This window comes from Streptomyces sp. NBC_00083 (assembly GCF_026343295.1).
Taxonomy (GTDB): domain Bacteria; phylum Actinomycetota; class Actinomycetes; order Streptomycetales; family Streptomycetaceae; genus Streptomyces.
This window is the reverse complement of the sequence record NZ_JAPELY010000003.1, coordinates 170,431-397,786: the sequence shown is the minus strand read 5'-3', so window position 1 is coordinate 397,786 and position 227,356 is coordinate 170,431. Positions and strand designations below refer to the sequence as shown.

The 227,356-nt window shown below is 72.2% G+C and carries 201 protein-coding genes, 1 tRNA gene and 4 pseudogenes (1 of these 206 cut by a window edge); 80 read left to right on the top strand and 126 right to left on the bottom strand.

The genetic code is table 11. The annotated features are described in order from the left end of the window. Positions 1-4 precede the first annotated feature (4 nt). Positions 5-676, bottom strand: coding sequence for a DUF6445 family protein (locus tag OOJ98_RS25675; protein WP_267057390.1), 672 nt, complete (start codon positions 674-676; stop codon positions 5-7). A gap of 840 nt (positions 677-1,516) precedes the next feature. Between OOJ98_RS25675 and OOJ98_RS25670 the strand changes: the two genes are divergently transcribed. From OOJ98_RS25670 to OOJ98_RS25660, 3 genes are all read left to right on the top strand, one after another. Continuing rightward, a complete protein-coding gene (locus OOJ98_RS25670; RefSeq protein WP_267057389.1) occupies positions 1,517-2,761 on the top strand; it encodes an ROK family transcriptional regulator in 1,245 nt (414 codons plus the stop codon). Positions 2,762-3,216: 455 nt separating this feature from the next. Next, the gene (locus OOJ98_RS25665) at positions 3,217-4,266 is read left to right on the top strand and encodes a polyprenyl synthetase family protein (protein ID WP_267057388.1); all 1,050 of its coding nucleotides are present in this window, start codon (positions 3,217-3,219) and stop codon (positions 4,264-4,266) included. Positions 4,267-4,635: 369 nt separating this feature from the next. Continuing rightward, positions 4,636-5,910, top strand: a complete 1,275-nt coding sequence (locus OOJ98_RS25660; protein WP_267057387.1) for a transposase — start codon at positions 4,636-4,638, stop codon at positions 5,908-5,910. A gap of 45 nt (positions 5,911-5,955) precedes the next feature. On the opposite strand, the gene OOJ98_RS25655 is transcribed toward OOJ98_RS25660, so the two are convergent. Then, positions 5,956-7,644 (bottom strand): ABC transporter family substrate-binding protein, encoded by a 1,689-nt coding sequence (locus tag OOJ98_RS25655; protein ID WP_267057386.1) that lies wholly within the window; start codon positions 7,642-7,644, stop codon positions 5,956-5,958. Between the two features lie 224 nt (positions 7,645-7,868). Between OOJ98_RS25655 and OOJ98_RS25650 the strand changes: the two genes are divergently transcribed. From OOJ98_RS25650 to OOJ98_RS25635, 4 genes are all read left to right on the top strand, one after another. After that, on the top strand, positions 7,869-8,834 hold the full coding sequence (locus OOJ98_RS25650) for an ABC transporter permease (protein ID WP_267058240.1): 966 nt from the start codon (positions 7,869-7,871) through the stop codon (positions 8,832-8,834). Between the two features lie 38 nt (positions 8,835-8,872). Next, complete coding sequence (locus tag OOJ98_RS25645) at positions 8,873-9,754, top strand: ABC transporter permease (protein ID WP_267057385.1); 882 nt, start codon at positions 8,873-8,875, stop codon at positions 9,752-9,754. Beyond that, positions 9,751-12,015 carry an ABC transporter ATP-binding protein gene (locus tag OOJ98_RS25640; protein WP_267057384.1) on the top strand — a complete coding sequence of 755 codons (2,265 nt, stop codon included), beginning with the start codon at positions 9,751-9,753 and terminating at the stop codon, positions 12,013-12,015. Before OOJ98_RS25645 ends, OOJ98_RS25640 begins: the two co-directional genes overlap by 4 nt. 228 nt (positions 12,016-12,243) lie before the next feature. After that, positions 12,244-13,650 carry a helix-turn-helix domain-containing protein gene (locus OOJ98_RS25635; RefSeq protein WP_267057383.1) on the top strand — a complete coding sequence of 469 codons (1,407 nt, stop codon included), beginning with the start codon at positions 12,244-12,246 and terminating at the stop codon, positions 13,648-13,650. Positions 13,651-13,793: 143 nt separating this feature from the next. On the opposite strand, the gene OOJ98_RS25630 is transcribed toward OOJ98_RS25635, so the two are convergent. Together OOJ98_RS25630 and OOJ98_RS25625 are read right to left on the bottom strand one after the other, a co-directional pair. Further along, positions 13,794-14,183, bottom strand: a complete 390-nt coding sequence (locus tag OOJ98_RS25630; protein WP_267057382.1) for a nuclear transport factor 2 family protein — start codon at positions 14,181-14,183, stop codon at positions 13,794-13,796. A 148-nt stretch (positions 14,184-14,331) separates the two neighbouring features. Further along, positions 14,332-15,516, bottom strand: coding sequence for an MFS transporter (locus OOJ98_RS25625; protein WP_267057381.1), 1,185 nt, complete (start codon positions 15,514-15,516; stop codon positions 14,332-14,334). Positions 15,517-15,722: 206 nt separating this feature from the next. Between OOJ98_RS25625 and argG the strand changes: the two genes are divergently transcribed. Continuing rightward, complete coding sequence (gene argG / locus OOJ98_RS25620; RefSeq protein WP_267057380.1) at positions 15,723-17,171, top strand: argininosuccinate synthase; 1,449 nt, start codon at positions 15,723-15,725, stop codon at positions 17,169-17,171. 293 nt (positions 17,172-17,464) lie between these two features. Here the strand turns inward: argG and OOJ98_RS25615 are convergent, their stop codons facing one another. After that, on the bottom strand, positions 17,465-18,760 hold the full coding sequence (locus tag OOJ98_RS25615) for a serine hydrolase (protein ID WP_267058239.1): 1,296 nt from the start codon (positions 18,758-18,760) through the stop codon (positions 17,465-17,467). A 318-nt stretch (positions 18,761-19,078) separates the two neighbouring features. On the opposite strand from OOJ98_RS25615, the gene OOJ98_RS25610 reads away from it, so the two are divergent. Further along, positions 19,079-20,248, top strand: coding sequence for a copper resistance D family protein (locus OOJ98_RS25610; RefSeq protein ID WP_267057379.1), 1,170 nt, complete (start codon positions 19,079-19,081; stop codon positions 20,246-20,248). Positions 20,249-20,276: 28 nt separating this feature from the next. Here the strand turns inward: OOJ98_RS25610 and OOJ98_RS25605 are convergent, their stop codons facing one another. After that, on the bottom strand, positions 20,277-21,014 hold the full coding sequence (locus tag OOJ98_RS25605; protein ID WP_267057378.1) for a rhomboid family intramembrane serine protease: 738 nt from the start codon (positions 21,012-21,014) through the stop codon (positions 20,277-20,279). A 62-nt stretch (positions 21,015-21,076) separates the two neighbouring features. Further along, a complete protein-coding gene (locus OOJ98_RS25600; RefSeq protein WP_267057377.1) occupies positions 21,077-21,481 on the bottom strand; it encodes a glyoxalase/bleomycin resistance/extradiol dioxygenase family protein in 405 nt (134 codons plus the stop codon). A gap of 181 nt (positions 21,482-21,662) precedes the next feature. Between OOJ98_RS25600 and OOJ98_RS25595 the strand changes: the two genes are divergently transcribed. The 3 genes from OOJ98_RS25595 to OOJ98_RS25585 all read left to right on the top strand — a co-directional run bounded on the left by OOJ98_RS25595 (position 21,663) and on the right by OOJ98_RS25585 (position 26,378). Then, positions 21,663-22,691 (top strand): YafY family protein, encoded by a 1,029-nt coding sequence (locus OOJ98_RS25595; RefSeq protein ID WP_267057376.1) that lies wholly within the window; start codon positions 21,663-21,665, stop codon positions 22,689-22,691. 21 nt (positions 22,692-22,712) lie between these two features. After that, complete coding sequence (locus tag OOJ98_RS25590; RefSeq protein WP_267057375.1) at positions 22,713-23,456, top strand: cyclopropane-fatty-acyl-phospholipid synthase family protein; 744 nt, start codon at positions 22,713-22,715, stop codon at positions 23,454-23,456. 372 nt (positions 23,457-23,828) lie between these two features. Continuing rightward, a complete protein-coding gene (locus OOJ98_RS25585; RefSeq protein ID WP_323177935.1) occupies positions 23,829-26,378 on the top strand; it encodes a collagenase in 2,550 nt (849 codons plus the stop codon). A gap of 53 nt (positions 26,379-26,431) precedes the next feature. Here the strand turns inward: OOJ98_RS25585 and OOJ98_RS25580 are convergent, their stop codons facing one another. From OOJ98_RS25580 to OOJ98_RS25565, 4 genes are all read right to left on the bottom strand, one after another. Then, positions 26,432-26,695, bottom strand: a complete 264-nt coding sequence (locus tag OOJ98_RS25580) for a DUF4235 domain-containing protein (RefSeq protein ID WP_267057374.1) — start codon at positions 26,693-26,695, stop codon at positions 26,432-26,434. A gap of 4 nt (positions 26,696-26,699) precedes the next feature. After that, a complete protein-coding gene (locus tag OOJ98_RS25575; protein ID WP_267057373.1) occupies positions 26,700-27,071 on the bottom strand; it encodes a DUF3618 domain-containing protein in 372 nt (123 codons plus the stop codon). Then, complete coding sequence (locus OOJ98_RS25570) at positions 27,068-27,439, bottom strand: phage holin family protein (RefSeq protein ID WP_267058237.1); 372 nt, start codon at positions 27,437-27,439, stop codon at positions 27,068-27,070. Before OOJ98_RS25570 ends, OOJ98_RS25575 begins: the two co-directional genes overlap by 4 nt. Positions 27,440-27,718: 279 nt before the next feature. Beyond that, positions 27,719-28,783, bottom strand: coding sequence for a YihY/virulence factor BrkB family protein (locus OOJ98_RS25565; RefSeq protein ID WP_267057372.1), 1,065 nt, complete (start codon positions 28,781-28,783; stop codon positions 27,719-27,721). A 317-nt stretch (positions 28,784-29,100) separates the two neighbouring features. Here OOJ98_RS25565 and OOJ98_RS25560 point away from each other — a divergent pair, with 317 nt between their 5' ends. Beyond that, positions 29,101-31,092, top strand: coding sequence for a helix-turn-helix domain-containing protein (locus OOJ98_RS25560; protein WP_267057371.1), 1,992 nt, complete (start codon positions 29,101-29,103; stop codon positions 31,090-31,092). A 200-nt stretch (positions 31,093-31,292) separates the two neighbouring features. Further along, the gene (locus tag OOJ98_RS25555) at positions 31,293-32,039 is read left to right on the top strand and encodes a hypothetical protein (protein ID WP_267057370.1); all 747 of its coding nucleotides are present in this window, start codon (positions 31,293-31,295) and stop codon (positions 32,037-32,039) included. Positions 32,040-32,194: 155 nt separating this feature from the next. Here the strand turns inward: OOJ98_RS25555 and OOJ98_RS25550 are convergent. Beyond that, positions 32,195-32,282, bottom strand: a tRNA-Leu gene (locus tag OOJ98_RS25550). 101 nt (positions 32,283-32,383) lie between these two features. Then, a complete protein-coding gene (locus OOJ98_RS25545) occupies positions 32,384-32,887 on the bottom strand; it encodes a hypothetical protein (RefSeq protein ID WP_267057369.1) in 504 nt (167 codons plus the stop codon). A 224-nt stretch (positions 32,888-33,111) separates the two neighbouring features. On the opposite strand from OOJ98_RS25545, the gene OOJ98_RS25540 reads away from it, so the two are divergent. After that, entirely contained in the window at positions 33,112-34,446 is a 1,335-nt protein-coding gene (locus OOJ98_RS25540) for a DUF2254 domain-containing protein (RefSeq protein WP_267057368.1), read from the top strand. A 39-nt stretch (positions 34,447-34,485) separates the two neighbouring features. Here OOJ98_RS25540 and OOJ98_RS25535 read toward each other — a convergent pair whose 3' ends face one another. The 3 genes from OOJ98_RS25535 to sucC form a co-directional block, all read right to left on the bottom strand. After that, a complete protein-coding gene (locus OOJ98_RS25535; protein WP_267057367.1) occupies positions 34,486-36,084 on the bottom strand; it encodes an aldehyde dehydrogenase family protein in 1,599 nt (532 codons plus the stop codon). Positions 36,085-36,357: 273 nt separating this feature from the next. Continuing rightward, positions 36,358-37,263 carry a succinate--CoA ligase subunit alpha gene (gene sucD, locus OOJ98_RS25530; RefSeq protein ID WP_267057366.1) on the bottom strand — a complete coding sequence of 302 codons (906 nt, stop codon included), beginning with the start codon at positions 37,261-37,263 and terminating at the stop codon, positions 36,358-36,360. Position 37,264: 1 nt separating this feature from the next. Next, positions 37,265-38,404: an ADP-forming succinate--CoA ligase subunit beta gene (sucC, locus tag OOJ98_RS25525; RefSeq protein WP_267057365.1), complete on the bottom strand. Its 1,140-nt coding sequence runs from the start codon at positions 38,402-38,404 to the stop codon at positions 37,265-37,267. Between the two features lie 186 nt (positions 38,405-38,590). Between sucC and OOJ98_RS25520 the strand changes: the two genes are divergently transcribed. The 4 genes from OOJ98_RS25520 (at position 38,591) to OOJ98_RS25505 (ending at position 45,174) form a co-directional block, all read left to right on the top strand. Continuing rightward, a complete protein-coding gene (locus tag OOJ98_RS25520; protein ID WP_267057364.1) occupies positions 38,591-40,282 on the top strand; it encodes a thiamine pyrophosphate-binding protein in 1,692 nt (563 codons plus the stop codon). A gap of 11 nt (positions 40,283-40,293) precedes the next feature. Further along, positions 40,294-41,550: a formyl-CoA transferase gene (gene frc / locus OOJ98_RS25515; protein ID WP_267057363.1), complete on the top strand. Its 1,257-nt coding sequence runs from the start codon at positions 40,294-40,296 to the stop codon at positions 41,548-41,550. Between the two features lie 3 nt (positions 41,551-41,553). Next, the gene (locus tag OOJ98_RS25510; protein WP_267057362.1) at positions 41,554-43,698 is read left to right on the top strand and encodes an acetate--CoA ligase family protein; all 2,145 of its coding nucleotides are present in this window, start codon (positions 41,554-41,556) and stop codon (positions 43,696-43,698) included. A gap of 69 nt (positions 43,699-43,767) precedes the next feature. After that, positions 43,768-45,174, top strand: a complete 1,407-nt coding sequence (locus OOJ98_RS25505) for an OFA family MFS transporter (RefSeq protein ID WP_267057361.1) — start codon at positions 43,768-43,770, stop codon at positions 45,172-45,174. 174 nt (positions 45,175-45,348) lie between these two features. On the opposite strand, the gene OOJ98_RS25500 is transcribed toward OOJ98_RS25505, so the two are convergent. The 4 genes from OOJ98_RS25500 to eno form a co-directional block, all read right to left on the bottom strand. After that, positions 45,349-46,029, bottom strand: coding sequence for a GntR family transcriptional regulator (locus tag OOJ98_RS25500; RefSeq protein ID WP_267057360.1), 681 nt, complete (start codon positions 46,027-46,029; stop codon positions 45,349-45,351). Positions 46,030-46,228: 199 nt separating this feature from the next. Then, positions 46,229-46,684 carry a hemerythrin domain-containing protein gene (locus tag OOJ98_RS25495; protein WP_267057359.1) on the bottom strand — a complete coding sequence of 152 codons (456 nt, stop codon included), beginning with the start codon at positions 46,682-46,684 and terminating at the stop codon, positions 46,229-46,231. Positions 46,685-46,820: 136 nt separating this feature from the next. Continuing rightward, complete coding sequence (locus tag OOJ98_RS25490) at positions 46,821-47,762, bottom strand: DUF4190 domain-containing protein (RefSeq protein WP_267057358.1); 942 nt, start codon at positions 47,760-47,762, stop codon at positions 46,821-46,823. 140 nt (positions 47,763-47,902) lie between these two features. Beyond that, the gene (gene eno / locus OOJ98_RS25485; RefSeq protein WP_267057357.1) at positions 47,903-49,264 is read right to left on the bottom strand and encodes a phosphopyruvate hydratase; all 1,362 of its coding nucleotides are present in this window, start codon (positions 49,262-49,264) and stop codon (positions 47,903-47,905) included. A 170-nt stretch (positions 49,265-49,434) separates the two neighbouring features. Here eno and OOJ98_RS25480 point away from each other — a divergent pair, with 170 nt between their 5' ends. The 3 genes from OOJ98_RS25480 to OOJ98_RS25470 all read left to right on the top strand — a co-directional run bounded on the left by OOJ98_RS25480 (position 49,435) and on the right by OOJ98_RS25470 (position 51,347). Then, positions 49,435-49,875 carry a MarR family winged helix-turn-helix transcriptional regulator gene (locus OOJ98_RS25480; protein ID WP_267057356.1) on the top strand — a complete coding sequence of 147 codons (441 nt, stop codon included), beginning with the start codon at positions 49,435-49,437 and terminating at the stop codon, positions 49,873-49,875. A gap of 85 nt (positions 49,876-49,960) precedes the next feature. Further along, on the top strand, positions 49,961-50,311 hold the full coding sequence (locus tag OOJ98_RS25475) for a hypothetical protein (protein WP_267057355.1): 351 nt from the start codon (positions 49,961-49,963) through the stop codon (positions 50,309-50,311). 109 nt (positions 50,312-50,420) lie between these two features. After that, entirely contained in the window at positions 50,421-51,347 is a 927-nt protein-coding gene (locus OOJ98_RS25470; RefSeq protein ID WP_267057354.1) for a hypothetical protein, read from the top strand. A 362-nt stretch (positions 51,348-51,709) separates the two neighbouring features. On the opposite strand, the gene OOJ98_RS25465 is transcribed toward OOJ98_RS25470, so the two are convergent. Next, a complete protein-coding gene (locus OOJ98_RS25465; RefSeq protein WP_267058236.1) occupies positions 51,710-52,648 on the bottom strand; it encodes a beta-ketoacyl-ACP synthase III in 939 nt (312 codons plus the stop codon). A 224-nt stretch (positions 52,649-52,872) separates the two neighbouring features. Here OOJ98_RS25465 and OOJ98_RS25460 point away from each other — a divergent pair, with 224 nt between their 5' ends. Genes OOJ98_RS25460 through fdhD form a run of 5 tightly spaced genes read left to right on the top strand, consistent with a single transcriptional unit; the run spans position 52,873 to position 59,583 of the window. Continuing rightward, complete coding sequence (locus OOJ98_RS25460) at positions 52,873-53,985, top strand: 2-dehydropantoate 2-reductase (RefSeq protein ID WP_323177934.1); 1,113 nt, start codon at positions 52,873-52,875, stop codon at positions 53,983-53,985. Then, a complete protein-coding gene (locus OOJ98_RS25455) occupies positions 53,982-55,916 on the top strand; it encodes a molybdopterin oxidoreductase family protein (RefSeq protein WP_267057353.1) in 1,935 nt (644 codons plus the stop codon). Before OOJ98_RS25460 ends, OOJ98_RS25455 begins: the two co-directional genes overlap by 4 nt. 7 nt (positions 55,917-55,923) lie before the next feature. After that, a complete protein-coding gene (locus OOJ98_RS25450) occupies positions 55,924-57,816 on the top strand; it encodes an NADH-ubiquinone oxidoreductase-F iron-sulfur binding region domain-containing protein (RefSeq protein WP_267057352.1) in 1,893 nt (630 codons plus the stop codon). A 33-nt stretch (positions 57,817-57,849) separates the two neighbouring features. Continuing rightward, complete coding sequence (locus OOJ98_RS25445) at positions 57,850-58,710, top strand: 2Fe-2S iron-sulfur cluster-binding protein (protein ID WP_267057350.1); 861 nt, start codon at positions 57,850-57,852, stop codon at positions 58,708-58,710. Positions 58,711-58,743: 33 nt separating this feature from the next. After that, positions 58,744-59,583, top strand: a complete 840-nt coding sequence (fdhD, locus tag OOJ98_RS25440) for a formate dehydrogenase accessory sulfurtransferase FdhD (protein WP_267057349.1) — start codon at positions 58,744-58,746, stop codon at positions 59,581-59,583. Between the two features lie 155 nt (positions 59,584-59,738). On the opposite strand, the gene OOJ98_RS25435 is transcribed toward fdhD, so the two are convergent. The 3 genes from OOJ98_RS25435 to OOJ98_RS25425 all read right to left on the bottom strand — a co-directional run bounded on the left by OOJ98_RS25435 (position 59,739) and on the right by OOJ98_RS25425 (position 61,978). Beyond that, complete coding sequence (locus OOJ98_RS25435) at positions 59,739-60,143, bottom strand: (2Fe-2S) ferredoxin domain-containing protein (RefSeq protein ID WP_267057348.1); 405 nt, start codon at positions 60,141-60,143, stop codon at positions 59,739-59,741. Between the two features lie 4 nt (positions 60,144-60,147). Beyond that, positions 60,148-60,681 carry an isochorismatase family protein gene (locus OOJ98_RS25430; RefSeq protein ID WP_267057347.1) on the bottom strand — a complete coding sequence of 178 codons (534 nt, stop codon included), beginning with the start codon at positions 60,679-60,681 and terminating at the stop codon, positions 60,148-60,150. Positions 60,682-60,922: 241 nt separating this feature from the next. After that, entirely contained in the window at positions 60,923-61,978 is a 1,056-nt protein-coding gene (locus OOJ98_RS25425; RefSeq protein ID WP_267057346.1) for a bile acid:sodium symporter family protein, read from the bottom strand. 177 nt (positions 61,979-62,155) lie between these two features. On the opposite strand from OOJ98_RS25425, the gene OOJ98_RS25420 reads away from it, so the two are divergent. Beyond that, complete coding sequence (locus OOJ98_RS25420) at positions 62,156-63,031, top strand: LysR family transcriptional regulator (protein WP_267057345.1); 876 nt, start codon at positions 62,156-62,158, stop codon at positions 63,029-63,031. Positions 63,032-63,437: 406 nt separating this feature from the next. Beyond that, positions 63,438-65,237: a long-chain fatty acid--CoA ligase gene (locus tag OOJ98_RS25415; RefSeq protein WP_267057344.1), complete on the top strand. Its 1,800-nt coding sequence runs from the start codon at positions 63,438-63,440 to the stop codon at positions 65,235-65,237. 42 nt (positions 65,238-65,279) lie between these two features. On the opposite strand, the gene OOJ98_RS25410 is transcribed toward OOJ98_RS25415, so the two are convergent. The 4 genes from OOJ98_RS25410 to OOJ98_RS25395 form a co-directional block, all read right to left on the bottom strand. Continuing rightward, positions 65,280-65,690 carry a RidA family protein gene (locus OOJ98_RS25410; protein ID WP_267057343.1) on the bottom strand — a complete coding sequence of 137 codons (411 nt, stop codon included), beginning with the start codon at positions 65,688-65,690 and terminating at the stop codon, positions 65,280-65,282. Positions 65,691-65,793: 103 nt separating this feature from the next. After that, positions 65,794-66,720 (bottom strand): helix-turn-helix transcriptional regulator, encoded by a 927-nt coding sequence (locus OOJ98_RS25405; protein ID WP_267057342.1) that lies wholly within the window; start codon positions 66,718-66,720, stop codon positions 65,794-65,796. Positions 66,721-66,813: 93 nt separating this feature from the next. Further along, positions 66,814-67,113 carry a hypothetical protein gene (locus OOJ98_RS25400; protein WP_267057341.1) on the bottom strand — a complete coding sequence of 100 codons (300 nt, stop codon included), beginning with the start codon at positions 67,111-67,113 and terminating at the stop codon, positions 66,814-66,816. Between the two features lie 865 nt (positions 67,114-67,978). Further along, a complete protein-coding gene (locus OOJ98_RS25395) occupies positions 67,979-69,031 on the bottom strand; it encodes a chitinase (RefSeq protein ID WP_267057340.1) in 1,053 nt (350 codons plus the stop codon). Positions 69,032-69,506: 475 nt separating this feature from the next. Between OOJ98_RS25395 and OOJ98_RS25390 the strand changes: the two genes are divergently transcribed. Beyond that, the gene (locus OOJ98_RS25390) at positions 69,507-70,343 is read left to right on the top strand and encodes an aldo/keto reductase (protein WP_267057339.1); all 837 of its coding nucleotides are present in this window, start codon (positions 69,507-69,509) and stop codon (positions 70,341-70,343) included. A 256-nt stretch (positions 70,344-70,599) separates the two neighbouring features. Beyond that, on the top strand, positions 70,600-71,982 hold the full coding sequence (locus tag OOJ98_RS25385; RefSeq protein ID WP_267057338.1) for a S8 family serine peptidase: 1,383 nt from the start codon (positions 70,600-70,602) through the stop codon (positions 71,980-71,982). A 95-nt stretch (positions 71,983-72,077) separates the two neighbouring features. On the opposite strand, the gene OOJ98_RS25380 is transcribed toward OOJ98_RS25385, so the two are convergent. Then, on the bottom strand, positions 72,078-72,389 hold the full coding sequence (locus OOJ98_RS25380; RefSeq protein ID WP_267057337.1) for a 4a-hydroxytetrahydrobiopterin dehydratase: 312 nt from the start codon (positions 72,387-72,389) through the stop codon (positions 72,078-72,080). A gap of 80 nt (positions 72,390-72,469) precedes the next feature. On the opposite strand from OOJ98_RS25380, the gene OOJ98_RS25375 reads away from it, so the two are divergent. Further along, on the top strand, positions 72,470-73,468 hold the full coding sequence (locus OOJ98_RS25375) for an NAD(P)-dependent oxidoreductase (protein ID WP_267057336.1): 999 nt from the start codon (positions 72,470-72,472) through the stop codon (positions 73,466-73,468). A 173-nt stretch (positions 73,469-73,641) separates the two neighbouring features. Here OOJ98_RS25375 and OOJ98_RS25370 read toward each other — a convergent pair whose 3' ends face one another. Both OOJ98_RS25370 and OOJ98_RS25365 read right to left on the bottom strand, forming a co-directional pair. Next, positions 73,642-74,760 carry a sensor histidine kinase KdpD gene (locus tag OOJ98_RS25370; protein WP_267057335.1) on the bottom strand — a complete coding sequence of 373 codons (1,119 nt, stop codon included), beginning with the start codon at positions 74,758-74,760 and terminating at the stop codon, positions 73,642-73,644. After that, positions 74,753-75,550 (bottom strand): response regulator transcription factor, encoded by a 798-nt coding sequence (locus OOJ98_RS25365; protein ID WP_267057334.1) that lies wholly within the window; start codon positions 75,548-75,550, stop codon positions 74,753-74,755. Before OOJ98_RS25365 ends, OOJ98_RS25370 begins: the two co-directional genes overlap by 8 nt. Before the next feature lie 124 nt (positions 75,551-75,674). Here OOJ98_RS25365 and OOJ98_RS25360 point away from each other — a divergent pair, with 124 nt between their 5' ends. Genes OOJ98_RS25360 through OOJ98_RS25350 form a run of 3 tightly spaced genes read left to right on the top strand, consistent with a single transcriptional unit; the run spans position 75,675 to position 77,853 of the window. Next, entirely contained in the window at positions 75,675-76,403 is a 729-nt protein-coding gene (locus OOJ98_RS25360; RefSeq protein WP_267057333.1) for a glycosyltransferase family 2 protein, read from the top strand. A 17-nt stretch (positions 76,404-76,420) separates the two neighbouring features. Then, positions 76,421-77,197: a DUF2064 domain-containing protein gene (locus OOJ98_RS25355; RefSeq protein WP_267057332.1), complete on the top strand. Its 777-nt coding sequence runs from the start codon at positions 76,421-76,423 to the stop codon at positions 77,195-77,197. Continuing rightward, a complete protein-coding gene (locus tag OOJ98_RS25350; RefSeq protein WP_267057331.1) occupies positions 77,191-77,853 on the top strand; it encodes a bifunctional 2-polyprenyl-6-hydroxyphenol methylase/3-demethylubiquinol 3-O-methyltransferase UbiG in 663 nt (220 codons plus the stop codon). The genes OOJ98_RS25355 and OOJ98_RS25350 overlap by 7 nt, the downstream gene beginning before the upstream one ends. Before the next feature lie 66 nt (positions 77,854-77,919). Here the strand turns inward: OOJ98_RS25350 and OOJ98_RS25345 are convergent, their stop codons facing one another. Then, on the bottom strand, positions 77,920-79,962 hold the full coding sequence (locus OOJ98_RS25345; protein ID WP_267057330.1) for a putative Ig domain-containing protein: 2,043 nt from the start codon (positions 79,960-79,962) through the stop codon (positions 77,920-77,922). A gap of 557 nt (positions 79,963-80,519) precedes the next feature. On the opposite strand from OOJ98_RS25345, the gene OOJ98_RS25340 reads away from it, so the two are divergent. Next, complete coding sequence (locus OOJ98_RS25340; protein WP_267057329.1) at positions 80,520-81,386, top strand: TrmB family transcriptional regulator; 867 nt, start codon at positions 80,520-80,522, stop codon at positions 81,384-81,386. Positions 81,387-81,410: 24 nt separating this feature from the next. On the opposite strand, the gene OOJ98_RS25335 is transcribed toward OOJ98_RS25340, so the two are convergent. Together OOJ98_RS25335 and OOJ98_RS25330 are read right to left on the bottom strand one after the other, a co-directional pair. Further along, on the bottom strand, positions 81,411-81,821 hold the full coding sequence (locus OOJ98_RS25335) for a hypothetical protein (RefSeq protein ID WP_267057328.1): 411 nt from the start codon (positions 81,819-81,821) through the stop codon (positions 81,411-81,413). Next, complete coding sequence (locus tag OOJ98_RS25330; RefSeq protein WP_267057327.1) at positions 81,821-82,963, bottom strand: molybdopterin-dependent oxidoreductase; 1,143 nt, start codon at positions 82,961-82,963, stop codon at positions 81,821-81,823. The genes OOJ98_RS25335 and OOJ98_RS25330 overlap by 1 nt, the downstream gene beginning before the upstream one ends. 260 nt (positions 82,964-83,223) lie before the next feature. On the opposite strand from OOJ98_RS25330, the gene OOJ98_RS25325 reads away from it, so the two are divergent. From OOJ98_RS25325 to OOJ98_RS25315, 3 genes are all read left to right on the top strand, one after another. Beyond that, positions 83,224-83,613: a VOC family protein gene (locus tag OOJ98_RS25325; RefSeq protein WP_267057326.1), complete on the top strand. Its 390-nt coding sequence runs from the start codon at positions 83,224-83,226 to the stop codon at positions 83,611-83,613. A gap of 110 nt (positions 83,614-83,723) precedes the next feature. After that, positions 83,724-85,145 carry a glycosyltransferase 87 family protein gene (locus tag OOJ98_RS25320; RefSeq protein ID WP_267057325.1) on the top strand — a complete coding sequence of 474 codons (1,422 nt, stop codon included), beginning with the start codon at positions 83,724-83,726 and terminating at the stop codon, positions 85,143-85,145. Between the two features lie 15 nt (positions 85,146-85,160). Further along, positions 85,161-85,970 carry a helix-turn-helix domain-containing protein gene (locus tag OOJ98_RS25315; RefSeq protein ID WP_267057324.1) on the top strand — a complete coding sequence of 270 codons (810 nt, stop codon included), beginning with the start codon at positions 85,161-85,163 and terminating at the stop codon, positions 85,968-85,970. On the opposite strand, the gene OOJ98_RS25310 is transcribed toward OOJ98_RS25315, so the two are convergent. Continuing rightward, positions 85,960-86,343, bottom strand: a complete 384-nt coding sequence (locus tag OOJ98_RS25310) for a nuclear transport factor 2 family protein (RefSeq protein ID WP_267058234.1) — start codon at positions 86,341-86,343, stop codon at positions 85,960-85,962. The two genes, OOJ98_RS25315 and OOJ98_RS25310, sit on opposite strands and share 11 nt — an antisense overlap. Before the next feature lie 267 nt (positions 86,344-86,610). On the opposite strand from OOJ98_RS25310, the gene OOJ98_RS25305 reads away from it, so the two are divergent. Then, positions 86,611-87,219 carry a histone deacetylase gene (locus tag OOJ98_RS25305; protein ID WP_267058233.1) on the top strand — a complete coding sequence of 203 codons (609 nt, stop codon included), beginning with the start codon at positions 86,611-86,613 and terminating at the stop codon, positions 87,217-87,219. Positions 87,220-87,612: 393 nt separating this feature from the next. Continuing rightward, complete coding sequence (locus tag OOJ98_RS25300) at positions 87,613-88,629, top strand: glycoside hydrolase family 6 protein (RefSeq protein WP_267057323.1); 1,017 nt, start codon at positions 87,613-87,615, stop codon at positions 88,627-88,629. Positions 88,630-89,101: 472 nt separating this feature from the next. On the opposite strand, the gene OOJ98_RS25295 is transcribed toward OOJ98_RS25300, so the two are convergent. From OOJ98_RS25295 to OOJ98_RS34850, 7 genes are all read right to left on the bottom strand, one after another. After that, positions 89,102-89,440 (bottom strand): hypothetical protein, encoded by a 339-nt coding sequence (locus OOJ98_RS25295; protein WP_267057322.1) that lies wholly within the window; start codon positions 89,438-89,440, stop codon positions 89,102-89,104. A 204-nt stretch (positions 89,441-89,644) separates the two neighbouring features. After that, on the bottom strand, positions 89,645-89,839 hold the full coding sequence (locus OOJ98_RS25290) for an antitoxin (protein WP_267057321.1): 195 nt from the start codon (positions 89,837-89,839) through the stop codon (positions 89,645-89,647). Between the two features lie 196 nt (positions 89,840-90,035). Then, on the bottom strand, positions 90,036-91,355 hold the full coding sequence (locus tag OOJ98_RS25285; protein ID WP_267057320.1) for a DUF2993 domain-containing protein: 1,320 nt from the start codon (positions 91,353-91,355) through the stop codon (positions 90,036-90,038). A gap of 138 nt (positions 91,356-91,493) precedes the next feature. Further along, a complete protein-coding gene (locus OOJ98_RS25280) occupies positions 91,494-92,840 on the bottom strand; it encodes an amino acid permease (protein WP_267057319.1) in 1,347 nt (448 codons plus the stop codon). Between the two features lie 69 nt (positions 92,841-92,909). Next, positions 92,910-95,102 (bottom strand): phage holin family protein, encoded by a 2,193-nt coding sequence (locus OOJ98_RS25275; RefSeq protein WP_267057318.1) that lies wholly within the window; start codon positions 95,100-95,102, stop codon positions 92,910-92,912. 106 nt (positions 95,103-95,208) lie between these two features. Then, positions 95,209-95,613, bottom strand: a complete 405-nt coding sequence (locus tag OOJ98_RS25270) for a hypothetical protein (protein WP_267057317.1) — start codon at positions 95,611-95,613, stop codon at positions 95,209-95,211. A 44-nt stretch (positions 95,614-95,657) separates the two neighbouring features. After that, on the bottom strand, positions 95,658-95,762 hold the full coding sequence (locus OOJ98_RS34850) for an NADH pyrophosphatase zinc ribbon domain-containing protein (RefSeq protein WP_323177933.1): 105 nt from the start codon (positions 95,760-95,762) through the stop codon (positions 95,658-95,660). A 119-nt stretch (positions 95,763-95,881) separates the two neighbouring features. On the opposite strand from OOJ98_RS34850, the gene OOJ98_RS25265 reads away from it, so the two are divergent. Further along, complete coding sequence (locus OOJ98_RS25265) at positions 95,882-96,652, top strand: MBL fold metallo-hydrolase (protein WP_267057316.1); 771 nt, start codon at positions 95,882-95,884, stop codon at positions 96,650-96,652. Continuing rightward, complete coding sequence (locus OOJ98_RS25260; RefSeq protein ID WP_267057315.1) at positions 96,649-97,296, top strand: DedA family protein; 648 nt, start codon at positions 96,649-96,651, stop codon at positions 97,294-97,296. Before OOJ98_RS25265 ends, OOJ98_RS25260 begins: the two co-directional genes overlap by 4 nt. 170 nt (positions 97,297-97,466) lie before the next feature. Here OOJ98_RS25260 and OOJ98_RS25255 read toward each other — a convergent pair whose 3' ends face one another. After that, positions 97,467-98,684 (bottom strand): aminotransferase class I/II-fold pyridoxal phosphate-dependent enzyme, encoded by a 1,218-nt coding sequence (locus tag OOJ98_RS25255; protein WP_267057314.1) that lies wholly within the window; start codon positions 98,682-98,684, stop codon positions 97,467-97,469. 311 nt (positions 98,685-98,995) lie between these two features. Then, complete coding sequence (locus OOJ98_RS25250; RefSeq protein WP_267058232.1) at positions 98,996-99,706, bottom strand: ANTAR domain-containing response regulator; 711 nt, start codon at positions 99,704-99,706, stop codon at positions 98,996-98,998. Between the two features lie 92 nt (positions 99,707-99,798). Here OOJ98_RS25250 and OOJ98_RS25245 point away from each other — a divergent pair, with 92 nt between their 5' ends. Next, complete coding sequence (locus OOJ98_RS25245; RefSeq protein ID WP_267057313.1) at positions 99,799-101,055, top strand: PAS domain-containing protein; 1,257 nt, start codon at positions 99,799-99,801, stop codon at positions 101,053-101,055. 112 nt (positions 101,056-101,167) lie between these two features. Here OOJ98_RS25245 and OOJ98_RS25240 read toward each other — a convergent pair. Further along, positions 101,168-101,956 (bottom strand): annotated as a pseudogene (locus tag OOJ98_RS25240) (SigB/SigF/SigG family RNA polymerase sigma factor); the annotation flags it as partial. A gap of 326 nt (positions 101,957-102,282) precedes the next feature. Between OOJ98_RS25240 and OOJ98_RS25235 the strand changes: the two are divergent. Next, positions 102,283-102,663: a CBS domain-containing protein gene (locus OOJ98_RS25235; protein WP_267057312.1), complete on the top strand. Its 381-nt coding sequence runs from the start codon at positions 102,283-102,285 to the stop codon at positions 102,661-102,663. Positions 102,664-102,764: 101 nt separating this feature from the next. Further along, positions 102,765-103,811 (top strand): annotated as a pseudogene (locus OOJ98_RS25230) (bifunctional phosphatase PAP2/diacylglycerol kinase family protein); the annotation flags it as partial. A gap of 174 nt (positions 103,812-103,985) precedes the next feature. Here OOJ98_RS25230 and OOJ98_RS25225 read toward each other — a convergent pair. The 9 genes from OOJ98_RS25225 to OOJ98_RS25185 form a co-directional block, all read right to left on the bottom strand. After that, positions 103,986-104,255, bottom strand: coding sequence for a gas vesicle protein K (locus OOJ98_RS25225; RefSeq protein WP_267058231.1), 270 nt, complete (start codon positions 104,253-104,255; stop codon positions 103,986-103,988). A gap of 182 nt (positions 104,256-104,437) precedes the next feature. Further along, the gene (locus OOJ98_RS25220; protein WP_267057311.1) at positions 104,438-104,647 is read right to left on the bottom strand and encodes a gas vesicle protein; all 210 of its coding nucleotides are present in this window, start codon (positions 104,645-104,647) and stop codon (positions 104,438-104,440) included. A 28-nt stretch (positions 104,648-104,675) separates the two neighbouring features. Then, positions 104,676-105,452 carry a GvpL/GvpF family gas vesicle protein gene (locus OOJ98_RS25215; protein WP_267057310.1) on the bottom strand — a complete coding sequence of 259 codons (777 nt, stop codon included), beginning with the start codon at positions 105,450-105,452 and terminating at the stop codon, positions 104,676-104,678. Beyond that, positions 105,445-105,810, bottom strand: coding sequence for a gas vesicle protein (locus OOJ98_RS25210; RefSeq protein ID WP_267057309.1), 366 nt, complete (start codon positions 105,808-105,810; stop codon positions 105,445-105,447). The genes OOJ98_RS25215 and OOJ98_RS25210 overlap by 8 nt, the downstream gene beginning before the upstream one ends. Beyond that, on the bottom strand, positions 105,810-106,064 hold the full coding sequence (locus tag OOJ98_RS25205) for a gas vesicle protein GvpG (RefSeq protein ID WP_267057308.1): 255 nt from the start codon (positions 106,062-106,064) through the stop codon (positions 105,810-105,812). The genes OOJ98_RS25210 and OOJ98_RS25205 overlap by 1 nt, the downstream gene beginning before the upstream one ends. A 6-nt stretch (positions 106,065-106,070) precedes the next feature. Then, positions 106,071-106,787 carry a GvpL/GvpF family gas vesicle protein gene (locus tag OOJ98_RS25200; protein WP_267057306.1) on the bottom strand — a complete coding sequence of 239 codons (717 nt, stop codon included), beginning with the start codon at positions 106,785-106,787 and terminating at the stop codon, positions 106,071-106,073. Beyond that, positions 106,784-107,209 (bottom strand): gas vesicle structural protein GvpA, encoded by a 426-nt coding sequence (locus OOJ98_RS25195; RefSeq protein ID WP_267057304.1) that lies wholly within the window; start codon positions 107,207-107,209, stop codon positions 106,784-106,786. The genes OOJ98_RS25200 and OOJ98_RS25195 overlap by 4 nt, the downstream gene beginning before the upstream one ends. A 150-nt stretch (positions 107,210-107,359) precedes the next feature. Next, on the bottom strand, positions 107,360-107,725 hold the full coding sequence (locus OOJ98_RS25190; RefSeq protein WP_267057303.1) for a gas vesicle protein: 366 nt from the start codon (positions 107,723-107,725) through the stop codon (positions 107,360-107,362). A 117-nt stretch (positions 107,726-107,842) separates the two neighbouring features. Further along, entirely contained in the window at positions 107,843-108,256 is a 414-nt protein-coding gene (locus OOJ98_RS25185) for a phage holin family protein (RefSeq protein ID WP_267057302.1), read from the bottom strand. 145 nt (positions 108,257-108,401) lie between these two features. Between OOJ98_RS25185 and OOJ98_RS25180 the strand changes: the two genes are divergently transcribed. After that, positions 108,402-109,235, top strand: coding sequence for a methyltransferase domain-containing protein (locus OOJ98_RS25180; protein WP_267057301.1), 834 nt, complete (start codon positions 108,402-108,404; stop codon positions 109,233-109,235). Here OOJ98_RS25180 and OOJ98_RS25175 read toward each other — a convergent pair. Genes OOJ98_RS25175 through OOJ98_RS25165 form a run of 3 tightly spaced genes read right to left on the bottom strand, consistent with a single transcriptional unit; the run spans position 109,198 to position 111,937 of the window. After that, positions 109,198-110,430, bottom strand: coding sequence for a HAMP domain-containing sensor histidine kinase (locus tag OOJ98_RS25175; protein ID WP_267057300.1), 1,233 nt, complete (start codon positions 110,428-110,430; stop codon positions 109,198-109,200). The genes OOJ98_RS25180 and OOJ98_RS25175 overlap by 38 nt on opposite strands. After that, positions 110,423-111,223: a response regulator transcription factor gene (locus OOJ98_RS25170; protein WP_267057299.1), complete on the bottom strand. Its 801-nt coding sequence runs from the start codon at positions 111,221-111,223 to the stop codon at positions 110,423-110,425. The genes OOJ98_RS25175 and OOJ98_RS25170 overlap by 8 nt, the downstream gene beginning before the upstream one ends. Before the next feature lie 57 nt (positions 111,224-111,280). Then, on the bottom strand, positions 111,281-111,937 hold the full coding sequence (locus OOJ98_RS25165; RefSeq protein WP_267058230.1) for a VanZ family protein: 657 nt from the start codon (positions 111,935-111,937) through the stop codon (positions 111,281-111,283). Positions 111,938-112,217: 280 nt separating this feature from the next. Between OOJ98_RS25165 and OOJ98_RS25160 the strand changes: the two genes are divergently transcribed. Then, the gene (locus OOJ98_RS25160) at positions 112,218-112,571 is read left to right on the top strand and encodes a VOC family protein (RefSeq protein ID WP_267057298.1); all 354 of its coding nucleotides are present in this window, start codon (positions 112,218-112,220) and stop codon (positions 112,569-112,571) included. Between the two features lie 50 nt (positions 112,572-112,621). Here the strand turns inward: OOJ98_RS25160 and OOJ98_RS25155 are convergent, their stop codons facing one another. Continuing rightward, positions 112,622-114,589, bottom strand: a complete 1,968-nt coding sequence (locus OOJ98_RS25155; RefSeq protein ID WP_267057297.1) for a DUF5107 domain-containing protein — start codon at positions 114,587-114,589, stop codon at positions 112,622-112,624. 289 nt (positions 114,590-114,878) lie between these two features. Here OOJ98_RS25155 and OOJ98_RS25150 point away from each other — a divergent pair, with 289 nt between their 5' ends. After that, on the top strand, positions 114,879-115,220 hold the full coding sequence (locus OOJ98_RS25150) for a DUF6204 family protein (RefSeq protein ID WP_267057296.1): 342 nt from the start codon (positions 114,879-114,881) through the stop codon (positions 115,218-115,220). Here the strand turns inward: OOJ98_RS25150 and OOJ98_RS25145 are convergent. From OOJ98_RS25145 to OOJ98_RS25135, 3 genes are read right to left on the bottom strand one after another with little or no spacing between them, the layout of a single operon-like run. Further along, positions 115,195-115,764, bottom strand: a complete 570-nt coding sequence (locus OOJ98_RS25145) for a GNAT family N-acetyltransferase (RefSeq protein ID WP_267057295.1) — start codon at positions 115,762-115,764, stop codon at positions 115,195-115,197. The genes OOJ98_RS25150 and OOJ98_RS25145 overlap by 26 nt on opposite strands. A gap of 41 nt (positions 115,765-115,805) precedes the next feature. After that, positions 115,806-116,135 carry a hypothetical protein gene (locus OOJ98_RS25140; RefSeq protein WP_267057294.1) on the bottom strand — a complete coding sequence of 110 codons (330 nt, stop codon included), beginning with the start codon at positions 116,133-116,135 and terminating at the stop codon, positions 115,806-115,808. Further along, positions 116,132-116,371, bottom strand: a complete 240-nt coding sequence (locus OOJ98_RS25135) for a LapA family protein (protein ID WP_267057293.1) — start codon at positions 116,369-116,371, stop codon at positions 116,132-116,134. The genes OOJ98_RS25140 and OOJ98_RS25135 overlap by 4 nt, the downstream gene beginning before the upstream one ends. A 240-nt stretch (positions 116,372-116,611) precedes the next feature. Between OOJ98_RS25135 and OOJ98_RS25130 the strand changes: the two genes are divergently transcribed. Beyond that, positions 116,612-117,343 (top strand): GntR family transcriptional regulator, encoded by a 732-nt coding sequence (locus OOJ98_RS25130; protein WP_267057292.1) that lies wholly within the window; start codon positions 116,612-116,614, stop codon positions 117,341-117,343. 91 nt (positions 117,344-117,434) lie between these two features. After that, positions 117,435-118,538: an adenosine deaminase gene (locus tag OOJ98_RS25125; protein ID WP_267057291.1), complete on the top strand. Its 1,104-nt coding sequence runs from the start codon at positions 117,435-117,437 to the stop codon at positions 118,536-118,538. Here OOJ98_RS25125 and OOJ98_RS25120 read toward each other — a convergent pair whose 3' ends face one another. The 5 genes from OOJ98_RS25120 to OOJ98_RS25100 form a co-directional block, all read right to left on the bottom strand. Beyond that, on the bottom strand, positions 118,539-120,323 hold the full coding sequence (locus tag OOJ98_RS25120) for a CocE/NonD family hydrolase (RefSeq protein WP_267057290.1): 1,785 nt from the start codon (positions 120,321-120,323) through the stop codon (positions 118,539-118,541). A 173-nt stretch (positions 120,324-120,496) separates the two neighbouring features. Continuing rightward, positions 120,497-121,432 (bottom strand): LD-carboxypeptidase, encoded by a 936-nt coding sequence (locus OOJ98_RS25115; protein WP_267057289.1) that lies wholly within the window; start codon positions 121,430-121,432, stop codon positions 120,497-120,499. Then, positions 121,429-123,408, bottom strand: a complete 1,980-nt coding sequence (locus tag OOJ98_RS25110) for a prolyl oligopeptidase family serine peptidase (protein ID WP_267057288.1) — start codon at positions 123,406-123,408, stop codon at positions 121,429-121,431. The genes OOJ98_RS25115 and OOJ98_RS25110 overlap by 4 nt, the downstream gene beginning before the upstream one ends. 14 nt (positions 123,409-123,422) lie before the next feature. Beyond that, positions 123,423-124,754 carry a M20/M25/M40 family metallo-hydrolase gene (locus OOJ98_RS25105; protein WP_267057287.1) on the bottom strand — a complete coding sequence of 444 codons (1,332 nt, stop codon included), beginning with the start codon at positions 124,752-124,754 and terminating at the stop codon, positions 123,423-123,425. Further along, positions 124,747-125,580, bottom strand: a complete 834-nt coding sequence (locus tag OOJ98_RS25100; RefSeq protein ID WP_267057286.1) for a M55 family metallopeptidase — start codon at positions 125,578-125,580, stop codon at positions 124,747-124,749. Before OOJ98_RS25100 ends, OOJ98_RS25105 begins: the two co-directional genes overlap by 8 nt. Before the next feature lie 230 nt (positions 125,581-125,810). Between OOJ98_RS25100 and OOJ98_RS25095 the strand changes: the two genes are divergently transcribed. After that, positions 125,811-126,419 carry a flavin reductase family protein gene (locus OOJ98_RS25095; protein ID WP_267057285.1) on the top strand — a complete coding sequence of 203 codons (609 nt, stop codon included), beginning with the start codon at positions 125,811-125,813 and terminating at the stop codon, positions 126,417-126,419. Positions 126,420-126,813: 394 nt separating this feature from the next. On the opposite strand, the gene OOJ98_RS25090 is transcribed toward OOJ98_RS25095, so the two are convergent. Next, complete coding sequence (locus OOJ98_RS25090) at positions 126,814-128,112, bottom strand: hypothetical protein (protein WP_267057284.1); 1,299 nt, start codon at positions 128,110-128,112, stop codon at positions 126,814-126,816. A gap of 206 nt (positions 128,113-128,318) precedes the next feature. Here OOJ98_RS25090 and OOJ98_RS25085 point away from each other — a divergent pair, with 206 nt between their 5' ends. The 3 genes from OOJ98_RS25085 (at position 128,319) to OOJ98_RS25075 (ending at position 130,576) form a co-directional block, all read left to right on the top strand. After that, positions 128,319-129,086, top strand: a complete 768-nt coding sequence (locus OOJ98_RS25085; RefSeq protein ID WP_267057283.1) for an alpha/beta hydrolase — start codon at positions 128,319-128,321, stop codon at positions 129,084-129,086. A gap of 159 nt (positions 129,087-129,245) precedes the next feature. Beyond that, positions 129,246-129,638, top strand: a complete 393-nt coding sequence (locus tag OOJ98_RS25080; RefSeq protein WP_267057282.1) for a hypothetical protein — start codon at positions 129,246-129,248, stop codon at positions 129,636-129,638. 194 nt (positions 129,639-129,832) lie between these two features. After that, positions 129,833-130,576 carry a VOC family protein gene (locus OOJ98_RS25075; protein ID WP_267058229.1) on the top strand — a complete coding sequence of 248 codons (744 nt, stop codon included), beginning with the start codon at positions 129,833-129,835 and terminating at the stop codon, positions 130,574-130,576. Between the two features lie 49 nt (positions 130,577-130,625). Here OOJ98_RS25075 and OOJ98_RS25070 read toward each other — a convergent pair whose 3' ends face one another. The 8 genes from OOJ98_RS25070 to OOJ98_RS25035 all read right to left on the bottom strand — a co-directional run bounded on the left by OOJ98_RS25070 (position 130,626) and on the right by OOJ98_RS25035 (position 140,003). Next, entirely contained in the window at positions 130,626-131,351 is a 726-nt protein-coding gene (locus OOJ98_RS25070) for a class I SAM-dependent methyltransferase (protein WP_267057281.1), read from the bottom strand. Between the two features lie 217 nt (positions 131,352-131,568). Continuing rightward, on the bottom strand, positions 131,569-134,019 hold the full coding sequence (locus tag OOJ98_RS25065) for a SpoIIE family protein phosphatase (protein ID WP_267057280.1): 2,451 nt from the start codon (positions 134,017-134,019) through the stop codon (positions 131,569-131,571). Between the two features lie 465 nt (positions 134,020-134,484). After that, positions 134,485-135,066: a hypothetical protein gene (locus OOJ98_RS25060; RefSeq protein WP_267057279.1), complete on the bottom strand. Its 582-nt coding sequence runs from the start codon at positions 135,064-135,066 to the stop codon at positions 134,485-134,487. Then, a complete protein-coding gene (locus OOJ98_RS25055; RefSeq protein WP_267057278.1) occupies positions 135,063-135,398 on the bottom strand; it encodes an Ada metal-binding domain-containing protein in 336 nt (111 codons plus the stop codon). Before OOJ98_RS25055 ends, OOJ98_RS25060 begins: the two co-directional genes overlap by 4 nt. Continuing rightward, complete coding sequence (locus OOJ98_RS25050) at positions 135,395-136,120, bottom strand: 2OG-Fe(II) oxygenase (RefSeq protein ID WP_267057277.1); 726 nt, start codon at positions 136,118-136,120, stop codon at positions 135,395-135,397. Before OOJ98_RS25050 ends, OOJ98_RS25055 begins: the two co-directional genes overlap by 4 nt. A 182-nt stretch (positions 136,121-136,302) precedes the next feature. Further along, positions 136,303-136,833, bottom strand: coding sequence for a methylated-DNA--[protein]-cysteine S-methyltransferase (locus tag OOJ98_RS25045; protein ID WP_267057276.1), 531 nt, complete (start codon positions 136,831-136,833; stop codon positions 136,303-136,305). Between the two features lie 120 nt (positions 136,834-136,953). After that, on the bottom strand, positions 136,954-139,371 hold the full coding sequence (locus tag OOJ98_RS25040) for an MFS transporter (protein ID WP_323177932.1): 2,418 nt from the start codon (positions 139,369-139,371) through the stop codon (positions 136,954-136,956). Positions 139,372-139,559: 188 nt separating this feature from the next. Continuing rightward, a complete protein-coding gene (locus OOJ98_RS25035; RefSeq protein WP_267057274.1) occupies positions 139,560-140,003 on the bottom strand; it encodes an SRPBCC family protein in 444 nt (147 codons plus the stop codon). Between the two features lie 163 nt (positions 140,004-140,166). Between OOJ98_RS25035 and OOJ98_RS25030 the strand changes: the two genes are divergently transcribed. Both OOJ98_RS25030 and OOJ98_RS25025 read left to right on the top strand, forming a co-directional pair. Beyond that, positions 140,167-141,204, top strand: coding sequence for an Rv2578c family radical SAM protein (locus OOJ98_RS25030; RefSeq protein ID WP_267057273.1), 1,038 nt, complete (start codon positions 140,167-140,169; stop codon positions 141,202-141,204). A 68-nt stretch (positions 141,205-141,272) separates the two neighbouring features. After that, entirely contained in the window at positions 141,273-141,686 is a 414-nt protein-coding gene (locus OOJ98_RS25025; protein ID WP_267057272.1) for a RidA family protein, read from the top strand. A gap of 129 nt (positions 141,687-141,815) precedes the next feature. Here the strand turns inward: OOJ98_RS25025 and OOJ98_RS25020 are convergent, their stop codons facing one another. Next, positions 141,816-142,400 (bottom strand): adenylosuccinate lyase, encoded by a 585-nt coding sequence (locus OOJ98_RS25020; RefSeq protein ID WP_267057271.1) that lies wholly within the window; start codon positions 142,398-142,400, stop codon positions 141,816-141,818. A 106-nt stretch (positions 142,401-142,506) separates the two neighbouring features. Here OOJ98_RS25020 and OOJ98_RS25015 point away from each other — a divergent pair, with 106 nt between their 5' ends. The 10 genes from OOJ98_RS25015 to pssA all read left to right on the top strand — a co-directional run bounded on the left by OOJ98_RS25015 (position 142,507) and on the right by pssA (position 157,080). After that, positions 142,507-145,773, top strand: coding sequence for a helix-turn-helix transcriptional regulator (locus tag OOJ98_RS25015; protein WP_267057270.1), 3,267 nt, complete (start codon positions 142,507-142,509; stop codon positions 145,771-145,773). Between the two features lie 393 nt (positions 145,774-146,166). Next, positions 146,167-147,948, top strand: coding sequence for a 3-hydroxyacyl-CoA dehydrogenase family protein (locus tag OOJ98_RS25010; protein ID WP_267057269.1), 1,782 nt, complete (start codon positions 146,167-146,169; stop codon positions 147,946-147,948). A 91-nt stretch (positions 147,949-148,039) separates the two neighbouring features. Continuing rightward, positions 148,040-148,843, top strand: coding sequence for a TetR family transcriptional regulator (locus OOJ98_RS25005; protein WP_267057268.1), 804 nt, complete (start codon positions 148,040-148,042; stop codon positions 148,841-148,843). Positions 148,844-149,287: 444 nt separating this feature from the next. Next, positions 149,288-150,625, top strand: coding sequence for a crotonyl-CoA carboxylase/reductase (gene ccrA / locus OOJ98_RS25000; RefSeq protein ID WP_267057267.1), 1,338 nt, complete (start codon positions 149,288-149,290; stop codon positions 150,623-150,625). A gap of 14 nt (positions 150,626-150,639) precedes the next feature. Further along, complete coding sequence (locus OOJ98_RS24995) at positions 150,640-152,667, top strand: protein meaA (protein WP_267057266.1); 2,028 nt, start codon at positions 150,640-150,642, stop codon at positions 152,665-152,667. Further along, the gene (locus OOJ98_RS24990; protein WP_267057265.1) at positions 152,664-153,638 is read left to right on the top strand and encodes a CoA ester lyase; all 975 of its coding nucleotides are present in this window, start codon (positions 152,664-152,666) and stop codon (positions 153,636-153,638) included. Before OOJ98_RS24995 ends, OOJ98_RS24990 begins: the two co-directional genes overlap by 4 nt. Positions 153,639-153,643: 5 nt before the next feature. Beyond that, positions 153,644-154,192: a MaoC family dehydratase gene (locus OOJ98_RS24985; protein ID WP_267058228.1), complete on the top strand. Its 549-nt coding sequence runs from the start codon at positions 153,644-153,646 to the stop codon at positions 154,190-154,192. A 2-nt stretch (positions 154,193-154,194) separates the two neighbouring features. Next, complete coding sequence (locus OOJ98_RS24980; RefSeq protein ID WP_267057264.1) at positions 154,195-155,409, top strand: acyl-CoA dehydrogenase family protein; 1,215 nt, start codon at positions 154,195-154,197, stop codon at positions 155,407-155,409. Positions 155,410-155,582: 173 nt separating this feature from the next. Further along, positions 155,583-156,239 (top strand): phosphatidylserine decarboxylase, encoded by a 657-nt coding sequence (locus OOJ98_RS24975; protein ID WP_267057263.1) that lies wholly within the window; start codon positions 155,583-155,585, stop codon positions 156,237-156,239. Next, positions 156,226-157,080, top strand: coding sequence for a CDP-diacylglycerol--serine O-phosphatidyltransferase (gene pssA / locus OOJ98_RS24970; protein WP_189389371.1), 855 nt, complete (start codon positions 156,226-156,228; stop codon positions 157,078-157,080). The genes OOJ98_RS24975 and pssA overlap by 14 nt, the downstream gene beginning before the upstream one ends. A gap of 616 nt (positions 157,081-157,696) precedes the next feature. Here the strand turns inward: pssA and OOJ98_RS24965 are convergent. Both OOJ98_RS24965 and OOJ98_RS24960 read right to left on the bottom strand, forming a co-directional pair. Then, entirely contained in the window at positions 157,697-159,217 is a 1,521-nt protein-coding gene (locus tag OOJ98_RS24965) for an MFS transporter (protein WP_267057262.1), read from the bottom strand. Between the two features lie 209 nt (positions 159,218-159,426). Beyond that, positions 159,427-160,581 (bottom strand): glycerate kinase, encoded by a 1,155-nt coding sequence (locus OOJ98_RS24960; RefSeq protein WP_267057261.1) that lies wholly within the window; start codon positions 160,579-160,581, stop codon positions 159,427-159,429. A gap of 142 nt (positions 160,582-160,723) precedes the next feature. Here OOJ98_RS24960 and OOJ98_RS24955 point away from each other — a divergent pair, with 142 nt between their 5' ends. Next, the gene (locus tag OOJ98_RS24955; RefSeq protein ID WP_267057260.1) at positions 160,724-162,427 is read left to right on the top strand and encodes a BCCT family transporter; all 1,704 of its coding nucleotides are present in this window, start codon (positions 160,724-160,726) and stop codon (positions 162,425-162,427) included. Between the two features lie 7 nt (positions 162,428-162,434). Here OOJ98_RS24955 and OOJ98_RS24950 read toward each other — a convergent pair whose 3' ends face one another. Beyond that, on the bottom strand, positions 162,435-164,462 hold the full coding sequence (locus OOJ98_RS24950) for a prolyl oligopeptidase family serine peptidase (protein WP_267057259.1): 2,028 nt from the start codon (positions 164,460-164,462) through the stop codon (positions 162,435-162,437). 196 nt (positions 164,463-164,658) lie between these two features. Here OOJ98_RS24950 and OOJ98_RS24945 point away from each other — a divergent pair, with 196 nt between their 5' ends. Both OOJ98_RS24945 and OOJ98_RS24940 read left to right on the top strand, forming a co-directional pair. Next, complete coding sequence (locus OOJ98_RS24945; protein WP_267057258.1) at positions 164,659-165,171, top strand: NUDIX hydrolase; 513 nt, start codon at positions 164,659-164,661, stop codon at positions 165,169-165,171. Between the two features lie 263 nt (positions 165,172-165,434). After that, positions 165,435-167,345, top strand: a complete 1,911-nt coding sequence (locus OOJ98_RS24940) for a serine/threonine-protein kinase (RefSeq protein WP_267057257.1) — start codon at positions 165,435-165,437, stop codon at positions 167,343-167,345. Between the two features lie 52 nt (positions 167,346-167,397). Here the strand turns inward: OOJ98_RS24940 and OOJ98_RS24935 are convergent, their stop codons facing one another. The 5 genes from OOJ98_RS24935 to OOJ98_RS24915 form a co-directional block, all read right to left on the bottom strand. After that, positions 167,398-167,895, bottom strand: coding sequence for a methylated-DNA--[protein]-cysteine S-methyltransferase (locus OOJ98_RS24935; protein WP_267057256.1), 498 nt, complete (start codon positions 167,893-167,895; stop codon positions 167,398-167,400). Between the two features lie 27 nt (positions 167,896-167,922). Continuing rightward, entirely contained in the window at positions 167,923-169,392 is a 1,470-nt protein-coding gene (locus OOJ98_RS24930) for a DNA-3-methyladenine glycosylase 2 family protein (RefSeq protein ID WP_267058227.1), read from the bottom strand. 326 nt (positions 169,393-169,718) lie between these two features. After that, positions 169,719-170,270 carry an O-acetyl-ADP-ribose deacetylase gene (locus OOJ98_RS24925; protein WP_267057255.1) on the bottom strand — a complete coding sequence of 184 codons (552 nt, stop codon included), beginning with the start codon at positions 170,268-170,270 and terminating at the stop codon, positions 169,719-169,721. Continuing rightward, positions 170,267-171,691, bottom strand: a complete 1,425-nt coding sequence (locus OOJ98_RS24920; protein WP_267057254.1) for an NAD(P)/FAD-dependent oxidoreductase — start codon at positions 171,689-171,691, stop codon at positions 170,267-170,269. Before OOJ98_RS24920 ends, OOJ98_RS24925 begins: the two co-directional genes overlap by 4 nt. A 144-nt stretch (positions 171,692-171,835) precedes the next feature. Then, a complete protein-coding gene (locus tag OOJ98_RS24915) occupies positions 171,836-172,672 on the bottom strand; it encodes an inositol monophosphatase family protein (RefSeq protein ID WP_267057253.1) in 837 nt (278 codons plus the stop codon). Between the two features lie 212 nt (positions 172,673-172,884). Here OOJ98_RS24915 and OOJ98_RS24910 point away from each other — a divergent pair, with 212 nt between their 5' ends. Both OOJ98_RS24910 and OOJ98_RS24905 read left to right on the top strand, forming a co-directional pair. Then, positions 172,885-173,940 (top strand): biotin/lipoate A/B protein ligase family protein, encoded by a 1,056-nt coding sequence (locus OOJ98_RS24910; protein WP_267057252.1) that lies wholly within the window; start codon positions 172,885-172,887, stop codon positions 173,938-173,940. Between the two features lie 29 nt (positions 173,941-173,969). Continuing rightward, positions 173,970-174,866, top strand: coding sequence for a hypothetical protein (locus OOJ98_RS24905; RefSeq protein ID WP_267057251.1), 897 nt, complete (start codon positions 173,970-173,972; stop codon positions 174,864-174,866). On the opposite strand, the gene OOJ98_RS24900 is transcribed toward OOJ98_RS24905, so the two are convergent. The 9 genes and pseudogenes from OOJ98_RS24900 to OOJ98_RS24860 all read right to left on the bottom strand — a co-directional run bounded on the left by OOJ98_RS24900 (position 174,830) and on the right by OOJ98_RS24860 (position 184,027). Beyond that, positions 174,830-176,383, bottom strand: coding sequence for an NCS1 family nucleobase:cation symporter-1 (locus OOJ98_RS24900; protein WP_267057250.1), 1,554 nt, complete (start codon positions 176,381-176,383; stop codon positions 174,830-174,832). The genes OOJ98_RS24905 and OOJ98_RS24900 overlap by 37 nt on opposite strands. Positions 176,384-176,455: 72 nt before the next feature. Further along, complete coding sequence (locus OOJ98_RS24895; RefSeq protein WP_267057249.1) at positions 176,456-177,454, bottom strand: TIGR03842 family LLM class F420-dependent oxidoreductase; 999 nt, start codon at positions 177,452-177,454, stop codon at positions 176,456-176,458. A 12-nt stretch (positions 177,455-177,466) separates the two neighbouring features. Further along, complete coding sequence (gene hydA, locus OOJ98_RS24890) at positions 177,467-178,870, bottom strand: dihydropyrimidinase (protein ID WP_267057248.1); 1,404 nt, start codon at positions 178,868-178,870, stop codon at positions 177,467-177,469. A gap of 77 nt (positions 178,871-178,947) precedes the next feature. Beyond that, entirely contained in the window at positions 178,948-180,231 is a 1,284-nt protein-coding gene (locus OOJ98_RS24885; protein WP_267057247.1) for an aspartate aminotransferase family protein, read from the bottom strand. Next, entirely contained in the window at positions 180,228-181,070 is an 843-nt protein-coding gene (locus tag OOJ98_RS24880; protein WP_267057246.1) for a nitrilase-related carbon-nitrogen hydrolase, read from the bottom strand. Before OOJ98_RS24880 ends, OOJ98_RS24885 begins: the two co-directional genes overlap by 4 nt. Positions 181,071-181,205: 135 nt before the next feature. Beyond that, positions 181,206-181,745, bottom strand: coding sequence for an HAD family phosphatase (locus OOJ98_RS24875; protein ID WP_267057245.1), 540 nt, complete (start codon positions 181,743-181,745; stop codon positions 181,206-181,208). A gap of 45 nt (positions 181,746-181,790) precedes the next feature. Continuing rightward, complete coding sequence (locus OOJ98_RS24870; protein WP_267057244.1) at positions 181,791-183,125, bottom strand: alginate lyase family protein; 1,335 nt, start codon at positions 183,123-183,125, stop codon at positions 181,791-181,793. Between the two features lie 129 nt (positions 183,126-183,254). Next, positions 183,255-183,752 (bottom strand): annotated as a pseudogene (locus OOJ98_RS24865) (NUDIX hydrolase); the annotation flags it as partial. A gap of 14 nt (positions 183,753-183,766) precedes the next feature. Beyond that, positions 183,767-184,027: a helix-turn-helix domain-containing protein gene (locus OOJ98_RS24860; RefSeq protein WP_267057243.1), complete on the bottom strand. Its 261-nt coding sequence runs from the start codon at positions 184,025-184,027 to the stop codon at positions 183,767-183,769. A gap of 138 nt (positions 184,028-184,165) precedes the next feature. On the opposite strand from OOJ98_RS24860, the gene map reads away from it, so the two are divergent. Then, positions 184,166-184,933 (top strand): type I methionyl aminopeptidase, encoded by a 768-nt coding sequence (gene map / locus OOJ98_RS24855; RefSeq protein ID WP_267057242.1) that lies wholly within the window; start codon positions 184,166-184,168, stop codon positions 184,931-184,933. 69 nt (positions 184,934-185,002) lie between these two features. On the opposite strand, the gene OOJ98_RS24850 is transcribed toward map, so the two are convergent. Continuing rightward, positions 185,003-185,737 carry a glycoside hydrolase family 75 protein gene (locus tag OOJ98_RS24850; RefSeq protein ID WP_267057241.1) on the bottom strand — a complete coding sequence of 245 codons (735 nt, stop codon included), beginning with the start codon at positions 185,735-185,737 and terminating at the stop codon, positions 185,003-185,005. A 156-nt stretch (positions 185,738-185,893) separates the two neighbouring features. After that, positions 185,894-187,711, bottom strand: coding sequence for a gamma-glutamyltransferase (gene ggt, locus OOJ98_RS24845; RefSeq protein ID WP_267057240.1), 1,818 nt, complete (start codon positions 187,709-187,711; stop codon positions 185,894-185,896). Positions 187,712-187,815: 104 nt separating this feature from the next. On the opposite strand from ggt, the gene OOJ98_RS24840 reads away from it, so the two are divergent. Further along, positions 187,816-188,559, top strand: coding sequence for a hypothetical protein (locus OOJ98_RS24840; RefSeq protein WP_267057239.1), 744 nt, complete (start codon positions 187,816-187,818; stop codon positions 188,557-188,559). Between the two features lie 7 nt (positions 188,560-188,566). On the opposite strand, the gene OOJ98_RS24835 is transcribed toward OOJ98_RS24840, so the two are convergent. From OOJ98_RS24835 to OOJ98_RS24800, 8 genes are all read right to left on the bottom strand, one after another. Further along, complete coding sequence (locus OOJ98_RS24835) at positions 188,567-189,832, bottom strand: cytochrome P450 (RefSeq protein WP_267057238.1); 1,266 nt, start codon at positions 189,830-189,832, stop codon at positions 188,567-188,569. Between the two features lie 99 nt (positions 189,833-189,931). Continuing rightward, a complete protein-coding gene (locus OOJ98_RS24830; protein WP_267057237.1) occupies positions 189,932-190,705 on the bottom strand; it encodes an alpha/beta fold hydrolase in 774 nt (257 codons plus the stop codon). Between the two features lie 114 nt (positions 190,706-190,819). Then, positions 190,820-191,422, bottom strand: coding sequence for a hypothetical protein (locus tag OOJ98_RS24825; RefSeq protein ID WP_267057236.1), 603 nt, complete (start codon positions 191,420-191,422; stop codon positions 190,820-190,822). A 93-nt stretch (positions 191,423-191,515) separates the two neighbouring features. Next, the gene (locus tag OOJ98_RS24820) at positions 191,516-192,010 is read right to left on the bottom strand and encodes a hypothetical protein (protein ID WP_267057235.1); all 495 of its coding nucleotides are present in this window, start codon (positions 192,008-192,010) and stop codon (positions 191,516-191,518) included. Then, entirely contained in the window at positions 192,007-193,476 is a 1,470-nt protein-coding gene (locus OOJ98_RS24815; protein ID WP_267057234.1) for a HAMP domain-containing sensor histidine kinase, read from the bottom strand. Before OOJ98_RS24815 ends, OOJ98_RS24820 begins: the two co-directional genes overlap by 4 nt. After that, positions 193,473-194,162, bottom strand: coding sequence for a response regulator transcription factor (locus tag OOJ98_RS24810; protein WP_267057233.1), 690 nt, complete (start codon positions 194,160-194,162; stop codon positions 193,473-193,475). Before OOJ98_RS24810 ends, OOJ98_RS24815 begins: the two co-directional genes overlap by 4 nt. Positions 194,163-194,196: 34 nt before the next feature. Further along, positions 194,197-195,921 (bottom strand): murein biosynthesis integral membrane protein MurJ, encoded by a 1,725-nt coding sequence (gene murJ, locus OOJ98_RS24805; protein ID WP_267057232.1) that lies wholly within the window; start codon positions 195,919-195,921, stop codon positions 194,197-194,199. Continuing rightward, positions 195,855-197,012: a peptidoglycan bridge formation glycyltransferase FemA/FemB family protein gene (locus OOJ98_RS24800; RefSeq protein WP_267057231.1), complete on the bottom strand. Its 1,158-nt coding sequence runs from the start codon at positions 197,010-197,012 to the stop codon at positions 195,855-195,857. Before OOJ98_RS24800 ends, murJ begins: the two co-directional genes overlap by 67 nt. 273 nt (positions 197,013-197,285) lie before the next feature. Here OOJ98_RS24800 and OOJ98_RS24795 point away from each other — a divergent pair, with 273 nt between their 5' ends. Beyond that, positions 197,286-198,455 carry an Ig-like domain-containing protein gene (locus tag OOJ98_RS24795; RefSeq protein ID WP_267058226.1) on the top strand — a complete coding sequence of 390 codons (1,170 nt, stop codon included), beginning with the start codon at positions 197,286-197,288 and terminating at the stop codon, positions 198,453-198,455. A 206-nt stretch (positions 198,456-198,661) separates the two neighbouring features. On the opposite strand, the gene OOJ98_RS24790 is transcribed toward OOJ98_RS24795, so the two are convergent. The 9 genes from OOJ98_RS24790 to OOJ98_RS24750 form a co-directional block, all read right to left on the bottom strand. Continuing rightward, positions 198,662-199,546: an amino acid ABC transporter permease gene (locus OOJ98_RS24790; RefSeq protein WP_267057230.1), complete on the bottom strand. Its 885-nt coding sequence runs from the start codon at positions 199,544-199,546 to the stop codon at positions 198,662-198,664. After that, complete coding sequence (locus tag OOJ98_RS24785) at positions 199,543-200,187, bottom strand: amino acid ABC transporter permease (RefSeq protein WP_267057229.1); 645 nt, start codon at positions 200,185-200,187, stop codon at positions 199,543-199,545. The genes OOJ98_RS24790 and OOJ98_RS24785 overlap by 4 nt, the downstream gene beginning before the upstream one ends. A 7-nt stretch (positions 200,188-200,194) precedes the next feature. Then, entirely contained in the window at positions 200,195-201,100 is a 906-nt protein-coding gene (locus OOJ98_RS24780) for a glutamate ABC transporter substrate-binding protein (RefSeq protein ID WP_267057228.1), read from the bottom strand. Positions 201,101-201,119: 19 nt separating this feature from the next. After that, positions 201,120-201,863, bottom strand: coding sequence for an amino acid ABC transporter ATP-binding protein (locus tag OOJ98_RS24775; RefSeq protein WP_267057227.1), 744 nt, complete (start codon positions 201,861-201,863; stop codon positions 201,120-201,122). 175 nt (positions 201,864-202,038) lie between these two features. Then, the gene (locus OOJ98_RS24770; protein WP_267057226.1) at positions 202,039-202,467 is read right to left on the bottom strand and encodes a DUF6278 family protein; all 429 of its coding nucleotides are present in this window, start codon (positions 202,465-202,467) and stop codon (positions 202,039-202,041) included. Between the two features lie 121 nt (positions 202,468-202,588). Then, complete coding sequence (locus tag OOJ98_RS24765; protein ID WP_267057225.1) at positions 202,589-203,368, bottom strand: exodeoxyribonuclease III; 780 nt, start codon at positions 203,366-203,368, stop codon at positions 202,589-202,591. 30 nt (positions 203,369-203,398) lie between these two features. Then, positions 203,399-204,037: an MBL fold metallo-hydrolase gene (locus OOJ98_RS24760; protein ID WP_267057223.1), complete on the bottom strand. Its 639-nt coding sequence runs from the start codon at positions 204,035-204,037 to the stop codon at positions 203,399-203,401. Between the two features lie 44 nt (positions 204,038-204,081). Further along, a complete protein-coding gene (locus OOJ98_RS24755; RefSeq protein WP_267057222.1) occupies positions 204,082-205,371 on the bottom strand; it encodes an alpha/beta fold hydrolase in 1,290 nt (429 codons plus the stop codon). 57 nt (positions 205,372-205,428) lie between these two features. After that, a complete protein-coding gene (locus OOJ98_RS24750; RefSeq protein WP_267057221.1) occupies positions 205,429-206,757 on the bottom strand; it encodes a DUF6777 domain-containing protein in 1,329 nt (442 codons plus the stop codon). A gap of 163 nt (positions 206,758-206,920) precedes the next feature. On the opposite strand from OOJ98_RS24750, the gene OOJ98_RS24745 reads away from it, so the two are divergent. Beyond that, positions 206,921-208,222 carry a streptophobe family protein gene (locus OOJ98_RS24745; protein ID WP_267057219.1) on the top strand — a complete coding sequence of 434 codons (1,302 nt, stop codon included), beginning with the start codon at positions 206,921-206,923 and terminating at the stop codon, positions 208,220-208,222. A gap of 118 nt (positions 208,223-208,340) precedes the next feature. Here OOJ98_RS24745 and OOJ98_RS24740 read toward each other — a convergent pair whose 3' ends face one another. The 9 genes from OOJ98_RS24740 to OOJ98_RS24700 all read right to left on the bottom strand — a co-directional run bounded on the left by OOJ98_RS24740 (position 208,341) and on the right by OOJ98_RS24700 (position 219,799). Beyond that, positions 208,341-209,357, bottom strand: coding sequence for a serine/threonine-protein kinase (locus tag OOJ98_RS24740; protein ID WP_267057218.1), 1,017 nt, complete (start codon positions 209,355-209,357; stop codon positions 208,341-208,343). Then, on the bottom strand, positions 209,357-210,145 hold the full coding sequence (locus OOJ98_RS24735; protein ID WP_267057217.1) for a hypothetical protein: 789 nt from the start codon (positions 210,143-210,145) through the stop codon (positions 209,357-209,359). Before OOJ98_RS24735 ends, OOJ98_RS24740 begins: the two co-directional genes overlap by 1 nt. Positions 210,146-210,156: 11 nt before the next feature. Continuing rightward, a complete protein-coding gene (locus OOJ98_RS24730) occupies positions 210,157-212,526 on the bottom strand; it encodes an FHA domain-containing protein (RefSeq protein ID WP_267057216.1) in 2,370 nt (789 codons plus the stop codon). Between the two features lie 107 nt (positions 212,527-212,633). After that, positions 212,634-213,308 carry a pyridoxamine 5'-phosphate oxidase family protein gene (locus tag OOJ98_RS24725; RefSeq protein WP_267057215.1) on the bottom strand — a complete coding sequence of 225 codons (675 nt, stop codon included), beginning with the start codon at positions 213,306-213,308 and terminating at the stop codon, positions 212,634-212,636. Then, positions 213,305-214,453, bottom strand: a complete 1,149-nt coding sequence (locus OOJ98_RS24720; protein ID WP_267057214.1) for a globin domain-containing protein — start codon at positions 214,451-214,453, stop codon at positions 213,305-213,307. The genes OOJ98_RS24725 and OOJ98_RS24720 overlap by 4 nt, the downstream gene beginning before the upstream one ends. A gap of 331 nt (positions 214,454-214,784) precedes the next feature. Continuing rightward, positions 214,785-214,976, bottom strand: coding sequence for a hypothetical protein (locus tag OOJ98_RS24715; protein ID WP_267057213.1), 192 nt, complete (start codon positions 214,974-214,976; stop codon positions 214,785-214,787). Positions 214,977-215,087: 111 nt separating this feature from the next. After that, positions 215,088-215,219 (bottom strand): hypothetical protein, encoded by a 132-nt coding sequence (locus OOJ98_RS24710; RefSeq protein WP_267057212.1) that lies wholly within the window; start codon positions 215,217-215,219, stop codon positions 215,088-215,090. A gap of 16 nt (positions 215,220-215,235) precedes the next feature. Then, positions 215,236-218,478 (bottom strand): RHS repeat-associated core domain-containing protein, encoded by a 3,243-nt coding sequence (locus tag OOJ98_RS24705; protein WP_267058225.1) that lies wholly within the window; start codon positions 218,476-218,478, stop codon positions 215,236-215,238. A 409-nt stretch (positions 218,479-218,887) separates the two neighbouring features. Then, positions 218,888-219,799, bottom strand: coding sequence for a YafY family protein (locus OOJ98_RS24700; protein WP_267057211.1), 912 nt, complete (start codon positions 219,797-219,799; stop codon positions 218,888-218,890). A 94-nt stretch (positions 219,800-219,893) separates the two neighbouring features. Between OOJ98_RS24700 and OOJ98_RS24695 the strand changes: the two genes are divergently transcribed. Together OOJ98_RS24695 and OOJ98_RS24690 are read left to right on the top strand one after the other, a co-directional pair. Next, entirely contained in the window at positions 219,894-220,988 is a 1,095-nt protein-coding gene (locus tag OOJ98_RS24695; protein WP_267057210.1) for a winged helix DNA-binding domain-containing protein, read from the top strand. 196 nt (positions 220,989-221,184) lie between these two features. Further along, a complete protein-coding gene (locus OOJ98_RS24690) occupies positions 221,185-223,146 on the top strand; it encodes an NAD-binding lipoprotein (RefSeq protein ID WP_267057209.1) in 1,962 nt (653 codons plus the stop codon). A gap of 1 nt (position 223,147) precedes the next feature. Here the strand turns inward: OOJ98_RS24690 and OOJ98_RS24685 are convergent, their stop codons facing one another. Together OOJ98_RS24685 and OOJ98_RS34905 are read right to left on the bottom strand one after the other, a co-directional pair. Further along, complete coding sequence (locus OOJ98_RS24685; RefSeq protein WP_267057208.1) at positions 223,148-223,360, bottom strand: hypothetical protein; 213 nt, start codon at positions 223,358-223,360, stop codon at positions 223,148-223,150. A gap of 58 nt (positions 223,361-223,418) precedes the next feature. After that, positions 223,419-223,559: pseudogene (locus tag OOJ98_RS34905) on the bottom strand (serine hydrolase); the annotation flags it as partial. Positions 223,560-223,698: 139 nt separating this feature from the next. Here OOJ98_RS34905 and OOJ98_RS24680 point away from each other — a divergent pair. Further along, the gene (locus OOJ98_RS24680) at positions 223,699-224,415 is read left to right on the top strand and encodes a restriction endonuclease (RefSeq protein ID WP_267057207.1); all 717 of its coding nucleotides are present in this window, start codon (positions 223,699-223,701) and stop codon (positions 224,413-224,415) included. A gap of 146 nt (positions 224,416-224,561) precedes the next feature. Continuing rightward, positions 224,562-225,266 carry a DUF2470 domain-containing protein gene (locus OOJ98_RS24675; RefSeq protein ID WP_267057206.1) on the top strand — a complete coding sequence of 235 codons (705 nt, stop codon included), beginning with the start codon at positions 224,562-224,564 and terminating at the stop codon, positions 225,264-225,266. 46 nt (positions 225,267-225,312) lie between these two features. On the opposite strand, the gene OOJ98_RS24670 is transcribed toward OOJ98_RS24675, so the two are convergent. The 3 genes from OOJ98_RS24670 to OOJ98_RS24660 all read right to left on the bottom strand — a co-directional run. Continuing rightward, positions 225,313-225,900 (bottom strand): hypothetical protein, encoded by a 588-nt coding sequence (locus tag OOJ98_RS24670; protein ID WP_267057205.1) that lies wholly within the window; start codon positions 225,898-225,900, stop codon positions 225,313-225,315. Continuing rightward, a complete protein-coding gene (locus OOJ98_RS24665; RefSeq protein ID WP_267057204.1) occupies positions 225,900-227,066 on the bottom strand; it encodes an ROK family glucokinase in 1,167 nt (388 codons plus the stop codon). Before OOJ98_RS24665 ends, OOJ98_RS24670 begins: the two co-directional genes overlap by 1 nt. Before the next feature lie 81 nt (positions 227,067-227,147). Further along, on the bottom strand, positions 227,148-227,356 hold the final stretch of the coding sequence (locus OOJ98_RS24660) for an ATP-binding cassette domain-containing protein (protein WP_267057203.1). 616 nt of this gene lie beyond the right edge of the window; the window shows 209 of its 825 coding nt (coding positions 617-825); its start codon lies beyond the right edge, outside the window; the stop codon is at positions 227,148-227,150.

The window sequence follows — 227,356 nt, the reverse complement described above, 5'->3', positions numbered from 1 at the left end:
TCGCCTAGGCCATCCAGAAGAAGACGGCGGTCATCCGCTTGTCCTCGATGGTGGTTCCGCAGTAGCCGGTCGCGCTGTGCATGGTGTTGGCGGTATAGAGCAGCAGCCGGTTGTAGCGGTGTGCGACACGCACATCCTCGGTGAAGGAATCCGGCGGCACGAAGCGCGTACCGAGCGCTTCGACGAGGTTGTTGTGGGGTGCGGTCACCATGTTGCCACCGAGCACTCCGCCGGGCAGGCTCTGCCGGAAGAAACTGGTGCCGCAGTCCTTGGGGGCCTGCGGGCCGAGGTAGAGCACCGCCGCGTAGCGGCACAGCGCCCGGGAATCGGTGTGCGGGCGCGGCTCGCTCTCGCCGGCGCCGACGACCTGGATGCAATTGTGATTGAGGGTCGCGCCGCCCGGCGCGGTGGCCTGCCACAGCTCCTTCGCCCCGGTGTTGGCCTTGACCAGGCGCTCGACGCGGGCCAGCTCGGCCGGCAGGAGACCGGGCATGGCCCGCAGGCCCGGCCATGACTCGGGCTTGTACGGATATCCCTCGACCCAGTCGCTCTTGGCCACGCACCGCGCCCTCACCTCGTCGATGTTGGGCAGCACATCGTCCAACACCCAGTAATCCCGGCCGAGTTTGGGCTTGCGATAAGGAAGGACCGGGAGCGCCGGACGAATGGGGGGCATGCGGCCGACCATACTGGCGAGTCACTTCTCGCTCGCCTCCGAACAGGTCAACCTTCTCCCAATAGCGTGGAATTGAGGGGCGGGCGCTTTGGGAGGGGGCTCGCAAATGTCCGGTGCGTGATCACGCGAAAAGAAAAGCAAGGGCAAGAAAGAGCCATGCTCCGGTAAGCGACGGCTCCGCATTTCACCAGGTCGCCCACGACGGGTGGAACGGTGAGGCAGGGGTCAGGCCGCGCGGGGGCGGGTTCGGCGGGGGCGGGTTCGGCGGGCGAGGCGGGGTCGGGTTTGGCGGGGCGATCCGGTCGGAGGGGCGGGGCGGGTCTGGCGGACGGGGCCGCCCGGTCGGCTCTGGTGGGCCGGTCCGGTCAGACGCGCGTCGTGGACCGTCGGCTGGCAGGGGCGGGCGAGCCGGGTGACGCGGGTCTGGCGGGCCGGGCCGGGCGAGCAGGCGGGACCGGGCGCGTGGGTGCGCTGCGCGCCGGGCCCGGCCTTGCGGGCGGGCGCCCCAGCGGTGCCGGCCCAGTCCGGCGGGCGAAGCCGGTCTCGTGGGTGCACTGCGCGCCGGGCCCGGCCAGGAGGGCGCGAGGTGCGGGCGGGCAGCGCGGCTGGGCAGGCGATGCCGCCCGCCACGCCTGCCCACCGCCCCTGCCCTACGCCCCCGCCCGCGGCGCGGCCCCCGCTTGGCCACTGCTCCCGCCCACAGCACCATGAGAGCGCTCTCACCCAGCCGACGGACGAGGGCCGGCACCGCTCCACCTCACCGCCCGCGCCGCGGAGAGCGCTCTCACCGACCCGCTCCGGGCCCTCGTACGCCCAGCTGGGATTAGGCTCGGAGGTGACATGGACGACCACGCGACCGCGCCCCGCCGAACCGCACCGCTCGCGCCCAAGGCGGACAAGGACACCGTGCGCCGGCACAACCTCAGCCTCGTGCTGCGCGCCGTGTACGACGAGAGCGCTCTCAGCCGGGCCGGCGCCGCCGCCCGTACCGGTCTGACCCGGGCCGCGGTGTCCTCGCTCGCCGATCAGCTGATCCGGGGCGGGTTCCTCACCGAGTCGGGCAAGTCGTTCAGCGGGCAGGCCGGACGGCCCGGCACCATGCTGACCCCGGCGCGCAGCGGTCCGGCGGGGGTCGGGGTCGAGATCAACGTCGACTACGTCGCGGTGTGCGTGATGGACCTCGCGGGCACCGATCGCGTGCGGCTCACCGAGTACCTCGACAACCGGAGCGAGCCGCCGACGGCCGTACTGGGCCGGGCGGCCCGGATCGCCGCGCGCGCCCTGGACTCGGCGGCCGAGCAGAGTCTGCATCCGGTAGGCGTGGAGCTGGCGCTGCCGGGCCTGGTCTCCGGGGGCGCCGTGCGACAGGCCCCCAATCTGGGCTGGAAGGCAGTCGACGCGGAGGACCTTTTCAGGGCGGCCCTGCGCGAGGTGCGGCCCAACTCCCGCGCCCCTGAAGTGACTTCCGACAACGAGGCCAACCTCGCGGCACTGGCCGAGCTGTGGTTCGGCCGCCCTGAGAGGCGTGTCGGCCACTTCCTCTATCTGAGCGGGGAGATCGGCGTGGGCGGGGCGGTCGTGGTCGGCGGCGAACTGCTGCGCGGCGCGCACGGTTTCGCCGGCGAGATCGGGCACACACCGGTGGACCCGGAGGGCCCCGAGTGCCGTTGCGGTTCGCGCGGCTGCCTCGAGCAGTACGCGGGCCAGCTGGCGCTGCTGCGGGCGGCGGGAATCGACGCGGACGCCGGTGCGGCAGGCGTCCTGGAGCTGGAACACCGGGCGCGGGCGGACGACGAGAGCGCTCTCGGCGCGCTCGCCGACGCCGGGCGCAGCCTGGGCATCGCCCTGTCCGGTGCGGTCAACCTCCTCGACCCGCAGGCGGTCGTCCTCGGCGGGATCTACCGCACGTTGCTGCCGTGGCTCGCGCCCGCTGTGGACGGCGAGCTGTCGCGTCGGGCCGTGTCCGGACTCTGGCCCCCGGAGAGCAGGCGCGTGCGCGCGTCGTCCCTGGCGGGGGACGCGGCCCGGGGAGCGGCTGCCCGCGTCGTACGCCGGATCGTCGCCGACCCGCTCGCCTACGAGTAGGTGCCGTCGGTGGCGTGCGTGGTCCCCGTGATCGGGTTCGCGGTGTCGCGTCGCCGCCGTAGCCATCACCGTCGTCTCGGGGCCGTGGCCGGCCGGGGCGTACCTCGCCTCCGACGGCCGGGCTCGCGGGCGGTCCGTGGGGGGGGCGAGACCGGTGGGTGACACTTCAGGCCCCGTACGGCCGGGCCGGGCCAACTGGGTGTGCACATGGTGGACGACCGGGATCGGACCGGCGTCCACGAGGGCCGGAGTGGTACCCGGCAGCAGCGGGAGACGGATCGCACCCGGCCCGGGGCCCATGGCGTGCGGCACGGCCCGCGTCCGGTGAGTCGGGCGCCGCGCGTAGTGATGTCGGTGGCCATTCCCGCCGATGTCGGCGGCGGTCGGGGAGAATGCCCTACGCATGCCGTACCGCGGTCTTGAGCGGCCGGCGCTTACAGACGGGACTCGGCAACATGACCGACATCGCAGCGTCTCGTACGGCACCGGAGGCGTTCGCGCCGGGTTTCAAGTCGGGTTTCAAGTCGGGTTTCGCGCTGCGCGACGCCGTGGTCAGGGAGCTCGAAGAACGCTGGCCCGCCGGCCGGGCCGGGCTCGACGAGGTGTGCCGCCACTCGCTGTTGCCGGTGGGCAAACTGCTCAGGCCCAGTCTGCTACTGGCGAGCACGCGAGCCGTCGGCGGCGATCCGCTGAGAGCGCTCCCAGCGGCGGTCGCCGCGGAGTTCGGGCACGTCGGCAGTCTGATCCACGACGACATCATCGACGAGGACACGGTGCGCCGGGGGCGTCCCGCCGCACACCACAGGTACGGGACCGGCGAGGCCATCGTCGCGGGCGACCTGCTCCTCTTCTCGCTCTTCGAGTCCCTCACCCACTGCCGCGACCTGGGCGTTCCCGCCGACCGTGTGGTGACGGCGGTCGGCGCGATCGCACGGGCCGGGATGGACCTGTGCCGGGGCCAGAGCCTGGAGGCGCGGCTCGCCGGACAGCGGGTGTTCGATGTGGACCCCTACCTGGAAATGGTCCGGCTCAAGACGGCGGCGCTGTTCCGTGCCGCGTGCGAGGTCGGCGGCATCCTGGGCGGGGGCGACCCGGCCGAGCTTGCCGCGTTGGTCGCGTACGCGAATCATCTCGGGGTCGCCTTCCAGGTGCACGACGATCTGCTGCCCTACACCAGCGACCCGGACTGCACGGGCAAGGCGCCGACGAGCGACATCCGGAACGGCCGGCCGGTGCTGCCGGTCGTCCTCGCCCACCGCGACGCCGACGCCCCCACCCGGCGCGCGATCGAGGACTGCCTGACGGAGCCGGAGGAGCCGGCCGGGGCACTGGCCGCGCTGACGGCGATCCTGCGGGCGTCGGGGGCGATCGAGGAGTCGTTCGCCCTGGCCGACCGACACGCCAAGGCCGCCGTCGACGCGCTGGAAGCGCTCTCACCCGGCGAAGGACGCGACCAGCTGGCCGACTTCGTGACGCGGGCACTCGCTGTCGCACCGACGCCGTGACACCGGGCACCGCCCTCACACCAGCGCCGTGACGCGGTCGCTCGCCCTCGCCCCGACTTACTGAACCAGCGGTCGGCCCGCGCCGCACGCACCTCGGCCTGCGCCGGCTCAACGCCTCCCCACACGCTCCCCACCCCTCCCCCCTCGCCTGCGACCCGCTTCCGCTCCCTCCCGCTCCCCGGCGACCCCCACGGCATCCTCAACCCGTCTGCTTTACAAGCTACTTGACTCAACTTGACTGGCCGTGTTGAATTTTGCCGAATCGCCGAGTCGACCGAGGGGGGAGACGGGGCGATGACCTGTCTCTTCCGCTGAGCCCCTGCCGGGGCTCCGGCGTCGACGATCGTTCAGGACACCTCCGGGGGCACCGTGTCGTCCATCCTTCAGCTCGCCGAAGAAGCCCGTGGGCGCCAAGCGCCGCTCGCAGCGGGCGACTTCGCCTCCTACTGCCAGGACCTGTTCGGCACGCTGACCCGCTCGGACCAGCGGCGCTGGGGCGAGGTGTATCTGCGCGGGCTTCTGGACGCGCCCGGCCGCAAGACACCGACGAGAATCTCCGAGCACGTCCTCGGCCGCCGGGCCGTACAGCAACTCCAGCAGTTCCTGCACCAGAGCCCGTGGGACTCGGCGCCGGTGCGCAGGCGGATCGCCGAGCGGACGAACGCGGTGTCCCCCACCGAGGCCTGGGCCGTCGACGAGGTCGTGTTCGCCAAGAACGGCGACCGGACCGTCGGCGTGGCACGCCAGTACGCCCCGTCCAGGCAGCGCACCGTCAACTGCCAGCTGTCGTACGCCATTTCGCTGGTCGGTACGGGCGGGGGCGTACCGGTGAACTGGCGGCTCCTCCTGCCGCAGCGCTGGGACCGGGACGACCTGCTGCGCAGACAGGCCCATGTTCCGGCGGGCGAGCGCTCCCGGCCGCGCTGGAGGTACGTCCTCGAGGCGCTGGACGAGATGGCCGAGGAGTGGCTTCTGGCACCACAACCGGTCCTCGCCGACTGGCGGTCGGAGAACGACGTGGAGTCACTGCTCAGAGGGCTCGAGGCCCGCGGCCACGGCTATGTGATCGAGGTGTCGCCGAGCACCGTGGTTACCCTTCCGCGGTCGCACGCGACGTCGCCCGCGGCTCGGGGGACGGCGGCCGAGTTCGCCGAGCACCTGGCTCGGCGCGGCGAACGCACCGCGGTCGCGTGGTACGACCGGACGGCGGACCGGATGCGACGCTCGCAGTTCCTGTCCGCGCCGGCCCTGCTGTACGCAGGCGGAGGCCGCCGTTCGGCACTGCGCCACCGCCCCTCCGGGCCCGCGTTTCCCCGGCCGGACTCGCCGGAAGAGCAGCCGCGGCAGGCGCCCCGGCCACGCCACCTGGTCACGGAGTGGCCGTACGGCCGTTCCACGCCGCGTGCCCACTGGCTGACCAACCTGCCGACCCGGCGCCTCGGTGAGACGATCGCCCTCGCGCAGTTACGCGGAGCGTCCGCGGAAGGACTGCACAGGCTTCGGACGGACTTCGGGCTCGGGGACTTCGAGGGCCGCTCGTTCCGCGGCTGGCACCATCACGTGACGCTCGCGTCGGCCGCGCTCGCCTTCGACACGCTCACCGCACGGACCGAGGAGGGGTGGCTCAGCGGTCGGCGACGGTGATGGCACCCCTGTCCTGATGCTCCATCAATTGCTGCAACGGCCGGGCTATTTCTCCCAGCCGACCGCCGCGAAGTCGATGTCGCCGAGGCCTGGTACGCCGAAGTTGGCGAGGCCCTTGCGGACCGCCATCATCTGAGGCCGCTGGTAGAGCTCGACGTCGTGGCCGAGTTTCCAGATCTCCGCATCGGCCTCGTTGTACAGCTGGGCGGCGCGCCCGCGATCAAGAGTCGCGGACGCCTCGCCGAGAAGACCGTCAAGGGTGGCGTCCGAGATCCGGCCGTAGTTGAGATAGCTCTGGGCGCCGTGGGGCAGCCGGTAGACGGCCTGCAGCTGGCTGGGATAGGCCATGTCGGTGAAGCGGAAGATCGCGAGGTCGAAGTTGCCCACGTCGAGGTATTTCGGGCTGTAGTCGGAGGCCGGGACCTTCTGTATCTCCACCCCGATGCCGACCTGGGCGAGCATCTGCTGGAGCAGTTGGGCCAGGTCGAGGCCGAGGCGGTTGGTGGACTCCGCGATCACGAACCGCAGCTTCAGGGGCCGTCCGGCCTTGACGCGCGGCTTGCCGGAACCCGCCGGCTTCCACCCGGCCCGGTCCAGGAGCCGCTCGGCCGCCTTAGGGTCGAAGATGCCCAACTCGCCCGAGTTGTCGGCGTATCCGGGCTGGTTGGTCATGAAGATGTGGTTGCCGAGCAGGGGTACGCCGATGGGCAGCCCCTCCGCCGCCACCTTCGCCAACGCCTCCCGGTCCACGGCGCGTTGGACCGCATGGCGTACGTCGACGTCCTGGAGCGGGCCGCCCGCGCCGTTGAGGCTGACGTGCACCTCGTCCCACGCGGAGCCGGTGCGGACGGTGCTGTCGTGGGCCGGCTTCAGCTGTTGGTACGCCTCGGCCGTGGCGGCGTTGACCGCGTCGAGCTCGCCGTTGAGGTAGGCCTGGAGGGCCGCGGCCGGCAGCAGCGTACGGAAGACGACCTTGTCGAGTCGGGCCCGAGTGCCCCACCAGGCGGGGTCGGGGACTGCGGTGACGGACTGGGTCGTCGGGTCCATCGAGGCGATCGTGAAGGGCCCGGCCGTGACCGGGATCCGGCCGAGCCAGGCGTTGTTGAACTGGTCGGGCGTACTGGTGGCGGATGCCGGGAAGAGCGGGTCGAACAGGCGTTGCCAGTCGGCGTAAGGAGAGCGGAAGACGACCTGGACCTCGCTCGCGTCGCGGCCCTGACGCACTTGGGATATCTGGTCGTAGCCGGAGGGATCGGCCACCAGGTACCGGTCGTCGCCCCGGCCGAGCGCCTGCCACTGCGCCTCGAAGTCGGCCACGCTCAGCGGCTTTCCGTCGGACCAGTGGGCCCGCGGGTTCAGGCGGTAGGTGACCGTCTGCGGGGAGGCCGTGGTGACGGAGGCGGACTGGAGGTAGGCGGGGTTGGGGTGCGGGACGCCCTTGGCATCGCGGTTGAACAGCTCCGGCTCGACGAGGCTGTCGATCTCGGAGGCCTCGCTCAGGGAGCCTGCGGCCTGGTTCACGTTGTACTGGGTGACCCACTGGGAGGTGGCGAGCGTCAGGGTGCCGCCCCGGCGCAGGGTGTCCGGGGACCGGCGGTCGATGTCCTCGGTGCCGTAGGAGGGGGCGGGCCGTGCGCGCGCCGAACCGTCGTGCCGTGCCGGCGAGGCCGTACACCCCGCGAGCAGGAGCGTCGCCGCCGCACCCAGAGCCGCCCACTTCCGCGTGCGACGCAATTGATCCACCCCGGCCCCCCGGCCCCGCGCCGACCCTCCGGAAGATCCCGGCGCCTTGCGCGATCCGGGTCGTCCCAACGGTCCTGGCGTTCTTGACGAAGCATCAATGATGCGAACTGATCTGCGATTTGCCGCTCGGACCTTAACATTTGACATGTCATGACGGGTGAACCGAGCGCGCCGTCAAGCCACTTGAGGAGAGACTCGTGATCCGCCGCCTGTTCATGCGCCTCGCGCACGGTGCGGTCCTACTGCTCTTCTCGGCCTTCCTGTCCTATCTCATCGCCTCCGCCGCGCTCAGCCCGCGCGCCTACTTCGAGGACCGCCAGCCGCGTCCGCCGGCCGCGGCGGTCGACCGGGAGCTCGCGCTGCTCGGCGCCGACGACCGGACCCCGGTCCTGGAGCGTTTCGGGCACTGGGCGGTACGGGCCGTCCATGGCGACCTGGGCCGCACCGTCGACGGAACATCGGTGAACGCCGAATTCGGCCGCAGGGCCGGGGTCTCCGCCCGGCTGCTGCTCGTCGGCACCGTGGCCGGCACCGGACTCGGTGTGCTCGCCGGCCTGTGGGCGGCGGTACGGAGGCACCGGCTGTCCGACCGGGCCCTGACCGTCCTGTCGTTCCTCGTCCTTTCGGTGCCGACGTTCGTGCTCGCGCTGCTCCTCAAGGAGAGCGCCCTCTGGTTCAACCAGAGTGCGGGGCACACGGTGATCCGCTACACGGGCGAACGGACACCGGGCCTCACCGGGTCGGCATGGACCCAACTCCGCGACCGTGCAACCCATATGGCGCTGCCCGCGGCCACGGTGGCGCTCGGCGCGATCGCCTCGTACAGCCGCTACCAACGCGCGGCGACCCTCGACGTCCTCGGCGCCGACCATCTGCGCACCGCGCAAGCCAAGGGGCTCACGCCCGGCCGGGCGCTGCTGCGGCACGGTGTTCGCACCTCGCTGATCCCGCTGACCACCTTCTTCTCGTTCGGCTTCCTGACGCTGTTCACGGGGGCCGTGTTCACCGAGGAGATCTTCGGCTGGCCCGGCATGGGCAGCTGGTTCATGGATTCGGCACAGAAGGGCGACATCAACTCGGTGGTCGCGGTCGACCTGTTCGCGGCGGTGACCGTGCTGCTCGCGGGCTTCGTCGCGGACGTCCTGCACGCGGCGCTCGACCCGCGGGTGCGCGAACCGTGAGGGGCCGGCCGTCGAAAGCGGCGAGGGGGCAGGCCGCGATGGACGGGCCGGCCACCCTGCTGCGCGGGCGCGGCGCCGTGACCGGCCTGGCGCTGCTGCGGTCGCCCCGGGCGTGGACCGGCAGTGCGCTGCTCGCGGGGCTCGTTCTGCTGGCGTACGCGGGTCCCTGCCTGACGCCCTGGAGCCACACCGACATCGACTACGCCGCATTGCGCGACGCCCCGAGCGCCCGGCACTGGATGGGCACGAGCCGCATCGGGCAGGACGTTTTCGCGCAGACGGTACGGGGGCTGCAGAAGTCGCTGCTCATCGGAGCGGTGGTGGCCCCGGCCGGCACGGCGCTCGGGGCGGTGTTCGGCACCTGCGCCGGATACTTCGGGGGCTGGGTGGACCGGGCACTGATGTTCGTGGTCGATCTGCTGCTCGTGGTCCCCGGCTTTCTGCTCCTCGTGCTGCTCGCACCCGAGCTGCGCCGGTTCGGCTGGCCGGCGCTCGCCCTTCTGCTGGCCGCGGTCGGCTGGATGATCACCGCGCGGGCGGTCCGCGTCATGACGCGCTCGCTGCGCGAACGCCCGTTCGTGGCCGCAGCCCGGCACATGGGGGTCGGACCGTTCCGGATCATCGCGCGGCACGTGCTGCCGCACCTCGCCTCGTTCCTCATCACCGACGCGACGGTCGCGGTAGCCGCGGCCGTGATCAGCGAGACGGGCCTGTCCTACTTCGGTTTCGGGGTGCAGCCGCCGGACGTGTCCCTGGGCACGCTCATCGCCGCGGGCAGCGACGTGGCGCTGACCTGCCCCTGGATGTTCTTCTTCCCCGCCGGTGCGCTGCTGCTCTTCGTCCTGGCGGTACACCTGGTCGGCGACGCTCTGCGGGACGTCCTGGACGTCGGCTCGGACCGGGGGGAGGGCGGGCGATGAGTGCCGCTCCTCCGGTGCTGGAGGTACGGGATCTGCGGGTGTCGTTCGCCGGTCGTGACCGTAAGCCGCTGCCCGTCGTGCGCGGGGTGGCGTTCACGCTGCGCCGTGGCGAAGTGCTGGGCCTGGTCGGCGAGTCCGGGGCCGGCAAGACGTCGACGGCCCTGGCGCTTCTCGGCCTGCTGCCGGCCGGGGCGCGGGCGAGCGGCTCGGTACGGCTGCTCGGCACCGAGCTCGTCGGTCTGCCCGTGCGCGAGCTGGCCAGGCTGCGTGGCCGGCGCATCGCGATGGTCTTCCAGGACCCGCTCGCCGCCTTCAACCCGGCCCAGCACATCGGCGACCAGATCGGTGAGGCGCTCCGGATTCACCAACGCCCCCGCCCCGCACGCCCCTTGGCACGCGCGCGCGCCGTTGAGCTGCTCGACGTCGTGGGCGTCCCCGATCCCGGGCGTGTCGCACGCTCGTATCCGCACGAACTCTCCGGCGGGCTGCGCCAACGCGCCATGATCGCGACAGCGATCGCCAACGATCCCGATGTGATCGTGGCGGACGAGCCGACCAGCGCACTGGATGCCACGATCCAGGCACAGGTGCTGGACGCCCTGGAGAGCGCGCGGCGGGCGACCGGCGCGGCGCTGCTGCTCGTCAGCCACGACCTCGGGGTGATCGCGAGGACGGCCGACCGGGTGGCCGTCATGTACGCGGGGCGCATCGTCGAAACGGGCCCCGTGGAAGCGCTGTTCTCGCACCCGCGCATGCCGTACACCCTGGGCCTGCTCGGCTCGGTCCCCCGCCTGGACGCCGCCGTCCCCCTCACCCCGATCCCCGGTGTCGCGGCCGGCCCGGACAGCACGGGCCCCGGGTGCGCCTTCGCCCCGCGCTGCCCCTTGGCCACGGATACCTGCCGGGAGGCCGAGCCGGAGCTTGCGGGGGCCGACGTCGGACCGGATCTGGCGGAGCCCGGCGCCGGGACCCAACTGCTCGCCCCAGAGGCGCACTTGGCTGCCTGCTTCCGGTCGGACGCTCTCGTGGGGCAGTACGCTTCCGCATTGTTTCCTGCCTCCGCCACGGCCGTCCCTCCGCGTCGCGCGTCGCCGACCGGAACCCCGGGCAGCACCGCGGACAGGACCACGGGCGCAGCTACGAACGGGGCTTCGCACGGGAGCTCGGACGGAGCGCCGCCGCTGCGTGTCACGGCGCTCGCCAAGTCACTTCCGGCACCCGGCCGGCCGGGTCTGTTCGGCCGCCGGGCGGCGGCGGGGCGCCGGGTCGTGCTCGACCGGGTGGACCTGGAGGTCGGCCGGGGGGAGACCGTGGCCCTGGTGGGCGAGTCGGGGTCGGGGAAGACCACCACCCTGATGGAGATCATCGCCCTCGCTGCCCCGGACTCCGGGTCCATCGAGGTCGCGGGGCTCGACACGGCCACGCTGAGCCGCGCCGACGTCCGCCGGCTGCGCGGCTCCGTACAGATCCTCGTGCAGGACCCGATGGCCGGCCTCGATCCCAGGATGCGGGTCGCCGACATCGTGGCCGAGCCGCTGCGCGCCCGGAGCGCGACCAAGGCGGACATCGCGGCGCGCGTGCCGGAGGTCCTGCGCCGGGTGGGGCTGGACGCCGCCGACGCGGAGCGCCGCCCGCACCACTTCTCCGGCGGCCAGCGCCAACGCATCGCCCTGGCACGGGCGTTGGTCGTCCGGCCCGATCTCCTGCTCCTCGACGAGCCGGTCTCGGCCCTCGACGTATCCGTGCAGGCCGGCATCCTCGATCTGCTGCGCGGGCTGCGGACCGGCCAGGGGCCCGCGTGCCTGTTCGTGACGCACGACCTGGCCGTGGTGCGTCAGATCGCCGACCGGGTCGTGGTGATGTACGCGGGCCGGACCGTGGAGAGCGGCCCCGTCGACGACGTCTTCACCGCCCCGCGCCACCCCTACACCCGGGCCCTCCTGTCCGCCGTACCGTTGCCCGACCCGGTGGCCGAGCGGGCCCGCATCCGGGTCCCCCCGGGCGCCGAACTCCCCGGCCGTACCGACCTGTTGACGGGGTGCCGCTTCCGCGGGCGCTGCACCGTGTACGCCGCCCTCGACGAGCGGCGGCGCGGGATGTGCGAGCACGAGACTCCGGCGCCGGTCCCCGCGGACCCGGCGGCGGGACACACCGCGTCCTGCCACGTCCCGTACGAGGCGAGGGGCGCCCGCGGTGCCGGAGTGGTCCCGGGCCCCGCCCCACTCCGCCGCGTTCCGGGAGAACTCCCGCCGGCGCGCTGAGCCTTCGTCAGCACACGGGACGCGGTCCGGCGCCGCCGTTCGATCGCGCGCCCCGCACGGGCCGGGCATCGCATGCGCCGGACCGAGCCACTCGCATCCGCCGGGCCTTGACTCCGCACGTCGACTCCCGGTCATCCGGCCAGTCGGACGGCGGCGAACCAGGCGCTTGCGGTGGGTGGTTCCGCTTGTCATGATCGGAGTCAAGGACCGTTGCTCGAAGGAGTCGCCGTGGATCACACAGAGCCCTCCTCCCCCGCCGCCCTGGGCCGACGCCTGCGGGAACTGCGGGTCCAGCGCGGCCTCAAGCAGCAGGACCTCGCGTCCGACGAGATTTCCACCAGCTACGTGTCACTGATCGAGGCGGGCAAGCGAGCACCTTCGGAGACGGTGCTCGCCACGCTGGCCCAGAAGCTGGGCTGCAGCGCCGCATATCTGCGGACGGGGCTCGACGAGCACGAGACGGAGGAGGCCGGCCTCAGGCTGGCCTTCGCCGAGATGGCCCTGCGCAACGGCGCGGACGGCGAGGCGCTGTGGACGTTCAGCGATCTGCTCACCGGGAAACTGCCGTTGGACGCCGCCATGAAACGCCGTGCCCGGGTGGGCCAGGCCTCCGCGCTGGAGAAGCTCGGCCGCCTGGAGGCCGCGATCCCACTCCTGGAGGACGTCTACGCCGACCGGGCGGTGGCGGCCGGGTCGGACGAGTGGTGCCGGACGGCCGTGGCCCTGATCCGGTGCTACCGGACCATGGGCGACATCACGATCGGCATCGAGATCGGCGAGCGGGCCATGAGCAAACTGGACTCGCTGGGACTCGATGTGACGGTCGATCACATTCAGCTCGGTTCGACGCTCATGGGCTGCTATCGCATGCGCGGGGACCGCACCCGGGCCCATCTCATGGCTCAGCGGCTCATCGCGGTCGCCGAGAAGCAGGGTGCGCGGGCGGCGCGGGGCGCGGTGTACTGGAACGCGGCCATGATCGCTTCGTCACGCGGGCAGCGGGCCGAGGCTCTGGCCCTCACCGAGCGGGCGCTGGCGATGATGGCCGAGGACGACAACGTGCGCCATGTCGCCACGCTCAAGATGAATTACGGGCTGTTGCTCCTGGAGGCGGAGGCCCCCCGACTCGACCGCGCCAAGGACCTTCTCCTGGACGCGCAGGAGTCCCTCGCCGCGGCCGGCACCGCCGATGAGATGGCCCGCTGCGAACTCTGCCTGGCGCAGGCCGACATCGCGCTCGGCGACTGGACACAGGCCGCAGCGCGGGCCGAGCGCGCTCTGGAGGTTCTCGGGAGCGAACCACGGGTCCTCACGGCCTGCGCCCGGACCATCCTCGCGAAGGTGCACTTCCTGCGCGAGGAGAGCGCTCTCGGCGAGCAGGTCCTCGAAGCGGCCGCCCACGAGCTGAGGCTCTTCGACCCCACCTACGAGGTCGCGGAGCACTGGCGTCTCATCGGCGACCTATGGCGGAACGAGGGTCACACCGAGCGCGCCCTCGTCGCCTATGACGCGGCCCTGTCGGCGAGCGGCCTCCAGCCGACACCCGCTCCGCGCACCGCCCCCGGCGAGCGGACACGCCGCCCGGCGGATGTCCCGGCACCGGCGACCGGCGAGAGCGCGCGACACCGCCGGTAGCCGGACCGGAGCGGGTCCGTTCGGGCGGGGAGCAGCCGCAGGCCCAACCGGTGGTCCACCGCGGATGCGCGCGGTGCCCCGCCCCCCGAATCCCGGGGCGGGGCACGGCTGTGCGTGTGCGATGCAGCGGCGTACGCCTGCGCTCAGTGGACCTCGTTGCCGCTGAGCGTGGTCTCCGGCACGTCCTCGCGGACGTCCCAGTGCTCCACGATGCGGCCGTCCTCGATGCGGAAGATGTCGACGACGACCACGCCGCGGTGGCCCGGCTCCGGCCGGAAGTGGGAGTGGGCGAAGACCAGGCCGCCCTCCCCCGCCGTCCGGCGGATCTCGAAGCGGGCTTCGGGCAGCTGCTCGCGGAAACCGTCGATGAAGTCGACGAGGGGCTTGCGGCCGTCGGGCAGGTTGGGGTTGTGCTGGATGAGGTGCTCGGCCAGGTACTCGTCGGCGCGGCCGGTCAGGCCCTCGTTCCAGATGTTCTCAATGTAGTCGCGGACGAGCTGGACGTCGCGCACGGACTCGGCGTGGTTGGACACGGTGACTCCCTGATGTGGTGATGACGTGACGGTGTGTGCGGGCGTGGGCGCGGGTCCGGCCGTGGCCGGCGGGACCAGTGCAGTCCCCCGCTGTGGCGCGGGGCCCACGGGGTGGCCGGCTAGGGCGCTGGGCCCACGAAGTGGCCCGCTAGGGCGCGGGGACCGGGATGGTGGGCTCGCCCACCGCGACTCTGCGCGCCGAAGAGGCGTGCGTGACGGCGGCGACGGCGAGGATGACGAGCGCGACGGCCGGGATGGGGCCCGCGCCCATACCGGGCAGCAGGGCGCTGCCGATGAAGCTGCCGAGGCTCATACCGAGGTAGAGGGCGGCGGCGTTCATCGCGAGGATCAGGCCGGGCTGCGCGGGCAGCAGCTCCACCAGGCGGGCCTGCTGGGGCGCCTGGTACATCTGGCTGAAGAACGCCCAGAGCGCGAAGAGCACCAGGCCCGGCCCGGAGTGCGGGGCGATCAGGAGGAGCAGGAATCCGGCGGCGAGGCCGGCGACCGCGATGGTGATGGTGCGCGGGCCGCCGAGCCTCTCGGCGATCCGGGGCGAAGCGGCGTTGCCGAGGACCCCGATGACGCCGAAGGCGAGCAGCGTGACCGAGATCAGCCCCGGCGAGGCACCGAAACGGTCCTTGAGATAGGCGCCCGCGATGCCGTACACGGTGAACTGGGCCGCCATGAACAGCAGCGTCGTCGACACGGTCGAGAGCGCGGCGGGGGTCCGCAGGGTGTCGCGGTAGGCCGCGACGGTGGGCGGCTCGCCGGAGGGGATCTCCGGCACGTACACCGCGACGAGCAGGCATCCGAGCGCCGAGAGCGCGGCGACGCCGAGCATCGCGGGGCGCCAGCCGAGGCTGCCGCCGAGGAACGAGGCGAGCGGCACCCCGAGGACCGCGGCCGCCGTCATTCCGGCGAAGACGGTCGCGAGGGCGCGCTGCCTGCGCTCGGGCGGGACGATCAGGGAGCCGGCCGCCGAGGCCCCGGGCCCGAAGACGGCCGCGCCCATCGCGCCGACGACCCGAGTCGCGGCGAGGAAGCCGTAGCTGGGGGCGACCGCGCCGAGCACCGCGCCCACGGTGAGCAGTCCTATCCCGAGGAGCAGGACCCTTCTGCGGTTCCAGCGGCGCAGCAGGATCGGGGCCGCCGGGGCGAACAGGGCGAACGTGAGCGCGAAGACCGTGACCAGAAAGCCCACGCGAGCCGGCGCCACCTGCAGATCGTCCCCGATGGGGCCATTGAGCCCGACCACCGCCAGTGAGATCGTCCCCAGACTGAAGTAGCCCAGCGACAACGCGAGCAGGGCCGGTGTCGAACTGCGGGACGGCATCACGCCACCTCCTTTCCATGCCGGAGAACTTGAGTACGTGGGAACGCTAGGCGCGCCCGGCCCGCGGTCTCGTGCCCGACGGCTGCCCTCGGAACACTTGGCGAGGTCCCCGGCCGTACTACGTCAACTAGCCGCGGCGACGACCTCGCTCAGCCGCAGCAACGACCTCGCTTGCATAAACATTCGGAATGATGAATACTCTTCCCATGTCCAAGGTTCTCACCTCCCTGCCCGCCGGCGAGCGCGTCGGCATCGCCTTCTCCGGCGGACTCGACACGTCCGTCGCGGTCGCGTGGATGCGCGACAAGGGCGCCGTCCCGTGCACCTACACCGCCGACATCGGCCAGTACGACGAGCCCGACATCGCGTCGGTGCCCGGCCGCGCCCAGGCCTACGGTGCCGAGATCGCGCGCCTGGTCGACTGCCGGGCGGCGCTGGTCGAGGAGGGCCTGGCCGCGCTCGCGTGCGGCGCGTTCCACATCCGCTCGGGCGGCCGTGCCTACTTCAACACCACCCCCCTGGGCCGTGCCGTCACCGGCACCCTCCTGGTGCGGGCGATGCTGGAGGACAACGTCCAGATCTGGGGCGACGGCTCGACCTTCAAGGGCAACGACATCGAGCGGTTCTACCGTTACGGTCTGCTCGCCAACCCGCACCTGCGGATCTACAAGCCCTGGCTCGACGCGGACTTCGTGACCGAGCTCGGCGGCCGCAAGGAAATGTCGGAGTGGCTGCTCGCCCACGACCTGCCCTACCGCGACAGCACGGAGAAGGCGTACTCCACCGACGCCAACATCTGGGGCGCCACCCACGAGGCCAAGACCCTCGAACACCTGGACACGGGTGTCGAGACCGTCGAGCCGATCATGGGCGTGCGCTTCTGGGACCCGTCCGTGGAGATCCCCACCGAGGACGTGACGATCGGGTTCGTCCAGGGCCGCCCGGTCACGATCAACGGCAAGGACTTCGCCTCACCGGTCGACCTCGTCATGGAGGCCAACGCGATCGGCGGCCGCCACGGCATGGGCATGTCCGACCAGATCGAGAACCGGATCATCGAGGCGAAGAGCCGCGGGATCTACGAGGCCCCCGGCATGGCGCTGCTGCACGCGGCGTACGAGCGGCTCGTCAACGCGATCCACAACGAGGACACCCTCGCCCAGTACTACAACGAGGGCCGGCGGCTCGGCCGGCTGATGTACGAGGGCCGCTGGCTCGACCCGCAGGCGCTGATGGTCCGCGAGTCGCTCCAGCGCTGGGTCGGCTCCGCCGTCACCGGCGAGGTGACGCTGCGGCTGCGGCGCGGCGAGGACTACTCGATCCTCAACACCACGGGCCCCGCGTTCAGTTACCACCCGGACAAGCTGTCGATGGAGCGCACCGAGGACTCCGCGTTCGGCCCGGTGGACCGGATCGGCCAGCTCACCATGCGCAACCTCGACATCGCCGACTCGCGTGCCCGGCTCGAGCAGTACGCGGGCCTCGGCATCGTCGGCACGGCGCACCCGGAGCTGATCGGCGCCGCCCAGGCCGCGGCGACCGGCCTCATCGGCGCGATGCCGGAGGGCGGCGCGGAGGTCATCGCCTCGCGCGGCGAGGTCTCGGCCGACGACGAGCTCCTGGACCGCGCGGCGATGGAGTCCGGCACCGACTAGGCGCACCGACTGGCGCACCGTCTAGGCGCACCGACTGGGCGCACCGACTGGGCAACGCCTGCTCAGCGATCGGGCACCGCTCGGTCGGCGGGCAGAACGCGACAGGGCCCGCCCCTTCAAGGGGCGGGCCTTTCGCCGTCTTCGCGTCACCGGATCATCGCGTCACCGGATGCTCGCGCCACTGGACACGGGAGGTTCGCATCGCCGGACGCTCGCGCTTCCCGGGCTCGCGCCCCCAGGTCCGCAGGGTGGTCCGTGCGCCCCTTAGCGCGCCAACGCGGGCATGCACAGCCCTACTTGGGCGATGCCGAGGCGGACGGGTGCGGCTCCTCCACCGGGAGGTTGTACACATGGTTCGGCGTCACGATCTTGGTGATCGCCTGGCCGAAGAGCGTGCTCGGCTCGCTCCCGTCGTGGGTGATGTCCGTGTTGAGCAGCACGACGAGCGTGGCCTTCGACTCGGGGAGGTACATCGTCAGGGACTCGTACCCGGGCAGTGAACCGTTGTGGCCGATCCACCCCTGCACGTTGAAGATGCCCATGCCGTATCCCGCGCCCGGGATCGTCGACGGCGGGGTTTCGAGGCGCTGCGCCTGCGTCTGCGGCGAGAGCAGGGTGCCGGTGGCCAGGGTGCGGGCCCAGCTCTTCAGGTCCCCGAGGTCGGAGATCATCGCGCCGGCCGCCCAGGCCCAGGTCGGGTTCCAGTTGGTGGTCACCGCGACCTTCCCGTTCAGGGTCTGGTTCGTGTAGCCCTGGGCGTGCGGGCTGGGGAACGCGGCGTCGGTCGCGAAGACGGTGTGGGTCAGGCCGGCCGGCTTCAGGACCTTCTGGTCGAGGTACTCGTGGAGCGGCATGCCGCTCGCCTTCTCGATCACCAGGCCGAGCAGGATGAGGTTGGTGTTGCAGTAGAAGAACTGCTTCCCCGGCTGGAACATCACCGGATGCTTGAAGGAGTAGTCAAGCAGCTGCTGCGGCGTGAACGGCTTCTCCGGATTGGAGAGCAGCGCGTTGACGAATCCCGGATCCTCCGAATAGTTGAACAACCCGCTGCGCATCTGGGCGAGTTGACGGAGCGTTATCTTGTCGCCGTTCGGCACGCCGGGAATGTACTTGCCGATCGGGTCGTCGAGGCCGAGCTTGCCCTGGTCGACCAGTTCGAGCATCGCGGTGACCGTGAAGGTCTTGGTCTCGCTGCCGATCCGCATGTACATGTTGGTCGCCATGGGGGCGCCGGTCGCCTTGTCGGAGACACCGAACGTGCGGACGTACTCGCCCTTGCCGGGGGCCGACAGGCTCACCATCACACCGGGGACGTTCGCCTCCCGCATGACCTGCTTGACGGCCGTGTCCAGACGCGCGGCGACGGCCGGGCTCAGCTGCGGGAAGGCGGAGTCGCTCGACGCGGAGGGCGAACTCGACGTGGAGGGGGAGCTGGACGAGGAGGGCGAACTCGACGCGAACGGTGAGCCGGACCCCGACGGGGTGCCCGACGCCGACGTGACGGGCGACGGCGCCGGGGGCGCGGTGGCGCCGTAGGCGCTGGTGGCCGCGATGGGTACGGCCAGGAGCGTGGCCGCCGCGGCCCCCACACACGCTCGGCGCCACTGGGTCTGTGAGTACCTCACGGGCAGGCCTCCTGCCGGACGAGGGCGCCCGGACTCGGGTTGGGGTCCGGGCGGGTGAACATCACTTCCTCCCCACGCTAGGCCCGTGTGTCCGCCCCCGCATGGCGGCGCCGGAGTTGCGCGGCGGGCACACCTGTGGCGTCCCCGCGGGGCCCGGCCCGGGTTCGTGCTCCGCCTGCGGCGCCGGCAATTGCGACGTCCCGCGACAGAGCCACGTCGTGCGTGTCCAGGTCGTGAACCGCACGGCCCGACCCCTGCAAACTTAGGTTAGCCTCACCTACCATGACGCTCGTAACCCTGGCCGCCTCGGCCGGCTACACCACGCCCCCGCTCTGGCGGATCCTCACCAAATCCGGCTATTTCATCGGTCTGTCCGGGGCCATCGGCGCCACCGTGACCTACGCGGCCGCCCTGCGTCCCGCACTGCGCACACCGGGACACGAGCGGGGCGCCGTCGACGTACTGCGTCGGCGTACGGCTCTGTATCTGGCCTGGGCCGGGGTCGTCCTGCTCGTGAGCGGTTACTTCCAGCTCGCCGGCCGGGTGGCCAGGGCCGGCAAGGGCATGCCCTTCGGTGACGCGCTCGCGCCGGGCGCCATCGGAGACTTCCTCGGCGCCCCGGCCGCCAAGGGTGCCTGGGTGGCGCAGGGAACGGTCTACGTGGCGCAGAACGCCCTCGTCGTCCTGGCGTCCGCCGCGCTCGTCGCGCTCTTCTTCCCGCGGGTTCGAAGACACCTCGACGCTCTCGCCCTCACCGCCCTGCCCCTCGCGCTCGCCGTGACGCTCGTCGGCGCGATACCGGCCACCGCCCCGAAGGACGCGAGCAAGAGCTTCGACCTCGTCTTCGACCAGGTCCACATCGTCAGCGGCACGGTATGGACCGGCGGCCTCGCCGCCCTCGCCGGGCTCGCCACCACCCGGGGCCGGCTCGGCGAGAGCGCGGGCGCGCTGTGGGCCGATGTGTGGCGGCGCTTCAGCCTCGTCGCGCTGGTGTGCGTCGGCGCCGTGCTCACCTCCGGCCTGTGGATGAGCTGGAAGCACGTCGGCGGCATCGATCAGCTGTGGACCACGCGTTACGGCTTCTTCCTGCTCGTCAAGATCCTGCTGGTGCTCTCCATGGTCGCCGCCGGCGGCGTCAACCAGTTCTGGCTGATGCCCCGCATCACCCGTGCCCGGCGTGCCGACGCGACAGCACCCCTGTTCCACCTGACGCTGCGTCACTTCCCCAAGGTCGTCCGGGCCGAGGTCGCCCTCGGCCTCGCCGTCCTCGCCGTGGTCCCCTTCCTCAGCGGCTCGGCCCGCTCCGAGGCGGGCAGCCCGCAGCCGGTGGCGAGCGGCAGCATCATCAGTGTGGGCGCCGCCCTGGTCCTGACCCTGGCCGCGTCGCTCTACATCACGGTGCGCACCTCGGACGCGCTCGCCCGCCGCGAGGAGTCGGTGGCGGCCGCCTAGGCGGCACGACGGCCGGGGCGGAGGCGGCTCAGAGCAGCCCGAGGTCCCGGAGCTCCTTGTGCAGGTCGGCGCGGCCCGGGTCGAGGGCGGGCACGGCGGGTGCCCCGCCCACGGCGGGCCCCGCGCCCGGGGTCTCGCCCGCGGCGGCCGGAGCGGGTCGGCTCCGGTCGCGCAGGAGGTACGCGCCGGCCATGCCGCCCACCAGTCCGCCGAGGTGCGCCAGCCAGCTCACGCCCGGGGTGCCGGGAACGGCGACGGTCACCAGGTAGGCGAAGGACGCGGCCATCACCAGGCCGATCAGCGTGTCGATCAGCCGCCGGTCGAAGAGGCCGCGCAGCACCACGTATCCGAAGTAGCCGAAGATCACGCCGCTGGCGCCCACACCGAGGGTGTGGGTGTCCTGGAAGACCCACACGGCGAGCCCGCTGGTCACCGCGACGAGGAGGGTGAGCCACAGGAAGCGGACCACGCCCCGGTACGCGGCGAGGAACCCGAAGACGAACAGCGGCCCCGAGTTGGCCTCGATGTGGTCCCAGCCGAAGTGCAGGAACGGTGCGACCAGGATGGCCGACAGCCGGCTCACGTCCTGCGGTATGAGACCGAACTCCGCGTCGAGCCGGTAGTCCCCCAGCCAGTTGACGACCTGCAGGGCCCAGACGACCGCCATGAACCCGAACATGACGAAGAGCGCCCTGCGCGCCTCGGCGATCATCTCCTCGGCCGTTCGCCGCCCCGCCCCGTCCCAGCCCTGCGTCGGCCCGCTCACCGTTGTGCCCCCGTCGTCCCTGACTGACATGTTCCGGGGTGCATCGTAGAGTCGGGCCCGCCTCAGCCGCCAAACCGCGCGAGGGCGTCCTCGGTCACCGGCGTGAAGAAGTTGACGAGGTGGCCGTCGGGGTCGCGCAGGAGCAGCGAGCGGTTGCCCCACGGCATGGTGGTGGGCGGCTGCACGAACTCCTCGACGAGGCCGGAGCCGGCCAGGTCGCGGTGGACGCCGTCCACGTCGTCGACGCGGAACTCCAGGATGACGCTCCGGTTGTCGGCGGGGCGCGCGGCGCCGGGCGCGAACATCGGGACCGTACGGGTGCTGCCGATGGCCAGGGTCGCCGAGGCGGTCCTGAGCTCGGCGAAGTCGTCGGTCGACCAGTTCGCCCGCACGCCGGCGGCGCGCTCGTAGAACGCGACGAGCCGGGCGATGTCGTCGGTGATGACGCGGATCGAGACGAAGTCCATGGGTTCTCTCCGAAGTGGGGGCCGTGCCGAAGTGGGGCCGCGGCGAAGTGGGGCCGCGGCGGACCGGGGGTGGAAGCAAGCGAGGGCGCGGTCGCCGCACGGGTGCGTTCCGCGCCTCTGACCACACGCTATGACCAATACCGGACAGAATCCGCCCGGTATCGGCGCCATACTTTCCGGCATGCCCCTTCCCACCGCCCGCGTGCTCGCCCTCCTCGAACTCCTTCAGTCCGGCGGCACCCGTACCGTGTCCGAACTCGCCGGACAGCTCGGCGTCGACGAGCGCACGGTGCGGCGCTATGTGCGGCACCTGCTCGAACTCGACGTGCCCGTCGAGTCGGTGCGCGGACGGTACGGCGGCTACCGGCTGGCCACGGGCTACCGGATGCCTCCCCTGATGCTGAGCGACGACGAGGCGCTCGCCGTGCTGCTCGGTCTGGTCGCGGGCCGCCGGGCCGGCCTGATGACGAGCACGGGCGTGGCGAGCGAGACGGCCGCGGCGAAGATCCGCCGCGTGCTGCCCGAGCGGCTCCGCCGACGCCTCGACGCCGTCCTCGACTCACTCGCGTTCACGGCGCCCGCCGCCGTGGGCGCGCCCGTTCCGCCCGCCGCTCCTCGCAGCAGCGTGCTGCTCCCCCTCGCCGACGCCGTACGCCACCACCGGCCGGTGCGCCTGCGGTACACGTCGGCCGACGGCCGCGCCAGCGAGCGCGTCCTGCATCCGTACGGGCTCGTCGCCCACGCCGGCCGGTGGTACGTCACCGGCGCCGACGCCGCGCTCGGCGAGGAGCGCATGTTCCGGCTCGACCGCGTCGCCGACGCCCGTACGCTGCCCGGCTCGTTCGTGCCGCCCGCCGGGATCGACGCCGCCGAGCGCGTCCTGACCGGGCTCGCCACGGCGCCGTACGCGCACGAGGTGAGCCTGCGCGTGCAGGGGACGGCCGAGCAGATCCGGGCCCGCCTGCCGGCCGGCCTGGCGCAGCTCACGGACATCGCCGGCGAGCGCCGCACGCACGGGGACGGTGACCAACCCCCGTGGTTCCGAGTCGAGTTGAGGGCCGAGCGCCTGGACTGGGTGCCCGCGGCGATCGCCTCCCTCGATCGGCCGTTCGTCATCGAGCGCCCGGCCGAACTCCGTACCCTCGTCGGCGAGTTCGCCGACCGGCTCGCCCGCTCGGCGCGCCCGCCCCACGACCAGGGCTCCGCATGACGTGTTTGCGACACTCGGGCGATGAACCGTGAACAGATCTCCCGCATCGCCCACGCGGATCACCCCATAGCGGCCCCCGTCGACGACGACGCGGTACGCCGGCTGCTGGAACGCGGCGTCCCGCACGACCGCGACGCGCGCGCCCTGGACCTCGGCTGCGGCGGCGGCGAGTGGCTGCTGCGCGCGCTGGCCGCCCACCCCCGCCTGCGGGCCGAGGGCGTGGACAACTCCGAGGCCGCCCTGGCACACGCCCGTACGCGGGCCCGTGCGTGCGGCGTCGACGACCGGCTCACCCTCCACCACGAGAACGCCGGGGACTTCACCGCCCCCTCCCCCTTCGACCTGGTGCTCAGCGTCGGGGCGAGCCATGCGCACGGCGGCCTGCTCCCCACCCTCGCGGCGGCCCGCGCCCATCTGGCGCCCGGCGGGCACGTGCTGGTCGGCGACGGCTTCTGGGAGCGCGAGCCCACCCCGGAAGCCGTCGAGATGCTGGGCGGGTTGAGCGATCTGCCGACCACCCTGGACGAGGTCGTGGCCGCCGGCTGGACACCGGTCCAGGGCCACATCAGCACGCGCGGGGAGCTCGACGCCTACGAGTGGTCCTGGACGGGGTCGCTCGCGGCCTGGGCCCTCGACCACCCGGCCGACCCGGACGGCGCGCAGGCCCTGGAGGCGGCCACCCTCCACCGCGCGCAATGGCTGCGCACCTACCGGGACTCGTTCGGCTTCGTGTGCCTGCTGCTGCGCCGCACAGCGGAGCGGTGACCGCCCGCGCCCGCGGGACCGAACCGTCGTAGGCGGAGCGCTTGGACCATGCGAGGGCGGGGCGGTCCAGGTCTCCGTCGACCTCGACGAGGTAATCCGCCTCCTGCCGGACGCGGCCGCGGGTGCCGAGCGCCGCCAACTCCCAGTCATTGCCTCCGGTTTACCCGCGCTCTCTTCCCAAGCCATGTGACATATGCAATTTTACAGTCGCGCAAGAGCACGCCGCATTCACGCCACTTGATCAGTTCGGCCCGTGGGTCACCGGGTCCGCTCCGTCACGCCCCGACACCCGGGGGCGGCGGCCGGCCCGAGCCCGCGGTACCCCCACCGCCGCGCCCCGGGCGCGGCCACCACACCGCTGGGAGGCGGCACGTGAACACCCGACCAGAAGGACTGAGACGAAGTCTCACCGGCTTTCTGATACTCGCCCTCGCCCTGTGCATGGGCATCGCCATGATGGCGCAGCCGAGCCGCGCGGCCGCCGCCGACGGCCCGTCGAAGGCCGCCGGGCCGTCCGGCGAGGCCGCCGCCGCACGCCGGGCCGCGGGCAAGTCCGCGCCCCCGATGCTGGGTTCGACCGCCGACGCGTCCGACCGTTCCGACGCCCGGCACTCCCCGATCGACGCGGCGCACCTGCCGCCGAAGCGGCCGCTGACCGCACCGGCGCCGCAGCGGGCGCGCGACAAGGCGGCGAAGGGCGCGGCCGCGTCCTGCACGCCGGGCGACTTCGGCGGCAGGACCGGCGCCGCGCTGGTCTCGTTCGTCCAGGCGTCGACGACGGACTGCGTCAACACGCTGTTCGCCCTGACCGGCACCGACGCGTACAACGCCTTCCGCGAGGCGCAGATGGTCACCGTCGCCAACGCCCTGACGAGCACGGCGCGGAGCTACCCCGGTGACAACTCCACCAACGTGTGGCAGCTCGTGCTGTTCCTGCGCGCCGGGTACTACGTGCAGTCCAACAACGCCGCCGCCGTCGGCCCCTACGGCGCGACCCTGGCGACCGCGAGCGAGGCCGCCCTCGACACCTTCACCGCGTCCCCGCACTTCATGGACGTCAGCGCCGCCAACGGCGACATCATGGGCGAGGTACTCGTCCTGACCGACAGCGCCAACGAGCAGGCCCGCTACCTGGCCACGTACAAGAAGGTGCTCAACGCCTACACCAGCTCCTGGGACGCGTACTGGAGCATGGACACCGCCGTCAACGACGTGTTCACCCCGCTCTTCCGCGGTCACTGGAACCCGGCGTACATCTCGGCGGTGACGGCCGACCCGAGCATCATCGACACGCTCAGTTCGTTCACCCTCAACCACCTCGCCAAGCTGAACGACTCGTGGTTCTACCTCGACGCCAACGCGGGCAGCGAGATGGCCCGCTTCCTCGACACCCCGGCCCTCCAGGCCAAGGTGCGGCCGCTGACGAAGGCCGTGCTCGGCGCTTCCGCCGTCACCGGCCCGACCGCCCCGCTGTGGGTCGCGGTGGGCGCGATGACGGACCAGTACGACAAGGCCCAGTGCTCGTACTACGGCACCTGTGACTTCATCGACCGGCTCACCGCCGCCGCGCTGCCGATCACGTACAACTGCGACGCCGACCACACCTTCCGCGCCCAGTCGCTGAGCGATGCCGCCCTCGCGGCGGCCTGCACCAGCGTCAAGGGCCAGGACGCCTACTTCCACAGCATCGTGAAGGACAGCGGTCCGGTCGCGAACGACCACAACACCAACATCCAGATCGTGACGTTCGCGAGCCCCAAGGACTACCAGACGTACTCCGGCTGGATCTTCGGCAACAGCACCGACAACGGCGGCGAGTACCTGGAGGGCGACCCCTCCGCCGCGGGCAACCAGGCCCGTTTCCTGTCCTATGTGAAGAGCGTGGGCGACGGTTTCCCCGGCGACATCTGGAACCTCAACCACGAGTACACGCACTACCTCGACGGCCGCTACGACATGGCCGGCGACTTCAACGCCGGACAGGACGTGCCGGACATCTGGTGGATCGAGGGCTTCGCGGAGTACGTCTCCTACAGCTACCGCAACCTGCCCGACACCGAGGCCATCGCCGACGCGGCCCAGCACACCTACGCGCTGAGCACCCTGTGGCAGAGCTCCTACGCCAACTCCGACCAGACCCGCACGTACCCGTGGGGCTACCTGGCCACCCGCTACATGGTCGAGAAGCACCCGGCGGACGTCCAGAACATGCTGGCCAAATTCCGCAGCGGTGACTACGCGGGGGCGTACGCCGTCTACAACACCGGCATCGGAACGCGGTACGACGCCGACTTCACCACCTGGCTCGACGCGTGTGCCGCCGGCGCCTGCGGCGGTACGAGCAGCGGCCCCAGCGCCGCCTTCGACGCGACCGTCTCCCAGCTCACGGTCGGCCTGACCGACACGTCGACGGACGCGGGCAGCACCATCACCCAGCGCGCCTGGAACTTCGGCGACGGCACCACCTCCACCGCCGCCAACCCGTCCAAGACGTACCGGGCCGCGGGCACCTACACGATCACCCTGACCGTCACCGACGCCAAGGGCCTGACCAGCACCACCAGCAAGTCGGTCACCGTCACCGGCGCCCTGCCGGCCTGCACCGACCCCGACGCCCGCGTCATGGGCCAGAACTGTTCGCGCGCCGGCCGCACGGCGCAGAAGGGCGGCCTGGACTACCTGTACCTCTACCTGCCCGCAGGAAAGGTCACCCTGAAGGTCACCACGACCGGAGGCACCGGCGACGCCGACCTCTACTACAACACCAGCACCTGGGCGACGAGCTCGGCCTACACCGCGCGCTCCACGAAGGCCGGGAACGCCGAGAGCATCACCGTCACCAACAACACCGCCGGCTACCGCTACATCAGCCTGTACGGGAAGACCGCGTTCAGCGGAGTGACGGTCACGACGGCCTACTGACAACGGACGGCACCGCACAGGACCCGCCTGTGCGGTGCCGCGCCGCTCCTCTGTCAGGCCGGCCAGGTGCCGGTCAGGCGCCGCGTCGCCGTGGCGCCCGCCCGGTCCACGGTGGCCTTGACCACGGCGTAGATGGCGCCCTGCAGCGTCGCGGCGAGCAGCACCTCGCTCCAGGTGCGGTCCTCGTCCGTCGCGTCGGGGGCGTCGTCGTGGCTGAGCCGCTTCCACGCCTGCTTGAACACCACGCCGGCGAGCATCCCGCCGGCGATTCCGAGGCCGAGGCCGAACGGCTTGTAGACGATCTTCGAAACCTTCACCGGCTCAACCCTTCCTGCGACGGTACGTCAGCCACACCACGACGGCCGCGCCGCCCGCCGCCAGAAGCAGCGTGCGGTTGTCGCGGAGGGCGCGCCCGGCGGGCTCGGGGACCGTGTCCTGCACCTTGTCCTGCACCTGGTGCGCGGCATCCTGTACCTGATGCGCGACGTCGGCGGTCCTGGCCTTCAGCTCGCCGGCCTTGGCCGCGGCGCGCTGCTGCACCTCGACGGCCTTGTCGCGGGCCCTGCCCTTGACGTCGGCCTTCGCCGCCAGCGCTTCGACCGTCCGTCCGAGGTCCTCGCGGGTCCGTTCGACCTGTTCGCGCAGTTCCTCGGAGCCGGGAGCGCTCCGGTCGTCCTGGGACGGGCTGGTCATCGGTGTGCACTCCCCTTGATCGCGGCCACGTCGGCCTTCACGTTCTCGATGGTCTGCTCGGGCGCGGGCGGGGCCGCCCGGCCGACCTCCTTCTTGCCGGTCAGAGCCATGACCGCGGCGATCGCGCCCAGGACGGCGGCCACGATCAGGGCGGCGGCCCACACGGGCAGCGGCACCGCGAGGCCCGCGATCGCCGCGGCCACCAGGGCCTGCAGCATGAGGAAGCCGAACAGTCCGGCGCCGCCGAACAGTCCGCCGCCGCGGCCGTACCGCTTGCCCTTCTCCTTCATCTCGGCCTGCGCCAGCGACAGTTCGCCGCGCACCAGCTCCGTCAGTTGCTGCGAGGCCCGCTGCACCAGTTCGCTCACCGGGGCCTCGCCCGGTCCATGGGCGCTCCGGCCGGGCCCGGCATCGTGCGGCTGCGCGCTCGACACGACGGCCACCTCCCGTCTTCGACGAATCGTCCGGCCGCCGGGCACCGCTGCCCGCGACCGCTTGCTGGGACCGCGAGTACCCAGGACCGCGCGATTCAGGGCGGAGCACCCCCGCCTGTCCCGCCCGGATCCCTCCGGCCCCTCCCGTCCGGGCCGATCCGGCCCGTCCCGCTTGGGCCTACCCGCGCCGGGCCCGCGCGGCAGCCGGGGAGGTCAGACCTCACCCAGACGGCGCCGCTCCTCGTCGTCCCAGGCCGTGGTGTCGCGCGGCTCGGTGTACGGCTCCTCGTCCGGCGGCATGCCGCCCGCGATCGCCCGCTGCCGTACGGCCTCGGCGTCGAACTCGAGGCCGAGCAGGATCGCCAGGTTGGTCAGCCACAGCCACATCAGGAAGATGATGACGCCGGCCATCGTGCCGTACGTCTTGTTGTACGAACCGAAGTTCGCGACGTAGAACGCCAGGCCGCCGGAGGCCAGCATCCAGATCACCAGGGCCACGAAACCACCCGGGGTGATCCACGTGAAGCCCTTCACCTTCGCGTTCGGGCTCGCCCAGTACAACAGCGCGAGCATGAGCACGACCAGCACCACCAGGACCGGCCACTTGGCTATCGACCACACCGTGAGCGCGGCGCTGCCCATCCCGAGCGCGGCCCCGGCCTGATGGGCGAGGCCGCCGCTGAAGACCACGATCAACGCGCTGACCAGGGCCAGGATCATGAGCACCACGGTCAGCCCGAGCCGCACCGGAAGGATCTTCCACAGGGGGCGGCCCTCGGGCATGTCGTAGACCGCGTTGGCCGCGCGCATGAACGCGGCCACATAACTGGACGCGGACCACACCGCGAGGAGCAGGCCGACGACCGCCACCACCGAGCCGACACCGGCGCTGTCCTGCAGCTGCTTCACCGCGTTGGTGATCACGTCGCGGGCCGGGCCGGGGGCCAGGCCCTGGAGGTTGCGCAGGAGCCGGTCGGTGGTGGACCGTCCGGTCATGCCGAGCAGCGACACGAGCACGAGGAGCGCCGGGAACAGCGACAGCACGCCGTAGTACGTGAGCGCGGCCGCCCGGTCGACGAGCTCGTCGTCCCTGAACTCCCGCACGCTGCCTTTGAGTACGGCACGCCACATGCCCTTGGACAGCTTCGTCGGGGCGTCCGGCGCCGCCCGCTCCACCTCGGGGGCCGGCCCGGCGCCGCGCGCCGCCTCGTTCGCGCCGCTGTCGCCGTCGCCGTGCGGCCGGCCGTCTTCTCGCCGGGGAGGATGCAAGTTCGCCATGCGCGGCGGGTACCCCGGGGACGGACACTTTCACCGAAAGCGCGGCGCGGAGCACAATGCCCCCTTGCTCCCTTTATTGGGGTTTTGTGAGAGCGGCGACTTCAAGCCATCGCACCCCATATTCCTGGCAGCTCGACATTTCCGTGTGCATGGTGGCCAGTGAATGTCGGAGACAGGCCCGGATGAACGGCCGTTACGAACGGCTTCCCGACGTTCTCACATGATGCACGGGGAACCGGATGAGGACCAGACGGGGAACCGCACGGGGAAGCGGCAAGGTCGCCCACGCCGGAAGGCGAACAGCGACGGGGGAAGAAATGTCAACATTGGGCTATCTGGAGCGACTTCCGGAACTCGCACTCGCATTCGCGGACGAAGCCAATCGCAGCGCGCACCACGACCGCGGTGTCGTCGGCGCGCAATTCGTCCCGCACCTGACCGCCGGTGCGGAGCTGGACGTCGCCGACTGCCTGGTCATCACCGAGGCGGCGACGCTGACCGCCCTCGCCCCGGCGGGCGTCGACCGGCTGCTCCGGTCCCTGGAGCGCCACGGAGCGGCGGGGCTCGCCCTGGCCCTGCGCGGAGACCCGGCGGGAGACGTGCCACCCGTCGTACGGCAGACGGCTCTGCGCCTGTCCATTCCGCTGATGACGACGCGGGCCCGCGCCGAGGTGTGGACGTGTGTCGACCGTGGCCTTTCCCGCACATGGCAGCGGCAGGCCACGCAGCACATGGAACGCATCGCGCAATACGTGGGGCATCTCCCGGACGGTTTCCACCGGCCGGACGCGCCCGAACACCTGGTGACCGGGCTGTCCAAGTCGCTTGCCGCGTATGTGCTGTTCGTCGATTCGACGGTCGGTGAAGTGCGCGCCGAGTATCCGCTCGACGCTCCCGACGTCCACCGATATACGGCGCATGACATCGTGCTGAGCAAGGAGACATCCCGGAGCCCTCAATTCCGTAATGCCCTGCACGTGGTGAAACTGACGGTGGGGCGGTCGGCCGACGCATTGTTTCTGGTCATGGTCTCGGCCACGCCTTTCGAAGGGGAGACGCTCGCACTCGCCGAGCACACCGCCAAGCTGCTCGTGCTGGCGCAGGACGTGGCACAGGTGCGGCGGCTCACCGACAGCGCGCGGGGTGTCCGGCTCGGCGTCTTCCAGATGCTGATAGGTGGTCAGATCGTGCTGGCGCAGCGGGCGATGGAGGGGCTCAGCCCGGGGCTGCTGCAGGTGGAGCACGTCCGCGTCTACGTGATCGCCACGCCCTCCCGGAGCCGGGACGAGCTGGTGGGTGCCCTGGAGCCGGTCACCGACGGAAGGGCACTACTGGTGCGCTGCCCGGCGCGCAACGACCACATCATCGCGGTGGAGCCCCTGCGCCGCACCGGGCACGCGGCCGGCGGCACCCCGCGAGCCGGCCGGCCGCACGCCCTGGTCGACGTCCTGACGGACGCCATCGCCGGCCGGCCGGGATGCGCCATCGGCGGCAGCCGCCCGTACGGGCTGGCCGACGTTGCGGATGCCTACAGCGAGGCGGCCAACGCGCTGGTGTCCGCGCACCACAACGCCGAGCGGGTCGGCATGTTCGACGGATCCTCCCAACTGGCACCGCTGCTGGGCGAGGCGGCCCACAGCTGGGCGGAACATGTGCTGGCCCCCGTGCTCGGCCTGCCCTATGTGGTCCGGGACGAACTGATCGGCACGATGCGGATCGCCCTCGACTTCCCGTACACGGAAACCGCCAGGATCCTCGGAGCACACCGCAACACCGTCGCGGCCCGCGCGGCGCGCGTCGCGGAGGTGCTGGGCGGCGAGGGCAGACCGCTCGACCTCAAGGACGTCCGCGTACGGACGGTCCTGCATCTCGCCCTGTCCCTGTTCAGGACGTGGAACCCGCGCGGCGGGGGCGTCCCCGACGAGCCCTCGCTCCCCTCGATCCTCCGGAGCGCGCCGGCCAGGACCTGGGCCGAGGACCTGCTGCACCCGCTGCGCGGCGCCGCACCGAGCCTGGCGCCCACGGTACGCACCTGGGTGCGGTGCAACCTGCACATCGACGACACCGCCGAGGCCGTCGGGGTCGGCGCGGCGACGGTACGCAAACGGCTCCGGCAGGCGGAGGCCCTCCTTCAGCGCGACCTCTCCACGGGCCTGGCCGGAGCCCACGCGCTGACCCTGGCCCTCGCCACGACGACGGGCGACCCCTCGCTGCCCACGCTGGGGCAGGACCGACTGTGCACGCGTGATCCCGCCGGACCGCAGGACTGTGCACCGGTGCCGTATGCGGGTGACGGGGACCCCGCATAGCGTGAGGAGCCATGGATTCCAAGGAGCCCCGGGGTCTCTGCAGCTCACGGGGTTCCCGGAGCCCCACGAGCCGCGGCGCCCCTGGCCGCCGCGGACATGACGGACGCACGGACGCACGGACGCACGGACGCACGGACGCACGGACGCACGGACAAACATGGAGGGACCCCGAGGGACCTCCCCGACCGACACCCTTGAGGATGGCTGTGCCCGCATTACCCGTAGTCGCTGTACTGGGATCCGCCCCGGTCGCCCACTTCGCCGCCCACGGACTGACCTCGGCGGGCCTCACGGCCCACACCTGGGCGCTGCCTGGGCGCTACTCGGCCCGGAAGGCGGCGGCCCTGGCCGATTCGGTGCCCGACTGGTCGGCCCAACTCGCCCCGTGCGACACGGTCCTGACCGCCTTCGACCACCCCGGCGTCCTCGAAGTGGTCATGCTGCAGCACCTGTTGCCCGCGCTGCGGCGCGGCGCCCTGTGGATCCAGATCGGCCCCGCCTCGGACACGGACGCCGACGTCCTCGGCGACCTCGCCCAGCGCATGGGCATGGCCTGCGCGCAGGCCCCCCTCCAGTGGTCGCCCGACGGCATAGCCGCCTACGGACACCTCCCGTCCCTCGCGCACACACCGTGGCAAGCGCGCCAGCCGGACGTGAACCTCGTCTACGGCGCGGCGATAGCCGGGATCGTCGGCAGCGGCTTCGGCGGAAAGTTCTCCGTGGTGGACCTCCCTCGCGAAACGTCCCGCGACTTCGCCCTGTGGGACGCGGAGTTGCGCGGCAACGTCACGTGGGCACGGGCCGACGAGGCGGCGGCGGAGCGACTCGCCGCCATGGAGGCGCGGACCCACTGCGAGGCCGTCATCGCCGCGCTCGTCCGACGCGGCCTGGTGCCCCCGCCACCCTCCCAGCAGGACGAACACCCGCAGGACGAACACCCCCACTGAGCCGGCGGGGTCCCACGGTGAGCAGGCCGTCCCGCAGACGGACCTCACGCACACAGCCGTGGGCCGTGCACTGGTCCGGGGTCGGCCCCGGGGCGCCCACCGGGGCCGACCGCGCCCAGAAACGAAGAAAACCCCAGATGAACTGGGGTTTTCGTTGGTGTCCGAGGGGGGACTTGAACCCCCACGCCCGATAAAGGGCACTAGCACCTCAAGCTAGCGCGTCTGCCATTCCGCCACCCGGACCAGGTGTTGTCGTTCGCGGCGTGTTCCCCGCGGCGACATAGAGAACTCTACCAGGGGTTTCAGGTGGTGTTCACCCGCATATTGCGTGGTCAGGCGAGCGGTCATCCCCTGTTGGCGGCGACCCAGTCCGCGTTCGCCTGCCAGGCGTACAGCGTGTGTCCGTCCATGTACGCGTAGTACAGGCCGCAGCGAACGGTGGGCCGCTGCCCGGCCTCCCGGGGGAACCACGAGGACCTGATGCCCGGGGCGTGCGGGGACGGGGAGGGTGTGGTGGACGCACATGTGGCGGGCGGGGACGCCGCGGGGAGGGTGGCCTTGAGGAGGCGGTCGCCGCCGGTGGTCCTCATCGCGTACTCGATGTGCTTGGCCTCGTCGGGCAGCCAGCGCGGCACCGAGGAGCGGTCGGCCTTCGCCTCCTTGCCGGAGGTGTAGGAGGCGGACTCGTCGTGGCGGTTCTTGTACCAGTCCGTCGCGGCCGGCACGGCCACGACCGCGGCGAAGCCGAGCGCGACCGCGATCGCGACGGCGGCGAGGACGAGCGTCCTGGGCCTCCTTCCGGCCCTGGTCGCTCCTTCGGTCCCGTTCGTGCTGCGGCTGGCCGGCATGGCTCTGGCTCCTAATGTCCGGTTATGGCTCCGGTGGATCACGGGGGCCGGGTCGCGTCGGCGGTCCCGTTCCGCCTGGCGTCGGGGCGTGACGTCCGGCCCCCTCCATTCTTCTGGCCCGGATGTCCGCACGCGTACGCCGTGAGGACCAATGTGTGTACGACTGTGGGACCACACGGTGGCGTGGCGTCCTCGGAGATGTGCCGCGGGCCTAGCCTCGCCGCGTGAGCAAGGGCAACGGCAAGGACAACGGCAAGGGATACCGGCGGCCGAGAGCGCTCTCGCCGCTGCGGGAGCATCTGCGCGACACCTTCTGGTTCGCACCGACCGCGGCCATGGTGCTGGTCTTCGTCCTGTGGGCCGCCGCGAGCGAGGCCGACGCGGCTCTCGTGCGGCTGCTCCAGGACCACCAGGCCTTCGGCGACATCGATGAACTGATCCGGATCGTGAACGACACCAAGGGCGTCATCACCACGGTCAGCTCGGCGATGATGACCTTCATCGGTGTCGTGTTCAGCATCTCGCTGGTGGCCGTGCAGATGGCGAGCGGCCACTTCACGCCCCGCGTGGTCCGGATCTTCGTGCGGTCCCGCATCACCAAGCTGACGTTCGCCGTCTTCCTCGCGACGTTCACCCTGACCCTGCTCGTGCTCACCTCGTTCGACAGCGAGGCGGACCCGCGGCTCGTGACGACCGTCCCGTTCGTCCAGAGCGTCCTGACGCTGATCATGGTCGCGCTGAGCCTCTTCCTCTTCATCGCGTACGTGAACTCCACGCTCCGGCTCATGCGGGTGGGCCACGTCATCGACCGGATCACCGGTGAGGCGCTGCGGGTCGTGGACAAGATGCCGCGCGGCGACCTCGCCGGGCACGCGCTCGGTCCGGAGATCGCGGGCGTCGCCCACCACGGGCGGGCCGGGGTGCTGCGGGACGTGCACATCGCGCGGCTCGTGCGGGCGGCCCGCCGCCAGGACGTGGTGCTGCGCGTGCTCCCCCGCATGGGCGACTTCGTGGTGCCCGGCACGCCGCTGCTCTCCGTGCACGGCCGCGACGGCACCGCGCCGCCGTCGTGGAACGCGCTGCGCTACACCGTGTCGGTGGGCGTGGAGCGTACGTTCCACCAGGATCTCGGGTTCGGCCTGCGGCAGCTCGCCGACATCGGGCTGAGAGCGCTCTCGGCCGCGGTCAACGACCCGACCACCGCCGTCCAGTGCCTCGACCGGATGATCCAGGTCCTCACGGCGCTGGCGAACCGCCCGCTCGGCGCGGTGGGGCATCCGGACGGCAAGGGCACGGTCCGGCTCGTGCAGGACGTGCCGGGCTGGGCGGACCTCGTCGACCTGGCCTTCGCCGAGATGCGGCTCTGCGCCGTGGGCAGCCCTCAGGTCACGCGGCGGATCATGGCGGGCCTCGACGACCTCCTGTGGCTCGTCCCTCCGGAGCGGCGCGGGCCGCTGCTGAGGCACCGCGGACTCCTCGTGCAGGCCGTGGTGCTCGCGGTGCCGGAGGCGGCCGAGCGCGCGTTCGCGCTGGAGCCGGACCGGCAGGGCATCGGATGACAGGGCCGTGCCGGTCCGGGGTCGTGGGGGCCGGGGCCTTCAGGGAATGAGCTGGTACGCGGGGAAGTTGCCCGGGGCCGGTTCGCCCGCCGGGCCCTCGGTCACCGCGCGCACCAGGAGTTCACCGCCGACGAACGACCCGTGCCAGGACGCGCCGAAGCCACCGAAGAGTTCCTCTCGGTCGCCTCGCGAACGGGCCTTTCCCCGGCCCACCTTGAACGCCCTGATCTGCGGCGCCAGTCGGTCGTACGTCGCGGGATCGTCGGTCGACAGGGTGGCGACCAGTGCCCCGTTGGAGGCGTTCATGGCGGCGAGCAGCTCCGCCTCCGTGTCGACCAGGACGATGGTGTCGACCGGGCCGAAGGGTTCCGCGTGGAAGAGCGGCGAGGACGGGGGCGGGTTGAGGAGGGTGACCGGCGGGAGGTAGGCGCTGGTGTCCTGGCCCGGCAGGAAACGGCCCTCGTCCAGGGTCGCGCGGTGCAGCGGGACGGCGCCCCGGTCGATGGCCCCGGCCACCTGGTCGGCGAGCTCCCTGGCCTTCGCGGCGTTGATGAGCGGCCCGAAGTCCAGTGCGGGCAGGGCGTCCTGGGGGTGTGCCACGGCCAGCGGGTGGCCGGTGCGTACCGTGCGCACGGCCGGCAGGTACGCGGCGAGGAACTGGTCGAACAAGGTGCGCTGGACGACGAACCTCGGGTAGGCGGTGCAGCGCTGCTTGCCGTAGTCGAAGAGCTTGGGGACGGCGGCCGAGAGCGCTTCCCAGTCGCTGAAGTCCCAGATCCCCCAGGTGTTGAGGCCCTCCTGTTCCAGGATGTGCCGCTTGCCGAGGTCGGCGACGGCCGTGGCGATGCGGGCGCCGGTGTCGCGTCCTCCGACGAAGGAGACACAGCCGATCTCCGGCGAGCGTACGAGCGCTTCGGACAGCTCGCCCCCGCTGCCGCTGACCAGGGTGATCGGGAGGCCCTCGCGCCGGGCGAGGGCGCCGGCCAGGGTGAGACAGGCGACGCCGCCGTCGGTCGGGGTCTTCGCGATCACGGCGTTGCCCGCGAGCGCCTGGACGAGTATGGCGTGCGCCAGGACCGACATCGGGTAGTTCCAGCTGGCGATGTTGGACACCGGGCCGGGGAGCGGGGTGCGGCCGTTCAGCATCGTGTCGATGGAGTCGACGTACCAGCGGACCCCGTCGATCGCGCGGTCCACGTCGGCCTGGGCGAGCCGCCAGGGTTTGCCGATCTCCCAGACCAGGAGGAGGGCGAGCAGGTCGCGGTGCTCGCTCAGTGCGTCGAGGGTGGCGCCGACGCGTGCCCTGCGCTCGGCCGACGGGACGTGGCGCCAGGCGCGGTGCTGGTCGAGGGAGGCGCGTACGGCCTGCTGTGCGGTGGGGCCGTCGAGGCGGGGCGGGCCCGCGATGGGGGCGCCGTCGACGGGTCCTGCGGCGGGGAGCACGCGTCCGTCGGCGTGCCACTCGCCGGCCCAGAGGTTCAGTACGCGCTCCTCCCTGAAGGCCTCCGGGGCGACGCCGAGGCAGCGCTCCCAGGCGTCGGCCCAGGCGGTGCCCGGCTTGAGGGCGAGGGGGGCGGGATCGGCGAGCGTGGGGACGGCGGGAGGGGTGCCGGGAGGGTTGTGCGGTGTGGGTGCCATGAGGGTCTCCGCTCTCGGTGCGTGGGCTGTCGGGGCGGGGGTTGGATGGCTCTTGTTACTGGACGGTAGTGAGGTGGGGCGGGGTTGGGTACGTACGCGGCGTGAAGTATGAGTCACATCACGTGATCGTGAGGGGGGACTCGGCGCGCGGCGGACTCGCCCCAACTGCCGCTCCCGGCCCGGCACTTCACCGTTCCGGCCCGGCACTTCGCCGTCCCGGCACGGCACGGCACCGCGCCGCCGGACAGCCGGGCCGGTCCACCTCAACCCCCGTCAGCCCCCGGCCGGTCCCTCGCGCCCGAGTGCCCGCAGCACCAGCGCCGCCGTCTCCGTGGGGGTGGAACCGACCGACACGCCCACCGCCTCCAGCGCCGCCTTCTTCGCGGCCGCCGTACCCGTGGAGCCGGAGACGATCGCTCCGGCGTGGCCCATCGTCCTGCCCTCGGGGGCGGTGAAGCCCGCGATGTAGGCGACCACCGGCTTGGTGACGTGGGAGGCGATGTACGCGGCCGCGCGCTCCTCCGCGTCGCCGCCTATCTCCCCTATCAGGACGACGAGTTCGGTGTCGGGGTCCGCCTCGAAGGCGGCGAGGCAGTCGATGTGGGTGGTGCCGACGACCGGGTCGCCGCCGATGCCGACCGCCGACGAGAAGCCGACGTCCCGCAGCTCGTACATCAACTGGTACGTCAGCGTGCCCGACTTGGAGACGAGACCAATGCGTCCCGGCTTCGGCGCGATGTCGGCGGGGATGATGCCCGCGTTGGACCGGCCGGGGCTGATGAGGCCGGGGCAGTTCGGGCCGATGACGCGGGTGAGGCCACCGCGTGCGCGGGCGCGGGCGTGGAAGGCGACCGCGTCGTGCACCGGGATGCCTTCGGTGATGACCACCGCCAGCGCGATGCCCGCGTCCACGGCCTCCTCGACGGCCGCCCGTGCGTGCGGGGGCGGCACGAAGACGACGGTCACGTCGGCGCCCGTCGCGGCCATCGCCTCGGCGACGGTCGCGAACACCGGAACCGCCCGCCCGTCGAAGTCGACGGCCCGGCCCGCCTTGCGCGGGTTGACGCCGCCCACGATGTCGGTACCGGCCGCGAGCATCCGCCGGGTGTGCTTCATGCCCTCGCCGCCGGTCATGCCCTGGACGAGGACCCTGCTCTCCTTGCCGAGGAAGATCGTCACGTCAGGCTCCCCGCTGGGCGAGATCGGCGGCGCGGCGGGCTGCGCCGTCCATGGTGGCGGCCTGTTCGACCAGGGGGTGGGCGCGGGCGGAGAGGACGGCCCGGCCCTGGGCCGCGTTGTTTCCGTCGAGGCGGACGACCAGGGGCCTGGTGAGGCGGACCGTGTCCAGGGCCTGGACGATGCCGTGCGCCACCGCGTCGCAGGCGGTGATCCCGCCGAAGACGTTCACGAACACGGATTTCACGGCCGGGTCGGAGAGGATGACCGTCAGTCCGTCCGCCATGACCTGGGCGGAGGCGCCTCCCCCGATGTCGAGGAAGTTGGCGGGCCGGGAGCCGCAGCCGGCGACCACGTCCAGGGTCGACATGACCAGGCCCGCGCCGTTGCCGATGACGCCGACCTCTCCGTCGAGTTTCACGTAGGTGAGCCCCTTGGCCGCCGCGACGGCCTCCAGCGCGTCCCCGTCGGTGCCGGCCTCCTCCGGTGCTGCCCAACGGGCGTGCCGGAAGCGGGCGTTGGCGTCGAGGGTGACCTTGCCGTCGAGCGCCAAGAGGCGGCCGTCGCGCGCGCGGACCAGGGGGTTGACCTCCACGAGCACCGCGTCCTCACGCACCAGCACCTGCCACAGCCGCATCAGCACCGAGGCCACCCCCGGCGGGAGTCCGGCCGCCGCCGCGATCTCGGCCGCCTTCGCCTCGTCCACGCCCCGCCCGGGGTCGACGGGGATCCGCGTGACGGCTTCCGGGCGCTCGGCCGCGACCTCCTCGATCTCCATGCCGCCCTCGGCGGACGCGATCGCGAGGAAGGTCCCGGCCGCGCGGTCCAGGACGTACGAGACGTAGAACTCCGCCTCGATGTCGACCGGTTGGGCCAGCATCACGGCGCGGACGGCATGCCCCTTGATGTCCGTGCCGAGCATCTGGCGGGCCGTCAGTTCCGCTGCGGCGGCGTTGGCTGCGAGTTTGACCCCGCCCGCTTTTCCCCTGCCCCCGGTCTTCACCTGCGCCTTGACGACGACCCGGCCGCCGAGCGCCTCCGCGGCCGCTCGGGCCTCGCGCGGGGACACGGCCACGGCCGCGTCGGGGACCTCCACCCCGTGGTCCTTGAACAGTTGCCTTGCCTCGTGCTCGTACAGATCCACTGTCGGCTCCTGACTGAGTGTGAAAGTGCCGTACGCCCCCTGGACACCGCGCCACCGCATGAGGGATAACAAGGTTCATACAGTATTCGTCGACTGTATGCAATCTACCGGAGGACGCCCCCTGCCCCTGCCGGGCAGCACCCCGGGGGCGCGCCCCGACTCCCCTACGAAGGGACGGACTTCGCCATGGCTCAAGGCTCCGACGACACCGGGCAGGACCTGATCTCGGGCGGACATCTCGTCGCCAAGGCGCTCAAGGCGGAGGGCGTCGATGTCATCTACACCCTCTGCGGCGGCCACATCATCGACATCTACGACGGCTGCGTGGACGAGGGGATCGAGGTCGTCGACGTCCGGCACGAGCAGGTCGCGGCCCACGCGGCCGACGGCTACGCCCGCATCACCGGCAAACCCGGGTGCGCCGTGGTCACCGCGGGGCCCGGCACCACCGACGCGGTCACCGGGGTGGCCAACGCGTTCCGCGCCGAGTCCCCCATGCTCCTGATAGGTGGTCAGGGCGCGCACAGCCAGCACAAGATGGGGTCGCTCCAGGACCTCCCCCACGTCGACATACTGACGCCGATCACCAAGTTCGCGGCGACAGTGCCGGACACCGCGCGCGCCGCCGACATGGTGTCGATGGCGTTCCGCGAGTGCTTCAGCGGCGCGCCGGGGCCGTCCTTCCTCGAGATCCCGCGCGATGTGCTCGACGCGAAGGTGCCGGTGGAGAAGGCGCGGATCCCGGCGGCCGGCCGCTACCGGGCCTCCACCCGCAGCCCCGGCGACCCGGAGGCGATCGAGAGGCTCGCCGATCTGCTGGCGCACGCCGAGAAACCGGCCGTCCTGCTGGGCAGCCAGGTGTGGACCAGCCGCGCCACCGACGACGCCGTCGAGTTCGTACGCGCCCTCGACGTGCCCGCCTACATGAACGGCGCCGGGCGCGGCACCCTGCCCCCCGGCGATCCGCACCACTTCCAGCTCTCGCGCCGGTACGCGTTCTCCAACGCCGACCTCATCGTCATCGTGGGCACCCCCTTCGACTTCCGCATGGGGTACGGAAAGCGGCTCTCGCCGAGTGCGACCGTCGTGCAGATCGACCTCGACTACCGCACCGTCGGCAAGAACCGGGACATCGACCTGGGGATCGTCGGCGACCCGGGGCTGATCCTGAAATCGGTCACCGAGGCCGCGTCCGGGCGGCTGGGCGGGGCCGTCAAGCGCAAGGCATGGCTGGACGAACTGCGCACCGCCGAGCGGACCGCGATCGAGAAGCGGCTGCCGCACCTGAAGTCGGACGCCTCGCCCATCCACCCCTACCGGCTCGTCAGCGAGATCAACGAGTTCCTCACCGAGGACTCCATCTACATCGGCGACGGCGGCGACATCGTCACCTTCTCCGGCCAGGTCGTCCAGCCGAAGTCGCCGGGCCACTGGATGGACCCGGGCCCCCTCGGCACGCTCGGCGTCGGCATCCCGTTCGTGCTCGCCGCCAAGCAGGCCCGGCCGGACAAGGAGGTGGTGGCGCTCTTCGGCGACGGAGCGTTCTCGCTCACCGGCTGGGACTTCGAGACCCTGGTCCGCTACGACCTGCCGTTCGTCGGGATCGTCGGCAACAACTCCTCGATGAACCAGATCCGTTACGGACAGGCGCAGAAGTACGGCCCGGCGCGGGAGCGGGTCGGCAACACCCTGGGCGATGTCCACTACGACAAGTTCGCCCAGCTCCTCGGCGGTTACGGCGAGGAGGTCCGCGACCCCGCCGGCATCGCGCCCGCGCTGCGCAGGGCCCGTGAGTCGGGCAAGCCCTCGCTGATCAACGTGTGGGTCGATCCGGACGCGTACGCCCCCGGAACCATGAACCAGACCATGTACAAGTAGAGGAGCCCCACATGACCAGGGAACCCGGGGCCGCCGGCTCCGTGAAAGCGCTCTCAGGCGTCCGCGTCCTCGACATGACCCATGTCCAGTCCGGGCCCTCCGCCACCCAGCTCCTCGGCTGGCTCGGCGCCGACGTCGTCAAGCTCGAAGCACCCACCGGCGACATCACCCGGGGGCAGCTGCGCGATCTGCCCGACGTCGACTCCCTCTACTTCACGATGCTCAACTGCAACAAGCGGAGCATCACCCTCAACGTCAAGACCGAACGCGGAAAGGAGATCCTCACCGAACTCATCCGGCGCTCCGATGTGATGGTCGAGAACTTCGGCCCCGGCGCGGTCGACCGGATGGGCTTCACCTGGGAGCGGATCCAGGAGATCAACCCCCGGATCGTGTACGCCTCCATCAAGGGGTTCGGCGAGGGCCCGTACACCAACTTCAAGGCGTACGAGGTCGTCGCGCAGGCCATGGGCGGGTCGATGGCCACCACCGGGTTCGAGGACGGACCGCCGCTCGCGACCGGAGCGCAGATCGGCGACTCGGGTACCGGTGTCCACGCGGTGGCCGGCATCCTGGCCGCGCTCTATCAGCGCGAGTCCACCGGGCGCGGCCAGCGCGTCCAGGTCGCCATGCAGCACGCGGTGCTCAATCTGTGCCGGGTCAAGCTGCGTGACCAACAGCGCCTCGCCCAGGGCCCGTTGGCGGAGTACCCGAACGAGGACTTCGGCGACGAGGTGCCCCGTTCCGGCAACGCCTCCGGCGGCGGCCAGCCCGGCTGGGCCGTGAAGTGCGCGCCGGGCGGGCCCAACGACTACGTGTACGTGATCGTGCAGCCCGTCGGCTGGAAGCCGGTGACCGAGCTCATCGGCCGCCCCGAACTCGCCACCGACCCCGAGTGGTCGACGCCCGCCGCACGGCTGCCCCGGCTCGGCAAGATGTTCCAGCTCATCGAGGAGTGGACGTCGACCCTCCCCAAGTGGGAGGTGCTCGAGCGGCTCAACGCGCACAACATCCCCTGCGGACCGATCCTCTCCACCAAGGAGATCATCGAGGACGCGTCCCTGGCCGCCAACGAGATGGTCGTCGAGGTCGAGCACCCCGAGCGCGGCCGGTTCACCACCGTCGGCTCCCCCCTCAAGCTCTCCGACTCCCCCGTCGACATGGTCACCTCGCCGCTGCTCGGCGAGCACAACGCGGAGGTCTATGTCGGTGAACTGGGCCTGGGTGACGAGGAATTGAGGCTGCTCAAGATGGACGGAGTGATCTGAGCGATGGTCAGTGTCGAGGCACAGGACCGCGAGGCGGTGCGGGCGCTGCTCGCGGCCGTCCGGGCGGAGGGGCGCGCCGCGCTCACCGCGCCCGAGAGCAAGACGATCGCCGACGCGTACGGGATCACGGTGCCCGGTGAGGCGCTGGCGCGGGACGTCGACGAGGCGGTCGCGCACGCGGCGCGGCTCGGCGGCAAGTCCGTACTCAAGATCGTCTCGCCGGACATCCTGCACAAGACCGACGCGGGCGGTGTGGTGGTGGGGGTGGAGGGCGCGGCCGAGGTGCGGGCCGCCTTCCACCGGATCGTCGAGAACGCCCGGAGCCATGCGCCCGGCGCCCGCATCGACGGCGTCCAGGTGCAGCAGCTCCTGCCGCCGGGACAGGAGGTGATCGTCGGGGCGGTCACCGATCCCACCTTCGGCAAGGTCGTGGCGTTCGGCCTCGGCGGCGTCCTGGTGGAGGTGCTCAAGGACATCACCTTCCGGCTGGCGCCGGTCACCGGCGACGAGGCGATGTCCATGCTGGACTCCATCAAGGCGGCGGAGGTGCTGCGCGGGGTGCGGGGCGCGCCGGCGGTGGACCGGTGGGCGCTCGCGGAGCAGATCCGCCGGGTCTCCCGCCTGGTCACGGACTTCCCGGAGATCGCGGAGGTCGACCTCAATCCGGTGATCGCCACGCCCGAGGGCGCGGTCGCCGCCGACATCCGCATCCTGCTCGGCACCGATGTGGTCAAGGAGCGCCGGAAGTACGGCCGCGAGGAGATCCTGCGCTCGATGCGGCGGCTGATGCAGCCGCGTTCCGTCGCGGTGATCGGCGCCTCCAACGAGCAGGGCAAGATAGGCAATTCGGTCATGCGCAACCTCATCGACGGGGGTTTCTCCGGGGAGATCCATCCGGTGAACCCGCGGGCCGATGACATTCGGGGCCGCAAGGCGTACAAGAGTGTCACGGACGTTCCCGGTGAGGTGGATGTGGCGGTCTTCGCGATTCCCGCCCGGTTCGTGGCGTCGGCGCTGGAGGAGGTGGGCCGCAAGGGCATTCCGAACGCGGTGCTCATCCCGTCCGGTTTCGCGGAGACCGGGGAGGTGGCCCTTCAGGACGAGATCGTGGCGATCGCCGAGCGCCACGGGGTGCGGCTCCTCGGGCCCAACATCTACGGTTACTACTCGACGTGGCACGATCTGTGTGCCACGTTCTGCACGCCGTACGACGTGAAGGGGCCGGTCGCCCTGACCAGCCAGTCCGGCGGTATCGGCATGGCGATCCTGGGCTTCGCGCGCTCCACCAGAACCGGTGTCTCGGCCATCGTGGGGCTCGGCAACAAGTCGGACCTCGACGAGGACGACCTGCTGACGTGGTTCGGCGAGGACCCCAACACCCAGTGCGTCGCCATGCACTTGGAGGACCTCAAGGACGGCCGCGCCTTCGTCGAGGCGGCGCGCGCGACCGTGCCGAAGAAGCCGATCGTGGTCCTCAAGGCCGGCCGGACCAGCGCCGGCGCGAAGGCGGCGGGCTCCCACACGGGGGCGCTGGCCGGCGACGACGCGGTGTACGACGACATCCTGCGCCAGGCGGGCGTGATCAGGGCGCCCGGCCTCAACGAGATGCTGGAGTACGCGCGGGCCCTGCCGGTGCTGCCGGCTCCGCGGGGCGACAACGTCGTCATCATCACGGGCGCGGGCGGATCCGGGGTGCTCCTGTCGGACGCGATCGTGGACAACGGGCTCCAACTGATGGAGATCCCGCCCGACTTGGACGCCGCGTTCAAGGCGTTCATCCCGCCGTTCGGGGCCGCGGGCAACCCGATCGACATCACGGGCGGCGAGCCGCCGGCCACGTACGAGGCGACGATCCGGCTCGGCATGGAGGACCCGCGCATCCACGCGCTCGTCCTCGGTTACTGGCACACCATCGTCACCCCGCCGATGGTCTTCGCCGAGCTGACGGCGCGGGTGGTCGAGGAGTTCCGGGCCCGCGGCATCGAGAAGCCGGTGGTGGCGTCGCTCGCCGGTGACACCGAGGTCGAGGACGCCTGCGCGTACCTCTTCGAGCGAGGCGTCGTCGCCTACCCCTATACCACCGAGAAACCGGTCGCGGTGCTCGGTGCGAAGTACCGCTGGGCACGGGCCGCGGGGCTGCTCACCTAGGCCTTCGCCGCAGCGGAGAGTTTGGACAGGGGGCGCTGGCCAGGTTCTTTCGACGCCAAGGGGACGACTATGAGCGAGAGTTCCATGTCCGGCGGACCACGGCACGCGGCGGGTGTCGCGTACCGTGAGGTCACGGACAGCAAGGGCCGCGTGTATCGGGTCGGCGAGAGCGACCGCGATCTGCTGGGCCACAACCGCACGTTGATGGTGTACCTGCCGTGGGTCGCGATGATGGCGATCAGCGTGTCCGAGTACGCCTACGGTTCCGCCGAGGACACCCTCTCCTCGGCCCACGGCTGGACGCAGAGCAACACCTTCTGGATCCTGAGCGTCTGGGTGTTCTTCCAGGCGGGCATCGCCTTCCCCGCGGGCTGGATGCGGGAGAAGGGCATCCTCACCGCGCGGCGTGCCATGTACATCGGCGCGGCGCTGTGCCTGGTCGGCTTCTTCGCACTGTCCCACCTGGACAACGTCTTCGCCGCGATCGTCGGCTTCGGCGTCGTGGGCGGTGTGGGCTCCGGACTGGTCTACGCGACCTGTATCAACATGGTCGGCAAATGGTTCCCGGAACGGCGCGGCGCCAAGACGGGCTTCGTCAACGGCGGCTTCGCCTACGGCTCGCTGCCCTTCATCTTCATCTTCAACTACGCCTTCGACACGGGCAATTACCACCAGGTCCTCGACCTCATCGGCGGCTATGTGCTGATCGTGGTGGCGGTCTGCGCCTGGTTCTTCAAGGACCCGCCGAAGAACTGGTGGCCCGCCGAGATCGACCCGCTCGACTTCTCCGGCAACGCCAAGAGCGCGGCGAGCCTCGCGAAGAACCCTCCGGCCGCCAGGCAGTACACCCCGAAGGAAGCCATCAGGACCGGCATGCTGCCGCTGATGTGGATCACCATCGTGATGACGGCGGGCGTCTCCATCTTCGGCATCTCCTTCCAGGTGGACTACGCGAAGGAAGTGGGCTTCGGCCCCCTGGTCGCCGCGTCCTCCATGGGGGTCATGGCGGTCATCAACGGCATCGGCCGGGCGGTGGTGGGCTGGCTGTCCGACCTGTGGGGCCGCAAACTGACCCTGGTGTTCGTCATCGTCGTCCTCGGGCTCGCACAGTTCGGCGTGATCTGGGCGGGCCATCTGCACAGCGAGTGGCTGTTCCTGTTCTTCGCCTTCCTCTCCGGCTTCGGCGGCGGCGCCTTCTACCCGATGTTCGCCGCCCTCACCCCGGACTACTTCGGCGAGAACTACAACGCCTCCAACTACGGCCTGGTCTACAGCGGCAAGCTGGTGAGCGGCCTGTTCGGCGGCGGGCTCGGCTCGATGGTGGTCGACGCGTGGGGGTACGACGGCGCCTACGGCCTGGCGGGCGGCATCTCGATGGTGGCCGGCTGCATAGCCCTCCTGCTGCACCAGCCCGGACGCACCCGGGTACGGGACATCGCGGCCAACCCCCAGCCCATCAGCCGGGAGGTGGTGTAGGCCCCCCTGGGTGCACGGCCGCCCCGGAGCCGAGACGGTCCGGGGCGGTTCCGCGCGTGTGCGCCCGCCCCGTGACGCACGGCGGGCGGCAGCCCGGCGGCGCCTGTCCGGCGGCGTCCGTCCGGTGGCGTCCGTCCGGCGGGCCGGGGCGCACCCGGCCCCCGGCACCTGGGGTCAGCCGCGCTCGGAACGCTCGTGGTACGTCGTGCGGGTGTGCTCGGTGTGGGCGCGCATGACCTCGGTGGCCCGCCGCTCGTCACGCGCGGAGATCGCGGCGATCAGATCCCGGTGCTCGATCCAGGACTGCCTGCCGCGTTGGCGCGCCACCGGCGTGTAGTACCAGCGCACCCGCCGGTCGACCTGCCCCGCCAGTTCGGCGAGCACCACGTTGCCGGCGAGCTCCATCACCTTGGCGTGGAACGCGGCGTTGGTCGCCACGGCGAGGTCCACGTCGTCGTCCGCGACGGCCTGCTCGCCCTCGGCGCACAGCTTCTCCAGGGCGGCGATCCCGGCCGAGCCGGAATTGGCGGCCGCGAGCCGCGCCGCTTCGGCTTCGAGGAGCGTACGCACCGAGAGCAGCTGGTCGGCCTCCTCCTCGGTGGGCTCGTGCACGAACGCGCCCTGCGCGGGGCGTAGGTCGACCCAGCCCTCGGTGTTGAGCCGCTGCAGCGCCTCGCGCACCGGCTGCCTGGACACTCCGAGGTGCCCGGCGAGTTCGCTCTCCACCAGATGCTGGCCCGGACGCAGCGCCCGCGTGGTGATCAGCTCAAGAAGCGCCTCGTACACGCGCTCACGCAAGGGCCCCGGGCGCTCCAGTTTGGGCACGGTCCCCTGCGGCAGTCCTGCGGACAACATCGCTTCCCCCTCCTACGCCACGCGTGCCTTGCCGCGTCATGGAGATTGGTTATCGTCTACAGTCTACCGAGCGCAATGCCCGGACGGCACCCGGTCCTGATTCGACCGCACGCGGCGGAGATGTGGCCGGTATGCACCCTGTCCGGCGTATCCGCCGCGTCCGCCCCGTCCGTCACGTACGCCGTGTCCGCCGGGTCGGTCACTGCTCCGGGTGCGCCTCTCGCCACGCGGCGAACGAACGGTCCCATTCGTCGCCCGACAGGGCCGTCAGGGAGGCCGGGAACAGGCCGTCCTCCTCGCGGCTGATGTGGTGGTGGAGCTCCGTGACCATCCGGTCGAACTCGGCGCGCCCCTCTGCCGCTTCCAGGTCGAGGGCGGGCAGCCGCGCGCTGTGGTCCCGGTGCTCCCCCACCAGGACGTCGATGTACTCCGCGTATTCGGGGTCCTCGCGCATCACGGCGAACAGCCCGTTCTCCTCGCCGCGCCAGTGGGAGTCCAACTCCCGCGCCATGAAGGCCACGAGCTCCCTCGCCCGTTCGGTGCGGCCCTCGGCGAGCGCCCGCTGCGCGTCACCGGCCGCATCGGTCACGCGCTCGTGCTCGGCGATGAATTCCTTGATGAGGGGGATGTCGCGGCACCCGCAGTAGTGGCACATGGAGCCATTTGTACGGGCTTGTGTGGCCGGCACACACGGAGGCACCACCCATGAACCGGACCTTTCCATGGGCCCCGGGGCCATCCCCGCAGCGGAGGCCCCGGGGCGCCGGGGCCACCCGGCCAACCCTCGCGACCTACCCGACCGGTCCGCTCCATTCGGCATGGTCGTGGAGGAGTCCGGGGTGCACCTCCACCTGGAGCTTGGAGGCGGCGTCGGGAGAGACCGGGTAGGAGTACTGGGCGGTGGCCCGTTCACCCGGAGCCAGGGTCCCGCGGAACGGCTTGTAGCCGGCCTTGCTGTAGAAGAGCATGTTGACCTCGTTGCCGGCTGCGTCCTTCACGTGGGGCTGGGCGAAGTCGAGGTTGAGCGAGTCGTTGGAGTCGTTGACGATCGTGAGATCGAGGTGGAACGTCCGGTCACCCTTGTGCAGCCCCGGGGGAACGTACGACCCGGTGAGGGAGAATTCGCTGGGCTTTGCGACGGTGACGGTGACTCCGTCCACGTACTCGTGGCTCTCCCCGAACTGCACCGCCGCGGGGTCGAGCAGCTCCGTGCCGAGCGGCTCCTCGTCCAGCGGCGGCTCCGGGTCGTCGGGGAGCTGGGTGATCGACGACGAGTCGGAGTCGGTGCCGTCGACCCTGTCCACGGCCGAGCGGATCATGACGCCGGTGATGAGCAGGCCCACGACGGCGAGCAGGATCGACGCACCGCCCAGGATGGTCCCGCCGAGCGCCGAACTCTTGTTGGTGGCAAGCCCCTTGCGGACGTTGCCCAGGCCCACCAGGCCGAAGACGACGGCGAGGACGCCGAGGATCCAGGCGATCCAGAACAGGAACGGCAGGAAGGCGACGAAGCTCCCGATCGCCCCGAGGACCATGGCCGTCGTGCCGAGGCCGTTACGGGGCAGCGGCTGCGCCGGCGTCCACGGCGCAGCCGTTCCCCCGTGCTCCGCGTGGGGCGGCTCCGGGTATCCGGCCGGAGGGCCCCACTGCGGCTGGGGTCCCGACTGCGATGGGGGTCCCGGCTGCGGCTGCGGCTCCGGCTGCGGCTCGGGGGAATCAACGGGCGCTGTCATGCGTAGTCCTTCTGCGGTGCGATAGGCGCACCACATTAACAGCGACCTTTACCTTGCCTTTACTGAGGGCGCACTCGTCACCCACACCCCGGCACCGCACCAACCCCCGCACCCCGCACGCCCCGTGCCGCCCCTCCCTGTCACCCCACGGGCACGGCGGTCCCGAGGGAGCCCGCGGACGCTGCGGACCCGGGGGACCCGGCGGACCCGGCGGACACGCCACCGCATCCATAGACCGCCGCGTCCCCCAACTCCTCCTCGATCCTGATGAGTTGGTTGTACTTGGCCGTGCGGTCCGACCTGGACAGGGACCCGGTCTTGATCTGCCCGCACCCCGTGGCGACGGCCAGGTCCGCGATGGTCGTGTCCTCCGTCTCGCCGGACCGGTGGGAGATGACCGCCGCCCATCCGGCCCGCCGCGCGGCGCCCACCGTCCCGAGCGCCTCGGTCAGCGTCCCGATCTGGTTCACCTTGACCAGGACCGCGTTCCCCACCCCCGTGCGGATGCCCTCCCGCACCAGCGCCTCATTGGTGCAGAACACATCGTCCCCGGTCAGCTGGCACCTGTCGCCGACCCGCGAGGTGAGCTCGCGCCACCCGTCCAGGTCGCCCTCGGCCATGGGGTCCTCCACCGAGACGATCGGGTACGCATCGATCAAGCGGGCCAGGTAGTCGACCTGTTCGGCGGTGGTGCGCCGGGTCCCCTCCCCCGCGTACACGTACGCACCGTCCCGGTAGAACTCCGAGGACGCCGGGTCCATGACGAGGCCGATGTCCGCGCCCGGCCGGTATCCGGCGCGCTCGACGGCGGCCACGACGAAGTCGAGCGCCTCCTCGGCCGTACGCAGTGCGGGCGCGAAGCCGCCTTCGTCGCCGACGCCCGTGGAGTGGCCGGCGGCCAGCAGGTCGCGGCGGAGCGTGTGGAAGGCCTCGGAGCCCATCCGGACGGCCTCCGCGAAGGTCGCCGCACCCACCGGGTAGATCATGAACTCCTGGAAGTCCAGCGGGTTGTCGGCGTGCGCGCCGCCGTTGACGATGTTCATCATCGGGACGGGCAGGACGCGGGCGTCCGCCCCGCCGAGGTAGCGGTAGAGCGGCTGGCGGTGCGAGGCCGCGGCGGCCTTCGCGGTCGCGAGGGAGACCCCGAGCAGGGCGTTGGCGCCGAGCCTCGCCTTGGCGGGCGTTCCGTCGAGCGCGACGAGTGCGGCGTCGAGGCCGGCCTGATCGTCGGCGTCGCGCCCGGTGACGGCGTCGGCGATCTCGCTCTTCACGTGGGCCACGGCGCGGTCGACACCCTTGCCGTGCCAGCGCCGGGCGTCGCCGTCGCGCAGCTCCACTGCTTCGCGGGCGCCGGTGGAGGCGCCGGAAGGGACGGCGGCGCGGCCCAGGGACCCGTCGGCGAGGACGACGTCGACCTCGACGGTCGGATTGCCGCGGCTGTCGAGCACGGCGCGAGCCGTGACGCCTTGAACGGTGGTGGGCTCAACTGTGCGTGCGGGCATGGGAGTTCCTTCCCGTTGTCACCTGCCGGACCGTGGCTGCGACGACGCTGGCGCTCGGCCCGACGCAAGGGACTCTACAGCATGACTGTTCAGTTTCGCTGTACAGCTCTGCTGTTCAGTGGTGCTGCACAGCACAGCTGCGGAGCGGCGTTTCCGGGGTAAAGTGCCGTATGCCGCCCACCCCCGAAGCCGCTACCGTCGCCGCCGAACTGCGTACCGTGATGGGAAAGCTCACCCGCCGCGTCAAGCACGAGGACCGGATCCCGCACGGACAGGTCGCCGTGCTCGGCGTCCTCGACCGCGACGGCGCCATGACCACCAGCGATCTCGCGGCGGACCAGCGCGTACGCCCCCAGTCGATGGCCCGCGCGGTCGGCATCCTCCTCGACCAGGGCCTGGTCACCCGCAGCGCCCATCCGACGGACGGCCGCAAGTCCTTGCTCGAACTCTCCGACGCCGGACGGGCCGCACTGGAGGCCGAGCGGGGCCGCAGGGCCGGCTGGCTGACGCTCGCCATCGAGACCGAACTCACCTTGAAAGAAAGGGAGTTGCTCGCCGAAAGCGTGACCCTGATGGAACGCCTGGCCGCCCGGCAGGGGCTTTTGGGGTAAGCCCTGCTCCGTGGTTCCGGGACGGTCGTGGGGCCCCGGCCGGCAGCGACGGAACCGACGGCCCGAGCGGATCGTCCTACGGGGCATGCGCACCGCTCTAGTTCTCGGTATCGACCCGCACACCGTTCCCGGCATGGACGGGGACGCCCTGCGCGCGGTCCTGGACGGTGAACTCGGCCGCTTCGCCGCCCACGGCATCGACGCGTCCATGACGCTGATCGAACCGGACGAGAGGGCCGAACCGACGGTCGTCGCCGCGCTGGCCGAGCGGGCGTGGGACGTCGTCGTGATCGGCGGCGGCATCCGCAAGCCGGTGCCCCTGCTGACGTTCTTCGAACTGATCGTGAACCTGGTGCGCCGACACGCGCCGGGAGCGGCGATCGCGTTCAACACCAGTGGGGGCGACAGCGTGGAGGCCGCCCTGCGCCATCTCTGACCACGAGCGCGCTCCATCCGTCCCGCCTCCGCACGCCTGGGTGCGGACCCCCGTTGCACACACACCGGACGCCCCTGGACTGTCAGTGGCCTGTGCGAGAGTGAACGACATGCTTGCGATCGCAGTGGATACGGAGAACGGCCGTCGGCACAGCCGGGTCACCGCCGAGGCGCTGGCCGGGCTCGTCCGCCGCATCGGAGGCGTGGACGACAGGTTCCTCGTGGTGCAGCGGATACCGGATCTGCCCGACGTGTTCCTCCAGGTGTGGCACGAGGCGGGAGGCACGTACACGCTGGAGTACCGGGACGGCGGGGCCGACCGGCACTTCCGGGCCGTCCTCGACGCGGCGGAGCCGGTGATAACGGCCATGACCGGCTGGGCCCGTGCGACGCCGGAGTGGAGCGCCGGACTGGACTGGGAGCGGCTGGACTTCGAGGCTCCGGCCCCGGTCCCTCCGCTGGAGCTCGGCGAGGAGGACCGGCGGCTTCTGGAGACGCGGCTGCGCGAGGTGCTCGTGGCGGGTTACGCGACGCGGGCGGAGCTGGCCGAGCTGGCCGAGGACTACCTCGTCTCGGGCGAGTACCGGCCCGTCTCGCGCGAGCAGGCACGGCAGTTGGCGGACCGCATGTGGCTGGAGCGTGTGGCCGAGCAGGCGGGGTGGGACGAGGAGGGCGAGGAGAGCGACCCGGAGCGGCTGACGCGCGCGTTCGCCGACCTGGAGTCGGCCGGTCTCACCGCACGGGAACACTTCACGTGCTGCCACTCGTGCGGCCAGGCGGAGATCGGCGGGGCGGGCTCACCCGATGCCCGCGGCTTCGTCTACTTCCACTCCCAGGCGACCGACGCGGCCGCCGCCGGTCACGGACTGTCGCTGATGTACGGGGGGTTCGACGGTTCGGAGCGGACCACCGCGTCCGTGGGCCGGGAGGCCGTGGCAGCGCTGGAGCGGTGCGGTCTTTCGGTGGTGTGGGACGGGGACCCGGGGCAGACCATCGAGGTCACCCCGCTGAACTGGCGCAAGCGGCTGGTGGGTTGACGCAGGGCGCTCCTGCGTCGGCCATGCCATCGGCGACAATACCTTCGTACGCCGCCGACGCAAGGCCCGGCCGAACAAGGCCCGGCCGAGTCGGGCCCACCGGGTCAGGCCCCGGTCGAGTCGGGTCCGGTCGAGTCGGGCCGCGTCGAGCCCTTGCGCCGGCGCTGCCGGGCGGTCCGGTGCGCGACCCCGAGCTCCTGCCCCGGCCGCCGGGCCCGTGCGGTGTGCAGATGCGGGCCCCGAGCCGACCGTGCCTCGCGCTCGCCCCGCCTGCGCGATCCTCGCGGCCCCCGCTGCGTAGGCCGGACCCGCGCGCCGGGTCACGCGGCCTCGGCCCGTCATCGGGTCACGCCGTCACCGCGTCACGGGCAGCGAATGACCTGGCCCGCGTATGAGAGGTTGCCGCCGAAGCCGAAGAGCAGGACCGGGTCGCCGGTGGTGATCTCGCCGCGCTCGACGAGTTTGGAGAGCGCCATCGGGATGCTCCCCGCCGAGGTGTTGCCCGACTCCACGACATCGCGGGCGACGACCGCGTTGACGGCGCCGATCTTGCGCGCGACGGGTTCGATGATGCGCAGGTTCGCCTGGTGCAGCACCACCGCCGCGAGGTCCTCGGGGGTGAGTCCGGCGCGCTCGCAGACCTGGCGGGCGATGGGCGGCAGCTGGGTGGTGGCCCAGCGGTAGACCGACTGGCCCTCCTGCGCGAACACCGGCGGGCTGCCCTCGATGCGTACCGCGTGCCCCATCTCCGGAACCGAGCCCCACAGCACCGGGCCGATCCCCTGCTCCTCGCTCGCCTCGACCACCACGGCGCCCGCTCCGTCGCCGACCAGGACGCAGGTGCTGCGGTCGGACCAGTCGGTCACCGCCGTCATCTTGTCCGCGCCGATGACCAGGGCGCGCCGCGCGGTCCCGCTGCGGACCAGGCTGTCCGCGGTGGCGAGCGCATGGGTGAACCCGGCGCACACGACGTTGAGGTCCATCACGGCGGGTGAGCCCATGCCGAGGCGGGCGGCGACCCGGGCCGCCGTGTTGGGCGAGCGGTCGATCGCCGTGGAGGTGGCGACCAGGACGAGGTCGATGTCGGCGGGGGTCAGCCCGGCGCCGGCCAGCGCCTTCGCTCCGGCGTGCGCGGCCAGTTCGTCGACCGGCTCGTCGTCGCCCGCGACATGGCGGGTGCGGATGCCGACGCGGCTGCTGATCCATTCGTCGCTGGTGTCGACCAGCCGGGCGAGGTCGTCATTGGTGAGCACCTTGGCGGGCTGATAGTGCCCGACCGCGACAACGCGCGAGCCTCGCATGCCGGTCATGGCGGATCCCCTCGATACGAGCTGTGAGTGCTGACATCCGGAGCCATCCAGTCTTCGTGGCTACTGATCGGTACAGGGGCGCGAGACCCAACAGGATTCACTGCCGCACCTTTGGAGCCTTGTGTCAGCGTTTCGCCCCCACGCAGTTCTGTCCGGCGTCTTGACCCCTCCGAAAGGCATACTGTAGACAATATTCTGTCGACGAAACGCGGGGCGTGATCACGGTGGGCCCACCCGCCCGACCGACCCTGGCCGGAACCCCGTCGACGGCCCTCACCCCTGACGGCCCCTCCACCGACCGGTCCCTCCACCGAACGGAGAGCCCCGTGAAAGTCGCAGTTGTCGGCGCCGGTGCCATCGGCGCGTATGTCGGGGCCGCGCTCCACCGCGCGGGCGCCGAGGTCCACCTCATTGCCCGCGGCCCGCACCTGGCGGCCATGCGCCGCGACGGGGTACGGGTCATCAGCCCGCGCGGCGACTTCACCGCCCGGCCCGCCGCCACCGACGACCCCCAGGAGGTCGGCCCGGTCGACTACGTACTCCTGGGCCTGAAGGCCAACTCCTATGCCACGGCAGGTCCGTTGGTGCATCCGCTGCTGCACGCGAAGACCGCGGTCATCGCCGCCCAGAACGGCATCCCGTGGTGGTACTTCCACGGGCTGCCCGGCCGGCACACCGGGCGCCGGATCGAGAGCGTCGACCCGGCCGGCGCCGTCAGCGCGACGCTGCCGCCCTCCCGCGCGATCGGCTGTGTGGTGTACGCGGCCACCGAGATCGAATCCCCGGGCGTGGTACGCCACTTGGAGGGAACCCGGTTCTCCATCGGCGAGCCCGACCTCACGATCTCGCGGCGCTGCCTCGACTTCAGCGAGGCCATGCAGGCCGGCGGCCTGAAGTGCCCCGTCGAACCGGACCTGCGCAACGACATCTGGATCAAGCTCCTCGGCAACATCTCCTTCAACCCGATCAGCGCCCTCGCCCGCGCCACGATGGCGCAGATCTGCCGCCACCGGGAGACCCGCTCGCTCGTCGAGTCGATGATGCGCGAGACACTCGCCGTCGCGGGCGCGGTCGGCTGCCACCCGAAGATCTCCGTGGAGCGGCGCATCGCCGGCGCCGAACGCGTGGGCGAGCACAAGACGTCCACGCTCCAGGACCTGGAGAAGGGCAAGCCCCTCGAACTCGACGTGCTGCTCGCGGCCGTCGTCGAACTCGCGGGCCTCACCGCGACCGCGGTCCCCACCCTGCGCGCCGTGCACGCGCTCGCCGACCTCCTCGCCCAGACGTCCCAGACGTCCCGGACGACCGACCCCCGGAGCGCCGCATGAAGAAGGACAGGCAGCCCAAGCAGTACCCGCGGCTCACCCATCCCCTCGTCCGGGACGCCGACGGGCGCCTGCGCAGGGCGAGTTGGGAGGAGGCACTGGTCAGGGCCGCGGACGGGTTCCGCCGGACCCGTCGGACGTACGGCCCCGACGCGTTCGCCATGCTGTCCTGCTCGCGTGCCACCAACGAGATGAACTACGTGGCGCAGAAGTTCAGCCGGGTGGTGATGGGCACCAACAACGTGGACTCCTGCAACCGCACCTGCCACGCCCCGAGCGTGGCCGGCCTGTCCGCGGTGTTCGGCTCCGGCGGCGGCACCTCCTCCTACGAGGAGGTGGAACACACCGATGTCATCCTGATGTGGGGCTCCAACGCCCGCTTCGCCCACCCGATCTTCTTCCACCACGTGCTCAAGGGCATCCGCAACGGAGCCCGCATGTACGCGGTCGATCCGCGCCGCACCTCGACGGCGGAGTGGGCGGAGAGCTGGCTCGGCCTCAACGTCGGCACGGACATCCCGCTCGCCCACGCCATCGGCCGCGAGATCATCCACGCCGGCCTGGTCAACCGGGCCTTCGTGGACCGCGCGACCACCGGCTACCAGGCGTACGCGGAACTCGTCGAACCGTGGACCCTGTCGGCGGCCGAACGCGTCACCGGCGTACCCGCGGACGCGATCCGCGAGCTGGCCCACGCCTATGCAAGCGCCGAACGCGCGCAGCTGTGCTGGACGTTGGGGATCACCGAGCACCACAACGGCACCGACAACGTCCGCGCACTGATCAACCTGTCGCTGCTCACCGGACAGGTCGGCCGGTGGGGCGCCGGGGTGCAGCCGTTGCGCGGCCAGAACAACGTGCAGGGCGGCGGCGACATGGGCGCCATCCCCAACAAGCTGCCCGGCTTCCAGGACGTCCTCGACCCGGTGGCCCGTACGAAGTTCGAGGCGATGTGGCAGACGGCCCTTCCACCGCGGTACGGGATGACGCTCACCGAGATGTTCGAGGCGATGGAGCACGGCACCCTGAAGGCGGTGTACTGCATCGGCGAGAACCCGGCGCAGTCGGAGGCCGACAGCGAGCAGGCAGCACGCCGCCTCGCCGCCCTCGACCACCTCGTCGTGCAGGACATCTTCCTCACCAAGACCGCGCAGATGGCGGACGTGGTGCTGCCGGCGACCGCCGCCTGGGCGGAGACGGACGGCACTACGACCAACAGCGAGCGCCGGGTGCAGCGGGTGCGGGCCGCCCTGAAGCCACCCGGTGAGGCGCGCGAGGACATCGACATCATCTGCTCCGTCGCCGGACTCCTCGGCCACGACTGGAAGTTCACCGATTCCGAGGAGGTCTGGAACGAACTGAGAGCGCTCTCGCCGGACCACTACGGCATGACGTACGACCGTCTGGAGGAGCACCAGGGCCTGCAGTGGCCGTGCCCTTCGGAGCGCGAGCTGCCGGCGAGCTTCCTGCACGCCCGGCTGTGGGAGACCGACCCCGCGCGACGCGGCCCCGCCGCGGAGTTCGGCCTGGTCCAGCACGACCCGCCGGTCGACCTGACCGACGACGACTATCCGCTGCGGCTGACCACCGGACGGCGCCTCGACTCCTACAACACCGGCGTGCAGAGCGGCAGTTACGCCTCCCCGCTGCGGCGTGGCGAGTACATCGAGCTGAGCCCGGAGGACGCGGAACGGCTCGGCGTCGTCCCGCACGAGGAGGTGCGCATCCTGTCGCGGCGCGGCGCGGTCAGCGCGCCGGTGTGGATCGATCCGGCGCTGCGGCCCGGCCTCGCCTTCATGACCATGCACTTTCCCGACGAGGTCGACACCAACCAGCTGACCATCGAGGCGAACTGCCCGATCGCGGGGACCGCCGAGTTCAAGGCGTCGGCGATCCGGGTGGAGAAGCTTCTCGTGACGGCCGTGAGGAGCTGAGCGTTCCGTGGACCTGCACTTCGGCGACACCACGCCGACGGACGAGGAGCGTGCCGCCGTGGACGCGGTGCTGGGGCCGCCGGCCTCCGCGTGGGAGGGCGCCGCGGGCCGAACGGACGCCGAGCTGCGCTGGGCGCGCGGCGGCAAGGAGGCCCGGGACCGCCGGGACCTGCTGCTTCCGGCGCTGCACGCCGTCAACGACCGGATCGGCTGGCTCAGTGAGAGCGCTCTCGCGTACATCTGCCGCCGGCTGACGGTGCCGCCGGCCGAGGCGTACGGCGTGGCCACCTTCTACTCCCTGTTCTCGGTCGAGCCCCGGCCGGCGACGCTGCTGTACGTGTGCACGGATCTGGCGTGTACGGCGAAGGGCTCGGCGGCCCTGTGCGACGCCCTGTCGCAGACCCCTCCGGCGTCGTGGGAGCGCAGCCCGTGCCTGGGCCTGTGCGAACGGGCCCCGGCGGCACTCCTGCGCCGGGCGGGCCCGCCCGCCCCGGCCGGTGAGAGCGCTCCCCGGCAGACCCCTACCGAAACGGAATCGACGGCTCCGACGGGTGGAAGCGCTCCCGGGCTCGCGGCCGTTCTCGCGCCCGCGACCCCCGACAGCCTCGCCCGTGCCCTGGCCGAGCCCGACGGCGCCGCCCCCGAGCAGGCCCCGGCGCACGCCGTTCCGCAGGCCGGCCAGGACGGTCTCGTGCTGCTCGGGCGGATCGGCGCCGTCGATCCGTACGACCTCGACGACTACCGCTCCAAGGGCGGCTACGCGGCGCTGCGCAGGGCCTTCGCGCTGGGGCCCGCGGGGGTGATCCGGGAAGTGCTCGACGCGGGCCTTGTGGGGCGGGGCGGAGCCGCGTTCCCCACCGGCCGCAAGTGGGAGGCGACCGCGCGGCAGCCGGAGCGCGTCCACTACCTCGTCTGCAACGCCGACGAGTCGGAACCGGGCACGTTCAAGGACCGCGTCCTGATGGAGGGCGACCCCTACGCCCTGGTCGAGGCGATGACCATCGCCGGGTACGCGGTGGGCGCACACCGCGGCTACCTCTATCTGCGCGGCGAGTACCCCCGTGCGCGCGAACGGCTGGGCCACGCGATCGTCCGGGCCCGTGAGCGGGGCCTGCTCGGGCCGGACGTCCTCGGGCAGGGGTATGCCTTCGACATCGAGATCCGCAGCGGCGCGGGGGCGTACATCTGCGGCGAGGAGACCGCGATCTTCAACTCGATCGAGGGACAGCGCGGGGAGCCGCGCTCCAAGCCGCCCTTCCCCGTCGAGAAGGGGCTCTTCGGCAAGCCGACCGCCGTCAACAACGTGGAGACGCTGGTCAATGTGCTGCCGATCCTGGAGCACGGCGGCGAGGCGTACGCGCGGACCGGGACCGCGTCGTCGACGGGGACCAAGCTGTTCTGCGTCTCGGGGAACGTGGCGCGGCCCGGCGTGTACGAGCTGCCGTTCGGAACGTCGCTGCGCGATCTGATAGCGCTCTCAGGCCCCCCGGAGCGCATGCGGGCCGTCCTGCTCGGCGGCGCGGCCGGAGGTTTCGTCCGCCCCGATGAGCTGGCCATTCCGCTCACCTTCGAAGGGACCCGCGCGGCGGGCACGACGCTCGGCTCGGGGGTGGTCCTCGTCCTCGACGACACCGTCGAACTGCCGGGGATCCTGCTGCGGATCGCGGAGTTCTTCCGCGACGAGTCGTGCGGCCAGTGCGTGCCCTGCCGGGTCGGCACCGTACGGCAGGAGGAGGCGCTGCACCGGATCAAGGACCGGACGGGGAAGGACGCCGCCGGGGACGTCGCCCTGCTGCGGGACGTGGGCCGCACCATGCGGGACGCATCGATCTGCGGCCTCGGGCAGACCGCGTGGAACGCCGTCGAATCCGCCATCGACCGCCTCGGCGCCTTCGAATGAACCGTGAGGTCCACTGCGAACAGGAGTCTTCGAGTGACCGTGATTCCGCTTCAACCACCGCGCCGTATCGTGGAGTTGACGATCGACGACGAGTCGGTGCGGGTGCCGGAGGGCGATACCGTCCTCGACGCGTGCCGTGGCGCAGGCAAGGACATCCCGACGCTCTGTCAGGGCGACACCCTCACCCCGAAGAACGCCTGCCGCGTGTGTGTCGTGGAGGTCGAGGGCGCCCGGACGCTCGCACCCGCCTGCTCGCGCAGGGTGGAGGCCGGGATGTCGGTGCGCACCGACACCGAGCGGGCCCGCAACAGCCGCAAGGTGGTGCTCGAACTGCTGGCCTCGTCCGTCGACCTCTCCACGACGCCGCGGGCCGGCGAGTGGCTCGTCGAGTACGGGGCCGAACCGGCCCGGTTCGGCGCGTCGGCGGCGCGCGTCGACGAACAGCCCAAGATCGACAACGATCTGTACGTGCGCGACTACGACAAGTGCATCCTGTGCTACAAGTGCGTCGACGCGTGTGGCGAGCAGTGGCAGAACACGTTCGCGATCGCGGTGGCCGGGCGCGGTTTCGACGCCCGGATCTCCACCGAGCACGATGCGCCGCTCACCGATTCGGCGTGCGTGTACTGCGGGAACTGCATCGAGGTGTGTCCGACGGGAGCGCTCTCGTTCAAGTCGGAGTTCGACCTGCGGGCTGCGGGCACCTGGGACGAGGCGGCGCAGTCGCGGACGACGACGGTGTGCGCGTACTGCGGCGTCGGCTGCAACCTCACCCTCCATGTGCAGGACAATGAGATCGTCAAGGTCACCTCGCCGCACGACAACCCGGTGACCCACGGCAACCTGTGCATCAAGGGACGCTTCGGCTTCCAGCACGTGCAGACACGAGACTGACCGGATCGACCGAGCGACTGAGGGACTGAGGACATGGGACGGGTCACCGAACGCCGCCGCGTCATCCGCATCCGGGACGGGGCGGTCTCGACCCGCCCGGACACCCTGGTCGCCGAGGAGCCCCTGGAGATCCGGCTCAACGGGAAGCCCCTCGCGATCACGATGCGCACCCCGGGTGACGACTTCGCGCTCGCGGCCGGGTTCCTGGTCAGCGAGGGCGTCCTCGGTGCCGCGTCCGAGCTCCAGTCGATCGTCTACTGCGCGGGAGCGACCGCCGACGGGCACAACACCTACAACGTCGTCGACGTGCGGCTGGCGCCGGGCGTCACGGTGCCGGACATCACACTCGAACGCAATGTGTACACGACGTCCTCGTGCGGTCTGTGCGGCAAGGCCAGCCTCGACGCCGTCCGCACGCAGGCCCGCTTCCCCATCCACGACACTCCCCCGGTCCGGCTGGAGCCCGAACTGCTCGCGAGCCTCCCCGACCGGCTGCGCGCGGCGCAGCGGGTCTTCGACCGGACCGGGGGTCTGCACGCGGCGGCGCTGTTCTCGCCCGAGGGCGAACTGCTCGACATACGGGAGGACGTGGGCCGCCACAACGCGGTCGACAAGCTCGTGGGACGCGCGCTCCAGGACGACCGGCTGCCGCTGTCCCAGTGTGTGCTGCTCGTGTCGGGGCGGGCCTCGTTCGAGCTGGCGCAGAAGGCGGTCATGGCGGGCATCCCGGTGCTGGCGGCGGTCTCCGCGCCGTCCTCGCTCGCCGTCGACCTGGCCGCCGAGTCCGGGCTCACCCTGGTGGGGTTCCTGCGCGGCAGCTCCATGAACGTGTACGCGGGGGACGAGCGCATCGCCCTGCGCTCACAGGTCTGACCCCGCCGCGCCCGAGCGGCCCGGCCGGCGGGGAGCGCCCCCTGCGCCGGCCGGGTCTTCCCCGCCGTACGGTCGCGCCCGCACGGCCGAGGGAGCCGGTGGGTTCGTCGCACATTCGTCGAGCAACAGGAGTGTGGCGCCCGCCGGTGTGCCCGTCAGCGCGCTCGCCTGCGGGCCTCGGCCGGGGGCGGGATCATCTGGAGGGCCAGCGTGGGTGAGGGTTCCGCCATACCCGGGCCGCCTTGTTCGGCCCAGGCCACGATGTCGTCGGTCGCGTAGTCGTCGAGGACCCAGCCGACCCAGGCCGCGCGCGCCCCGCGCTGGCGGGCCCGGCCGGAGGGCTGGACCACGATGACGTTGGCCTGGCCGCAGGGCCCCAGGCAGTCGGTGGTGCGAACGGCGATCCGGCCCTCGGACCGGGCGGCGGCTGCCCGCAGCCGGTCCAGCTGGCGGGCGTGGTCGGTGCCGGGGGTCTTGCGGGCGTCGCCGCAGCAGCAGCCCCGGCAGACGACGAGGGTGCAGGGGCGTGAAGTGGCCGCGGATATCGTGAACTTGGGCATGGAATCAGCCGAACCGGAGGGCCGCGGCGGTCACGACGGTGCCGAGGCGGGGGAAGTTGAGAGCGATCGCTGCCCGGTGCTCGTCCTCGGTCAGGGCCGCCATGGCGTCCTCGACGAAGAGGAGCTCGTAGCCGTGGTCGGCGGCCGGGCGGGCCGTCGACTCGACGCCGAGGTTGGTGGCGATGCCGCCGAACACGAGGGTGTCGATGCCGCGCTCGCTGAGCAGCTCGTGCAGGCCGGTGCGGTGGAAGCCGCCGATGGTGCGCTTCACCACGACCGGGTCGCCCTCGGCGGCGAGGCCGGCGACGATGTCGCTGCCCGGCGGCTGGGCGGGCACGCCGGGGCGCTCGACGCGTACGAGCACGACGGTGGCACCCGCCGTTCGAAAGGTGTCGGCCAACTCCCGTGCCGTGGCGACGACTTCGTCGCCGGAGCGCGGGGCGAGCGGGAGCGCCGCGATGCGGTCCATCAGATCGACGAGGACGAGCGCGGTGCGCGTGGGGTCGAGGGTGGCGGGCTCGCCTTCGAGTGCGGTCATGGCGGCACCGTACCGGCCGCGATGATCCACTCCGGATGCCGGGGACCTGTTCCGGCCACGCCGATCTCCGGATGCGGCTCCGTCACGCCACGTGCGGCCGGGCGGGAGCGCCGTCGAACGACGCGCCCCGGCCGGCGCGAGCGGGGCCCATGCGAAGGGGGCTCGTGCGGGCGGACGGGGCTCGTGCGGAGGAAGGCCCCGCAGAGGGTGCACGCACGGAGGGTGGCCCGCGAGGAGCGGGCTAGCCGCCGACCCGTACCGCTGGACCGCGCTCCGGCTTCCCGCCCACGGGAGGGGGGTCCGAGGGGCCGTCCTGCGACGGCAGCGGGTCGCGGGCGCGCCTTTTGGCGATCACGGCGCACACCATCAGCTGCATCTGGTGGAACAGCATCAGCGGCAGCACCGCGAGCGAGGCCTGCGCGCCGAACAGCACGCTCGCCATGGGGAGGCCGGCGGCCAGGCTCTTCTTGGACCCGGCGAACTGGATCGCGATCCGGTCGCCCCGGTCGAAGCCGAGCCGCTTGGCCCCGTACCAGGTCGCCAGGAGCATCACCGTGAGGAGCGCGGCCTCGACCGCGAGCAGCGCGGCGAGCCGGCCGATGCCGACCTGGTGCCAGATGCCGCGGGCCATGCCCTCGCTGAACGCGCTGTAGACCACGAGCAGGATCGAGCCGCGGTCGACGTACCCGAGGACCTTCTTGTTCCGCACGAGGAACCCGCCGACCCAGCGTCGCAGGAACTGCCCGGCAAGGAAGGGCACCAGGAGTTGCAGGACGATCTTGACGAGCGAGTCCGCCGAGAGCGCTCCCCCGCTGCTGCCGAGGAGCCCCGCCGCGAGCAGCGGGGTGAACACGATCCCGGCGATGCTGGAGAAGGAGCCCGCGCAGATCGCGGCCGGCACATTGCCCCGGGCGATCGAGGTGAACGCGATCGACGACTGGATCGTCGAGGGGACCAGGCAGAGGAAGAGCAGGCCGTGGTAGAGATCCGGCGTCAAGACGGTGGGGACCAGGCCCTTCGCGGCCAGGCCCAGCAGCGGGAACGCCACGAACGTGCAGGCGAGGACGGTGACATGGAGCCGCCAGTGGCGCAGCCCGTCCAGCGCCTCGCGGGTGGAGAGCCGGGCCCCGTACAGAAAGAAGAGGAGCGCCACGGCTCCGGTCGAGGCACCGCTCGCGACGCCGGCGGCGGAGCCGGTCGCGGGGAGCAGCGCCGCAAGCCCCACCGTGCCGAGCAGCGCCACTATGTACGGATCGACCGGCAGCCAGGACGGCAGCTTCGGAGTGCGGCGGCTCATGTGCTCCACTTACATGTTCGGGACGTACATATTCGGGACGTACAGGTGTGGGACGGCCCCGGGCGACCGGCCGCATCGTGCCCTCTCGATGGTCCTCCTGCCGCGCGTGATCGGGAATCCCGTACACCACACTCACTGCCATCACGTTTCACGATGGGCAGGGCTACCGTGGGCGTCATGTACGACGCGAACCAGCTGCGGACATTCCTGGCCGTCGCGCAGACGCTGAACTTCACGCAGGCCGCGCGGCGCCTCGGCCTGCGCCAGTCGACGGTGAGCCAGCATGTGCGCCGGCTTGAGGACGCCGCCGGGCGGACGCTGTTCAGCCGGGACACCCATCGTGTTCGGCTCACTGAGGACGGCGAGGCGATGCTCGGCTTCGCCCGCACGATCCTGGCCGCCCACGAGCGGGCCGCCACCTACTTCACCGGGACACGCCTGCGCGGCCGGCTCCGCTTCGGCGCGTCCGAGGACTTCGTCCTGACGCGCCTGCCGGAGATCCTGCAGGCCTTCCGCCGCGACCATCCCGAGGTCGACCTCGAACTGACGGTCGAGCTGTCCGGCACCCTGCACCGGCGCCTGGAGGCGGGCCGTCTCGACCTGGTGCTGGCCAAGCGGCGCCCCGGCGACAGCCACGGCGAACTGGTGTGGACGGACGAGCTGTGCTGGATCGGCGCACCCGATCTGCGGCTCGACGCCGAACGCCCCATCCCGTTGATCCTTTTCCCGCCGCCCGGCATCACCCGGGCCAGGGCCCTGGAAGTCCTGGAGGAACACGGGCGTTCCTGGCGCATCGCCTGTACGAGCGGAAGCCTGAGCGGTCTGATCGCGGCGGCCCGCGCCGGGCTCGGCGTGATGGCCCACACCAGGGGCCTCGTCCCGCCCGGTCTCGCGCCGCTCCCGGCGCGGAGCGGGCTGCCGGAGCTGGGCGCGGTGGATTTCGTCCTGCTCCACAACCGGCGCGGCTCGGCGGCGCAGGAGGCGGCGGGCGCCCTGGCCTCGGCGATCCTGGCCGGCGGCGACCGGCTGCACCGGGGACACCGGACTGGCTGAACACCGACGGTACGGGCCGGGCCGCGCTCCGCACGGGCGCGCGGGCGCCTCCCAAGGTCATCCGGCCCCGCCCGCCCGCCTCCACGCTGCACGCACCTGCCTCCGGCAACGGAGCGTGTCCCCCGGAAAACGGGGTGCAACCGTGGGGCGGGGGTGACCGGAGCGTACAGATTCGGTGGAGATTGCCTTCCGCAGAACCTACCTTTGAGTCAGCTGAGTGCCCGAGCGGTCCCCATGTGGGCCTGTTTCGGCCGCTGACCTGTGAAGACGCCGTACGTCTCGACGTGCAGGAGACCCCTGTCACGGGAACTGTCCGTGGGGTACGGTCACCGCGCTGTGCGGAGCGCCACCGGGAGTGGCCACCCCGGAGGGAGGCAGGTCATTGCGCGAATTCACGGTCCCACCCATGGCGACGGCGCCTCAGGTCGGCGGCCTTGCCGACGCCGTCTTCGACCACGCCCTCGACGATCCCCACCGCATCGCGCTGTGCCGCAAGGACGATTCGGGCCAGTGGCGTGACGTGACGTCCGCCGCGTTCCGGGACGAGGTGTTCGCGCTCGCCAAGGGGCTGATCGCGGACGGCGTACGGTTCGGCGACCGGGTCGCCATCATGGCCCGCACCCGCTACGAGTGGACGCTCTTCGACTTCGCGCTGTGGAGCATCGGCGCGCAGTCGGTGCCGATCTACCCCACGTCCTCCGCCGAGCAGGTCTTCTGGATGCTGCACGACTCGGAGGCGACGGCGTGTGTCGTGGAGCACGAGGACCACTCGATGACGATCGGCTCGGTCGTCGACCGTCTCCCCCACCTCAAGCGCCTGTGGCAGCTGGACACGGGAGCGCTCTCAGCCCTTCTCCGAGCGGGTGAGTCCATCGACGACGAGGTGGTCGAGCGGCACCGCAGGGCCGTGACACCGGAGTCGGTGGCGACCGTCATCTACACCTCGGGCACCACGGGCCGGCCCAAGGGCTGTGTCGTCACCCATGCCAACTTCATGTTCGAGACGGACATGCTGATCTCGCGCTGGGAGCCGGTCTTCCACTCCCGGCCCGGCGACGAGGCGTCCACGCTGCTGTTCCTGCCGCTGGCCCACGTCTTCGGGCGGATGGTGGAGGTCGCCGCGATCCGGGGCCGGGTGAAACTGGGCCACCAGCCGGCCCTCTCCGCCTCCGCCCTGCTGCCCGACCTCCAGTCGTTCCGGCCGACCTTCATCCTCGCGGTCCCGTACATCTTCGAGAAGGTGTTCAACGCGGCCCGCCGCAGAGCCGAGGCCGACGGGAAGACGGGGCCGTTCGACAAGTCCGTCGACATCGCGGTCAAGTACGCGGAGGCCGTGGAGCAGAAGGCCTTCGGTGTCGGCCCCGGCCCGTCGGCGGCGCTTCGGATGCAGCACCAGTTCTTCGAGAAGACGGTGTACGGCAAGGTCCGTGACGCGATGGGCGGCCGGGTGCGGCACGCCATGTCGGGCGGCTCCAGCATGGGCCGCAGGCTCGGCCTGTTCTTCGAGGGCGCCGGCGTCACCGTGTACGAGGGGTACGGCCTGACCGAGTCGACGGCCGCCGCGACCGCCAATCCCCCGGAGCGGACCCGCTACGGCACGGTCGGGCAGCCCATCCCCGGAACCACGGTGCACATCGCCGACGACGGCGAGGTGTGGATCCACGGCGGGCAGGTCTTCTCGGGTTACCTCAACGAGCCGAAGGCCACCGAGGCAGTACTCAGGGACGGCTGGCTCTCGACGGGTGACATCGGGGCGCTCGACGAGGACGGCTATCTCACCATCACCGGGCGCAAGAAGGAGATCCTGGTGACGTCGGGCGGCAAGAGCGTCTCGCCGGTCGCCCTGGAGGAGCGGGTCCGTGCGCATCCCCTGGTCGGCCAGTGCATCGTGGTCGGCGACAACCGTCCCTACATCGCGGCGCTCGTCACCCTCGACCAGGAAGGCGTGGACCACTGGCTCGCCATGCGCGGCAAGGCCCCGCTCACCCCGTCGGAGCTGGTGCGCGACCCGGACCTGGAGACCGAGGTGCGCCGAGCGGTGGTCGCCGCCAACACCCTGGTCTCGCAGGCCGAATCGATCCGGACCTTCCGCATCCTGGCCCACCAGTTCACCGAGGAGCACGGGCTCCTGACGCCGTCGCTGAAGCTCAAACGCCGGGCGATCGAGAAGGCGTACGAGAGCGAAGTGGACGCGCTGTACCGCTGAGAGCGCTTTCGGCACTCCCGGCGCTCCCGCCCGGAGCCGGCCTCAGGCGTCGAGCACGGCGGCGACCGCCTCGATCTCCACGAGCTGGTCGCGGTAGCCGAGCACGGTGACGCCCAGCAAGGTGTTGGGGACGTCGTGGTCACCGAACGCGTCCCGGACCACCTGCCAGGCCGCCACCAGGTCCTCGCGCCGGGCCGACGCGACGAGGACCCGGGCGCTGATGACGTCCCGCAGTACGGCTCCGGCGTCGGCGAGAGCGCTCTCCATGTTCTCCAGGGCCTTCGCCGCCTGGCCGGCGTAGTCGCCGACCGCGGCCGTCGAGCCGTCCTGGTTCAGCGGACACGCGCCGGCCAGGAAGATCAGACGCGCCTCGGCGGGCGCCGTGGCCGCATAGGCGTACTCGGCGACATCGGACAGAGAGGCGGAACGGATCAGGGTGACGGCGCGAGCCATGGCCGGGGGTCCCTTCGAGTGCGGGCAGAGAGCGCGATCATCCTGCTCCCGCCCGGCTCGTTCCGCCTCTCCTTTTCCCTCCAGCGGTTGCCGGGGTTCCGGCTCAGGGGTGGGGGGTCCCGGGCCGCGTGCCACGACGGAAGTCGTCCCATGTCGTGTTGAACCAGGTCTCCAACTCGCTTATGGGCTTGTCCTCCACGACTTCCTGCAGCCAGGCCGGGCGCTCCTGGGACGCGTCGGGGCGCTGCCACGCGGTCGCCGGGAGGGCGTTCTTGAGGTAGACGACGGTCTCGGCGAGCTGCTCGGCGGCGCGGTCGGGGCCGAGTTTCATCGCCTTGTCCACGCGGCGCATCCCGTCGACCGGCGTGGGGGCGTCGGCGAACAGCTCGTACACCCGGATGTTGTGCCAGGCGTCCCGCCACACCGCGAGGTCTCCCTTGCGGCCACCGCACGCCAGGACGAAGGCGTCGACGAACGACCAGCTCGGCAGCTTCGTGGTGCTGCGCAGCCGGTCGCTGATGGTGCTCGTGGGCAGCGGCGTCTTGTTCCGGAACGCGCGCCGGGAGATCTCCTTCTGCGAGAGATGGGACCACAGTTGGAGGATTTTGAGCTGCTGGACGAACTCCGCGGCGGTCGTCGCGCTGGTGGGGTCGGCGGAGATCGGCACGATGCTCGGCTCGGACGGGCGGGCGTGACGGGCCCGGCGACGGCGCAGCCGGGCCGTGGTCTCGGTCCCCTCGCGTTCGATCGCCTTCGCCCAGCGCTCGTGCCACTCCGGCAGGCTCTCCCGCACACCGGCGGGTGAGAGCGCGTTCAGACTGTTGATGAACGCGGCGACGACCCGCCAGCTCGGAACGCGTTCACCATTGGCGGCTTTGGACAGCTGCGAGTACGAGACGTCGCAATGCCGGGCCATGACGCGGTAGTTGGGGTCACCGGCGCGTTCGCGGGCGCCGCGGAGCAGGCAGGCGAAGCCGCCGGCCGAGCGTTCGTACGAGAAGATGGGTTTGGGTGGGCGCCCCAGACTCATGTCGGACCTCCCCAGGGCTCAAGTGCGGGTACGGCAAATGCCGACCCGCAGGGGTCGGCATTTGCCTCTGATCGGCGTGGCGGGTGCTTCGGGTCAGCGGCGGCGCAGGAGCGCGATCGCGCGGCGGGCGATGTCGACCGCCACGCCTCCGGCGAGGTAGAGCACGCTGACGGTGTCGGTGGGTGTGTATCCGCCGCGCAGCAGCGCGGCGAACCCCCCGACGAAGCAGATGATGACGACGACGATCACCACGAGGCGGGTGGGGATGACGAGCTGCTCCCCGTCCGTGGGCGACGTCGGCACGCACGCGGCGACGCGGGGAGCAGCGAGGGCACCGTCAGCGGCCTGGGCGGCGACGGTGTCGATGGCGGAGGTGAGGAAACGCGGATTCATGGCAGGTCCTTAGTGAACTCGATCTTTACCCAGCCCGGATTCTCCGAAAATTGAGCAGTGGCCCCGGTTGTTGGCGTTGACCGGGATCACTCGTTCGGAGCCGTGAATCCACAAGATAAGCCCGCACATGACCGCGTCACAACTGACCCTGTTTCCTTTGGAGATGGATCCCTGCCCGCTGTGCGCCACTCTGTTCACACCCACCCCAGAGGGAACGTAAGGGCCAATTAAAAGACATTGTTTCGCTGCATCCGACCGGATCCGGATATCACCATCCGGCCATTTAAACGAAACAAGTAAACGGATGCTTCAGCAGGTCGGAGCGGTGCACCCGGCGCTTCCATCCGAAGATTCGCCGGAAGATTTGACACCGCCAGCGAAACAACTCTTAATGTCCATGGTTGCGGTCGGCCCTGAGCGGGCAGCAACCGATGGAGGGAACTCGTCCTAGCCCGGATGGTTCCGTTTGTTTCGGCGGCTGGGCGCGTTGGCGCGAGGCTCGCCGCCAAGTGGGGCGAAAAGCCCCAATATGGGGGAAACACCACCCAGTGAAGCCCGGTCGCTCCTGGCGGCCGGGCTTTCGCGTTGCCCTGAATTCGTCCATAGCGACACAAATGCGGACCCGGGGCGGAAACGTCGAAGCCCCGGACACCGGAGCCCAGGGCGCCGGAGTCCGGAGCGCCGGGGCCCAGAGCGCTGGAGTCCAGGGCGCCGGAGTCCCGCAGCGCGGTGCCCCACAGCGCGGCGCCCCCGCCGGCCGGGCCCCCGGCTCCCGGCTCCGGCGTGGGCCGGAAGCTGGGGGCGGGGATGTCGGCCGACGGGGGCGCGCTCACCCACGAGCCATCAGCGGCGCAGGGCGCGGCCCTCAACCCGCGTACTGCGAAACGATTTTGGTGAAGGCGTAGGGGGACTGACCGACCCCGCTGCACGAGGAGCTCGCGTCGCCGCCGGAGGAACACTGCCGGTCGCGGTTGACCGCCCAGAAGGTGAAGCGGGCCAGATGGTGCTGCCGGGCGTAGCCGAGGATGGTCTGGAAGTCCCCCGTGGTGACGGTCTCGTCGGACTCGTCGGTCTTGCCGTTCATGGAGGAGACGCCGATGTGGCGGTAAGCGGCGTCGTCGCTGTAGCCGTAGGCGCTCTTCACGGCGGCCTTCAGTCCTTCGAGAGCGCTCACAGTGGCCGAACCCATGGAGCCGCTGTGACCGTTGAAGTCGAACGGCATGATCGTCCAGCCGTCGTTGGCGAGTCCGGCGGCAGCCCCCTTCTTGATGAGGTCCTTGCCGTTGGCGTCGGGCCCGGTCGGCGTCGTGCCCATCGTCACGTAGGTGACGAGCCCGGAGTTGTTGGTCTTGACGATCTTCAGCGCATCGACCACCCGCTGCCGCACGGTGGCGTTGGAGAACTCGGTGTCCTCGATGTCGATGTCGAGCGCCTTCAGGTGGTAGGCGCTGATCACCTTCTGGTACGCCCCGGCGAGCGCGGCGGCGCTGGAGCACTTCTCCCCCAGCTTGTTTCCGCTCCAGCCGCCGACCGACACGACCACGTCTCCGCCGGCACCCCGGATGGACTTGATCGCGCTCTCATCGGAGCCGCCGGTCAAGGCGCGCGAGCCGTCCCACTTCGGGTTGCAGCCGCCGTCGGAGAGGACGAAGGCCAGCGTGAACCACTTCACTCCCGTCGCCGCCATCACGTCGGTGGGCTTCTGGGGACTCCCCCAGCCGAGGTACTCGTACGGGGCGGCAGCCATCGACCCGGACGCGGTGACGGAGGAAGAGGAGGCGGAGGTGGCGGCGGCGCCGGGCGCTTCGGGCGCGTTGGCCGCGCTGGCCTGCGGAATCGAGACGACGGCGGGCAGAAGCAGGCAGCCGAGACCGGTGAGGGACGCGGCGAGACGGCGCGGGGATACGGCAGCACGCATGGGGGTGTCCTTCCGTGGGGGCAATGTGGGGGGTGGTGGGCGTGGGGCGTGGGGGGTGGGCGTAGGGGGATTAGGGAGATGCGGGGGGGGTGACTTGAGTCAGATCGACCCAACTCACCTTGAGCAGCGGTGAGTTGAGAGGTTCTGCCTAGGGTCAGGAACAAAGGCGCACGCCTGGCTGTCACTCGGGCAGGCCAAGCCCAAGTGTTCATATTCATGACTGTCGTTCAGCGGTCTGCCATAGGGTTGCGTGTTGTCGGAGCCCGGTCAATGGTCTGGACCGAAGAAAACCGCGGAAATGGGCCGCACCCGCCCGGCTTCGGGGACGCCCTGGCGGACGGCTGTGCGGGAGCTGTGCCGAAACTGGACCGAACCGCAGGTCAGGAGCGATTTGTCGGTACCTCTGGGAATGCGTGGGCCCAGTCGTTCGTTGACGATGTGAGTACCAACCGACGACGCAAAGGATCGACCGCTCGTGAGCAAGGTCCCCTCCATCACCCTCAACAACGGCGTCGAGATGCCGCAGCTCGGTTTCGGTGTCTGGCAGGTGCCGGACGACGAGGCCGCCAAGGCGGTCGCGACGGCGATCGAGTCCGGGTACCGAAGCATCGACACCGCCGCGATCTACGAGAACGAGCGCGGCACCGGTAAGGCCGTCGCCTCCTCGGGGGTCGCCCGCGAAGACCTCTTCATCACCACGAAGCTGTGGAACTCCGAGCAGGGCTACGACTCGACCCTGCGGGCCTTCGACGCCTCGCTCGACAAGCTCGGCCTCGACTACGTCGACCTGTACCTGATCCACTGGCCCGTGCCGGCCAAGGACGCGTACGTCGACACGTACAAAGCGTTCGAGAAGATCCTGGCGGACGGGCGCGCCAGGGCGATCGGCGTGTCCAACTTCCAGCCGGTGCACCTGGAGCGCCTGCTGGGTGAGACCTCGGTGGTCCCCGCCGTCAACCAGATCGAGCTGCACCCGCAGCTCGCGCAGGCGGAGTCCCGCGCGCTGCACGCCAAGCACTCCATCGCGACCGAGGCCTGGTCGCCGCTCGGCCAGGGCCGAGGGCTGCTCGACGTGCCGACCGTCGTTGCGATCGCACAGAAGCACGGCCGCACCGCCGCACAGGTGGTGCTCCGCTGGCACCTCCAGATCGGCAACGTCGTGATCCCCAAGTCGGTGACGCCGTCGCGGATCAAGGAGAACATCGACGTCTTCGGCTTCGAGCTCGACGCGGACGACCTGGCCGCGCTCGCCGCTCTCGACGAGGGCAAGCGCCTGGGGCCGAACCCGTCCGAGTTCAACCTGGGCGCCTGATCAGACGCGTCTCGGCCCTGCACAGGCCTTGATCGGTCCATGACCGGAGGGGTGTCGCCAACTCAGGTTGGCGGCACCCCTTTTGTCGCTTTTCGGACCTGGTTGGTCAGCTACCAATCAAGAATGTTCATTTAAGTGTGCCGTTCAGGCAAAGCGTTCGACATCAAGAGACAAATGCTCTTGTCCTGCGCATGACCTTCCCGATGGGATCGCGAAGACCGCCCCGTGCGGCTTCACCCCCACTCAGGGAGCATTCATGCGCATAGCCCGCCCCCGGACTCGTACCGCAGTAGCGTCAGTCGGGGCCACCGCCCTTGCCGCTGCCGCGCTGATGGCCACCCCGCTGTCCGGGTCCGCCACCGCCGCACCTGCCGCCCCGCAGGTAAAGCCCGTTCCGGCGATCGCCGGGCACCAGCTCGCCCACTCGACCAGCGGCCCGCTCACCAGCGAGCAGTGCCAGGCCAAGTGGAAGATCGCCTGCTACGGCCCGCTGCAGTACCGCCAGGCGTACAACCTGAACCCGCTCTACAAGGCGGGCATCACGGGCAAGGGCCGCACGATCGTGATCGTGGACTCGTTCGGCTCGCCGACGATCCAGCACGATCTGGACGTCTACAGCAAGCAGTACGGCATCCCCAGCAGCAAGGTCGATGTCGTCAAGTGGGGCAACGTTCCCAAGTGGGACCCCAAGAACAAGGACATGACCGGCTGGGCCGGCGAGTCGACGCTGGACGTCGAGATGGCCCACGCCGTCGCTCCCGGCGCCAAGATCGTCCTGGTGGAGACCGCGGTCGCCGAGACCGAGGGTGTCACCGGCCTGCCCGAGATGATGGACGCCGAGAAGCACCTCATCGACCACGGCGTCGGCGATGTCATCACGCAGAGCTTCGGCGCCACGGAGAACACCTTCCCCGGCTTCGACAAGGGTGACTTCTCCAGCATCCAGAAGCTGCGGTACGCGTTCAAGGACGCGGCCGCCCACGGGGTGACCGTACTCGCCTCCTCCGGTGACGGCGGCGCGACCGACAACACGGCGGACGGCTCGGGCTACTACAAGGAGCGCGTCAACTCCTGGCCCTCCTCGGACCCGCTGGTCACGTCGATCGGCGGCACCCAGCTGCACCTCGACGACAAGGGCAACCGCCTCAGCCCTGAGAGCGTTTACAACGACAACGGCTCGGGCGGCGGCGGTCAGTCGCACGTCTTCCAGCGGCCCTCCTTCCAGAACGGCGTGCGCAACGCCGTCGGCAACCGCCGCGGAACCCCCGACATCTCGATGGCGGCCGCCGTCAACGGTGGCGCCTGGGTGTACTCCAGCTACGACCCGACCGCCGTCGGCTGGGACGTCTCCGGCGGCACGAGTGAGGCGAGCCCCCTGTTCTCCGGCATCGTCGCCCTCGCCGACCAGGCCGCCGGGCACCGCCTCGGCAACATCAATGACGCGCTGTACTCGCTCTACAAGCACGAGGGGTACAAGCCGGGCTCCGGCCTGGTGGACGTCAAGGACGGCACGAACAACAGCTACGCCGGCGTCACCGGCTACACCGCCGTCAAGGGTTACGACATGGCGACCGGTGTCGGCACCATCGACGCGGCCCACTTCGTGACCGCGCTGGCCCGCGAGAGCCGCCACCACTGACGCGCTCCGCACCCCCGCACGACCGCCGCCGTCCGCTCCTCGCGGGCGGCGGCGCCGTCGTCCCCGCCCCTCCGCGGCCGGCGCCCCGGACGGGACTACTCCGCGCCGTGCCTGGGAGCGATCTCCTCCACTCGGTGGGCGAGTCGGAAGTCCAGCTCCGTGAGGGCGCCCCCCGCGTCATGGGTGTTCACCGACAGGGCGACCGTGTTGTAGCCGAGCGTCAGGTCGCTGTGATGGTTGAGCTCCTCCTGGATCTGGGCGATGTGGACGACCAGCGCGGTCGCGGCGAAGTGCCCCGCGAGGCGGTAGCTGCGGGAGATCCGATCGTGGCCGTCCGACAGCGACCAGCCCGGCAGCTCGGTCAGCCGGTCCTCTACGTCCTTCTGTGACAGCGGCTCAAGAGGCATGCCCGGGTACTCCTTACGGGGTGGTGACATGGCGGGGTGGAGCCGTGACGGGAAGGCTCCGCATCCGTAGCGTCTCCCTTATGCGTGTACTTGTCACGGGAGGCGCGGGCTTCATCGGCTCGCACATTGTCACAGCGCTCGCCGCGCACGGCCACGAGCCGTTCGTCCTCGACCGGGCGATCCGGCCACAGGACGACGTTCGCGACCCCGAGATCGTCGCCGGGGCGTTGCGCGGGATGGACGCGGTGTGTCATCAGGCGGCGATGGTGGGGCTCGGCACCGGGTTCGGTGACGCGCCGGACTACGTCAGCAACAACGACCTCGGCACCGCGGTGCTGCTGACCGCGATGGCCGAGGCGGGCGTTCGGGAACTGGTGCTCGCCGGGTCGATGGTGGTCTACGGGGAGGGCCGCTACGAGTGCTCCGACCACGGGGTCGTACGCCCCGGGCCGCGGCCGGTCGAATGGCTGGACTCCGGTCGCTTCGAGCCCCAATGCCCGCACTGCGAGGCCGAGTTGAGCCCTGGGCTGGTCGCGGAGGACGCGCCGGTCGACCCGCGCAACGTGTATGCCACCACCAAGCTGGCGCAGGAGCATCTGGCCGCCGCCTGGGCACGGGCGACCGGCGGGCGGGCCGTGTCGCTGCGCTATCACAACGTGTACGGGCCCGGCATGCCGCGGGACACGCCGTACGCGGGGGTCGCCTCGTTCTTCCGCTCGGCGCTGGCGCGCGGCGAGGCGCCGCGGGTCTTCGAGGACGGCCGCCAGCGCCGGGACTTCGTCCATGTACGCGATGTGGCGGGAGCCAACGTCGTGGCTCTGGAAGCGCTCTCCGGCCGGACACCCGGGGCCCTCACGGCGTACAACACGGGCAGCGGGACCCCGCACACCGTGGGCGAGATGGCGGGTGCGCTGGCGTCGGCCCACGGCGGTCCCGAGCCGGTGGTGACGGGCGAGTACCGGCTCGGGGACGTACGGCACATCACCGCGGACTCGGCGCGGTTGCGCGGTGAACTGGGCTGGAAGCCGGCGGTCGGCTTCGAGGAGGGGATGGCGGAGTTCGCCGCCGCGGAGTCGTAGGGCCGGCCACTGCTGGGCGGCTGCGGCCTCCACCGGCCGGGTGCGCTGCCCGCGGCAGGGGTGCGCTGCCGGGCGACGGGGCGCCGGCGGGGCGGGCGCTCGGGAGCGGTCGCGCTGCCGGGCGACAGGGCGCCGGTACGACGGGCGCTCGTGCCGAAGGTGGTTCGGCGGGGTCAGGTCGTGGCGGTGGCGGCGGGGAGGGTCAGTTCGAAGCGGCAGCCGCCCGCCACGTTGCGCACTTCGGCGCGGCCGGAGTGGGCTTCCACTATCCCCCGCACGATCGCGAGGCCGAGGCCCGCGCCGCCGGGTGGGGTGCGTGCCTCGGTGCCCCGCCAGCCGGTGTCGAAGACCCGGGGCAGGTCGTCGTCGGGGATGCCGCCACAGCCGTCGGTGACGGAGAGCGTGACGGCGCCGTCCCGGTCCCGGGCGCCGACCGCCACGGTGCCGTCGGCCGGGGTGTGCCGGATGGCGTTGACCAGCAGGTTGGCGAGGACGCGGGTCATCTCCTTGCCGTCCACTTCGACCGGTACCGCGTCGACGCGCTCGCCGACCAGACGGACGCCGTGTTCGCGGGCGAGCGGGTCGGCGCCGGCCAGAGCGTCGCCGATCAGGTCGTGGACGGACATGCGGGCGGGGTTGAGGGAGAGCGCTCCCGCGTGGATCCGGGAGAGTTCGAAGAGGTCGCCCACCATGGAGTTGAGGCGTTCGACCTCGGTCCGGATCTGGCGGAAGTAGCGCTCGGGATCCTTGGCCATGCCGTCTTCGAGGGCCTCGGCCATCGCGCGGAGCCCGGCGAGCGGGGTGCGCAGGTCGTGGGAGATCCACGCGACGAGTTCGCGGCGGGAGGTTTCCAGCGCCCGTTCCCGCTCGCGCGACTCGGTCAGCTTCGCGCTGGTCGCTGCCAACTCCCGGCTGAGTGCGGCCAGTTCGGCGGTGGTGGGGCCCACGGGGGCGTCGAAGCTGCCGCCGTCGCCGAAGGAGCGGGTGGCGAGTGCGAGGCGGCGGCTGCTCGCGACGACTCGGCGGCCGAGCAGGAGCGCGGTGGCCAGGGACGCGACGGCTGCCATGGCGACGACCACCGTCACGACGGTCAGGTCGTGGGAGTTCAGGAGCATCGCCCAGGCGACGGCGAGCGTGCCCGCCAGCATGGCGACGACCGCGACGGCGGCGACCACGGTCACCGACGCGGTGAGCGACCGGTGTCGCAGAAGGCGGAGCGCCAGGGCGCCGCAGAGTCCCGCCGCTGCCGCGCCCAGGAAGGCGTACAGGGCGATGAGCAGCACGTCACCCATGGTCGGCACCCTTCACGATCGCGCTGCCGAGCGTAGCGTCTCCCGAGCCGGCGCCCGCGCGGGAGAGGCCGGCGTCGGCTGCCGCGCCGAGCGTGTCCGGTGCGGCCTCGAAGCGGTAGCCGACGCCCCAGACGGTACGGATGAGGGCGGGCTTGGCGGGGTCGGTCTCGATCTTTCCGCGCAGCCGCCGCACATGGACGGTCACGGTGGAGAGGTCGCCGAACTCCCAGCCCCACACCTCATGCATCAGCCGCTCGCGCGAAATCGCCTCGCCGGGGCGGGCGAGGAGGTAGGCCAGGAGGTCGAACTCCCTGAGGGTCAGGGCGAGTTCGACGCCGTCCTTCGACGCGGTGCGGGCGGTCGGGTCGAGCGCGATGCCGGAGCGGGCCATGCGCGGCCCCGGGCGGGCGGCGGCGGTGCGGGCCCTGCGCAGGACGGATTCGACGCGCAGCACCAGCTCGCGCGGGCTGAACGGCTTCGTCACGTAGTCGTCGGCACCTATTTCCAGGCCGAGGATGCGGTCGTCCTCGTCGCCGCGCGCCGTCAGCATGATCACCGGTACGGGGGCGTCGGCGCGCAGCCTGCGGCACACCTCCAGGCCGTCCATGCCGGGCAGCATCAGGTCGAGTACGACCAGGTCGGGGCGGCGGCGGGCGGCCGCGCGCAGGGCGGCGGGGCCGTCCGCGGCCAGGTCGACGGCGTGGCCCGCCCGCTCCAGGTAGCCGGTGACGACTTCCGCGACGGTCGGGTCGTCGTCGACGACCAGGATGCGGCTCTCGGTGCTGTGCATGGCATCCAGCGTCGCACCGCCGGGAGGGGTCCGTCTGCGCCAGGTGGACCCCGGGCGGGGGATGTCCGCGTTTCGTAAGAACCCGATATCCGTTTTGCCCGGTTTGGATTCGTACGGTGAGGGCGTGACTGAAACCTCTTCCGCATCCCCCGCCGCACCGCCCGCGGTGACCGTGGACGTCGTGCTGCCCTGCCTCGACGAAGCCGAGGCACTGCCTTGGGTACTGGCCCGGATCCCGGACGGCTGGCGGGCCGTCGTCGTCGACAACGGCTCGACCGACGGTTCACCCGATGTAGCGCGCGCTCTCGGCGCCACGGTGGTGCATGAGCCCCGCCGGGGCTTCGGCGCCGCCTGCCACGCCGGGCTGCTCGCCGCAGAGGCGGAGTTCGTCTGCTTCTGCGACTGTGACGCGTCCCTGGACCCGGCCGAGCTCGTCCGCTACGTGCGGGAGGTCGCGGACGGCACCGCCGACCTGGTGCTCGGCCGGCGCAGGCCGCAGAAGCTCGGCGCGTGGCCGCTGCACGCCCGCGCCGGGAACCTGGCGCTCGCCCGGATGCTGCGGCGCCGCACCGGGCTGCGCCTGCACGACCTGGGCCCGCTGCGGGCCGCGCGCCGCGAGGCGCTGCTCGGCCTCGCTCTCACCGACCGCCGCAGTGGCTATCCGCTCCAGATGGTGGTGCGCGCGGCCGACGCGGGGTGGCGGGTGGCCGAGCACGATGTGGCCTATCTGCCGCGCGCCGGGAAGTCGAAGGTCACCGGTACGTGGCGGGGCACCTGGAACGCGGTGCACGACATGCGCCGGGTGCTGGCCGAGCCGCCGGCCGCTGCGCCCGCCGTGGCGGTCGCCCGATGACGGGCCCGGAGCGCTCCATGACGTCGGGCACCACGCTGCTCGTCCTCGCGAAGGCGCCCGTCCCCGGCCGGGTCAAGACGCGGCTCACCCCGCCGTACACCCCGCGTGAGGCGGCCCGGATCGCCGAGGCGTCGCTCGCCGACACCCTCGACGCGGTGCTCGCCACGCCCGTACGCCGGAGGGTCCTGGTGCTCGACGGCGAGCCGGGCCCCTGGCTCCCGCCCGGCATCGAGGTGATCCCGCAGTGCGCCGGCGGGCTCGACGAGCGGATCGCTGCGGCGTTCGCCGCGTGCACCGGCCCCGCGCTCCTGATCGGGATGGACACCCCGCAGGTCACGCCGGATCTGCTCGCGCCGGCGCTGGCCGGGGGCGGGCCCCGCGACGCGTGGTTCGGGCCGGCCGACGACGGCGGGTTCTGGGCGCTCGGCCTGACCGAGCCCGATCCCTCCTTGCTGCTCGGCGTACCGATGTCGGTGTCCGAGACCGGACGCGTCCAGCGGCAGCGACTCGACGACGCCGGGCTCGTCGTGCACGAGCTGGCGCGGCTGCGCGATGTCGACACCGCGCGGGACGCCGAACTCGTCGCCGCCGAAGCCCCGCACGGCCGCTTCGCGCGGTCCCTGCGGATGGGGGCCCGGACGGGCGGCGCCGCGACCGTCGGGGCGCAGGCGGCGGAGCCGGCGGCTGTCGGGGGCACGCCGGACGAGCCGGCGGTGGTCGGGCCCCCGGCCGGGTCGTCCCCCGAAGGGCCCGCGGCGGGCGGGCACTCGACGGCCGGGGTGCGCGCATGGTGAGAGCGCTCTCGGCCACGGTTCCGGCGGCCTGGCACGCCGACCCGTATACGGATGCCGTGCGCTCGGGGCGCGGCCCGCTGTTCCTGCGCCGGCCCGACGGCTGGCTGCTGCCCCTGGAAGTCGAACGCTGGTGCGCCGAGCCGGACGTGGCGGACCGTACGGTGCTGCGCCGATGTCGCGGCACGGTCCTCGACATCGGGTGCGGGCCCGGCCGGCTGGTGGCCGCGCTCGCCGCCGACGGGGTCGCCGCGCTCGGGGTCGACGTGAGCGCCGAAGCGGTCCGCCACACCCGGGACTGGGGCGGCAGCGCGCTGTGCCGCTCGGTCTTCGACCACCTCCCCGGCGAGGGGCGCTGGGACACCGCGCTGCTCGTCGACGGGAACGTGGGCATCGGCGGCGACCCCGCCGCGCTGCTGGCCCGCGTTGCCCAACTCGTCGTTCCGGGCGGCCTGTTGCTCGCCGAGGCGGCCCCGTACGAGATCGATGAACGGATGCGGGTCCGCGTCACCGACGCGAGCGGCGCGGCGGGTGGCGACTTCCCCTGGGCGCGGCTCGGCACGAACGCGCTGCTGTCCTGCGCCCTCCCGCTGGGCTGGCGCCCGGCCGGACGCTGGACCGCGGCCGGCCGGGCGTTCGTGGCGCTGCGCCTGGACTGATGGCGCGGACGCACGGCGAAGGGCGGGGCCGGGGATCAACCCCGGTCCCGCCCAAGGGTGTTCGGGTCAGCTCACGTTGACCGCGGTGTCGTCGATGACGAACGACGTGGCCAGGCTGCTGTCCTCGGTGCCGTTGAACTTGAGGGTCACCGTCTGCCCCGCGAACGAGGAGAGGTCGAAGGACTTCTGGGCGAAGCCGGTGTTCTTGTTGATGTTGGAGTAGCTCGCCAGGGTGGTCGAGCCGGCGGTCACCGTCAGCTTGTCGTAGGCGACGGTGGTGGTCGTCTCCTTGGTGTCGATGTGCAGGTAGTAGCTGAGGGTGGCGTGGCAGCCGGCCGGGATGGTCACCGTCTGGGAGAGCGTGTCGGTGTGGGCGGCGCCGTACCCGTTGAGCCAGGCCTTCCAGGAACCGGAGTGGGCGGGCTCACCACTGGAGTTGTCGACGACGCCGGTGGTCGCGGACCAGGGCGTCGCGCTGCCGGTCTCGAAGCCGGGGTTGCCGAGCAGCTGGGCCGCGGTGCAGCCGCCGCCGCCCGAAGTCGTGACGGTCCAGGTGAAGGACGTCGAGCCGGTGGCGTTGGTGGAGTCCTTGGCGGTGACCGTCACGTTGGAGCTGCCGGTGGCGGTCGGGGTGCCGGAGATCAGGCCGGTCGAGGCGTTGATGGACAGGCCCGCAGGCAGGCCGGTGGCGCTGTAGGTCAGCGTCTGGCCGCTGCCGGAGTCCGTGGCGTGGATCTGGAGGGAGGCGGCGGTGTTGACCTGGGTCGACTGGTTGCCCGGGTTGGTCACCGTCACGGTGTTGCCGGTGCTGGTGCCGCTGGTGAAGGCCGCGGTGCCGTTCGGGGTGCCGAGGCCGGTCGGACCGTCGTAGCCGACGGCGGCCTTGCACAGGTAGTTGCTGCAGCTGCCGTTGGCGCCGGAGGTCACGTCATTGAGGGAGGACGTGTGGGCGTACGGGTAGGACGCCGGGACGGTGTTCGCGGCGGGGGTGCCGGCGAGCGCGTACACGCCGGCGATAATGGGCGAGGAGGCGCTGGTGCCGCCGTACACGTTCCAGCCGCTGGCCTGGTAGCTGTCGTACACCGCGAGGCCGGTGTTGGGGTCGGCGACCGCGGAGACGTCGGCGACGGTGCGCTTGGCGCAGCCGGTGTCGTGCTGCCAGGACGGCTTCGGGTCGTACGCCGAGCAGCCCGAGCCCGCGCCCTCGCCGCCGGAGCTGGAGCCCCAGACCGACTCGGACCAGCCGCGGGTGCTGCTCGAGCGGCTCAGGGAGGTGCCGCCGACGGACGTCACGTACTGGGAGGCGGCCGGGTACTCGACGCCGTAGCCGCTGTCACCGGAGGAGACGGTGATGGCGACGCCGGGGTGGTTGAAGTAGGTGGAGTCGGAGCTCGTGTCGGTGGAGTCCTCCGAGCCGCCGTAGCTGTTGGAGACGTACTTGGCGCCCATGGCGACGGCGCGGTTCACGGACGCGCCGAGGTCGTCCATGCTGGCGGAGTTGGCCTCGACGAGCAGGATGTGGCACTGCGGGCAGACGGCGCTGACCATGTCGACGTCGAGGGAGATCTCGCCGGCCCAACCCGAGTCGGCGGTCGGGTAGTTGGTGCCGCCGTTCTGGTCGGACTTCTTGAAGCAGCCGTTCGCTGTGGTGCAGGCGGGCAGCCCGTACTGGGAACGGTAGGTGGCCAGGTCGGACTCGGCGCTCGGGTCGTCCTGCGCGTCGACGATCGCGACGGTCGTGCCGGCGCCGGCGTTCGCCGGGAGGGCGTAGGCGCTCTGCAGGTCGGAGGGGCCGTAGCCGGAGGGCAGGGCGTTCGGGGATATGCCGAGGTGGTGCTGGACGTCGGTGCGGGCCAGTGCCAGGCAGGACATCATGCCGGCCTTGGCGGGCTGGGCGCACAGCCGCTGGGTGTTGGCGGCATGTGTGCCGGCGCTCTGTGTGCTCGAACTCTGTGTGGCGGAGCTCTGTGTGGCGGCGCCCTGTGTGGCCGCGGCGACGGACGGGGCGACGGCGATGAGTCCGCCGGTGACCAGGGCCGCCGCGCCGAGGGCGGCGGTGGCGACGCGCCCGGTGAGTGCGGGGAGGCCGAAGGGTCTCTTCGAGTACAAGGAACTGCCCTCCATGGGGGGTTGATTCGCCGGATCGCGGCAGACGGGAGGTACTGGGGTGCGGCTGTGCTGCGGCGCGGATCCGGCGCGTCCGGCATGACGTGTGCCGGACGTGGGGCGGTGCGGGTGCGTGCACGTGACCAGCACGTGCCGAGCGCCGCGTGTCGAGCGCCTCGTCGCGGAACGACGCGGTGGGGATACGCGGTTGAGCAGCGCGGAGTGACAGGGGCGTACTGATCGGAAACGGCTGATCAGAACGGGTACGCACAGGATCGGCGGAAGCGGCTGTGCCTGACCAGTGCATGACAGTGGCGCTTCGTGAAAACTGCCACCCGCTCACGTGGTGGCAGGGACGAAGGTAGCGAGGGCGGCCGGGGGCGACAACAGGCTGAGGCAAGCCCCAGGCAAAGCCTTGCCCTCGAAAAGGGATGGATCACCGGTCGGGCCGTCCGTCTGATTCCCCGAGGATCACAGGACTGCTCAGAGCCGGGGATGGGTGTATACGGTGGCGGGCATCGATCAGAGGAGGACGTACATGGAGCCGGACGGGGACGCGCATGGAGCCGGATGAGGAGTCGGTCGGCTCCCTGGTCGAGCTGGGGCTTTCGCGGTACGAGGCTCGGGTCTACCTCGCGCTCGTCAGGCGCGACTCCTACACCGCGGCGCAGGTGGCGCGGGAGGCGGAGGTGCCGCGCCAGCGCATCTACGACGTGCTCGACAAGCTGGTCCGCGCCCAGTTGGCCGTGGCCCACCGGGGGCGCGTCACGACGTTCACGGCGGTCGCCCCCGAGCTCGCCCTGACCCGCCTGATGAACCGTCAGAGGGAGTCCCTGGAACGGCTGGAGAAGGTGTCGACGAGCCTGACGTCGCTCCTGTTGCCGCTGTGGTCGGACGGGCGGGCGCACACCGACCCGCTCGACTACATCGAAGTGCTGCGTGATCCGCGCCAGATCGCGGAGCGTTTCGCGGACATCCAGGAACAGGCCGACTCCGAACTGCTCAGTTTCTGCATGCCTCCGTTCGTCGCGCCGGCCGCCAACACCTCCGGGATCAAGGCCACTCGGCGGCTCCGGCGCGCCAAGGGTACGGTGCGCGCGGTGTACACGCACGACGCGCTCGCGGACGAGGAGGTCCTGGAGAATGTGCGGCGCTTCGCCGAGGCCGGTGAGGAGGCGCGTTTCGCACAGCGGCTGCCGCTCAAACTGGTCATCGCCGACGCGTCGTTGGTGCTGTGCGACATGCCGGACCCGGTCGCCGGGACCGGCGCGACGACCGCGCTCTACATCGAGCACCCGGCGCTCGCCGCCTGCCTGCGGCTGGCCTTCCAGAGCGTGTGGGAGGCGGCGGAGCCGATGCGGGCCGAGGCGGCGGACGCGGTGGGGAGCGCGGAGCCGCCGGATACGGCGGAGCCGGACGCGGGCTGAGCGAAAGGGCGGGATCCGGCCGCCTCAGCCCTCCGGGGCGCCGGCCTCGTGGCCGGCGTGCCTGCGCCGGGCCCACCGGACGACGCCGAGCAGTACGGCGAGTACGGCGACCACGGCGAGCGAGATCAGCAGGCCCCGCGCGTAGTTGAGCGGCAGCACCGACGGGTTGTTCGTGGGGAGGGGGCGCAGCAGGAGCGGGAGCGCGATCAGGACGAGGCAGCCGCCGGTCATCAGCGTGCCGCGCACCAGGCCCCGGTTGGCGAGGCCACCGGAGAGCAGGGCCACCGCGATGACCAGCGGCCCGATGATGCCGTCGTGCAGGACGACGGCTCCGGCGAGCCAGATGAGTACGTCCCAGTGTGTGGCCTGGTCCCATACCAGCAGTCCGCCGGCGGCCATGAGGGCGAGCCCGGCCGCGCCGAGAACGACGCGCATCACATCACCTCCAGGCGGGTGACCCACTTGGTCTGGAGGACTCCGGGGCGGTTGGGGGCGATGATGCGGGCGGGGTAGCCGTGGTCCGCGGTGAGGGTCTGGCCGTTGAGCTTCAGGGCGAGCAGGGTCAGCGGGTCGTGGGCGTAGTCGCGGCCCATCTCCATCGTCCGGTAGGCGCCGTACTGCTCCAGGGAGACCACCCGTACCCGGGCGTCCGGTGGGGCGCCGGCCCGGCGCAGCAGGTCGATCATGCGTACGCCGGTCCAGTGGGCGGACTTGCTCCAGCCTTCGACGCAGGCGATGGGCAGGACGGATTCGTGCTGGGTGAGCGCGGACAGTTCGTCGAAGGTGAGGACGTAGGGGCGGGGGCCCATGACGCTCAGCCGGTAGGCGGCGATGTCGACATGGGTGGTTCCGGCGGCCCGCGCGCTCCGGTTGACGGGCAGCCCCTCGGCTCCGTAGTCGGGGTGGCGCGGCGCGAGGACGTCGAAGAACTTCAGGGGGGTGAGGGCCTGGCCGACGGTGGTGAGGGTGACGGCGCCGACGGCGGCGGCCACGCCGGTCAGCAGGGAGCGCCGGTCGGGCCCGTCGGCGGCCGGCAGCTCCAGGGTGCCCGGCGACCGGGCTCCCCAATGCGCTTTGATTTCAGGGTACTTGACGGCGATGTGCAGCATGAGGGCGCCGGCCAGGAGCCAGGCGACGGCGAAGTGCACCGGCACGAAGGAGAACGGCCAGGGATACCACTGCACCGTGTTCAGGAGGCCGGTGAACAGTTCGAAGACGGCGCCCGCGACGAGGACGGCGACCGAGAGCCGCTCCAGGGCGTGGCGCACGGACCGCACGGGCGGCCAGGCGAACAGCCGCGGATAGACCGTCCACAACTTGGCGAGGAGCAGCGGGATCGCGGCGATGCCGGAAGCCACGTGCAGGCCCTGGCTGAGCCGGTACCCCCAGACGGGCCTGCTGGGCAGGACGTCCACCAGCCAGCCGGGCTGGTGCTGGAGGTAGTGACTGATCAGTCCGGTGCCGAAGCAGACCGCGATCGCGGCACCCAGCCAGCGGCCGATCGAGGTCGCTGTGCGCGCGTCGTGCAGTCGGCCCCGGAAGGCGGGTGGCCGCACTGCGGGAAGTCGTGGCTTCATGGCTCCATCCCACCCCGGCGGACCCCCGTTCCGGGTGGTCCGACACCTTACGGTTCGCGAACGCCACCCCTTGGACCATGCGCCGGGGCGAGCCGCCGATCACGCCTTGGGACGCGTCCGGAAAGGAATGCGATGGCGCGAACAATACGGTGACAGGTCCGGCGGAACATGGTTAGGATCTTCGGGCAGCATCGCGTGTCGGTCACCGACCGGGTGAGACATGGAGGTGTCTGTGAGATGCCCGATGGAGGCATTCCACCGTGTCAGTACAGTTGAATCACACCATTGTCGGATCCCGGGACAACCGGGCGTCCGCCGAATTCCTGGCGAATATGCTCGGCCTTGAGGCCGGCAAGGAATGGGGACCGTTCGTCCCCGTCGTGACCAGCAACGGAGTCACTCTCGACTTCGCGACCGTGCCCGAAGGCGTCGAGATCGCATCCCAGCATTACGCCTTCCTCGTCTCCGACGAGGTGTTCGACGCGGCATTCGAGCGCATTACGGAATTGAAGCTTCCGTTCTTCGCGGATCCGCATCGCAAGCACCCGAACGAGATCAATCACAATGACGGCGGTCGCGGGGTCTATTTCCCCGACCCTTCGGGCCACTGGCTGGAACTGCTGACCGTCCCCTACGGCGGCTGGCAGTAACACGCGCGGGCGGCGCGGGCCGCTTCCGCGCGTCCGCGTGAACCTTACGGTTCGCGGACGGCGGGGGTGGCCTGCACCGCTTCGGGGCCGCGAGCTGCGAGGCTCGCGGGGTGACCCATCGACGTACCGTATGCACCGCCGTCCTGCTCGCCGCGCTCACCACCGTGCTCGCCTTCACCGTCCTCAAGGACGGGTTCCGGCTCGATCCGGCCGGCCTCTCGTGGTGGTACGCGGCGGCCTGGGCGCTGTTCGCCGTCACCGCCTGGTCGGTGCGCAAGGTGCCGGCCCGCCACCGCGCGGCGCTGATCGTCGCGGGCGGGATCGCCGTCGCCGCGACCGGCCTGCTCGCTCCCCCGCGCACCAGCACCGATGCCTACCGGTACGCCTGGGACGGGCGGGTGCAGGCCGCCGGAATCTCCCCGTACGACTATGCGCCGGGCGATCCCCGGCTGGCCCGGCTGCGTGACCCCTGGCTCTTCCCCACCAGCCGCGCGCAGTGTGCGCGCCCCGAGCGCGCCCGGGTCGACGGCGGCTGCACCCGCCTCAACAGGCCCGCCGTGCACACCATTTACCCGCCGGTCGCCGAGGCGTACTACCTCGTGGTGGATGAGATCTCGCCCGGCGGGGCCCGCCTCAAGCCACTGCAGATCGGCGGCGCGCTCTTCGCGGTCGGCACCACCCTCGTTCTCGTGCGCGTCCTGCGCAGGCGCGGCCGGGACGGCGCGCCCGGCGACGTGTCCGGCGCCGCGTTCTGGGCGTGGTGTCCCGCCGTGCCCCTGGAGGCGGTCAACAACGCCCATGTCGACGTCCTGGCCGTGCTGATGACCGTCGCGGGGCTCGCCGCGCTCACCGGCGGCCGCGCCGTCGGGCGACTGCGCGCCGCGGCGGGCGGGGCGCTGATCGGCGCGGGGGTCGCCGTCAAGATGCTGCCCGCGATGGTGCTGCCCGCAGTGCTGCGCAAACGGCCGGTCACCGTACTGCTGTCGACCACCGCGACCGTCGCGCTCTCCTACCTCCCCTACGTCCTCGCCTCGCACTCCTCCGTGCTCGGCTACCTCAGCGGCTACACCGAGGAGGAGGGGTACGACGATCCGACGGGGCAGGGCCGGTTCGCGCTCATCCGGATGGTGCTGCCCGACAGCTGGGGCCTGCCGGTCGCCCTGATCGCGCTGGCCGCGGTGACGGGGTACGTGATGTGGCGCGGCTACGCCGAACGCCCTTGGTCGGGCGCCCTGTTGCTGTTCGGCTGGGCCTTCCTGCTGCTCACCCCCGGATACTCCTGGTACGCGCTGCTCGTGGTCGCCCTCGTCGCGCTGGACGGGCGGTGGGAGTGGCTCACCCTCGCCATGGCGGGAGCGTGCACCTATGTCGTGGCCAAGGCGTCGGGAGACTTCCCGATGGCACGGGTGGCGTACTCGGTCGCCGCCTGCGCGGTCCTCGCGGGCTGGCTGGTCCGGCGCCGCCTCGCCGGCCGGCCGGAGCGGAGCACGAGCGCGGGCGAGGTCGCGGCACCGGAGCGTGTCACTGCCTGAGTTACTGTCTGCTCCATGACAACCGCCGCGCTGGACACGGGAGTAGGGCTGCTGCTGCGCGGCTGGCGCGTGCAGCGCCGGCTCAGCCAGCTGGAGCTCGCGCTGCGCGCCGATTCCTCGGCCCGTCACATCAGCTTCATCGAGACCGGCAGGTCACGCCCCAGCGAGGAGATGGTCCTGCGGCTCGCGGAGCACCTGGACGTGCCGGTCCGCGAGCGCAACGCCCTTCTCCTCGCGGCCGGTTACGCCCCGCACTACGCGCAGACCCCGCTCGACGACCCGGCGATGAGCTCCCTGCGCGCGGGCATGGACCGTCTGCTCCGGGCGTACGAGCCCTATCCGGCGCTGATGGTCGACGCGACGTACACGGTGCTCGCCGCGAACCGGGGCATCGAGATGCTCCTCGACGGGGTGGCCGGGCATCTGCTGACCCCGCCGGTCAACGCGATGCGGCTGACCCTGCACCCGGAGGGCCTCGCGCCGCGCATCCGCAACCTGCCGCAGTGGCGCGGCCACCTCCTGGAGCAGATGGAGCGCCAGATCGCGCTGTTGCGCAGCGACGCCCTGCGCGCGCTGTACGAGGAGGTCGCCGCCCACCCCGTGCCCGCGACCCACGCAGCGGAGCCGGGGGACCCGGGCGAGCGGCAGGCGTTCCCGTTCGCGCTGCCGCTGCGCATCGAGCACGCGGGCCGGGTCCTGTCGTTCATCTCGACCATCGCCACGTTCAACACGCCCATGGACGTCACCGTCTCCGAGCTGGCCATCGAGACGTTCCTGCCGGCCGACCCGGAGACGGCGAAGTACCTCCAGTCACTCACGCCGTAGGCGGTACGCGGTCCACGAACCCGGCGACGGAACGGATGCCGCCGTCTTCGGCGAGGGCGACCACATCGAAGCCGGCGACCGGTGCGGAGCCGTCGGCCACCGACACCAGCTCCCATCCGAAGCGCGCGAAGTGGTGGTGCCCGTCGACCGGACCGAGCGGCCGGAACACGAATCCCGGGAACTGTGCCTGCGTCCCGGCGATCACGGCGGCGACCGCGTCGTGCCCCGCGACATCGGCGAAGGGATCGGTGTAGGACCCGCCTTCGGTCCACGCCACGGCGACGGCCTTGGCTATATCCTCGGCCGAGCCGGCGTTCCAGGCCTCGAAGTAGCGGGCGACGGCGGTCTCGTAACGGTTCTCCGACATGGAAATCAGCCTCCGTGAGGTACGTCCTGAAGTACGGCCTGCCTGTTCAGCGATCCGGGACCCGACCGGAGTGCGCCGCCCGGGTCCCGATGTCCCTCACTGTGCCGGGGCGCGGGCGGCGGGGCGATTACCGCGAAGGTAATGCGAGAGCGCTCTCAGCCCGCGGGTGGCGGCGGGAAGGGCGGGGCCGTGCGCGACGCGCCGCCGGGTGAGGCGGACGGCCGGGGCGGCGGCCCGGACGGCAAGGTCTGGTACGCCTCCTACGGGTCCAACATGCATCTCGACCGGCTCGCCCACTACATCGCGGGCGGCCGGCCACCGGGCGCGGCCAGGAGTTACCCGGGGTGCCGGGACCGCCGGCCTCCCGTCGCGTCCGTGCCGGTGGAGCTGCGCGGAGCGCTCTATTTCGCCACCCGCTCCCCCGTGTGGCGCGGCGGGCGGGCGTTCTACGACCCGGAGGCGGAGGGCCGCGTACTGGCCCGCGCGCATCTGGTCTCGGCGGAGCAGTTCACCGACATCGCGGCGCAGGAGATGTACCGCGAGCCCGGGGGCGAGCTGGACCTCGGCGAGGCGGTGCGTGCGGGCAGATCCGTGCTGGGCGCGGGCCGGTACGAGACGCTCATCTGCCCCGGTTCGCTCGACGGCCGCCCCGTGCTCACCTTCACGGCGCCGTGGCGCATGCACGAGGTTGCCCCGACCGCGCCCTCCGCCGCCTATCTGCGCCATCTCGCACAGGGGTTGCTGGAAGCGGGCGCCTGGGACGTGGACACGGTGACCGCCTACCTGGCGGCGTGCCCCGGCACCGCGGGCCTGTGGACCGAGCGGGCCGTCGCCGAGTTGCTGCGGGACGACACCGATCGACCCAACGGCGCTTCCGCATAGGCCAGTTGAGGGGCCGTGGCGCGCGCGTACGACACCCTCGTGTCGGCGCGCCCTCCCCTCCGTACTCCGGAGCCAGGGCGGCGCTCATGGAGCGCCACCGGTTTCGAGGAGGACATCGAGGGCGGGGACCCTGCGGGTCGAGGCGCCGTCCACGGAGAGCGGCCTCGCGTTGCGGTCCTGACACGGGGACGACGCGGACGGGCTGGACGGAGTGCGCGTAGCCTGCGGCGACTCTGCTGAGGCGCTGGGCACGCGGCGGGTGGTGGGTGCTCGTCCGTTCCCCCGCCTGCGCACGGGGGTTCGCCCGTACGGCCCCGGGTGCGGGCGCGGGGCGGGCGCCCGGTGTCAAGATCTTCGCGAGGGGTGGGTCCGGTTCGGCATCCTTGGAGTCCCATGCCCGGCACGCCACGCCCTCGTAGGACACGCTCCCGCACGTCGCGCTCCCGCACCCTCCGCTGCCTCGCGGTGCTGGCGGCCGCGCTCTCCATCGCGTGTGCCCTCCCGCGGTCCCTGCCCGCCCCCGGCCCGCCCTACCCGGGCCCCTACTGGGTGAACCCGGTGGGCCATGCGGCCAGTCAGGTCGCCGAGTGGCGCGCGGCCGGGCGGACCTCGGACGCCGAGCTGGTGGAGCGGATCTCGCTGCGGCCGCAGGCGGACTGGCCGCGGCCCGACGGGATCGAGCAGACGGTCCGCGAGCTGACGAGCGCCGCCGACCTCGCCGGCCGGATCCCGGTACTCGTCGCGTACAACATCCCGCACCGGGACTGCGGCGGCCTCTCGCAGGGCGGCGCGCAGGACGCGGACGCGTACCGGCTGTACATCGACGCGTTCGCGCGCGGCATCGGTGAGCGCCGCGCCGTCGTGATCGTCGAGCCGGACGCGATCGCCCATCTGGTGAGCGGCTGCGAGGCGGCGCCCTCGGCCGAGCGGCTCTCGCTCCTCGCGTACGCCGTCGAGCAGTTGAAGCGCGGCCCGGCGACGAAGGTGTATCTGGACGCTGGCCACTCCGGGTGGATCACGGACCAGACGCAGCTTGAAGACCCCTTGCGCCGGGCCGGCATCGACAAGGCCGACGGCTTCTCGCTCAACGTCTCGGCTTTCCAGACGAACGCGTCCAGCGCGGAGTACGGGCACCGGCTCTCCGCCGCGCTCGACGGCAAGCACTTCGTCGTCGACACCAGCCGCAACGGCAACGGCCCCTATACGGACGCCGGCAGCGACACGTGGTGCAACCCGCCGGGCCGTGCGCTCGGGATCCCGCCCACGGCGGCCACGGGTGACCCGCTGATCGACTCCTACCTGTGGATCAAACGCCCCGGCGAGTCGGACGGAGCCTGCCGCGGCGGGCCGTCGGCGGGGCGCTGGTGGCCGGAGTACGCGCTCGAACTGGCCCGGGGAGCGCGTTCCTGAGAGAGGCGGGGTGGTGCGGCGGTGGGTGGGCCGGTGCGTGAGAGCGCTCTCACGCACCGGCCCCAACCACGGAGTCGCTCTGGCGCCGGGATGTGATGCCGAGCCCTGATGTCAGTCTTGGCGCCCGGTCTGGCGCCAGACCTTGGCGCAAGACCCTGGCGCCCGGTCTTGGCGCCCGGTCTTGGCGCCCGGTCTTGAGGTCGGAGCTTGAGGCCGGCCCTTGAGGCCGGTACGGCTACTCGTCCGTTACCTGCGCCCGGACCTGGCGCCGGACGGGACCTTGCTCGCGTCGGCGCTCCTCCCCTCCCTCGGCAGGATCGGCTTCCTCGGGAGCGCCGGGCCCGGCGGGCTGAATGCGGGCGGCCTCGGCTCGGATCATGGCGTTGAGAGCCGCGAACGGGTCGATGGGCATGGCTGAACCACCTTGCTGCGTAAGCGAGTTGACTGTCCGACCTGGTTCCGTACGGAACGGTCAGCAGCGCAGCACCACACAGCGCAGCCCCGTCGCCGCCGTCGGCCGACGGGTCGGGGCGTACGGGGCGGGGAAGGGGTGTCCGGACCGGAGCGCTTGCTCGACGGCGTCCGGCGACGGCCGGTCCGGCCGCGCGACGCGGCCCGACTGCGGCGGGAGCACGGCTTCGGCCGCGTCCGGCGCGGCCTCGTTCGACGGCTCGGGCGCCACCGAAACCGCGGCCGTGTCCACCGTCCGCCCCTCGACCGCCAGGGCCTCGGGCGCCGCCCCGAACAGCACGCCGAGCACCAGCAGCACCACGAAGGTGCGGCGCAGGGCGGTGAGGGAGACGGACGGCACGAGGACAGCTCTGCCCAGCTACGGCCGCGACGTGCTCGGATTCCCCGCAGATCCGCTCTACCGGGTGATGTGGCTTGCCACGGTTGACGCAGCCCGCACGCCGCGCGCCCCTGCCCGGGGCCGGCCTCGTACGGCTGGTCGCGCCCATGCCCGGGACCGGCCTCGTACGGCCGGTCCACGGGTGAGGGGCAGTCTCGCCGAGGGCTACGCCTGCGGCGGGCGGTCCTGAGGCTTGTCGGAGCCCAGCTGCTCGTTGAGCTTCTGCTGGGCCGTGTCGACCTGGCTCTGGTACTTGTTCCCGGTCTTCGCGTCGAACGCGTCGCCGCCCTTTTCGACTCCCTGACGCGCGGTGTCCTCGTGACCCTTGAGCAGGCCCTTGAGCTTGTCGAGCATCGACATAACTGCCTCCTTGCGGATGCTGGCACACCCAGCATCCGCGCTTTCGCCGGGCTTCGCACCCCCAGGGACCGACCGGCCCGGGATCCCGGGCCCGGCACCGCACGCCCGCCGGTCCACCCCAGTCCGTTCCTGCGCGGTCCACCCCTGCGCGCCCCGGCCGCCTGAACGCGGCCGACCGACGGAACGCCGTCGGCGGCTAGTCGCTCTTGCCGACCGCGAGCTCCACGCCCGTGACGGTCGCCACGATGCCGTCCTTCTCGACGCGCACTCCGCGCAGCCGCAGGTTCTGGGCCTCCTTGGGCAGCGTGAAGGAGAAGGACAGGCGGTCGGACAGCTCCGGCGGCCGCATCTGGAGCAGACCGGCCACCAGCTTCGGATCGATGCCGACCTTGGAGAGCAGCCAGGGGTGGTCCACCACCACATCGACGAGGTTGACGCCCATCAGCCGGCTCACGAAGCGAGGCGTGCCCACCAGCTCGTGCAGCTTCGCCTCGTTGCGCAACGCGGCGTCGATGTCGCTCTGCGGCACTCCGAGCCGCTGCACCACGGCCGGCACCGACAGGAGCGCCTTGACGCGGGCGGTGTCGCGGCTGATGAGTTCGGCGGTCTCGCGGTGCAGGGTCAGGCCCCTGTTCTTACCGGGGCGGTAGGTGGCGATGCCGGGCATGTCGAGGCTCATGCCGTCGACGTCCGTGGACAGACCGCGGTCGCCGTCGACGCGCAGTTGGGCGTCGGCCCGTACCCGCAGCTCCTGGCCCGCGATGGTCAGCCGGCCGTCCGCCGCGATGGAGTTGTCGCTGCGGCGGCTGAACTTGACCTGTGATGCGGCGAGTTCGCGGTTCATGTCGTCGAAGGAGAGCGCGATCTCGCCGTTCAGGTTGCCGATGACGGCGCTGCGGATGTCGCTCGGCAGATCGCCGGTCAGCTCGATGTCACGCGCGCTGGCCTGCACTTTGGCAAGCGAGATCCGGTCGGCCGGCACATGGGGCACCGTGACGTCGACGCGTTCCAGGCGCTTGTTCAGCACCTGAGTGAGGAAGGGAAAGCCGTGGATGTCCACCTGCGGGGCGGCCTCCAGGTGCAGCTGGTGCCGGAGTGCCTGCTGCGCCTTCTTCTCGGCGTACATCGCCGCGCACCGGTCGGCGAGGAGCAGGAAACCCGCGCACACGGCGAGCGCGGCCAGGAGCTTGGCGGCGCGGGGCAGTGCGGCGAACGCGCTGCGGGCGCGCCGGGGGGTGCGACGAGGGGCGCGCCTGGCGCGGCGCCCGTGGCCGGTGCGGCGGCGCTCGCGCTCGGGCTGCGGAGCCCAGAAGCCGTCGTCGGATCCGGGGTCCGGCAGGCCGCCTGAGAGCGCTCCCGGCGCACCGTCCGCCCTGTCCTGCCGCGGCGTGGCGGCCGGTATCTCCTGGGTGGCACACCCCTGTTCGTCCCAGGGGTCGTCGCCGGGGTGGGGCTCCGGTTCGGGGTCGGCGAGTGCTGCGAGCTCGTCATAGGGGTTGCGGTAACGGGGTTGCATGCGTGTGGGGGTTCGCATCACCTCATCCCACCACACATGATCCACTCGTATCGAACCGCCGGTGGCGATACGTCCGGAATGGGACGCCTGAGAGCGCTCACATCCGCCGCGTGGTGCGGGACCGTGGCGAACAACACGTCATGCGGCGGACCCGTCCCGGGTGCGCTGCTTGCGGGCCGCCATCCACGCGTACACGAGGACGCCCGCGAAGAGGAAAAGCACGCCCTGGTAGACCGCCTCGTACCCGGAGCCCGCCACGAGCCACATCGAGAAACCGAAGGCGAGGACGGCCAGGACGGCGTCGCGGACCAGCCGGGAGCGGTGCACGCGTTCGGGCTGCCCCGAGGCGAGGAAGTAGATCTGGGCCGCGGTCGACAGGAGGTAGGGCACGGTGGCGGTGAACGTGGTCACGAGGACCAGGATCTCGAAGACGCCCTTCGAGCCGGCCGTGTAGTTGTAGACCGTGAGGAGCGAGGCGAGCACGGCGGTGACCAGGACGCCCGCCGTGGGCACGCCGCGCCTCTTGACGGCGAACACCTTGGGGAAGAGGCCGTCCTTGGCGGCGGCGTACGGGGTCTGGGCGCTCAGCAGGGTCCAGCCGTTGAGCGCGCCGACCATGGAGACGAGGGCGGCGAGGGCGACGGCCGTGCCGCCCCAGGCGCCGCCGAACATGGAGTTCACGGCGTCGGTGAAGGGGGCGGTGGAGCCGACCAGCTCGGCGTGCGGGACCGTACCGAACACGGAGAGCGTTCCCAGGAGGTAGATCACGGCGGCGCCGGTCGTGCCGAGGATGGTGGCGCGGCCCACGTTGCGGCGCGGGTCACGGACCTCGCCGGCGCTGACGGCGGCGGATTCCACGCCGAGGTAGCTGAAGAGCAGGATGGCGGCGGACGCCGATATCGCGCCGAGCCCGGACCGGTCGCTCGCCTGGAAGGGGCCGAGGTTGGCCGGGTCGAAGAAGAAGAGCCCGCCCACGGCGACGAGGAGCAGCGGGGCGAACTTCAGTACGGTGGCGACGAGTTGGACCGCGCCCACGTAGCGGGTGCCGGCGAGGTTGGCGAGCGCCGGGAGCCATTGGAGCAGGAGTGCCGCCGTGATGGTCGCGGCCTTGGAGCCGTGGACGGGTATGAGCACGTCCAGGTAGCCGACGGCGGCGACCGCGAGCGCGGCGTTGGAGACCCAGGTGGTGATCCAGTAGGACCAGGCGGCGAGGAATCCGGCGAAGTCGCCGAAGGCCTCGCGGGCGTAGACGTAGGGGCCGCCGGTCCGGGGGTGCCGTTCGGCGAGCCGGCCGAAGACGAGGGCGAGCGCGATGGCGCCGGCGGTCAGGACGCCGAAGGCCACCAGGCTGATCGTGCCGAAGGGGGCGACGGAGGCGGGCAGCAGGAAGATTCCGCCGCCGATGATGTTGCCCATGACCAGAGTGATGGCGACCGGCAGGCCGAACTGCCGTGCGTGCTTGCTCTGGGTTTCTTGCGTGGTCATGGTGGGGTGGCGCGCCTCTCGTACGGGACAAACCTGACCATGGTCGGGTACGGGGTTCGGCGCACCAAATCAGTTGGTTTTGTCCTGTACGGCGTGGCCGGAAACCGGAAAAGATCCTTCCGCTTGGCCGGTCGGCGGGGAATCCTCCATGAGGGTCGCGACATCGGTGACCAGCGGAATCTGCGGCCCCTGCCCCTCGCGCAGCCAGCGGCGCAGCACGCTGTGCACCTGCTCCGCGCCGACCAGCTCTCCGGCGTGGGTGACCGGCCGCGACAGGGTGTGGGGCGACAGCAGGAAGGCGTGGGACTGTTCTCCGCCGAGTCCGCCGTGCGAGCCGATCTGCTCCTCGAAGGCGTGCACCTGGCCGGTGGCCGGGTCGTACATGGAGTTGACCATGATGTCGGCGGTGTGCGGGAAGGTGTCGGTGCGCCGGACCGCGTCGGCCGCGCCGCGCCCGAAACCCTTCAACGGGCCCTGCTCGTCGGCGAGTTCGGCCACGGGCACTTCGATGCCGTCCCGGCCGAGCACCACCGCGCCGTGCTCCTCGCTGCGTACGAGGAGGAAGCCGATGCCGGGGTGGCCGGCCAGGGTGGTCAGGAGCGCCGGGTGGCGGCGGTCGATGTGCTCGCGGGTCGCACGGCCCTCGATGTCGGGGAAGGAGACGAGCCCGAGGTTGCCGGAGGCGAGGACCACCGGGTCGGCCCGGCTGTCCCGCCCGGCCTCCTCCTGGCCCGGCTCCCCCTCGGTCGCGCCGTGACGAAACGGCTCCGTCCTGGCGCAACGGGTCTCGGCGGGGCTTTCGTCGACCGGCCGGTGCAGCGCGACGCGCACCGCGTAGCGGGCCTCCGCGCCGCTCCGGGTGCGGCGGGCCCGGCGCGGCACGGGCAGCCCGCAGCCGGCCCGTACGAGATCCTTCAGGGACAGCCCGAAAGCGCTCTCAAAGGTCTCACCGGGGCTCTGCCCATGGTCGGAGAGGAGCACCACGCGGTAGTCCCGGGGCGCGTGTTCGGCCGCGTCGGCGATCAGCGCGAGGGAGCGGTCGAGACGCTTGAGCACCTGCGCGGTGTCCCTGCCGTGCGGCCCCGAGTGGTGGGCCACCTCGTCGTAGGCGACGAGGTCGGCGTAGACGGCGGTGCGTCCGGCGAGCATGTCGCCCATGACGGCGGCGACCACCACATCGCGTTCGACGACCGTCGCGAAGGCCCGGATGAGGGGGTAGAGGCCGCCGCGGCCGATGCGCGGGCTCTGCTTGCGCAGCCTGGCACGCGTCGACTGGACGATCTCCCTGCCGACCTCGGCGACGAACGAGCCGGCCGTGCGCACGGCGTTGGCCGGGTCGGAGAAGTAGGCGAAGTAGCCGGCGCGAGAGCGGTTTCTGGGTCCTCGGCGGGCGGCGGCCGTCAGGACCAGGGCGACCTGGTCGGCGCCGCCGGAGAACAGGTTGCCTCGGCTGGCTCCGTCGAGGGTGAGCAGACCGCCGTCGCCGGTGCGCTCGACGGCCCTGCGCTGCAGCTCCACGGCGGACGCGGGCCGGTTGGAGACCATGACCTCGCCGCTCTCCTTCTCGTACCAGCGGAAGGCCGGCACGTCGAAGGTGGTGCCGTGCAGGATGCCGAGCTGGCTCGCGCCGGTCTGGCTCGACCAGTCGGTACGCCACGGGGTCAACCGGTGGGTGTCGGCCAGCCACGCCCCGACGGTCGGCATCAGGCCCTGGCCGACGGCGTCGCGCAGAACGCGCTCTCCGACGCCGTCGAGCTGGATGAAGACGATGCCCGGCGGGGTAGGCACCGGGCCGGCGCCGCGCCTGCGCCGGCGGCGCAGGGCGAGCCGGGACAGCCTGCGCCGGTAGGCGTCGTCGTCGCGCACGGCCAGGGCGGTCGAGGTGGCCGACGCGACCGCCGACATGACGGCGGCGACGATCACCGCGGTCTCGGGGTCGGCCGCGCCCCTGCCGGTCGGGATGAGGCGGAGCGCGAGCAGGAGCAGCGACCCGTTCAGGAAGAACACCAGGAGGCCGAGCACCAGCGCCGGCACCAGCAGGAACGCCCGCACGACGAGTGGCCACACCAGGGCGCCGAGCAGGCCGAAGGCGCCCGCTCCCCAGCCGGCGGTGAGCGCGACCCGGGTGATGCTGTCGCCGTTGTCGGAGGTGAGCTTGAAGGCGGGCAGGACGCCCGCGAGCAGCATCATCGTGAGCGTCGAGACGACCCACACCACGATCACCCGGAGCAGGGCGCTGCCCGCCGTCCGCCACCGCCCCACGCCGTCCGCCCTTCGATGCACCCGTTCCCCTCCACCCTGCCACAGGCCACGGAAGCCCAGGTGGCACGGGCCGCGCGAGGGCGTGGGGGCGGGGGTCAGCGAGGGGTCAGCAGCCGTCGTACCCGGCGGTCGGCATGGAGAGGCGGCGGTGGATGTGGGCCTTGTGCGTGGCGTCGTAGTCGGGCTCGTCGAGTCCGGCCGTCTCCAGGCGCACGCCGCGTCGCCTGCACTCGTCGGAGAACTCCGGTACGGACGTCAACGCCCGTGCCAGGACACGCTCGTTGGGCGCGACGAACACATCGACGAGGCCCGCGTCGACATCCGCCCACAGGCCCGCGTGGTCCGGACGCAGACCGTAGAAGAGCAGCTGCCGGGTGACGACGTATCCCTGGCCCTCGGCCCAGCGCGCGCACATCGCGTGCTGGCTGCGGGTGTCCACCAGAAAGGGATCCAGATCGAGTTCTTCCAGGGGGGTCAGACTCGCGATCGCCGCCACACGCACGTGATCCATGGCCGCCCCCCTGTATACGCCGTAGGGGGCGACCCTACTCCCCTTCAGGGCGGGGAGGAGTAGCCGCAGGAGTGGCAGATCTTCCAGCCGTCCTGGCTCACGGCCAGGACCCCTCCGCACCGCGGACACTGCTCGGAGTGCATGGTCACGGCACCCCTCCCCTCTGGTGCCGGATGCCTACCCCCGACTGCGGTGCTTTGCGCGCGGAGAGATTTAGGCTCGTCAACAACAATCGCTGACGACCCCCGTCCAGCGAGGAGAGGATCGCGTGCCGGTGGAGGTCACCTGGTGGGGTCATGCCACCTGCACGATCGAGGATTCCGGCGTGCGGCTGCTGACCGATCCGCTCTTCGCGCGCCGCCTCGCGCATCTGCGCCGGCGCCGTGGAGCGCTCCCGGGGCCCGAGGCCGTGGTGGCCGACGCCGTGCTTCTCTCGCATCTGCACGCCGATCATCTGCATGTGGCCTCGCTCGCGCGGCTCGCGCCCGGCACCCGGGTGATCGGGCCGGCCGGCGCGGTGCGTGCGGTGCCGGGGCTCGGACGGCTCGGCCTGCGCGTCACCGAGGTGCGGGCCGGCGATGTCGTCGAGGTGGGAGCGGTCCGGGTACGGGCCGTGCCCGCCCGGCACGACGGGCGCAGGCTGCCGGTCGGACCCCGCCGCTGCCCCGCGCTCGGGTACGTCGTGGAGGGCGCGGCCCGCACCTACTTCGCCGGGGACACCGGGCTCTTCGACGGCATGGCGCGGGCGGTCGGACCGGTGGACGCGGCGCTGCTGCCGGTCGGCGGGTGGGGCCCGGGGCTCGGCCGGGACCATCTCGACGCGGGGCGCGCGGCGCAGGCACTGGCCGAGGTGGGAGCGCTCTCAGCGGTGCCGGTGCACTACGGCACGTACTGGCCGGTCGGCATGGACGGGGTGCGACCGCACGAGTTCCACGCGCCCGGCGAGGAGTTCGTTCGGCAGGCGGCACGGCTCGCCCCGAAGGCGGCCGTGCACCGCCTGGAACACGGGGAGAGCGTGCGTCTGGAGGCCCGGCGGTGATCGCGGACCGGATCCTCGCGCTGGCCACGACGGTGACACCGGAGTCGACCCAGCAGGCCGCGGGCTACCCGACGCTGTTCGTCCTGGTCGTCCTCGGTTCGCTGGTGCCGGTGGTGCCCACGGGAGCGCTGGTGTCGACGGCCGCGGTGGTGGCCTTCCATCAGACCGCCTGGTTCTCGCTGCTGCTCGCGTTCGGAGTGGGCGCGCTGGCCGCGTTCCTCGGCGATGTCGCGCTGTACTGGCTCGGGCAGCGCGGGGTGCGGTCGAAGAACGGCTCGCGCCTGCTGGAGCGGCTGCGCGGCCGGGCGGCGCCGGACCACCTGGAGCAGGCCCGGCGCAAGCTCGACGACCACGGCGTGGTGGTGCTCGTACTGTCCCGCCTGGTGCCGGCCGGACGCATCCCGGTCATGCTGGCCTGTCTGCTCGGCGAGATGCCCTTGCGCACGTTCGTACGGGGCGACATCCCGGCCTGCCTCGCCTGGGCCGGAGCGTACGGCCTGATCGGCATCCTCGGCGGCTCGCTGTTCGACGAGCCGTGGAAGGGCGTGGCGGCGGCGGTCGCGCTGACCCTCGTGATCAGCGGGGTGCCCGCCGGGTGGCGCAGGGTGCGGCGGGGGTGGGTGGCCGCACACGACGGCGGGTAGGTGAGAGCGCTCTCGACGGACCAGCGCCCTCCCCCAGTGGGCGGCTCGGGCCCAGGCGGCTCGGACGCGGGACGGCTCGGGACGGCTCGAACGCTGGGCAGGTCGGACGCGCGGCGGCAAAGGCAAGGGACAGGGCTCGGGGCTCGGGGCTCGGGGGCGCTGGGCTCGGGCTAGCGGAGCTCGTCGAACACCTCGGCGAACCTGCTCAACGCCTCGCTCACGTAGGGCAGTTGGAGGGGGTCGGCCGCGGCGAGGGCGTCGAGCCGCTGGTCCGGGGTCGCGCCCAGCAGTGGGCCGGTGGCGAGGCGGACGCGGAGCGCTCCCAGTTCGTCGCCGAAGCGGTGGCCGCCGGGGGTGGGGCCGGCGAGACGGCGTGTCAGGTAGTCCTCGAGCTCCATGGAGTCGGTGACGCCCCGCGCGGCGAGGCCGGAGCGGAAGGGTCCGAGGTCGGCGTAGAGATGGCGGCCGGACTGCGGGGGCCTCGCCAGGGCGCCGGAGGCGAGTACGGCACGGTGGGCGGCGAGCGCGATGCGGCCGTGCAGGGCGGCCGCCTGCCGGGTGCGGTCGGCGACGGGCGCCGGTTCGCTCAGCGCGAGGGCCGCCGCCGCGGCCACCGGGGCCGCGACGACGGCGCCGAGCGCGGCGAGGATGTCCAGGGCGCGGGCCAGGCGTGGCGCCACCGCGTCCGTGGCCGGGAAGCGGGCCACGGCGGCGGGCCAGCCCGGCGGGGTGTGTGCACCACCCAGGTCGGCGAGGACGGTTACGTCGTCGGGGCACATCTCGGCAGGGCTGATCGGCACCGTCTCATGGGGCCGGTGCACGGTGTCGCGCCAGGTTTCGTCGCTGATGATGTGGAGCCCTTCGCCGACGGCGGCCTCGCAGGCCTCCCGTACGGTCTCGGGCGGCGCCACCGTGGCCGTCGGATCGTCGGCCACGCAGAGCAGGAGCAGGCGGGGCCTGCCGCCCTCGGCGCGTACCCGGCGGACGGTTTCGAGCAGGGCGTAGGGATCGGGCACGCCGCCGCATTCCGCCGGGGTCGGCACGTGGTAGGCGGGCCGGCCGAGGAGCCGGGCCTGCGGGGTCCACCAGGCGGGGCACGGCCTCGGCATCAGTACGTCACCGCCGTACGCGCCGAGCAGGGCGACGAGGAGGGGCTGTGCGCCCGGGGCGGCGACGACGTGTTCCGCGGTGGTGGGCAGCCCGCGCCGCTGCCAGTAGCCGCAGGCGGCCTCGCGCAGCTCCGGTCCGCCGCCGGGCGGCTGGGGTTCGGTGTGGTCCGCGGCGGCTCGGAGCGCCGCGGCGAGTTCCGGGAGCACGGGCAGACCGGGGCCCGGGGCGGGCGGCCCGTACCGCACCGGCCCGCGGCCTTCGGCGACCGTCCCCTGCATGCCGGCTCCCTCCTCGGCCCGTGCGCTGCGGCCTGCCTGTACCCGTGGCCCCGGGTGGCGCGCACCGCGAGCGGCGCTCTCAGCCTCTCAGACCTTTATACGGAGGTATCGCCCGGACCGCCGCTTGTGCGCCCGCCGGGCGGGACGGGCGGGCCCGCGAGGGGGGCGACGCCGATGCCGGGCCGCGTCCTTGGCCGGGCGGGCAGTGGCCGGCCGGACGACAAGGAACCGCCGGCACTGGTCGGAGCCGGTCGGCACTGGTCGGTGCCGGTCGGTGCCGGTCGGTGCCGGTCGGTGCCGATCACTACAGGTCAGCGGGTGGGGAGGGCGAGGGCGGACAGCTCGGACTCCAGGCCGCGGCCCTTCGCCCGCACCACGGCCTCGGCGACATCGGCCAGTTTGCGGTTGGTGCGCTGGGAGATGGTGCGCAGGATGCCGAAGGCGGCGTCGGCCTCGCAGCCCAGGACGTGCATGACGATTCCGCTGGCCTGGTCTATGACCGGGCGGGAGCGCAGCGCCGCCTCCAGTTGTTCGACCTCGGCGAGCGCCGCGTGATAGCGGCGGTCGCGGACCAGAGCGGTGGTGGTCTCCTTGGCGAGGATGCCGACCGGGCCGCCCACGATGTCCTTGAGCGAGCCGGGGCGGTAGCCGTAGAGGCTGACCGTGACGTCGATGCCGGCGCGGCGGAAGGGGAGCGTGACGCAGGAACGTACGCCCGATGCGAGGGCGAGGGCGCGGTAGCCGGGCCAGCGGTCCTCGGTCAGCAGGTCCTCGGCGTCGACGGGCTCCCCCGCGTGCAGGGCGCTCACGATGGGCCCGTCGCCGCAGGACAGCTGGACGGAGGCGAGGGGCGCCAGGTCGGGGTGGGTGGCGGTGATGCGGCGCTCGGATCCGCTGTCGCCGATGGTGGCGACGGCTCCGCAGCAGGCGGGCGCGCAGCGCACCGCCTGTTCGGCGAGCAGGGAGAGCCGCCGGGCGGTGGTGGTCGCTTCGGGCTCCTGGCGTTCGGGCTCGGGCAGCATCACGAACACCTCCTCATGGTGCGGCTTCCCGGGTCCCCCGGCCCGAAACGGTACGGCCCCCCGGCGCACGGCCGAGGGGCTAGCTTTCTCCCATGACGCAGACGGAAGACGATTTCGGCGACGAACTGGCGGACTTCGTCAGACGGGTGGGCGAGCTGCGCACCGCACGTGCCCGCCCGGTCGGCGAACACGCGCACCACTCCGTGGTCCTGGACGCGGCACTGTTCGAACTCCAGCACGTGGCCGAGCAGTTGTGGCCGCGGTACGAGCGGATGGCGGCGGGCTCGGGGAGCACCTCGCCGGAGGAACGTCAGGAACGGCTGCTCCTCAAGGCGCTGTTCCAGCGGATGCCGCTGCCGGTGGCGCTGATCGACCGGGAAACCGTCGTACGCAGGCTGAACTTCGCGGCGACCGGGCTCACCGGGGTCCGTGCCGGATACGCGGCGGGCCGGCCGCTGGCGGCGCTGCTCACGCCCGGCGACCGCGCCGCGTTCCGTTCACAGGCCGCCGCGGTGGCCCGGGGCGAGGGGGACCGCGGGCTGACCGTACGGCTCCAACAGCGCCCCGAGGAACCCCTGTTGGCCACGCTCACCGCGCTGCGTCCGCCGGACGAGCCGCAGCCCGCGGTACTCGTGGTGTTCCAGGCGGGCAGCGCCCGCAGCTCGGCCGCCGCTCCCCCGCAGCCGGAGCTCCCCGACCTCGCGGAGTCGACGCGGCACGCCGAACTCATGGACCTCGTGGATGCCATGGCTTCCGTACTGCTTCACCAGGCGCCCGGTGAAACGGAGTCGCTGCTGACCGGCGCGGCGCGGGTGCTGTGCGGCCGGTTCGCGGAGTGGGTCGTGGCCGACCTGGTCGACGGCGGGCTGCGGCGCGTGATCTCGCTGGGCCCGGACGACCCGGCCGCGGCCCCTCTGCTGGAGGCGGTGGCCGCCCAGGATCCGGCGGACTGCCCGGTGGTGCTCGAAGCCGCCCGCGCCGGAAGCGGGGTGCTGCAGGTCCAGCCCGAGGACGTCGGGGGGTTCGGGCACGATCCGTCGGGGACACCGGTGCTGGCTCGCGCCGAGGTGTCGTCCCTGATGTGTGTGCCGCTGGGGGCGCCGGGGCCGGTGACGGGAGTCCTCACCCTGTTCCGGACCGGCTCCGCCCGACCGTTCTCGATGGCGGAGGGCCGCGCCATGGATGTGATGTCCCGTCATATCGCGCTCGCTATGCGGCGTCCCGGCCGGCCCGAGGCGTCAACTGATCCGCAGCGCCACCGAATTGAGCCGGACGAACAGCCCTGCGCGTCGGCGACGCCTCCTTCGGACGCGGCCGCGCCGCCGCCGTCAGCTTCGCCTTCGGCCTAGTCCTCTCCTTCGGCCCAGTCCTCTCCTTCGCCTCCGTCCGCGTCCTCGGCAGCGCCGCGGCACCGGCCACCACGCCTTCGCCGCGTGCCGGCCGGCCGTGATCGTCGCGCAGCTCGCGCAGGGCCTGGTCCCGCAGCCGGCTGCAGCAGCGCGTGATCAGCCGGGAGACGTGCATCTGCGAGATGCCGAGGTCCTCGGCGATCCGGCTCTGGGTCATGTCGCGGAAGAACCGCATGTAGAGGATGGTGCGTTCGCGCTCGGGCAGGCAGCTGAGGCCCGGCTTCACGGACTCGCGGTCCACGACGATGTCGAGGGCCGGGTCGGCGCTGCCGAGCGAGTCGCTCAGGCTGTATCCGTCCTCCCCACCGGGGAGTTCGGCGTCCAGGGAGAGTGCGCTGAAGCTGTCGATGGCCTCCAGGCCCGCCCTCACCTCGTCCTCGGTCAGGCCGGCCTGCGCGGCCAGGTCCGCCACGCTGGGCCGCCGGGAGTCCCCCGTCGCGGCGAGTTCCTGGCTCGCCACCCGGACGCGTCCCCTCAAGTCCTGTACGCGGCGCGGCACATGGAGCGTCCACATGTGGTCCCGGAAGTGGCGCTTGATCTCCCCCGTGATGGTGGGGACGGCGTAACTCTCGAACGCGGCCCCGCGCGCCGGGTCATAGCGGTCGACAGCCTTGACGAGGCCCAGGGCGGCGACCTGACGGAGGTCCTCCAGGGCCTCGCCGCGGTTGCGGAAGCGTCCGGCGAGCCGCTCGGACATGGGCAGCCAGGCGTTGACGAGGTCCTGGCGCAGCGCGTTCCGCTCGGGGCCATCGGGCAGTTCCGCGAGCCGCTCGAATGCTGCCACCGTCTTCGGTGCGTCGTCGTGCGGGTGCTTGTGCTTCGCCGTGGTGTTGGTACGCATCTGCGATCCCGGCTTCCTGAAAACGGTGCGTCGGATGGTTGTCACCGGGGAGCCTTCGGCCGGGCACACGGGCACGCCCGGAGCGGACTGCCGCTCCCACGGACGTGCCTCCGGTCCGAAGCACGTGGTGCGCCTGCCCCGAGCCCGGCGGGGCAAACGGGGTTGTGCCGGAGCCGCGAAGATTGTGTCGAAGCACTCGCCGAGCGGGTTTCCCGCGCTGCACGCCCGGTACCCGGCGTATCCGGCCGCGGGGGCCGACGGGCCGCAAGGCTTCGGACCAACGGACCAACGGACCAACGGACCAACAGGATCGGGGCGCCGAACTCATGGCACGTTTCGTCAGGGAAGTGATGACGCCGGGCGTGACCGCCGTGCAGCCGGACGCGTCGCTTCAGGAGGCGGCGCAGCTGATGCGGGCCCAGGGCATCCGCGACCTGCTGGTCACCAGAGCGGGCCGGGTCATCGGGGTGCTGACGGACCGGGACATCACCCTGCGGGCGGTCGCCGAAGGGGCGGACCCGCTGATCGTGAGCGCCCAGTCGGTGTGCAGTCGGCCGCCGGTGTGTGTGGGTCCGGACGACGAGGTGGCGACGGCCCTCTCGTTGATGCGCCGGTACGCGGTGCGGCGGCTTCCGGTGGTGGCGCAGGGGCGACCCCTCGGCATGGTGAGCCTCGTCGACGCGGCAGCGCACGCATCGGAGCCCTAGAGCCGCGGAGGGGCCCGGCGCGGGTGGGGGGCTGCGCAGGTGGGGGGCGGTGGGGCCGGACGTGGTCGGGTACCCGCGGGCCATCCGGGTACTCGCGTGCCATGACGTACTCCAACTGGCACAAGCGACTTGGCGCCCGGGACCAGGCGGTCTTCGACTTCGCCGCCACCAGACACTGGCCGGCCGCGGAGGCCGTGCTGCCGCGGCTGAGCCGGGCCGCCAACCACGGCGTGCTCTGGTTCACCGCGGCGGCCGCGCTGGGTGCGACGGGCTCGCCCCGTGCGCGCCGGGCCGCGGTGCGGGGGGTCGCCTCCCTCGCGCTGGCCTCCCTGACGGTCAACACCGTGGCGAAGCGCGCGGTGCGCCGTGACCGTCCGCTGCTCGACGCGGTGCCGCTGGTACGGCAGTTGAAGCGGCGCCCGATCACGACGTCGTTCCCCTCGGGTCACTCCGCGTCGGCCGCCGCCTTCGTGACGGGCGTGGCCCTGGAGTCACGGACCCTGGGTGCGCTGCTGGCCCCGGTGGGTTTCTCGGTCGCGGCGTCGCGCGTCTACACCGGGGTGCACTATCCGGGCGACGTGCTGGTGGGCGCGGCGCTGGGGGTGGGCGCGGCCTTCGCGGTGCGTGGACTCGTCCCGACGCGTACGCGGCTGCCGGCGCACGGCCTCCCGCACGCCGAGGCGCCGGCGCTCCCCGACGGCCGTGACGTGGTGGTCGTCATCAACCGGGCTTCCGGGAAGGCTCTTTCGAGGGTGGCCCTGATGCGCGACGCGCTGCCGCTCGCCGAGGTCGTCGAGTGCGAGCACGACGAGGTACCGGCGGCGTTGGAGAAGGCGGCGCGGCGCGGTCTCGTCCTGGGGGTGTGCGGCGGCGACGGGACCGTCGGCCGGGCCGCGGAGGTCGCGGCCCGCGTCGGAGTGCCGCTGGCCGTGTTCCCCGGCGGCGCTTCGAACCGCTTCGCCCGCGGCCTCGGCATCGAGGGGGTCCAGGACACCTGCCGGGCGCTGGTGTCGGGCGACGCGGTACGGATCGACCCGGCCGGCACGGACGGCGGCCCCCTCCTCGGCGCGTTCGGCCGGGGCGTCCTCGGCCGGGGTGCCCAACCGGAGCTGGTACGGATGCTGCGCGCGCGGTGGGCGCCGAACATGCTGCCCGGGGCGCTCACCGTCTACCGGCCTGCGGAGCGCGGCTAGGCCGTCTTCGTCCCGTCGGCCGGTGTTCCCGGCCGGGCGGGCAGCCGTGAGGGGCCGGAGCGGGCATGGTCGCCGCTCCGGCCCCTGTTCGGTGATGCGGTGATGCGGGCCCCCGGGATGGTCCGGGCCTCAGAAACCGTCCCTCGGGAGGAGCGGGCCGAGCGGGCCGAGGTCGATGTTGAGGTCTTCCGGGCGCAGCCCGAACTTCGACCTCAGCTCCCCCATCCGGTCCTCGAGGAGCATGAGCGTGAGCCCGATCCGCTCCTCCTGGTCCTCGGTGAGCGCTCCGGTCTCGACGCGGCGCAGGGCCTGCCGCTCCATGAGCTGCCGCAGCAGTTCGATGACGGTCAGGACCAGCCGGGCGAGGTCGCGCTCCACGGTGTCGGGTTCGAGATTCACCCGGCGTCGCGTACTGGAGTCGCCGTCCTCGGCCGCACTGCTGGCGCTGCTGCGGCTGCCGCTGTTGCGACTGCCGCTCGATTGCGCGTCCGCGCCGGCGTTCGTCCCCGCGTCCTCGGCGGCGTCTCCCGCGGCCTCCAGGGCGTCGAAGACGTCCGCGTTGATGATGTCCATCGCGTCCATTACAGGGGCTCCTCGAAATCCTCGAAGGGGGAGGGGACTTCGGAGCTGACCGAACTCACCAACGCGTTCAGGTCGATGCGGACCAGGTCCACATCGGCGATCCGCAGCGTCAGGTCGCCCGTGATGACGACGCCGCCGGCGAGCAGCCGGTCGAGCAGGTCCACGAGGGCGACCTCACGTTGCGCGAGGGCGTCTGCGCCGTCCCTCACAGTCCCTCCCGGCCTCGGTCGTCGCGCCTCACAGCTCCCCCTGGCCTTCGTCCGGTCCGCCGGCGAAGGAGTAGGGGGCCCAGGGGCCGGTCAGCTCCACGCGTACGCCGTCGTCGTCGGGTGTGTGTGCGCGCACCGCCGCCACGAACTGCTCGCTCTGTTCGCGCGGCACCAGGTAGGCGGCGTTGAGCACGTTCTCACCGGGCGCGCCGGAGAGCTGGCCGCTCTGAGGGCGGTGCAGCCGTCCGGCCTCGGCGCGTCCGCACAGTTCGGTGTGGAGGGCGCGCGAGAGGGTCCCCGCGCGACGCCAGGTGTCGTCGCGGGACTGGCGCTGGCCGAGCCGGCGGCGCAGATAGTCCCGGCCGCTGGACACCTTCGACTCCGGTTCCGGCGGCGGGAGTTGGGCGTGCGCGTACACCTTGACGCCCCATTCGACCCGGCCGTCGAGGCGTTCGATGGTGGGGACGAAGCGGGCGCGGCCGGAGTCGATCAGGCGCCGCACCCCGCTGTCGTCGCGGCAGACCGTGGCCAGCCGGAGCGGCACGGGGCAGGTGACCGAGGCGAGCGCGGCGATCACCGCCTGGTGGGCGCGTGCGGTCTCGGCGAGCCAGTCCAGGTCTTCGAGGTGGGAGCGGAGCGGTTCGGCGTCGAACTCGGCGGCCGGCACCCGGCTCACCGCGGCGCACAGGCCGTCGTGCTCGATGATGCGGGGCGGCTCGCCGTCGAGCCCGCGCACGCCGTCGGGGAGCACCCCGGAGAAGGGCGGCGTGACGGCGTACACGTAGAGCAGTTCATCGTCAGTCATCGTTCACCGCCCGCTGCCCCTCGCTCTCGACGGCCTCGGGCTCGGCGGCGCGCGCCGACTCCATCGCGGCTATGCGCGCCTTCAACTCGTCGTTCTCACGGGCGAGTTCGCGGCGCCGGGCGCCGGTGGAGAGGGCGGGATCGTCCTCCCACCAGTCGATGCCCATTTCCTTCGCCTTGTCGATCGAGGCGACGATGAGCCGCAGCTTGATCGTGAGCAGCTCGATGTCGAGGAGGTTGATGCGAATGTCCCCGGCGATGACGATCCCCTTGTCGAGGACGCGTTCGAGAATGTCGGCCAGGTTGGCGCCGCCGCCGTCGGACGAGTAGGAGTCCGGGAATCGTGCCGGGGTCGCCATCAGTTCCTCCCGAAATCGGATGCGGCGCGCGCGGGATGTTCAAGCCGGTCGAGGAGTTCGTCCTCGCGGCGGTCGAACTCTTCCTCGTCGATCTCGCCCTCCATCAATTGCCTTTCCAGTTGGGCGAGTTCGCGTCGCACGGTCGCCGGGTCGTAGTACTGCCGCTCTGCTTCCTCGGCGACCTGTCCGAGCACCCAGAAGGTGCCGCGGACAGGCGCCGCGGGAAGCAGCAGCAGCTCCTTCAGGAGGCCCACAGCCATTCACCCCGTGAAGCTGTAGGGGGGCAGCGGGCCGTGCACCTGGACGACCAGGTGGGGCGCCTGGGCGCGCAGGCCGTCCACGGTGGCGATGAACGCGTCGGCGTGGTCGCGCGGCACGAGGAAGGAGAGGTTGGCCAGCCAGCCGGTGGACTGCGGCCCGGGGCACTGCTCCTCGGCCGCGCCGCGCAGGGCCTGCTCCACCAGAGCGGCGTCCGTCGCCTCGCGCTGCTGCACGGCGGCGGCGATGCGCTCGCCGAGCCGCAGCTTGTCCTCGTACGAGCCGCCGCCGGCCTTCCGGTTGGCGTCGCTCAGGGCGCGCAACTCGGCATTGTCGGCGAGGACCTGGTGGAGGACGGCCTCTTCGTCGTGGGTCGCCTTCACGTTGTACTCGACCTTGCCGTCGAGCGCTTCGAGGCGCTCCAGGTAGCGCTGCTCGTGTTCGGCGAGCACGGCCCGTACGGCCTCGTCGTCGGTGGAGACCCCGCCGAACCGCATCGGCAGTACGGGGCCGGCCGCTCCGGCCTCGGCGAGGACGTTCTGGTGCGCGAGCAGGTCGCGGCGCTTGGGCTTGAGCTCCTCGGGAGCGTCGCTGACCAGTGCCACCAGCTCGCCCTGCTCCACCGTGCGGACGGGGCGCGGCGGGTTGCCGATGCCGCCCATCTGTTCCGGCAGCTTGCCGTGGCTGCGGCGGGCGATGCCGTAGACGTACGTGGTCATTCCTGCTCCTCCTTACGGCGCGTGGTGGTGCGCCGGGCCCGGGGCTTGGCCGGCTCTCGCTCGCCGTCGTCGCGCGCCTCCTTGAAGGCGTCGGAGATGGTCTGCGCGGCGCCCGAGAGCGCTCCCTTGGTCTTGCCGCGGGCGCCCGATTCGGTCATGTCGCCGACCAGGTCGGGGAGTCCGGGGTTGCGGTGCGGTCCCGCCTCCAGGTCGAGGCGGTTACAGGCCTCGGCGAACCGGAGGTAGGTGTCGACGCTGGCGACGACGACCCGTATGTCGATCTTCAGGATCTCGATGCCGACGAGGGAGACACGTACGAACGCGTCGATCACGAGTCCTCGGTCGAGCACGAGCTCCAGGACGTCGTAGAGGCCGCTGGAGCCGCCGCCGCCGCCGCTTTGCTGTGCCGGGACAACCGTCATGATGTCCGGCCCTCCTCACGTGTTGTCCTACGTGCTTCTGTCAGGTGGTGCATCAGGTGGTGCCTGTCGTTCTGGTGGGTGCGTCGGGTGGTGTCTTCGTCCTGTTGCCGTACGGCCGCGAGGTATTCCCTCGGCCGGCCGCCCGGCCGTTCACTTCCGGTCGGCCCGGCCGCGTTCGTACCTGTGCAGCCGCTGGTAGCCGGTGAGTTCGCCGCGCGCGTCGAGTTCGACCTCGTAGGAGGCGAGGAGGCTCATCGTGTCCGGGACCCGGGAGAGCTCCAGGACCTCGATCTTCAGGAGCCAGCCGTCGTCGGTGCGCTCGAAGGACGAGACCGATTCGGCGGCCATGCCGATGAGTTCGGAGAGCTGGGCGCGTGCGCCCCGCAGAACTTCCACCGCGCTCGGCAGGTTGTCGTCCTCACGGGACTTCGACGCTGTCTTCGCCGTCGTTCTCGATGCGGTCTTCGCTGTCGTCTTGGACGGGGTCTTCTCTGCGTTCTCGGATGTGTCAGCCATGTCACCTCGCGTTCTAGGCCTTTCGGGTAGCCGCGACGGAGCAGCTCAAACCCCCTGTGAGCGGTTCCGCCCGTACTGGTGTGCCGGGAAGGGCGGCGCTGCCCGCGGCGCCGCGCGTCAGCGGTCGCCGTCGCGGGGCGCCCCGAGCGGACTGTGCGCGGCGTCGGGGGCGACCGGCGGGACGGGCGGCACGACCGGTGCGCCGGGGGGCACCCCGGGCTCCATGGGCGGGGCGACCCGGTCCGGCGGCGCGCTCCGGCCGGCGCGGGCGCTCCGGCTCAGCAGGACGGCGGCGCCGAGCAGCAGGACGGCGACGATCAGCGCGGCCGCCCAGTAGGGCAGGGCGAGGCCGAGCACCAGGAGCAGGAACGCGGTCAGCGCGGCCCCTCCGTAGAGCCCGGCCGCGCCGGCTCCGGCGTACATCCGCGCGGCGTGGCGCTGGTTCTTCGTCTGTTCGCGCAGCTCGTCCCTGATCGCGTCCCGGACGACCTGGGAAAGCTGCTCCGGCAGGTGCGGCAGGTTCGTTTCCATGGCGGCCGAGTACCCCGGGTCCCCGACGCCAGTCGCGTGGGCCCACCTGCGACGTGTCCACATCTCAAGACGCGTATCTCATTATCTGGCCGCTCCTTCTAAAGTGGGCTCAGGAGCAGGGCAGTTCGGCGAAAGGGAGTCAGCCATGTCACAGGAGACGCCTCGGGCGGCGCGGAGCGAGAGCGCGGTCTACACGCACGGCCACCACGCGTCCGTACTGCGGTCCCACACCTGGCGCACGGCCGCCAACTCGGCGGCGTACCTCATCGGCGAGCTGAAGCCGCACATGCGGATCCTGGACATCGGCTGCGGGCCCGGCACCATCTCCGCCGACCTGGCCGCACTGGTGCCGGACGGACACGTGACGGCGGTCGACCGGGCGCCGGGCATCGTGGAGCGGGCCCGGGAGTACGCGGCGGGGCGCGGCCAGGAGAACATGTCGTTCGCGGTGGCGGACGTCCACGCGCTGGACTTCCCCGACGACACGTTCTGCGTCGTCCACGCCCATCAGGTGCTGCAGCACGTGGGTGACCCGGTGCAGGCGCTGCGCGAGATGCGCCGGGTCACCAGGCCGGGCGGGATCATCGCGGTGCGCGACAGCGACTACGGTGCCTTCACCTGGTACCCCGAGTCACCCGTCCTGGACGGATGGCTGGAGCTGTACCACCGGGTGGCGCGCGCCAACGGCGGCGAGCCGGACGCGGGCCGGCGGCTCAAGTCCTGGGCGCTGGAAGCCGGTTGTACCGACATCAAGGCGTCCGCGAGCACGTGGTGCTTCGCCACCGAGGAGGAGCGGGCGTGGTGGAGCGGACTGTGGGCGGAGCGTACGGTCGCCTCCTCGTACGCGGAGCTGGCGGTCGACGGCGGACACGCCACGGCGCCGGAGCTGACCGCGATCTCCGAGGCGTGGCGCGCCTGGGGTGTCGAGGACGACGCGTGGTTCATGGTGCCGCACGGCGAGATCCTCTGCCGGGTGTGAGGGGCGCGGGGCCGGCGGGCGCGCGGGAGGCCGGTGCCGATCCGGGATGAGCGGCTCCGGATCGAGCGGCACCGGGGCGGGCGGTCCCGGTTCCGGCTGCTCCGGGGCGGGCCGCCCCCGTGCTCCCGGGGAGGCGCACCGTGACGAGGAGGCCGCCGGTCGGGCGAGGGGCCAGGTCGAGCGTGCCGTCGTGGGCGCGGACGATGCTGTGCACGATCGCGAGGCCGAGCCCGACGCCGGCGTGCTCGTCGGTGCGTACGCGTTCCGCGCCCCGCTGGAAGGGCTCGACGAGGGTCGGCACCAGCTCCCGCGGGAGCGGCGGGCCGGTGTTCTCGACCGTCACCACGCTGCTGTCGCCGAGCACGCCGGTGCGCACCGTCACGGTGCCGTCGGCCGGAACGTTGTGGACGACCGCGTTCTGAACGAGATTGGTCATCATCCGCAGCAGGAGCTCGGCCGAGCCGTCGGCCGGCGCGGGCGCTCCGGTGACGTCGAGGGTGATGCCGCGCCGTTCGGCGAGCGGGAGCAGGGTCTCGGCGGCCTCCTCGGCGACGAGGGAGAGGTCGACGCTCTCGCGGGCGACATTGCCGCGCTCGCTGCGGCTGAGCAGCAGGAGCGCCTCGGTGAGGTCGATCGCGCGGGTGTTGACGGTCCGCAGGCGCGCGAGGAGTTCGCCGTGGTCGCCCGTGGGGTCCCGGCCGGCGACGTCGAGCAGCGTCCGCGAGATGGCGAGCGGGGTGCGCAGCTCGTGGGAGGCGTTCGCGGCGAACCTCCGCTGCTCGGCGACGTGTGACTCCACCTGGTCGAGCATGGTGTCGAAGGCGTCGGCCAGTTCGCGGAACTCGTCCTGGCGTCCCTCCATCCGCACCCGGTGGGACAGCGACCCGTCGCCCGCCCTCCGGGCCGCGTCGGTGATCCGGGTGAGCGGCGCGAGCATCCGGCCGGCCAGGAACCATCCGCCGACGAGCCCGAACACGAGCAGGAAGAACATCGCGACGGCCGCGGCGGGCGCGAACGTGCGCACCAGGAGGTAGCGGTTGGGCGCGATGCCGAGGAGGCCCCGGGAGTTGTCGGGCACGTACCGCAGCAGGAACACCCAGACCACGGCCAGCAGCAGGGCGCCGGCCACGGCGAGGAATCCGGCGTAGCTGAGGGTGAGCCGCAGCCGGGCGCTGAGACCGGCGCGCCTAGGCACGGGGGCCGCCGGGCCGGACGCCGTGGATGCCGTTGCCGTCGATGCCGGTGTCAGTGTCGGTGTCGGTGTCAGTGTCAGTGTCAGTGTCAGTGTCAGTGTCAGTGTCAGTGTCAGTGTCGGTACGAGTACCGGTACCGGTGTCGATGCGGTAGCCGACGCCGGGGACGGTGGCGATGATCCCCGGTTCGCCGAGCCGTTTGCGCAGGGCGGAGACGGTGATGCGGACGGCGTTGGTGAAGGGGTCGGCGTTCTCGTCCCAGGCCCGTTCCAGGAGTTCCTCGGAGCTGACGACCCCGCCCTCGGCGGCGATGAGGACGTCGAGCACGGCGAACTGTTTGCGGGTGAGCGCCACGTAGCGGCCGTCGCGGAAGACCTCCCGGCGGAACGGGTCGATGCGCAGCCCCGCGAGTTCGCGGACCGGGGGCCGGGCGTAGGCGCGTCTGCGGTCGAGCGCCCGCAGCCGCATGACGAGTTCTCGCAGCTCGAACGGTTTGGTCAGGTAGTCGTCGGCTCCCAGCTCGAAGCCGGACACCTTGTCGTCGATGCGGTCGGCGGCGGTGAGCATGAGGATCGGGATGCCGCTGCCGGAGGCGACGATGCGGCGGGCGACCTCGTCGCCGGAGGGGCCGGGGATGTCGCGGTCGAGGACCGCGAGGTCGTAGGAGTGGACGCCGAGCATGTCCAGGGCGCGGTGGCCGTCTCCGGCGATGTCGGCGGCGATCGCTTCGAGCCGGAGGCCGTCACGGACGGCTTCGGCCAGGTAGGGCTCGTCCTCCACGATCAGTACGCGCATGCCCGAAGGGTAGACAGCACGACATATCGCCGGTGTATGCGGCCCGCGCGCCCCGGTTCAGGCCGTGGGCGCCGGTGCGGGGCGGGGCCGGCCGGGTGCCGCCGGCGCGGTCGTGCGCCACCAGCGGCGGGAGGCCAGCGCGGCCAGGACTGCGCCGGTGGCGTTGACCAGCACGTCGTCCACGGAGGAGACCCGGTCGAGCCGCAGTACGTACTGAGCGGTCTCGACGAGGACCGAGCAGGCCGCCCCGAGCGCGAGGACCCGCGGGGCGGACGCGAGGGCCTCGAACCGTATGGGCGCGAAGAAGCCGAGCGCCGCGAAGACCAGCAGATTGCCGACGGTTCCCAGCGGCCCCATCGTGACCAGGTCCCGCAGCGGGACGAGGCTCACCCGGCCGGGGACAACGCCGGCTCCGGCGCCCGGCATCATCGTCAGCCAGAGGAACGGCACCGTCCCGTGGACCATGCCCACCTCGGCCAGCGACATCCGCCACGCCGGAAGGCCGCCGCGTGCGGGCCGCAGGCGCGCCAGGACCCACGCGACGAGCACGGCGAGCGGCAGCGTGACCAGGGTCATGAGCACCACCCCGTTGAACGTGTCGTAGCAGCCGTGCCACCGGCCTGCCATGCACCGCGGGGCCGACATCAGGAGCATCCGCCGCATGAGGAACAGGCCACCCGCGAGGGCGAGGACCACGAGCGCGGCGAGGACCATCGTGCGCGGGCGGCGGAGCGGGGCCGGCAGGGGCGCCGGGGCCGGTGGCGCGTGCTCGAGCCCCGGTGCGGACGGGGAAGCGTCGTGGTTCATGCCGCCATTGGAGACGGCGGGCGGTTGCAGAGGCGTATGCCCTTTTCGATACGCCCGCGATACACCTGCCTCGGCCGCCCGGCGGTGGGGGTGCAAGCCCGCTCGTCCGGCCCTCGGGACGGCCGCGCCCGCACCACACCCGGCGATGGCCTGCCGCGGGCGATCTCGTCCAACTAGGCTTCGGCGCATGGAGATTCTCGGGACCACGCTGCGCATCTGCGTCGACGACCTGGAGAGCGCGATCGTCTTCTACGAGCGCGTCACCGGCAGTCAGGCGCTCCGCTTCGACCGTGGGGGCGTGTCCGTCGCCGCCGTGGGGGCCTTCCTGCTGATGAGCGGGCCGGAGGCGGAGCTCGATGTGCTGCGCAAGGTGGCGGCGACCGTCGCCGTCAAGGACGTCGACGAGGCGCACGCCACCCTCACCGGCGCGGGCGCCCGTGTCGTCGCGGGACCGGTCGCCACACCCGTGGGCCGCAATCTGATCGCCGTCCACCCCGACGGATCGGTCTTCGAGTACGTCGACCGCAAGCCGGCGTACTGACCGTTCCCACGTGCGTGCTCAGCCCGCCTGCTCGGAGTGGTCCCGTGCGACTACTCCTCGGGCCGCATGCGGTACTGGTAGCGGTCCGGCAGCGGGTCGTCGGTGAGGCGGGCCCACACCTCGTTCAGGGTCTCGGCGCCCTCGCGCAGGTCCGCGACCTCGAAGCCCGCGTCGAAGAGGGCGCGCGCGGCGGCCGGGTCGCCCTCCGCGAGCAGGAGTTGGGCCTCGATGAGGCGGAAGCGCCCGCGCTCGCGCACGGCGGGACGGAGCCGGGCCCATATCGCGCGGGCGTCGGCGGGGCGGCCCGCGGCGAGGAGGGCTTCCATCGCCTCGCGGCCGAGCGCGGCGTCGGCCGCCGTCCACGCCTCGCCGTCCCTGCGTTCCTGGCAGAAGTCGTCGTACGCCTCGGTGTAGCGGTCGGCGGCGCGGCTCGCGTGTCCGGAGAGCTGGTCGGCGACGGCGAGGCAGCGCAGGAGCGGCCAGCGCGACGGGGCGAGCGGCAGGCCGCGCTCCCAGCTCCGCACCGCCTGGGCACGGTCGCCCGCATGCCACTGGGCGATGCCGAGGTGGTACTCGGTGAGCGGGTCGGCGGGCGCCGTCTCCAGCATGTCGCGCCAGTGCGGGGCGACGAGGGTGGCGCCGGGCGGGGCCACCTTGCGCGGCTCGGGGAACACGCCGCTGCGCATCAACTCCAGCCAGGGCTGCTGTTCTTGAGTGAGCGTCAGGTCGGGGAACGGGGTGCCGGGGAGTTTCACTCCGGTCCGCAGGGCTTCGAGGGCGCCCCACCCCGAGCCGGCGGCGAGGCGCTCGCCGGGCTCGGCGTCGGCGAAGGGGCGCCAGGCGGCGTAGGCCGCGTCCACCGTGGTGCGGGGCAGGGTCCGTTCGAGGCGGTCCTCGGCCTCGGCGCGGGCGGACGCCCAGTCGGGGCCGTGCACGAGCGCCGCGTCGGTCTCCAGCGGTCCGTACGCTTCGAGCCAGGCGAACTCGGCGCCCGGGTCGAGCGGCACGTGCTCCAGCTGGGTGCGGGCCAGGCCCGCCTGGATTTCGGCGTATCCGACGGTGCCGGGCTCGGTCAGCCACTCCTGCCAGCGGCGCCCGCCCCGGCCCGAGCCCCACAGGAAGAGCTTGCGGCCGCGCAGGGTGTCGGTGGAGGTCTGGACGAGGCCGCGCCCGCCCTCGTCCAACGAGGCGACCCAGCGTCGGGCGCCGTCGGGGACCTCGTAGAAGTAGTCGGCGGGGTGTTCGCTGCGCAGCGGGTACGTGCGGTCCACGCCGTCCCAGGTGGGCACGGGCACCCGGCGCAGGGTGCGCTCGTATCCGAAGTGCCAGGCCTCGTCGGCGGGGGCGATCACGCGGGTGCGCTCGCCCTCCTCGACGGCGATGTTGGACCACCAGTAGACCGGAGCTGTCCGCTCGTGCGGGTTGCGGATGCGCACGCCCACGTAGAGGAAGTCGGAGTCGTCGGGAAGCCAGAGGTCGACCTGGAAGGGCAGGTCGCGCAGCCGCTCCCACTCCCACAGGCGGACCATCTGCCCGCCGTCCGGCGCCGGCACGAGGGCTGCGTGCAGTGGGGCGCAGGACAGGGTGGTGTGGCCCGTGGCGCCGATGTTCCACTCGATGCCGCCGGAGAACCAGGCGCCGTTGAGCGCGAAGTCGGCGGGCTGGAACACCGGGTTGGTGTAGAGCAGTTCGCGGCCGGTGGGCTTGTGGAACAGGGAGTGCACGCGGCCGCCGAGGCCGGGCAGCACGGTGGCGCGCAGCCGGTCGTTCTCGATCACGATGGTGTCGAGGTCGACCGTGGACCGCCGGCGCCCGTAGCCGTCGAGGACCCGCACCGGCAGCAGGGTCTCCAGCGGCTCGTACCCGACCTGGCGCGCCATGTCGCGGGGCAGCCCCTCGCGCGCCCGGTCGTCGAGGCGGTGCAGTTCGTCGCGCGGACGCAGCGCGGGCAGGGGGTTCGCCTCGCCCAACGGGGCACCGGGCAGGGTCAGTACGGCACGTCGCACGGTCGTGGCCAAGGCAACCTCACTCCCTCGTACGGGGCTCCGGCAGCTCTTTCGGCCGACCCCCGATGACCATGGAACACCGCCCCACTGACAACGGCCAGGGGCACCCCGGGTCAGGATTGCGCAAAGGCCGACGGAGGCGGGGGCGTGAGCCGGGGGCGCGCCGCGGCCCGGGGCGCGGTTCGGGGCCGGTGCGCGCCGGGGGCCCGGGGGCCGGGCGGCGTATATCGATCGACACGTTCCGCTCGGTGAGCGACGATCGACCCGCAACGGACGGGCAGTACGGAAGGACAGCGGGAACATGAGCGAGCAGCACACCTACCGGGTCATCGTGCGCGGCGTGTGGGACGGCCTGAGCGAGGACTCGCGGGCGCGGCTGCTGGCCGAGGCCGACGACCACGGGCTGACCGCGATGACGTTCACGCCGGAGGGCTCGCTCGCCTACGACCGCGTCCTGAAGCACTTCTCGTGGCGCTTCACCGTGGTCTCCGACGCCTCGGACGGCGACGAGATGGCCGCCGCGATCGCCGAGGACCGGGCCGAGTCCCGGCTGTCGGCGCTCGGCCACGGTTTCCGGGACCTGCGGTCCACCGTGACCGACCTCGACACCATGAAGATCAACTACAAGCACGGCCGCGGCTGAGCGCCTCCGTCATCTCCCGCGTCACGGCCCAGCGTTCGTGGTCGCGCCACGCGCCGTCGATGTAGAGGAAGTCCGGCGAGTAGCCCTCCAGGCGGAAGCCGGCGCGGCGGGCCAGGTTGATGGAGCCCTCGTTGCGGGGCTGGATGTTCGCTTCGAGGCGGTGCAGGCCGAGCCGGGTGAAGGCGTGGTGGACGACCAGCGTCAGGCCCTCGCTCATCAGGCCGCGGCCGGCCGCCGGGGCGAACGCGCCGTAGCCGAGCGTGCCGCTCTGGAAGGCGCCCTCCACCACGTTGTTGATGTTGATGAACCCGGCGATGCGGCCGTCGGCCCGCTCGCACACCAGATAGCCGTGCTTGGTCGGGTCGTCGAGGAGGCGGTCCACGTAGCTCGCGTACGCGTCGGGGTCGGCGGGCGGGAAGAGCCAGGGGGCGTGCAGGGGGCGGCTGGCCGCGGCGAGGGCGGTGAACTCCTCGGCGTCCTGGCGGGTGAAGGTGCGTATGCCCACGCGGGGGCCCTCGGCGAGGAAACCGGACTCTGTTCGCATCGGGTCAGGTTACTGATCGAACGGGGCGGGGACGCCGCGGTCTACCGGCAGGTCTCGGTCTTCAGGAGCACGCCGATACTCACCCGGGTGTGGTCGGTGAGCGGGGCGCCCGCCGCCGGGCTCTGCCGGCACACCTTCCAGTTGAACGGCCAGAGCACACTGCGGTGTTCGCCGCCGATGTCCTCGACGTCGAGCTTCGTCCTGGCGTCCAGGGTGTTGTAGACCTGCAGCAGGCCCTTCCCCACGAACCCCGGCATGCGCTGCGGCGATGCCGCCTCGTCGGCCAGCGCGGTGCCGGCCGACAGAGCCGTCGCCAGGGCGAGGCCCGCCGTCACCGTGACCGTGCGCCGCCGCGTCCGTACGGTCCTCACCGGTTCCGCCTGCGCAGGAAGTAACCGCAGCACAGCCCCACCACGAACACCGCGAGCAGCGCCAGATAGAGCGGCATGGTGACCTCGGGGATCAGCAGCCGGATCTTGACGCGGCGGGTGTTCTCGAAGATGAAGACGAGCGCCAGGACGGCGAGGACCAGGACAGCGATCCTGGCCGGTGTGACGACGCCGCCCGCCCTGCCCTGCGTACTGCTCGACTCGCCCTTGGGGCTCATGGGCCGCCCTTCCGCTCGTGGTGCCGCAGCTCCGTTGCGCCCAGCGTGACGGATGCGCCGCGCCGGGGTGCGGTGGAGCGAGCCGTACGGGTGAGCCGACGGCCCCAGCGGGCCACGCGCGGCTTCGCGATCCGCCCGCCGACCGTGGGGCCGCCTTGTCAGACAAGTGGGGCGCGGGCATGCTGGCCCTCGATACGCCGAAGCCGGCGCGTCGGAGCCGGAACGTCGAGGGGTGGAGCCATGGCAGGCAGCGGGCAGCGGCGCAGGCCGGTCGTGGCGCTGTACGAGCGGATCGCGGACGCGGTCCGCGACGGCACCTATCCCCCGGGCTCCACCCTGCCCTCGGAGCCGAAGCTCGCCGGCGAACTCGGCGTGAGCCGCCCCGCCCTGCGCGAGGCGCTGCTCCTGCTCCAGGAGGACGGGCTGCTCTCGGTACGCCGCGGGGTGGGCCGCACCGTCAACGACCGGCCGCCCCGGCGCGGCTTCGAGCAGGTGCAGCCGCTGGACGACCTGCTCGGCCCGGTACGGGTGCGGGCCCTGTTGCGCAGCCGCGAGGAGCCCACCGACTTCACCGCCCAGCATCTGCTCGCGCCCGCCGGGTCCGAGCTGCGTTTCTGGGAGTCGTTGCTGGTCGGGGCCGATCTCGCGGTCGCGCTCAGCCATGAGTGGGCGGCGCCCGAAGACGTCCTGGAACGGCTGCACCCCGCGTTTGCGGAAGCGCTCGGCGCCGAGCCCGCCGCTTCGATGCTGAGCGTCCTCGGCGACGCGTCGCGCGGCGTCGCGCTGACCGCGCACAGCGGGGTGAGCGCCACGCTGCTCGGGCGGCGCAGGGGCGAACAGCTCGACCGCCCCGCGGACACCCCGGCCGTGCTGATCACCCAGGTCGTACGGGTCGACGGCACCCCGGTCATGGCCGCCAAGCACATGCTGCCGTCGGGCGCCCCCGCGCTCGCGATCCTCCAGTCGAACTAGGGTCCGGGGCGGGCGCCGGCCGGGTACGGGCGTGAGCACCGGTCCGGCACGGGCGTGGGCGGGCCTGCGGCACGCTGTACACTCCCGCCTCATGCACTTGTCAGACAACCTTGCCGCCGCCGCTCCGGCCGCCCCCGCCGAGTGGATCCGCCGCGCTCCGAAGGCCGTCCTCCACGACCACCTCGACGGCGGTCTGCGGCCCGCCACCATCGTCGAGCTGGCCCGCGCCTGCGGCTACACCGCGCTGCCGACGCAGGACCCGGCCGAGCTCGCGCTCTGGTTCCGTGACGCCGCGGACTCCGGCTCCCTGGAGCGCTACCTGGAGACCTTCGCCCACACCTGCGCCGTGATGCAGACCCGCGAGGCGCTGCACCGCATCGCGGCCGAGTGCGCGGAGGACCTGGCGGCCGACGGTGTCGTGTACGCGGAGGTGCGGTACGCGCCCGAGCAGCACCTGGAGGGCGGCCTGAGCCTCGACGAGGTCGTGGACGCCGTGAACGAGGGTCTGCGCGAGGGCGAGCGCCGCACCGGCGGGAAGATCACCGTGCGGGCGCTGCTCACCGGCATGCGGCACACCCGGCGCTCCCTGGAGATAGCCGAGCTGACCGTCGCGCACCGCGACCGCGGCGTGGCGGGCTTCGACATCGCGGGCGGCGAGATCGGCAACCCGCCGGCCGAGCACCTGCCCGCCTTCCAGCACCTCAAGCGCGCCAACTGTCACATCACCATCCACGCCGGTGAGGCCGTGGGCGTCGAGTCCGTGCACGAGGCGGTCCAGGTGTGCGGCGCCGAGCGCATCGGGCACGGTGTGCGGATCACCGACGACATCGCCGCCGACGGCACGCTCGGCCACCTCGCCGCGTACGTCCGCGACAACCGGATCGCGCTGGAGGTCTGCCCGACCTCCAACCTCCAGACGGGCGCGGCCCTCTCGTACGAGAAGCACCCGATCGACGAGCTGCGCCGGCTCGGCTTCACGGTGACGCTGAACACCGACAACCGTCTCGTGTCCGGCACGACGATGAGCGAGGAGTTCCAGCACATGGCGGACGCCTTCGGCTACGGCCCGGAGGTCTTCGAGGAGTTCACCGTGGCCGCGGTCGAGGCGGCGTTCCTGCCGCTGCCGGAGCGCCGTCGCATCATCGACGAGATCGTGCGCCCCGGCTACGCGGAGATCGGTTCCGCATCTCGTTGATCAGTTCAACCCTCCGTTGACGATGGGAAGTTGGAGCGTCCCCGTGTCGCCGGGGGCGCTCACGACGGTCACCGGCTTGATGCCCTTGTTGCCGAGGTAGGCGTCGTCGCTCGCGGCGATCGCGAACTCGATGCGGTGCCCGGCCTCGTAGCGGTGGGCGATGCCGGGCAGGGCGACGGTGAACGGCTTGGTGACGTCGGGCACGCGTACCGGGGCGACCAGGCGGCGCACCAGCGTCTTGGTGCCGTCGGGCGCCACGTCGTAGAGCTTGGCGAACAGGACGAGCTTGTCGGCGGCGTCCTGGGAGTTCTGCGTCTTCCTCGCGGCGGGCGAGGAGACCTTGAGCGTGGCCTTCGCCGAGCCGACCACGTCGACGGGCGCCGTCAGCGGGTCGGTGTCCCAGCCGAGGTACGTGCCCGGCGTGTCGTACGGCGCCGGGTCGGGCAGACCGATCGTTCCGGCGAGCGAGCTCTCCGAATGGCTCGTCGGGACAAGGGCGTTGGTGTACGTACGGCTGCCGCGCGCCACCTTCGCACGGTTGTCGACGAGCTTGCCGTCGCCCGAGAGGTACACCTTCCGACTGAGCGGCGGGACCTTCGACGCCTCGCCGTAGCCGCTCTGCCAGTCGCGGTAGTACGCGAAGGCGGGCCCGGTGTCGGTGTGCTTCTGCTCGCGCAGATAGCGGTCGAACCACGACAGGATGCGCTGCCCGGTGTAGCTGGTCTCCAGGTTGCCCTTGCCCAGGTCGAGTTCACCGGGCGCCTGGCCCCCGCTGTGGCCCCAGGACTGCCAGATCATCTTGGTGGTGGTGCCGTTCTCCTTCAGCGTGTTGTACGTGGCCGTGGCCTCGTTGAGGTTGAACAGGCTGTCGGTCTGGCCCTGGATGAGCAGGGTGGGGGCCTCCACGCGGTCGAGGTAGGTCACCGGGGAGACGCTGCGGGCGTAGCGCAGCATCTCGGCGGTGGGGGCCGCGGGGTAGCTGCCCGAGTTGAGCAGGCCGATGGTCTTGCACGCGTCGGGCGCGAAGTGCACACAGCCGAGCGTGCCCCAGCGCGACGGGTCGAGGTTGGGCAGCGTGATCGGCTGGCTCTCCCCTATGAGGTAGAAGCCGTTGGTCCACTGCCACTTGAAGGCGCCGGGCACCTTGCGGTCGGCGGCGTTGTTGGGGTCGAGCGCGTACGACAGGTCGTTCCAGGTGATCATCGGGACGAGTGCGTCGACGCGGTGGTCGACGGCGGCCGTCGCCATCTGGATGGCTCCGCCGTAGGAGCCGCCGATCATGCCGACGCGCGGGTCGCCGGGGCGGTCCTTGGTGACGAAGTCGATGCGGGTCCCGTCGTCCGCGGCGCGGGTCCCGGCGAGGAAGTCGATGAGACGTGAGGCGGCGCGGCCGTCGATGCCGGGGGCGTCCAGGGAGATGAGGCACCCCGACTTGCCGAAGCCGAGGCCCGAGTAGGCGAGGGTGACGTAGCCGCGCTCGGCGAACGCCTTGGCCGTGCCGGCCGTCGAGCCGTCCGCCTTGTTGCCGCCGAAGCCGTTGGTGGTGAGCACGGCGGGCGCGGGATGCCGCTTGTCGACGCCGGCCGGACGGTAGAGGTCGGCGTCGACGGCACACGTCCGGTCACCCGCGCGGACCGTGAACTTCAGTGCCGTGACGGTGACTTGTCCGTCCGTGGCACCCTGCGCGGCGGCGGGCGCCGCCGCGAGCAGCGGTACGGCGAGCACCGCGCCGAGGGCGGCCGCCAGCGGCTTGCGGGTTCTGGGCACGGTAGGGCGACGGATCACGGTGTCCTCCACGGCGAGCGGGCCTACCGATCGGTAGGCCCGGCGCCCTCATGCTGTGACACGGCCAAGATTCGCGTCAACGCCCGCGACACAAGCTTCTTGGCCGGTACGGGAGTTCGCCCGGAGCGGGGGGAGCAGGGGAACCCGCACCGGCCGCCCACGGGAGGCGGTGGTCAGGCGAGCGCGGGCGTCTCCAGGGTGAGCGTGCCCTGCTCCGCGTCCAGGACCGCGGGCACCCCCAGCGGCATGGTGAGGGCGTTCTCGCAGTGTCCGAAGCCGAGGTTCTCGACGACGGGCACACCGAGCCGGCCGAGGCGTTCGGCCAGCACCGGGCGCACCCTCTCCTCGTACGGTCCGCACTCCTGCCACGAGCCGAGCGCGATGCCGGTGACGCCCTCCAGCCGTCCCGCGCGCAGGAGTTGGGTCAGGGCGCGGTCCAGGCGGTAGTCCTCCTCGCCGATGTCTTCGAGCAGGAGCAGACCGCCCGCGGACGATGCTCGGGCGTGCGGGGTGGCCAGCTCCGCGGTGAGCAGCGAGAGGCAGCCGCCGAAGGTGACACCGTGCGAGCGGCCGGGTGCCAGGGCGCGGGCCCCCGGCCGGCCGAGCGTCATCGCGGCCTCCGGCTCGAACAGCGTGGTGCGCAGGGATTCCTGCGCGGCGGGGTCGGCGACGAAGGAGAGCGCGGACGTCATGGGGCCGTACAGGGTGGACAGGCCCAGGCGGACGGCGAACGCCTCGTGCAGGGCGGTCGTGTCGCTGTAGCCGATGAGCACCTTGGGGCCGGCCGCCCGCAGCGCCTCCCAGTCGAGGAGGTCGGTCATGCGCTGGGCCCCGTACCCGCCGCGGGCGCACATCACGGCGTCGACGGCGGGGTCGCACCAGGCGTCCTGGAAGTCGCGGGCACGCTTCTCGTCCTCGCTGGCGAGGTACCGGAACCGCGGGTGCCGTTCGGTCACTTGGGGGGTGGCGACCGGGTCGAGGCCCCAGTCGCGCAGGATGCCGAGGCCGGCCCGCAGCCGGTCCTCGACGACGGGGCCGCTGGGCGCGGTGACGGCGATCCTGGCGCCGGGGCCCAGCCGGGGCGGCCGGGTCAGCGCGGTGACGCTCACTTGGTGAGCTCCAGGAGGGGAATGTCGGTGCGGTCGATGGCGAACACCTGGGCGTACAGCGAGAATTCGGCCTCCAGGGCGCGGATCATGGTGTCCGCGCGGCGGAAGCCGTGGCCTTCGCCCTCGAAGGTGAGGTAGGCGTGCGGGATGCCGCGGCCGGCCATCTTCTCCAGGAACTCCTCGCACTGCACGGGCGGGCAGATCGCGTCGTCGAGGCCCTGGAGCAGCAGGAACGGGGCGGTCACGCGGTCGGCCTGCCCACCGGGCGAGCGTTCGCGGTAGCGGCCGGGCAGTTCGGCGTAGGGGCCGACCAGGCTCTCCAGGTACTGCGATTCGAAGTCGTGGGTGACGCCGAGCCAGCTCGTGAGGTCGAGGACGGGGTAGCTGATGGCGCCGCAGGCGTACACGTCGGTGGTGGCGAGGGAGGCCGCCGTGGTCCAGCCGCCCGCGCTGCCGCCGCGGATCGCGATGCGGCGGGGGTCGGCGGTGCCCTCGTCGGCCAGGGCGCGGGCGACGGCGGCACAGTCCTCCACGTCGACGATGCCCCACTGCCCGCGCAGCCGGTTGCGGTAGGCGCGCCCGTAGCCGGTGGAGCCGCCGTAGTCGACCTTGACGACGCCGATGCCGCGCGAGGTGAAGTACGCGGTCTCCATGTCGAGGACGAGCCGCACATTGCTGGTGGGGCCGCCGTGTACCCAGACCACATAGGGCGGGAGTTCGCCGGCGGGGGCGGTGTGGTCGGGGTTGTGCGGCGGGTACACGTGGGCGTGGACGTCCCGGCCGTCGGGTCCGGTGAAGGTGCGGATCAGCGGCTCGGGGTAGTAGGCGGGGTCGACGCGGTCGGTGTGACCGCAGCCGATCGCGCGGGCCCGGCCGGTGGCGGTGTCGAGCTCGACGAGTTCGGCGCCGCTGCGGGGGCTCGCCGCCACACCGATGACACGGCTGCCGTGCGCGGCGAGCGTCGCGCCCCACTGGGTCCAGGGGCCGGCGGTGTCCACGAGTTCGCCGCTGCGCGGGTCGAGTATGCCCAGCGTGGTGGCGCCCTTGCCGTGCACGACGGCGATCAGGCCGCTGTCCAGGGGCTGGAACCAGCGGCGCCCGACCTGCCACAGCGGTCCCGCGAACTCCTCCTCGCGCGGGCACAGCGCGGTCGTCCGCCCCGTCTCGGGGTCGCCCCGGTAGAGGTTCCACCAGCCGTCGCGGTCGGAGGTGAACAGGAGCCTTCCTTCGGCGTCCCACTCGGCCTGTGCGACGGACTCCTCGACGCCTCCCGCGACGGTACGCGCCGCGTGCAGCGAGCCGTCGTCGGCGACGTCGGCGAGGACCAGCTCGGTGCCGTCCCACGGCATTCGCGGGTGGTCCCAGGCGATCCAGGCGGCGCGCCGGCCGTCCGGTGAGAGCGCGGGCCCGGTGACGAAGCGGTGCCGTCCGTCGCTCAACTCCCTTACGGATGCGCGGTGTTCGGCGGCCGAACCGTCCAGCGGCACGGCCACGATCAGACGGCGTACGTCGGTGGGGGCGTCGCCGGTGAACTCCTCGACGACGCACCGCACCTCGCCGCGCTCCAGATCGATCCGGGGATCGACCCAGCGCAGCCCCTGGCCGACCGGGGAGAGCGGGGTGAGCGGGCGCGGCGCCCCGGCGGTGTCCGGCTCGTAGGCGTAGAGCCGCTGGTCGGCGAAGTGGACGAAGACGACGAGGGGGCCCCGCCCGGCACGGGCGGCGCCGTGCCAGGGCGCCCCGCCGTACTCCATGACCCGGCTGCGCACGTTCCACGGCTGGGGCAGCACCATCTGTGCCTCGCCGTCGGGGCGGCGGCGCACGAGGACGCTCCGGCCGCCCTCGGCGGGGCGCTCCTCCGTCCACCACAGGTCGTCGCCGACCATCGCCACGTAGTCGGGGTATCCGTCGTGGGCGACCGCGACGTCCGCGCCGATCGGCGACGGCCAGCTTCCGTAAGCCCCGGTGGGCACCATCGTTGCAACTCTCCCTATGCGGACCGCAGATAGTGGTCGAGGACGCGGACGCCGAAGTGCAGGGCGTCCACGGGCACCCGTTCGTCGACGCCGTGGAACAGCGCCTGGTAGTCGAGGCTGGCCGGCATCCGCAGCGGCGCGAAGCCGTAGCCGGTGATGCCGAGGCGCGAGAACTGCTTGGCGTCGGTGCCGCCCGACATGCAGTACGGCACGACGTGCCCCTCGGGCGCGAACCGCTCGATGGCGGCCCGCAGTTTGCGGTACGTCGGCGAGTCGGCCGGGGCCTGGAGCGATACACCGGAGTGGTAGAAGTCCCAGTCGACGTCGGGGCCGGTCAACTCGTCCATGGTGGTGCGGAAGGCGGCCTCGCCGCCCGGTACGGTGCGTCCGTCGACGTAGCCGGTGGCGAGCCCCGGGATCACGTTGACCTTGTAACCGGCTGCCAGCATCGTCGGGTTGGCGCTGTTGCGGAGCACCGGCTCGACCAGGGAGGCCGCGGGGCCGAGCTTGCCGATGAGTTCGTCGGCGTCGAAGTCGTCGGCGTCCGGGTCGGCGTCGATGCCGTGCAGCGCGGCGAGTTCGAGGATGCTCGCGCGGACCGTCGGAGTGATGCGGACCGGCCACTCGTAGGCGTCGATGCGGGCGATGGCGGCGGCGAGGCGGCTCACCGCGTTGGCGCGGTTCACCTTCGAGCCGTGGCCGGCGCGGCCCCGCGCGGTGAGCCGCAGCCAGGCGGTGCCGCGCTCCCCCGCCCCGATCGGGTAGAGCTCCATGCCGGGCCCGGCATGGAAGGTGACGCCGCCCGATTCGCTGATGCCTTCGGTGCATCCTTCGAACAGCTCGGGGTGGTCGTCGGTGAGGAAGGACGCTCCGTCGACGGCGCTGTCCTCCTCGTCGGCGGTGAAGGCCAGGACGATGTCCCGGCGGGGCCGCACGCCGTGCCGGGCCCAGGCCCGTACGACCGAGAGGACCATCGCGTCCATGTTCTTCATGTCGACCGCGCCGCGCCCCCAGACCACCCCGTCGCGGACCTCGCCGGAGAAGGGGTGCACGCTCCAGTCGGCGGCCTCGGCGGGCACCACGTCGAGGTGGCCGTGGACGAGGAGGGCGTCGGCCGTCGGGTCACTGCCCTCGATCCGGGCGACCACGTTGGTACGCCCCTCGGTGCGCTCCAGCATGCGGGGTTCGAGGCCGGCCGCGGCGAGCCGTTCCGCCACGTACTCGGCGGCCGGGCGCTCCCGGCAGTCGCCGCCGCCGCGGTTGCTGGTGTCGATGCGGATCAGCCCCGAGGTGAAGGCCACCACCTCGTCGAGCGCCACCTGGTCGACGGTCTCCACCTCAGCCATACTGCTCCTCCACCGCGGACGAGACGATCGTGGTGACCGCCTTGAACGTGCGGATTCCCTCATACATCGTCAAACTGGTGTAGGAAACGCGCCGTTCACCCGTACGCACCACGCCGGGCACCACGGTGGCCGCGTCGGAGAGGTGCTCGGCGTCGAACTCGATCTCCACGGTGAACGGGCCCCCCTCGACCGGCGCCGTGCGACGGGCGAGCGGTGTGGCCGCTCTGGCCGCCGCCCGGATGTCGCCCGCGGTACGGGTGGGGGTGCGGCACACCGCCGCGTAGCGCGAGACGTGGTCCTTGACGGCGACCTTGTGGGCGTCCGGCGCGTAGCCCTCGGCGTCCGCGCAGGTCAGGTCGTCGCCGGTGACCAGCACGACGGGTACCCCGTACTCGGCGACGACATGGGCGTTGAGCAGCCCCTCGCTCGCGCGGGCGCCGTTGAGCCACACCCCGGTGATGGAGTTGGCGAGGTAGGTGTGGGCGAGCACCCCCGCCGTGCCGGCGCCCGTGTGGTAGCCGACGAAGGCGATGCCGTCGACGTCGCCGTGCTGGATCCCCTCGACCATGGACAGCGACTTGTGCTTGCCGGTGAGCATCTGGGCCCGCTCGTCGAGCCGCTCCAGAAGCAGGTTGCGCATGGACCAGTGCGCCTCGTTGATGAGCACCTCGTCGGCGCCCCCGTCGAAGAAACCGAGCACCGCCGCGTTGACGTCGGAGGTGAACATCGCCCGGCAGCGCTCCCACTGGGGCGTGCCCGGCAGCACATCGGCCGGCCAGGTGACTCCGGTGGCGCCTTCCATGTCGGCGCTGATGAGGATCTTCATGCCGACCCACCGTACCCGCCGGGTCATACCCGGGCCAGGGGCCGCACCGCCACCACAGGTACACACCAGTGGCAGCGGTCACGGAGGTGTGTGCGAGCGGCCCTCCCGTGCCCCGCGGAACACGGTGTGGGCTCCCCACATGTCTCACTGAACCACGGCTGCTGCAGGCCGAGTTGGCGCCCGGCAGCGGCCCCGGCAGCCGGAGCGAACGCGCCGTGGATACTGGCGGCATGCGTATCGACTTCGATCCCGCCGTCATGTCCGGCAACGAGTTCTACCGGCTGCTCACCGCGACCGTGGTGCCGCGCCCCATCGCCTGGGTGTCCACCGTGGCGCCCGACGGGATCCCCAACCTCGCACCCCACTCCTTCTTCACCATCGCCTCCGTCGAGCCGCCCGTCGTCCAGTTCACGTCGGTGGGGCGCAAGGACTCGCTCCGCAACGTCGAGGCGACGGGCCAGTTCGTGGTCAACCTGGCTCCCGAGCCGCTCATGGAGCAGGTCAACGCCACGGCGACGTCGTTCCCTCCGGGTGTGAGCGAGTTCGAGCAGGCGGGCCTCGCCACCGAGCCGAGCCTGCGCGTGAAGCCGCCGCGGGTGGCCCTGTCACCGGTCGCCCTGGAGTGCGAGGTGCACAGCACGGTCGGCATCGGCGACTCGACCGTCGTCTTCGGCCGGGTCGTGCACGCGGTGGTCTCCGACGAGGTGATGGTCGACGGCCACCCGGACATCCGCCGCCTGCTCCCGCTCGCCCGGCTCGGCAAGGACGAGTGGGGAGCGGTCAGCTCCGTACACGAACTCGGCCGGGTGCCGTACGTGGGGCCCGAGGGCGGCGCCTGAGATCTCCCCGGCCCGGGGCTTCGGGGGCCGGCGCGCCCCGGACCCCGCGCGCGCCGAGGACACACATGTCCTGGAGGGGTTCGACGTGCGGAGCCCACAGGTGCGGACCACCCTGGAGCCATGGGTACATCAAGGGCACTCGGGGCGCGGCCTCTGCTGCGGAACGGCGCGGGCCGGGCCCGCAAGGCGGGCGTCGCGGCGCGCTGGGCGGGCCGCGTCTGGAACGCCGGGCGGCGCGCCGGCCGCTGGGAGGAGCGCGCACGGCGGCTCGGGCGTCGCGTAGGACGGCGCTAGCGCGGCGTGTCTGCCCGCGCCCGAACCCGAGTCCACGGGGCGGGCGGGGTGACGTCCGCCGGGGGGGCGCTCTTCCCGGTGTGAGGGACCGGCGCCCCGTCTAGCGGCCCGCGGCCGGTACCGCCTCCAGTTGGTCCAGGCGCCGCCGCACCGCCTCCAGTGCACCGGGGTGCCGGCCGGGGACCCGGGTGCGCAGCGCGATGAGGTCCGGAGCGAGTGACCGGGCGCGTTCAGGGTCGCTGAGCTGCTCCCACTGGTGGTGCGCACGGTCCACCGCCGCCTGCACATCCGCGTCGTCGGTGGTCTGACGGCGGGCGAGCCGGGCCTGCGCGCAGGCCAGCCACAACTCGCAGGACCGGGCCGGCTCCCGGGCCAGCCGGGCCAGGTCGGCGCGGACCTCCATCCAGTGGAGCGCCTGGGGCGACGAGGGGCCGTGGGTCCGCATCGCCTCGCTCTCCCACACCGCCGCCATCGACGCCGCTTCCCCGTGCCGCCCCGCGCGGGCGGCGGCCAGGATCGCCGGATGCGGATCGGCCACCCCGCCGGCCGTGGGCGGCGCGGCCGGCGGTGCGGGCGGGGTCCGGACGGGGCCGGTCTGCGCTCGGGACAGCGGCACGGACGGAAGGGGCGGGGCCGTGGCCGCGGGGGCTCCGGCGGGCGGCGGGGGTTGGTGCGCGGGGGCTCCGGCGGGCGGCGGGGGTTGGTGCGCGGGGGCTCCGGCGGGCGGCGGGGGTTGGTGCGCGGGGGCTCCGGCGGCCGGGGCCTCCCCGCTCAGGAGGAGCACGTCGCCGGGGCCCGCCCGGTCCGCCGCGTACGCGTGGAGCTCGGCGAGCGGTGGCCGGGCGCCGCCGCGCCACACCTGAGCGTACGCCTTCACGTAGTCGGGCGAGGCGACCGTACGGCGCGGGGCGGGCGGGGCGACCCTGCCGTAGAGCCGGACGCCGGGGCCGAGGGCGAGGCCCTCCTGCCTCAGCCGCTCCCACGCCGCGGGGTCGGCGATCAGGTCGACGATCACCGTGGTCGTGCCCGGGGCGCGCACCTGCAGCTCGTGGACCAGCCAGTCCCAGGGGAACGCGGTGTAGCGCAGGCTCGCCGGTGTGGTGCGGGCGAGCGCCAGATGGACCTGGTTGTGGCGGGCGTCGACGTGCAGCTGGCCCGCCAGGTACACGGAGAGCGGGCCGGGTGTGGCGGCCACGGCGCGGATCCTGGTCAGCACGGTCTGCGGATCGACCGGGTCGGCGAGTTCCACGACGCTGGCCGCGTCGGTACCGGTCAGCACGCCGGGCGGCACCGCGGCCAGACCCGGCAGCGCCGACGCCGCGTCGATGAGACGACCCTTGTTCGCCGGGGCGGCCGCCAACAGCAGCGCCGTACCCGGTTCCTGCCCCTTGATCAGCACACGAGCACCGTATCGGGTCCGCCCCGCATGTTGTCCCGCTGTCGGCCCAACTCCTGCACGGGGGACGGCAATTGCGAAGTACGGGATACTCATGTGTAAAACGCCGAAAGTGGTTCAATTCACCGCACGCACCCCTGCGGGCGTCCCTCAGCACGCTGGTTGGTTACGGTGAACTCCGCTCCCGCCCCTCCATCGCCAGGATCGTCATGCCGACCAGCTCCCTCTCGACCGTTCCCTACATCACCGCGCAGGACGGCGTACCTGCCCAACTCCTGGACGTGTACCGCCCGGAGGGTGCCCCATCGCCCTCCCCCGCCGTGCTGCTCTGGCACGGCTCCGGCCCGGACACACGGTTCGAGGTCGCGACCCTCGCTCGGGAGACGGCCGGGTTCGGCGTGACGGTGTTCGTACCCGACTGGCGTCCGGACGCCCTCGACGGCGGGCGCGCTCATCTCCTGGCCTCGCTGCGGTACGTACACGAGAACGCGGCCTCGTTCGGCGCCGACCCGGGGCACCTCGTCGTGGCGGGCTGGTCGATGGGCGCGGGCGCCGCGATCGGAACGGCGCTGCGCCCCGACCTCACCGGCGGCGTGCTCCCGAAGGTGGTCGTCGGCATCGCCGGGCTGTACGGACGGCCGGCCCGCAGTACGGGGTCCGTGCCGCTGGAGGACCTGGCGCGGGACGCCGCCCCCTCGCAGAACCGGGCCTCGGCGCCCGCGGCGGGCGTGCCGGTCGTCCTGGTGCACGGCACGGCGGACGCCGTCATCGAGAGCGGGCACTCCCGTGCGTTCCACGCGGCGCTGGTCGAGCGGGGCGGCGCGGTGAGCCTGCACGAATCGGCGACGGATCACGCCGGCGTCGTCATGAGCGCGTACGATCCCGCGCTCGGGACGTGCGTCCCCGCGACCGAGCCGGGGGCCCTGCGGGCCGGGCGGGACACGGCCCGGCTCATCGCGCGGGCGGCCCTGGCCTGACCTGTGCCGTGCGGCGCGCTTCGGAGCGAGACAGTTAGGGGCGCGGGGAACTACGCGGGAAGCGGGCACGGTCCGCGCCCGAAGGCCGGTCAGGCCTACCGATGCCGCCCGGCACGGGCTCGCGTGGCCTGGAGCGGGGCGGGGCGCCATGCTGGGAGCGTGATCACCGTGCTGCTGGTAGCCACCGACGAGGAAGCCGCGGTGCTGCGCGAGCGCATCCACCGCAACCCCCACTTCCGGGTGATCGCGCACACCCCGAGCCCTCGGCTGGCCCTGGCGCAGGCCTATGTCCTGCTCCCCGACGTCACCGTGCTCGACCCGAGCATGAGCGGCGACAGCGATCCCGCCGCCCTGTTCACCGGGCTGCGCTCGCTGACGCCGCCCAGTGCCGTCGTCCTGCGCACGACCCCCGCGACCGCCGGACTCCCCGAGCTGCGCACCGTCCTGGAGGAGGGCGCCGTCCACACAGCGGCGCGGGACGACCACGACGCGCTCATGGAGGCCCTGCTCACCATCGGGCGCCGCCGGGCGAGCTGCGATCCCGACCGCTGACCGGGCCCCGGCCGAAGCGGCGGGCGCGGCTTCCGGCGTGCGCGCGGCGTCCGTGCGCGCGACACTGGAAAAGAGTCTGTGCCGGTATGCCGAAATTCCTGGAAGCGAGGGCTTTCGTGACACCGCCGCCGAACCACACCGACCTCACCGCGGAGCGGACCGCCCCCGGACGGCACCGCGCGCGGGTCGTCGGGGTGCCATGCTGGGTGAGCCTGATGGCTCGGGATCTGGGTGCCGCGTTGGATTTCTATGGTGGGGTGTTCGGCTGGACGTTCCGGTCGGGTGGGTTGGGTGAGGAGTTTCGTATCGCGTCGTCGGGTGGGGTGCCGGTGGCGGGGATCGGTGCGTTGGCTCCGGCGTTGCAGGTGGCGGTGGCGTGGACGCCGTATTTCGCGGTGGAGGACGCGGATGTGACGGCGGCGCGGATCCGGGAGCGGGGCGGGACGGTGGCGGTGGGTCCGGTGGCGTTGCATACGGGGCGGGGTGCGTTGGCGGCGGATCGTGAGGGGGCGGTGTTCGGGTTGTGGCAGGGTCCGTTGGTGTCGCAGTGGGAGATGTGGCGGGACACGGCTCCGGCGTGGACGCGGTTGCGGACGCGGGACGCGTTCGATGCGGCGATCTTCTACGGTGAGGTCCTGGACTGGGCGTGTGAGCGGCCGGGGTGCTGCGATGTGCGCTACGAGCACGACGAGGTGGTGCTGCGCCATGGCGGGCATGTGGTGGCGCGGCTGACGTCGGGTGCGGTGGAGGCGGCGCCGGATCCGAGTCTGCGGCCGCACTGGCACACCCACTTCACGGTGAAGGATCCCGTCGCGGTGGCCGACACCGCCCGTGACCACGGCGCCACCGTCCTCGCCGACGGCACCTCGCCCACCGGCCCCTGGGTCCGCGTCAGCGACCCCGACGGCGCCACCTTCACCCTCACCACCCCCAGCTGACCCACCGAACCCCCACCCACAACCCGCCCGCAACCCGCCCCGCAGTCCGTCAGGACGCGCGGCCCACCACCATCCACCGGGACGGCAGCTCGATGCGCCGCCCCTCAGGCGTGTACTCCGTGGTGAGGAGCGGGAGTTGGCCCTCCGTGAGCACCGTCAGACCCGCGTCGGCGAGCAGCTCGTCCAGCGCGCGGTCGGACACCTCTCCCGGCGCGATGCCGTGGGCGAAGACCGGGCGGAGTTTGGGCGGCGGCCCGTCGGGGCTCTGGGCGAGGCCCATCAGGACCGGTTTCGCGCCCTCGGCGAGTTCGACGACGAAGGCCCGGCCCGTGTCGCCGAGCAGCGTGGCGACGGCGTCCGCGACGGGCCTGCGGTCGGCCGGTTCGCACTGGTGCAGCACGCCCCGTACGTACACGTTGGCGTCGCCGAGCCGGTCGTGCAGCGCCAGGACGGCCTTGTCGTCGGCGGCGTCCAACTGCTCGAACTCGGCCTCCCCGTACGGGGTTTGGCTGCGGGCGTGCTCGACGGCGGCGGGCGAGAGATCGACCCCGGTGACGTTCGTGAAGCGGCTGCCGAGATAGCGGGTCTGGGTGCCGTTGCCGCAGCCGAGGTCGACCATCGGCAGGTCGGGGTCGTCGATGCGGGCGGCGAAGTGGGCCAGGTGGCGGGCGGCGGTCAGGGCGGGCTCGGCGTCCCAGAAGACCGCGCCCTGCTCGTCCGGCGCCGCGCGCCAGAACCCGTCCCAGGCATCCTTGTACCTCTGCGTCACGCTCATGACCGACTCCCCAGGCAGCCCGCACAGTGTCAAGATCGGTCTACCGCGCGGGGCGCACGCCGGGCAAGCGTCCGGCGCACACCTTCACCTGTCGTTCGAGGGCGGACCGCCGGAATGCCCCGGATCGGGCAACCGCCGCTGTCCGCAGCGGTGTTGAGCCCGGCGGTTCGGCTCCGTACCGTGGTCGGACCGGTCTCGTACCCGCGCGGGGCACGCGTCAGCGAGCAACGCGCTCGGGCCGTGGCAGGGCCACGTCGAACCAGACGGTCTTTCCGTTGCCGGTGCGGCTGGTGCCCCATTCCCGCGCGAGCGCGGTCACCACCCGCAGGCCCCGGCCGGCCTCGTCGTCCGGGCCGGCACTGAGCAGGGACGGCAGGGTGTGGTCGTCGTCGACGACCTCGCACAGGAGCGCCTCGGCCCGTACGAGCCGCAGCTCGACCTGGTGGCCGTGGGCGTGCCGGACGCCGTTGGTGACGACCTCGCTGACCAGCAGTTCCACGGTTTCCGTGACGGCCGTGAGCCCCCACTGTGCCAGCTGTTCGCGGACGAGGCGGCGGGCGCGGCCCACCTCCTGCGGGGCCGCGGCGAGCCGCCATTCGGCGACGTCCTCGCGGGCGATGCCGTTGAGGCGCGCCATGAGCAGGGCGACGTCGTCCTTGCGTCCGCCCCGGGTGTTGAGGGAGCGGATGATCGTGTCGCAGGCGTCGTCCATGGAGGCGGCGGGGTGCGCGGCCGATTCGCAGAGCGTGGCCAGTCCGACCCCTATGTCCTCGCCGCGCACCTCGACGAGCCCGTCGGTGCACATGACGAGCCGGTCGCCGGGCTCCACGCGGACGCGGGCCGTTTCGAAGGGCACGCCGCCGACGCCGATCGGGGCTCCGGTGGGCAGTTCGAGGAGTTCGCTGCGTCCGTCGGCGGAGCGGACGAGGACGGGCGGGATGTGACCGGCGTTGGCGAGCAGGAGCTCGCCCTTGATCGGGTCGTACACGGCGTAGAGGCAGGTGGCGAGGTAGTGCTCGCCCAGGCGTTGCGCCAAGTCGTCCAGGTTGCGCAGGAGTTGGCCGGGCGGCAGGTCGAGGGCGGCCATGGTCTGCACGGCGGTCCTCAACTGGCCCATCATCGCCGCCGAGTTGAGGCCGTGGCCCATGACGTCGCCGACCACGAGGGCGGTCCGTGAGCCCGGCAGCTTGATCGAGTCGAACCAGTCGCCGCCGACACGGCCGAGCAGGGTGCCGGGCAGGTAGCGGGTCGCGGTGTCGCAGCCCGCCATGCGCGGGGTGACCTGCGGCAGCATCGAGTCCTGGAGCGTCTCGGCGACGCTCTCCTGGTAGGTGTACATGCGGGCGTTGTCGAGCACGAGACCGGCGCGGGCGGCGAGTTCGGCGCCGGTGACGCGGTCCATGTCGTTGAAGTCGGCCCGCTCGGCGTGCCGCAGCAGGATCATGAAGCCGAGCACCACGTTGCGCGCCTTCAGCGGGACGACCAGCATGGAGCGCCCGTTGATCAGCGGCCGTATGTCGCGCTTTTCGAACTGGGAGGCGATGGCGGTGCCCATCTCCTCGCTGATCCGCGGCACGAGCACGGGCTCGCCGGACGTCATGCACTGGAAGAACGGGGTGTGCGCGGGGAACGGCATGGACTCGCCGACCGGTACGACATCGTCCCAGCGGCCCGGCTCCTCTACGTGTTCGAGGGCGACGCGGTGCCACAGGGTGCGCGCGTCGGGCGGCCCGTCGGGGAACCCCTCCCCCGCGATGACCTGCTCGCGCAGATAGGTCCCGGCGACGTCGGTGAAGCGGGGCACGACGGCGGCGCTGACCTCCTGGATGGTGCGGGAGAGGTCGAGCGAGGAGCCGATGCGGCCGCTGACCTCGTTCAGGAATTCGAGCCGCTCGCGGACCGCCGCGTATTCGAGGTCGGCGGCGTATTCGGGGCCGGGCCGCTGGGCCGACGCCACGGGCTCCATGGGGTGACGGCGGCGCGCGGGCCGGTGCTCGGCGCGCCGGGGTACACCCCAGTCGGGCGTGACGGGCACCCGGTCGTGCTGACTGAACTCCAGGACAGGGTAGCCCAGTTCGAGGACCTGGGCCACGATCCGGCCGCTCTCGCCGACGCTCATGCTGGGCAGGATCTCGGGCAGCCGCCGGGCCAGCTCGTCGGCGCCGGGGAAGTCGGTGTGCAGGGCGAAGCCGGGCGCTATCCGCTCGACGGGCCCGTCCTCGTCCTCGCTCTCCAGGTGCAGCTGGGCGGCGTCCGCGGCGAGTACGAGCAGCCGCTCGGGCCCGGGGCCCACCAGGGGGTAGGCCCACCACAGCACGTCGCTGCGCTCCCGGCCGGGCTCGCGCAGCGCCGCCCGGCCCGCGGTGGGATAGGCGGTGCGCCCGGTGAGCGGGGCGTCGAGGCCGGGCCCGAACGCGTCGAACGCCTCGTAGGCGTCGTCCTCTTCCGCCTCCGCGTCGTCGTAGTGGTGCTCCAGCGCGCCGGAGACCGGGAGCAGATCGACGGCGGGCCTGCCGACCGCCTCGTCCCGGCCGGGCCCGAACAGCTTGCGCGCGCCCGAAGACCAGTGCGACACCAGGCCCTCGCCGTCCACGACGATCACGGCGAGCGGGATCCGGCCGGCCACGGCGAACTTCTGCGCCAGCTGCGGCGGAGTACCACTGTCCATGGGTGGGGGGCTCCTTCCCCGCCGCGCGAGCACGGCGGCTGCTACTCCACCGTAAGGCCATCGCGGTGCCGCGTGTGAGCCAACCTGTGAATAGGCGTACGCCCGCGCGCACATGCCAGCCGCATTGACCAAAGGTCAGCCGTCGGGGGCTCGTTGAGGTCCAACGGTCCACCAGGCGGAACACCGGCGGGCCGGAAGCGGTTGCACGCGGAAGCGCTCCAGGCCACGCGTCACCTGGGCACGACCAACGCGCTCGTGAACGATCCGATACTGAGGAGCGACTTCAAGTCCGCCTCCGTCCGCGAGGGGTTCGGCGACGACCGCGTCGGCGCACCGGGACGCCGCGTTCACGGCGCTGTGGGGCATCTGGTGGTTCGCCGCCGTCGAGGAAGTTCCGGCACCCGCAGTCGGTGCGCCTGCACGGCGCCTGACGGCGAGGGGCTCCGGGCGGGCCCGGGGCGTGGGTCACTCCTCCCCCGGGCCCGGTCCGGTCGGCCGGTAGGTGGTGACCCAGCCGCCGCGCATCTCCCAGGTGCCCCCGTCGGCGGTCGCGCCACGCAGCCCGTGCAGGGTGTCCGGCCCGGCGAGCGCGGGAAGCCGCGAGTCGTCGAGGCCGGCGAAGGCGTAGGTACGGGCCGGGTCCCACGCCGTGGACCGGCGCATCCTGCGGGCGAGTTGGGCGAACCCGAGGGGCGCCGCGGCGATCACCCAGGCGTCGGGGGCGCCCTCGGTCAGCCGCAGGGCCGGGCGCAGCCAGGAGGCCGCCGTCTCCGGCCAGTCGACCACCGTGAGCACCGTCCCGCCGCGGGCCGTCCAGGCGGCGGCGAAGGCGCGCGCCGCGGCGCGGGAGGCGGCGCACCGGCCGTGCCCGACGGCGACGGTCTCGATGCGGTCCGTGCGGGGGCGCGGGGAGGTCAACAAGGCGATGAGCGAGTCGAGTTCGGCCGTCGTGTGCGGCGCGGGGGCCGGCAGGCCGCCGAACCCCGCCGCTTCCGCCCGCCCGATCAGGGGGGAGCCCTGGGCGTCCGGTTCGGGGAGGGTGTTCATGGCGTGGGGGTGCCTTCCTGGTTCGCTTTCCAACGGGCGTACCGCTCGGGCAGGCAGACGGCGCAGGGCCGGTAGCCGGCCGCGACGGCGGTCGCCTCGTCGGCGAAGAACACCCTGCCCCGCACGTAGTGGCCGCGGGCTATGGCCCGTAGCGCGGCGGGGCAGTCCAGTCGTCCGTACAGGCCGCCGCGCCGCTGTCCGCCGAGCGTGCCCGGGGTGGCACTCGGGCGGGCCGTGCCGTCCGCGCCGACCAGGGTGTACGTGCGGTGCGCCGCCCTCGGCGCGTCGTGGCGGCGCTGCGGCGGGACGCGGGGGGCCGGATCGGGGCTCATGCGGCGTCGTGGAAGACGAGGCCGAGGGTGTGGCGCCGCCCGGAGCGGACGGTGCTCACGCCGTGCCGCATCGGCCCGGTCGACCATCCGCGCTTGCTCGCGACGGGCCGGTCCCGGGTGGTGAAGACCAGGCCGTGGCCCTGGGGCAGCACGGTGGCCGAGCCGCGGGTCTGGGCGCGCGGGCGCTGCTCGGTCATCAGGAACTCGCCGCCGCTGTAGTCGACTCCGGGTACGTCGAGGCCGACGACGACCTGGAGGGGGAAGATCATGTCGCCGAACACGTCGCGGTGAAGGGCGTTCCAGTCGCCGGGCCCGTAGCGCAGCAGGATCTGCGCCGAGCGGTCCTGGCCGGCTTCATGACACCGCGCCAGCCACTTCTCCAGGCTGTCGGGCCACGGCGCGGGCTTGCCGAGCTTCTCGGCCCAGGCGCGGGCGACGGGCAGCAGCAGCGGATAGAAGGCGGCACGCAACTCGGCTACCGCGTCGGGGAGTTCATGGGTGAAGTAGCGGTACTGGCCCGATCCGAAACGGTAGCGGGCCATGTCGATGGTGGTGCGGAAGCGCTCCTCCTCGTCGTACAGGGCGATGATCTCCCGGCACTCGTCGGGGGTGAGGAGCTGCTGCGTCAGCGCGTGGCCGTGGGCGTCGAGCTCGTCGGTGAGCGCGCCCCAGTCCCCGGCGGCGACGCGGTCACGCACGTCCGGGCGAGCGGTTTCGATCATGGTGCGACCTCCTTGCGGGGGCGGTACGGCGCGGCGCCGGCGCGTGGGCGGGGCCGGGCTGGCAGGGCCGGGCAGGCGGAGCCGGGCTGGACATGGCCGGGCCGGCAGGGCCGGGCAGGGCGGGGCGGGGCGCGGCCGGACGGGCCGGAGCGTGATGGAGCCGGCCCGGCCGGGGGCCGGGCTCAGGCCAGCGTCGGCTGCAGGACACCCTCGTGCGTGAGGAGGTGGACCTTGGCCTCCACGCCCCCCGCGTAGCCGCGCATCGAGCCGTCGGCTCCGATCACGCGGTGGCAGGGACGCACCAGGAGCAGTGGGTTGGCCCCGATCGCCGCGCCCACGGCCTGGGCCCGGCCGCGTTCGAGACCGAGCCGCTCGGTGAGTCGGCCGTAGGTGGTCGACGTACCGAAGGGGATGGTTTCGAGGGCCTGCCAGACCCGGCGCTGGAAGTCGGAACCGCTCGCGGTGAACTCGATGTCGAACGCCGTGAGCCGGCCCGCGAAGTAAGCCGCCACCTGCTCCGCGATGCGGGCGAAGGCCGCGGGGTCGCGGCGCCATTCGGCGCGGACGGCCGGGGCGTTGCGCTGCCCGGGAAGGGACAGCGAGGTCAAGGTGGTGCGGCCGTCCGACACCTCTCCCACCAGCAGCAGTTCGCCCAGCGGGCTGTCGATCGTCGTGTACGAGGTCTTCGCCTCGTACGGGGACTCCGTCGCCATCTTCCTCATCACCTCTCGTCTCACCCTCCACACTGCGGGATCACGACGACGGAGACTGGCGGAATACGGACATCACACTTGGGCGGAGCCCGGACCCCGGACCCCGCCCCGGTGTGGGGCTCAGTCCTCGTGCCCCAGCTGCAGGTCCCGCTCCGTACGGCCGCCGCCCGCGACCTGGAGGACCGTGGCGACCGGCGGGTAGCCCGCCGCGATCACCGTGTATTCGCCCGACGACAGGTCCACGAAGCGGAAGGTGCCGTCGGGGCCCGTGGTCAGGGTGTCGACGACGTTGCCCGCGGCGTCCAGGAGGGTGACGCGGGCGTCCTCCACGGGGCGGCCGCCGCCCGCGCGGACCGTGCCGCGCAGCACGGCTCCCCCGGCCAGCTCGATGTCCTGGCGGGTTTCGCGGGACGCCTGGACCGAGACGGGCAGGGCGGCGGGGCGGAAGGCGGGTGCGCTGGCGGCCAGGGTGTACTCCCCTGCCACCAACTCGCCGATCACATAACCCCCTTCGCGTCCGCTGCGGGTCGCGGCCACCACTTCGCCGCGTACGTCGGTGAGGGTGACGGCGGCGTCCCGTACGGGGGTCCCGTCGGCGGTGACGACCGCGCCGGCGAGGCGGCCCGCGCCGCCGAGCACCACGTCGAGGTCGACGGGCCGCTCGCCCACGGTGACGGCAACGGCCTGCGGCTGGTGGCCCCCGGCCGCGGCGATCAGGACGTACGAGCCGGCGCCGGGCACGCTCAGCGCGTACCGCCCGTCCGCGCCGCTGGCGCCGCGTCCGACCTGTTGGCCGCGTACGTCGACGAGGGTGAGGGCGGCGCGCGGCACGGTGGTGCCGTCGTGGTGCTGGACGGTCCCGCAGACCGGGACGCCGCTGGTGTAGCCGGAGGCGGGCGCGGTGCGGGCGTGGGGCAGGGGCGCGGTGTCGGTCACGGGGGCGGTCTCGGCAGTGGGGGCGTTCTGGGACACCAGCGGTTTCTCCTTGAGGAAGAAGGCGAGGACGAAGCCGAGCACGAGCACCGGCACGAGGTAGAGGAAGATCCGCGGCATGGCGTCGGCGTACGCCCGGATGTAGCCGTCGCGCAGCGCGGGCGGCATGGCGTGCACCAGTTGGGGGGTGATCGACTCCGGGTCGGGCAGGCGGGCTCCGGCCGGGAGCCGCTCGGTGAGCGCGTGGGCGAGGCGGTTGGTGAACAGGGTGCCGAAGATGGCCGCGCCGACGCTGCCGCCGATCTGGCGGAAGTAGTTGTTGGCGCTGGTGGCGGTGCCGAGGTCGGCGGGGGCCACCGCGTTCTGCACGGCGAGCACCAGGACCGGCATGACCAGGCCGATGCCTGCGCCGAGCACGGCCATCCAGATGCTGTAGTCCAGGCGCGGGGTGTCGGTGCCGAGCTTGGAGAGCAGCCACATGCCGAGGGCGGAGACGGCGCCGCCGACGATCGGGTAGAGCTTGTAGCGCCCGGTGCGGCTGATGAGCTGGCCGGAGATGATCGAGGCGCCGACGATGCCGCCCATCATGGGCAGCACGAGCAGCCCCGACTCGGTGGCGCTGGCGCCGTCGACCATCTGCAGGAAGGTCGGCAGATAGCTGGCGGCGCCGAAGAGGGCCACGCCGATGACGGCGCCCACCAGGCCGGAGATGGTGAAGACCGGGTCGCGGAACAGCCGCAGCGGGATGACGGGTTCGGCCGCGCAGTTCTCGACTACCAGGAACAGCAGGGTCGTTCCGGCGGCTCCGGCGGCGAGGCCGAGGATCGTGCGGGAGCCCCAGGCGTACTCGGTGCCGCCCCAACTGGTCAGCAGTACCAGGCAGGTCGAGGCGGCGGCCAGGAGCAGCATGCCGAGCACGTCGAGGCGGGGGCGCACGGCCGGCCTCGGCAGTTTGAGTACGACGGTGATGACGGCGAGGGTGACCAGGCCGAAGGGCACGTTGATGTAGAAGCACCAGCGCCAGGAGGCGTGGTCGGTGAAGAATCCGCCGAGGAGGGGGCCGGCGACCGAGGCGAGCCCGAAGACGGCGCCGATCAGGCCCATGAAGCGGCCGCGCTGCCGGGGCGGCACGATGTCCGCGATGATCGCCTGCACGCCGATCATGAGTCCGCCGCCGCCGATGCCCTGCATGGCGCGGAAGGCGATGAGCTGGTTCATCGTGTGCGACCAGCCGGCCAGCGCCGAGCCGATGACGAACACGACGATCGCGAACTGGAAGACCGGTTTGCGGCCGAAGAGGTCGCCGAGCTTGCCGTAGATCGGCAGGCCGATCGTGGAGGCGAGGAGGTAGGCGGTGACGGCCCACGAGACCTTGTCGAGGCCGTGCAGATCGCCGACGATCTTCGGAAGGGCGGTCGCGACGATCATCTGGTCGAGCGCCGCGAGCAGCAGCGTGAGCATCAGGCCGAGGAAGATCATGCGGACGCGGCGGGGGTCCAACGCGGCGTCGGGCGGCGGGGGTTGGCTCTCCGGAGGCGTCGATGCCGGGACCGGAACGGGCTCGACAGCCCGCTCGTCGTCCTTCACCAGAGTGATCCCGCCCACGTAACTCTCCCCTCGTCGCGCTTGCGCCGAGGCATTTCTCGCATTGGCCGACATCCGGGGCAAGCGAGACGAGGGGGGCGACGGGCGTGCGCCGGGGGCTTAAGCGCTGGCGGGAGCACCTACGGCGCACAACGGGCCGGAACGGAAATCCACCCGAACCGGTGACCGTACGAAGGGGTTCGAGCGGGCTACTTCTCGACCTCGGCGGCGAGGTTGGCGAGCATCGCGTCGTAGATGCGGCCAAGTCCCTTGGGCGCGAAGGTCCTTTCGAAGAATCCGCCGATGCCGCCCGCGCCGTTCCACACGGTGGTGACGACGACCTTGGAGCGGCCCTCGCCGGCGGGCGTGACCGTCCAGGTGGTGACCATGGAGGAGTTGCGGTCCTTCTCGACGAGCTGCCCGTCGGTGGGCTCGGTGACCTCCAGGAGGCAGTCGCGCACGCGCTTGCTGGTGGCCTGGAGCTTCCAGTGGACGAGGGTGCCCTCGCCGTCGCCGCCCTCACGGACCTCGTACTCGCTGAAGTGCTCCGTCAGGAGCTTGGGGCGGCCGACCTTGTAGTCGGCCAGCGTGTCGAACACGGTCTCCGGATCCGCCGTGACGATCCGCTCCGTCGTGGCCTCGACCTGCGCCATGGCACTTCCTCCAGCAGTTGTGTTTCCGGGGTTCTCGGGGCGGGCCAAGCCAACCACCTCGGGGTCGGCCGTCACAATCCGGGTTGCGATCAAGAAGGGAACATGTGTTCTATTCAGGGGTGGGAGTGACCGGACAAGGCCCACGGGAGCAAAGGAGGCGTTCATGCGCTGGGAGAATCTCGCCGATGACGACGCCTCGGCCGGCGCGGCCCGCACGGCCGCCCTCTTCGCCGCGGACACCGTAACGACCCGCACGTTCGACACCCCCGAGTTCCGCGGGATCACCTTCCACGAGATCCGGGCGCGCTCCATCGTCAACCGGGTGCCGGGCGCGTCCCGGATGCCGTTCGAGTGGACCGTCAACCCCTACCGCGGCTGCTCGCACGCCTGTGTGTACTGCTTCGCCCGCAAGACGCACAGCTATCTGGACCTCGACACCGGGCTCGGTTTCGATTCGCAGATCGTGGTGAAGGTGAACGCGCCGGAGCTGCTCCGCTCGCACCTCGCCTCGCGCCGCTGGCAGGGGGCGCACATCGCCATGGGAACGAACGTCGACTGCTACCAGCGCGCCGAGGGGCGCTACCGGCTGATGCCGGGCATCATCGCGGCCCTGCGCGACCACGCGAACCCGTTCTCCATCCTCACCAAGGGCACGCTCATCCTGCGGGACCTGGAGCTGCTCGTGCAGGCCGCGGCGGTCACCGAGGTCGGCATCTCGGTCTCGGTGGGCTTCCTCGACCGGGAGCTGTGGCGCACGGTCGAGCCGGGCACCCCCTCGCCGGAGCGGCGCCTCGACGTCGTGCGCACGCTCACCGAGCACGGCATCGGCTGCGGGGTCCTGATGGCGCCGGTGATCCCCTTCCTCGGCGACCACCCCGACCAGCTGCGCGCCACGGTCCGCGCGATCGCCGCGTCCGGCGCCACCTCGGTCACCCCGCTCACGCTCCACCTGCGGCCCGGCGCCCGCGAGTGGTTCATGGCGTGGCTGGGCGAGCACCACCCGCATCTGGTGAGGCGGTACGAGCGGCTGTACGCGGAGGGGGCGTACGCGCCGAAGTGGTACCAGCGCCGGATCACGGGTCAAGTGCACGAACTGGCCAGGGAGTTCGGCATCGGGCCCGCCCAGCGCGGCGCGGCCCGGCGCATCCCGGCGGCGCCGCAGCCCGCCGAACCGGAGCCGACGCAGCTCACCCTGCTCTGACCTGGGAGGCAGCGGGGGCGCGGGGGGCTCGGCGCCCGTTGTCAGTGGCGTGCGCGAGGATGGTCCTCATGACGACACCGACGCGCATCCTGGCACCCGAAGGCCTCGCTCCCGGCACCGGCTACAGCCATGTGGTCTGGGGCACCGGCCGGTTCGTGGCGATATCCGGGCAGTGCGCGCTCGACGCGGAGGGCGACGTGGTCGGGGAGGGCGACGCGCGGGCCCAGGCGGACCAGGTCTTCGCCAACCTGCGCCGCTGTCTGGCGGCGGCGGGCGCCACGTTCGAGGACGTGGTGAAGCTGACCTACTTCGTCACGGACATCGCCCACCTGCCCGCGATCCGCGAGGCCCGGGACGCCGTCATAGCCCCCGACCACCTGCCGGCCAGCTCGGCGGTGCAGGTCAGTGCCCTGTTCCGGCCCGAACTGCTGCTGGAGATCGAGGCGTTCGCCGTGACCGCCCCGGAGGTCGAGCAGGCGTAGGGCTCGCTGGAGCACGGCCCGCTGGATCGGGGCCGGCTCGGGGAGCGGGACCGGAGCGCCGCCGAGGGCGCCCGGGGAGCGGGGCCCGGCGTGGCCTTCACCCGGCCCGGCGTGGCCTTCACTCCTTCCTCAGCCGCGGCCCCGGCCTGCTTGGATGCGGCGCAGGGCCCAGGCGGCCGATCGGGCCACGCGCGGGTGGGCCAGGGCTTCGGTGAGCACCTCGACGGCCTGCCGGTCGCCGAGTTCCCCCAGGCCCTCGATGCAGGCCTGGGCCACGCGCCAGTACGGGTTGTGCGTGGAGAGCAGCGGCCGCAGCGTCCTGATCAGGGCCGGTACGGATTCGGGGGCGCGCAGGGCCGTGAGCAGTCGGACCGGGTGCAGCGCGTAGGCGGTGCGCAGTTCGTTGGTCGCGAGGGCGGCGGCGGCGCGCGCGGTCCGCGGGTCGCCGAGCCGGGCCAGGGCGTACGCGGCGCTCGCACAGCGTTCCGGATCACGGTGGTTGAGCAGCAGGACGAGCGCTTCGAAGGCCCGGCGGTCGCCTTCCGCACCTAGCCGGAACGCGGCTATCTCACGCGCCCAGAGCGGGCGTTCGTTCTCGGTGAGCACAGCCACGAGCTCGTCGTGGTCGACGGTGGCGGCCAGTTGCTCGTACGCCGCCGACCCGCCGCTCTCGCGCCGCACCCGGTCCAGGAGGGACCGTAACTCCTCGTCCATGTCCAAAAGCCTAGTGGCGCAAGGCCGTTGGCACCCCAAGGATGATCGGATCCCGTCGCTCGCCGGGACATGCCACCGGCAAGAAGCAGAGGCAAGGAGCGGTCCCATGGAGCACAGTGGCGCCCCGGCGCAGGGCGAATCGCCCGCAGGCCCCTGGTTACCCGGCCGCCGGGCCGAGCTGGCGGCGCTCGCCGCGAGGGTGCGCGCGGTGGGGCCCGGCGGGGGCGCGCTGGTCGTCCGGGGGGCGGCCGGGTCCGGCAAGTCCGCCCTGCTGGGCGCCGTGCGCGGGTTCGCGGCCGAGGCGGGGTTCCTGGTTCTGGCCACCTCGGGGGTGCCGACCGACGCGGTCCCGCCGTACGCGGGTCTGCGCGAGCTGCTGCACCCGCTCCTCGGTTCGGTACGAGCGCTGCCCGCGGCCCAGCGCGAGGCCCTGCTCACGGCGTTGGGCGCCGGCCCCGACCCCGGCGCTGGCCACGGCACCGACCCCGACCCCCGCACCGACCCCCGCACCGGCCAGGGCACCGGCACCGGCACCGGCACCGGCACCGGCAACGACCCCAACCCGGGCTCCGACCCCAGCCCCAGATCCGGCCCCGTCTCCGGTCCCAGCCCTAACTCCGGCTCCGGCTCCGGCTCCGGCTCCGGCTCCGGCTCCAGCCCCAGCCCCAACCCCAACCCCAACCCCAACCCCAGCTCCAGCTCCAGCTCCAGCTCCAGCTCCAGCAAGGAGACAGCGCCCCCGCCCGAGCCGTTCCTCGTGGCGCTCGCCGCGCTCGGGCTGCTCACCGAGGCCGCAGGGGCGCGCCCGGTGCTCGCCCTCGTGGACGACCTCCCCTGGCTCGACGAGCCGAGTGCGGAGGTGGTCGCCTTCCTCGCCCGGCGCATCGGTGACGACCCCGTTCTGCTGTGCGCCGCGGCCCGGTCCGTGCCGGGCCGGCGGCCTTGCGCGGCCGACCTGGAGAGCGTCGAGCTGACCGGCTTGGACGCGACGGCCGCCGCCGAGGTCGTCGCCGTCACCGGCCGCGAACTGGCGCCCGCCGAGCGGGCGGAGATCCTCGCGCTCGCCCGGGGCAACGCGTCGGCGCTGACCGAGCTGCCCCGCATGTGGCGGCGGACCACCCCCACGGACGGCGAGCCGCTCGGGCCCCCGCCCACCCCGGCCGGCCGTGTTGCCCACGGCTTCGCCGGGCTCTTCGACGCGCTCCCTCGACCGGCACGGGACGCGGTGCTGGTCGCCGCGGTCGATCCGGCCGGCACGGTCCCCGAGATCCTGGCGGCCGCCTCCCTGCTCGGCGGCGCCCGGGTCACCCTCGACGATCTGCGCCGGGCGGAGGCCGCCGGACTGGTGCGCGTCGCGGCGGACCGGGTCCGCTTCCGCCGTCAGCTGGTGCGCTCCAGCGTGCTGAACGCCCAGCCGCACACGCGACACCGGGCGGCACACACCGCGCTCGGCGGCGTCCTCGTCGCGGATCCGTACCGCGCCGCCTGGCACCGCGCGCTGGGCCTCGACCGGCCCGACGACGCGGCGGCGGACGCGCTCGACGCCGCCCACCGGATCGCGCTCGCCCGGGGCGCGGCCACCCTCGCGATCCGGACCCTCGAACGGGCGGCGCACCTCACCCGGGATCCGGCACGGCGCCGGAGCCGGCTGCTGCTCGCCGCCGAGCACGGCGTCCGGCTGGACCGCGCCGGCCTCGTACGCCCCCTCCTCGACGCCGCCGCGGACACCGGGCCGGACGAGCGGGACCGGGCCCGGATCGCATGGCTTCGTTCGTCGACGAGCGTGCGGTGCGACGAGGAGGAGGCGGCCACCGCCCCCGGGGTCCTTGACCTGTGCGTGTTCGCCGAGAACTCCGCGCGGGCCGGTGACCGGTCACTCGCCCTCGACCTCCTGCTCGCCGCGGCGCGCTCATGCCACCGGGCCGGGACGGAGGCCGGGCGAGGCACGGGGACGGGGACGGGCCGGCACGTCGTCGCCGCGGCCGCGCGATTCAAGGGCCCGGTGTGCGACCCGCGCCTGACCGCGGCGCTCGCCCTGGCCGAGCCAGTGCGTCAAGCCGCCGACGTTCTCGGGCAGTTGATGAGGGCGGCGCGGGCGGGCGACGCCGACGCCGACGGGCTGCGGCTGCTCGGGACGGCGGCCCACGCGGTGGGCGACCCCGCACTCGCCGCGGACTTCCTCGACCGCGCGGAATCCCTGTCGCGCCGACGGTGCCGCGGGGCCGAGCTCACGCGGGTGCTCGCGGTGCAGACGCAGGCCCGGCTCGACCTCGGCGACTGGCACCGGGCGGCGGAGGCCGCCGCCGAACTCCAGCGGCTCGCCGCCGACACGGAGGGCCGCACGGAGACCGCCGATGTTCTCGTGGCCGGGGCCAGGGCCGCCGCCCTGCGGGGCGACACCGAGACGGCCCGGCGCCTCGCGGACCGCGCGGAGAAGGCCGGCCCCGGCCGGGACGCGGCCCGGCCCGCCGAAGTGGCCCTCGTCCACGGCATCACCGCGAGTGCGGCCGGCCATCACGACGAGGCCTACGAGGCGCTGCGCACCCTCTTCCCCGAGGACGACCGTCCCGCCCCGGGCCCCGGCACCCGGAGTCCGGCCCAAGAGCCGGGTGCCTGGCCCCCGCGCGACACTCCCGACCCCGGCTCCCCCGCCCCTCACCACACCTCCCACCCCGACTCCCGCGAATCGATCGCGGTCCCTCGCCCCGGCGGTCCCCCGGCAGGCGGCGACGGCCCCTGCCGGGACGGCTTCGGTGCCATCGGACTGCTCGCCGAGGCGGCCGTTCACGCCGGGCGGCGTGGAGAGGCGGCCCGGGTCGTCGCTTCGCTCGCGGGGCGGACCGCCGGGTGCCCGGCGCCCCTGCTCCGGGTCCATCTGCGGTACGCCGCCGCGGTGCTGGCCGACGACATCGAGGCGGAGGCGCTGTTCCGGCGGGCGCTCGCCGACAACCTCGCCCGCTGGCCGTGGCCCCGGGCCCGCGCCGAGCTCGCCTACGGCAGCTGGCTTCGGCGCCATCGCAGGACCGCGGAGTCGCGCCCCCTGCTGCGCTCCGCCCGGCTCACCTTCGACCGGATCGGCGCCCGGCCGTGGGCGGCGCGGGCCGACGAGGAGCTCCGAGCCGCCGGGGAGCATCCGACCCCACCGGGCGGAAGGAGCGTGCTGCGTCAACGCGCTCTCGCGGCAGGGGAGATGACGCCGCAGGAGTCGCAGATCGCCCGCCTCGCCGGGCTCGGCCTCTGCGACCGCGAGATCGGCGAGCACCTCTTCCTGTCCCCCCGCACCGTCGGCGCGCACCTGGGCCGCGTCCTGCCCCGGCTCGGCGTCACCTCGCGCGACACGCTGGGCACGGTCCTGGACCCCTCGGTCGGCTGAAACTCCCGCGCGCGGCGCGGCGCGAGCCAGATCACATGGACTCGGCGCGGAGAAAGTCTGGCGCGCTCGTTACTCGCCAGTTAATCTCAGGTGAGCGGGTAACCCCCGCGGCTCCGGTGGCCTGGTGACGCAGCCACCGCGAGTGATCGTCGGTTCGGCAGTTCTGTACGACGTGCCCGGGGACAGGGCCGTCGGCCTCTTTCAGCGCGCATCCGCGCGCGGACAACAGCGCGGGTCGCAGCACACGTTGCACCACGGCTCGCCCCACGGCACAACCCCCGCACGCCGCGCGCCCGTCGGCGTATCCGAGCACATTTCGATGCCCGATACCCGATGCCCCGTGCCGGTCGCGTGCGCCCTCTCTCAGTCGTCACTCATCCCTGGAGTCCCGTGATGGACGTCCCCCTGAACACTGTCGCCGTGGTCGGTCTCGGCACCATGGGCACCGGCATCGCCGAGGTCCTGGCCCGCGCCGGGCGCGAGGTCATCGGTATCGACATCAGCGCGCGCGCCGGCCGTCAGGCCGTGGCCGCTCTCGAAGCCTCCACGGCCCGCGCGGTGGCCCGCGAGCGGATCACCGCGCAGGAGCGGGGCGACATCCTCGCCCGGTTCCGTACCTTCACCGACCTCCAGGCCGCGGCCGAGGCCGAGCTCGTCATCGAGGTCGTGCCCGAGTCCTACGAGCTGAAGCACCAGGTCTTCCAGGCCCTCGACTCCATCGTGGCGCCCACCGCCATCCTGGCGACCGGCACCAACGCGCTCTCGGTGACCCGGCTCGCCGCCGACTCCGCGCACCCCGAGCGCGTGCTCGGTCTGCACTTCTTCAACCCGGCGCCCGCGATGAAGCTCGTCGAGGTCGTCTCGTCCGTGCTCACCGCTCCCCCGGCCGTCGACGCGGTCACCGCGCTCGCCCTCGACCTCGGCAAGGAGCCCGTCGCGGTCGGCGACCGCCCCGGCTTCGTCGCCGACGGGCTGCTCTTCGGCTACCTCAACCAGGCCGCCGCGATGTACGAGTCGAAGTACGCCTCGCGCGAGGACATCGACGCCGCGATGAAGCTGGGCTGCGGCCTGCCGATGGGCCCGCTCGAACTGCTCGACCTGATCGGCATCGACACCGCCCGCACCGTCCTGGAGGCGATGTACGCCTCTTCCCAGGACCGGCTGCACGCCCCCGCCCCCATCCTCGGCCAGCTCACCGAGGCCGGCCTGACCGGCCGTAAGAAGGGCCGCGGCTTCTACACGTACGAGGGCGAGGGCAGCTCGGTCACGGTGGCCGACGCCCAGACCCCGGACACCATCGCGGGCGCCGGCCGCGGCCGCGAGATCCGCTCGGTCGGCGTGGCCGGCTCGGGCACCATGGCGTCCGGCATCGCGGAGGTCTTCGCCAAGGCCGGGTACGACGTCGTGCTCGCCGCGCGCAGCCTGGAGAAGGCGGAGACCGCCAAGTCCCGTATCGCCAAGTCGCTTTCGCGTTCGGTCGACAAGGGCCGGCTCACCGCGGAGGCGCGCGAGGAGACCCTGAACCGCATCACGGCGGCCGGGGCCCTCGAAGCCTTCGCCGGCGTCGACCTCGCCGTCGAGGCGGTCGCCGAGGACCTGGAGGTCAAGCAGCAGCTCTTCGCGACGCTCGACAAGATCTGCAAGCCGGGCGCGGTGCTCGCCACCACCACCTCCTCGCTGCCCGTCGTCGCCTGCGCCCGCGCCACCTCGCGCCCGCAGGACGTCATCGGGATGCACTTCTTCAACCCGGCGCCCGCGATGAAGCTGGTCGAGGTGGTCCGCACGGTGCTCACCTCCGACGAGGTGCACGCCACCGTCCGCGAGGTCACCGCGAAGATCCGCAAGCACCCGGTGGACTGCGGCGACCGCGCCGGGTTCATCGTCAACGCGCTCCTCTTCCCGTACCTCAACAACGCGATCAAGATGGTGCAGGAGCACTACGCGACCCTGGACGACATCGACGCCGCGATGAAGCTGGGCGGCGGCTACCCGATGGGCCCGTTCGAACTGCTCGACGTGGTGGGCCTCGACGTCTCGCTCGCCATCGAGAAGGTGCTGCACGCCGAGTTCCGCGACCCGGGCCTGGCCCCGGCGCCGCTGCTGGAGCACCTCGTCGCGGCCGGGTGCCTGGGCCGCAAGACGGGCCGTGGATTCCGCGAGTATGCCCGGCGCTGAGCCGGACGCGGGGTGGGGCGGGCTGTTGCAGCCTCCGGACAGCTCGCCCCCTTGGGCGCGACCTGCCGCATCCATGCAGTACGTTCGGTCCATGCCCCAGCCAGCCAGGTCCACCCGTACGAACGCCGTGCCCGACGCCCCGGAGAGTGCCGCGGGCAGCAGGGCGGCCGCCCAGCGGCTCAAGATGCGCCGCGAACTGGCGGCAGCGGCGATGGACCTGTTCTCCGCCAAGGGGTACGAGGCGACCACGGTCGACGAGATCGCCGCGCGGGCCGGGGTCGCCCGACGGACCTTCTTCCGCCACTTCCGCTCCAAGGAAGAGGCGATCTTCCCCGACCACGACGACACCCTGGTGCGCGCCGAGGCGGTCCTCAACGCCGCGCCCCCGCACGAGCATCCGCTCGACACCGTGTGCCGGGGCATCAAAGAGGTCATGAAGATGTACGCGGGCTCCCCCACGGTCTCCGTGGCCCGCTACAAGCTGACCCGTGAGGTGCCGACGCTGCGCGAGGCCGAGATCGCCTCGGTCGCCCGCTACGAGCGCCTCTTCACCCGCTACCTGCTCGGCCACTTCGACGAGCACGACCACCAGCCGGGCAACGACGACCCCCTGCTCGCGGAGGTGGCCGCGTCCGCGGTCGTCACCGCCCACAACCACGTGCTGCGCCGCTGGCTGCGGGCCGGCGGCCAGGGCGACGTGGAGAGCCAGCTCGACCACGCCTTCGCGATCGTGCGGGAGACCTTCGGCTCCGGCATAGGAGCGGGCCGCACCGGCAAGGCCAGGCCGGCCGCCACGGTCTCGGCCGGCGACGAGGTGCTGGTCGCGGTAGCCCGTACGGACGCACCGCTCGACGAGATCATGCAGACCATCAAGCAGGCGCTCAAGACCAAGTAGGACCGAAGACCAGTAGACGGCACGCAGTGCCACCCGTGGCCGCATCCCTGAGCGAGGGGTGCGGCCACCGGCGTGTGCGGCGCTCCGCCGCGCCCACGGCGGGGCGACCACGCTGACCTGCAACGATCGATCATCGCTCATCTGCGCGGGTCAATCTGCAGTTGAGAGAAACTCTTGGCACGCAGTGTCTTGCGGCCTGGCACGGGGTGCCATACGTTGATGTTGTCCGGCCGGCCCGGCGCACGGAGAATCCTCGTACGCCGGCCGTGTCCCGCACCCGCCGTCCCGGCGAGTGAGCCCGGACGCCTGCGTCACAGGCAACCTCCCGCGCCCACCAGGCGCTGCCGTACTCGAACCACACCGCCGAACCGACGGCACACCTCCACAGCACCACCCCCGAAGACCCTCAACGCCCGCCATGGGCGCTTCGCCGGAGGCAACACCGTGAAGGAAATCCTGGACGCGATCCAGTCGCCGGAGTCCACCTCCGCCGACTTCGCCGCTCTGCCGCTCCCCGACTCGTACCGCGCGATCACCGTGCACAAGGACGAGGCGGAGATGTTCGCCGGGCTCACCACCCGCGACAAGGACCCCCGCAAGTCGATCCACCTGGACGAGGTGCCGATCCCCGAGCTCGGGCCGGGCGAGGCCCTGGTGGCCGTCATGGCCTCCTCGGTCAACTACAACTCGGTCTGGACCTCGATCTTCGAGCCGGTGTCCACCTTCAACTTCCTCGAGCGCTACGGCCGGCTCAGCGAGCTCACCAAGCGCCACGACCTGCCGTACCACGTCATCGGCTCCGACCTCGCGGGCGTCGTGCTGCGCACCGGGCCCGGCGTGAACGCCTGGCAGCCCGGCGACCAGGTGGTCGCGCACTGCCTGTCGGTCGAGCTGGAGAGCTCCGACGGACACAACGACACGATGCTCGACCCCGAGCAGCGCATCTGGGGCTTCGAGACCAACTTCGGCGGGCTCGCCGAGGTCGCGCTCGTCAAGTCCAACCAGCTCATGCCCAAGCCGAAGCACCTGAGCTGGGAGGAGGCGGCGGCACCCGGTCTGGTCAACTCGACCGCGTACCGCCAGCTGGTCTCCCGCAACGGCGCCGGCATGAAGCAGGGCGACAACGTCCTGATCTGGGGCGCGAGCGGCGGACTCGGCTCCTACGCCACGCAGTTCGCGCTCGCCGGCGGCGCCAACCCGATCTGCGTGGTCTCCAGCCCCGAGAAGGCCGACATCTGCCGGGCCATGGGCGCGGAGGCGGTCATCGACCGCAACGCCGAGGGGTACAGGTTCTGGAAGGACGAGCAGACCCAGGACCCGAGGGAGTGGAAGCGGTTCGGCAAGCGGATCCGCGAGTTCACCGGCGGCGAGGACATCGACATCGTCTTCGAGCACCCCGGCCGCGAGACCTTCGGCGCGAGCGTCTACGTCACGCGCAAGGGCGGCACCATCACCACCTGCGCCTCCACCTCGGGTTACATGCACGAGTACGACAACCGCTACCTGTGGATGTCCCTGAAGCGCATCATCGGCTCGCACTTCGCCAACTACCGCGAGGCGTGGGAGGCCAACCGCCTCATCGCCAAGGGCAAGATCCACCCCACGCTCTCCAAGGTGTACTCCCTGGAGGACACCGGGCAGGCCGCCTACGACGTGCACCGCAACCTGCACCAGGGCAAGGTCGGCGTGCTCGCGCTCGCACCGCGCGAGGGCCTCGGAGTCAGCGACCCCGAGCTGCGCGAGAAGCACCTCGACGCCATCAACCGCTTCCGCAACGTCTGAGGCCGGGAAGTTTTATGACAGAGCGTCAGAAGGATCGGCCGTGGCTCATGCGGACGTACGCCGGTCACTCGACCGCCGAGGCGTCCAACGAGCTCTACCGCAACAACCTGGCCAAGGGGCAGACGGGTCTGTCGGTCGCGTTCGACCTTCCGACGCAGACCGGATACGACCCCGACCACATCCTCGCCCGCGGCGAGGTGGGCCGGGTCGGGGTCCCGGTCTCCCATCTCGGTGACATGAGGCGCCTGTTCCAGGACATCCCCCTGGAGCAGATGAACACCTCGATGACGATCAACGCCACCGCGATGTGGCTGCTCGCCATGTACCAGGTGGTCGCCGAGGAGCAGGGCGCGGACATCACCAAGCTCCAGGGCACCACGCAGAACGACATCGTGAAGGAGTACCTCTCGCGCGGGACGCACGTCTTCCCACCGGGGCCTTCGCTGCGGTTGACGACAGACATGATCTGTTACACCGTGAACAACATCCCCAAGTGGAACCCGATCAACATCTGCAGCTACCACCTCCAGGAGGCGGGAGCCACCCCGGTCCAGGAGATCGCGTACGCGATGTCCACCGCGATCGCCGTCCTGGACTCGGTGTTCGCGTCGGGCCAGATCCCCGAGGACCGCAAGGGCGATGTCGTGGCCCGCATCTCCTTCTTCGTGAACGCGGGCGTCCGCTTCATCGAGGAGATGTGCAAGATGCGCGCCTTCGGCCGCATCTGGGACAGGATCACGCGGGAGCGGTACGGGATCGAGGACGCCAAGCAGCGGCGCTTCCGCTACGGCGTCCAGGTCAACTCGCTCGGCCTGACCGAGGCGCAGCCCGAGAACAACGTCCAGCGGATCGTCCTGGAGATGCTGGCCGTGACGCTGTCGAAGGACGCCCGCGCCCGCGCCGTCCAACTCCCCGCCTGGAACGAGGCGTTGGGCCTGCCGCGCCCCTGGGACCAGCAGTGGTCGCTGCGCATCCAGCAGGTCCTGGCGCACGAGAGCGACCTGCTGGAGTACGAGGACATCTTCGCCGGCTCGCACGTCATCGAGGCCAAGGTGGACTCGCTGGTCGAGGAGTGCCTGGCCGAGATCGAGCGGATCCAGGAGATGGGCGGGGCGCTCGCGGCCGTCGAGTCGGGCTACCTCAAGTCGCAGCTGGTCTCCTCGCACGCCGGGCGGCGGGCCCGCATCGAGGGCGGCGAGGAGAAGATCGTCGGCGTCAACTGCTACCAGGCGACCGAGCCGAGCCCGCTCACCGCGGACCTGGACGGGGCGATCATGACGGTCGACCCGGCCGTCGAGGCCCGCGTCGTCGCCTCGCTCAAGAACTGGCGCGACACCCGCTACCAGCCGCCCTTCAACCACCCCCGGCCGTGCAAGGCCCTGGAGAAGCTGAAGGAGGCGGCCCAGGGCACCGGGAACCTCATGGCGGCGACCCTGGAGTGCGTGCGGTCCGGCGTCACCACCGGCGAGTGGTCCGAGGCGCTGCGCGAGGTGTTCGGCGAGTTCCGCGCGCCCACGGGCGTCTCGTCGGCTCCGGTCGCGGTCACCGCCGAGGCGGGCACGCCGCTGGCCGTGGTCCGCGAGAAGGTGGCGCGGACCGCTTCCGACCTGGGCTCGGGGCGGCTGCGTCTCCTGGTCGGCAAGCCGGGCCTCGACGGGCACTCCAACGGGGCCGAGCAGATCGCGGTGCGCGCGCGGGACGCCGGCTTCGAGGTGGTCTACCAGGGCATCCGGCTGACGCCCGAGCAGATCGTGAGCGCCGCCCTCGCCGAGGACGTGCACTGCGTCGGCCTGTCCATCCTGTCCGGCTCGCACGCCGAACTCGTCCCCGACGTCCTGGTGCGTCTGCGCGAGGCCGGCGCCGGCGACATCCCGGTGATCGCCGGCGGGATCATTCCGCCCGCGGACGCCGAGGAACTCCGCACGGCGGGTGTGGCCGCCGTTTTCACCCCCAAGGACTTCGGTATCACGGAGATCATCGGCCGTATCGTCGACGAGATCCGGAAAGCGAACAAGCTCGACCCGTTGGAGGTCCCCGCATGAGCACCCCCGTCTCCCCCGTCAACCGGCTCCGCCCGCGCCGCTCCTGCCTCGCGGTCCCCGGGTCGAACCCGCGCTTCCTCGAGAAGGCCCAGGGGCTCCCGGCCGACCAGGTCTTCCTCGACCTGGAGGACGCCTGCGCGCCGCTGGCCAAGCCCGAAGCGCGGCACACCATCGTCAAGTTCCTCAACGAGGGCGACTGGACGGGCAAGACGCGGGTGGTGCGCGTGAACGACTGGACGACCGAGTGGACGTACCGCGACGTCGTGACCGTCGTCGAGGGCGCCGGGCAGAACCTCGACTGCATCATGCTGCCGAAGGTGCAGAGCGCCGACCAGGTGGTGGCGCTCGACCTGCTGCTCACCCAGATCGAGAAGACGATGGGCTTCGAGGTCGGCAAGATCGGCATCGAGGCGCAGATCGAGAACGCGCGCGGCCTCAACAACGTCAACGCGATCGCGGAGGCCTCGCCGCGTACCGAGACGATCATCTTCGGCCCGGCCGACTTCATGGCCTCCATCAACATGAAGTCCCTGGTCGTGGGCGAGCAGCCGCCGGGCTACGGCGCCGACGCGTACCACTACATCCTGATGAAGATCCTGATGGCGGCGCGTGCCAACGACCTCCAGGCGATCGACGGCCCCTACCTCCAGATCCGCAACGTCGACGGCTACCGCGAGGTGGCCAAGCGGGCCGCCGCGCTCGGCTTCGACGGCAAGTGGGTGCTGCACCCGGGCCAGGTCGAGGCGTCGAACGAGATCTTCTCGCCGTCGCAGGAGGACTTCGACCACGCCGAGATGATCCTCGACGCCTATGAGTGGTGCACCTCGGAGGCGGGCGGCAAGAAGGGCTCGGCGATGCTCGGCGACGAGATGATCGACGAGGCCAGCCGCAAGATGGCCCTGGTCATCTCCGGCAAGGGCCGCGCTGCCGGCATGAAGCGCACCACGAAGTTCGAAGCCCCGGAGGCGTGAGCGTCATGCAGTTCGGCCGTACCTATGAAGAGTTCGAAGTCGGCGCCGTCTACAAGCACTGGCCCGGAAAGACGGTCACCGAGTACGACGACCACCTCTTCTGTCTGCTCACCATGAACCACCACCCGCTCCACATGGACACCAACTACGCGGAGAAGACGACCGACTTCGGCAAGAACGTCGTCGTGGGCAACTACATCTACTCGCTGCTGCTCGGCATGAGCGTGCCGGACGTCTCCGGCAAGGCGATCGCCAACCTGGAGGTCGAGTCGCTCAAGCACGTGGCGCCGACCTTCCACGGCGACACGATCTACGGCGAGACGACGGTGCTCGACAAGACGCCGTCGAAGTCGAAGAGCGACCGCGGGATCGTGTACGTGGAGACCAAGGGCTACAAGCAGGACGGCACCCTGGTCTGCGTCTTCCGCCGCAAGGTGATGGTGCCGACCGAGACGTACATCAAGGAGCGCGGCGGGGAGCAGCCCGGCCGCCCCGAGCTGGTCGAGCCCGTCAGGAAGACCGCCCCGAAGACCGCCGAGAAGTCGGAGAAGTAGCCATGGCCCGTCTCGCGCAGACCGCCGGTCTGACCGACGTCCAGCAGGAAATCCTGTCCACCGTACGGGACTTCGTCGACAAGGAGATCATTCCGGTCGCGACCCAGCTGGAGCACAAGGACGAGTACCCGACGCAGATCGTCGAGGGGCTCAAGGAGTTGGGCCTGTTCGGCCTGATGATCCCCGAGGAGTACGGCGGTCTCGGGGAGTCGCTGCTCACCTACGCGCTGTGCGTGGAGGAGATAGCGCGTGGCTGGATGTCGGTGTCCGGCATCATCAACACGCACTTCATCGTGGCGTACATGCTCAAGCAGCACGGCACGCAGGAGCAGAAGGACACCTTCCTGCCGCGGATGGCGCTCGGCGAGGTGCGCGGCGCGTTCTCCATGTCGGAGCCGGCGCTCGGCTCGGACGTGTCGGCGATCACGTCGAAGGGCGTCAAGGACGGCGAGGAGTACGTCCTCAACGGCCAGAAGATGTGGCTGACCAACGGCGGAACGTCGTCCTTGGTGGCCGTTCTGTGCCGGAGTGACGAAGGACACTCCCCTTCCGAGGTGGCCGCCGCGCCGCACAAGTCGATGACGACCTTCCTGGTGGAGAAGGAGCCCGGCTTCGGCGAGGTCCGGCCCGGCCTGACCATCCCCGGCAAGATCGACAAGATGGGTTACAAGGGCGTCGACACGACCGAACTCATCATGGACGGGCTGCGCATTCCGGCCAATCGGGTTCTCGGCGGGGTCACCGGCCGAGGGTTTTACCAAATGATGGACGGAGTGGAGGTCGGGCGCGTCAACGTCGCGGCCCGTGGCTGTGGAGTCGCTCAGCGTGCATTTGAGTTGGGTGTCTCCTATGCCCAGCAACGGCACACTTTCGGAAAGCCGATCGCCCAGCACCAGGCCATCCAGTTCAAGCTGGCCGAGATGGCTACCAAGGTCGAAGCCGCCCATGCGATGATGGTCAATGCAGCACGCAAAAAGGACTCCGGGGAACGAAACGACCTCGAAGCAGGGATGGCGAAGTACCTCGCCTCCGAGTACTGCAAGGAGGTGGTGGAAGACGCGTTCCGCATTCACGGCGGTTACGGCTTCTCCAAGGAGTACGAGATCGAGCGCCTGTACCGCGAGGCGCCGATGCTGCTCATCGGTGAAGGTACCGCCGAGATCCAGAAAATGATCATTGGGCGCCGACTCCTTGAGGAGTACCGGTTCCAGGGTTGATTGTCGCTTTTGAGTCGGTATGGCCGCGAAGAACATCACACCCTGTCATCGCCTTCCGGCCGCCGACTCGGCTTCTGGCTTGCCCAGTTGCGGCTCGCAACCGATACCATCGACGGTAAACCTGCCGCCGTCCCCCGTTGCCAGCGCGGCATCATCCGCTACGAAGGTCATCCATGCCCCACAGCCAAACCTCTGCACCACGCGACGGTTTCCTCAAGGGACGCCTTGCTCGCGGAGCATCGCCGTGGCTTCTGCCGACCGTCGCCACCGCAGCCATCAGCCTCGCCCGCTCGCGCCGCTCCAAGGGCGCCGCGATCGTGGCGGTGCCCACCACCGCGCTCGCGGCGGGCATGCTGTGGTTCTTCCGCGACCCCGAGCGTGAGATCACGCAGGGGCGGGTCATCTCCCCCGCCGACGGTGTGGTGCAGAGCATCATGCCGTGGAAGGACGGGCGTACCCGCGTCGCGATCTTCATGAGCCCGTTGAACGTCCACGTCAACCGCGCGCCCCTCGCGGGCACGGTGACCTCGGTGGAGCACATCCCCGGTGGCTACGTTCCGGCGTTCAACAAGGAGAGCGAGAACAACGAGCGCGTCGTCTGGCACTTCGACACCGAACTCGGTGACATCGAGATGATCCAGATCGCCGGCGCCGTCGCGCGCCGCATCGTGCCGTACGTGCCGCAGGGCACCAAGGTCGAGCAGGGCGAGCGCATCGGCCTGATCCGCTTCGGCTCGCGGGTCGACATCTACCTCCCCGAGGGTGTCGAGGTCGCGGTCGAGGTCGGGCAGGCGACCACGGCGGGGGTGACTCGAATTGACCGTGATTGATCCCGAGACGCAGGCCGGCTGGGTCCCCGAGGCGGAGTCCGAGGACGACGTCGAGGAAATGCCCCTGTCGCTGCGCCTGTCGATAGCGGACACGCTCACCCTCGGCAACGCCACGTGCGGATTCATGGCGGTGTACTTCACCACCACGGGCATCCTCATCCCGCACCTCTCCGGCAGCCAGGAGACCGGCATGGCGCGGCACTCCGCCGCGACCGCCGTGATCCTGATGCTGCTCGCCGCGATCTTCGACCTCTGCGACGGTCTGGTCGCGCGCAAGCTGCGCAGCTCCCCGATGGGCGCCGAGCTGGACAACCTCTCGGACCTCATCAGCTTCGGGCTCGCCCCGGCCTACTTCGTGCTCGTGTACGGGATGGTCGCGGACGACGCCCACCAGCGGGTGGCCGCGGTGGCGGCGATCACGGTGCTGCTGGCGGTGGTGCTGAGACTGGCGCGCTTCTCTTGCGTGACGATGAAGGACGGCATGTTCCAGGGCATGCCGAGCCCCTTCGGCGCGCTCACCGTGGTCTCGATCGTGCTCCTCGAGCTTCCGTTCGTGCCGACGCTGCTCGCCGTCATAGGAGTCGCCTGGCTGATGGTGAGCCGGGTCGAGTACCCGAAGCCGCGGGGCATCCTCGCGGTGGCGATGCTCAGCTGGATCATCGGTGCGATGGGGCTGCTCGCGGCCTGGGCGTTCGACGCGCCCGGCGGTCAGATGCTGCTCCAGACCGGCTGCGCGCTGCAGATCGTCCTGGCCGCCACGATCCCCCTCTTCGCGACGGCCCGCCGGGTGAACACGTTCCGCGACAACCGCCGCGAGGCTCGGGCGGCGCAGCTGCCGTAGTTCCTCACGGCGCTGGACTTGAAAAGGGGCCCCGGGTTCATGAACCCGGGGCCCCTTTCGCGATCCCGCGGCGGGGATTTCCAGCCGGGTGCGGGGCCGGGGGCGCTTCCCGCGCAGTTCCGCCGGGTGCCGGTTGTGGGCGCTTCCCGCGCAGTTCCCCGCGCCCCTGGCTGGGTCGGTACGGGGCTGCGCCCGATGCCTCGGTCCGGGTCGCTGCTGCGCGTCCGCCGGGTGCCGGTCGTGGGCGCTTCCCGCGCAGTTCCCCGCGCCCCTGGCTGGGTCGGTACGGGGCTGCGCCCGATGCCTCGGTCCGGGTCGCTGCTGCGCGTCCGCCGGGTGCCGGTCGTGGTCGCCTCCCGCGCAGTTCCCCGCGCCCCTGGCTGGGTCGGTACGGGCCTGCGCCCGATGCCTCGGGCCGGGTCGCTGCTGCGCGTCCGCCGGGTGCCGGTCGTGGGCGCTTCCCGCGCAGTTCCCCGCGCCCCTGGCGGGGTCGGGGCGTGGCCGGGATTCGCAGTGGGGCACGCGCGGCATAGTCAGCCCGTCCGGCGATTGAGGACGAGCGCCGTTCAGGCGCGGGCGGGGGTGCGGGGGCGCAGCCCCCGCTGGGGGAAGCGGGTCAGTGGGCGTTCTCCGTGGGGCGGAGGTCGCTCGGGATCTTCGCCCATGCCAGTACCGCCGCGGCCAGCGGCAACGCGGCCGCGAGGAGGAACGTCGGGGTCATGCCCGCCGTGAAGGCCGACGAGGCCTTCTCCAGGAGCAGGGCGCCGGCCGGCCCGCCGAGCGAGGACGCCACGTGGGCCGCCTCGCCCACCGAGTCGCGTACGGAGGCGGTGGCCGCCCCGTCCAGGCCGAGCTGCGGCAGGTGGGCGCGGTACAGGGCCGCCGCGACACTGCCGAGGATGGCCACGCCCATCGCCGCGCCCAGCTCGTAGCAGGTCTCCTCGACGGCCGCCGCGCCGCTCACGTGCTCCTTGGGTGCGGAGGCCATCAGGGTGACGGACGCCGCGGTGGTGGCGATGCCGACGCCGCAGCCGAGCACGCCGAGCGCCACGGCGACCCCGGGGTAGGCCAGCGGCCCGGACTGCTGGAACAGCCACGGCAGCGCGAGCCCCCCGGTCATCAGGAGCAGACCGCCGCCGATGACGTGCCGGATCGGCAGCCGGTGCATCAGGACCGGAGTGACCAGCGAGGTGACGACCAGGCCGAGCGGCGCCGGAAGCAGCCGGACACCGGCCTCCAGGGGGCTGTAGCCCTGGCCGTACTGGAACCACTGGGTGACCAGGAACAGCGCCGAGCCGAGGGCGATCATCCCGAGGAAGATCGACGCCGCGGCGATGCTGAAGGAGCGGTTGGTGAAGAGCCGGACATGGAAGAGCGGCTGGGCCAGGCGCAGCTGGCGGCGGACGAAGACCGTCAGCGCGACCGCGGCCACCGCGAGGAGCACCCAGGCGACCGGGTCGGCGGGGCCGCCCTTGCCGAGCTGCTTGATCCCGCCGGCCAGGGCGAGCATGCCGACGACGGACTGGCCCACGCCCCACCAGTCCCAGCGGCCCTCGCGGGGCTGACGGGACTCGGGCAGGATCCAGGCGCCGAGGGCGATGATCATCAGGGCGACCGGTACGTTGACCAGGAACGCGGACTGCCAGCCGTTCTGCTCGACGAGCAGTCCGCCGACGACCGGGCCGAGCGCCATTCCGCCGCCGAAGACCGCGGCCCACACGGCGTAGGCGAGGGCGCGTTCGCGGGCGTCGGTGAAGACGTCGCGCAGGATCGACAGGGTCGACGGCATGATCGCCGCGCCGCCGACGCCGAGCAGCGCGCGGGCGGCGATGACCTGCCAGGCCTCGGTCGCGAAGACCGCCATCAGGGAGGCGAGCGCGAAGATCGCGAAGCCGGCGAGCAGCAGCCGCTTGCGTCCCCAGCGGTCGCCGAGCGCCCCGGCCGTCACCAGCAGGCCGGAGAGCGCGAGCGCGTACACGTCGATGATCCACAGCTGCTGTACGGAGCTGGGCTGAAGGTCGCTCACCAGCGAGGGGAAGGCCACGTTGAGGATCGTGGTGTCCATCGCGATCAGCAGCAGGCTGCCGGAAAGGATCGCGAGGACGACCCAGCGCCGGGGATCGAGGGGCGGCGTCATGAAACACTCCAGTATCGAATGAGACGTTAGTGTCTCACACGGGATACAGGTGTGCACGTTGGCGCGTGGGGGTCACGCCTTGGCCCGTACAGGCGTAGACGTCGGCGCGTGCGCGGGCCTCGCGCTCACGTCCAGGAAACGACAGAACGGCCCCCCTCGCGCGGTGCGAGGGGGGCCGTCGCCGGCTGGGGTGTGCGGTGTCCGCGGAGCTAGCGCAGGAAGTCGCCCGCGATGTTCTGCGCGACCTGTTCGAGCAGCGGGCCCGCGTTGGCCATGCAGCGGGCCGGGTCGGGCTCCAGGTCGGTGAGTGCGTAGGCGCGCCGGATGCCCGCCTCGCCGAGCTGGCCCGGCTGGAGCAGCAGACGGCCGCAGACCGCGACGACCTCGATGCCGGCCGCGCGGGCCGCCGCGGCGACGCCCGCCGGGGCCTTGCCGTGCAGGGTCTGCTCGTCGAGCGAGCCCTCGCCGGTGATGACCAGGGTGGCCCCGGCAAGCGCCGGCGCGAAGCCGAGCACATCGAGCATGACCTCGATGCCGGGCCGGAACGTGGCGTCGAGCGCGACGAGCGCGCCGTAGCCGATGCCGCCGGCCGCGCCGGCGCCCGGAGCGAGCGCGGCCTCGGCCGCCTTCGCGCCGAGCACGCCTTCGAGGACCTTGGCGAAGTGGGCCAGGGCCGCGTCCAGGCTCGCCACGTCCGCGGGCGATGCGCCCTTCTGCGGGCCGTAGATCGCCGGGGCTCCCTTGGGGCCGGTCAGCGGGTTGTCGACATCGCTGGCGAGGACGAGCTCGACGTCCTTGAAGCGGGCGTCGAGGCCCGAGAAGTCGGCCGTCGCGAGCTCGGCGAGCGCACCGCCGCCGGGGCCGACGGGCTCGCCCGCGGCGTCCAGGAAGCGGGCGCCGAGCGCGGCCAGCATCCCGGCCCCGCCGTCGGTGGTCGCGCTGCCGCCCACGCCGAACACGATGGTCCGGGCCCCCGCGTCCAGGGCGGCGAGCAGCAGCTCCCCGGACCCGTACGTGGTGGCCGTGGTCGCCGCGAACACGCCGTCGGGGAGGTGCTGGAGCCCGGAGGCCTCCGCCATCTCGACCACGGCCACGCCGTCGCGCACCGCGTACGCGGCGGTCACCGGGGTGCCGAGCGGTCCGGTGACCCGCGCCTCGCGGCGCTCGAACCCGGCCGCCACCGCGGCCGCGACCGTGCCGTCGCCGCCGTCGGCCACCGGCAGGGTGTCCACCCGCAGATCCGGGACGACCCGCCGCAGCCCAGCCGTCACCCGCTCGGCGACCTCTACGGCCGTGAGTGAGCCCTTGAACTTGTCCGCCGCTACGAGTACGCGGGCGGTCTCCAAAACTGCGCCGTCCGTCACCTTGCTATCCCTTGCTTTCGAACAGGCAGTCGCGCCGCTTCAGACCCTATCCGCCCGGCGCGCGCCTGCCCATAGCTGCCCGGACCCATGGGCGGCGCGCCACCCTGCTAAATGGTCACATTCACCACCATAGTGGGGCGCCATGAGCATGGATTCGATCGATCATTCCGGCTCCGGTGCCCCGCCGGACGAGCCGCTCGGCGACCTCGACCCCTCCCCCGACCGCACCGTGATCACCATCGGTGTGCTCGCGGTGGCGGCCGCCGTCGCCTGGGCGGCCCTGGGCAAGAGCTCCTTCGACAGCGCCTCGTCGACCGCGCTCACCTGGGTCCTGTCCAACTTCGGATGGCTCTTCGTGGTCGCCGCCGACACCTTCCTCGTGCTGTGCGTGGTCCTCGCGATCAGCCGGTACGGACGGATCAGGCTGGGCGCCGACGACTCCGAGCCGGAGTTCACCAATCTGGCGTGGATCGCGATGATGTTCAGCGCCGGCATGGGCATCGGCCTGATGTTCTACGGGGTCGGCGAACCGCTCACCCACTTCCTCAGCCCGCCGCCCGCCACCGGCGCCCTGCCCGGCACGGGCAACGCCGCCCGCACGGCCCTGGAGTACTCCTTCTTCCACTGGACGCTCACCCCCTGGGCGATCTACGGCATCGCCGGGCTCGCGCTGGCCTACGCGGGCTTCCGCAAGGGGCGCGGCAACCGGCTGTCCTCCGCGTTCGTACCGCTCATCGGCGCACGGCGGGCCGAGGGACCGGCCGGCAAGTGCATCGACCTGCTGGCCGTCTTCGCGACGGTTTTCGGCACCGCGACCAGCCTGGGCCTCGGGGCGCTCCAGGTGGCCGAGGGGCTCGACATCACCTCGGGCATCGACAACTCCCGGACCAGCCAGCTCGTCATCATCGCCTCGCTCTCGGCGGCCTTCGTGCTCTCCGCGTTCTCGGGCCTGCACAAGGGCGTGAAGTGGCTGTCCACCCTCAACATCGTGCTCGCCGCGGTACTGATGCTCTTCGTCTTCCTGCTCGGCCCGACCGTGTACGTCCTGGACACGATCCCGGCCTCGGTCGGCGGCTACCTGCACGATCTGCTGCCCATGGCGAGCCGCACCGGCGCCTTCACGGACCGCGCGTGGCTGGGCGCCTGGACCATCTTCTACTGGGCGTGGTGGCTCTCCTGGGCGCCGTTCGTCGGCACCTTCATCGCCCGGATCTCGCGGGGCCGCACGATCCGCGAGTTCCTCGTCGGGGTGCTGCTCGTGCCGAGCGGAGCGACCGTCATCTGGTTCTGCGTCATGGGCGGCACGGCGATCCGGCTCGAAGCCACCGGCGCGGCCGACCTCGCCGGCACGGTGAAGGACGGCGCCGAGGCCTCGCTCTTCGCGATGCTGGACGCCCTGCCCATCGGCACGGTCACCTCGTACATCGCGATGGTCCTGGTCATGACCTACTTCATCACCAGCGCCGACTCGGCGTCCCTGGTCATGGGCTCGCTCACCAGCCGGGGCTCGCTGCACCCCCCGACGTGGCTCGTCGTGATGTGGGGCGTCCTGATGGCGGCGGTCGCCGCGGTCCTGCTCGTCGCGGGCGGACTCAAGTCCCTCCAGACGGCGACGATCCTGGTGGCGCTCCCCTTCGTCCTCGTGATGCTGGGCCTGTGCTGGTCGCTGGTGAAGGAGCTGCGCGAGGACCCCGGCGCGGGCCCCTCGCGCCACGGCGCGCTGCACGGGCTGCGCGACGCGGTACGGGCGATGGTGGGCGACGCGATCACCGAGCAGGGCGCGGCGCGCCACCACCGGCTGCGCCGTGCCGCCAAGTCCCGTACGGGAGAGGACAGTTCGGGCTGATGTCGGCTCACATTCCCAACGAGCTTCGCAGGAAGCCCAGTTCGTGCCGGAGCAGGGTGTCGGCGACGCCTTCTCCGGTCACCATGTGGCCCACTCCCGGCAGCAGCAGCACACTGTGGGGCCGCCCCGCGGCGAGCAGCTCGGCCGACAGACGCAGTGTGTGTGCCGGGGCCACATTCTCGTCGGCGAGTCCGTGTACGAGCAGCAGGGGGCGGGCCGGGTTCCGGGCGAGAGGCAGTAGGGAGCTGCGCTCGTAGCCGAGCGGTTCGAGGTCCGGGTGGCCGAGGAAGCGCTCCTCCCAGTACGTGTCGTACAGGCGCCGGTCGGTCGGCGGCGCCCCCGCGACCGCCGCGTGGAACACGTCGGGGCGGCGCAGCACGGCGCCGGCGGCGAGATAGCCGCTGAACGACCAGCCGCGGATGCCGACACGCGCCAGGTCCAGCGCGCCGCACTGTTCGGCGGCGGCGCGCAGCCCGTCGATCTGGTCGTCGAGGACGGGGCCGAGCCGGTCCCCCACGACGGCCCGCTGCCACCGCACCCCGCGCCCGGGGGTGCCCCGACCGTCGATGGCCAGCACGGCGAAGCCGTGCTCGGCGAACCACTGGCACACCGCCGCATGCCAGCCGTCCCCCTTCGTCACGAGTTGCAGGCCGGGCCCCGCGTACGGGCTGAGCAGCACCGGCAGCTTCGGCCGGCCCGGCTCGTACCAGGACGGCAGGTGCAACCGGGTACGCAACTGCCGCTCCCCCAGCGCCAGACGGGCCGGCCGAGGGGTCACCAGGGGCCGCTCCGCCAGGACCGCGAGGGTGCCGACGCGCTCACCGCCGCGGAGCACGGTCAGCGTGTGCCCGTCCGGAGTCCTGCTGTCCACGACGAGGGTGGAGCCGCCGGCCGTGGCGGTGTGCACCCCTGGCTCGTGTGTCAGGCGCTCGAAGCCGCGCCCCGCTTCGTACGCCCAGACATGCGTTTCGGTCGGCTCCTCGGCGGCCGTGAACAGCACCCGCTCGCCCACCGAGCCGAGCACCGAACGGACGTGGAGCCCGGCAGGGGCGAGGACGTCGCCCAGCCGGATCGTGCGTTCGTCGCCCCGCACCTCGGGCAGCACCAGCATGCCCCCGTCGGTGTGCAGGGGAGCGCCCGGCGGATGCTCGACCCAGGCGTCGTCGGTCTGCTGGGCCAGTGTCCCGACCGCGCCGGTCACGGGGTCGGCCCGCAGCACGCGCAGCGTCTTCTGGTCGCGGGTCTGCAGCGCGATCACCGGCCCCGCGCTCTGCCAGCCCGCGCTGACGACGTACTCGAAGCCGAGCCCCCAGCTCCCGGCGGGAGCGTCCCGCGCGCTGGCACGGCCGGGCAACTGTACGGGGGTGTGGGCGCCGGCGACCGTCACCAGGTGCAGCGAGGTGACGGCGTTGGCGGTGCCCGCGGCCGGGTAGGGAATCGGCCGGGGAGCCCGGCCGGGGTCGGCGGGGTCGCTCACATACCGGCGCTCCACTCCGCGGGTGTCGACCCGGGCGACCAGCAGGGCGTCGCTGTCCGGGGACCACCAGTGGCCGCGCGCCCTGCCGATGGACTCCTCCGCGGTGTGATCCGGCAGCCCGTAGGTGATGTCCGTCGTCTCGGGGACGGCGAGCGGGCGGTCTCCCGTCCCGTCGGCACCCACCACGTGCAGGGCGCCTCGGGTGACGTAGGCGATCAGGGTGCCGTCCGGGGAGGGGCGGGGGTCCCGCACCGGCCCGGCGGTGGGGATGCGGCGCGGCGGGCCGCCGCCGTCCGTGCGCGCCGTCCACAGCGAGCCGTCGAAGAGGCAGGCGACCACACGGACTTCGCGGTCGGCCGCGTAGGCCGTCGCGGGCCCGGCGATGATCCGCTCCGTGCCGGCCTCGAACATCCACAGGTGGGCGCGCGGCACAACGCCGGACTCCGACCGGAGGAACAGCACCCGGTCGCCGTCCGGGGAGACGGTGACATCGTGCGGGACTCCGAGCGAGAAGCGGCGGGTGCGGGCGAACTGGCGGGGGAATCCGTCGATGTCCATGATCCTCACTCCATGGGGCGCGGTGGCACGCCATCATCCCGGAGCCCGGATCGGCCGCGCCCGAGCCCCATCGCTCGCCCGTCGGCGAAGGACATCGGCAACGGCGGCCGGGACGTCAACCCCGTGCGCCGGCACGGACGCATGGCGCGCCCGGCGCGCGCCGCACCGCCGGACCGGGGCCCCTACGCTTCTCGGCATGACGACCGACAACCTCACCGCCCCCGCCGACGACTACGCCGCCTACATCGCCGGACTCCCCCGTGTCCTCGCCGGGGCCGCCACGCTGTTCCGGGACGCCGAGGGCAAGGTGCTGATCGTCGAGCCCAACTACCGCAAGGGCTGGGTGCTGCCCGGCGGGACCATCGAGTCGGACACCGGGGAGACCCCGCGCCAGGGGGCGCGCCGCGAGACGCTCGAAGAGATCGGCCTCGATCTGGAGCCGGGCCGGCTCCTCGCGATGGACTGGACGCACGGCCCGGCACGGCCGCCGATCGTCGGTTACGTCTACGACGGCGGCGTCCTGGACGACAGCCGGCTCCGGTCGATCAAGCTCCAGGAGGAGGAACTCATCTCCTGGCGCCTGGCCACCCGCGAGGAACTGCCCGCCTACCTTCCGTCCCCGCTCTGCGGGCGGGTGCTCGCGGCGCTCGACGTCCTGGCACAGGGCCACGGGACGGCGGAGCTGGAGAACGGGCGGCGGGTGGGCTGAGCAACCGAAGCCCCCGTCCCGCACGGGTGATGGGTGACACGGCGCCGGGCGGGCGGCGGACGGTCGCTCCGGGCCGGGCGGCCGGCCCCGGCGGGGCGGGGTCCGGGCCAGGCCGCGCAGGGTCCGGGCCTTCCGGCCGTCCTCAACTCCTGCACGAACTCCCCCTGCTGCACGGCCGGAACGTGCCGTGAAGTTGGATACCCTCTCGGTTGGCTTCGGGGCGTCGGCGTGATGAACCGCCGTAAACAGGGGGACGGATTTCCATGAGTGCACCTTCCAGCGACCTTTTTCAGCCCCTCGGCCCGGACGATCCGGCGGTAGTCGGCGGGTACCGGCTCAGTGCCGTCCTGGGCTCCGGCGGCATGGGCAAGGTGTATCTGACGTACACGCCGGGCGGGCGGCCCATCGCGCTGAAGGTGATCCGGCCGGAGTTCAGCGAGGACCCCGAGTTCCGTCGGCGCTTCCAGCAGGAAGTGCGGGCGGCGCAGCGGGTGCAGGGGCTCTACACCGCGCCGGTCATCGACTTCGACACCGAGGGCGCCCAGCCCTGGCTCGCCACGGCCTACGTGCCGGGCCCCTCCCTCGCGCACGCCGTGAGCGCGCACGGCCGGCTGCCGCTGCGCAGCGTGCTGCTCCTGACCGTCGGGGTCGCCGAGGCGCTGCACGTCATCCATGGCGCGGGCATCGTGCACCGGGACCTGAAGCCCGCGAACGTCCTGCTCGCGTCCGACGGGCCGCGCGTCATCGACTTCGGCATCGCCCGCGCCGCCGACGCCACCTCGCTCACCGGCCACGGCGTGAGTGTGGGCACGCCCGCGTTCATGGCGCCCGAACAGGCCTCCGCCGGTACGGTCACCCCCGGCACCGACATCTTCGCGCTGGGCCAGATCGCGGCGTTCGCGGCGATCGGCGCGCCCGCGTTCGGCGAGGGCTCCTCGCACGCCGTCCTGTACCGCATCGTGCACGAGGACCCCGACCTCGGCGCCCTCCCCGACGAGCTGCGGCCCCTGGTCACGCGGTGCCTGAGCCGGGACCCGGCGGACCGGCCGGCCCTGACCGAGGTCATCCAGATGTGCCACGACCTCTCCCCGGTGCCGCTGCGCCAGGGCGAGGACTGGCTGCCCACGGCGGTGGCCGGGTCCATCACCGAGCGGCTCCAGCTGCCCGCGCCCGCGAAGACCCCGCCGCCGCAGCCCGCCGCGGCCCCGACGCCGACCGAGGTCTCCGCGCCGCCGACCGCGCAGCCGCACCCCACGCCACCGCCGACCGGGCAGGCAGCGCCGCAGTACCCGCCGACCAGTCCGGGGGTGGCCGCCGCCGCGACCCAGCACGCACCCGCCGCACCGCCCCGCGCCCCGATGCCGCCCGGCCCGGCGCCCGCGCAGTACCGGACGCCGCCGCCCGGATATCCCGACCCCGGGTACCAGACCCACCCCGGCTACCAGCCCGGCCCCGGGTACCCGGCACAAGGCGGCCACCGGACGCAGCCGCCCGGGTACGGTCCGGGCCACCCTGGCGCGCCGGCCGCCTACCACCCCGGTCAGCCGCCCGCCGCGCCCCGGCCCAAGCGGACCGGCCTGATCATCGCCGGGTCGCTCGTGGCGGCGGTGATCGCCGTCGTGGTGATCGTGTCCCTGCTGCCGGACGGATCCTCCAACAAGGCCAGGAACAGCGGGAGTTCGGCCGGTGCGAGCTCCAAGCGCTCGACGGCCGCGGGCGGTTCGAGCGACGCGGGACAAAAGCGCACCGACCCCACTCCGGCCTCGTACAAGGGCATCGACCTGACCGCCAACTACCAGCTGATGCTGGCCGACAACCCGCCGCGGCCCGGCTCCGGCGGCGACGCGGGCGTGATGTACAACCACGGCGACCTCTACTTCTACCGCGACTCCCTGTTCGGGGACACCAAGGTCGGCACCGACAACGGCAAGCTGGTCGTCCTCAACAACTCCCAGAAGGGGTCGCTCGCGACGTGCCGCGCGGAGACCCGCTACACCGACAAGATCGGCCTCGACCAGCTCACGGACGGGTCCGAGATCTGCGTCCTGAGCGACGCGGGCCACATCGCGGTGGCGACCTACCGCGGCAAGTCGGGCAGCAACGACCCGAGCGTTTACATCACCCTCGACCTCACGGTCTGGCGCAACGCCGAGGCGCCGAAGAAGAGCGACTAGGGACAGGCGGCCGGGACCCGCGCACACGGGACCCGGTCCGCTCGGCCGGCCCTCAGAACAGCGCGTCCTCCGGCTTGCCGCGCTCGAAGGCGAGCAGGCGCTGCTTGCGGTCGAGGCCGCCGCCGTAGCCGGTCAGGCTGCCGTTCGCGCCGATGACGCGATGGCACGGGACGATGATGCCGACCGGGTTCCTGCCGTTCGCGAGGCCCACCGCGCGAGAGGCCTTCGGGCTGCCGAGCGCTTCGGCGAGTTCGCCGTAGGAGCGGGTCTCTCCGTACGGAATCCTCTGGAGCTCTCGCCAGACGCGCTGCTGGAACGGTGTGCCCAGCATGGCCAAGTCCAGCTCGAACCTGGTGAGTTCACCGGCGAAGTACGCCCGGAGCTGGCGGATCACCTCGGGGAAGGGACCGTCGTCGGCGCGCTCCCCGAAGGTCTCCTGCGGCGGACGGTGGCGCTGGTCCTCCATGGAGAGGCGGCTGAGGACGCCGTCGGCCGCGACGAGGGTGAGCGGGCCGTAGGGGCTGTCGACGACGGTGTGGGTGATGTGCACGGTTGACTTCCTCAAGGCTCGACTCCCCTATGCGGGAAGGTAGTTGATGGCGTGGTCCTCGGTCGCCCAGAGGTACTGGACGGCGTAGGCCCGCCAGGGGCGCCAGGCGGCGGCGCGCCCGACGAGCGCGGCGGGCGTGGCCGGAAGACCCAGGTTCTGGGCGGCCCGGCGCATGCCGAGGTCGGTCGGCAGGAAGGCGTCCGGGTCGCCGAGCGCCCGCATCGCGATCACCTCGACGGTCCAGGGACCGAAGCCGGGCAGCTCCATGAGCCGGGCGCGGGCCAGGTCCCAGTCGCTGTCGAGGCCGAGCTTGAGGGTGCCGTCGGCGAGCGCGGCGACGAGCGTGGTGAGGGTGGTGCGGCGGCTGCGCGGCAGGGCCAGGGTGTCGGGGTCGATCTCCGCGAGTTGGGCGGGTGTCGGGAAGAGGTGGGTGAGGCCGCCCGCCGGGTCGTCGACGGACTGGCCGTGCGCGCGCACGAGCCGGGCGGCGTGGGTGCGGGCGGCGGCCGTCGAGACCTGCTGGCCGAGCACCGCCCGCACCGCGAACTCGGCGGCGTCGACCGTGCGCGGCACCCGTCGTCCCGGCGCCTTGTCGACGAGCGGCGCGAGCGAGGGGTCGGTGCGCAGCCGGTCGTCCACGGCGACGGGGTCGGCGTCCAGGTCGAGCATCCAGCGGCACCTGCTGATGGCGATGGTGAGATCGCGCAGGTCGGTGAGGTGGAGCACACAGCCGATGTGGTCGGGCTGCGGGGTGAGCTGGGCGATGCCGTGTCCGTACGGGAGGGAGAGCGTGCGGCGGAACGCGCCGTCGCGCCACTCCTCCACACCCGGGACGCCCGTCGCGGCGAGGTGGCCGAAGAGGTTGTCGGGGGTGAGCGGGGCCCGGAAGGGGAGCCGCAGCGTGATGGCGCCCGGCGTCTGGCGCCCGATGCCCCGGGCGGCGCGGGCCCGCAGCTCCGTCGGGGCGAGGGCGAACACCTCGCGGACGGTGTCGTTGAAGGTACGGATCGAGGCGAACCCGGCCGCGAACGCGACCTCGGCCATGGGCAGCGGGGTCGTCTCGATGAGGAGCCGTGCGGTCTGGGCGCGCTGCGCCCTGGCCAGGGCCAGCGGGCCGGCGCCCAGCTCGGCGAGGAGCTGACGCTCGATCTGGCGGGCGCTGTAGCCGAGGCGGGACGCGAGCCCCGGCACGCCCTCGCGGTCGACGACGCCGTCCTGGATGAGCCGCATCGCGCGCGCGACGGTGTCGGCGCGGGCGTTCCACTCCGGGGAGCCCGGGGTCGTGTCGGGGCGGCACCGCTTGCAGGCCCGGAACCCCGCCTGCTGGCACGCGGCCGCGCTGGGGTAGAAGGTCATGTTCTCGACCTTGGGCGGCACGACGGGGCAGCTGGGACGGCAGTAGATGCGGGTGGTGAGGACGGCGGTGAAGAACCAGCCGTCAAAGCGGGCGTCCTTGGACTGGACGGCTCGGACGCAGCGGTCCGTGTCGGCGTGCATGGGAGTGGGGGCTACGGGGGCCATGGGTTCAGGATCCGGCACGGGGCGGGTTCTCGCTGGCGAGAATCCGACATGGGCCTTGCGGGGCCGGGGAGCGGGGTTCGGCCCCGGGCCCCTCTCCACCGGGCAGGGCTGGGCCCCGCGCCCCCCTGTGCAGCGTTGCTGCGCCCCGAGCCCCCTGTGTCGCGGGGGGGCGTCCATGCCCTTCGGGCCGCGGACCGTGCTGGGGTGCTCGCGCAGTTCCCCGCGCCCCTAAACCGCTCGGTCGGCCGCGGACCCTTCACGGTTGCTCGCGTCCGATCCGGCTCGCTTCGTCGGTGCGGCTGTTAGGCGGGGGGTTGGTCCGGGGGTTCGAGGCGGAGGGACTCGGCGAAGGTTTCGTACGCCGTCGTGTCGAAGAGGACGAAGCGGATCTCCTTCAGCGGGGCGATCCCGTGGGCACGGGCCGTGGCTACGGCGATGTCGGCTCCGTCGCGCATCGGCCAGCCGTAGATGCCGGTCGAGATGGCGGGGAAGGCGATGCTTTCCGCGCCCAACTCCCGTGCCAGCGCCAGCGATTCGCGGTAGCAGGAGACCAGCAGCGCGCTGCGGTCCTCCGTCTTCGACCAGACGGGGCCGACCGTGTGGATCACATGGCGGGCGGGGAGCAACCCCGCTGTCGTGGCGACCGCCCGGCCCGTCTTGAGGCCCTTGCCGTAGTGCGAGGCCCGGAGCGCGCGGCATGCGGCCAGGATGGCCGGGCCGCCGCGGCGGTGGATCGCGCCGTCCACCCCGCCCCCGCCCAGCAGCGAGGAGTTCGCCGCGTTGACGACGACGTCCACCTCCTGCTCGGTGATGTCGCCGCGCACCAGGACGATCTCCGCCCGAGCCCCCGTCATCGCCGGCCCTCCGTGCGCAGGCCGCGCCACACGGCCTTCGCCGCGTTGTGGCCGGACATGCCGTGCACACCGGGGCCGGGCCAGGCCGCCGAGGAGCACAGGAACACCGAGGGGTGCCGGGTCGCGTACGGGAAGAGGGAGATCTTCGGGCGGAGCAGCAGCTGGAGGCCGCGGGCCGCGCCGCAGGCGATGTCCCCGCCGACGTAATTGGCGTTGCGCGCGGCGAGTTGGGGCGGCCCCGCGATCGCCCGTGCCAGGACCCGGTCGCGGAATCCGGGCGCGAACCGCTCGATCTGCCGCTCCATGGCGTCCGTCAAGTCGCCCTCCCACCCGTTGGGCACGTGACCGTACGCCCAGAACACGTGCTTCCCCTCGGGCGCGCGGGAGGGGTCGACGAGGCTCGGCTGGGCCGTGATCAGGAACGGCGTCCGCGGTGCCGTGCCGCTGGAGGCCTGGGTGAGCGCGGCGCCGATCTCGCGGCTCGACGGCCCGATCTGGACCGTGCCGGCGACCCGGGCCTCCTTCGCGGTCCACGGCACGGGCCCGTCAAGGGCGTAGTCGATCTTGAAGGCGGCGGCGCCGTACGTGTAGCCGTCGTAGGCGCGGCCCAGACCCGCGATCCGGGCGAGGGCGGTCGGCGAGGTGTCGAAGAGGTAGGCGCGGGCCGGCGGCAGGTCGTCCAGGCGCTTCACCTCGAACCCGGTGTGGACGACCCCGCCCAGGTCGCCCAGGTACGCGGCGAGCGCGTCGGAGATCGACTGGGAGCCGCCGCGCGGCAGCGGCCAGCCCTTCTCGTGCGCGGCGAGCGCGAAGAGCATGCCGACGCCCGAGGTGGCGATGCCGCCCAGCGGGGCGATGACATGGGCGACGAGCCCGGCCATCAGGGCCCGCGCCCGGTCGTCGTGGAAGCGGCGCATCAGCCAGCTGTACGGCGGCAGGCCCACCGCGCCGAACCGGGCGAGGCCGACCGGGTCGCGCGGCAGCGCGGTCGACGGCAGCGACATGAAGTCCCGTGCCAGGACGTCCCACTTGCCGAGGAAGGGGGCGATCAGGCGGCGGTACGTGCCGGCGTCGCGCGGTCCGAAGGAGGCCGCGGTCTCGGCGACCGAGCGGGACAGCACCGCGGCCGTGCCGTCGTCGAAGGGGTGCGCCATCGGCAGCTCGGGGTGCAGCCATTCGAGCCCGTACCGCTTCAGCGGCATGGTGCCGAAGACCGGCGAGCCGATGCCCAGCGGGTGGACCGCGGAGCACGGATCGTGGCGGAAGCCGGGGAGGGTGAGCTCCTCCGTCCTCGCGCCGCCGCCCACGGTGTCCTTGGCCTCGAAGACCTCGACTCGCAGTCCCCTCCTGGCCAGTTCGACGGCGGCGGTCAGCCCGTTGGGGCCCGCCCCCACGACGACTGCATCGATCATCGACGCCACCTCGGACTCCTCACGCCACGGCCAGGGACCCACAGGATATTCCGGCGCACCGGCGATCCCGCCGGGGGTGGTGTGCGGCCGGTGAACTCGCGGCCGGACTCCGCCTTGAGCGCCGGTGCTCGGTGACCGGAACCCCCTTCTCCCTCACTCCCCCGCGAGCAGCCCCCGCACCCGGTCCGCCGTCGCCCCGTCACGCGCCGCCGTGAACGGCAGCGCGTTGCCCCCGGTGATGCGGAACGGCACCCCGGCGACCGTGGTCTGCGCGCCGCCCGCCTCGGCGACCAGGAGCAGCCCCGCCGCGTGGTCCCACGCGTACTCCCAGGAGAACGCCAGCGCGTCGAGCTCGCCGCGCGCGATCGCCAGGTATTCGAGGCCGGCCGAGCCGCAGGGCACTGCCTCCACGCCGTCGGTGCGCAGGCTCAGGAGGGCCTGCTTCTGCTCGGGTGTCGTGTAGTCGGGGTGGGAGGTGGCGACGCGGAGCACCGCGCCCGGGTCGGGTGAACCGGCGTGCAGCGGCTCGCCGTTGAGGGTGGCGCCCCGGCCGCGGACCGCCACGGCCATCTCGTCGAGGGCCGGTGCGTACGTCCAGGAGGCGAGGAGCTCGCCGTGGTGGGCGAGGGCGACCAGGGTGCAGAATCCGGCTTCGCCGCGGACGAACTGGCGGGTGCCGTCGACCGGGTCGACGATCCACACCGGCGCGTCGCCGCGCAGCGCCTCGTACACCGCCGGGTCGGCGTGGACGGCTTCCTCGCCGACGACGACCGAGCCGGGCAGTATCGCCGTGAGGGCTGCGGTCAGATGTTCCTCCGCCAGCCGGTCGGCGACCGTCACGAGGTCGTGCGGGCCGTTCTTCTCGACGATTTCGTGCACGGCGAGCTGCCGGAAGCGCGGCATGATTTCGGCGGCAGCCGCCTTGCGGACCGCCTCTTCCACCACTGCCGGTCCGTCCGCGCCCTCTGCGAGAAAACCTTCGTCGATCATGTGTCCAGGAAAGCACGCGGCACTGACAACGGGCGAGCCCCACCGGATCCCCGGGTGAACAGCGCACGGCCCCGGCGTGAATCCCGGTCGGAACACCCGCGCCGTGCCCTGCGGGGCCCAGCAGGCCGGCGCGGGGCGGCGCGGGGCGGAACAGATGCGCGTCGGATTACCGTTGAACCCGCTCGGAGCAGAGGGCAGAGGGAGGCACAACGGTGCACGGCGAATACAAGGTCCCCGGCGGCAAGCTCGTCGTCGTCGATCTGGAGGTCCGCGACGGGGTCCTGCGGGACGTGCGGGTCGCGGGCGACTTCTTCCTCGAACCCGACGAGGCGATCGAGGCGATCGACGGCGCCCTGGAAGGCGCCCCGGCCGACACCACGGCGGCCGGTCTCTCGGCCCGTATCGACGCGGCACTGCCGCCCGGCACCGCCATGTACGGGTTGTCGTCCGACGGCGTCGCGGTCGCCGTGCGCCGGGCGCTCGCCCATGCCACCGACTGGAACGACTACGACTGGCAGCTGATCCACGACGGCCCGCAGGAGCCCGCGCTGCACATGGCGCTCGACGAGGTGATCACCGCCGAGGTCGCGGCCGGCCGGCGCCCGCCCACACTGCGGGTGTGGGAGTGGGGCGCGCCCGCCGTGGTCATCGGCAGCTTCCAGTCGCTGCGCAACGAGGTCGACCCCGAGGGCGCCGCACGCCACGGCATCACGGTCGTGCGGCGGATCAGCGGCGGCGGCGCCATGTTCATCGAGCCCGGCAACACCATCACGTACTCGCTCTCGGTGCCCGACGCCCTCGTGCAGGGCCTGTCGTTCGCGGACAGCTACGCCTATCTCGACGACTGGGTGCTCGGCGCGCTCGGCGACATGGGGATCAAGGCCTGGTACCAGCCGCTCAACGACATCGCGACCGAGGCCGGCAAGATCGCCGGGGCGGCGCAGAAGCGGATGGTCGCGGACGGCGGCGCGGTGCTGCACCACGTGACGATGGCGTACGACATCGACGCGGACAAGATGACGGACGTGCTGCGCATCGGCAAGGAGAAGCTCTCCGACAAGGGCACGCGGAGCGCGAAGAAGCGCGTCGATCCGCTGCGGCGGCAGACCGGCCTCGCGCGCGAGGCCGTGATCGAGCGGATGATCGCGTCGTTCCGCGCCCGGTACGGTCTGGGCGCGGGAGGCGTCACGGACGAGGAGATGGCGCGGGCACGTGAGCTCGCGGCGGCCAAGTTCGCCACGCGGGAGTGGACGGCGCGCGTCCCGTAGAGGGCGCCGGGGGAAGGGGAGCGGTCTGCATGGGTGAGCGGCTGCCGCTGCGGATCGACGGGCCCGCCGTGCCGCCGCTGCGGGTGGAGACCGTGTCGGGCGGGCGGCTGATGGTGCGCCAGGGCGCGGAGCCGGTGCTTTTCGGGGTGCAGCGGGTCACCCATCGGGGGCTGCACTACGCGAGGACGGGCCGTTACGTGTCGCCCGTGCCGCCGCTGCGGGCCGAGCGGGCCCGTGCGTTCGCCGCGTCGCGGGACGCGCCGGGCCGCTGGTCGCACCACTTCCGCGCGGCCCTGCGGGCGAGCACCGACGGGCCGCTGCACGAGGGGGACTGGCGGCTGCTCGACTCGCTGCCGGGCTGGTTCGCGGACGCCAACTGGCCCAAGCTCCTGGCGCACGACCCCGAACGCGGCCATCTCACCTGGTTCGGCTACGGCGACCCCGTGGAGGACGCCCGCGATCTGCTGCCGCTGCGCCGGCTGTCCGCGCCCGACGCCCCGCGCGTGAAGGCCTACCGGCGCCAGTACCGCGAGGGCGTGCTGCCCCCGGTGCTCCTGTGGTGGATCAGCGGCCTCAACTCCCCCGTCGTGCTCGACGGCCACGACCGCCTTACGGCCGCGCTCGCGGAGGGCGGCCGCCCGGAGCTGCTCGTCCTGACGCGCGCCGTGCCGGACGGCTGGGCCGGGCAGGCGATGGGCCGTCGCGTCGAGGGGTACCAAGAGCACGTACGGGCCCGGGAGAGGGAGGGCGGGCCGCTCTCCGCCCTGCTGATCGCGCACGAGTCCCGCAGGTTCGCCGCGGACCTCACCGCGCTCGAAGACTCCGCAGCCCTGACCCGCGGCTGGCCCCTGGCGGGCGGCCCCGACGCCTGGCAGCGGGCCGTCGACGCCTACGCGCCGGGCTGGGCGCCCGATCCGGCGGGCTGAGGGCGCGGGGCGAGCGGCCCGAACGACAGGACGACGTACAGCACCAGGGCCGAGCCGAGCCCCACCGCCCAGCCGTAGTCCGCGAGCGGCTTCAGGAAGGGGACGAGGCCACCCGTAGGGAAGGGGCCCGCCTTGGCTCCGTGCTCGTCGAGCGTGGAGTACGAGCCGCCGACCGCGAGGACGCCGCCCACCAGGAACGCGGCCACCGCGCGCCAGTTCCAGCCGCCGGTGTACCAGTAGCGGCCGTCCTGCCGGTAGAGGTCACCGACGTCGAGGACCGTACGGCGCACCACCCAGTAGTCCGCGATGAGGACCCCGGCGACCGTGCCGAGCAGACCGCCCACCACGCCGAGCCAGGTGAAGATGTACAGCTCGGGCGTGGAGGTCAGTTTCCACGGGAGGACCAGGACGCCGACGACGCCCGTGATGAGCGCTCCCCTGCGGAACGTGATGAGCCGGGGCGCCAGGTTCGCGAGGTCGTACGCAGGGGACACGACGTTGGCCGCGATGTTGACGGAGATCGTCGCGATGAGCACGGTGAGCAGCGCGAAGAGCAGGCCGAAGACGTTGTCGGTCTTGGCGACCAGGTCGACCGGGTTCCATACCGGCACCCCGTAGACCGCCTGGGAGCCGGAGGTGACCAGGACCGACAGGAGTGCGAACGCCGTCATCGTGGTGGGCAGGCCGAGTGTCTGGCCCCAGACCTGGGCGCGCTGGCCCCGGCCGAACCGGGTGAAGTCGGGGATGTTCAGGGAGAGCGTCGCCCAGAAGCCGATCATGCCCATGAGTGACGGGAAGAACACCGGCCAGAAGCCCGGCCCCCAGCCGTACCGTGAGGGCTGGTCCAGGAGCGGGCCGAAGCCGCCGGCCTTGTGGGCGATCCAGGCCAGCAGGGCGAGCGCGCCGATCAGGACGAAGGGCGCCGCCCAGTTCTCGAAGCGGCGCAGGGTCTCCATCCCCCGGTGGATGATGGAGAGTTCGAGGATCCAGAACAGGACGAAGCACAGCCACAGCGTCCACGGCTGGCCGCCGATCCTCGACGCGTCCGCCCAGCCGCCGAAAACCTTGCCGAGCAGCACGAAGACGCCCTGTCCGCCGATCCAGGTCTGGATGCCGAACCAGCAGCAGGCGACGGCGGCGCGGATCATCGCGGGGAGGTTGGCGCCGCGCACCCCGAAGGACGCGCGGGCCAGCACGGGGAAGGGGATCCCGTACTTGGGACCCGCGTGCCCGGTCAGGAGCATGGGGACGAGCACGATCACATTGGCGGCGGCGATGGTGAAGACCGCCTGCTTCCAGTCCATGCCGAGGGCGACGAGCCCCGAAGCGAGCGTCCAGGAAGGGATGTTGTGGGCCATGCCGACCCACAGGGCGGCGAAGTTGTACGTGGTCCACACGCGGTCCTCGGGCGGGACGGGCCGCAGGTCCTCGTTGCTGAACCGGTCGCCCGGTGCGGCCCGCGGGCCTGCGGGGTCCTGGGGGTGGGGGGTGGTGGGTATGGCGGAGGCGTCGGGCATGGGCAGGCCATTCGTCCGGGGGGAGGGGTGAGCGAACAGGCCGTGCTGGCAGGGCAGTTGGGCGGAGCAGGGTCAGCGCAGGGCGGGCACGATCTTCTCGCCGTAGGCGTCGATGACGGCCTCGCGGGCGTCGTGCATGGCGTACACCGCGAACTGGTCCACGCCGAGGTCGCGCAGTGCCTTCAGCTTCTCGATGTGCGCCTCGACGGGGCCGAGCAGGCAGAAGCGGTCCACGATCTCGTCGGGCACGAAGGCGGTGTCGGGGTTCCCGGTGCGGCCGTGGTGGCTGTAGTCGTACCCCTGGCGCTGCTTGATGTACGCGGTGAGGGCCTCCGGCACGAGACCGGAGTGCTCTCCGTAACGGGAGACCAGGTCGGCGACGTGGTTGCCGACCATGCCGCCGAACCAGCGGCACTGCTCGCGGGCGTGGGCCAGGTCGTCGCCGACGTAGGCGGGCGCGGCGACGCAGATCGTGAGCGAGTCCGGGTCGCGGCCCGCGTCGGACGCGGCCGTGCGGACCGCCTTCACCATCCATTCGGTGAGGAAGGGGTCGGCGAGCTGCAGGATGAAGCCGTCGGCCTTCTCTCCGGCGAGGGCGAGCGCCTTCGGCCCGTACGCGGCCATCCAGACGGGCAGCTTGCCGTCCTTGACCCAGGGCAGCTTGAGGGGCTGGCCGTCGACCTCGGCCTCCCGGCCTTCGGCGAGGTCACGGATGACGCCGATCGCGTCGCCGAGCCTGGCCAGGGTGTTGGGCTTGCGGCCGGCGACCCGCATCGCCGAGTCGCCGCGCCCGATGCCGCAGACGGTGCGGTTGCCGTACATGTCGTTGAGGGTGGCGAAGGTGGAGGCGGTCACCTCCCAGGTGCGGGTGCCGGGGTTGGTGACCATGGGGCCCACGGTCAGCCGGCGGGTGTTGGCCAGGATCTGGCTGTAGATGACGAAGGGCTCCTGCCAGAGCACCGACGAGTCGAAGGTCCAGCCGTAGCGGAAGCCGTTGCGCTCGGCCCGCTTCATGAGGCTGATGACCTGGGCGGCCGGCGGGTCGGTCTGCAGGACGAGTCCGAAATCCATGGTGCGGTGCTCCTAGCCGAGGTACTGACAGGTGGCGCGCGGGACGTAGCAGCCGTGTCCGGCCCGGCCCGTGAACTTCCGCTGCTCGATGACGGGTTCGCCGCGCGAGAGGACCGTCTCGACCTGTCCGGTCAGGCGCCTGCCCTCGTACGCGGAGTAGTCGACGTTCATGTGGTGCGTCTCGGCGGAGACGACCTGTTCGGCGTGCGGGTCGTACAGGACGATGTCGGCGTCCGCGCCCGGGGCGATGGTGCCCTTCTTGGGGTAGAGGCCGAACATCCGGGCCGGGGTGGCGCAGGCGATCTCGATCCAGCGGCGGCGGGAGATGTGCCCGTCGACGACCGCCTGGTGCAGCAGGTCCATGCGGTTCTCGACGCCGGGCAGGCCGTTGGGGATCTTGGAGAAGTCGCCCCTGCCCAGCTCTTTCTGGCCCGTGAAGCAGAACGGGCAGTGGTCGGTGGAGACGACCTGGAGGTCGTTGGTGCGCAGGCCCCGCCAGAGCGCGGCCTGATGTTCCTTGGGGCGCAAGGGAGTTGAGCAGACGTACTTGGCACCCTCGAAGTCCGGCTCGGCGAGGTTGTCGGTGGACAGGAACAGATACTGCGGGCAGGTCTCGCCGAAGACCGGGAGCCCCTTGTCGCGGGCGGCGGCCAGTTCCGCGAGGGCCTCCTCCGCCGAGACGTGCACGACGTAGAGGGGGGCGCCGGCGACCCGGGCGAGCTGGATGGCCCGGTGGGTGGCCTCGGCCTCCAGGAGCGTCTTGCGCACCTCGCCGTGGTGGCGGGGGTCGCGCTCGCCGCGCGCGAGCGCCTGCTCGACCAGGACGTCGATGGCGATGCCGTTCTCGGCGTGCATCATCACGAGCCCGCCGTTGCCCGCCGCGCGCTGCATGGCGCGCAGGATCTGCCCGTCGTCGCTGTAGAAGACGCCGGGGTAGGCCATGAAGAGCTTGAAGGAGGTGATGCCCTCCGCCACGAGGAGGTCCATCTCCTTGAGGGAGCCCTCGTGGACGTCGGAGAGGATCATGTGGAAGCCGTAGTCGATGGCGCAGCGGCCGTCGGCCTTGGCGTACCAGGCGTCCAACCCGGCCCGCAGGGCCTGGCCCTTGGACTGCACGGCGAAGTCCACGATGGTGGTGGTGCCGCCCCAGGCCGCGGCGCGGGTGCCGGTCTCGAAGGTGTCGGACGCGAAGGTGCCGCCGAAGGGCATCTCCATGTGGGTGTGCGCGTCGACGCCGCCCGGGATGACGTAGCGGTCGGTGGCGTCGAGGACGCGGTCGGCGGTCCAGCCCTGGGCCACGGTGGAGCCGTGGGCCGCGAGCGCGGCGATCCGGCCGTCCTCGATCAGCACGTCGGCGTGCGTCTCGTCGGAGGCCGTGATGACGAGGCCGCCGCGGATGAGGGTGCGGGTACTCATGGGTGGAGCTCCCTTTCGAACACGTACGGGTACACGTGCTGGTGCTCGCGCTCGTGCTTGAGCCGGAGAGGTGCCGGCTACACGGCGCGCAGGGCGCGTTCGAGGATCGCCGCGCCTTCCTCGGCCTCCGCGACGGTGAGCGACAGGGGCGGCGCGATGCGCAGCACGCTGGTGTCGTGGCCGCCGCCCTTGCCGATGAGGAGGCCGCCTTCGCGGGCGGCTTCGAGGACCGCCGCCGCCGCCTGCGGGTCGGCCTCGTCGGTGCCGGGCCGCACCAGTTCGATGCCGGCCATGAGCCCGCGGCCGCGGACCTCGCGGACGGCGGGCAGCTGGGCGCAGATCGCGCGGAGCCGCTCGATGAGCAGTCCGCCGACGCGCCGGGCGTTGCCCTGGAGGTCGTGTTCGAGGAGGTGGCCGAGGTTGGCGAGGCCCGCGGCCATGGTGACCGGGGAGCCGCCGAAGGTCGAGATCGAGTTGCTGTCCAGGCAGTTCATGATGTCGGCGCGGGCCACGACGCCGCCGATGGACATGCCGTTGCCGATGCCCTTGGCGAAGGTGAGGATGTCGGGCGGGCCGCTCCGCGCATGGGCCTGCCAGCCCCAGAAGTGGTCACCGGTGCGGCCCCAGCCGGTCTGCACCTCGTCGGTGATCCACAGGATGCCGTGCCGGTCCAGGACCTCGCGGAACGCGGCGTACAGGCCGTCGGGCGGTGAGGTGAACCCGCCGACGCCCTGGACGGGCTCGGCGATCAGGGCGGCCACGTTGCGGGTGTGGCCGAGGAGGTCTTCGAGGTCGGCCACGCACGCCTCGATGAACTGGGCGTCGCCGAGGTGGGCGTAGGGGCCGCGGGTGCGGACGCCTCCGTGCACGTACAGCGTCTGGAGCGGGGAGAGGCTGGTCGGGGACCAGGCGTGGTTGCCGGTGATCCCGACCGCGCTGAAGGAGCGCCCGTGGTAGCTGTTGCGCATCGCGAGGATCTGGTTGGAGCCCCGGTGGGCGGTGGCGAGCAGCAGGGCGGTGTCGTTGGCCTCGGTGCCGGAGGTGGTGAAGAAGACCCGGGCGTCCGGGATGCCGGACAACTGGGCGATGCGCTCGGCGAGTTCGACCATGGGGCGGTCGAGGTAGAGCGTCGAGGAGTGGATGATCCGGCCGGCCTGTTCGGCGACGGCCTTGGTGACCTCGGGCAGGGCGTGGGCGGTCATCGTGGTGAGGATGCCGCCGAAGAAGTCGAGGTACTTGTTTCCGTCGGCGTCCCAGACGTGGCGGCCCTCGCCGTGGGTGAGCTCGATGGGCTCACGGTAGTAGAGCGCGAGCCAGTCGGGCAGGACGGCGCGGTGGCGGTCGTGGAGGCTGCGGGTCACGGCTGCACCAGCCCTTCGTAGGCGTCGGGGCGCCGGTCGCGGTAGAACGCCCACTGCTGGCGGACCTGCTCGATGAGGCCGAAGTCGAGGTCCCTGACGACGAGTTCCTCTTCCTTGTCGCTGGCCACGTCGCCGACGAACTGGCCCCGCGGGTCCACGAAGTAGCTGGTCCCGTAGAAGTCGTTGTCGCCGTACTCCTCGATGCCGACGCGGTTGATGGCGGCGATGAAGTACTCGTTGGCGACGGCGGACGCGGGCTGTTCCAGCTGCCACAGGTAGCCGGAGAGGCCGCGCGAGGTGGCGGAGGGGTTGTAGACCAACTGGGCTCCGTTGAGACCGAGTTGGCGCCAGCCCTCGGGGAAGTGGCGGTCGTAGCAGATGTACACGCCGACCTTGCCGACGGCCGTGTCGAAGACCGGCCAGCCCAGGTTGCCCGGCTTGAAGTAGTACTTCTCCCAGAAGCCCTTGACCTGGGGGATGTGGTGCTTGCGGTACTTGCCGAGGTAGCTGCCGTCGGCGTCGATGACGGCCGCGGTGTTGTAGTAGAAGCCCTCGCCCTCGATCTCGAAGACGGGGACGACGATCACCATCCCGGTCTCGCGTGCGAGTTCCTTCATCCGGGTGACGGTCGGCCCGTCGGGGACGGGCTCGGCCCAGCGGTAGTGCTCGGCCTCCTGCACCTGGCAGAAGTACGGCGCGTTGAAGACCTCCTGGAAGCCGATGATCTTCGCACCCTGCCGGGCCGCCTCGCGGGCGTGCTCCTCATGCTTGGCGATCATGGATTCGGTGTCGCCGGTCCAGGTCGCCTGGACCAGTGCGGCGCGCACGACATTGGCCATGAGCTGCTCCTTCGACGGGTTGTCAGCCAGCCAAATCCACACGCGTAGATCCGTGTGTGGATGCGACCGTAAGGCGCGTTACGCACCGTGGCAAGACCATCGCGGCTTCGGCGGGGGTGAATGCGGTGCCACAGGTCAACCGGGGGTGGACGGATTCCCCGTACCTGACGCGGCGTCACCTCGATCGGCGCCCGGCGCCGGGAGGCGGCCCCAGTTGCCGCGCCGGGCGTGACGCAGCAGTACGGGGTCGTCGCCCACCACCACCGGATGCCCCACCTCCGCGAGGAGCGGCAGGTCGGCCGCCTCGTCCGCGTACGCGTAGCAGCGGGCGGCCGGAACGCGGTGGTCGCGCAGCAGGGCGCGGGCCGCGTACCCCTTGCCCTGGCCGGTCATGGGCGCGCCGGGGCGGGAGCAGAGCACGGCGTCGGGCGCGAGGTCGCGGGCTATCGGCGCGAGCGCGACGGCGCCCGCGTGCGCCACCAGGACGACGAGGTGCCCGAGCGCGGCGTGGCCGTGCAGCGCCGCGAGGACCGGCGGGTGCCAGAGCCGGCCGAGCGGAACGGCGGGGCCGGCCAGGTCCGGGACGGCGAGGAGGGTGCCCTCCACGTCGAAGAAGGCGACGGCGGGGGGCACCTGGGCGCGGCGCCCGGGGCGGGCGCGAGTGGTCGTGTCCATTGCCAGGGACCATGCCCACCTCGGCACGCGGCTCAACCCCAAAGTTCAACGTTCTGTTGAACTCGTCCGGATTCCGGTCCCCGGGGCCCCGCCCGGCCGAGGAGCTCCGCCGGACAGGGCCTGGACCGCCGCGCCCGGGTTCTGCGCGTGGGTGAGCGTCTCCCAGGCGACGAAGAGGTCGTCGGTTCCGCTCGGGCGCTGCTTCTCGGCGAGCTTGACCGTCTCGGGCAGCGTCATGTGCAGCCGGTTCTGGAGGTGGTTGAGCAGCACCTCGACGTCGGGGCCCAGGGACCGGTCGACCCGGCCGGCGCAGAGCCAGGTGGGAGCCTCGGCGCCCAGCTGGTAGTGGGCGTGGAACTCCAGCGCCGCCTTCAGCCGTTCGGCCGTGGGCCCGTACAGGTCGATGCCCTGCTGCCACGCGGTCTCCGCGATGTGGGCGGAGGCGGCGAGGGAGTAGCCGACGTGCATGAAGTTGCGGCACGTCTCCTGACCGAGGCCGTCCTGGTAGGTGCGCTGTCCGAACCAGTACGTCGCCAGCCTGTCCGGCGTGTTCATGGTCCCGCCGGGCGGCGGCTTGGGCAGCTTGCCGTCCGACGCGAGGTAGAAGTAGGCCGGGACGCGGGCGCGGTAGCGCTCCAGGGCGTCCTTGAAGACCCCGCGGTCCTCGACGAACACGGCGATGCCGATGGCCGCGTCCGTCATCGCGAGTTCCCAATTGCCGTTGTAGTCGGGGACTTTGGCGGTCACCGCGGGCAGATACGCCTTGCGCAGCATCCACTTGAAGCGCTGTACGTCCGGTGCGCGCCACTGCGGATACCCCGCGTGCACGACGTCGGCGGCCCGCGCCCACGTCGAACCCGCCCAGGCGGTCTGGAGATCGGCGTTGCCCTCGGTGTGCCGCTTCATCACCCGCGCCCAGCCGTCCATGATCTCGACGGCCTTCTTGGCGTGCGCCTCGTTGCCGTTCACCGTCCACAGCAGCGCCTGCGTGTACGCGGCGATGGCGTCCTCACGCTCCGAAACGCAGGCGGGCGGACCGGCGTTGGGCGGGCACGGGACCGTCTCGGCGGGATGCGGGGTGTACCGCAGCGAGCCGTAGCGGCTCGCCCGCATCTTCTCGTACGCGGTGTGCCACGGCTCCTGACCGGCCCGCACCTTCTCGCGCACGGTGTCGAGCTGGCCCCGGCCGACGACCACGCCGGGGTGGTGGAAGACCAGCGTCGCGGGGTCCGCGCGGCCCACGGCGGAGGCGGTGGCCACGTGCGGGGCGGGGGCGCAGGCGGCGGCGAGCAGCGCGAGCGCGCCGAGCGCGGCGACGGCGGCGGGCCGGGCCGGGCGCCGCCGACCGGTGCGGCGACGGCTCAGTGACGGAGTGAACACGCTCCTACGGTCGCCCGGCGCATCCCGGCCCGCAGGATCTGTTGCGCCGAACAGGCAGGCCGGGACGGCATCGCGGCCGCGGGCCCGCCGGGACGCGCGCCCGCGGGAGCGGCGGGCCGGGGAGCAGGGTCAGCGCGGCGGGCCCGGCGCCGGGTCGAGGGTGACGCGGCCCAGCTCGACGGGTGCGGCGCCGGGTGTCCAGGCGTCGAGCAGTGCGGCGAGGCCGGGCGGCCAGATCTGCTCGTCCGTGTGCCGCAGCTCGTCCGGGGTCCACCAGCGGGTGCCGAGGATGCCGTCCGCGAGGTGGTCGGCCGCGACCTCGGGCGCCGGTTCCCGCCGGGGCGCCCGGTCCTCCGCGAGATAGACGTGCTCGTGCTGGCGCACGGGCACCCCGGCGCGGGTGAAGTCGTGGGTCCAGGTGCACAGGAGCGGGCCCGGTTCGAGGCCCGCCCAGCCGGTCTCCTCGTGCAGCTCGCGGTGGGCGCCCTCGCGGGGCGACTCGCCCGGATCGAGGCCGCCGCCGGGGAGGGCCCAGTGCGGCCCGGCCTCTTCGTTGTCGTACCGCAGCAGGAACACCGCGCCCAGCGGATCCCGTACGACGGTGCGGGCCGCGGCCCGCGGTGTGCGGGCGCCGGGCACGCTCACGCGGCGACCGCGGGGGGCGGGGCGCAGTCGGACACGATCTCGTCCATGGACAGGCCGAGGACCGAGGCGAGCGCCGCCACGGTGAAGAAGGCGGGGGTCGGGGCCCGGCCCGTCTCGATCTTGCGGAGGGTCTCGGCGGAGAGGCCGGCCGCGGCCGCGATCTCCGGCATGCTGCGGTCCCCACGGGCCGACCGCAGCAGCCGGCCGAGCCGCTCGCCGCGTGCACGCTCTTCGGGGGTGAGTGGGGTGCGGACCATGCGCCGATTCTAGACCCGGCGCCGCGGCGGCACTTGAGGATGCGGACGTCCACCTCCTCCGCACCCCGGACGGCGCCCCCTCCGGACGCGGGCCGGACCCGGGCCGGACCCCATTAAAATACCGGTATAGTAATGGGCATGGTGAAGATCAAGAGCGACCGGCAGATGGATGCGATGCGTGAGGCGGGGCGGGTGGTGGCCCAGGCCCTGGCCGCAGCGAAGGAGGCCGCCGCGGTCGGCGTCGGCCTCGGTGAACTGGACTCGGTGGCGCGGCAGGTCCTGGAGAAGGCGGGCGCGACCTCGCCCTTCCTCGGCTACCGTCCCGAGTTCGCCCCGGTCCCCTTCCCCGCGACGGCCTGCATCTCCGTCAACGACGCGATCGTGCACGGCATCCCGGACGACTACCGGCTGCGCGACGGCGACCTCGTCAGCGTCGACTACGGCGCACTGCTCGACGGCTGGGCCGGGGACTCGGCGATCAGCTTCATCGTCGGCCGCCCCCGCCCCGAGGACGTGCGCCTCGTGGAGACGGCGTTCGAGGCGCTGGACGCCGGGATCGCCGCGGCGGTCGTGGGGAACCGGATCGGCGACATCGCGCACGCGATCGGACGGGTCTGCCGCGGCGCCGGCTACGGCATCCCCGACGGGTTCGGCGGCCACGGCATCGGCCGGGACATGCACGAGGACCCGGGCGTGCCCAACGAGGGCCGGGCCGGCCGGGGCATGGTGCTGCGCCACGGGATGGTGCTCGCGATCGAGCCGATGGTGATCGCCGACGGCAGCGACGCGTACTACCCCGCACCCGACGGCTGGACCCTGCGCACCGTCAGCGGCGCACGGGCCGCCCACGCCGAACACACGGTGGCCGTCACGGACGCGGGGCCCAGGATCCTCACGTGCCTCTAGCGGGTCCGTGGTGCGCACCGTGCCGAGGGCGCATGAAACCCCGCACGGCCACGCGTACATGACGCATCGTCAGTTGTCGGCGAGGAATCGGTGGGCCAGCGTGTCACCGAGCGCCACCGCGGCTTCGTGGTCCTCGATCGGGTCGGCCCCGGCCCCCTTGAACAGGATGTACGTGACGTCGGACTCGGCGCCGCCCGACCGCGGGCTGGGGTCGAGCCCGAGCGCCTTGGCGGTCGCGTACGACGCCTCGCCGATGGTGCCACCGGAACCGGTGTCACCGACCACGGCGTACGCGACCTTGTCTCCGTGGATGACGGCGGCGACCCCGCCCCCCTCGATGCCGGACGCGCGGTAGTCCCAGACGGGGCCGGGGCTCGGCACCACGACGTACGGCAGTTTCGCCGCGTCGAGCGGCTCGCCGTCGCTCTGGTGGAAGCGGGTGTCGGGCTGGAACCACGGGTCGGTCTTCTTGTTGCAGACCGTGCCGCGGCGTCCGTCGCAGTCGATGTCCAGGTCCGCCTTCCAGAACACGGCGCCGTTCTTGCCGCAGACCGGCACGGTGGCCGGGGCGTCGGCGTCCGTGCGGTACTTGCCGTGGGAGATCTGGTCGCAGCCCGTCACCTTGGCGAGGAGTTCGGCCGCGCCGATGGAGCCCTCGTGCGCCGAGGCGGGCGCGCCGGCGACGGGCACGCCCGAGGCCGGCCCGCCGGCGCCCGGGACGGCGGCGCCCCGCGCGGTGGCGGGGAGGGTCGTGGCGAGCAGGGCGGCGCCGGCGGCGGCGAGAGCAAGCGTTCTGGAGCGCACGGAGAAAACCCTTCTGTCAGGAAAGGTGCTTTACCCGTTGCGCGCCCGCCGCGGCTCATGGTCATCACCGCACCGGCCCCGTCGGCGGCAGGCGGCCCGCGGCCCCCGGCGGTTCAGCCAGGGGCCACGGGCCATCCGTGGGGCCGCGAAAGAGAGTTACTGCTTTCCACTCGGATGGACCACCAGGGCGGAGCCGCCGCCCCGCCGCACCTTCTCGGCGGCGGCGAGCCAGCGCCCGTCCGGCAGGCGCTGCACTCCGGTCGCCGCGCCGATCTCGGGGTTGAGCGAGAACGAGTGGCCGAGCGCCTCGAGGCGGGCCCGCAGCGGGCTGTTGTAGAGGGCGGGTTCCAGCTCGGTCCGGGCCGCGTTGCGCTGGCTCGCGCGCGGCGCCGCGATCGCGTCGACGAGCGGCATGCCGCGGTCCAGGTGGTTGACGAGCGTCTGGAGGACGGTGGTGATGATGGTCGCGCCGCCCGGCGAGCCGAGCGCGAGCACCGGCTTGTGCTGCCGGTCGAGGACGATCGTCGGCGAGATGGACGAGCGCGGCCGCTTGCCGGGGCCCGGCAGATTCGGGTCGTGCACCGCCGGGTTGGCCGGGGCGAAGGAGAAGTCGGTCAGCTCGTTGTTGAGCAGGAAGCCGCGGCCGGGCACCGTCATGGCGCTGCCGCCGGTCTGCTCGATGGTCAGCGTGTACGCGACCACGTTGCCCCACTTGTCGGCCACGGTGAGATGGGTGGTGTCGTCGCCCTCGTAGGTGGTCGCGGCCGGGGTGCCCGAGGCCCCGCACGCGGTCGGGTGGCGCGGGTCGCCGGGCGCGAGCGGGCTGGTCAGAACGGCGTCGTCCTTGATCAGGCAGGCCCGCGAGTCGGCGAAGCGCTGCGAGAGCAGCCCCTTGGTGGGGACGTTCTCGAACGCCGCGTCACCGACCCAGCGGCCCCGGTCCGCGAACGCGATGCGGCTGGCCTCGATGTAGTGGTGGAGGAACTGCACGTCCGACGCCTTCGACAGGTCGGTCCGCTCCAGGATGTTGAGCGCCTCGCCTACCGTGGTGCCGCCGGAGCTCGACGGCGCCATGCCGTACACGTCGAGGCCGCGGTAGTTCACCTCCGTGGGCGCCTGGTACTTGGCCCCGTAGGCGCGCAGGTCCTTCTCGGTCAGGTCGCCGCGGCGCACGACGCGGGTCGAGGCGGGGTCGACGGGAGGATTGCGGACCGTACGGACGATGTCCTTGCCGAGGTCGCCCCCGTAGACGGCGCCGACGCCTTCGCGGCCCAACTCCTCGTAGGTGCGGGCCAGATCGGGGTTCTTGAAGGTGGAGCCGACCACGGGGAGCTGTCCGCCGGGCAGGAAGAGCCCGGCGGTGTCGGGGAAGTCCGCGAAACGTGCCTGGTTGTCCTTGGTCTGCGAGCGGAACGTGTCGTCGACGGTGAACCCGTCGCGCGCGAGGCGCTCCGCGGGCTTCAGGAGCGTGCCGAGGGACTTGCTTCCCCAGGCGTGCAGCGCCCTGTCCCAGGTGGCGGCGGTGCCCGGGGTGCCGACGCTCAGCCCGCTGGTCACCGCGTCCGCGAAGGGCAGCGGCTCGCCGTTCTCCAGGAAGAGCGAGGAGGTGGCCGACGCGGGGGCGGTCTCGCGTCCGTCGACGGTGTGCACGGTGCGGGACTTCGCGTCGTAGTAGACGAAGAAGCCGCCCCCGCCGATCCCCGACGAGTAGGGCTCGGTCACGCCGAGCGCGGCGGCGGTGGCGACGGCCGCGTCCACGGCGTTGCCGCCGTTCTTGAGGACCTGGAGGCCGGCGGCGGACGCGTCGGCGTCCACGCTCGACACCGCTCCCCCGTAGCCGACCGCCTCCGGGACCTTGGCCGGGGCCGGGCGGCCCGGCGGCGCCGCCGTCGTGGGCGGGGCCGCCGCGACCGAGGCCGCGATCGCGGCCGCCGCGGCGAGGAGGGACAGGGTGCGGGCAGCAGGACGACGCATGCATACCTCCCGTAGGCGAACGTCCGCGCAGCGTAGCGCCGGGCGGGGGCTCGCGTCATGAGCACCTCGAACAGGGGCGCGAACTCCCGCTAGCATGCGCGCCCATGAATGACGACGTACGCAACATCGTCCTCGGCGTGGTGGCCGCGGGCATAAGCGCCGCCTTCGGCTGGCTCACCCGCACCCACCTCTGGAAGCGCAGGCTCCGCCGCAAGCAGGCGTTCTTCGGACTGCCGGACCATTCGGAGTGCCTGCTGGTCGTCAACCGTGCCGCGACGCACGAGGGCTCGGTGCACCGCTTCGATGTGTTCGCGCTCCTCGAACTCTCCTCCCTCATCAAGGACTGCGGGGCGCACGCCCGGATCATCCAGCACGACCTCGCACAGCAGGGCTTCGGCGAGCGCACGGAATTCTGTCTCGGTGGGCCGTATTCGAATCGGCGGATGGCCGCCCACCTCGTCTCGCTGTTGCCCGGCGTGAAGATGAACGTGGATGCCGAACCGTCCCCCGACCGGGGCGCCTTCCAGATCGGCTCGGAGCGCTACCGCCTGGAGAACGGCGTCGTCGAACATGTGATCCTGGCCCGCGTCACCCCCGGGCCGGATTCCCGTCCCGTGTTCCTCTTCTGCGGTCAGTCCGCGATCACCAACCAGGCCGCCACCCGCTACCTCGCCCGCAACGCCGAGAAGCTCGCCCGGAAGTACGGCGGCGGGTCGTTCTGTCTGCTGCTCAAGGTCGTCAACTCGCAGGCCTACGGCCCCGATGTGGTGGAGCTCGTCGCCGATGTGACCCGGGTCGCGCAGGAGCCCGCCCCCGCCGTCCGCACCTCGCACCGGGCGACGGGCTGAATCCTCCCTAACCCACTCTCACCTCCAGCGCCTTGATGCCGTTGATGAAGTTGGACACGAGCCGGCGCGGCGGCCCCGCGAGTTCCGTGCGGGGCAGGACGCGCAGCGCCTCCTCGTGCAGGACCCTCAGCTGCAGCCGGGCGAAGTGCGCGCCGAGGCAGACGTGCGGACCGTCGCCGAAGGAGACGTGCGGGTTGGGGGAACGGGTGAGATCCAGGCGGTGCGGGTCGGTGAAGACGCGTTCGTCACGGTTGGCGGAGGCGTGGAACACGACGACCTTGTCCCCGGCCTTGAGGGGGCGCCCGGCGAGTTCGGTGTCCCGCACGGCGGTGCGCCGGAAGCTCAGCACCGGCGGATGCCAGCGCAGGAGCTCCTCGACGGCGGTGTCCAGGGTGACCTGACCACTCATCAACTCCCGCCGCCGATCGGGGTGTTCGGCCAGCGCGAGCAGCCCGCCGGGCGCGGCGCTCCGTACGGTGTCGTTGCCCGCCACGGTCAGCAGGAAGAAGAACATCTCCAGCTCGGCGTCGGCGAGTTCACCGTGGGCGAGCGAGGTCATGATGTCGTCGCCGGGCCGTTCCCGTTTGTACGCGGCGAGGTCCTGGGCGTACGCGAACATCTCCGCGAGCATCGCCGGCGAGCGGGGGTTGACCGGCCGGCCGTCGGCGCCGACGACCGGCGGCTCGTCGGGGTCCTGGTAGGCGATGACGCGTTCGGTCCACTCCAGCAGGAGCCCGCGGTCACCCGGCGGCACACCCAGCAGGTCGGTGAGGTTGAGCAGCGCGTAGTCGTCGGTGACGTCGGCGACCAGGTCGCACACCCCGTCCTCGGCGCCGTCCCGGGCGGCGGTCAGCAGGGTGCGGGCCCGCTCGCGTGCCAGCGCCTCGAAGCGCTCGATGCGGCCCGGCGTGAAGGCCCGGCTCACCAGACGGCGCAGCCTGCCGTGGTCCTGGAGCGCGGGAGCGCCGTCGCGGGGGCCGGGGCGGGGGTCCTGGTTGAGCATCATGCGGCGGATGAACGGCAGGTCCGCCGGGTCGGGGTCGCGGATCTGGGTGGCGCCGAGCGCGGAGGAGTAGGTACCCGCGTCCTTGAGGACCCGGACGACGTCGGCGTGGCGGGTCACCGCCCAGAAGCCGGGCCCGGCCGGCCAGCCGAGCACCTCGGGCTCCGCCTGCCACGCGACGGGCTGGTGGTCGCGCAGCTCGCGGTAGGTGGCGTACGGCGGCCCGGCCGCGTACCGGCGGGGGTCGAAGATGTCGGGCGGGTCGGTCATCACGGGTGGCCTCGGACGGGTCGGGCGCGGGAACGGCGAGCGCGGCGAACTCAGGAACGGGCGGGCTCGGACCTGGGGCGGGCCCAGGACCCGGCGGGCTCAGACATGGTCGGCCCGCAGGAAGTCCTCCACGGTGCGTATGAGGTCGAGCGGGGTCTCGTCCATGGCGTGGTGTCCGGCGTGGGGCAGTTCGACGAGCTGGCCCGCGGGGTACCAGCGCATCCATGTCCCGCGCAGGAAGGCCGCGTTGATCGCCGGGTCGAGCGCGCCGGCCACCGCCAGGGCGGGCACCGGGGAGCCCTCGGTCTCCTCGTGGAAGTCCTCCCCGGCCCAGGAGTCGAGCCAGGCGCGGAACGCCTTGGGGTCGCTGCGCTCCACCGAGCGCCAGGTCATGCGGTCGAGCCAGGCGTCGGGCCGGTTCCCGCCGGTGGTGAGGTCGATGATCGCCCGGCGCTTGGCGGGCCGCTCGGCGGCCGCGGTGAACAGCGCGCGCGTCTCCTCGTCCATCGGCATGCCGCTCGCGGGGACCGGCGATATGCCGACCATGCGGCGCACCCGGTCGGGGGCGGCGGCCAGGACGCGCTGCACCACGGCGCCGCCCATCGAGTGTCCGATCAGCGAGAAGCGGTGCCAGCCGAGCCGGTCGGCGAGCGCCAGTATGTCCTCGGCGCCCTCGCTGGTGGTGAACGCGCCGGCGGCGTCCCGGGCCTCGCCGTAGCCGCGCAGGTCGACGAAGGCGTAAGTGAAGACGGCCGCGTCCAGGTCGGGCAGGACCGCGGCGTAGTCACCGCGGTCGGCGAGCCAGCCGTGCACGGCGACGACGCGGTGCGGTCCGTCGCCGTGGAGGGTGTGGGGCAGCGTGAATCCGGCCATGGGTACTCCGATTCCGGACGGCGGACGGCGGCGTACGGCCCGCGGTGGTGCGGTCGGCGTGCGGGACGTACGCGTACACGGTGGCGGTCGCCCTGCCGCGAGGCAAGAAGCCGGTCAGAACTGCCAGGGACTGGGGACGGGTTGTGCCGTACGGTCGTCGACGGCGACCTCCGCGGGGGCGAAGCGCCGCGCCTCCTCCAGGGCCCCGACCGCGTCGAAGGCGAAGATCTGCTCCTCGAAACAGAGCCCGTGCGCGCCTACGGGCCGGCCGAGCACGGGTGCCAGGCGGCGGTACATGGAGCGGGGCCTGCTGATATAGGGAAGCGCCGGTGAGCGCAGGTCCACGACGAGCAAGCGGCGCACCTTGGTGCCGGTCCGCAGGGCGACGGCGCTCACCGCGGTCACCTCGTCCCAGTCGATGCGCCCGGCGAGCCAGGTGGGCAGCCGCACGGTGAGGGTGTCGTCGTCCACGTCGATGCGCAGCGGGCGCAGCAGGTAGCCGGCGAAGACGGCGGCGACGCCGGTCATGGCGACGCCGGCGACGGCCATCACGGGGCCGGCGACGTCGCCGTTGGGGCCGTCGAAGACGGCGGCGACCGCGAGCCACCAGAGCACGGCCACCGCGATCGCGGCGAGCGGGACCCAGATCAGGGGGCGCCGCAGCGGCAGGACGACCGGGGCGGCGGCGGGCTGTGTTGGACCGGCTGAATTCTCCACACGCAGAGCTTGGTCCGTCGGCTGCCCGCGCGCCAGAGTGTTACCCATGGGTTTACTGAATTGAAGTCAACGAGGTGTCGGCCCCGCGCCGGGTCAGGTGGTGCAGTTGACGGGTGCCAGCGCGGTCCCGGCGCCGGCGCCCCTGATCGTCACGCTCATGTCCCTGCCGCGTGCCACCGCCCGCAGGGCCGTGCAGGCGATCTGGCGCCGGGCGACCAGGGTGAGCTTCGAGACGTCCTGGTCGAGCACGACCATGATCCCGCTCTCGTTCACGCCCAGCCTCGACGGACCGCCCAGCGGCGGCAGTTCGGAGCGGATCCCGGCCGCCCGCTCGTCCGCGTCCGGGCCCGCGAAGAGGAGCGGGAGAGCGGGCTGGGGGGTGCCGGAGCGCACCACGGGCATCAGGCCGTCGGGGCCGACGAAGTAGAGCACGGTGCCCTCGTCGGGGGGCGGCACCGCCTGTGCGGTCGCGGGGTCGCCCACCGCGATGACGTCGGTGGACTGGATGCCGCAGCCCGCCGCGAGCAGCCCGGCGGGCAGCAGGGCGAAGGCGGCCAGGACGCGCGGCGCGGTGATCTTGAATCTCATCGCGCCGCCTCGACGGGCGCGGCGGCTTCGAGCCCCGTGGGCAGCTCGACGGTGAAGACGGCGCCGCCCTCCGGTGCGTTCGCCGCGCGGACCGTGCCGCCGTGCAGCCGTACGTTCTCCAGGGTGATCGCGAGGCCGAGGCCGCTGCCCGCCGAGCGGGTACGGGCGGCGTCGGCCTTGAAGAAGCGGTCGAAGATGTGCGGCAGGACGGCCGCGTCGATGCCGGGCCCCGCATCGGCCACCTCGACGGTGAGCGGGCCGTCGCCGCGGGCCGGGCGCAGCCGCACGGTGACCGGCTCGGAGCCGTGCCGCAGGGCGTTGCCGACGAGGTTGGCGATCACGAGGTCGAACCGCCTCGGGTCGATCATCGCCCTTACTCCGTCCGGGAGTTCGGTGAGGACGCGGTCCTGCCAGTGCCGTCCCTGGAGGGTCTTGCGGATGGCTTCGGCGACGTCGACCTCGTCGGTGTTGAGTTCGGCGGCCTTGGCGTCGAAGCGGGAGATCTCCATGAGGTCCTCGACGAGGGTGGCGAGCTTGCCGGTCTCGGCCGAGATGAGGCGGACCGCGCGCGCCGTGTCGGGGTCGAGGCCGTCGGCGTCCTCGTCGAGCACCTCGGTGACGGCGAGCATGCCGGCGAGCGGGGTGCGCAGTTCGTGGCTGACGTCGGACGCGAACCGTCTGGCCCGCGCCTCGGCCTTCTGCAACTCCTCCACGGAGCGCTCCAGTTCCTCCGCCGAATCGTTGAACGTGTGGGCCAGGTCGGCGAGTTCATCCGATCCCTTGACCTCGATACGGGTGTCGAGACGGCCCTTGCCCATGCTGCTCGCGGCCCGCCGCAGATCGCGCACCGGGCGCAGCACGCTGCGGGCGGCCAGCAGGGCGGGGACCACGGCGACGGCGAGCGCGGGCAGCGCGCCGTTCTTGGCCGCCGAGACCATCGCCTCGATGGTGATGCTCTCGGTCTTGAGGTCCATCACCGCGTAGAGGAAGACCCCGCTGCGCTGCTCGTCGGCCATGCCGCGGTCGAACATCACGGGCATGCCGATGGTCAGGTAGGGGGTGCCGTCCTGGATCACGCGCTGGAACGAGCCGTGCGCGTTGGCGTGGGTCTGGCGGCGCAGTTCGTCGGTGATGACGGTGGAGGTGGGCCGGCTGGTGGAGGAGGCGCGCAGGGTGCCGTACTCGGCGAAGACGAACCAGGGGTGCGGTTTGCCCGCCCTGGCCAGCGTGCGGCAGACGTTCTGCAGCGCGGCCGCGGAGGTGGGCAGCGAGAAGTACTCGTTGGCTATCTGCTCGCGGAACTGCTCGACGGCCTGGTCCTGGGCCTGTTTGAGGATGGCCGAGCGGGCCGACTGGTAGGTGAGGGCGGCAGTGGTGACGGCGCTGATCGCGGCCACCAGGAGGAACGCCGCGATGAGCCGGGTGCGCAGGCCGGGGCGGAGCGCGCGGCGCGGCGAGAACCTCACAGCGGTCCGAAGCGGTAGCCGAAGCCGCGCACGGTCTGGATGTAGCGGGGGGCGCTGTCGGTGCCACCGGTGTCGCCGAGCTTCTGGCGCAGCCGCCGTACACAGGCGTCGACGAGCCGGGCGTCGCCGTGGTAGCTGTGCTCCCACACCGATTCGAGGAGCTGCTGGCGGCTGAAGACCTGCTCGGGCGAGGCCGCGAGGTGGAGCAGGAGCTTGAGTTCGGAAGGGGCGAGGGCGAGGCGCTCGCCGTTCTTGGCGGCGGTCAGGCCGGCCCGGTCGAGGGCGAGTTCGCCGTGGACCTCGGGGCCCGAGCGGGTGACGGGGTCGGCGAGGCGGCGCAGGACCGCGCGGATGCGGGCCTCGATGACCTCGGTGCGGGCGGGCTTGACGATGTAGTCGTCGGCCCCGGCCTCCAGGCCGATCACCACGTCGAAGTCGTCGCCGCGCGCGGTGAGCATGATGATCGGCAGCTGGCTCGTCTCGCGGATCCTGCGGCAGACCTGGACGCCGTTCATGCCGGGCAGCATGAGGTCGAGCAGGACCAGCTCGGGGTGGAAGGTCTTGAGCGAGGCGAGTCCGGCCTCGCCGGTCCCGGCCGCCCGCACCTCGTGGCCGCGCCGGCGCAGGCCGAGCTCGACCCCTTCGCGCACGGAGGGGTCGTCTTCTATGAGGAGCACGCGAGGCATAGGCGTCAGTATCCCAAGGGTCTGGATTGTCCCGTCACCGGGCTCGGTGCCGGCCGCCGGCGGGGCGCACCCGGCCGGCGGGGCGCACCTTGTCGAGCACGGCGTTGATGTCGGTGAGGCCGAGCGGCCGGGCGAGCAGCGCGAGGACGACCACGAGCGCGACGGTCCCCGCGCCGGCCCCGGCGACGCTGCCGAGCGGGTCGGCGGCGCGCGCCGCTCCGTAACCGAGCGCGGCGGCGGGCACGCAGGCCAGGAGGAGCCGCAGGTGGGCGAGGACGGCGGGCGAGCGCACCAGCGGGCCGCCGCCGAGCCTGCGGTTGAGGGTGTACGCGGTGGCCGCCAGCCCCGCGCACAGCGCCACGGTGTAGGCCCCGGCGATCCCGGTCACCGCCCAGCGCGCCGGGAGCACGGCGTACGCGACGACGGTGAGCGCGGCGTTCAGGCCGGAGATGACGAGGTTGAGCAGGAAGGGGGTGCGGGTGTCGCCGAGCGCGTAGAAGCCGCGCGAGAGGACGTACTGACCGGACAGCGCCACGAGGCCGGGCGCGAACGCCATGAGCATGCCCGCCATGATCGCGATGTCGCCGGAGCCGGTCCTCCCGTACGCGTAGACCGAGCCGAGGATCCAGGGCGCGAGCGCGAACAGGGCGCAGGCGGCGGGCACGATGACCGCGGCGCAGGTCCGCAGCCCGTACGAGAGGTCGCGGCGCACCTGGGCGAGGTCGCCGTCGGCCGACGCGCGGCTCATCTTCGGCATGAGGGCGGTGACGAGGGACACGGTGACGATGCCGTGCGGCACCATCCAGAGCACATAGGCGTTGGTGTACGCGGTGTAGCCCGCTCCCCCGCCGACGCCCTCGCGCACGGCCTCGGCTCCGGCGGTGGTGGAGAGCCGGGTCACCACCCAGTAGGCGAGCTGGTTGGAGACGACGAGCAGCACCGCCCAGCCCGCCGAGCGCAGCGGCCGGCCGAGCCCGTGGCCGCGCCAGTCGAACCGCGGGCGCCAGCGGAACCGGGCCGCGCGCAGCGACGGCACCAGGGCGAGGGCCTGGACGGCGATGCCGGCGGTGGTGCCCCAGCCGAGCAGGCGCGCGTCGCCCGCGCTCAGGGTGCCGCCGCCCTGTGCGGCGAGGGCCAGATAGGACCCGAACACGGCGATGACGACGATGTTGTTGAGCACCGGCGTCCACATCATGGCGCCGAACCTGCCGCGCGCGTTGAGGACTTGGCCGAACAGCGTGAACAGGCCGTAGAAGAGGATCTGCGGCAGGCAGTAGCGGGCCAGCGCGATGGTGAGGTCGGCCTGGGCGCCGCTGTAGTCGGTGTATCCGTGGACGATCGCCGGGGCGGCGAGGACGGCGAGCGCCGTGATCACGGCGAGCGCGCAGGCGCAGGCCGTCATGAGCCGGTCGGTGTAGGCCGCGCCGCCGTCGCTGTGCTCCTTGGCCGCACGCACCAGCTCGGGCACGAAGACCGCGTTGAGGGTGCCGCCGATGAGCAGCATGTAGAGGATGTTGGGGACGTTGTTGGCGACGGCGTACCCGTCGCCGAGCAGCCCGACGCCGAGCGCCGCCGCGATCACCGCGGAGCGTACGAAGCCGGTGGCGCGCGAGACGACGGAGCCGGCCGCCATCAGTGCGCTGCTGCGCAGCAGCCCCGCGCTCGCGCTCCCGGCCGGGGCCGCGGTGGTGGTCACCGGCGTGCCAGATACGCCTGGAAGGCGCGGTAGAGCGCGTTGTTGGTGGTCCCGCCCGTGCATGTCTCCCACTCCCCCAGGGTCTCGGCGACGTGGCCGCCGGTGCCCAGTTTCCAGCGCAGCAGACCGAAGGGGCGGTCGTGCGGATCGAGAGTGGAGGGTACCCCGCGCATGTCGTAGACCTCGGCGCCGCAGGCGCGGGCGTCCTGGATCATCTGCCACTGCAGCGCGTTGCTGGGGCGCACCTCGCGGCGGTGGTCGGCGGACGCGCCGGTCTGGTACCAGGCCCGCCCGCCCACCGTGATCATGGTGTGCGCGGCGAGCACCTCGCCCCGGTGGACGGCGAGGTAGAGCCGCATCCGGCCGGACTGTTCGGCGTTGAGGGCCGCGTACTGGCGCTCGTAGTACGCCAGGGAGCGGCCGAGGCGGAATCCGTCGCGCTCCTCGGTGATCCGCAGCAGCCGGTAGAACTCCGGCAGGTACTCGGGGCCGGCGACGACGACCTCCACCCCAGCCCGGTCGGCGGCGCGCACATTGCGCCGCCACTCCTGGTTGAGCCCGGCCCACAGCTGCTCGGTGGTGCGCCCTGCCAGCGGCAGCCGGAAGACGTGGCGGGGCTGGGCGTCGGCGTCGCCGCCGTCGTCGCCGCACCGCTTCCAGCCGCGGGCGCGCAGCCGTTCGGCGACGGCGGAGCCGAGCGGGTCCACCTCGCTCGCGAGGACGTCGCCGATCCTGCGGCCGGCTCCGGTGGCGGCCTTGAGGCGGGAGGCCTCCCAGCGCCGGTAGGCGGGCATGGGCCCGATCCGCACCGCGAACGCGCCGGCCCTCCGCAGATGGCGCAGCAGGGGGCCGAGCCAGCGGTCGATATGCGGGTCGGACCAGTCGGCGACCGGGCCTTCCGGCAGATAGGCGAAGTATTTCCGGGTGCCGGGGAATTGCCGGTAGAGAATCTGGGCCGCGCCGGTCAATTCACCGCTGTCAAGGGACCATCCGACCCTTTCACTGGCCCATTGGTCCTTCACATCGGCCCACGAGGGACATTGCAGAAAGCTGACGTCGGCCCGGCCTTCGAGGAAGGTCCGGTACTCGGCGGTGTCCAGGGCGCGGACCCCGGCGTCCTGGTCTCGCTCGCCGGTCACCAGCAGTGCGGACACGTCTGTGGCCTCCCAAGTGCGCCCCGGCGTCGGCCCCCCGGGGATGCACAGGATGCTCACAGCGGTCCATGACCACTTCTCGCGTCGAATGTGACCGGACGATGACCGTTGTTGTGCGGTTCTTGTCACAGAGGAATCGCGGAGCTTTCCGCTGCGTCCTGCAACCTGAAGTCCGGCTGGTGACTCTCACCTATGGAAAACGCATGTGCAACGGAGGTCTTTCAGTTGAGCCGCACACCTCGCCACCCCTCCTTCTCCCGCCGTTCGGTCCGCATCGCCGCCGTCGCCGGAACGGCGGCCCTCGCCGCCGCGCTGACGGCGTGCGGGGGCGGCGGGTCCTCCTCCGGCGACGGAAAGACCGATCTCAAAGCGGCGAAGAAGCCGGAGATCGCGGTGAATCTGACGGGTGATCAGGCGAAGGCCGGTGAGCCGGTGAAGGTCACGCTCGCCGACGGCGCCCTGGGGAGCGTCACGGTCACCGACGCCAAGGGCGGCACGCTCACCGGCAAAATAGCCGCCGACGGCAGGTCCTGGACCTCCGAGCGCTCGGCCGCGCCCGGCACCAAGTACACCGTCGAGGCGAAGGACGCCAAGGGCGCGACGGCACGGGCCTCGTTCACCACGGCCGCCGCAGGCAAGGTCAACAAGGTGAGCATGGTGCCGGGCAAGGGCACCACGGTGGGCGTGGGCCAGCCGGTCTCGATCGTCTTCGACAACCCGGTCAAGAACAAGGCCGACGTGGAGAAGCACCTCAAGGTGACGACCTCGGACAGCACCGAGGGCTCCTGGGGCTGGATGCAGGACTACTCGGGCAAGGACCGCATCGACTGGCGCCCCAAGGAGTACTGGAAGTCCGGCACCAAGGTGACCCTGGAGGCCGACCTCAACGGCGTCGACTCGGGCACCTCGGGCGGCTGGTTCGTGAAGGACTACAAGACCGACTTCACGATCGGCAGGAACCAGATCGCCAAGGTGGACCTCTCCACCCACCGCCTCAAGCTCTACCGCGACGGCGCGCTCCTGAAGGACATCCCGGTGTCGGCGGGCACCCCCGGCGGCGACAAGGCGTCGTGGCGCGGCAAGACCGTCCTGATGGCGAAGGAGGGCACGATCAACATGAACTCCGAGACCGTGGGCCTCGGCAGCTCGTACAACAAGATGGTCGACTACTCGATGCGGCTCACCTGGTCCGGGATGTACGCGCACGCGGCGCCCTGGAACGCCTCCTACTTCGGTGCCGCCAACAAGAGTTCGGGCTGCATCGGCATGAGCGACGCGGACGCCAAGTACGTGTACGGGACGGTCCAGGTCGGCGACCCGTTCGAGATCACCGGCGACGGGGCCAAGGGCACCCAGGCCCTCAACAACGGCTACGGCGAGTGGAACCTGTCGTACGACGCGTGGAAGGCGAAGAGCGCCCTGACCGCCCCGGCGGCCGGCTGACCCGCCGGCGCTGCGGAGAGCGGCCCCCGTCGCCCTTCTTCACGACGTGGGCCCGCTCCGCATCGAGCACAACCCGCTCGGCACGCAGCTGACCTTCTCCTCGCCCGCGTCGGATCCGTCATCTCTGACGGTGCCGCTCCGCGAGAAGTGATCACCGGCTGCTGCCGGGCGGGCATGGCCCCTGAGCTGCTGCACTCCCCCCGGCCTCAAGGACCCGGCTGGGGCCCCCTCGGCAGCAGCGTCCCTGGTTCGGCCGGTGCGACGTCCACGGCCTCCGTCTTGGGATTGCGCTTCTGTCTCCTGGCCATCCAGGTGGCGAACCAGGAAAGCAGCATGCACATCCCGATGTAGATCGGTGAGATCACCATCACCACGGGGATGAACGGCAAATCGTAGTCGAGATTCGACGCGATGAGCTTCCCCGCGTGGAGGAACTCCTCATAGGTGATCAGATAGCCGAGCGAGGTGTCCTTCAGGGCGACCACCAGCTGGCTGATGATGGTCGGCAGCATCGCCCTGACCCCCTGGGGGACCAGCACGTACGTCATGACCTGCGCCTTGCGCATGCCGAGAGAGAATGCCGCCTCCTTCTGGCCGCGTTCCACGGAGTTGACGCCGGCCCGGAAGACCTCGGCGAGGACCGAGCCGTTGTACAGCGTGAGGCCGGCCACCAGAGCGGGCAGCGGCTGCACCTTCAGCGCCACGAAGATGAAGAAGATCATCACGAGGACGGGCATCGCGCGGAAGAACTCGACGAGCAGGGTCGCCAGCCAGCGCACCGGCCGGTGGTCGGAGAGCCGCCCCGTGGCGAGCACCGCGCCGAGCGCGAGCGAGAGCACCGAGGCGAACGCGAAGGCCCGCAGGGTGTTGCCGAGCCCGCGGAGCAGCAGCTCCTGGATGCCCTTGTACTCGAACGGCGTCCACTTGGCGGAGGTGAACTGGTCGGTGTCGAACAGGAGATACAGGACCCAGCCGATCAGGGCGAGGATCAGGATCGTCGAGATGACTCCGTAGACCAGGTGCCGCTGTCGGGTCCTGGGCCCCGGGATGTCGTAGAGGGCGGTGGATTCCGTGGCCAGTGGCGCGGTCATCGGGCGACTCCCCAGCGCTTCTCGAGGACGGTGAAGACGGCGCTGATGAAGAGGGTGATGATCAGGTAGCCGACGGCGATCCAGACGAAGGTCCAGATGATGTTGTAGCCGAGCTCGCTCAACGTCTTGTACGTGCCGAGGAGTTCGGTCACGCTGAACGCCCCCGCGATCGCCGAGTTCTTGGCGAGCGCGATCAGGGTGGAACCGATCGGCGGGATCACCGAGCGGAACGCCTGCGGCAGCACGACCCCGGAGAGGGTCTGCCCGAACGTCATCCCGAGGCTTCGGGCCGCCTCGCCCTGGCCCTTCGGCACGGTGTTGATGCCGGAGCGCAGCGCCTCGCAGATGAACGCGGAGGTGTAGCAGCCGAGCGCGATCACCGCGAAGAGCTGGAAGGGCAGCACCAGGCCGAAGCGCGGCAGGCCGAGCAGCACGGCGAAGAAGAGCAGGGTGAGCGGTGTGTTGCGCAGCACCGTCACCCAGACCGTGCCGAGCGCGCGGAACGAGCCGACCGGTGACACCCGGCACGACGCCATGACGAAGCCGAGCACCAGGGCCAGCGCCGAGGCGTAGACGGTCAGTTCGACGGTGCCGAGGAAGCCCTTGCCGTACAGCGAGAAGTTCTTGGTGAGTACGTCCATTGCGGCCTCAGCTCGCCGGGTAGCGGTCGATGGGCGGCGCGGGGGCCGGGGGGCGCCCGGACAGGCCGAGCGTCGCGTCGTACGCCTTCTTCCAGTCGCCGTTCTTCTCGTGGGCCTCGATGGCGTCGTCGAGGAAGAACCGCAGCGTGTTGTCGCTCCTGGGCACGCCGACGCCGTACGGCTCCTTGGAGAACGGCTTGCCGACCACCTTGAGTTCGTCGGGCACCTTGGCCGCGTAGCCGCTCAGGATGGTGTCGTCGGTGGTGACGGCCGCGACCTGGAAGGTGAGCAGGTTGTCGACGCACACCGAGTAGGTGTCGTAGGCGACCATGTCGACCTTCGGGTAGTCCTTCACCATCCGCTGGTACGGGGTGGAGCCGGCGGCCGAGCAGACCCGCTTGCCGTCGAAGTCCTGGGGCGTGGTGAGGTTGTCCTCGTCCGTGCGCACCAGGAGCCCCTGGCCCGCCATGTAGTAGGGGCCCGCGAAGCCGACTAGCTTCTTGCGGTTGTCGTTGATGGTGTAGGTGCCGACGTAGTAGTCGATCTGGCCGTTCTGCAGTGCGGTTTCACGGTTCGCCGAGGCGATCGTCTTGAATTGGATGGTCGCCGGATCGAAGCCGAGCGAAGCGGACATCATTTTGGCGATCTCGATGTCGAAGCCGGTGTAGACGCCGGTGGCCGGGTCCTTCTCGCCGAGGTAGGGCTGGTCCTCCTTGGCGCCGACGACCAGGTGGCCGCGGTTCTTCGCGCGCCGCCACACCGGGGAGTCGGGCAGGCTGACGTCCTTGGCCACCGAGTAGTGCGGCAGCAGTTCGGCCTTGGGGCCCTTGACCGGCGGGCTGCCCGACTTGCCGCAGCCGGCCAGGGCCAGGACGAGCAGCAGCGCGGCGAGCGCGCGTCGTGTGGCCGTCATCGTTGCGTTCACCCCCCGTTCAGTGCTTGAGGATCTTGGAGAGGAAGTCCTTGGCCCGGTCGCTCTGCGGGTTGGTGAAGAAGTCGTCGGGGGTGCGGTCCTCGATGATGCGTCCGTCCGCCATGAACACCACGCGGTTGGCGGCGGAGCGGGCGAAGCCCATCTCGTGGGTGACGACGACCATGGTCATGCCGTCCCGGGCGAGCTGCTGCATGACTTCGAGCACCTCGTTGATCATCTCCGGGTCGAGCGCCGAGGTGGGCTCGTCGAAGAGCATGACCTTGGGGTCCATGGCGAGGGCACGGGCGATGGCCACGCGCTGCTGCTGACCGCCGGAGAGCTGGGCGGGGAGCTTCTCCGCCTGCGCGGCGAGGCCGACCCGGTCGAGGAGCTCGTGGGAGCGCTGGTCGGCCTCCTCCTTCTTCCGGCCGCGCACCTTCATCTGGGCCAGCGAGACGTTGGCGAGGACGGACTTGTGCGCGAAGAGGTTGAACGACTGGAAGACCATGCCGACTTCGGCGCGGAGCTGGGCGAGGCCCTTGCCTTCCGCGGGGAGCGGCCGGCCGTCGATGGCGATGGAGCCCGACTCGATCGTCTCGAGGCGGTTCATCGTCCGGCAGAGCGTCGACTTGCCCGAGCCGGACGGGCCGATGACCACCACCACCTCCCCGCGGCCGACGGTGAGGTTGATGTCCTGGAGGACGTGCAGCGTCCCGAAGTACTTGTTGACGTCACGCAGCTCGATCAACGGATCGACGGCCATACACTGTCCTGCCCACTCATCGCTGTGTCGAGGTCAGCGCAAACTATCCAGCCCGATAAGGGACTTCATCTCGACACGCGCGAATAGGGCATAAACCGTATTTTGGCCTGACGCTCATGAGGCGCCGTGCGGACGTGCTGCGCGCCGACCGGGGCGGGCTCCAGGGCGGGCCCGGTCAGGCCTCCGCGGCCTCCGCGTAGACCTGGAACAGTTCGGGGGCACCGGTCGCCGCCCAGGTCAGGCCCGCGTCCACCACGTCGATCTCTCGGCCGGAGGCGAGCCGCACCACGGGCTGGCCGCCGGGCCACACGTCCCAGCTCGCGCCGGGCACGGTGCGGACGATGACGGTGCCGAGGTAGAGGCCCGCGTCGTTGCCGAGCCAGGGCAGCTCCTCCGGGTCCTCGCGCCAGCGCGGGGTCAGCTGGTCGAGGGCGTCCAACGAGGCCGGGGAGTCGTCCAGTTCGAGGCTGTTCTGCCAGGCCCTGGTGCGCAGCAGTTCACACTCCGAGAGCACCTCCGCGACGCCCTGCGGGTCCTCCCGGTAGATCTCCGCCACGGACGCCGCCGCCGAGTGCCGCCTTCGCCAGTTCTGGAGGAAGTTCATACGATCCAGACTCCCATTTGAACGGTCAGTAGCACTACGGGGCACGCGGGGCGGCGTGCCGGTGGCCGTGCCGGGCCGCTCGCACCTGCCGGGGCCGCCCGCGGCGGAGTGCGGGGCCGGCTCAGACGTCCAGGTCCACCACGACCGGCGCGTGGTCGGACGCGCCCTTGCCCTTGCGCTCCTCGCGGTCGACGTAGCTGTCCTTGACGGCGCCGGCGAAGGGCTCGTTGCCGTAGACCAGGTCGATGCGCATGCCCCGGTTCTTGGGGAAGGCGAGCTGTCGGTAGTCCCAGTAGGTGTAGGGGCGGTCGTACTTCAGCGGGCGCGGCACCACGTCGGACAGGCCGGCCTCCCGCAGGGCCGCGAGCGCGGCGCGCTCCGCCGGGGTGACATGGGTGAGGCCCTCGAAGACGGCCGGGTCGTACACGTCCTCGTCGGTGGGGGCCACGTTGAAGTCGCCGAGCACGGCGAAGGGGCGCGGGCCCGCCGCGTCCTCGGCGACGGCCGCCTTCAGGGCCTCGAACCAGGTCAGCTTGTACGCGTAGTGGTCGTGGGCGACCTCGCGGCCGTTCGGCACGTAGACCGACCAGAGGCGGACCCCGCCGCAGGTCGCCGAGATCGCGCGCGGCTCCTCCACGCCCTCGTAGTCCGGGCCGCCGGGCAGCCCGAGCACGACATCGTCGAGGCCGACCCGGGAGACCAGGGCCACCCCGTTCCACCGGCCGGTGGCGTTGACCGCCGACTCGTAGCCGAGCTCGCGCAGCTCGGCGGCGGGGAAGCCCTCGACGGTGGTCTTGGTCTCCTGGATGCACAGCACATCGGTGCCGCTGCTCTCCAGCCAGGCCAGCAGACGGGGCAGCCGAGCGGTGATCGAGTTCACGTTCCAGGTGGCGATGCGCATGGATCCCAACCTACCGCCCGGCTCCGACAGTCACAGTCGGGTCGTGTCCCCGGGGGTCAGCCGGACGTGGTCGGCGCCGCCGAGCGAGCCGATCTGGGAGTCGTAGATCGGCCGGGCGAGGTCGGTGAGCAGGGCGTCGTGGACGTCGATGGCGCGGCGCGGCTTCACCTCGCGCACGTAGTCGATCACCTCGGAGATCTTGTTCCAGGGTGCCATCACCGGAAGCATCAGGGTGTCGACGGCGTGGTCGGGCACGGTGAGCGCGTCGCCGGGGTGGAAGACCGAACCGTCGATCAGGAAGCCGACGTTGGTGATGCGCGGGATGTCGGGGTGGATCACGGCGTGCAGTTCGCCGTGGACCTGGATGTCGAACCCGGCCGCCTCGAAGGTGTCACCGTGGCCGACGGTGTGGACGCGGCCGGGGAAGGCCGCCGAGATCTTCTCCGCGACGCTGCGCAGGGTCCAGAGTTCGGCGGCCGGGTTGGCTTCGAGGCCGGCCCGCAGCCGGTCCTCGTTGAAGTGGTCCAGGTGCTCGTGAGTGACCAGGATGACGTCGGCACCCACCGCCGCGTCCTGCTCACTGAAGGTGCCCGGATCGATGACGACGGTGCGGCCGTCCTTGCTCAGCCGGACGCAGGCGTGGGTCTTCTTGGTCAGGTGCAGACTCATGGGCCCATCCTGCTCCCGGCCCGGCGTCCGGGTGCGGAATCAGGTCATCCGCGCGGGGTGGTTTCCTCCCGGATGACCGCACCGACGACCCGGAACGCGGCGCTCGCCGCGGGGGCGCCGCAGTACACGCCGGTCTGGAGGAGGATCTCCTCGATCTCGTCCGGGGTGAGTCCCGCGCGCAGCGCGGCCCGGGTGTGCGCGGCAAGGTCGTCCAAGTGGCCGCCCGTGGTGAGCGCGGCGAGGGCGACCGCGGCCCGGGTCCGCCGGTCGAGGCCTTCCCTGGACCACACCTCGCCCCAGACGTGCCGGGTCGTGATCCGGTCGAAGTCGCTCCTGAAGGCGTCGGCTCCGGCGGTCTCGGCGTCCACATGGGCGTCGCCGAGCACCTCGCGCCGGATCTTCATGCCGCGCTCGTACGCGTCCGGGCCGGCGACGGGCTCGGCGGGGGCGGGGGCCACCGTCTCGGCCGGCGCCTCGGGCGCGAGCGGGGCCGCCGTCCGGGGCACCGGCGGCACCGGCACGGCGGGCGGCACGGCGATGGTGGTGAGCGTTTCCTGCCAGGCCGTCGAGAAGTGGCGTACGAGAAGGTCGGTGACGGCGGCGGGCTGCTCGACCGGGGCCAGATGGGAGGCGCCCGGCACCACGGCGAGGCCGGCGCCGGGAACGCCCGCGACCAGGGTGCGGGCCTCGCCGGGCCCGGTCACCCGGTCCTCGGCGCCGACCAGCGCGAGCGTGGGCACGGTGATCCGGCTGAGGTCGGCCCGGATGTCGAACGCGGCGAGCGCCTCGCAGGCCGCGATGTAGCAGGCCGGATCGGTCGTGCGGACCATCTGCACGGCCCACTCCACGATGGCGGGCTGGGCCGCGGCGTACGCGGCGGTGAACCAGTGCTCGGGCGCGGCGCGCGCCATCGGGTCCATGCCGTTGCTGCGGACGATCACGCCGCGCCGGCGGTACTCGTCGGCGGTGCCGAACCGGGGCGAGGCGGCGACCAGGGCCAGCGAGGCGATCCGGTGCGGGTGGCGCAGGGCCAGATCGGCGCCGATCGCGCCGCCTATGGAGCACCCGGCGTAGCCGAAGCGCTGGACGCCGAGCCCGTCGAGGGTGGCGATCAGCCGGTCCCCCAGCTCGGCCACGGAATGGGCGGGCTCGGCGGGCGCCCCACCGTGCCCCGGCAGATCGAACCGCACCACGCGCCAGGTGCCGGCCAGCTCGGGTATCTGCCGGTCCCACATGTGCCAGGTGGTACCGAGGGAGGGGCCCATGACCAGCACAGGAGCGTCTTCTGGCCCGTCAACGCGGTACTGCAGGGTGTTCTTCGGTGTCTCGCTCACCCGCCCGACCCTCTCATCAGTCACGAAAAGTCACGTCGGCGGGGTGAACCTAGCGGCTCATGAACCTCCGTGCGTCCCCGGGGACGAGGGCGGTTGTGCGGGTCCGGACGACGCGGGCGACTCCTCCGGGGCCGACGAGGACGGAGGCTGCGAGGCGGGCGACGACGGGGGCTGCGAAGCGGGCGAGGAGGGGGGTTGCGAGGAGGGCGGGACGGACGTGTGCGGGCAGGGCTTCGCCGAGGACGCGCCGAGCGAGAGCGACACGCACGGTGAGGGACTGCCCGTCGAGGACGACTCGTCGGCGGACGGCGAGCCCGACGGGGGCGAGGAGGGGTGGGTCGCGGGCGGCGTCGTCTTCGTGTCGCCGCGGCCCGAGTCGCCCTTGTGCCGTGCGAACCAGCCACCGCTGTCCGGGTCGTACACGACGAACGTGTTCACCACCTGCGCGGCCGGCGCCACGACCACGACGTTCGACGGCCGGTAGCCGGGCCACGCCTCTCCCGTCCGCTTCGGCGTGCCCTTCTGGGCGACGGGCGGCAGCAGCGGGTTGCCGCAGGCACAGCGCACCCGCGGTACGCCGCGGTCGTCGACGAGTACCGCGGTCCCGGCCTGCAGCACGGCCTGGTAGCTGGTGGGGGCGCCGTCGCGGTAACCGTGGTTGGTCACGCGGGTGTCCAGCCGCAGCCGCACCGGCGTGAGCGCGCGCAGATAGCCGGGAACACCGGAGGGTTCGATGGCGAGGACGGAGGCGAACGCCTTGTTCTTGGCCGGGTCCTTCCGGAGCGCGCCGATCTGTTGCTCCACGTCGCAGCTGCCGACCGTGCGCGTTCCGCCGTACAGGCCGGGGTCGGCGCCGTCGACAGCGCGCGTCACGTTGGCCGAGGCCGACGAACTCGGCAGTGCGACCGGGGAGGACGGCGTGGAGTCGCCGCGGGCCGTCGACGCGGTGAAGGGGTCGGGCCCCGACTTTCCCGCCGGCTGGAGGAGGACCTCGCCCCCAGCCTGCGACGAGCCGCCCGATGAGCCGCCGGGGCGCGTGAGGACGACGGCCGCCACCACCGCGGCCACTACGACGGCGGAGATCGCCGCGACGCGGGGCGCGGACTTCCACCACGGCCGGGGCGGCCCGGAGCCGGCGCCCGGCTCGTCCGGCCCGTCGCCGCGCCCACCGCCCTGCCCGCCGCCGCCCGGACCGCCCGGCCCGCCTGGCGGGCCGCTGTCCGGCGGCCCCGACGGCCGCTCGGGCCCCGGAGGCGGCGTCGAATCGGGGCGCGTCGCGCCCGCCCGGGTGGAGCCCGGCCCGGAGGGGCTCGGCTGCGAAGGGCCCGAGAGCGGGCCCGAAGGCGGTCCTGTGGGGCGTCCTGACGACGGCGGCTCGACGCTCACGAACACTTCTTCCCTGCGTTGGGTGAACTGACGTAGGAGGATCTGCTGCGTACGTTTCATCCCTTACGCGCCCATTGTGTGCATCGGTTTCCGGGAGCCCGCAAGCCGACGCGGTCGGCCCTCCCGACGGGCGGGCCGGTCCGGCGCTGCTTAGCGTGACAACGTGAGCGAGCAGACACCGCATCGGCGGGCAGCGGCACCCCGCGCGGAGCAGGGCCGACGGGCACCGCACGGCTGGCCCCACGCCCTGGTTGCCGTGCTCGCCTCCTTGGTGGCCATGGCCGTCGTCGCGGGGCTCGGGCTATGGGCCGCGGGCGCGGCCGACCTGCCCGGCGGGGCGTTCCCGAGCGTCGTGGCGGCCGTCGTCGTGATGGCGGCCGGGGGGTCCGTCGGGCTCTCCGGTGACGCCGGGGCGATCGCCGAGACGAACGCCGGGCTCTCCGTGCTCCCGCTCTCCGTCAGTCTCGCCGGGGCCCTGGCGATCGCCGCGGGATTCCTCCGGCCGCTGCGGCACCGGGCCGTCGCCGGTACGAAGGAACTCGCCGGCTGGGCCGCCCGGATCGCGGTGCTCTGGCTCCTGCTCCTCCTCGGCCTCGGCCTGCTGGCCCGGCACCGCTTCGCGATCGGGCTCGGGAACAACCCGGCCGGCGACATCGGCGACGCTCTGGACGCCTCGCCCAAGGTCGGGTTCGAGACCGACGTGCCGCTGACGCTCGTCTTCGGACTGCTGTGGCTCGCGGGCGTCCTCGTCGTGGCCGTCCTCGTCTCGCGCCGGGCCCCGCTCCCCGGCCGTCTGCTGCGCTTCCAGGAGTCGGTACGTCCCGCGGCCTTCGCCATGGTGGTCCTGCTGCTGTCGTACGTCGCCCTGGGCCTGGTCGCCGGCCTCGTCGTGGCCGTGACGCGGGGGCATGCCGCCGCGACGTTCGCCGTGCTGCTGCTCGGGCTGCCCAACCTCGTCTGGCTCGCCTTCACCCTCGGCCTCGGCGTCTCCTGGGAGGGGCGGGTGGACGGACCGTTCGGTCTTCCCATGCCGCAGGTCCTCAGCGAGGTACTGCGCACCCCGGCCGACTCCACGCTCAGCCTGAGCACGCTCGCCGACCACGACGGCCGCGTGTGGTGGCTGCTGGTCGTCGCGGCGGCCTTGACGCTGGGCGCCGCGTTCCTGATGGCGGCCCGGTCCCCGGCGCGGGTACGGGTCTGGCAGCACGCCGTGCACATGGCGGTGGCGCTGACGCTCACGGTGCTCGCCGTGTGCCTCCTGGCCGGCGTGTCCGCCCACTACGGCCTCTCGCTCCTCGGCATCGGGGATCTCGGCGGAGGTCTGTCCGGCCTGGTGGAGCTGCGGCCCCAGCTGGGGCGGGCCCTGGTCCTGGCCGTGGCCTGGGGTCTGGTCTCGGGGCTCCTCGGCGGGGTGTTCGCGCGCCGGGTCCACCGGCGGGGGAAGGTGGAGGCGGGCCCCGCCTGAGCCGGGCGCGGGTCCTGCCTGAGCCGGGCGCGGGTCCTGTGTGCCGGGCGCGGGTCCTGTGTGCCGGGCGCGGTTCCCGCCTGAGCCGGGCGCGGGCCCTCCCTGAGCCGGGCGCGGGTCAGCCGGCCAGGCCGCGGAAGACCGGCCGGGCCCAGCGGGGCGGCTCGGGAGGCGCGCCGGGCTCCGCCGCCCCGCCCACGACCTGGCGGTCCACCCGCGTCGGAGCGTGGCCCGCCGCGGCGCCGCCCGTGGCCGCGGCCCGCAGCGCGGCGGCGAAGGCGAGGCAGGAGCCGTACCGGTCCTCGGGACTCTTGGCCAGCGCCCGCGCGAGGACCGCGTCGAGGGCGGCGGGGACACCGGGCCTCTTCTCCGTCAGGCGGGGCGGCTCGTCGTACTGGTGGGCCCACAGCAGCGCGATGTCGTCGTCGCGCTGGAATGGCGGCCCGCCCGCCATGGTCTCGTACACGACGCAGGCGAGGCTGTAGACATCGCACCGGCCGTCCACCGGGCGGCCCGAAATCTGCTCCGGGGCCACGTAGTCGAGGGTCCCGACGAACTGGCCCACCGTCGTGAATCCGGTCAGCGAGAGCGACTTCTTCGTCAGGCCGAAGTCCGTGAGGTAGGCGTGCTCCGGGTGGTCGCTGTCCGTGCCCTTGGCCACGAGGATGTTGCCGGGCTTGACGTCGCGGTGGACGAGCCCGTGGTCGTGTGCCGCGTCGAGCGCGGACGCGACCTGCGTGGCGATGCGGAGGGCGGCCTCGACGGAGAGTGGGCCGGCGTCGTCGAGCAGGTGGCGCAGATCGCGCCCGGGGACGTACCGCATGGCGATGTAGAGCACCCCGTCGGTCTCGCCCGCCTCGAAGACGGGCACGATGTGCGGGTGCTCGATCGCCGCGGCCACGCGTGACTCGTACGTGAAGCGCTGCCGGAAGGTGTCGTTGCGTGCGAGCTCGGGGGCGAGCAGCTTGAGCGCGACGGTGCGGTCGAGGCGCAGATCCTTGGCGCGGTAGACGACGGCCATGCCGCCCCGGCCGATCTCGCCCTCGACCCGGTATCCCGCGATCTGCTGTCCGATCAGCTCGGAGGGCCGCCCGGAGTGCGGGCTCGTGCCGGGCTCCCCCACGGCGCGCGCCATCACCCGTCCCCGGGCCGAACCTCGACCACCCGCGTCTCCCCGTCCCCAGGCTCAACCACCCGCGTCGCCTCCGGCCCGGCACCGTCCGGCACCGCCGGAACCACCTCCGTGAGGTCCCCACCAAGCGAGGGCGCCCCCGGCTCCACCACCCGCGTCGCCTCCGCCCCGACGGACCCCGCCCCGGCACCACCCATGCCGGTCCCCTGCTCGTCCCCGGCGGGGTCCGCTCCGGGCCCGGTCGCCGTTCCGGGCCGGGCCGCCGCGACCGCCGCCGCCGTGTCCTGACCGCCGTGGCCCTCTGCGCTCGGCACCTCCTCCGCCGCGTACGTACTGAGCCGCGCTCCGTCGCAGTACACCCAGCGTTCGTGTTCCGCGTCGTACAGCCATACCGATTCGCCGTCCACGACGATCCCCACCCGCACTCCGCGGGTCCGGCGCCGGAAGGACTCCCCGTCGGTGGTGCCGCCCGCCAGGTCCTCCGCCGCGCGCCGGTAGCCGGCGACGGCGTCCTCGGTCCTGGCGAGGAGGGGGCGCGGGTCGGCCGTGCGCGTCAGCGGGCCGCCCGCGCCCGGCGGGTCCCGCGGCACCGCGATCAGGAGCCGGCCGTCGACCCACGCCGACCAGCCGTTGGCGCAGACGATCCGGCCCCAGTCGCCGAGCCGGTCGACCAGTTGCACGGGAAGCAGCGCGTCCAGCGGCGTCGTGGGACGGTCCACGTCCGGCGCCTCCCAGGCGGGCAGCCCGTCCTGGGGGACGACATGTGTGGGGCGGAAGTCCGCAGGGGTCATCGGCGGCACTCCTACTTCCGCATGACCGCGGGTTCGTGGCGGCGCAGGAGCCGCGCGACGGCGTATCCGAAGACGGCCGACAGGACGACCAGCATGCCCATGTTGAGCAGCCAGACACCCGCGGAGTGCTCGAACAGCGGGTCGGTGGTCAGCTCCCCCGGGACGATCCTGCCGAGTCCGATGGTCCCCGCCATCCCGCCCAGCGCCCAGCGCGACGGCACGAGCCATGCGAGCTGCTCGACACCGGGCACCCCGTTGAGTTTGAGGAGTGCGCCGCAGAACACCACTTGGACGATGGCGAGGAGCACGAGCAGCGGCATCGTCACCTCCTCCTTGCGCACCAGCGCCGAGACGAGGAGACCCAGCATCATGGCGGTGAACGCCAGCAGGGCCACCGCCAGGATGACCTCCACCAGGGGCGGCAGGAGCACGCCGTGGCCGCCGGGCGCGTTGAGGTCGACACCGAGCAGGGCGACCAGGGTGAGGACGACGGCCTGCAGCACGGTGATCGTTCCCAGGACGACGACCTTGGACATCAGGTACGCCGAGCGGGAGAGCCCCACGGCCCGTTCTCGCCGGTAGATGACGCGCTCCTTGACCAGCTCGCGGACGGCGTTGGCGGCGCCGGTCAGGACTCCGCCCACGCACAGGATGAGCAGCGCGTTCATCGCCGTCTCCTGCGTCAGCCGGCTGCCCGCGAGGGCGCGCGCCATGGCTCCCATCACGAACGGCAGCGCGATCATGATCGCGAGGAACGTCCGGTCCGCGCCGAGGGCTGCCGCGTACCTCCGTACCAGGGTGCGGAGTTGGGACCCCCAGCTCTGCGGCTTCGGCGGCGGAGCGAAGGAGACGGGCGCGGGCGCGCCGGCGGGCGCGAGGGGCCCGGGGAACGGCTGCACGGAGGAGTTGGCGATGTACTGCTGGTGGAACGGCGAGTCCCGGTAGTCCCGGGCCCACTCCCGGTCACGGTCCCCTTCGAACGCTTCGAAGGCCTCCGGCCACTGCGTGAAGCCGAAGAACGACAGCGCGTCGCGCGGCGGCCCGTAGTAGGCGATCCTGCCGCCGGGGGCGAGCACCAGGAGCCGGTCGCACACGTCGAGGCTGAGCACGCTGTGCGTGACGACGACGACCGTGCGGCCGTCGTCGGCCAGGCCGCGCAGCATGTGCATCACCGAGCGGTCCATGCCGGGGTCGAGTCCCGACGTCGGCTCGTCGAGGAAGAGCAGCGACGGTTTGGTCAGCAGCTCCAGTGCCACGCTCACGCGTTTGCGCTGCCCCCCGGAGAGGCTGTGGATGGGCTGGTCCACGCGTTGTTCCAGGCCGAGTTCGCGGATGACCTCGTCGACTCTGGCCCGGCGTTCCGCCTTCTCGGTGTCCTGCGGGAAGCGGAGTTCGGCGGCGTATCCGAGGGCGCGGCGCACGGTCAGCTGGGCGTGCAGGATGTCGTCCTGCGGTACGAGACCGATGCGCTGGCGGAGCTCCGCGTAGTCGCGGTAGAGGTCGCGGCCGTCGTAGAGGACGGTGCCGCCGTCCGCGGGGCGCAGCCCGGTGAGGGCGTTGAGCAGGGTGGACTTTCCCGCGCCACTGGGCCCGACCACGGCGAGCAGGCATTTCTCGCCCACCGGGAAGGAGACCTGGTCGAGGAGGGTCTTGCGGCCCCGGTCGACGGTGACCGTCAGGCCCTGGACGTCGAGCGACACCTCGCCCGTGTCGACGTACTCCTGCAGCTCGTCACCGACGAGGCAGTAGGCGCGGTGGCCGACGCCCACGATGTCCCCCGGCGCGACGGGGGCGCGGGCCACCGGCTGGCCGTTGAGGTAGGTGCCGTTGTGGCTGCCGAGGTCGACGATCTCGTACGTGCCGTCCGCGAGGACCCGCAGTTCGGCGTGGCGACGGGAGACGACCAGGTCGTCGATGACCACGTCGTTGTCGTCGGCGCGGCCGATACGGACCGTGCGGGCGGGCAGGGGGCGCACGGTCGTCGGCCGGCGGAAGGTGCCTGTCGCCGACGGCATGCTGACGCAGGAGGGGCGCTCGGCGGGGGCTCGCTCGGGAGGAGCGCGGCCCACCAGCACCGCGCGGGGGCCGTCGGTGACGTTGCCGAAGCGTATGACGCTGCCCGGCCCGACGTCCCACTCCTGGATGCGCCGTCCCTCGGCGTACGTGCCGTTGGTGCTGTGCTCGTCCTCGATCGTCCAGTGGTCGAGCTCGGCATGGAGGACGGCGTGATGCCACGAGACGCGGGTGTCGTCGAGGACGATGTCGCTCAGGGGGTCGCGGCCCACGTGGTAGTCCCGGCTCGGACTCATCACCGTGGAGCCGGTGTCGGTCTCCAGGACGAGTTCGGGCGGGTCCGCCGCACTGGGCCGCCGCTCTCCCATGACGTGAATTCTACCTATGAGCCCCTTTTCCCGCCTGGGCGGAGGCGGGAAAAGGGCTCTCGGTCAACAGGAGCACCGGGGCGGGCACAGGGCGGCCACCGGGACCGTCACCAGGACGGGGCTCCCTGGCCCACCCCGGGGGCGCCGTCGCGGTGGTGCTGCGCCTCTGGGGCGAACGACGGCTCCGGCAGGCCCGTACAGACGAAGTAGTCGCTGTCCTTGGGGCGTTGGTCCGCCGCGTGGCGCCGGGGGCGCGAGGCCGGTTCGAGGTGGGGGATGTGCTTCGAGCAGTGGACGTAGGCCTCGTGCACCGTGATGTGGACCCACAGCTCGGGCTGGCGGCCCGGGGCGGAGTCGAAGGGGATGGGAGCGTGGGTGATACGCGGGTCGTCGGGGGCCAGCAGGCCGGCCGTTCCGTTGACGTGGAGCCCTATGTGGTGATGGGTGAAGTCCATGAACAGCAGGCCCACATGCGGGTTCTCCGCGATGTTGCCGGCGCTCGCCATGACACCGTTCCCGCGGTATTCGGGGTAGGTCAGCGTGGCCTCGTCGAGGACGGTCAGGAAGCCCGGCGGCCCGGCTCTGAAGCTGGAGTCGCAGCGGCCGGCCGCGTCCGCGGTGGAGAGGAACACCATCGACTGGCGCCCGATGAAGTCCCGCATCGCCGGGGTCAGCACGGGATGCACCTGGCGGGAGTAGAACGAGTTCGCGCGCTCCGCCGTGCCGAGGTGGGCCTGGAGGGCCCGTTCGCCTGGGGAGGGTATGGGGTACGGGCTGGTCACAACGCTGAGTGCTCCTGGGAATCGCGCACTGGGGCGAGGGGAGTGTTGAGGACCGGGACGTCGAGCGGGTCGTGGTGGATCCGGGCCGGGGGGACGCCGCCGCTCATGAGGTTGTGGGCCGCGGAGGTCACCATGTCGGGCGGACCGCACAGGAACGCTTCGTGCTGGTCCCAGGGCCCGAACTCGCGCAACACCTGCGGCAGGCTTCCTTGCCTGCCCACGATGTGCTCGTGGGAGACGGCCGCGCGGACCGACAGCCAGTGGTGGCGCTGCGCCATGCGGAGCATGTCGTCGAGGCCGTACAGCTCGTCCGCGGTGCGGGCGCCGATGAAGAGGTCGACGTAGCGGCCCATGCCGGTCTGCGCGGCCTGTTCCAGGATGGCGCGGATGGGGGCGAGTCCGGTGCCGCCCGCCACACACACCAGGTCGCGGTCCTCGGCTGCGTCCAGGGCCATGGCCCCCTGCGGCGGCCCGAGTCTGACGATGTCCCCCACGACCGCGCGGTACACCAGGGAGTTGCTGACCACTCCGCCGGGCACGGCGCGGATGTGGAAGGTGAGGCTGTGATCCGGCCTGGGCGCGTTGGCCACCGAGTAGTGGCGCCAGGCCAAGGGTCTCCACGGCGTCTCCATGCTGACGTACTGGCCCGCGGTGTACGGGTAGACGTATTCGGGACGCACCGTGATCTCCGCGATGCCGTTGCCCCGGGGCAGGTGACTCACGATCTGCGCCCGCCACGCGGCGGGGCGTATGCGGCTGTCCTCCTCGGCCGCGCGCACCATCACGCCCGCCGCCGTGTTGTACGCCTTCGCCCATGCGGCGGCCATCTCGGGTGTCCAGTCGGGGCCGGCGTACCGGCCCAATGCCGTGAGCAGGCATTCCCCCACCGCCGGGTAGTGCGCCTCCAGGGCTCCGAACTTGCGGTGGTCACGCCCCAGAAGGGCACAGAACCGGACAAGGTTGTCCGGGTCGTCGGCCAGCTCGATGATGCGCAGCAGACCTCGTAGCAGCCGGTCGCGCTGCACATCCATGTCGGCGGGGAAGAGCGCGCGGACCTCGGGGTAGCGGGCGAAGAGGATGGCGTAGAAGTACACCGTCACATCCCCGGCCTGCGGCTCGACCACGGCGAGACCCGCGCGTATCAACGCGACTTCCCGGTGGTTCAGTGGCGGCGCGTTGGTGGGGGATGCCCCTGATGCCTCGGATGCCGGTGGCTGTGGCTGTTGGCTCGGCCGGGCAGCGGTGGGGTATTCGGGGTCGAGCGGCGGCGTGGGGGCCGTCCGCAACGATCGTCGGGACACAGAGTTGTCGCAATCTCAGAGACCGCCCGTTCAGGGAAGCAGGAACGGCGGGTGGGCAGGGGCGCAGTGGGTCGGGCGGCTCACCTTCATGTCGAGAGGGATGACACGGACGGCGATCATTGTTCCCCCGTATCGCCGCGCCAGACAACCGTCGTCTCGCGGGAGGTGCGGGGAACTAGCCGACGATCCCGCACGCGTACAGCGCCCCGGCGAGTGCGATCAGTGAGCCGATGACGCGGAACGCCACCACGTTGGACGGGGTGAAGGCGCGCCCCGCGCGGGTGCCGCCGAAGGTGGCCAGGCGGGGGGCGAAGACCGCGGCGACCAGACCGCAGGCCAGGAGGAGGACTCCCACGAGGATGTGCATCGGTCACCGTTCCGGGGTCGGGGTCGGGGTCGGGGTCGGGGCTGGGGCTGGGGTTGGGGTACGAAAAGACGGTGGGGCGGCCCCCGGTCCGGGGGCCGCCCCACCGCGCGCCTAGCGGCGTCTCTTCAGGAAGCGGACGACGAGGAAGACCCCGACCAGCGCCGCCACCGCCAGGAACGCATAGGGGAACCAGGGCGGGCCGTCCGGCCGGTCGCTCTGAGCCAGCGCCACCAGGTCGTCCATCTCGTCACTCTCCTTCTCAGAACGTGTACTTGGCGCTGGCCGAGCACTTCCCGCTGTCGCCGCCGGTGCCCACGCTCTCCGAGCCGTCCGTGGCCACCGCGAGCTCCGCGGGGCCGAACCCGCAGGCCACCTCGCCGGTGAGGCCGGAGCTCGCGCTGCCGGACGCGAGGCTCGCGTCGGTGCTCACGCCGGGTGTTCCGGCCCCCGCGGAGACGTAGGGGTGGAGGCTGCCGTCGTCATTGATGCTGATGCCCGCGCCGAGGCACAGCACGTCGCAGGCTTCGAAACCCAGGTCCAGCGAGAGCAGCCCGCGCGGGTCGATGCGGTTGACCGGGTCGCCCTCGGCGTACAGGTAGGGGTTCTTCTCCTGGCCGGAGGGGTCGGGCTGGGTGAAGCGGCCCACGTTGGGGTCGTAGTAGCGGGCGCCGAAGTGGTAGAGCCCGGTGGGGTCCTGGTGGCCGCCGGCGAAGCGGTACGGCTGCGGGACGGCCTCGGTGGTGGTGCGGGACACCCCGCGCGGGCTGTACGTGTACGTGTTGACCTTGGTGCCGGCCTCGTCGGCGAGGGCGGTCACCGAACCGAGCGCGTCGGTCAGGTAGTAGTAGGCCTTGCCCCCGGTCGTCATGGAGTTCAGGGTGCCCCCGGGCTCCCGGTTGAATCCGGTGTCGACGCCGCCGGTGGTCTCCGCCGAAAGCCCCAACGGGCCGTTGTGGAAGGTGGTTTGACCCAGCTTGGTGCGCTCGGACTGGTCGGTGGAGGCGTACTGCCCGGCGTAGGCGGTGCCGCCCACCGTGAGGGACTTCAGCTGCGAGTAGTCCGACCACTTCTCCGCGGTGCGGGTGGACTCGGGCGTGGAGGCCCCGGCCGTCTCGTTGCCCGCCTTGTCGTACGACCAGTTCGTGGTGGAGCCGTTCTTGCCGGTGATCTGCTGCGCGTCGTTCACCGTGTAGGTGGTGCCGCGCGGGCAGCCGGGGTCGGTGCCCTGCGAGGTGAGGTTGCCGGCGAGGTCGTAGCAGTACTGCCAGGAGGAGTTGAGGGTGCTGCCCTTCTCCTCCTTCGCGTAGGAGAAACGGCCCGCCACGTCGTAGGTGTACGTCGTCTTGAGTCCGGCGAGGACATCGGTCGCGGTGCGGATCTTCGTGCCGTCGGTGGCGCCGCCGGTTCCGTAGCCGTAGGTGTACGTCAGATGTGTGAGGGTGCCCTTGGGCGAGGTGGTCTTGATGGTGGTGGGCCGGCCGGACGCGTCGACGTCCACGCTCTGCACCGTGTTGCCCGGGTAGGTGGTGCCGGTCCGGGTGTCGTTGTTGTTGTACCCGTAGGTCGTCCTGCGACCCGCCTGGTCCTTCAACTCCGTCAGCCGATTGGCCTTGTCCCAGGTGTAGTCGATGACACCCGACGGGTCGGTGTAGGTATCGACGTTGCCGTTGGCGGTGTACGCCAGGACCGTCTGCGAGCCGTCCTGGAGGGTGCGGATCGTCTCGCGGGACAGCGCGTCGAACTGGTAGGTCTGCGTGCCGGTGCGGTCGGTGCGCGAGGTCAGGTTGCCGTCGCCGTCGTAGACATAGGTGACGGTGTCGTAGCTCCCGGTGTCGACCTTCTTCACCCGGTCCCGGTCGTCGTAGGTGTAGAGGGTGGTGACACCGCGGCCGTCCTTGGAGTCGGTGACCCGGCCCAACGCGTCGTAGTGGTAGGTCACTCTGCCGATCTGGGTGGGCGGTGTCACCGCGTCCAGGTTGCCGTGGGTGTCGTAGTGGAACGACGTCACCGAGTTCTGCGTGCCGCTCATCTTCGTGGTGGCTTTGCACCGCTGGCCCTGGAAACCGCCGCACGTCGCGGTCGCCGGGTTGTAGTCGATGCTCGCGGAGCCACCGCCGGTGCCGCTCTGCGCCACGGAGATGGTGTTGCCGGCCGTGTCGTACCCGTAGTCCGTCTTGTCGCCATCGGCCGAGGTGGCCGAGGCGGGCACGTCCCGGCCCGCCTTCGTCGACCAGCCCGCCACCGCGGACGTGGCTCCCGTGGGCAGCTTCGCCGAGGTCGGGTTGCCGCGCGTGTCCCAGCCATAGGTGGTCACGTTCCCGGTACCGGTGCCCACGCCCATCGCGTCCGTGGCGGTCTGCGTCAGATGCGCCTTGTACGACTTCGACCGCTCATGGCCGAGCGCGTCGGTGACCTTGGTGACCTCGCCGTCCCCGTCGTGCTGGAACGTGGCCGCGTTCAGGAGCGGGTCGGTGACCGTCGTGGTGCCCGCGGCCAAGCGGCTCGACGTGTCGTAGGAGTAGGTGTAGGTGGGGGCGTCACCGCCGGAGCCGCCGACCGCGACGTCGCGCCGCATCGAGGTGACCCGGTTCTCCGCGTCGTAGGTGAACAGCGTGGTGCGCGCCTCGGGCGTCGTCACCTTGATGATGCGCCCGTCCTCGTCGTAGTCGTACGCCGTGGACTTGTTCCCGGTGTCCCAGGACCGCACGAGGCGGCCGGTCGCGTCGATGTCGTACGTGACGGTCCGTCCGCTGTTGTCCGTGGCGGTCCACAGGGTCGCACTCGTCCTGACGAGGTCGACGGTCCGCCCGGAGCGGTCCTCGGTCAGCTTGAACCCGGCCGTGTAGCCGTCGGCGTCCTGGTGGGCCGCGACCGAGATCGTGCCGTTGTTGCGGTCGGTCACCCTGGTCAGGGCACCGCCCGCGCTGTAGGTGTCCTTGGAGCCGGACTTGCGGTCGGTGAGGGTGTAGGTGCCGTCGCTGTTCTTCTTCAGGTCCTTGCCGTAGCCGTCCGGTGTCGCGAACGTGCCGTCGGCGTTCTTCGGGAAGTCGACGGTGGCACCGGAGGAGTCGTACCAGATCACGTCGTTGGTGAACCAGGTGTCCAGGTGGCGTTCGTACCCCGTCCACCAGGGCTCGGCGACCTGGCCGATGGGCCCGTCGAAGGAGTTGTACGTGCGGGTCAGCTGGAGCGCGTCACCGACACCGGCGATGTCGAAGTCGGTGGCGGCCAGCATCAGGTTGCCGGTCGAGTAGTCGACGCGCCCGACGAGCGAGTCGGTGATGCGGAAGTCGAATATCTGGTGCCAGGGAACGTCGCCCTGCCCCTCCGGCACGTACACCTTGACGGCCGGAGCAGCGGCGGCGCCCTGTGGCGCCAACGCCGTTGCGCTGTGCGCGAGTTGGGCCTTGCGACGCGCCTCCCACTGGCTCCGCCCGGCGCTGGGCGCCGCCTTGCGCCGGTTCTCCGGCGGCTTGTTCTTCCCCACCTTCACCGCGGGCATGGTGGCGCGCGTGGCGGTGTGGCCCCACGCGGAGACGGGTGCGGGCGCGGAGCCCGTACCGGCCAGGGCCGGCAGGGCCGAGGCACTCAGTCCCAGCACGGTGACCGAGGCGAGTACAGAGGTTCTCCATGAAGCGCGCGCATGCCGAAAGGGCATGCCGAAGGCACGTGAACGCACGATCTTCCCCCGTCAGGAAGTCAGGCCGGCAGCCCCACTGGCCACCAGGAGCGCACACGTTCGCACAGGATCCACACAGAACCGCCGCTCCTTCCCCGGAAATCGAGACGCATCCCCGCCGAAACAAGCCCCTCCGCTTGCGCCGGTGCGCACCGGCCGAAACTGGACGGGGAAACGCAATGTGGCGCGATCTCCTCCGCCCCGTGCGCCACGACCGCCCCGGCGGTGACCGTCAGGTCGGCTCAAAATCCGCCCCCGCAACGGGAGTTCGCCGCGCCCCGCTCAGCCCCGCACCGGCCGCCCCACCGGCACGGGCGTACCGGGCGCTCAACTCCGCGAAGGAAGCGGCCAGTTGAGGTGGACCCACGACCTCGATCTCGGTGTCGAAGCGGCCGATACCCGCGGCCAGTCCGGTCCATGACCAGGAGCCGAGGACGAGCCGGCAGCGACGGGGCCCGAGTTCCTCGACGATCGCGTCCTGGGCGTGGGGCGCGACCTCGGCGGCCGGGAGGTGCAGGATCACCTCGCCCCGGCAGGGCCAGTCGGTGGTGGTGCCGTCGGTGCCGCGGAACCGGCCGGTGACGAAGGTGGATACGGTGCCGCCCGGCAGGTCGCGCGGGGTGAAGCGGGGACCGGTGGGAGTGCCGGGGCGGACGCGGTCGGCGCGGAACGTGCGCCAGTCCTCACGGTCCAGGTCCCACGCCACCAGGTACCAGCGGTGCCGCCAGGTGACCAGATGGTGCGGCTGCACGCGGCGGACGCCCTCGGCGGCGCCTGGGCCCGGGGTGTAGTCGAAGCGCAGCTCCTCGCGGGCGTGGACGGTCCGGCCCAGCTCCATCAGGACGCGGGCGTCGGCCTCGGAGGTGTCGCCGGACGCCACGGTCCCCAGCGCGACGGCCAGGGCGACGGCCTGCTCGTCGTCGAAGAGCAGGGGCGGCAGGTGGGCGCCGGCCTCCAGGCGGTAGCCGCCGGCCGGTCCTTTGACCGTCGTGATCGGGTAGTCGAGTTCGCGCAGGCGGTCGATGTCACGGCGCACGGTGCGCGAGGTGATGCCGAGACGCTCGGCGAGGTCCTCGCCCGACCAGTCACGGGGCGTCTGGAGGAGCGAGAGCAGGGCGAGCAGCCGGGCGGACGTCTTGTGCATGGCGCCCATGCTCCCCGCAATACCGGACACCTCCTGTCCTCTACCGCTGCCATCGTGGCCACCGTCCCGTCCGACGGCTGAATCGACCCACACCATGACTGTCCTGGACGCCCGTGCCCTCAATCGCGCCACCCTCGCCCGTCAGCATCTGCTGGAGCGCTCCGACACCTCCGTGACCACGGCGGTGGCCCATCTGTGCGGGCTCCAGGCGCAGGAACCCCAGGAACCGTTCATCGGGCTGTGGTCGCGCCTGTCCGGCTTCCGACCCGCCCTGCTGGACGAGGCGTTGACCGGCCGGGCGGTGGTGCGCACCCATCTGATGCGGCGCACCGTGCACCTCGTGACGGCCGCCGACGCGCTCGCCTGGCGGGCCCGCCACGACACGATGCTGCGCGGCCGCGTGCTGGGCACCTATCCGCGCGAACTGGCCGGCGTCGACCTGGACGAGGTCGCCGCCGCGGGCCGCTCGGTGATGGCCGACGGGCGGCCCCGCACCATGGCCGAACTCGTACGGGCCCTCGGGGACCGCCGGACCGGCCCGCCGCGCCGCGTGCTGGGCGAACTGCTCGTCGCGGCCCTGATCCCCATGGCCCAGCTACCGCCCCGCGGCCTGTGGCAGCGGACCGCAGGCGTACGGAACCTGCCGCTGAGCACCTGGCTGGGCCGGGACGTCGATCCGCTGCCCGCCGATGGAGCCGATCCCGTCGGGCAGCAGCTGGTGCGCCGCTATCTCGCCGCGTACGGGCCCGCCGCCCGTGCGGACCTGCGTGCCTGGTGCGGCCTCACCGGCCTGCCCGCCGCCCTCGGGGCCGTCCGGGAGGAACTCGCCGTCTTCCGTGACGAACGCGGCCGCGAACTGCTCGACCTGCCCGACGCGCCCCGCCCCCACCCCGACACCCCCGCACCCGTCCGGTTCCTTCCGGCCTTCGACAACGCGATCCTCGGCTACCGGGACCGCGGCCGCATCATCGACGCCGCCCACCTCGGCCTCTCCGTGGCGGGCCACCGCACGGTCCTCGTGGACGGACGCGTCACCGCCACCTGGACCGTGCGCGAGCGGCGCCTGCGCATCAGCCCCCTGCGCGACCTGACGGCACGGGAACGGGCTGCCGTACGGACGGAAGCCGAGGCGCTGGCCGCCTTCCTGGACTCCTCGATCGAGCACATCCGTCTCGAACCGCCCACCTGACCTGCGGATTCATGGGCGCGGAAAGGTCGGCCCGGAGCCGTTCGAGCCCGGTCGCTCACCCCTTCGGGGCGGTACGCCTCATACGTCTGGGTGAGGGCTGCCGTGTTCGACGGCACCCCCCGGCCGATCTCCCTACCTTGAACGGCACGGTGGTCGTCGACGGGCCGCCCGCGTCGTAACGGTGGGTGGAGGTGTGGTGGGGTACCTGGCATCGCTCTGGCGGCGCGTGCAGTACCGGTTCGACACCCTGGTGTCGCGCAGCACGCCCGCTCTCATCGGCTGGCTGACCCTCGGCTGTCTGTTCGCCGTCGTGCCGATGAGCGTGCTGCTCGTACGGACGGACCGACGGCCCCCGGAGACCTTCACCGGGCTGCTCGTGGCGGTGTGGGTGAGCGTCGGGCAGACCCTGAAGCTGGGGGGCGCCGTCGGTGCTCCCCTGTACGTGCTGGCGTCCGTGCTGCTCGCCCTGGTGGCGCTGTTGTTCGTGTCGACGCTGGTCAGCCTGATCACCACCGGCCTCAACCAGCGGATCCTGGAGCTGCGGCTCGGCCACTCGACGGTCCTGGAGGTGGGGCACACCGTCGTCCTCGGCTGGTCCGACCAGATCTTCCCCGTCATCGCGGAGCTGGTGTCGGCCAACTCCAACCGGCCGCGGGCCGCGATCGCCGTCCTGGCGTCGAAGGACAAGGTGGAGATGGAGGGCGAGATCGGCGCCCGGATCACCGCGACCCGCACCACGACCATCGTCTGCCGCAACGGCTGCACCACCGATCCGGCGGTGCTCGCGCGCGTAAGCCCCGGGTCCGCGAAGGCCGTTCTCGTCCTGCCGCCCGGCACGGACGACGGCGACGCCCTCGTGGTGAAGACGCTCCTGGCCCTCAACGCGCCCGCGCCGGGCGCCGACGTGCCGAGCGGCCCCGGCCCCCGCACCGAGTCCGGTCCCGCCGCCCCCGCGGTCGTCGTGGCGGCCGTCCGTGACACCCGTAACCGTCTCACCGCCACCCTGGCCGCCGGGCCGCGCGGACGTGTCCTGGCCATCGACGACATCGTCGCCCGGCTCCTCGTGCAGACCGCCCGGCAGCCCGGACTCTCCCTCGTCTACCAGGATCTGCTGGACTTCGCGGGTGACGAGTTCTACTCCGTGCCCGCCCGAGCGCTGGCCGGACGCAGCTTCGGGGAGGCCCTCCTCGCGTTCACGACGTCCTCGGTCGTCGGCCTGGTGCGCGCCGACGACACGGTCGCCCTCAATCCGGCCACCGACACCACGATCGCGGCCGACGACCGCGTCCTCGTCATCTCGCGCGACGACGACACCGCGGTCCTCGAGGATGCCGCGCCGTACGTCGACCCGGCGGCCATGGCCACGGCCGTCCCCGACGCCGCGATGCCCGAGCGACTGCTGCTGCTCGGCTGGAACCGCCGCGCGCCCCTGATCGTCGCGGAGCTCGCCTCCTACGCGAGCCCAGGGACCACCCTGGACGTCGTGGCCCTCGGGGACGACGCGACCATGCGCGGCGCCTACGAGGCGGCGGCGGAACGGGGCCCCATGGAGGTGACCCTGCACCGCGCGGACATCACCAACCCGGTCGTCCTCGGCGCCCTAGACGTGCCGTCCTTCGACAGCGTCATCGTCATCGCCGATCCGGGCGACGCGCCGGCCGGGGCGCTCGCCTCCGCCCAGGCAAGCCCCGACGTGGACGACAGGACACTGGTCACCCTGCTCCATCTGCGGGCGATCGAGGAGGCCACGGGCCGGGAGATCCCCCTCACGACGGAGATGTCGGACGACCGCAACCGGCTGCTCGCACCGGCGCGCGAGGGCGCCGACTTCATCGTGAGCGGCCGCCTCATCAGCCTGCTCATGTGCCAGATCTCGGAGAGCCCCTATCTGGCCGCGCTCTTCGAGGAGTTGTTCACGGCCGACGGCAACGAGCTGTATCTGAGGCCGGCGACGGAGTACGTACGGCCAGGAGCGGAGGTCACCTTCGCCACCGTGGTCGCCGCGGCGCGCCGCCGCAGGGAGTGCGCCGTCGGATACCGGCTGCGCGACCGGTCCACGCACGGTCCGGCCTACGGGGTGCGGCTCAACCCCGACAAGCGGGAGCCGGTCCGGCTGACGGCGCGGGACTGGGTGATCGTGATCGCGGCGGACCGCTGACTCAGCCGAAGTCGGGGATGGGGTGGCCGGGGGTCAGGGCGGCGGCGATGCGCTGGACGATGGTGTGCGCGGTGTGGCCGTCCGTGGACCCGGGGTCCTGCGTGGTGGACACGGCGATGGCCAGACTCTGGGACGGCAGGTAGGCCATCGACGCCGAGTAGCCGAAGAACAGGGGGTGTTGGGAGCCCCAGTCGCCGAGGACGACCACGCCCATGCCGTAGTGCGCCGAGCAGCACGAAGTTGGCGTGCGAGTAGTTCCAGTTGGCGCCCGGCCGGTACCAGGGCTGCCGGCCGGTCGAGAGCGCGACGAGTTCGGCGGCGGTCCACCGGCGGAACGGGTTGGCGGTGACCGCCTGCTGGAAGCCGGGGGCGGGCGCGTAGTCGGGCAGGCCGGTGGTGGAGTTCGCGAGCATGCGCAGGGGGCATCTCGGGCCGCACCAACTCCCCTCCCGGTAAGGCTTGTTGGCCCAGAAGCGGCCCGAACCGCGTGGACGGGGCGCGGGCGGGCAGACGGACGTGGAAGTGATCTTGCTGATCCGAAGGAGTCCCGCGATGACGATGCCGGTTCGTCGTTACCCCGCCGTTCCGCGCCGCCGGCGCCCGGCGTTCGATCTGCGTGCCACCTCGCTGGGTTTCGGTCTGGTCGCGCTCGTCATCTGGGGAGTCGCCCTGACCTTCAAGTCGGCGGTACGGCCGCACTCCCATCCGCTCGGCGCCGTCCTGGCGCTGCTCGCGCTCCTCCTGCTGTCGACCGCCGCGATACGCAGCAACTGGCTGCGCCGCGCGGCCCGCAGAGCGGCGCTCGAAACGACGGTCGCGCCCGCGCCGGAACAGCCGGCCCCGGTGCTGCCGCCCACCGTCGGCGCCCCGGAGGCCGCGGAGTGCGCCGACATCGACCCGCTGGCGTTCGAGGACGCGGTGTCCCGGCTGTGCGAGCGCGACGGCTGCTCCGACGTCCATGTGGTGGGCGGCGCGGGCGACCTCGGCGCGGACGTGATCGCCACGACGCCGGACGGCCGGCACCTCGTCGTCCAGTGCAAGTGCTACGGGGCCGGCCACAAGGTCGGCTCGCAGGATCTGCAGCGCTTCGGCGGGACCTGTTACGCCGTGCACGAGGCCGACCTCGCCGTGGTCGTCACGACCAGCGAGTTCACCGAGCCCGCCCTGGGCTATGCCGAGCAGTGCGCCATCCTCTGCCTCGACGGGGCGTTCCTGCGGGCCTGGAACAACGGGACGGGCCCCGCGCCGTGGGAGCTTCCCGGCGTCTGAGCGCGTGCGGGCCGCCGCTGCGCACGGGGACCGCGACACGCGGCGCGGGAGGAATCGGGACGGCTTCCCCGCCCGCTCACCATGGGTTAGGTTAGGCATACCTAAGTTGAACTCGCGTCTCTGCGACGTCCCCAGGGAGAACCCGCATGCGCCCGCACCGTGCCCGCACCCCCCAGCCGACCCCCGCCGAGCGCGTGCGGTCCGTCATCGCCGCGGCCCACTCCATGACCGTGGTCACCGACGGCCGCGACCAGGAGGTCTACAGCCTCGACGGCGCCGGCGCGCTGGGCCGCATCCACCTGCACGACCCGGCCGACCCCACGGAGGCCCTGCCCGCGGGGCCCCGCATCCCCGTACGCCTCGAACTCACCGACATCGCGCCCACCCCCGTGCGGGACCGGCTGCGGGCCCGCGTCACCCTGTCCGGCCTGGTGGCGAAGGCCTACAGCGCGCACTCCCCCGACAGCACCTGCATGGAGTTCGGCCAGGCCGTCATCGAGGACGCCGCGGGGCGTACGTACGTCTCGCTGGAGGAGTTGCAGGAGGCGCCGTGCGATCCGATGGCGCCCTGCGAGGCCGGCATGCTCACCCATCTCGTGGACGACCACCCCGACCTCGTCCCGCTGCTGCTCCGCCTCGTCGAGCCCCGCCTGAAGCACGGCGTGGTGCGCGCCCTGCCGCTGGCCATGGACCGGTACGGCGTGACCCTGCGCCTCGAACTGCCCGCGTCGCACCGGGACGTACGGCTGCCGTTCCCCACGGCCCTCAACGACATCGACCAGGCGGGCCTCCAGTTCCACGCGCTCCTGACCGCCGCGCGCCGCTCCTCCCACCAGCGGCTGCCGGCCTGACGGCGCACGCCGCCGCTCCGGATCCGGACGGCCGTGGCCGGCCGGCTCAGGGAGTCGTCGTGGACACCACGAAGACGTTCGGCCGGTCCGGGTTGGTTTCGTCGACGGTGATGTCGAGGGTCGGCCGGGGGTCCTTGGCGGTGCGGGTGGTGCCCGACCAGTCGTGGTTGCCGGGGAAGGTCCAGTGGACCTTCGCCGCGTCCTTGCCGTCGATCGTCACGTTGCCGGGCTTCAGCGTGGCCGTGCTGGTGCCCGCGCTCTTCATGAACTCGGCCAGGCCCGCCGCACTCGTCTCGAACTGGGCGTAGAGCTTGCTGACCTTCCAGCTGTTCGACTCGTAGAAGTACACGCCGATGGAGTCCATCGGGATCGGCACCTCGTAGATGCGCCGCTGGGCCTTGGACGGCCAGTCGTGCACGAGGCCCGTCGCCGCGGCCTCCGACTCCTTGTCGCGGCCGCTGGTGCGGCTCTGCTCCGCGGAGATCGCCAGGTAGCCCGCGGGCACACCGATGAGCAGCACGATGATGACCGCGGTGATCCAGCGCCGCCGGATCATGTGCTGCCGGGTCTCGGGGGGCTTCTCGTCCGGCGGCGGGGACTGGCGGGGCACGGCGGGGCGGTCGGGCGGTGTCATCAGTCGGATTCCTGGGTGGTGCGGGTGGTGCCCGTCCTGCGGACGGCTTCGGCGACCTTCGCGTACCGCTCGTAGCGCTCGACGCGGCGGCGGTTGGCCCGGCGGAACCGGCGGGCCACCAGCCGGGCCAGATCGGCGGCGCCGACCATGCCCGCCTCGGGGCCGAGCTGCGCCTTGGCGATGCGCGCCTCGGGACGGTAGCCGCGGCCGGTGAGGTGACGCTTGAAGGCGTCACGGGCGGGGCGGATCAGGAGGTCGTCGGCGGCGCTGACGCCCCCGCCGATGACGAAGCACGACGGGTCGAGGGCGGCGGCCAGGTTGGCGATGCCGACGCCGAGCCACTGTCCGATGTCCTGGAGCAGCTCGACACACATGGCGTCGCCCTCGCGGGCCAGCTCGGTGATGAGCGGCCCGGTGATCTCGGGGATGTTGCCGCCGACGCGTTCGATGATGTTGTACGCCACCGGGGAATCGGCGCTCGCCAGCTCGCGGGCCTCGCGGACCAGCGCGTTGCCCGAGCTGTACTGCTCCCAGCAGCCGCGGTTGCCGCAGGCGCAGCGGTGGCCGCCGGGCACGACCTGCATGTGGCCGAACTCGCCGGCCACCCCGTACTTGCCGCGCTTGACCTGCCCGTCCTCCAGGATCGCACCGCCGATGCCGGTGCCGAGCGTGATCATCACCAGGTGGTCCTCGCCGCGCCCGGCGCCGAATCGCCATTCGGCCCAGGCGGCCGTGTTGGCGTCGTTGTCGACCATGACCGGGACCGCGAGGCGGGCCTGGAGGGCGTCGCGCAGCGGCTCGTTGCGCCAGGCCAGGTGCGGGGCGAAGAGGATGGTGGAGCGGTCGGCGTCGACCCAGCCGGCCGCCCCGATGCCCACCGCGTGCACGTCGTGCCGGTCGGACAGGTCGAGGACCAGCTCGGTGATGGTGTCCTCGACGACCTTGGGGCTCTTGGACTTGTCCGGGGTCTCCGTGCGGAGCTTCTCCAGGATGTTGCCGTCCGCGTCCACCACGCCGGCCATCACCTTCGTACCGCCGATGTCGATGCCGACGGTGGGCACCCGCGGGGCCGTCAGATGCGAGCGGCGCTCCCGGGTGCCGACGGTGCGCAGCGTGGACCGGGCGGATCCCCGGTGGGCTAGGGCGAAGTCGCGGTACGTGGTCATCGGGGCCGATTCTGCCATCCGGACGCGGCGCGGACCTCGCGTGCGGGTGCCGCCCCGTCGGCCCGGGGCGGCACGAGGGGGCTACCGCGGGTCGTCGGGTCCGGTGGCCCGCTGGAGCTCGTGGCTCAGCTCTTCGAGCTCGCTGCCGCCCGCCATCTGGCGGGTGAGCTCGTCCAGGGTGATCTCCGAGCGGAGATGGCTGCCGGTCATCGAGCCGCGCTTGAGGAGCACGAAACGGTCCCCGACGAGGTAGGCGTGGTGCGGGTTGTGCGTGATGAGAACCACGCCGA

Bases quoted from the DNA above. Each gene is read 5' to 3' on its own strand.
- OOJ98_RS25545 (WP_267057369.1), bottom strand. From the start codon at position 32,887: ATGCCGGCCAGCCGCAGCACGAACGGGACCGAAGGAGCGACCAGGGCC.
- OOJ98_RS25190 (WP_267057303.1), bottom strand. From the start codon at position 107,725: ATGGCTGACACATCCGAGAACGCAGAGAAGACCCCGTCCAAGACGACA.
- OOJ98_RS25520 (WP_267057364.1), top strand. From the start codon at position 38,591: ATGGCTCAAGGCTCCGACGACACCGGGCAGGACCTGATCTCGGGCGGA.
- OOJ98_RS25370 (WP_267057335.1), bottom strand. From the start codon at position 74,760: ATGGGTGACGTGCTGCTCATCGCCCTGTACGCCTTCCTGGGCGCGGCA.
- OOJ98_RS24695 (WP_267057210.1), top strand. From the start codon at position 219,894: ATGACTGTCCTGGACGCCCGTGCCCTCAATCGCGCCACCCTCGCCCGT.
- OOJ98_RS25015 (WP_267057270.1), top strand. From the start codon at position 142,507: ATGGAGCACAGTGGCGCCCCGGCGCAGGGCGAATCGCCCGCAGGCCCC.
- hydA (WP_267057248.1), bottom strand. From the start codon at position 178,870: ATGAGTACCCGCACCCTCATCCGCGGCGGCCTCGTCATCACGGCCTCC.
- OOJ98_RS24925 (WP_267057255.1), bottom strand. From the start codon at position 170,270: ATGACGGGGGCTCGGGCGGAGATCGTCCTGGTGCGCGGCGACATCACC.
- OOJ98_RS25070 (WP_267057281.1), bottom strand. From the start codon at position 131,351: ATGAGCGTGACGCAGAGGTACAAGGATGCCTGGGACGGGTTCTGGCGC.
- OOJ98_RS24940 (WP_267057257.1), top strand. From the start codon at position 165,435: ATGAGTGCACCTTCCAGCGACCTTTTTCAGCCCCTCGGCCCGGACGAT.
- OOJ98_RS24780 (WP_267057228.1), bottom strand. From the start codon at position 201,100: ATGACGGCCACACGACGCGCGCTCGCCGCGCTGCTGCTCGTCCTGGCC.
- OOJ98_RS25430 (WP_267057347.1), bottom strand. From the start codon at position 60,681: ATGACCGCACTCGAAGGCGAGCCCGCCACCCTCGACCCCACGCGCACC.
- OOJ98_RS24875 (WP_267057245.1), bottom strand. From the start codon at position 181,745: ATGGACACGACCACTCGCGCCCGCCCCGGGCGCCGCGCCCAGGTGCCC.
- OOJ98_RS24840 (WP_267057239.1), top strand. From the start codon at position 187,816: ATGAATGACGACGTACGCAACATCGTCCTCGGCGTGGTGGCCGCGGGC.
- OOJ98_RS25110 (WP_267057288.1), bottom strand. From the start codon at position 123,408: ATGGTGCCCACCGGGGCTTACGGAAGCTGGCCGTCGCCGATCGGCGCG.
- OOJ98_RS24765 (WP_267057225.1), bottom strand. From the start codon at position 203,368: ATGCGCATCGCCACCTGGAACGTGAACTCGATCACCGCTCGGCTGCCC.
- OOJ98_RS24905 (WP_267057251.1), top strand. From the start codon at position 173,970: ATGGGTGAGCGGCTGCCGCTGCGGATCGACGGGCCCGCCGTGCCGCCG.
- OOJ98_RS25150 (WP_267057296.1), top strand. From the start codon at position 114,879: ATGAGCGAGCAGCACACCTACCGGGTCATCGTGCGCGGCGTGTGGGAC.
- OOJ98_RS25085 (WP_267057283.1), top strand. From the start codon at position 128,319: ATGCCGACCAGCTCCCTCTCGACCGTTCCCTACATCACCGCGCAGGAC.
- OOJ98_RS25100 (WP_267057286.1), bottom strand. From the start codon at position 125,580: ATGAAGATCCTCATCAGCGCCGACATGGAAGGCGCCACCGGAGTCACC.
- OOJ98_RS25555 (WP_267057370.1), top strand. From the start codon at position 31,293: ATGGCTGTGCCCGCATTACCCGTAGTCGCTGTACTGGGATCCGCCCCG.
- OOJ98_RS24775 (WP_267057227.1), bottom strand. From the start codon at position 201,863: ATGGCCGTCGATCCGTTGATCGAGCTGCGTGACGTCAACAAGTACTTC.
- OOJ98_RS24740 (WP_267057218.1), bottom strand. From the start codon at position 209,357: ATGGCGCGCGCCGTGGGGGAGCCCGGCACGAGCCCGCACTCCGGGCGG.
- OOJ98_RS25395 (WP_267057340.1), bottom strand. From the start codon at position 69,031: ATGCGTGCTGCCGTATCCCCGCGCCGTCTCGCCGCGTCCCTCACCGGT.
- OOJ98_RS25595 (WP_267057376.1), top strand. From the start codon at position 21,663: ATGCCCCTTCCCACCGCCCGCGTGCTCGCCCTCCTCGAACTCCTTCAG.
- OOJ98_RS24860 (WP_267057243.1), bottom strand. From the start codon at position 184,027: ATGGTCCGCACCCCACTCACCCCCGAAGAGCGTGCACGCGGCGAGCGG.
- OOJ98_RS25575 (WP_267057373.1), bottom strand. From the start codon at position 27,071: ATGACCAGCCCGTCCCAGGACGACCGGAGCGCTCCCGGCTCCGAGGAA.
- OOJ98_RS25030 (WP_267057273.1), top strand. From the start codon at position 140,167: ATGCGCTGGGAGAATCTCGCCGATGACGACGCCTCGGCCGGCGCGGCC.
- OOJ98_RS24670 (WP_267057205.1), bottom strand. From the start codon at position 225,900: ATGACACCGCCCGACCGCCCCGCCGTGCCCCGCCAGTCCCCGCCGCCG.
- OOJ98_RS24830 (WP_267057237.1), bottom strand. From the start codon at position 190,705: ATGGCCGGATTCACGCTGCCCCACACCCTCCACGGCGACGGACCGCAC.
- OOJ98_RS25195 (WP_267057304.1), bottom strand. From the start codon at position 107,209: ATGACGGTTGTCCCGGCACAGCAAAGCGGCGGCGGCGGCGGCTCCAGC.
- OOJ98_RS25145 (WP_267057295.1), bottom strand. From the start codon at position 115,764: ATGCGAACAGAGTCCGGTTTCCTCGCCGAGGGCCCCCGCGTGGGCATA.
- OOJ98_RS25005 (WP_267057268.1), top strand. From the start codon at position 148,040: ATGCCCCAGCCAGCCAGGTCCACCCGTACGAACGCCGTGCCCGACGCC.
- frc (WP_267057363.1), top strand. From the start codon at position 40,294: ATGACCAGGGAACCCGGGGCCGCCGGCTCCGTGAAAGCGCTCTCAGGC.
- OOJ98_RS25200 (WP_267057306.1), bottom strand. From the start codon at position 106,787: ATGACCACGTACGTCTACGGCATCGCCCGCCGCAGCCACGGCAAGCTG.
- OOJ98_RS25455 (WP_267057353.1), top strand. From the start codon at position 53,982: ATGAAGAAGGACAGGCAGCCCAAGCAGTACCCGCGGCTCACCCATCCC.
- murJ (WP_267057232.1), bottom strand. From the start codon at position 195,921: ATGCACGGGCGGGACCACCAACAACGCGCTCTACCGCGCCTTCCAGGC.
- OOJ98_RS24895 (WP_267057249.1), bottom strand. From the start codon at position 177,454: ATGGATTTCGGACTCGTCCTGCAGACCGACCCGCCGGCCGCCCAGGTC.
- OOJ98_RS25290 (WP_267057321.1), bottom strand. From the start codon at position 89,839: ATGTCGATGCTCGACAAGCTCAAGGGCCTGCTCAAGGGTCACGAGGAC.
- OOJ98_RS25255 (WP_267057314.1), bottom strand. From the start codon at position 98,684: ATGCAGGGGACGGTCGCCGAAGGCCGCGGGCCGGTGCGGTACGGGCCG.
- OOJ98_RS25270 (WP_267057317.1), bottom strand. From the start codon at position 95,613: ATGGATCACGTGCGTGTGGCGGCGATCGCGAGTCTGACCCCCCTGGAA.
- OOJ98_RS24735 (WP_267057217.1), bottom strand. From the start codon at position 210,145: ATGACCCCTGCGGACTTCCGCCCCACACATGTCGTCCCCCAGGACGGG.
- OOJ98_RS24880 (WP_267057246.1), bottom strand. From the start codon at position 181,070: ATGGCCAATGTCGTGCGCGCCGCACTGGTCCAGGCGACCTGGACCGGC.
- OOJ98_RS25625 (WP_267057381.1), bottom strand. From the start codon at position 15,516: ATGCCGTCCCGCAGTTCGACACCGGCCCTGCTCGCGTTGTCGCTGGGC.
- OOJ98_RS25300 (WP_267057323.1), top strand. From the start codon at position 87,613: ATGCCCGGCACGCCACGCCCTCGTAGGACACGCTCCCGCACGTCGCGC.
- OOJ98_RS25375 (WP_267057336.1), top strand. From the start codon at position 72,470: ATGCGTGTACTTGTCACGGGAGGCGCGGGCTTCATCGGCTCGCACATT.
- OOJ98_RS24760 (WP_267057223.1), bottom strand. From the start codon at position 204,037: ATGAGTCTGCACCTGACCAAGAAGACCCACGCCTGCGTCCGGCTGAGC.
- OOJ98_RS25610 (WP_267057379.1), top strand. From the start codon at position 19,079: ATGACGCTCGTAACCCTGGCCGCCTCGGCCGGCTACACCACGCCCCCG.
- OOJ98_RS25185 (WP_267057302.1), bottom strand. From the start codon at position 108,256: ATGGAAACGAACCTGCCGCACCTGCCGGAGCAGCTTTCCCAGGTCGTC.
- OOJ98_RS25510 (WP_267057362.1), top strand. From the start codon at position 41,554: ATGGTCAGTGTCGAGGCACAGGACCGCGAGGCGGTGCGGGCGCTGCTC.
- OOJ98_RS24955 (WP_267057260.1), top strand. From the start codon at position 160,724: ATGAGCATGGATTCGATCGATCATTCCGGCTCCGGTGCCCCGCCGGAC.
- OOJ98_RS25470 (WP_267057354.1), top strand. From the start codon at position 50,421: ATGCTTGCGATCGCAGTGGATACGGAGAACGGCCGTCGGCACAGCCGG.
- OOJ98_RS25020 (WP_267057271.1), bottom strand. From the start codon at position 142,400: ATGGACGAGGAGTTACGGTCCCTCCTGGACCGGGTGCGGCGCGAGAGC.
- OOJ98_RS25645 (WP_267057385.1), top strand. From the start codon at position 8,873: ATGGACGGGCCGGCCACCCTGCTGCGCGGGCGCGGCGCCGTGACCGGC.
- OOJ98_RS25365 (WP_267057334.1), bottom strand. From the start codon at position 75,550: ATGCACAGCACCGAGAGCCGCATCCTGGTCGTCGACGACGACCCGACC.
- OOJ98_RS25480 (WP_267057356.1), top strand. From the start codon at position 49,435: ATGCCGCCCACCCCCGAAGCCGCTACCGTCGCCGCCGAACTGCGTACC.
- OOJ98_RS24965 (WP_267057262.1), bottom strand. From the start codon at position 159,217: ATGACGCCGCCCCTCGATCCCCGGCGCTGGGTCGTCCTCGCGATCCTT.
- OOJ98_RS24700 (WP_267057211.1), bottom strand. From the start codon at position 219,799: ATGCACAAGACGTCCGCCCGGCTGCTCGCCCTGCTCTCGCTCCTCCAG.
- OOJ98_RS24790 (WP_267057230.1), bottom strand. From the start codon at position 199,546: ATGACCGCGCCACTGGCCACGGAATCCACCGCCCTCTACGACATCCCG.
- OOJ98_RS25350 (WP_267057331.1), top strand. From the start codon at position 77,191: ATGGTGAGAGCGCTCTCGGCCACGGTTCCGGCGGCCTGGCACGCCGAC.
- OOJ98_RS24730 (WP_267057216.1), bottom strand. From the start codon at position 212,526: ATGGGAGAGCGGCGGCCCAGTGCGGCGGACCCGCCCGAACTCGTCCTG.
- OOJ98_RS25415 (WP_267057344.1), top strand. From the start codon at position 63,438: ATGGCGACGGCGCCTCAGGTCGGCGGCCTTGCCGACGCCGTCTTCGAC.
- OOJ98_RS24820 (WP_267057235.1), bottom strand. From the start codon at position 192,010: ATGAGATTCAAGATCACCGCGCCGCGCGTCCTGGCCGCCTTCGCCCTG.
- OOJ98_RS24715 (WP_267057213.1), bottom strand. From the start codon at position 214,976: ATGCACATCCTCGTGGGAGTCCTCCTCCTGGCCTGCGGTCTGGTCGCC.
- OOJ98_RS25285 (WP_267057320.1), bottom strand. From the start codon at position 91,355: ATGCAACCCCGTTACCGCAACCCCTATGACGAGCTCGCAGCACTCGCC.
- OOJ98_RS25215 (WP_267057310.1), bottom strand. From the start codon at position 105,452: ATGACTGACGATGAACTGCTCTACGTGTACGCCGTCACGCCGCCCTTC.
- OOJ98_RS24680 (WP_267057207.1), top strand. From the start codon at position 223,699: ATGACGATGCCGGTTCGTCGTTACCCCGCCGTTCCGCGCCGCCGGCGC.
- OOJ98_RS25535 (WP_267057367.1), bottom strand. From the start codon at position 36,084: ATGGCACCCACACCGCACAACCCTCCCGGCACCCCTCCCGCCGTCCCC.
- OOJ98_RS25135 (WP_267057293.1), bottom strand. From the start codon at position 116,371: ATGAGCCCCAAGGGCGAGTCGAGCAGTACGCAGGGCAGGGCGGGCGGC.
- OOJ98_RS25425 (WP_267057346.1), bottom strand. From the start codon at position 61,978: ATGAGCCGCCGCACTCCGAAGCTGCCGTCCTGGCTGCCGGTCGATCCG.
- OOJ98_RS25055 (WP_267057278.1), bottom strand. From the start codon at position 135,398: ATGAGCCCCGATCCGGCCCCCCGCGTCCCGCCGCAGCGCCGCCACGAC.
- fdhD (WP_267057349.1), top strand. From the start codon at position 58,744: ATGGGACGGGTCACCGAACGCCGCCGCGTCATCCGCATCCGGGACGGG.
- OOJ98_RS25490 (WP_267057358.1), bottom strand. From the start codon at position 47,762: ATGACAGCGCCCGTTGATTCCCCCGAGCCGCAGCCGGAGCCGCAGCCG.
- OOJ98_RS25010 (WP_267057269.1), top strand. From the start codon at position 146,167: ATGGACGTCCCCCTGAACACTGTCGCCGTGGTCGGTCTCGGCACCATG.
- OOJ98_RS24685 (WP_267057208.1), bottom strand. From the start codon at position 223,360: ATGGGCGTGGTCGTCCTCGGCGACTGGGGCTCCCAACACCCCCTGTTC.
- OOJ98_RS25505 (WP_267057361.1), top strand. From the start codon at position 43,768: ATGAGCGAGAGTTCCATGTCCGGCGGACCACGGCACGCGGCGGGTGTC.
- OOJ98_RS25335 (WP_267057328.1), bottom strand. From the start codon at position 81,821: ATGCGCGTCGTTCTCGGCGCGGCCGGGCTCGCCCTCATGGCCGCCGGC.
- OOJ98_RS25400 (WP_267057341.1), bottom strand. From the start codon at position 67,113: ATGAATCCGCGTTTCCTCACCTCCGCCATCGACACCGTCGCCGCCCAG.
- OOJ98_RS25180 (WP_267057301.1), top strand. From the start codon at position 108,402: ATGTCACAGGAGACGCCTCGGGCGGCGCGGAGCGAGAGCGCGGTCTAC.
- OOJ98_RS25035 (WP_267057274.1), bottom strand. From the start codon at position 140,003: ATGGCGCAGGTCGAGGCCACGACGGAGCGGATCGTCACGGCGGATCCG.
- OOJ98_RS25105 (WP_267057287.1), bottom strand. From the start codon at position 124,754: ATGGCTGAGGTGGAGACCGTCGACCAGGTGGCGCTCGACGAGGTGGTG.
- OOJ98_RS25280 (WP_267057319.1), bottom strand. From the start codon at position 92,840: ATGACCACGCAAGAAACCCAGAGCAAGCACGCACGGCAGTTCGGCCTG.
- OOJ98_RS25670 (WP_267057389.1), top strand. From the start codon at position 1,517: ATGGACGACCACGCGACCGCGCCCCGCCGAACCGCACCGCTCGCGCCC.
- OOJ98_RS25495 (WP_267057359.1), bottom strand. From the start codon at position 46,684: ATGTGCCACTACTGCGGGTGCCGCGACATCCCCCTCATCAAGGAATTC.
- OOJ98_RS25250 (WP_267058232.1), bottom strand. From the start codon at position 99,706: ATGCTGCCCGAGCCCGAACGCCAGGAGCCCGAAGCGACCACCACCGCC.
- OOJ98_RS24915 (WP_267057253.1), bottom strand. From the start codon at position 172,672: ATGATCGACGAAGGTTTTCTCGCAGAGGGCGCGGACGGACCGGCAGTG.
- OOJ98_RS25590 (WP_267057375.1), top strand. From the start codon at position 22,713: ATGAACCGTGAACAGATCTCCCGCATCGCCCACGCGGATCACCCCATA.
- OOJ98_RS25235 (WP_267057312.1), top strand. From the start codon at position 102,283: ATGGCACGTTTCGTCAGGGAAGTGATGACGCCGGGCGTGACCGCCGTG.
- OOJ98_RS25560 (WP_267057371.1), top strand. From the start codon at position 29,101: ATGTCAACATTGGGCTATCTGGAGCGACTTCCGGAACTCGCACTCGCA.
- OOJ98_RS25315 (WP_267057324.1), top strand. From the start codon at position 85,161: ATGACAACCGCCGCGCTGGACACGGGAGTAGGGCTGCTGCTGCGCGGC.
- OOJ98_RS24705 (WP_267058225.1), bottom strand. From the start codon at position 218,478: ATGCCCGCGGTGAAGGTGGGGAAGAACAAGCCGCCGGAGAACCGGCGC.
- OOJ98_RS25650 (WP_267058240.1), top strand. From the start codon at position 7,869: ATGCGCCTCGCGCACGGTGCGGTCCTACTGCTCTTCTCGGCCTTCCTG.
- OOJ98_RS24770 (WP_267057226.1), bottom strand. From the start codon at position 202,467: ATGAACTTCCTCCAGAACTGGCGAAGGCGGCACTCGGCGGCGGCGTCC.
- OOJ98_RS25065 (WP_267057280.1), bottom strand. From the start codon at position 134,019: ATGGACAGTGGTACTCCGCCGCAGCTGGCGCAGAAGTTCGCCGTGGCC.
- OOJ98_RS24810 (WP_267057233.1), bottom strand. From the start codon at position 194,162: ATGCCTCGCGTGCTCCTCATAGAAGACGACCCCTCCGTGCGCGAAGGG.
- OOJ98_RS25640 (WP_267057384.1), top strand. From the start codon at position 9,751: ATGAGTGCCGCTCCTCCGGTGCTGGAGGTACGGGATCTGCGGGTGTCG.
- OOJ98_RS25500 (WP_267057360.1), bottom strand. From the start codon at position 46,029: ATGTTGTCCGCAGGACTGCCGCAGGGGACCGTGCCCAAACTGGAGCGC.
- OOJ98_RS25385 (WP_267057338.1), top strand. From the start codon at position 70,600: ATGCGCATAGCCCGCCCCCGGACTCGTACCGCAGTAGCGTCAGTCGGG.
- OOJ98_RS25050 (WP_267057277.1), bottom strand. From the start codon at position 136,120: ATGATCGAAACCGCTCGCCCGGACGTGCGTGACCGCGTCGCCGCCGGG.
- OOJ98_RS25045 (WP_267057276.1), bottom strand. From the start codon at position 136,833: ATGGCGACGGAGTCCCCGTACGAGGCGAAGACCTCGTACACGACGATC.
- OOJ98_RS25410 (WP_267057343.1), bottom strand. From the start codon at position 65,690: ATGGCTCGCGCCGTCACCCTGATCCGTTCCGCCTCTCTGTCCGATGTC.
- OOJ98_RS25165 (WP_267058230.1), bottom strand. From the start codon at position 111,937: ATGGTCCTCGCCGCGCTCGTGGTCCTCGCCCTCGCGGGTGGCCTGTTC.
- OOJ98_RS25095 (WP_267057285.1), top strand. From the start codon at position 125,811: ATGCGTATCGACTTCGATCCCGCCGTCATGTCCGGCAACGAGTTCTAC.
- argG (WP_267057380.1), top strand. From the start codon at position 15,723: ATGTCCAAGGTTCTCACCTCCCTGCCCGCCGGCGAGCGCGTCGGCATC.
- OOJ98_RS25340 (WP_267057329.1), top strand. From the start codon at position 80,520: ATGGAGCCGGATGAGGAGTCGGTCGGCTCCCTGGTCGAGCTGGGGCTT.
- map (WP_267057242.1), top strand. From the start codon at position 184,166: ATGGTGAAGATCAAGAGCGACCGGCAGATGGATGCGATGCGTGAGGCG.
- OOJ98_RS25330 (WP_267057327.1), bottom strand. From the start codon at position 82,963: ATGAAGCCACGACTTCCCGCAGTGCGGCCACCCGCCTTCCGGGGCCGA.
- OOJ98_RS25245 (WP_267057313.1), top strand. From the start codon at position 99,799: ATGACGCAGACGGAAGACGATTTCGGCGACGAACTGGCGGACTTCGTC.
- OOJ98_RS25435 (WP_267057348.1), bottom strand. From the start codon at position 60,143: ATGCCCAAGTTCACGATATCCGCGGCCACTTCACGCCCCTGCACCCTC.
- OOJ98_RS24980 (WP_267057264.1), top strand. From the start codon at position 154,195: ATGGCCCGTCTCGCGCAGACCGCCGGTCTGACCGACGTCCAGCAGGAA.
- OOJ98_RS24995 (WP_267057266.1), top strand. From the start codon at position 150,640: ATGACAGAGCGTCAGAAGGATCGGCCGTGGCTCATGCGGACGTACGCC.
- OOJ98_RS25600 (WP_267057377.1), bottom strand. From the start codon at position 21,481: ATGGACTTCGTCTCGATCCGCGTCATCACCGACGACATCGCCCGGCTC.
- OOJ98_RS25405 (WP_267057342.1), bottom strand. From the start codon at position 66,720: ATGAGTCTGGGGCGCCCACCCAAACCCATCTTCTCGTACGAACGCTCG.
- OOJ98_RS24930 (WP_267058227.1), bottom strand. From the start codon at position 169,392: ATGCACGCCGACACGGACCGCTGCGTCCGAGCCGTCCAGTCCAAGGAC.
- OOJ98_RS25665 (WP_267057388.1), top strand. From the start codon at position 3,217: ATGACCGACATCGCAGCGTCTCGTACGGCACCGGAGGCGTTCGCGCCG.
- OOJ98_RS25305 (WP_267058233.1), top strand. From the start codon at position 86,611: ATGCATCTCGACCGGCTCGCCCACTACATCGCGGGCGGCCGGCCACCG.
- OOJ98_RS24785 (WP_267057229.1), bottom strand. From the start codon at position 200,187: ATGGACGTACTCACCAAGAACTTCTCGCTGTACGGCAAGGGCTTCCTC.
- OOJ98_RS25170 (WP_267057299.1), bottom strand. From the start codon at position 111,223: ATGCGCGTACTGATCGTGGAGGACGAGCCCTACCTGGCCGAAGCCGTC.
- OOJ98_RS25675 (WP_267057390.1), bottom strand. From the start codon at position 676: ATGCCCCCCATTCGTCCGGCGCTCCCGGTCCTTCCTTATCGCAAGCCC.
- OOJ98_RS24835 (WP_267057238.1), bottom strand. From the start codon at position 189,832: ATGACCGACCCGCCCGACATCTTCGACCCCCGCCGGTACGCGGCCGGG.
- OOJ98_RS24950 (WP_267057259.1), bottom strand. From the start codon at position 164,462: ATGGACATCGACGGATTCCCCCGCCAGTTCGCCCGCACCCGCCGCTTC.
- OOJ98_RS25475 (WP_267057355.1), top strand. From the start codon at position 49,961: ATGCGCACCGCTCTAGTTCTCGGTATCGACCCGCACACCGTTCCCGGC.
- OOJ98_RS25060 (WP_267057279.1), bottom strand. From the start codon at position 135,066: ATGAACACCCTCCCCGAACCGGACGCCCAGGGCTCCCCCCTGATCGGG.
- ggt (WP_267057240.1), bottom strand. From the start codon at position 187,711: ATGCGTCGTCCTGCTGCCCGCACCCTGTCCCTCCTCGCCGCGGCGGCC.
- OOJ98_RS24975 (WP_267057263.1), top strand. From the start codon at position 155,583: ATGCCCCACAGCCAAACCTCTGCACCACGCGACGGTTTCCTCAAGGGA.
- OOJ98_RS24710 (WP_267057212.1), bottom strand. From the start codon at position 215,219: ATGGACGACCTGGTGGCGCTGGCTCAGAGCGACCGGCCGGACGGCCCG.
- OOJ98_RS25380 (WP_267057337.1), bottom strand. From the start codon at position 72,389: ATGCCTCTTGAGCCGCTGTCACAGAAGGACGTAGAGGACCGGCTGACC.
- OOJ98_RS25130 (WP_267057292.1), top strand. From the start codon at position 116,612: ATGGCAGGCAGCGGGCAGCGGCGCAGGCCGGTCGTGGCGCTGTACGAG.
- OOJ98_RS24990 (WP_267057265.1), top strand. From the start codon at position 152,664: ATGAGCACCCCCGTCTCCCCCGTCAACCGGCTCCGCCCGCGCCGCTCC.
- OOJ98_RS24945 (WP_267057258.1), top strand. From the start codon at position 164,659: ATGACGACCGACAACCTCACCGCCCCCGCCGACGACTACGCCGCCTAC.
- OOJ98_RS25465 (WP_267058236.1), bottom strand. From the start codon at position 52,648: ATGCGAGGCTCGCGCGTTGTCGCGGTCGGGCACTATCAGCCCGCCAAG.
- OOJ98_RS25125 (WP_267057291.1), top strand. From the start codon at position 117,435: ATGCACTTGTCAGACAACCTTGCCGCCGCCGCTCCGGCCGCCCCCGCC.
- eno (WP_267057357.1), bottom strand. From the start codon at position 49,264: ATGCCCGCACGCACAGTTGAGCCCACCACCGTTCAAGGCGTCACGGCT.
- OOJ98_RS25210 (WP_267057309.1), bottom strand. From the start codon at position 105,810: ATGGCGACCCCGGCACGATTCCCGGACTCCTACTCGTCCGACGGCGGC.
- OOJ98_RS25160 (WP_267057298.1), top strand. From the start codon at position 112,218: ATGGAGATTCTCGGGACCACGCTGCGCATCTGCGTCGACGACCTGGAG.
- OOJ98_RS25355 (WP_267057332.1), top strand. From the start codon at position 76,421: ATGACGTCGGGCACCACGCTGCTCGTCCTCGCGAAGGCGCCCGTCCCC.
- OOJ98_RS25420 (WP_267057345.1), top strand. From the start codon at position 62,156: ATGTACGACGCGAACCAGCTGCGGACATTCCTGGCCGTCGCGCAGACG.
- OOJ98_RS24675 (WP_267057206.1), top strand. From the start codon at position 224,562: ATGCGCCCGCACCGTGCCCGCACCCCCCAGCCGACCCCCGCCGAGCGC.
- OOJ98_RS25565 (WP_267057372.1), bottom strand. From the start codon at position 28,783: ATGGCGAACTTGCATCCTCCCCGGCGAGAAGACGGCCGGCCGCACGGC.
- OOJ98_RS25025 (WP_267057272.1), top strand. From the start codon at position 141,273: ATGACGACACCGACGCGCATCCTGGCACCCGAAGGCCTCGCTCCCGGC.
- OOJ98_RS24985 (WP_267058228.1), top strand. From the start codon at position 153,644: ATGCAGTTCGGCCGTACCTATGAAGAGTTCGAAGTCGGCGCCGTCTAC.
- OOJ98_RS24900 (WP_267057250.1), bottom strand. From the start codon at position 176,383: ATGCCCGACGCCTCCGCCATACCCACCACCCCCCACCCCCAGGACCCC.
- OOJ98_RS24665 (WP_267057204.1), bottom strand. From the start codon at position 227,066: ATGACCACGTACCGCGACTTCGCCCTAGCCCACCGGGGATCCGCCCGG.